Genomic DNA, 230,686 nt, shown 5'->3' with positions numbered 1-230,686 from the left:
CACGCCGCCGGTATTGCGGATGATGAAATTGGCCAATTCACGTGGCGCATTTAGCACCGCCTGTCTCAGTTCCTGCGATCCATCGGCCAGCGTGACGTTCATCCACTGACCACTGAAGTCGTAATAACCCAACTCATCAGTGCCTAGCCCTGGCAGCAGGGGCACAATGATATTGTCACCGGGCGCTTCTCCTTTAGCGAGGTTGTGCATGCCGCGCATCGCCTGCTCGATCTCTTCCAAGGTAAAGCGCCCCTCACTCAGATCCGCTAGGTCTCTTGCCAGCTTGCGCTCTTCGGAGTGCAGCTGACGGTTGTAACTCTCCACCTGACCAGCGATGAGAGCACCGTCGTTAACGTCGCCACCGCTGAGTTCCGCCGCGACGATCCCTGCCAGTTGAGCCACAGTATTGCTAAGTACTGGATTGGCGCGACCATTCTCTACGAGGTGATGAACAAGTGCTTCACTGGCGCCCGCCGCCAATGCACCGGTGCGGAAGTCGCCGCCCATGGCCTCACTAACGCTGCCACCGACCAGCGCGTGTAGGGCAATCTTCTGCGGACCGCCTTCTTCCCATAGCCGCTCGTTGGCAATATCACCCACAGCATTAAACAGCACCCCACTGACCACATGCGCCACGGCGTTTTCGAATCCGTCGGCAAGATGATCGCCCAAGCTGCCGCCTTCGATGGCAGTACGAATCCCCGCATCGATGGCGGCCTGACTGGTGCGCTGACCGGCAAAACGGGCAATATCACTGCCATTGCCAAAGCTGAGGTTGAGATTGTTCGTGGCACCGGTAGTGGGGTTGGTCTGCGTTCCCCAAACACGATCGGTTATGCCTCGGGCGGCCCCCGCACTAAGCACGGCAATAGTGGCACCGCGCAGGCTGTCGCTTGATAAGGTATCGCTGAAGGTATCACCCAGGTTGCCACGATTATTGATGAAGCTGACCGCGCCAGTGCTGGCCAGTGAACTGGCCCCTGCCGTCACCATGCTGGCGGCCAAACCGCCTTCGGCCAGCCCCAGTAAGCCGGAAGCCGCCGGACCGGCCCAAGCCGCTGCGACTATGCTCACGGCCAGCGCCGCGCCCGGCCCAAGGCCAGACTGAGAGTAATCCCAACTGTCATGAATAGCCTCGACCTGACGCCAATCGACGTCGCCCCGCTGCTCCATCTCTTTGAGCCAGGCAAGGTCGGGGTTGGCCGCGGCCATGGCGTCGATGGTCTGGCGCACCGATTGGGCGTTGATGGCTTCCACGTCAATGCTGATGCCTTGGGCGGCCTGAATGACCAGCTCGCCCTGGGCCACCAGCTCGCTCTGGCGCAGCGTTTCGTTGGTGGAGCCTTCGCCGGAGGCCGATTGCCACGCAAAGTTACTCTTGCTGCGTTCGTGGGATTCGGTGCGCACGTCGCTGGCGGTTTCGAAGGTAATGTCGCCGTCGCTGAGTAGCGCCATGTCCTGCCCGGCGTCCAGCCTTGCGCCCCGGTAGGTCTGGTCGCCGCCACTGATGAGGGCGATATCGTCGCCTGCGGTGATCTGGGTGCCCGCTTCGCGGATATCGTGGACTTCGTCGCGCTGATGACGACCACTGCTAAAGAGCCCACCACGGCGGCGATAATCGTAGAGGGAGTAGTCTTCTTCTTGAGCAGTGAGCAGATCTATTCGGTTACCGGCGATCAGGGCTGCGCTGCCAGCAGCCTCTAACTGGCTAGCTGTTAGACGTAGGTCATTACCCGCCTGCAAGAGTAAATCACCACCGGCAACAAGCGTGGTGGATTGCACCCGGCTCTGACTATCGATGGTGTGGGTATACCCCTGGCGCGTCTCTTCGTACTGCTGGGAGTACCCTGCCTCCAGGCTGATGTCACGACCGGCCATGAGGGTCAGATCATCGCTGGCATTTAGCTCCGCAGCGCGAGCTGTGATGTCCTGCCCAGCGAGGAGCGCGAGGCTACCGCCTATCTCTAATTGAGTGCCAACCTCTTCACTTTCACGGGTCTTGTTCCACCAGGCACTTCGGCTTTTCTGGGTCGAAAGAGCATCCAGACTCAGGTCATTCCCAGCATTAAGCAAACCGTCGCCACGGGCGTTGATATCGACCGCCGTCAGGGTGAGATCATGCCCGGCGTCAAGAAACAGGTCGTTACCCGCTGACAGAGTAGCTGCACGATCGAGCTCGGTGCTACTGAACCGATAGCCACGGTTCTTCTGTTCGCTAGACAAGGTACTTGTGATATTCAAGTCGCGGCCGGCACCGAGTCGGAGATCGCCTGCGCTGTCGAGGGCGGCACCGACGATGCTCATGTCACGTCCAGCGGTGGCGCTCAAGCTGCCACCAGCCTCAGTAACATGAAGCTCAGCCAAGCGTTTCGAAGTACTGGTTAATGTCAGATCCCGCCCTGCTTGCAACGCCAGAGAGCGGCCAGCGGCTATCTCTCCACCAATATTGTCGAGATCGTTACGCGCCGTGAGGTCAATACGATTACCACCAATCCGGCCTTCCAAATTGCTAATGTTCTCTGCCGAGAGCGCGACCAGCTCACGGCCAGCCAGAGTCCCCGTATTGGCGATATCATTTTTCACTTCGAGCGCCAGTGAGTTGCCCGCTATTAAGGTACCGTCTCCTTGCAGATCGCCCTCACGTACCCGGGCGTATACTTGAGGAACCAGTACTTTGGTGATGGAACCATCTTGCAGGGTTACTTCCCGTTCCACCATCCAAACGATATCGCTGGTAAGCTGGGCCATCTGCTCGGCAGTCAGTGCCACGCCGGGGCGCAAGTCATGCTTCTCTGCGAAGGTAATACCCGAATTCATCAACGCTCGATACTGATCGTCATCATTACTATGACCTGTCAAATACCGTTGTCCGGTCAATTGCATGATCTGATCGTTGATCATCCGTTGTTCATAGAAACCATCGCCGAGGCGTTTATGAGTCGTGCTCGGATCGCTATTTAGAGCATCAAGCATATAGTCCGACCCGAGCCACTCCCGCTGGTTGGTGAAACGCGGGTCAGTCTCGACCAGATAGGGGGCTTTAGGTGCGGGCCTGATTTGGAAAAGACTGTTGGCCGGTAAGTTAATATTCGCCATCACGCTACGAATCATGCCGAGCGGCAACAGATCCGTAGCGTGACGCTCGGCATCGGAGGGCCCAATAGGTCTGGGGGGTGACTCGCCCACCATGTTTTGCAAGGTCGTGGTGAGTTTCTCGATATCAGCGGGGGAGATGGCCAACCCATCAATCATTTTTCTGCCATCGATAGGCAGGCTGCTTTCAGCATGAGGTGTGGTCGGGTACAGGGCGGGAACTTCGATAACAGTGTTGCCAGACCCGCGGGACTGGAGAGCCACTTGGGCTCCATTCGCTCCCTGGGCTGAAGCAGTGAGCGAAGCACCATGATGCGCGTTCAGTTGAGTTCCGCTGCCGGAAAATTGAATGCCTTCCCGTACTTCGGTAATAGGAACGACGATAGTTTCCGAAGATTGTCCAGAATAGGGTTTCCAGTCAGAGTATCGTCGGTATGTAAACACTGCAGGAGCACACCCTCCCTCTCCCCCATCACACTTTTTCTCCGTATAAGTCGAGCTCTGCCGACTTATACCGGCCTCCTCAAAGACAAGCTGCCCCGACGCTTCAATATTGCTCAAGCTGTTTAGGTCACCAGTTATTGCACCGCCTGCAACAATGCGGCTCTTGTCATTGATCAAGTTACCGCCTGAAAGACTAATATTTCCACCCGCCAATAACTGCCCCGGCCGAGATCGCACTACCTGGCTTTCGTATTGAGTGCGTTCGATATCGTATTCAGTCCATCTTGAAACGGCTAATTTTGTGTCTTTATGGCGATAACTACCACTTTCGTTTCGATAACTACCTGAACTCACCCATTGGAACTCATCTACTGATAGTTTCTCGTCCCATCCATTCGGTTGGAGATATACTCCCGGCGGCAAATCTTTCACCCGTACCAACTCGGTTTCGAAGTGCTCATTGGTATTGTCGAGCCGACCAGTAGAGAGGGATAGATTACCCAGTGCCTCAATGGTCGCGCTGGCATTGCGCACTTGCCCAGCCTGCCCCGTTGCATGGCCACTGGCGTTCAGAGCACCACCGATGACCATATCGCCAGCGCTGAAGATAAGCGCGTCATCGCGGTTTATCAGAGTGCCCACGCCAATATCCAGCCGCTCTCGTGCCGCTATCACAGGGGCCTGACCGCCTTCTTTGTCGTTGGTAAGGGTACCCGCCTTGATTCCAAGCGCGTTGCCATAGATGCGGCCGGTACCAAGGTTGTCGAGCACATCGGCAGCGATATGAGTATCGACACCGTCGATCAGGCCGCGATTGGTTAAGTGCCCGACATCAATATGCGTGGTGGTACCGGAGAGTTCGCCAGAGTCAGTATTATTTAGACGCGCAGCCTCGAGGGAGAGCATTTCTCCCGCCTTCAGATTGCCCCGGTTATCGATCGTGCCGGTGGTGGCAAGATGAAGATTACCCGCCGCCATCAGTTCGCCTCCTTCGGAGAGGCTATAATCAGTGGCCAGTCGCAGGGCCAAATCACCCTGTGAGAGCACACGACCCTCGCCGGTCAAACGTTCCGTCGTCAGCTCAAGGGCCTGATCGGCGATCAGGGTGCCGCCTCGGTTGTCGACGTCGCTGGCCTGTATGGCCAGTGTATCAAGCGACGAGATTAGACCTTCACGATTGATCATCCCTGCGTTCACACGGAGATCAGCCAGCTTGTCGGTGCGAATGGTGCCCTGTAGGTTGTCTAGTTCATCTGCTTCCAAATGAAGCGTATGTGCCTCGATCCCCTGGTCGGCGCCCTGAGTAAGGCGATTGATCACCTGTTTCGCCATCACCTTCAGCGTCTGGCCAGCACGAATCAAACCGCTCTGGTTACCGAGCGTGCCATCGATGTCGAGGAACATGTTACCCAAGGATTGAAACTGACCACCGAGGTTATCGAGATTGGCAGCCGTCACATTCATGTCGGCTTCGCTCAGTAGTGCCCCGCCGCTGCGATTGGTAACGGTATCGGCCTTGAGCTCAAGATTAGTACCAGCACCAATCAGACCAGACGTATTGTCGAGGCTGCCCAGCGTCAGCGATACACCCCTTTCGCCAAGTATCTCCCCCGCCCCAGTATTGATTAGGGCCTGTCCTTGAGTATCGAGAGATAGGCCTCCACCCGCCTGGAGTGTGCCACCGGTGTTGTCGAGTGCACCACTAACCAATTCGAGCCCCTCCCGGGCGGCGATTAGACCACCACGGTTGTCCAGGTGGTGCCTTTGGGTATCGATATTGCTTTGGGTAGCGACGATCTCACCGTCGCGATTATCGAGGGCACGGCTGATCGATACCAGCTCACCGCCCGCTTCGAGATGGCCCTGACGATTATTTATGCCCCCAACGATATCAATAGCAAGATCGCCCGCTTGGGTGGCAAGCAAGCCATCGACGTTAACAAGAGAGGCTCCCGACAGGACGGCATCTCGCGTGGCCACCACACGACCGCTGCTATTATCGAGTTGCCCGCTGGCGTCAATGGCCAGGCTTCCGCCAGCGAGGATCTCGCCGTACCGATTGTCAAGTTCACCACTATCCAGGCTCAGGTCTCTAGCCGCCTGCAGCATTCCTGAGCGATTGACGAAATCACCGGCATTTATCAAGAGATTAGCGTGACTAAGGATTTTTCCCTCGCGGTTATCCAGCGTCTCGCGAATCGCCAACACTAGCTCGGCGTTGTCGCCATATTGCGACATCTCCCCCTGGTAGTGACTAAGTCGCTCGGCATGAACGGCTATTTGCTCAGCACTGGTGATGGCACCATCAAGGTCGAGGCTATCTGCTGTCAGTGTCAGCTTGCCCTGGCTAGCAATCAAGCCGTTGCTGCCGACGATACGAGCAGCATCGATCCGCGCCTCGCTGTCGCCGGCATGTACGATCTCGCCATCTTGGTTGCTCAGCGTGCCAGCAATATTAAGCGATAGGTCGCCAGCGGTTTCCACTCGGCCAAGGGTGTTGTCGAGTGCCCCTGCCTCCACCATCAGTTGGCCTTTCAGAGCCCCCACCATTCCCAAGCGATTGTCCAGCGATGCCGCACGTAGTACGACACCTTGCTCGCCGACCAGGTCACCTTCACGGTTGTCTATACTGCTGGCAGTGATATCGAGTCTGGCATTGCTGGCAATCAGTCCTCCGCTGTTATCCAACGCTTGGTCGACGGTCAGTATCAGGTCATCGACATCTCCATACTGTGACATTTCCCCCTGCCGGTGACTGAGGTTTTCGGCGTGCAGTGCCATTGACTTTGCGCTGGTGGTGGCACCATCAAGCACAAGGTCCTCACCACGCAAAACCAGACGTCCTTGGCTGGCAATCAGTCCATCACTCCCCTCTATATGCGTGGCGTCAATTTGGGCTTTACCTTGGCCTGCATGCACAATCTCGCCAGCCTCATTGATCAGCGTATTGGCAACATCAAGGGTCAGGTCGCCGACGGCTTCCAGGCGCCCCTGACTGTTGTTGAGTTCATTTAACTGTGCATTTAACTCGCCACCATTGGCACTGATCAGACCGGCCTTGTTGTTTAGCTCTGCTGAGGTAACGCCTACGCGAGCCGCCCGCCATTGTCCCTGGCTATTATCGATACTGTCGGTGACGCTAACGGCCAGGGAGTCGCCGGCGAGAATATCGCCGCCATGGTTATTCAAGCTTGTGGCGTCAAGGCTGATATCACCTGCCGCCTGCAGCGTGCCGCCGGTATTGATCAATTCCTGGGTAATGATACCGATCCCAGCATTGCTGGCGATCAGCCCACCGCCATTGTCCATTATTTGACCGACATTCAGTGCCAAGTCATCAGCATCGTCGAACTGCTGCATCTTACCTTGCCGGTGACTGAGGCTTTCGGCGTGTAGCGCAATTGAATTTGCGCTGGTAGTGCCACCATCGAGCAAAATTTCCTCGCCACGCAAAACCAGACGTCCTTGGCTGGCAATCAGTCCATCACTCCCCTCTATATGCGTGGCGTCAATTTGAGCATTTCCCTGACCAGCATGCACAATCTCGCCAGCTTCGTTGACCAGCGTATTGGCAACATCAAGGGTCAGGTCGCCGACGGCTTCCAGGCGCCCCTGACTGTTGTTGAGTTCATTTAACTGTGCATTTAACTCGCCACCATTGGCACTGATCAGACCGGCCTTGTTGTTTAGCTCTGCTGAGGTAACATCTACGCGCGCCGCCCGCCATTGCCCCTGGCTATTATCGATACCGTTAGAGACGTTAACGGCCAGGGAGTTGCCGGCGAGAATATCGCCGGCATGGTTATTCAGGTTTGCGGCGTTGAGGCTAATATCGCCTACCGCCTGCAACGTACCGGCAGCGTTACCCACGGTATGGGCCGAAATATCGAGTCCGCTATTGGTGGCCAGCCGCCCCGCGGTATTATCGAAAGTGTCGAGCCTTAATGCCAACGACTGCTCGCCAAGCTGTGAGATATCGCCGCCGATATTGGATAGACTGCCAACATCAAGATGGAGCGTCTCGGCGACGACGCTGGCGCCGTCGGTATGTAGCGTTCCAGAGGTTCTCGTGCTGAGCCCCTCTTGTGCAGAAAGGGTCGCACCGCTGGCATCGACCCCTGCTTGCCCCGACACGATATCTATATTGCGGGCTTGGGTATGGCTGTCACGAAGAGACACGGTCTCAGCCTGGGCATAAAATCCGCCAGCGGCGACATGCTGCCCGCTGCCTTCGATGCCCTGGCTAGCCGAAATATTTAGATCGCCTGTTGCCCCCAAGGCCCCGTCATCGCGTGCGCCGGCAGCGATCAGAGAGCCTCTTTCACTGGTTAGATTAACCGCCGATAGCTGGATATTATTTCTGGCGACCATCGTGCCACTGTCGCGATTGGCCAACTTTCCGTCACTGGTTACGACAATGTCTTTACCGGCACGCAGTGAACCGGCATTGGCAATATCATCGTGGCTAACCAGCTGTAAATCGCCTTGGGTGGCAATCTGCCCGCGGTTGGTAATACGTCCATCCGCGTCGACGACGAGTTCGCCAGCGGCTATGTTGCCAGCATTATGGACACCGACCCCCCGTTCGTTGGCTATGAGATGGATTTTGCCAGCGTACATGCCGCCTAGATGGGCCACGTCTATGCCCACGCTGGGGGATGCGCCATGGCCTTCAATAGTATTGATCGTTTGACGGTCGGCGCTGATCCGATTGGTGCCGGTCACAACATCGAGCTCTTCTGCCCATACGCCTGCCTGAACCTCGGCGGCACGAGCTAGTATGGCGGCATAATCAGCATTGCCGGCATCGAACCCATCGCCGTGAATCTTGATTGTGCCGCCCTGGACCCGATAACCATCCAACGAACCATTGCTGTATTGAGGCTGGCCCGTGGTCAAGGTAACGCCTTGTGCGTTAATGAAGCCCGCCCCATCGACATCAATACCGGCCGGGTTGGCAATGACCACTTCGGCACGTCTTCCAGCTACCTCTACAGCACCATGCAGTTGGCTAGGGATCGAGGAGTTGATTTCATTAACGATGACCCGCGCCTCACCGTTAACGAGATTGGGGTTGCCTTGTACCCAGCCACCAATCTGGGTCGCTGCCGCTGCACGGGAATTGTTGAGGATAGCCCCCTTGCTATCAACGTCGAACTGACGATAGGTATTGCGCGACACGCCACTCGCATTCGGCGCGGTGATATTGACCTGCGGGGTGCCATTGGCGCTTTTCGGGACATGCGGCCGCTGACTGTTCGGAGCAGTAAGATCAGGCATTATTTGGGCATGAACTGGCAGAGTCACCAGCCCCAGCGCCAACAGGACGCTCCATCTCAGAGGCCTAAGGCTGCCAAGCTCCCATCCCTTGCGCTTGGAAGAGGCGCGCAAGCGACGACGGGGTGTTACTTGCCCACCGTGCTGTTGAGTGGTGGCAGCTTCTGAGACGACGACCAAACGCCCCTTGGCTTTATTGAATACAAGGCGGTAGCTATGCTTATTCATAGTGGCTGTTCCGTGACTATATTTTTTTCTTCAAAAAGCTACATACAGACTAAAACCGATGTCGTGGCTGTCGGTGCGCAAGCCTGCTGGCTTGAGGATCGGCTTGGCGACGAAGACGTCGTAATTAACGAAGCGCAGCAGACTGCCGCGCATTCCCAAAGCAGCACCGCCCAATTCATTGCCGAGCAACCAATCGCTGCTTGGTCCTCCGACCACGCCATAATCGAGCCCGGCATAGAGTGCCTGACCGCTGCCGCCCAACGGCGACTCGATCTCATTACGGATCAGCCAGCCGCGATCAGCTGAGAGGCCCACATCGTTAAATCCCCGCACGGTATAACGACTGCCTATCGAAAAGCGCTCCAATGGCGCCAAGGGAGTAAGGTTGTGTTGCAGTCGCCAATGACCAAGGTATCGAAATGATTGATTTTTCAAGGTGAACGGCACTTTGAGCTCAGCGTCGACGGCGAGGATCTTAAAGTGAGAAGTGCCTTCTCCAAAGGCTTCTCCCGGAGCCGGAAGTGCGCCGAATGCTCCAGTACCGCGCTGATAGAACAGGCCCCCATCAAACGTTGCTCGCCCTAGGTACTCGCGGTGTTCAATTCCCGCTTCCCAGCCCCCAATTTGGCGTCGCTGCACCAGAATTTCTTCGCCATCGACATGGGTACGTGATCGATTCTGGAAGCCACTGAGGGATAGCGAGGTCTTTCGAGTGGTACCGCGATGAATCACACGTGAAAGTGTGGCCTTGATATTGTGACTCGCGCCTTCGTAAACGATATCCTCGAAGGCACCTGCGACAGTTTGATGGTAGTCGTAGTCACTATATGTCGCGCCCAAGCTCCAGTACCCCCAGGGCACAGAGTAGTGAACGGTGTGACTACGGTTACCACGCGAACCTGCCTCCCCGCCGCCCAGGTCCTTACCGAAGTTGACGTAGAACAGGTCGTTAATGCCCAAAAGGTTGTCATAGGCCACTGTCACGCCGCTCTGGTAACGACCCGTGGCATCGCTGCCGCTGTCGTCGACCGACCAGGAGGGGCGTAGCGGTCGTCCCTGGCGATAATCGATGACAAGGTCGCTTTCGTTGGGTGCCTCTCCCGGCGCGATCTCGATATCGACTTCTACGGACGGTAGACGTTGGAAGTTCTCTAGCGCTTGCTCGATATCGCGTAGATTGAGGATATCCCCAGGCTCAATAGGCACGGCATTTCGTAAAGAAGCATGAGAGCGTTCGGTATCGTCAACGCGGAGGTTTGCGATACGACCAGGCAAGAGAGTGATGGTAAGGCGCCCATCGCTGAGATCCTGTGGCTCAACGAGTACGCGGCTGGTAACGTAACCGCGCTCGATTAGTGCATTTTGAGCACGTTCAAGCACCACGTTGATGCCCTGCGCCCCTAGGCAGCGGCCGATAGGTGTGTCTTCTACGTCGTTGCCAGCTACCTCCGCATCGAGCCATTCGAAACGCTGAACCTCTTCCCCTTGCCAATTCAATGCCTGAATGACGAAACAGGGCTTATCTTGGCTTGAAAAGCGCTCTTCAACTTCTTGCGGTACTGACAGCCTTACATCAGGCTGCGTCTCCAGGCGTTCTTGTAAGGCTCGATTACGCTCTTGTTGGAGGCGAAGCGGCGTATCAGGTGTGCTATTTTCCGCCTGCAATGGGATGTGCCAAACCGATGCCAAAAAAGCAACTATCAACACAAAACCATTCAACAAAACATTTGGGCCATTAAGCTTAAGAAAATGTGTCTTCGCTAAGCCAGAAGTGAAGAGAAAGCATCGCCAATTCACTACCTGCATCCTTGTATCAACTTGAATATCAATACATATCGGCAGATATAAATTTTACTTTAGATAAATGTTTATTAGCAGTCTCAAAATAGTCAGTTAAGCAACCAACGTCATTCTCTCTTGCTATAAAAAAAGGGAGCCGTTAAGGCTCCCTGTAGTGCTGTCGCGATGGTTAGCAAATGCCGCGATATCGATCCTTTACTAATTGACTGCTACATACTCTTTGGTCAGCGGTGCCAACGGCAACTGCCAAGCCTCTTCACGTGTCACCCACCTTGCCTCGGCAATTTCAGCCCTTGCTTCGACTGGTTCATCAATAACAAGGCTAAACAGATGCGCTTCGAGCATGGTGTCAGGCTCATTGGCCGCGGGTGCGGTGAATAGACCTAGCGGTGAGAGCTGGTCACTATTCACCGCTAGGCCCAATTCCTCATTAAGCTCACGGCACAGCGCCTCCAATGCGGTTTCGCCCGCATCGATCTTGCCACCTGGCTGCATATAAAAAGACGTATTGTGCTTGCGCACCAATAACAAACGCCCCTCAGGGTCGCTCACGACAGCAGCAGCAATTTCCAATACGTTAGCGGCGTTGGCTGGCATACGTCCTCCTTATCCCTGTTTCCTTCTCGCGATACCGCTATCCCTAGCAGTAACAACACTCTTGGCTGGATTAAAACGCCCAGTCGTCATCTTCGGTAGCGACGGCCTTGCCGATCACGTAGGAAGAGCCAGAGCCGGAGAAGAAGTCGTGGTTTTCATCGGCATTGGGTGAAAGCGCCGCCATGATGGTCGGATCGACATCGGTCACGCTGCTGGGGAACAACGACTCAAAGCCAAGGTTCATCAGCGCTTTATTGGCATTGTAGTGAAGGAATTTTTTGACATCTTCACTCAAGCCTACCTCGTCATACAGCGACTCGGTATAGCGTACTTCGTTATCGTAAAGTTCCAGCAGCAGTTCGTAAGCATAGTCTTTGACTTGCTGCTGACGCTCAGGCGTGGCTTCCGCCATCGCTTGCTGGAATTTATAACCAATGTAGTAGCCGTGTACCGCTTCGTCTCGAATAATCAGACGAATCAGATCAGCGGTATTGGTCAACTTGGCATGGCTTGACCAGTACATCGGCAGATAGAAGCCTGAGTAGAACAAAAACGACTCCAGGAAGACGCTGGCCACTTTGCGCATCAACGGGTCGTCGGAGCGGTAGCGCTCCAGAATCAGCTGCGATTTTGCTTGAAGCGTCGGGTTTTCCTCACTCCAGCGAAATGCGTCGTCTACATCGCGCGTGGTGCAGAGCGTCGAGAAAATCGAGCTATAGGAGCGCGCATGCACCGATTCCATAAACGCGATATTGGTGTAAACCGCCTCTTCATGGGGAGTACGCGCATCGTCCATGAGTACCGGCGCGCCCACACTACTTTGAATGGTGTCCAGCAACGTTAGCCCGGTAAACACGCGGATGGTCAGCTGTTTTTCCTGCTGAGTGAGGGTGTTCCAGGACTGGATGTCGTTAGACAACGGCACCTTTTCGGGCAACCAGAAGTTACTCGTCAAGCGGTTCCATACTTCCAGGTCTTTATCGTCCTGGAGTCGGTTCCAGTTAATCGCGTCAACCCGCGACAAACGTTGCATAGTATTCATGGCAGTGCTCTCAAAAAAGTAGCTCGCAAAAAACGAAGCTCTTTAAAAAATAATTATTAAAAAAACCGCTCATAAAAACGGTTCTTAAAATAGCTATCAAGGCCCGGTTAAAAAACCGGGCTAGCAAGATGGGCAGTTAACTAAAGACCACAGGGTACGGGCTGTTTACAGCGTGCACGACACACAGCCTTCTACTTCGGTACCTTCAAGCGCGCTTTGACGCAGGCGAATGTAGTAAAGCGTTTTGATGCCTTTACGCCAGGCGTAAATCTGCGCTTTGTTGATGTCCCGCGTACTGGCCGTGTCCGGGAAGAACAGCGTTAACGACAGCCCCTGGTCAACGTGCTGCGACGCTTCGGCGTAGGTGTCGATAATCTTTTCCGGACCAATTTCATAAGCGTCCTGGAAATAGTCGAAATTGGCTTCATCCAGGAAAGGCGCCGGGTAATAAACACGCCCCAACTTGCCCTCTTTACGAATCTCGATTCTCGCCGCCACCGGGTGAATACTGGAGGTGGAGTTATTAATGTAGGAGATTGACCCCGTGGGCGGTACGGCCTGAAGGTTACGGTTGTATAAACCATGGGCCATGACCGACGCTTTCAACTCCTGCCAGTCCTCCTGAGTCGGCAACGCAATACCGCTACGCTCGAACAGTTCACGCACTTTATCGGTGCGCGGCAGCCACGCTTGATCCGTGTACTTATCGAAGAACGTTCCCGAGGCGTAGGTGGAGTCCGCAAAGCCTGAAAAGGTATCGTTGTTCTCGATTGCCAGGCGATTAGAGGCACGCAGTGCATGGAACGCCACACAGTAGAAGTAGAGATTGGTGAAATCCAACCCCTCGTCAGAGCCGTAATAGATGTGCTCGCGCGCCAAGTAACCATGAAGGTTCATCTGGCCCAAGCCAATGGCCCGCGACTGGGCATTGCCTTCGGCGATCGAGGGTACGCTACGCAGGTTGCTCATTTCAGACACGGCGGTGAGGCCGCGAATGGCAATATCCACGCTGGTGCCGATATCGCCTGAGTCCATCACCTTGGCGATATTCATGGAACCCAGGTTGCAGGAAATATCCTGACCCACCTGACGGTAGCCCAGATCATCGTCATATTCGGTGGGCGTATTCACCTGCAGGATTTCCGAACACAGGTTACTCATGTTGATGCGGCCAGCAATCGGGTTGGCACGATTGACCGTATCTTCGAACATGATGTAAGGATAGCCCGACTCAAACTGCAGTTCAGCCAGCGTTTGGAAGAAAGCCCGGGCGTTGATCTTATGCTTGCGAATGCGCGCATCGGCGACCATTTCCTGGTACTTCTCGGTAACGCTGATATCGCCAAACGGGACGCCGTAAACACGCTCCACGTCGTAAGGCGAGAACAGATACATATCGTCGTTACGCTTGGCGAGTTCAAAGGTGATATCCGGAATCGTCACGCCCAACGACAGCGTTTTGATGCGGATTTTCTCGTCAGCGTTTTCTCGCTTAGTATCCAAAAAGCGCAGAATATCCGGGTGGTGAGCATTGAGATATACCGCTCCCGCCCCCTGACGAGCCCCTAATTGATTGGCATAGGAGAACGCGTCTTCCAGCAACTTCATGATCGGGATAATGCCCGATGACTGGTTCTCAATTCGCTTGATGGGCGCGCCGGACTCACGAATATTAGAGAGCAGGAAGGCGACACCGCCGCCACGCTTGGAGAGCTGCAGGGCGGAATTAATCGAACGCCCGATCGACTCCATGTTGTCTTCGATACGCAGCAAGAAACAGGAAACCAGCTCACCACGCTGCTGTTTACCGCAATTCAGGAACGTAGGGGTCGCAGGCTGGAAACGGCCGCTGATGATTTCGTCCACCAGCGATTTGGCCAAGGCTTCGTCACCCCGCGCCAGGGTCAGCGCCACCATGCACACACGGTCTTCATAACGCTCTAGATAGCGCTTGCCGTCGAACGTCTTCAGCGTATAGCTGGTGTAGTACTTGAAGGCACCCAAGAAACTGGGGAAGCGAAATTTATACGCATAGGCCTGCTCAAATAACGCCTTCACAAATGCAAAGCTGTATTGAGCAAGCATTTCCGCTTCGTAGTACTGCTCTTCCACCAGGTAATCGAGTTTTTCCTTCAACGAGTGGAAAAACACCGTATTTTGGTTCACGTGTTGCAAAAAGTACTGACGTGCCGCTTCGCGATCTTTATCGAGCTGCAGTTCGCCGTTGGCACTATACAGGTTAAGCATCGCATTGAGGGCGTGGTAATCCAGTGTACGCGTCTCGCCTGCTGCTGGTCTTTTTGACCCTACCACGCTGTTGGCGGCGTCATTTTTCGTGGCTACGTTAGTCGTTTCCAAAACTCTTCTACTCCTTTACGGACGTTGGCCACATCATCTTCGGTGCCAAACAGTTCGAATCGATACAGCAGCGGCACGTGGCACTTTTTCGCAATAATGTCGCCAGCAAGACCATATGCATCGCCAAAATTAGTGTTTCCAGCGGCAATCACCCCCCGCAGGAGGCCCCGATTGTGCGGGTCATTAAGAAAATGGATAACCTGTTTGGGTACCGCGCCCAGTGTCTCGCCCCCGCCATAGGTAGGGGTAATCAAAATATACGGCTGCGTTACTTGTGGTGCCGACTCGCCTTGCTTGAGGGGTAACCGTGTTGCTTCAAAACCAAGCTTTTCTACAAAACGATGGGTATTGCCTGACTTCGTGGAAAAGTACACCAAACTGCCGGCGACAGGTGTCGGTGAGCAACTTTCCAGCATGGTAATCGCTTACGCGAGGGCTTGAATGCGATCGGGGCGAAAACCCGACCAGTGATCTTCACCTACTACCACGACAGGAAGCTGGCGATAGCCTAGCGCTTCAACTTCTTCTTGAGCACCAGACTCAGCGGTAATATCAATGACGGTGTAATCAAGGCCCTGCTTGTCGAGTGCGCGGTAAGTCGCGGTGCACTGAACACAGGCTGGCTTGCTATAAATTTGAATTTCCATGGTGATTTTCCTTTTCAAAGCGGCGTTTTTCGGGTAGAGCATATCTAGTGCCCGCCCCCTCTAGAAGACACAACGCATACTATATATAGACCATTAGAAAATCAATTCACGCATATGTGGTATTTTTCATCCACAGGTTATTGACAGTTAGTGCCCAACTCTATCCTTGAAAATAAAAAAAACCGCCTCCCTTTAAAGGAGGCGGCTGGCAGTGGCTAACGAGCGGGTTACACCCCGATTTTGCCTCCATCCAATTTCTGAATGACCACCGTAGCAGCACGAGGTCGCACCGACCCACTGGTATTGATAGTAGCGTCCTGAACGTTTTGACCCGGGTCAGCAGGCCAGTTGCCTGGGTGCTGAATATTGATAAACAGCGCCGTCTTGTCCGGCGTGGCAAAGATACCGGTGACTTCACAGCCATTGGGGCCGACTGCGAAACGTTTCAGCTGCGCTTGATCGGATGGGTCAATCACCGCCGCATCACCAGGACCGATGCTCACTGAGGCAGGCACGACGGCCAACACCTGGTCGTTGGTATAATCGGTCACAGCGTCATAACCGTTGTCGGTTTCGATCCATAGAATACCGTCACCATCACCACGGTCGTCGTACCACAAGCCGTCCGGGCTTGCGAACTGGTTAAGCTCGGTTAAGCCCGACAAATTGTCGGCATCGCCTTCAGCGGCACCGAAGACAAAAACTTCCCAGGTGAACGTTGTGGCCTCGGCACTTGGCTCGCGCCAGCGAATGACCTGACCGCCCTCGTTGTCTGGGCGTGGATTAGGTCCGTTAACCGGCGCCGTATCGAACGCCGCTCCCAGCGTTTCAACGCTGCCCGCGCCGTTGCTATAGGTAGCTGCAGTGCCTTCAGCGGTACGATCGCTGTTGTTAGTCAGCGTCATGTAAACATCGCCGCTGGCGGGGTCCACAGTGCCCCACTCAGGCCGATCCATCGGCGTGGCGCCCATGAAGTCAGCCGCATCACAGGTATTAATAATCACTCCCGCGATATCCTGATCGTTGGCCAGCCCCAGCGCCTGCCACAACGGCTGGCCGTTACGGGTAGTGGCCGTCGGCGTCAGCGGCAACCATTCACCACTACCATCGGCGTCGAAGCGGGCCACATAAAGCGTACCTTCATCCATGTACTTGGAACCGATCGCCAAGCGGTCGTAATTCTCACCGGGACGGTTGGCATCCGCGGGATCCCAGTTGACGTTCGAAACAAACTTATAAATGTACTCGTTGCGCGAGTCGTGGCCTGAGTAGAACACCACGGGCTGACCAGCCACCAGCTTGCCGGGCCAGGCACCCTCATGACGGAAGCGCCCCAAATAGGAACGTTTTAGCGCCGCGTTGTCAGTGCCCACACTGGTGGTATTACCGTAAGGGTCGATCTCGACAATATAGCCAAAGGTGCGTGGTTCGTTACGGTAGTCGCCGCTGGCGCTGGCGGCACTAGGCGTGGCATTAAAGCGCGCAAACTCGCCATTGACCTCATCGGCAGCACCTGCAGCCGTTTCCCAGGCGTAGCGGCTGCGTCCGTCAGGTATGCCCAGGCGATCATCATCAATGGTGCGGCCGCTGGCTTTGGTAAATACGTTAGGCCAGTTTTCTTCACAGGTAAGGTAGGTTCCCCAAGGGGTATAGCCGCTGCCACAGTTGTTGTTGGTGCCCCTAGAGAGGGTACCGTTGGGCGAATAAGCGGTGATTGTATAGTCGCTGCCACGCACCGGGCCGGAAAGCTCGATAGGAGTAGCCGAGGTATAACGCACGTTATAAGGCGATGAAGTCTCCGACGACCAGACGTTATCGCTGTTTTTGCTCAGCTTAACAATGGTCACACCATGCGCGTTAATCTCGGTGCGCACCTCATTTGCCGGGCGGTTACCGTTTGATGAATTAGTGGGGCCGCCTTGGGGTGCCCATAGCGCACGCTGGTCGATGTACTCATTGTTGAGCGCCATCAAAAACTCGCGCGAAGCGCTCTCTTCGCTAAGCGCGAAGTGATACATGCCATCGTGATGCATACCCACGCTATTAGCCTGGAACTCAGGCGTCACAGCAAGGTCGGCGCTCCACTGACCGGCGCTGTTGTTCAGCGGCGTACCCCATGGGATCAGCACCTGAGCACTGTAGCCTTCAGGTACAAACATGCGGTCTGCACCATCGCCGGTGCGTCCCATGATCGAATCGAACGCCAACGACAGAGGGTTCTTTTCACCTGGAACACCTGGATTGACGACATCATCGTCGCTACAGCCAGCCAGCCCGAAACTGCCCAGTACCGACATGGCGGCCAAGCCCATGCCCCCTCGCATAATCCCCCTGCGGGAGACATGACGATCCAGAATGGATGAAAACGGCTCGTTACTGCTGCGATTCAACAAACGATGATCTTCGATTTCTTGGCTCACATGTATCTCCTTTTTATAGCCAGCCACGTCAGGCTTCAGTGTTCACGCTCTTGTTACCGCACTTTTCTTAACGTTTATCTCTTATTCTTACGTCTGAACAATCTGAATAACATTTGCCACGTCTTCCTTTAAAACAACGTAACGCTAGCGTGCGAAGATGAAAGTAGTGTGAAAGTTACATAACACTTACGGTGTATTTTTCTATCCGCTGGCTCTGATTTTCATTCCCTCTGATTTTCACTCCCTCTGGTTTCTTTCACTCCCCATCATAAAAATGTCATCTATTGGTCATTAAAATGGAGTTAAAGAAACGCGTCTCTGTCGACCAGGCGATGCAACACACTGATGCTAAGGAGTTCCATGACCGCCCCCTCGAACTGTATCCGTGCGACGACGTCAAACATCGCCGATCAGGATCGTCTTCGCACCGGCCGGCGCCGCTTTATTAAAGCGGCAGGAAGTGGGCTATTAGCCGCTACACTGCCCGGCTGTGCGGCACCTCTCATGCACCGGGGCCGTTCGTTAACAGCGGGGCAGCGAGTGGAACTGCTCTATCTAGCCGATACGCTGGAAAGCCTAACGCCGACCCGCATCGCCGCTCCTGCTACCTACCTGGGACCCGCCAGTCTGATTGGCACTCCTCCCTGGGCCACCGCCCGAAGCGTTGCGACCCTTGCCAATGCCCCCAGCCAGACATGGCAGTCACTGACGCTACCCAGCGAATCAGCGCAGCGCCTTAGTGGCGGCTACGGGGCGCTGGCAGCGCGCCTTGAGCAATTGCGTGAAAGCCTGGGCAGTGATCGCACGCTGACGCTGGAAAACGGCCAGTGCTGGAACGGCAGCGGCCTCGGTCATCTTTCCAATGGCCGCGCGGGCGTTGCCGCCAGCCGCTTGTTGGGCAGCGATGCGCGCGTGAGCAGCGATGAACGTGTGCTGTGGCCCCAGCAGGCGGCAGCGCTTTACCGTGACTACGGACAACCGGTGCTGGGCAGTTTGGCGCCCGCTCAAAAGGACATCGGCGCCGTGCCCGCCAGCTATTTCACCCGGGGTGGAGCGCGGGTGGCGGTGGTTGGCGCTACCGACCCAAACGCTTTCGATGAGTCACGCGACCTGGATGTGTGGTATCAAGCGCTGGTGAAGAGCGTCGAACAAGCAGCCGAACAAGCCGATTTGGTCATTCTGCTCGCCGATACCGGCAGTGCGTCAGCACGCTGGCTGGCCGAGCGACTGCCAGCGATTGATCTGGTGCTGGCGGCACGCGGGCTGGATTTCTGGCCGGGGTTGATTGAGGTTGCACGTCAGGATGGACGCAGTGTGCCGCTATGCCTGCCCGGCAGCCACGGCATGGGCTGCTATCAGCTCAGTGCAACCAGTGATCAGGACGGCTGGCGGTTCGAGGCGCGTTTTCATCTCACCGATAACGCAGCGGCGGGCAGCGCCGAATTTGCTCGTGCCCAGCAGTTACAGGCACGCTTTAATGCTCTGCGTGCGCCCTATACCGAGTGGCTTGATCTACGCTTGGCAACCGCGCCAGATTGGCTATGGCGTCGCGACACCGTGGGCGGCACGTGGGATGGTTTGATGGCGGCGGCGTTGGCGGAAGGGGGTGAAGCGCTCAGCCTTTTGCCCGGGCTTCGCTATGATCCGCTGGTGGCGCCGGGGGAGCCGATCACGCGTGATCACCTGCTGCGCTTGACCGGCGGCCATGCGGCCAAGGTCATCTCGCTGCAATTGGACAGTGCAGATCTCAAGCGCATGGTGGAGGATGCTATCGATAATAGTATCGGCACACCGCTTGTCATCAACAATAGCCAAGACCTGCCGCGCCTGTTTGGGGCGAATTGGGAACTTCGCTATGGCGCCGATGCAGGGGAACGCGCGCTGATCAATGCGCCAGCGGGCACCCACCGCTGGCTCACCTTTAGCGCCCATCCTCAGGCGGCGGGAGGCGAAGCGCTATGGCAGCGCATGGAGCGCTATCTGCTGGCGCAACAACCAGCATTGAGGCTTCCCCCACGCCCCGCTATCGAGACGCGCTATTTGGAAGGCCATCCCGGCTGGCACCCCGAATCGAGGCTTACATGAGCGCGATAACCATGCTTACCACGCGCTCCGGTCTCTGGTACTGGCTGGCCGCCTGCCTGTTGGCATGGCTTAGCGCTCATGCGCTGGCCGGGACTGCACGGCTGATCTGGCCCGGCACCACCGTATCCGAGCATGCTTATCCCGTCACTGTCGATCCTGCTCTTCTGCCCCAGGCCCCCGCCAGTTGGCAGTCTGCCAAAGGCAGCAACATCGCGACAATCCCCATCACCGACCTGCCCTATAGCGTGGTGGGTAGAGCCCTTGGCACGCGAGACGCGACGTCGCTGGTCATTCTTATCACACCGGATGGTCAACAAGCACTCATGGTAGGCGACGCTATTCAGCCAGGTATTGAGCTGGCGGGCATCGACAGTACCGGCGTTATTCTTTCCCGCCAGGGTCGGCTTGAGCGACTCCCCTGGCCCGACGCCGCCGACGGCCATGATCCCATTACCCAGGATCAGGCGTTACCAGCAAATGACGAACGGACGACGGCTGCTTCCCCAGACCGCCCGGTACGCTGACTTTGGAGTTTTCAACATGATGTGCCGCTCACTAATGACTGCGCTATTTTTACTACTGGTTTTACTACTGGCGCTCCCCTCGGTTTCCATGGCGCAAGTCGAAAGCGACGAGCCGCGTTACAGCGTCGATTTTCAAGAAACTAGCCTGCGCGAATTTATTGAAAGTGTGGGCCGCATCACCGGCCGCGACTTTGTGGTTGACCCGCGTATTCAGGGTACTGTCTCGCTCTCAAGCCAGCGCCAACTGACGGCTGAAGAACTCTATCGAGTGTTTCAGAATGAACTGCAGGTCAACGGTTACGCGGCGGTGGAACTCGGCAACGGGCAAGTACGCATTGTGCCCGCCCAGGTATCGCGCACCCAGCCGCTGCCGCTGGCAGGTGAAGACGATGACAGTACGGTGGCTACCGCGGTGATCCAGACCCAACACCTGGATGCCGCAACACTTGCCCAGGTTCTGCAACCTTTAATTGATAGTCAGTCGGGCACCGTTACGCCCTGGCCCGCCAGTAATCTGGTGGTAGTCACCGACTGGCGCGACAACCTGGTGCGCCTTGAGCAGTTGGCGGCACGCCTGGATCAGCGCCGCGACCTGCAGACCGAGGTGATTCCGCTTGAACATGCCAATGCCGATGACCTCGCGCAGACGTTGGATACGCTGATGGCACGGGAAGAGGGTAATCAGGTGCGCGTCGTGGCCAATGAACGCAGTAATTCGCTATTGATTTTCGGTGGCGGTGAGGATCTGTCGCGGATCAAGCGTTTGATCGGCACGCTGGATCAACCGCGTACGCAACAGCGCAATACCCGGGTCATATATCTAGAAAATGTCGACGCCGAATCAATGGTTGAAGTGCTGAGTGGTCTTACCGGCCAGCAGAACCAAAGCTCAGGCGGCGCTAATCAACAAGCGCAGCGCTTGATGCAGCAAATGACCGGTTCGGGTGGCTTGGCCGACGGTCAAGGAATGGGGGGTGGTCTGGGCAGCGGCGGTCGGTTACCGGAGGCGGCTTCCAACCAGGTGCTTTCCGGCACGCTATCGAACGGTGACAGTGAGGTTGGCTTTGCGGTTCACCCCTCCACCAATGCGCTGGTGCTGATAGGACCCTCACCGCGCTTGGACGAACTGGAAACGATTATCAAGCAGCTGGATATTCGCCGCGCCCAAATAGCGGTCGAGGCAATCATTGCCGAAATCACCGAGTCCCGGGCCCGTCGGCTTGGTCTACAGTGGCTATTTGGTGATCTGAGCGGTGGCACCACCCCGATTGGCGGCTTTAACTACCCCGCCGAAGGGCAGCCGGGCATCAACGCGATTGCCGGGGCAATCGCCCAGGACAACACCAGCCAGTTGGGACAATTGCTTGGCAACCTGACCGGCGTTACCGCCGGGGTCGGGCGCATCAATGACAGCGGGGTAAGTTTTGCCGCCCTGCTTTCAGCGCTGCAAAGCGATGGCGACACCAACCTGCTCTCCACTCCCTCGCTTACCACGCTGGATAACACCGAAGCCTATATTCTGGTCGGCCAGGAAGTACCGTTTGTGACGGGCTCCACCACGTTCAATGAAAATCCCTACCAGATCATTCAGCGCGAGGATATTGGCGTCAGCCTGCGTATTCGCCCCTCCATCAGCTCCAACAACACGATCCGTATGGATATCGCCCAGGTGGTCTCTTCCTTGGCGCCTAACGTCCAGGCCTCGGATGTGGTGACCAACAAGCGCGAAATTGAAACGTCGGTGATTACTCGCGACGGCGGCATTGTGATCCTTGGCGGCTTGATCAGTAACGGCGGTAGCGTCAACACCGCCAAGGTGCCTTTGCTTGGCGACATACCGTTGGTGGGTAACCTGTTTCAGTACTCGCGCAACGAGCAGGACAAGCAAAACCTGATGGTGTTTATTCGCGCTCGGGTTATTAATAGTTCAGAGCAGATGGATAGCGCTACCGGTGAAAAATACCGCTACATGCGCGCCCAGCAACTGCTGGCTGGCTTCGAGGGAGAACAGGTACTCACCCCGCTGGAGCAGCCGACCGACAATGCTCCCGAACGCTCTGTTGGCGAAACCACCAGCCAGGGTGAGAGCGTTTTATTCCAATCACAACGCAGCCGCCTGGGGAGCCTGGCTCAATGAGCCTGGTGAGTGGCCTCGATGCTCCTACCACCGACGATGGCCGGCTGCCCTACCGCCTGGCCAAGCGTGCCGGGGTAGCGATTGAACCCGTCGATCAGGGCTACCGATTAGTGTGTCGTCGCGAACACGCAGCGTCGGCACTGCAGCTTGAGATACTTCAGGAAGTTCAGCGACGACGCGGACGGGCTCAAGCCTGCGAATGGCTCGAGGAAGACGCCTTCGAGACCCGGCTGGGCGCGCTGTTTGATGCTGCTCGCGCCGATAACGAAGCGCTGCTTGAAGGCTTGGCGGAGCACGTCGATCTCGCCAGTCTGATGCAGGAGCTGCCGCGTACTGAAGACCTGCTGGAGAGCGAAAACGAAGCGCCCGTTATTCGACTGATCAACGGCGTATTTTCCGAAGCGCTGCGACTCTCGGCGTCGGATATTCACGTCGAACCTTTCGAGCGGGAACTGGTGATCCGGCTCAGGGTCGATGGCGCCATGCGCGAAGCGCTGCGTCCGCCCAGGGTGCTGGCCCCCATGCTGATTTCGCGCATCAAAGTGATGGCGCATCTGGATATTGCTGAGAAGCGCCACCCCCAGGATGGCCGGATTACCGTTCGAGCGGCCGGCCGCGATGTGGATATTCGTGTCTCGACGCTGCCCGGCATTCACGGCGAGCGGGTGGTAATGCGCCTACTGGATAAACATGCCTCGCTTCTTGATCTGGAGCGGTTAGGTATGCCGCCGCCCCTGTTGGAACGTTATCGCCAAGTACTGCGTCAACCCAACGGTATTTTGCTCAATACCGGTCCCACCGGTTCGGGTAAAACCACCACGCTCTACGCAAGCCTCAATGCATTAAATGATCGCAGCCGCAATATTCTTACCGTTGAAGACCCGGTGGAGTACGCGATTCCCGGAATCGGCCAAACGCCGGTCAACCCCAGTGCCGGGTTAACCTTCGCCCAGGGGCTGCGCGCCATTCTGCGCCAGGATCCGGACATTATCATGATTGGTGAGATACGCGATCTTGAAACCGCCGCTACGGCGGTACAGTCCAGCCTGACGGGCCATCTGGTGCTCTCCACTCTACACACCAACAGCGCGTTGGGGGCCATTGCCAGGCTACGCGACATGGGCGTCGAACCTTTCCTGCTGGCCACCAGCTTGAAGGGCATCATGGCTCAGCGTCTGGTGCGTCGGCTGTGCCCCGAGTGCTGTCGCTGGCGACCTTTGAGTGCTGGAGAAACCCACTGGCTTGAGGGGTTGGTTAGTCTAAAACAGCTAGCCGAACCGGTAGGTTGCGAGCGCTGCGACGGGACCGGCTACCGCGGTCGTTTAGGGCTTTATGAGTTTATTCCTATTGATGTCACCTTGGCGGGGATGATCCATGATCAGGCCGCCGAGTCGGCGCTTGCGCACTACGCCTTTACCGAGGCGGGCGCGCAGTCACTGGCGATGGCGGCACTGGCACGCCTGAACGCTGGCGAAACCAGTCTCGACGAGGTACTGCGTGCGATCCAGCGCTAGTCGCCTCCACGGCTCTACCGTCCATGACTGACATAAAGCTGCAATCTGCGCTTGCGATACTACCGCTCCCATTCCCTGTGCAAAATTACCTGCGCAAAAGGCGGCGAGGCACTTCTGCCACTAGCTTGAGGAGAAAGAATGCCCACCTATCGCTACCTGGCCGTTCGCCATGACGGCCGACGGCAGAAGGATATCCTTCAGGCAGACAGCGAACGTCAGGCGCGGCAGATGTTACGCGATCGCGGGCTGTTTCCGCGCCGGCTTGAAGCCGTTCGTGATCGGCACAGCTCAGCGCACGCCAGCCGGCGTGGGGGACTAGACACGGCTAGCCTTACGCTACTCACGCGTCAGCTTGCCACCCTGATAGAAGCGGGCATTCCTATCAACAGCGCGCTTGACGCGCTGACGCGCCAAGCGGAGCGCCAGCGTGAGCGAGCATTGCTGCTGGCGGTGGGCAATCGCGTACGCGAAGGGCACTCCCTGGCAGATAGCCTGCGCCCGCATCCAACGTTTGACCTGCTTTACTGCTCACTGGTGGCGGCCGGCGAACGCGCCGGGCGGTTGGCAGTGGTGCTTGAGCGACTGGCGGATTATTTAGAGCGGGTTCAGGCCCAACGTCAGAAAGCGCGCACGGCGCTGATTTATCCATTGGTACTAGCGGGCGTGTCGCTTGCGGTAGTCATCGCGCTAATGAGCTATGTCGTTCCCCAACTGGCCGCCCAGTTTGAGCGCTCCAACATTGAGCTGCCGTTGCTAACCCGGCTGATGATTTCACTCTCGGAGTTGGTATTAACGGTGGGTCCCTGGCTATTGCTTGGCGTAGCGCTCAGCCTGCCCCTGGTGATACGCCTGCTGCGCCGCCCCACCGTACGGGATCGCCTGGATGCCCTGCTGCTGCGCCTGCCGCGCATCGGTGAATTGATCCGCCTGTTAGATACCGGCCGACTAACGCGCACATTGGCCATCCTGGCCCGTAGCGGTATCGCCTTGCTTGACGCCCTGAGGGTCAGTCGCGACACCCTTTCCAACCGCCAGATGCGCGCCGCGGTTGATCTGCTCTGCCTGCGCGTCGAAGCAGGCATCAGCCTTCACCGTGCCATGGAGGAAACCCGACGCTTCTCGCCGTCCTTGATGCACATGGTCGCCAGCGGCGAAGCAAGTGGCACTCTGGACGAGATGCTCGAGCGTATCGCCGACACCCAGGAGAGCACGTTTAACCGCCGTGTCGACATGGCCCTGGCGCTTCTAGAGCCCTTGATGATTCTGTTTATGGGCGGCGTGGTGCTCACCATCGTGCTGGCCATTCTGCTCCCTGTCATGCGGTTGAACACCGCCATTGCTATGTAATCAACCAGAGGCACTCATGCAAAACCATCGCTTTCCTCCGCGCAGTCAATCCGGTTTCACGCTACTCGAAATCATGGTGGTCATCTTTATTATCGGCCTGCTGGTGGCCATCGTTGCCCCTAATGTGCTGAGTAATCAGGACGATGCCATGCAGCAGAAAGCGCGTGCCGATATCGCCACCATTGAGCAGGCGCTGGATATGTATCGCCTGGACAACTACCGGTATCCGACGACCGAGCAGGGTCTCGCGGCGCTCACGTCGCCCCCCACCCAGGCGCCACTGGCGGATAACTACCGTCAAGACGGCTATGTGCGCCGCCTTCCCGAAGATCCATGGGGGAATCCTTACCAGTACCGCAGCCCCGGTGAAAACGGCAGCGTGGACATTTACACGTTAGGTGCCGATGCGCAGCCTGGTGGCGAAGGCCTGGATGCTGATATCGGCAACTGGATGTTATGAGTTCAACGTTCTACTTCTACCGCCTTGGTAAGCGACGATCGGAGCAAGGCTTTTCGTTAATGGAGCTACTGGTGGTCGTGGCCATTATTGGGCTAGGCAGCATGCTAAGCGTGGCGTGGCTGGGCAGTGGTAATAGCGATAACCGACTGCGGGGCGTTGCCCATCAGTTGGCCGGCGAGTTTCGCTTGGCTGGCAATGTGGCGACGTCCCGCCAACAGGTGATTGGCTGGCAGCCGGTCGCAGACGGCTATCAGTTCATGAGCTGGCAACCGGATGGCCGTTGGCAACCGTGGGGGACCAATAGCGGATTAGCCCCCACGCGCTGGCCGCTATCGGTTCAACCGGAGCGCTCACCCTTGCCAAGTAGCGAGACAGCCCTGCCTTGGCTGGTATGGTGGCCCGATGGGGAAGTGTTGGGCGCACAGCTGACGCTGAATAGCGACACTGCCCGGCAGACTATCGAAGTAACCGCGCTGTCAGTGAGCCTTTTAGATGGCTCACATGAGTAGGCGTAACGCCTCCCTTCACTACCGCACCCAGCAAGGCTTTACATTGCTGGAGGTGGTCGTGGCGCTGTTTATACTGGCGCTCATCGCAGTGGTCACCTCGCAGGGGATTCATCAGCGCTTTCGCACCGCTGAAACAGAGCAGCGCAGAGGCCCCATGGTGCTGTGCGCCTGGGAGTTCGAGAGTCGCGCCGTGTTGGAGAGCTACTGGCCTCCGATCGGTACCCATGAAGGGTCGCTAACGCAAGCGGGGCACACCTGCTGGTGGCGGTTAGAGGTTTCGGCCACTCCCATTCAACGTATGCGTAGCGGCCGTCTTAGCCTGTTTAATGATCCTGAACGGCAGGATCCAGTGCTGCATTTCACGCTCTTTCTGGCCCCACCATGAATACGCCGTTAGCGACAATGTCGGCTATGCCGTCGACACTCCTTCCCGGCCGAGCAGACGCTCCCCGGCCACTTCGGCAAACGGGCTTTACGCTGCTGGAGGTACTGATTGCCATCGCCCTCACCGCGCTGGTGGGGCTGGGTGTCGCCAGCTTGGTGAATCAATTGGTGGTAACCCAGGAGCGCTTCGCGGAACCCGCACCGCTGGCGGCGGATATCGATTTTAGCCGCTTGCTTCAGCGTCGTCTGGAAGCGCTGGTAGTACGACCGGTGCGTGAGCAGGGGCTGTTGCTATTCAATACGCCGCTCGATTATCGACCGTCGTTGCATCGGCTTGATTGGGTGTCGCTAAGCGGCACCGCGCTCCCCATCGGCGATCACTACACCCAGCTTCGGCGCCAGCGTTTGCAATGGGATCCTACGGCAGAAACGCTTTCGCTTTACTCGGCGGGCATGCTTGACGCCGTGGCTGATATCCAGTGGCAGCCTGTCGCCGTACTGGAAGATGTTAATCATGTGCAGATCGCGTTTTATCGCGATGGTCGTTGGAACGAGACACCCCCTAGCGACGGTATCAGCCGTGGGGTCAAGCTCAGTTGGCAACGTCGACAAGAGGAGATCACCCTGATGGCCCACCTTCCCGACCTGCGTCCATGGCCTTGAAGCAACAGCGCGGCGCGGCGCTGCTGATGGTTCTGCTGGCCATGGCGCTGGTCAGCATGATGCTGACGTCGCTCGCCCTGCAGAGCCAGCGTGACATTACTCGATTGCAGCTGCAGCAGCAGGAAACCCAGGCGCGCTTTTATGCCCATGGTGCGGAGATTATCGCCCAGCGCGCGCTCACCGACATAGCGGTGCGCCGCGCCGCGCTATGGTGGCAAACGCTGGCCGGACAGCCGCTTGATTATCCCACCGACGAAGGCACGCTGCGCCTGGTGGTAGAGGATCAGCGACGCTGCTTTAACATCAACACCCTGGCAGCAGAAGAGCCTGAATTGGCCCAGCGTCAGTTGCTTTATTGGCTTGCCAACCGTACCGATACCCGCATGGATGATCTCACCCCGGGGGAGTTTGTCGCGCGGCTAACCGACTGGGTCGACAGCAATAATATTGCTCGTGAAGGCGGCATGGATGGCGCCGACTATGCACGCCTTGATCCACCGCGGTTAAGCGCGGACACCGCGATGCGCGACATCAGCGAGCTCAACTGGCTGGCGCCGCTCGATACTGGGCGTTACCGCCGCTTCAAAGCGCTCTGTACGCTCCCCGATAGTCGCCCCTGGCGGCTCAATCTTAATAGCGTGGGCGCTGACGAGTTACCGCTGCTGGATGCCCTGTTTGTAGGTGAAGTCGATCGCGCCGTGCTGGCCACGTTGATAAAGGCCCGTCCACCGGGCGGCTACCCTAGCCTTGACGCCGTGCGTGAAGTATTCGGCGGCGATGCTGACTGGCTGGACACCTACAGCAACCGTATAACGCTGACGCCCGATTATCTGGCGCTGCATATCCGCATTACCCTGGACGGTACACCTTACTATTTTTATCGTCAGCTGCTCGCCGAAGGTACCAGTGCGTTTCAACCGCTGCAGCCAGCTGCCCGGGTTCAGATACTCAACCGCCGCAACGGCTATTTTGCGCCTCAGGCGACGCTTTTCTCATCCTCAGCCGTAGAGCCTTTCTGATGCGACGCTCCCCATTGACCGCCTCACCGACCTGTCTCGTGATCGCCCCTCGTTGTCGACAGGCGCCAGGTCGCGCCGAAACGCTAACCCTGGATTGGCATGACAGCGTCAGCGGCGACCACGGAACGCTAATCGAGCAGAGTCATCACCAGGCATGGCTCTCCCTCGCTGAACTCACCCAAGTGACGCCAGGGGTGCTGGTACTGCGCGCCGATGCCGTGAGCCATTTTCACCTAGCCGCTTCGCGTGCCATCAAGCGCAGCGAATGGCCGCTGCTGTTAGAAGACCTGACGCTTGACGATCCCCACACCCTTCATCTGCACATGCTTGAACGTGGCCGTGATCACCTAGAACTGATCACGCTGTCCTCCAGCGAGTTACTTGCCTGGCAGGCCTGGGCCCAGCATCAGGGTATTGAATTGGCAGGCTGGTCGGTGGGGTTTCTTGCCCTCGCATTACCCGCCGACCAAACCAGCGCCACCACGTTAATCGATGGTGAATATCGGCTTTTCAAGGGGCGCGGCGACCCTGTTACACCGGGCGGAACGCCGTCAAAACAGTGGCTCGCCTGGCCTCATGAGTGGCCGACACCGCCTGGCTGGGAGGAACTTCATTGGCTGGATCCTACGGACCCTGCTACCGATTTGCAGGATCCAACGACTGATTTGCTGGATCAAACTGCCGAGGCAGACACGCCAACGTCACAAGAGGCCTCCGACGCACTGGGCAACCGGACGCATAGCGTACGCTGGTATGCGCACCATCTTCCCCCGGCACTGCCCTTTCACGCCACGGGCAAGCAACGCTCCCGCCCATCGTCAGGCCTGTTGGCAAACCGGTCACTTAGACATTTTCTGGTCGCCGCGGTCGTGCTGGTTGCGCTTAATGGCGTCCTTGCCCTGGCCGCGTACTATCAAGAAAGCAGCTTGCTTGCCGAGCGCAATACTGACGCCCTTGCCGCGCGCTTTGTCGGCAAGCCGCCGCCTCAACGCGAAGCGCTTGACCGCTTGGCGTCACGCCGACAGGCCCTGCATCAACTGAGTGCTCGCAACCAGCGACTCCAGGCATTGACCCACCAGGTCGCCACACGACTGGAGAATGAGGATTGGCAGTTGTCACGACTCGCCGTTGTGAATGATCAGGTGACCTTTAGTTGGCGACGCAGCGAGCCGCCTGCGCCCGTCGTTATTAGCCGGGCTCGTCAACAGTTGCTGGATTTAGGCGAGGCACAGTGGTCAGAGGCCACCGACGAACTATCGCTGACGCTGGCGCTTAATCAGCCATCCCCAGATGCGGAGCCTTCAGCACTATGACATCGTCTTCGGCACCACCACCAAACACACCTCGTCATGCACCACACAAACAAGCCCAGCGAAGACGCATAACACTTGCCGGAGCGGGCCACTGGCTGGCACCGCTTTTCCACCTTGTGGGGGAGCGCTCACCGCGCGAACGCGTGCTGCTAGTTCTGGCGCTGGTCGGGGCGCTGGCAGCGGGTGTTTATCTATGGTGGGAACGGTGGCCCGCGGATGATGCGCCGCACTCGACCATCCATACCGGTGCATGGCAAGGGCTATCGGCCATCACTCCGGTGGTTCCCGACGCTTGGCGACGAGCGGCTATCGACCATGGGTTAGCATTCACCAGCATTGAAATTGAGCCTGCTGGCGACATCGTGATCACCCGTGCGCGGACGCAATCTCCCGAGGCGTTTAGCCAGTTTGCCCAATGGGCAGCCCAGCAAGGCTGGTGTGCACTTGACTGGACGCTAGAGCGCGAAGCCGCTAACCGGCTGGTTATCGATACCCGCTGGCACAGCCAGCCTGAACAAGCGCCGCAAGGCCGTCAACAACCATGAAGAGAGCGTTATGAAGCGCGTTGTAATTAGGCTCTTGGCAGGGCTGACAGTCGGCCTGGTATTTTTCTTTACCCTGCTGCTTAACTGGCCGCTGGCGGGATTAGCTAGCGTATTGCCCTCGGCTAGTCCGTTTAAGCTTGAGCGTTTCTCGGGCACGTTAACCAAAGGAGGCGTTGGTCGCGTGGTCATGACCGCCAGCGGCTGGCCGATAGCGCTGGGGCCATTTGAATGGCAACTCACTTGGCCACCAGCAATCAATACCCAGCTAGGACAAGCACCGACAGCCTGGCAGATTAACGGCGAGTGGCGGGGGTTAAAAACCCGCTGGCGGATTAGAGGTGGCGACCTGTCGGCACTGGATCTAACCCAACTACCGGTAGCGCTAAGCGCACACTGGGAGGGCGAGCTGTTAGTGACGTTACAGGGCCGCCAGTGTCTTTCCAGCAGCGGCGCACTGACCGCGGCCCCGCTACAGCTACTCTCACCTACCCCAATGACATTGGGCAATGCACGCTTAAGCCTGGTATGTACCGGTAGCGCCCCTGAGCTGCTGTTAACGCTTGAGGATGGCGAGGCGCTCTCACTGGAAATGACGGCGACGTTGAACGCGTCAGGAGGCAGCGCACGCGCGCGGGGCTTTGTAAAAGAACAACATCCACTGACCGAATGGCGCGTCCTACTCTCCCCCGTTAACCAGGGCAATCCGCTAGAAGAGCAGGTTGATCAATATGTTACCTGGTGATCGATTCTTAGCTAAAAAATGCACTTTATTAGCCACAGTAAAATAAACGTCACCGTTTGATCACAAACATTGTTTAAGGTCTCCAGCGCGCCTTTCATGCGTGATAACTAATTTTATAGCAAGGGACCTTCAATGATTGATGTGACGTTAAGAAATAAAACGCTACTGGCAGCGGCGATTACAGCCGCTCTGTTAGCACTGGCAGGCTGTTCTGATAATGATGACAACGCCTCCAGCGCTATTACACCCGAGCGCCCCGCCTTGCCAAGCGGCACTGGTGAGGAGTTTACCGTTGCGACCCCAAGCGATACCTACCCGCTGCCCGCCAAGCAATATGCTGAAAACAATGCAGACGGCTCGCTTCGCTTTAGAATCAACGATAACCCCATCGCCTATTTGCTACGCGGCCATAATGATATATGGCAAGGCACGTCCGATGTGTGGCAAAACAATGCCAATGGCGACGGCCCTGACAACTATCTTAGTAATCCAATCCGCAACGCTGAGGTTTGGCGCGCCAACATCCAGTACGTGATCGACGCCACGCAACGACGCAGTGACGATGAAGCCATCCTCGCCTTCCTCGACGATATGCGCAGTAAAAACTACAGCGTGATCGACGGTCTCGGCCCGTTGACCGGAAGCTACGTTAGCGCCTCAGGTGCCTATACCGACATCCCCGTGCCAAGCACCTCACAAGTGCTGGCAGACGCTAACTATAAAGCGTCTCATAATGACGGCATTGCCTATGCGGGTGATACCAACAGCGAACTAGGTGACGTCGTACGTCTGGTAGACGCCTTCCGCCAACGTTCACCAGCCTCTACCAACGCCTCCAAGTATATTTTTTCGACACCACGCCCGTGGCGCATGAATGATAATGGCGACGTCGAGTTCTTACGCACCGAAGCGAACTACCCGTGTGGCCCCGACAGTGTCACCTACGATGTGTATAACAGCAGCGTTTCTGTCGTGCCGGGACTGATATGCGCACGGCGCGCTCACAGCGCCAGCAATGAAGCCAAGGGACTTTACACGCCCACTACCGAAAACCGCCGCAAAGATGGTGGCTACCCCAGCGGACACACTAATGCGGGCTATCTCGCCTCGATGGCCTACGCCTACGCCATACCTCAGCGCTATGCGGAAATGCTGACGCGCGGTTCGTTATTAGGTGAAAGCCGTATTATGGCCGGTATGCACTCGCCTGCTGATGTTATCGGTGGACGTATTCACTCCATGATTGTTGCCAGCTATGCACTGAACCAGCCTGATATTGCCAACGAGGCGGACGAAGCATACCAGCAGGCACAGCAATATTTCGGCGGGCTCGCTAAGACAGCAGGCATGGATCTTTATGATTATGCTCATCGCAACGTCGAAAACGAAAGGAGCCTGGCGGAAGGCGGCAACGTCACCACCGAAGTGTTTGATAATAACTGGTTCAACGATCGTGCTGCCAATCGCGCCAACTATCGCGAGCGGATGACCTATAACCTTCCCCAGGACGTGAGCCAAGCGGGCCAGCCGGTTGTCGTGCCGTTAGGTGCTGAATCACTGCTGCGTTCACGTCTGCCTTATCTAAGCGACGCTCAACGTCGGGCGGTGCTTTACACCACAGCCGTTGATTCTGGCTATCCGCTACTTGACAAAACCAACGGCTGGGGCCGTTTGGATCTGGTCACCGCGGCAGACGGGTATGCTGCTTTTGAAGGGGATGTTTTAGTCACCATGGACGCCGAGAAAGGCGGCTTTAACGCTCGCGATGGGTGGTACAACGACATTGACGGCGAAGGTCGCCTTACCAAGGCTGGTACCGGTGAGCTAATCCTGGCGGGTAACAATACGTATACTGGCGGTACCTTGGTTCAGGGCGGTACGCTTTCTGCCGCTTCGCAAACCGCTTTTGGTCGCGGTGGCGTCTACGTTCAGGACGGCACCGTGCGTGTAGCGCCAACCGATGCGGAGCGAGTGCAAATTGATGGCAACTTTACGCTTGAAGCAGGCACGCTAGCGATTGATCTAGGCAATGGCGCCAACACCGTTGGCGTCGACCAGCTAGCTTATATTGAAGGCAGCACGCTAAGCCTTGATTTTGGCGATCAAATCCCCGCCGCGGGGACTCGCTACACGATCGTTGATGCCAGCAACCTATTTGGTCAATTCAGCCAGGTTGTGTCAGACAGTGTTGATGTTGAGCTGGCTTACTCCGCGGGCACCGTGGTCGCTACCGTTCTATAAAGCGTTCTTTAAGACGTTTTTTAAGACAAGTGAAACGGCACGCTCAGTCGCTGCCCGAACCTCACGTACGGGCAGCGACTTAAAAGAAGCGCTTGATAAGAAAGAACTGAAACGAAACAAGCCCGGATTTTATTCCGGGCTTGTTGCATATAATGCTTGATTCAATGGGGCTGTCCATCAAATCAAGGCGGCACCGAAGCACCAGCCTTTTCTTTATTAACCGCGCGCAGCTTGATAGCGACGCTCAACGTCTTCCCAATTAACCACGTTGAAGAACGCAGAAATATAGTCAGGACGCTTGTTTTGGTACTTCAAATAATAAGCGTGTTCCCAAACGTCCAGACCCAGCAGCGGTGTATTACCGTGCATTAACGGGCTGTCTTGGTTCAGGGTGTTTTCAACGACCAGCTTTTTCTCTGGTGTCATGGAGAGCCATGCCCAGCCGCTACCAAAACGACCAACAGCCGCTTTCTTGAACTCTTCCTTGAACGCTTCAAGGCCGCCCAATTCGCTATCGATAGCGTTGGCAACGTCACCTTGCGGGTTGCCACCACCATTAGGCGACATCATTTGCCAGAACATGGAGTGGTTGGCATGGCCACCACCGTTATTGATAACGGCTTGGCGCTTGGCTTCTGGAACACGGTCCAGGCTGGCAACCAACTCTTCAACCGGCACATCTTCCAACCCGGTGCCTTCTAGCGCGGCGTTCAGGTTGTTGACGTAGGTTTGATGGTGACGTGAATGGTGAATTTCCATTGTCATCGCATCAATATGCGGTTCAAGAGCATCATATGCGTACGGCAGTTCAGGTAGTGTATGTGCCATATCATCATCTCCTTGAGTGGCTTTCGTTGCTTTCATTAACCTATCTGCGGACGGCCCACAGCTTTTTCAACCATCAGGTTGATATTTCTTATCCTTTGCCCCACTACTTTAGTCAACTATTGGCAATTTACCTAATGCACTGGCATAAAAAAAGCCGACCTCTGACGACGTCGGCTCAATGCTAATCACTTACTTAATCGCTTACAGCTTGCTCTCAAGCTCGGGCAACAGCTCAAACAGATCGCCTACCAAGCCATAGTCGGCGACTTGGAAAATAGGCGCTTCGTCATCCTTGTTAATGGCGACGATCACCTTGGAGTCTTTCATACCCGCCAAGTGCTGAATGGCACCGGAAATGCCTACTGCAATATACAGATCGGGCGCCACGATTTTACCGGTCTGACCGACCTGCATATCGTTGGGCACAAACCCTGCGTCTACCGCTGCGCGGGAGGCACCAACGGCCGCACCCAACTTGTCGGCAATACCGTCAAGTAGTTTAAAGTTTTCGCCATTACCCATACCGCGGCCGCCGGAGATCACTACCTTGGCGCCACCCAGCTCCGGGCGATCCGATTGCGCCAGCTCTTCTTTAACAAAGCTGGACTGGGTGTTTTCAACCACCAGATCGACCGCTTCGATAGTGGCATTGCCCCCTTCGCTCACGCCATCAAAGCCGGTCGTACGAATGGTGATCACCTTTAACGCATCATCGCTCTTAACCGTGGCGATGGCGTTACCAGCATAAATCGGGCGAGAAAACGTATCGGCGCTCTCCACCGCAATCACATCAGAAAGCTGGCTAACATCTTTAAGCGCCGCCAAACGCGGCATCACGTTTTTACCCGTGGTGGAGGCGCTGGCCAGCACGTGAGTATAGCCATCGGCCAGTTCGACCAGCAACGCACCCATGGGCTCAGCCAACTGATGGGCATAAACGGCGTTATCCGCGACGCGCACTTTATTTACGCCGTCGAGTTTTGCGGCAGCCTCAGCCGCCGCCTGAACGCCTTCACCGGCGACCAGCACGTCAATATCGCCACCAATCTCCTTCGCCGCGGCTACCACGTGGGCGGTAGTGCTCGCCAGCTGGCCTTCGTGTAAATCAGCAAGTACCAGAATGCTCATGCAATCCACTCCTTTCAAAGCTCTTTTATTAACATGCTTGTCGTAACACGCTTGTGTTAAAGAACTTTGGCTTCATTTTTCAGTTTGTCGATCAGCTCGTCTACCGAGGCCACTTTGATGCCGCCTTTACGCTCAGCCGGGGATTCCACTTTCACCAAGCTAACCTTGGAAGCAACCTCCACGCCAAAGTCGGCGGGGGTTTTAACGTCCAGCGGCTTTTTCTTGGCCTTCATAATGTCCGGTAGCTTGGCGTAGCGCGGCTCGTTCAAACGTAGATCGGTGGTAACAATTGCAGGCAGCGAGAGCGCAACCGTTTGCAGGCCGCCATCAATTTCGCGGGTGACGTGCACCTTATCGCCCTCGACCGCTACTTCTGAGGCGAAGGTACCCTGAGGCAGGCCTGTCAGCGCAGCCAGCATTTGACCGGTCTGGTTGTTGTCGGTATCGATGGCTTGCTTACCAAGAATCACCATTCCGGGCTGCTCTTCCTCGACGACTTTGGCCAGGAGCTTAGCGACGGCGAGCGATTCTGCACGCTCGTCAGTTTCAATATGGATGGCCCGGTCAGCACCGAGCGCCAGCGCAGTGCGCAACTGCTCCTGAGCGGCTTTGGGGCCAACGGTGACAGCGACAACTTCTGTCGCCACGCCCTTTTCTTTTAAGCGCACCGCTTCTTCAACGGCGATTTCGCAGAAGGGGTTCATGGCCATCTTGACGTTGGTCAGGTCGACGTCCGAATGATCCGCCTTAACGCGGATTTTGACGTTGTAGTCGATGACGCGTTTCACCGCGACGAGTACTTTCATGGTTTCCTCGCTTAGCTTGTAGTAAAAGCCGTTAACCTGAGATGGCATCCGCTGATCGGATACCTCTATTGAAAAGTGACGATATGCTTTCTTAACGAAAACGTTCTGAGCATAGACGCCGCCATCACCCTAGCGGCGCTATAAAAATTCATCCAAGCGTTTGATAGGTTCGCAATTGAAAAACCCTATCAATTTGCCATAACCTGCCGGTCATCAACAACACTTGATGTCTACGGCCTTGGTCGTAACGCTAATGTAAGCACAGCACACACGCCAGTCATTAAATGCTGTTTAGGCCATCGTAGGCGTGACCTGACACAGGTATTATGCCTATCATGGGGCATAACCAGAAGCAAACGACCGTTTTAAATTAAGGCCGCATTTTATATGCTAGCACCCATTAGCTAGCCTAATAGAAAAAAGGCACTTAAAGAGAATAAGGAGAAACCGGGTGGAAACTGTTGAACGCGATGTAATGGACTTTGATGTCGTCATTGTCGGTGCGGGCCCATCCGGGCTTGCCGCTGCTTGCCGCCTAATGCAGCAAGCCAATGAAGCTGAGCAGGAACTGACCGTCTGCGTAGTCGAAAAAGGGTCTGAGGTGGGGGCGCACATATTGTCGGGTGCAGTCTTTGAACCCCGCGCACTGGCAGAACTATTTCCCGATTGGGAAGACCGTGGCGCGCCCTTGAATACTCCCGCCATTCGCGACGATGTATATCTGCTAAAGGACGCCCAGAAAGCGCAAAAGCTGCCTAACTCGCTGGTTCCCAAGAGCATGCACAACACCGGCGGTGACATGACACGCTACGTAATCAGCGCAGGCAACCTGTGCCGCTGGCTGGCGGAGCAGGCCGAGGCGCTGGGTGTTGAGATCTTCCCCGGCTTTGCCGCCCAGGAAGTGATTATTGAAGATAACGTGGTACGCGGCATCCAAATTGGTGATATGGGCGTAGCCGCGGATGGAACCCCCAAAGATGGTTATATGCCAGGCATGGAGCTGCGAGCCAAATATACCCTGTTTGCCGAAGGCGCCCGGGGCCATTTAGGTAAGCGCCTAATCGAGCACTTTTCCCTTGATGCCGGACGCGATCCACAGCACTACGGCATTGGCCTGAAAGAGCTATGGGATGTGCCCGCTGATAAACACGAGCCGGGCCTGGTGGTTCATGGCTCAGGCTGGCCGCTGGATAAAAACACCGCTGGCGGATGGTTTTTATACCACGCCGAGAATCAGCAGGTGGTGGTTGGCTTAATCATGGATCTCTCCTACCAGAATCCGTGGCTCTCGCCCTTTGATGAATTCCAGCGCATGAAACATCATCCGGCACTCAGCCAGTATCTTGAGGGCGGCAAGCGGGTTGCCTATGGCGCACGTGCGCTGACCAAAGGTGGCTTTAACTGCCTCCCTAAAATGACCTTCGACGGCGGCCTCCTGATCGGCTGTGATGCTGGCACGCTCAACTTTTCCAAGATTAAAGGCCTGCACACCGCCATGAAATCTGGCTTGGTGGCGGCGGAAAGCGTATTTGAAGCACTGAAGGCGGGCGATGAGGGTGGTCAGGAACTCACAAGCTTTACCCAGAAGTGGGAGGCCAGCTGGGCCTATCAGGAGCTTAAAGAGAACGCGAGCTTTGGTCCCGCCATGCACAAGTACGGCACGATGGGCGGCGGCGCCTATAACTTTATTAACCAACTGCTGGGCAACAAGCTGCCCAATGTACACGACACCAACACTGATCATGGCGCGCTGAAGCCCGCGTCTGAATTTGAAAAAATCAACTACCCAAAACCTGACGGCAAGCTCTCTTTCGACAAATCCTCTTCGGTATTTCTTTCCAATACCAATCATGAGGAGGATCAGCCATGTCATTTACGCCTGGATGATCCCGCCATCCCGATTCAGCACAACCTGCCCAAGTATGCTGAACCGGCGCAGCGCTACTGCCCTGCGGGTGTCTACGAAGTCGTTGAAGATAGGGCTGGTGAACCACGTTTTCAGATCAATTTCCAAAACTGCGTGCACTGTAAAACGTGTGATATCAAAGACCCAGCGCAAAATATCACCTGGGTAGCGCCAGAGGGTGGCGGCGGCCCCAACTATCCCAACATGTAATAACTTAAAAGCCCATTGCCTGCCATGCACGTGTTAAGTGCCATTGTAAAAAAGCAGGCAATGGGCAAGAGGAAAACGAGCAAGAAAGATAGCAGCAAGAGGGTATGGGCAAGAGTCAATAGCCGCATCACTAAACACTATTGGTAAGATAAGGGTCATAAGCCAACATGACTAATCCTCGCGCAGGCCTGCTTTGTAGCACTCTTCAGCGGATAACGACTTATTGATATAAAACACCTGAAACGGCTGGCTGACGTGACTGGCCATAAAGCCAGCGTGATCATTCGCAGCTATCCCTTTCACACCCAGCTGAAAACTCAGACATTTACCCAGTTCCACAAGAGGTGGCAAGAGCTGTTGATGCTGCTGGGAATCTGCCCCCTCATGGATTAGCGAGGCATCAAGATTAATGCTATCCAACGGCAGCATATTTAAATCAGATAACGAGATATAGCCTTTGCCAAATTCGTCTACCACGAGCGTGATGGCGAGCTTTTTAAGCTCTGCACAGATACTCGCCGCTAGATCAACGTCCTTCAGTAAAACGCTCTCGGCAATCACTAGCTCCAGCAGTGTTGGCTCTATGCCGGTATCCGCTAGCACCTGACGAAGAGTGTCGACAAAACTATCATCGTAAAACTGGTGTGCCGTCATTTTTACGGCCATCGTTAGCGCCGGAAAGCCTAGACGCTGCCATGCCATGTGCTGCCGACAGGCATTATCAAGTATCCAGTGAGCGATAGGTATAGCCAAGCCATTATCTTCCGCGAGCGCAATAAACTGGTCTGGCTCCAGCAATCCGAGAGTGGGATGCTGCCAGCGCAGCAGCGCCTTCATACCCAGCATGGTTCCCTGCTGTGCATCATATTTGGACTGATAAAACAGTCTAAACTCTTGATTTTCCAATGCTCGATACAAACCTGATTCCAGGGCTAAGCGAACGTCCAGCTCGGTACTCAACTCTGCGCTGTAGTACTGGGCATTGTTTTTACCTGCCTGCTTAGCTTGATACATCGCCATATCCGCTCTTTTCATCAGTGTCTGTTCGTCAAGTCCGTTAGACGGAAACAACGCTATACCGATACTGACCGATACATGACACGACTGACCCGCCAAGCTAAAGGGTGCTTTGATAGTGGAGAGCAAGAAATTCGCAATAGGATCTATCTGATCACGACGACTTACCTTGCGGAGCAGCACCACAAACTCATCACCGCCCAGACGAGCCACCACGTCATGTTGCCTTACCGCCGCAGCAAGCCGTTTGGCCGCCTCTTTGAGCAGTTGATCTCCCGCCTCATGACCTAAGGAATCATTGATTAACTTAAAGCGATCAAGGTCTAAAAAAAGTAGCGCGAAGGTATCATCCTGACGCCCTCCCCCCACCACCGCCTGGCCCACCAAATGACTTAAAAAGGCGCGATTGGGTAGATCGGTAAGCGCATCATGAAAAGCAAGGTGTTCCACCCGCTGGGCATGTAACACCCGCTCATCCATTACCCGTTTGCGTGCCCGCTGAAGGTGCCAGCTTAAGCGACTCAGGATAGCGAGCACCAACAGTAACAGACCGCTTGCCCAGGCGGCTCGCCGCCAATATGTTTGCGCCAGCGCGTGGGCAGGCGCCAGCTGCTCATTAATCGAAAGCCCTACCACGATTGACAGTGGAAAATCATACAGCGACCGCAACAACGTATAGCGTTCAACTCCTTGCCATTGGGTCACAAAAGGACGGTTGGCTGCATCGATCGTCGGGTCGCTCTGCCAGCTCGCCATGCCCATAAATTCACCAGTGTAGATAGTATTGCCGGTGCGTCTGGCACGCACTATTCCGTCAGTCCCGACCAAGGCAAGCATGCCTTGCTGGCCAAGAGAACGCTCGTTATAACCGCTAACAAAGTAATCAGCGTCAATGGCAATGACGACCCAGCCCGAGATGCTCTGCTGTTCAGTTATTATCGGCCGGGTAAACGTCAATTGACTTGCTTGGTACATCTCAGTTTCAGCAACCGTCAAGCCATCATCAGTTGGCCATAAAGGCATCGTAGCGAACACGCGCTGCCCAATGAGAGCGTCATTGGTACTTTCAATAATAATGCCTTGTTCATCGGCGATCGTAACGGTGAACAGTAAGGCAGGGGGCAGAAGATGCTGGGCGTCTAGTGCATTGAGCACACTTGGGTAGTCGTTACTGAGCGCGGTAAAGCGTATTAGCTTTAATGCAGTATCGATTTCTCTCAGCGCTCTTACGACCCGGGCTTCATACGTATCGGTAATTTCCGCTACTGAATTCAGTGCTTGGTGCTCAATGGCTGAGCGCTCTTTATTAACTAAAAAGTAAGTGAAACCCACGATCACAAGCAATATTAACATTGCCACCATGCTCAATAGCACCAATGGCTCCACAAGGGGGTGAAGCCATCGGCTAAACATGCTTTTCGAGTGGCCGACGTCGGCCCATTTAGGTCGCTCAGGATAATTAGTATTACTCAACGGTGAGTACTCGCAAACGATCATCAAGCGAAGATGGGTCAATATAGCCCAAGGCGTTGGTATCATTTGCTAGTCGCTCGACCACCTCGCGACTATTCGCAAGCGCTTGGGGCGGCTGCCCACGGCCGGTAAATATCTGCCTGGCCCAGTGCGCCTTAATTTGCGCTGGGGTCTGGCCGGTGTAATGGGTATAAAACTCGCTTCGCGCCGCGGTGCCTTCCACTTGATCCAGAGGTACGATATCGATACCGCTGCCCAACTGCGAGCGACGTCCCAAGTAAATATCCTTTAGATCGTGACTCGTCAGGCGAGTAAAAGGGGCATCTGCTGATACCACCACGAGCACCTCCGCTGACGCAGTGTGATGAACTAACCCAAAAACGATACCTAGCACATGGCCTAGTACCAAGCTGATTCCAGGAGGAAAACGTCGTTTAGACACCGTGGCTCTCCTCAAAAGACAAAGTCGAGCGCAAGGCTGAACAAGTTGATGTTTCCACCGGGAGCAAACTCGGGCTGTTGGTTGATCAGCCCTGCTGATGAGTTGAAACGCATATCAATATGATCATATTGTCCCGTCAGGGCCATACCGGGACGAAGGTCCCAACGCATGCCTATCGATAGACTGTTTTGCTGTAAGCGGCTGGAGAGTAACCCATTCAATGCGCTATTGAGCACCTGTGCGCCCTCTGCAAAAGGCGACGGATAAAGAGCCGCATTGAGCCCCGGGTCAGAGGTGTTGCTGACCGCGGTTGCACGCGCCACGCTCACATAAGGTGTCCAATCAGCAATACGATAGCCAGCACTAATATAAGCACCTTCGTTATCGCCTAACAGCGAAGGCGATGAAGAACGCGCCCACTCCCCCATGACATACCACGAGCCGGGGTCATAACTAATGCCTAGACTCAATAAACCAGTACGCTTGCCATCGACTTCGTAACGGCTGGCAATCGCCTCTCCTGGGGGACCAAATAAGCGGTACACATCAAAGAATTGTGAGAGCTCATCAGCGCTGACTTTTAATTCTCCATAACTCGCAAACAGGGTGGTGTCCCCCCATTGGGTTCGGTGGGAAATGCCCCAGGAATCGGACGCATCGATACGCCCAGTCTGATAGTTAACGCTGCCGCCGCCAAAGTTCACACTGACATTGTTAGTTGCCCTACCGATATAGTACCGATAGTGCATATCAACACCATCAAAATTAGCCACCGGGATTAAGCGATATACTTCTTGGGGAGGCCGCACCCAAGGCGTGGCGTAATTGACTTTACGGTGTTCAGAGGCCAGGAAAGAGCTCTGCACCATACGCCCGATACGAAAGCTAAGATTGGCAGTCGCCTCGTACTGGATATTGGCCCACTCAACCTCAGGTGAGAATGAGCCGTCATAGCGTTTTTCGCTAACCACCTGAACAACAGAAGATAGTTGAGGTGTGATACGCAGCGTCCCTTGAAGCCCTAACCGGCTATCAACTTCTGCGCTCCAATCTTGGCTATACCCTGCGCCTTCTGATGCAAAGGGATCAGCCACGAAGTCAGCATTGCGTTCATCAGAGTGGGTAATACCGAGCGTGCCGAAGCCGTTAAATTTCACTGACGGTGATGCATTATCGGCAAGCAACTCGCTGCTGTAGATAAGAATCATGATGGCGCAGAGCCAAGAGGCTTGCTTTACCATTCCCGTTTCCCGTATAAAAAATTATTATGAAATCAGCTGCTAAGAAGCAAATAGGCAGGAGTACTGTCATTAAATCGGTAGGCAGTCGCCAAGTCAAACCGCACTAGAGAATTAACACCATTTGAAAGGTAAAAGAAAGTGTCGTAGCCGTGTTTGGCTGTTTACCCGACCATGTTAGAGCTAGATTCCAACACTTTAATAGGCGCCCGGCGTGCAATAAGCCGGCGACGCCCCGCCTGATCAAAGCGCACATCAATCACAGGATCATTGGCACTTCCTTCAACCGCCGCTACTTCACCTTCTCCAAAAACCGCATGATGGAGCCGTTGGCCGGGATAAAAGTTAGCTTCTGCAGAATAGACCGCCGTAGGCGCTTCAACTGACGCCGCTGACAACACAATATCATCACGACCCAGCCGAGCCAGGTAACGCTGAACCAGACCAACAGACGACACCTGCAACGAATTGTCGGGGTTCTGGGCGCTCGACAGGCAGGACGCTACGCGCATGCTGTCCTGCCAAGCGCTTTCGGCAATAAAACGGCTGGGGCGATGAGCCCCCCCGTCATGAAGCATGAGTAGCTGCTCCTGAGCGCGGGTAATCGCCACATAGAAGAGCCGACGCTCCTCCTCAAAGCGCTCATCATTAAGTGGGTTGTCACGACTGTAGTGAGGAAAATCCTCCTCATTGACGCCGACCACTGCTACTAAGGGCCACTCCAGCCCTTTGGCACCGTGGACAGTACTAATCAGCACACCGCCAGCCTGGTTCTCTACCGGACGCTCTAGCAGTTCAATAAAAGCGTCTGGATCCTGAACACTTTGCGCTTGCTCAATTAGCACATCGAGTAAGCGCACGTCCTCTTCGCCTTTATCCCGCCTTGTCGCTGCTCGCTTAAGCGTCTTTTCTGCTTCGATGCTTTCCACCACATGCTTTAATAATTTGGCCGGCGGCCAGCCGCTCAGCTGGGGCAAGTCACATAGCAGCATCCAGCGTTTTTTAAGCGTACGTCGTTGAATCGGCTTTAGCTCTGTAAGTATGGGATCATGCCGCTCAGGCCACTGCTGGGTAGTGGCCAGCTGCTGTGACAGGCGTTGTAGCCGCTCTCTGGCAACGAATGGGGTCGGTTGAGAAAGTAGCAGTAACAGCTGTTGCGGGTCACGCAGCAGATCGGGGCGGCGCGATAGTTTTAAATATCCCGCCAATGCCTGCACGAGGGGCAGCCGAAAAACAAAGCGGTCCTCTCGCTGCAAGCGGAAAGGAATGCCCGCTTGCAGCAAGGCTAACTGAAACGGCACCGATAGCGCCCAGCTACGAACCAGTAAGCAGGTCTCGTGAAGCGCTCGCCCCTGCGCTTGCCAATCCATCAATGCGTCGAGCAGTAAACGACTCCCCTGACCCACGAAGAGACGCGTCTCAGGGTTATTGGGCGCCGCCAGGCACAGTTGGTTAGGACGGCGCTGATTAGCAAGGATGGCATGATTAGCCGCTAGCGCTAACGCATGGCCATGACGAAAGGTGGTCGATAATGGATAATCCGTGGCTTCGCCGAACGTGGCCGTGAAATTTTCGAGCATGGTATCTGGCTTGGCGCCGCGCCATTCGTAAATACACTGATTGGCATCCCCCACTGCCATCACATCGGCACTACGGCCCACCAGCACAGCCAGTAGACGCTGCTGAGCGGCGTTAATATCCTGATATTCATCAATAATGACGTGATCCAAAAACCCTTCAACACGATCACGCAGAGCGCTGTCGGCCTCGAGCGCCAACAGCGGACGATAAAGAAGGTCGGCATAGGTCATTACCCCTTCCGCCTCTAATAGCCGTTCCGCCTCGGCAAAGGCGGCGGGAAAATAGTCTGTGTCAGGGTCGAAGTTGAGCCGTTCATACAGCGCTTCGGGGGCGATCATTTCCGCCTTCACTAAGCCACAAAAATGGGCTAACGCCTCAAGCCTGTCTCCTTCCAGGGCGGCATCGCGGCGTTCCACCATATCGCGCAGCACGTTAATACTCGCTTGACGAAGTAAGCGCTCCAACTGCCATTCGGCTGATAATAGCCGTCGCGGGGCGAGCGCTGACCATCGACACAGGCTTTGGGTTAAGCGGTGCCCCAGCGAGTGGAACGTGCGTACATCCGGCAGGGCCTGCCCAGCAGGCGCCATGCTGGTTAATCGACGCTGGAAGTCATCTTTGGCGGAGCGGTTAAACATCAAGACCAGAATACGCTTGGGGGGCACCCCGCTGGCTAATAAATGCAGTACCCGTGCCGCCATGGTGGTGGTTTTACCGGCGCCAGCCACGGCAGCTACACGGGCATTACCAGCAGGGTGATTGACCACTGCTTGCTGTTCAGCCGTTAACTTCACGACACCTCGCCTGATTCAGCGGCATCCAGCTGACCCAACACAAACCAGCGCCCTGCACTGGTGATGCCAAGCTCAGTAATACCGTTGCCCGTCTCACGGGTCTCGGCAACATCCACCAGTTGGTAATACACATGACGATGCAGACGCGCAGCCAGCCCAAAACGCACCGCCACCTGCGGCACCGCTTCTCCTTGGGGCGTTAACGTCACCGAGAGCGGATGCTCGTCATCCAAGCGAACCACATCGTCAAACTGAGTAGTGAACCACCAGGCATCATCATGGTAGTCGGCTTCAACAGCGACCAACGGTAAATCTTCAACGCTGATGCGCCAGCGCTCGGCGGGCGTGACCAGACAATAACCTTCATCATCGAGACGCAGCAGTGTTGCCAATAGACGCGCCACTTTGGGGCGGGCAAATGGCTGCCCTTCATGCCACCATGTGCCGTCGGCATGGATACACAGGTTCATGTCGCCCAAGAGCGCAGGCTGCCATTTCTCCAGCGGTGGAATAACGGCACCCTCGTCGTCGCCACGTTGCTGCAGCAATCTATCTATATTCATTTCGCCCACCTCGCTCTCGCATGCTTGACACCCATTACGCTACAAAAGCCCTGACTGCGCCAATGAGTCTTTAACATGTTCTGGGGCATCGGGCACGGCGCCACGAAAAAGCCGATAAAAATTGGCAGTGGTTTGCATGGCAACTTCATCCACACTAATACCCCGCTCCATGGCGATACATTCAGCCACTTCCACTACCCAGGCCGGCTCGTTGGGTTTGCCGCGATAGGGCACTGGGGCTAGATAGGGACTGTCAGTCTCAATTAACAAACGGTCCAATGGCAGCTGGCGTGCCAGTTCTCGCAGCGCAGCAGCATTACGGAAGGTGATAATGCCCGACAGTGAAATATAAAAACCCAGCCGAACCGCTTCTCGAGCCATCGCCAGATCTTCAGTAAAACAGTGTAATACGCCTCCCACTTGCGGATTGCCATATTCACGCAATAACGCCAGCGTTTCCTCTTTGGCTTCGCGGGTATGGATAATCACCGGCAGTTCCAGTTCCCGCGCAGCGATCAAGTGCCGCTTAAAGCGCTCGTGTTGAACCTCAATGGGGACGCTATCCCGATAATGATAATCCAGCCCGGTTTCACCAATGGCGACCGCGCCGTACTGCTCGGCGGCCTCTTTTATATCTTCAACGCTAGGCTCGTGCTGGGGGGTATGTAAAGGATGCAAGCCAGCGGAAATGGCGACATCATGATGGGCACGGGCAATCGCTGCTAATTGCGGCATGTCATCCAAGTTCACCGCTACGGCAAGAAATTGGCTGACATGGGCGGCGCGGGCAGCCGCCAGCGTGGCGGCGATATCGCCTCCATGGGTCTTATCGGATAAACGGTCTAGGTGGCAGTGCGAATCTACAAACATGTGGTTCTCAACAAGAAAAAAGTCATAACAGGCTAATCGTAAAATAGAATTCAGAGCGTGAATGACGGTGCGGCTTTATCCAGCTGACCGGCCAGCAGTGTTTCTATACGGTCTCGCACCGGGTAATCCTGTTGGCTGAAGTGGACGCCAATGCCGGGCATACGTCTGCCGCTTACCCCTTCGGGCGATACCCAGACCACGTTACCCGTCAGCGAAAGACGTTCGCTATCACCAGGCAGGGTGAGGAGTAAAAATACTTGCTGGCCGAGCGCATAAGGCGTTTGGGTAGGAATAAAAATGCCACCGCGATCCAGAAAAGGCATATACGCTGAGAGCAGTGTCGGCACATCTGGAACGGTGAGCGAAAGCGCTTTCTGAGCAGCCATGATGACCTCGCTAGATTGCCATGAAAGAGGAACGTTAACACCACTATGAGCGTAGCAACGCCGCCCAGCGAACTAACCATGCTTCAAGCACCAGCTGAGGGTTTGGGTTAGCCCCTACCGCCAGTAGACGCCGCTGTTCTCGGGCATAATCCAACAGTCGAAACCAATCCTGCACACGACCATTTTTAACCGCTTGGCGATAGAGCGGCTCAAGATCAGGATTATGCAGCACCTCGGCTTCGCCGGATAAGCCCAGTCGAATCAAGTCTTCAAGCCAAGCGATACCGTACCATAAGATGCCGTCAATCGCCTGCCGATCCAGCCGGGCCGCCTCTGAGACAGGCTCGCTACCACGCACTAATTGCTCAAAACAGTCATGGATCTGGTGACGCAATGCACGCTCTTCGGGCACCGCTAGCTCCACCGCCAATAACGGTAACCCGCCCGCCACTTGCCACCAGAAGTAGGCTTCATCGGCACTGTTGAGTTGCTCAATTAACCAACCGCGACACGCCTCAAACGCAACACTGGGTAATGACCACTGCTGGCAGCGGGAGCGGATGGTCGGCAGCATTCGCGAAGGTACATCCGACAGTAAGATAAAGAGCGTCTTATCGCCGGGCTCTTCCAAGCTTTTAAGCAACGCATTGGCCGCCGCAATGTTCATCGCTTCGGCGGGAGAAATCACAATAACCCGGTAGCCGCCCTGTTGCGCCGTTTGTGAAACAAACCGGTTAACATCGCGAATAGGATCGATACGGATCTGTCGTTTGCCCTCTTCCGGCGATACCCTCATCAGATCTGGGTGATAACCCGACGCCAGCATGGCGCAGCTATGACAATGGCCGCAGGCCTGCTCCCCAGGTGCCGCGCACAATGTTCTAGCAATCAACGCCTCGGCCAACTGCTGTTTACCCACCCCATGAGCGCCATGGATGAGTAGCGCATGGGGCATGCGGCCACACTGCGCCAAGTGGATTAGCTGTTGCCAAATGTCTTGCTGCCAGGGCATAACACCGGTTAACGCCATGTGGCTACTCGCGTCGCTAGCGTCTGACGAAGTTGCGCCTGCACATTATCAAGCGAATGCTGGGCGTCGATCACCGCAAACCGTTCAGGTGCGTCTGCGGCCCGGGCCAAGTAGGCGTCGCGCACCGCCTGGAAAAAATCAGCCTGCTCCTGCTCGAATCGATCCCGCTGCTCATGCCGGGCGCTAAGACGTGACTCTAATCGTTGCTTTGCCGCCTCTTGAGGCATATCCAGCAACAACGTTAGATCAGGGGATAACCCCTGCTGCACAAAATTTTCCAGGATCGCGATACGCTCTTTGGCAATGCCCCGCCCACCACCTTGATAGGCGAAGGTGGCATCGGTAAAGCGATCACACACCACCCAAGCACCTCTTTCCAAAGCAGGCAGAATTTTTTCTGCCAAATGCTGTGCACGCGCAGCGAACATCAGCAAAAGCTCGGCGTCCACATTCAGCGACTCTTGAGGGGCGGGGTCCAGTAACAGCGCTCGAATAGCTTCGCCTCGTTCGGTGCCTCCTGGCTCACGAGTGCGTACCACTTCCAACCCTTCGGCTTGCAAACACTCGGCGACAAAGCTCACATTGGTGGATTTTCCTACGCCTTCACCACCTTCCAGCGTAATGAAACGTCCACGCTTGGTCATCATCGGCTCCTGGTATGGCCCCTTAGCGGGGTAACGAATCATGTTAATTAACGGTTACGAATGTAGCGATTAACGGCGTTATTATGTTCGCGCAGCGTACGCGAAAACTGGTGTGTACCATCGCCCTTAGAAACGAAATAGAGCGTTTCTCCTGGCAACGGATTGACTGCCGCTTGTAATGAAGCACGCCCCGGCAGGGCAATCGGCGTCGGCGGCATCCCATCGATCACATAGGTATTATAGGGCGTCGCCTCGCGTAGGTCTGCGCGTGTAATCCGCCCCTCATAGCGCTCCCCCATGCCATAGATGACCGTGGGGTCTGTTTGCAGGCGCATGCCTTTTTCCATTCGGCGTTTAAACACGCCGGCAATTTCGCGCCGCTCCTCTGGAGCACCGGTTTCACGTTCAATCAATGACGCCATAATCAGCGCCTCATAGGGCGTTTCGATAGTTAAATCGTCGTCGCGCTCGGCCCATACCTCTTCAAGTATGCGCTCCATCCGGGTAAGCGATTGACGCAAAATATCAACATCGCTCATACCCAGGTGATAGCGGTAAGTATCGGGAAAAAACCACCCTTCTGGGAACGTGTCTTCACGCTCAAGCAGCGCCATTACCTCAGTATCGCTTAACGTCTCGGTACGATGCTCAAGCTTCGGTGCCGCATTGAGCAATTCACGCATCTGCGCAAAGGACCAACCTTCAGGAATCGTCACCGAGTAGGTAACCACATTATTGCTGCCTAAAAGCGCTACCATATCAAGGCCACTCATTTCAGGCAGCAGCTTGTATTCACCGGTTCTTAACGGCGGGACTCGCTCAGGCTCTACCTGGGCGAGCAAACGAAATGGCCAGCTATCCTGCACAACGCCCTGTGATTCCAGCTGGGCAATCACCTGATTAAACCCTGCCCCGGAGGGAACCTGATAGAGCATGGGCTCATCCAGGGCTAGCGGCGCCTCTAATCGGCTCTGCCAATAGAAATAACCGCCTGCTACACCACCAGCACCGAGGACGACTAACACCAAAAAAGCGGTTAATAACCGTTTCAACATGACACCTCTACAAAAATTGCCAAGCAATCGGTCACCAGACGCCTATTAGTTCAGGCCAACCCCTAGTGTCCAAATAAACCTAACGTTCAAATAAACCTAATGCTCAGATAAACTCTGACAGTCAGATCAACCTTGAGATTTAAGCAAACCCTAGTAGCTGGTGCGCCAAATGCTGGAAGGAATCAGCACTGCACGTTGGCCAGCGCTTTAACAGCGAGCCATCCGATGAGAGTAACGTGGTTACCGGCCACACGCCCTGCACCGAGTTTGCCACCCACAGCTGTTCGACGTCAGCGAGGTGAGCAAGTGGCAGCGACGCTGGGGTGACGGCACCTTGCTCAATTAACGCCGCACGCAGGGTGCCTGCCACGCCGCACTGCTCAAGCAAAGGCGTAAACACCTTGCCTGCCTGACGCCAGAACACGTTCATACTGGTGGCTTCCACCACCACGCCTTCGCTATCGGCAAGCACACCTTCGGCAATTGTGGTGTCGCTCCACTCTTGCCGGGCCAGGACGTTCTCTAACCGGTTAAGATGTTTAATACCCGCCAGCCGAGGCTGACGGCTTAGACGTAACTCGCATAAGCGCACCGTTACCCCTTGCCGCCAGCGCTCAACGGAAGGTTGAAAAGGCGCTCTACGACTCAACAAGCGCGGCGTTACCTGCTCAGGCAATGCATAGCCGCGTCCTCCACTGCCACGCGTCAGAATGAGCTTAAGCACCTCCAACGCCGTGCTGACACCGCCCTGCCAAGTAGCGTCAAGGAACGCCTGACTCGGCAATGGCATGCCCAGACGCTCACAGCCTAACGCCAACCGGTCCATGTGATACTGCCACAATACAGGCTCCCCGGCTCGCAGCAGCACCGTTTCAAAAAGGCCATCGCCATATGCCAAGCCACGATCGTCAAATGGCACGTGAGAAGCCGTGCATACCGGCGGCGGCATCATCCACTACACCTTTTTAAATAACAGCGAGCCGTTGGTGCCACCAAAGCCGAAGGAGTTAGAGAGCGCTATATCAATACGCATATCTCGCGCCGTATGGGGAACGTAATCCAGGTTGCAACCTTCCTGCGGGTTATCCAGATTAATGGTGGGCGGCGCTACCTGATCACGAATAGCCAGGATACTGAATACCGCTTCAACCGCACCGGCGGCCCCCAACAAGTGACCAATCATCGACTTGGTCGAGCTCACCGCGACACTGTTGGCAGCGCTACCGAGGACATTCTCAATGGCACGACTTTCGGCTAAATCGCCAGCCGCCGTGGAGGTGCCATGGGCATTGATGTATTGCACTGCTGACACATCTACCTGGGCATCTTTAATCGCGTTGCGCATGGAAAGTGCAGCCCCGCGACCATCTTCCGGCGGAGAAGTCATGTGATAAGCATCATCGCTCATGCCAAAGCCTACCAACTCAGCATAGATATTGGCACCACGGGCTTTGGCGTGTTCATACTCTTCAAGCACCAGTACGCCAGCGCCGTCAGACAGTACAAAGCCGTCCCGATCGACATCCCATGGGCGACTTGCCGCTTCTGGATCATCATTGCGCGTAGACAGTGCACGAGCAGCAGAAAAACCACCCAGGCCTAACGGCGTTGTAGCCATTTCAGCCCCACCGCACACCATCACGTCCGCGTCGCCATAGGCAATAGTGCGGGCGCTGTAGCCAATATTGTGGGTACCCGTGGTGCACGCAGTGGTAATAGCGATATTCGGGCCTCTAAAGCCATGCTGGATCGCCATATTGCCCGAAATCATGTTAATGATCGAACCCGGCACAAAGAACGGCGACACCTTACGGGCACCACCTTTATTAAGCGCGTTGTGGTTATGCTCAATCATTGGCAGACCACCAATGCCTGAGCCGATAGCCACACCGATGCGGTCGGCATTTTCTTCGCTACACTCGATACCGGCATCCCTAATCGCTTGCGCGCCCGCCGCCATACCGTACTGAATAAACAGATCCATCTTGCGGGCATCTTTAGGATTCAGGTACGGACTAATATCGAAGTTCTTGATCGACCCGCCAAAACGGGTGTTAAAACCACTGGCATCAAAGTGTTCAATAGGCGTAATACCGCTTTTGCCAGCCAGGATGTTGGCCCACGACTCATCCACACTATTGCCCACCGGGGTCACCAGGCCTAACCCAGTTACCACTACCCTTTTCCGTGCCATCAGCTTTCCTCCAGGCATCCATGGTGACGCGACCCACTTGGGTCATTTGCTGCTTAAATTTGGTCAACAGTATAACGGAGTTTGAACGTTATAAGCATTGTGGCAGCAAAGCAAAAAAGCCGCCCTGGAAAAGGACGGCTTTTAAGGCGGGTGACTAGCACCCCACCCAGGTTCGATGCATCGACGCAGCCCTTACTGGTGGGCGTTTACGTAATCGATAGCTTCTTGAACCGTGGTGATCTTCTCGGCTTCTTCATCAGGAATTTCAGTATCAAATTCCTCTTCCAGAGCCATTACCAACTCAACGGTGTCGAGCGAATCAGCACCCAAGTCTTCTGTAAAAGAAGAGCTGTTTTGGATGTCTTCTTCTTTAACGTTCAGGCGCTCTGCTACCACTTTTTTAACGCGCTCTTCAATAGTACTCATCAACGTACTCCAGTCGTTCACATTAGCCGTTTTTGATAACCAGCTATTTGGAAACCGCAAGCCAAAAGCTGCGGGGTAGTTTATAGACGCCCTTGGGTCGACGCAACCGCCAAGCCCAAGGCCATCAACGCATATTCATGCCGCCATTCACGTGAAGCGTCTCGCCAGTAATGTAGCCTGCTGCATCACTGGTCAAAAAGCCCACCGCTGCGGCGATCTCTTCCGGCGCTCCTAAACGAGCCAACGGAATTTGTTTGAGCAACATTTCGTGCTGCGCCTCAGGCAGTGCTTCGGTCATATCGGTGGCAATAAAACCAGGCGCCACCGCATTAACCGTAATGGCACGCGAGGATACCTCACGGGCCAGGGCGCGGCTAAATCCTTCCATACCCGCCTTAGCAGCAGCATAGTTAGTTTGGCCCAGGTTGCCCATCGTTGCCACTACCGAACTGATTGACACAATACGCCCAAAACGTGCCTTGGTCATACCCCGTAGGCACGCCTTACTGACACGATAGACAGATTTTAAGTTGGTATCCATTACGGAATCCCACTCATCTTCTTTCATTCGCATCAGCAAATTGTCGCGCGTAATGCCAGCGTTATTAACCAGCACGGTGGGCGCACCAAAGCGCTCAGTGATCGTTTTCAATACACTATCAATGCTCGCCTGATCAGTCACATTAAGGCATATCCCGGCGCCTTCAATACCATTTTCTTTAAGATCAGCATCAATTTTCTCCGCCCCAGCCTCACTGGTAGCGGTGCCAATCACAATACGCCCCTGACGGCCTAGCTCATGGGCAATGGCCTGCCCAATCCCACGACTCGCCCCTGTTACCAGGGCAACTCTACGTTCTTGTGTCATAACGCTCTGCCTCTAACCGTGTAATCAAGCAAGGATAGCGGAATAAAATATTCTTTGTTCACGCTTTTCCCGACAGCGTTTCACGCGCAAGTTCAAGTGCCGCATCCAGGCTATCAGGATCATTTACCGCTAATCCCTTACTGCCTTTTACGATACGCTTATTGAGGCCGGTCAGCACCTTTCCAGGCCCGCACTCAATAAATATCTCCACGCCCTGTTCGGCCATCGCCTCAACACAAGCGCTCCAGCGCACGGGTTGATATAACTGTTCGATTAACCGTGTGCGTAGTGTAGCGGTATCGGCGTGAGCCTGCGCGTCGACATTTTGAATGACCGTATAGCGTGGCGTCCGGAACTCAATATCCTGCATGGCGTCAGCCAGACGCTCTGCCGCCGGGCGCATCAATGCGCAGTGAGAAGGCACGGAAACCGGCAGCGCCAGTGCACGTTTGGCGCCAGCCTCCTGACACGCCACGATCGCCCGATCAACGGCCTCTTTACCCCCCGCGATAACCACTTGTCCCGGTGAGTTATAGTTAACCGCCGACACCACTTCTCCCTGGGCAGCTTTTGCACAGGCAGCTTCCACCGCCTCATCCGCCAAGCCAAGAATGGCGGCCATGCCACCTTCACCCGCGGGCACCGCCTCCTGCATCGCTTCGCCGCGCAGGCGCACTAAGTTGACGCCTTCGGCAAAACTCAAGACGCCAGCGCATACCATGGCGCTGTACTCGCCTAGACTATGGCCTGCCATGATCGTTGGGCGCGGTCCTTCAAGCTCCTGCCACACGCGCCAGATAGCAACGCTAGCAGAAAGCAACGCGGGCTGAGTGCACGCTGTTGCATTAAGCGCTGCGTCGGGGCCTTCCTGGACGACTTTCCACAAGTCATAGCCCAACGCATTCGACGCTTCCTCAAATGTCGTTCCCACCACACTATAGCGCTCGGCCAGCTCTCGCAGCATTCCCAGCTGCTGAGAGCCTTGCCCGGGAAAAATGAGGGCAAGGGGTTGAGACATGTCGTTCACCTTTGCTCTAGTAGGCATTTGCTCATATGAGCGATAGGCGAGGTTATTGGCACATCCTGATGCCACCTATAAACCCGCAAAAAATTAACTATTTATTATCAAGACGCGACCCGCAGCCTTGCCTGCACTTACTCCCTTGCAGTCAGGCTCGGTCATCTTCACCCGGGCTGCGCGACGCGGTTTTGCTAGCTGACGGGTACTGTCCAGCGCCCTGCAATCCGGGCAGGCAAATTATGCTCTACCTCCTGCAGGGCGCGCTGAATAGCGTAAAAAAAACCATTGGCATGGGCACCGCCGTGGCTTTTCACTACAATGCCGCGTAGCCCTAGCAAACTCGCTCCGTTATATCGCACTGGGTCAAGCTCTTGCTTTAAGCGCTTCAACACAGGCTTGGCAAGCAGGCTTCCCAAACGACCACTTAGGCGCGATTCAAACGCCATTTGTACCCGCTCAACCAACATGCTCGTCAAGCCTTCGCTTGCCTTTAGCACGGCGTTACCGACAAAACCATCGCATACCACCACATCAAGCTGACCCTTAAACAGGTCACCACCTTCAGCGTACCCCTGGTAGGCAAACGTCGTGTCAGCTGAGTATTGACGCAGCAGGCGGTCAGCTTCACGCACGCTGTCACATCCCTTGGTGGCTTCGGCGCCCACGTTTAGCAACGCTACTCGCGGCACCGCTATACCATCAATACACTGCGCCATCGCCGCCCCCATGAACGCAAAATCGACCAGCCGGCTAGCGGGAGAGTCGACATTGGCACCTAGGTCCAGTAAATAGCAGCGATGCCCCTGCCGAGAGGGAATGGCAGTACTGATCGCTGGCCGAGAAATATTCTCGACCAGCCCCAGCTCACGCCGGGCTAGCGCTACTAGCGCCGCGGTATTCCCCGCACTGACGCCAGCAGCGGCTTCGCCTGCGGCAATGCTTTGCAGCATACGCGCCATGCTGGTGGCATGCCCCCTGCGTAATGCCCAGGCAGCCGTTGCCGAGGGCATTACGCTATCGGGCGCGTCCCGTACCACCAAACGTGACGCTGCCGCAGCCAGAGGCTGCGGCAAGCGAGAAAGCTCAGCAATCACTTGCTGACGCGGACCAAATAGAATCAGTTCAAGACCGGGATGCTCCATCACGGCCTGAGCGGCGCCTGCAATCATAGCATGTGGGCCTTGGTCGCCCCCCATCACATCAATCGCTAGGCGCATACTGCACTGAGTCCGTTTAGCCGCTAATAACGCGATTGAGGCTTATACCTCAATCACTTTACGGCCACGGTAGAAACCGTCCGGAGAAATGTGGTGACGCAGGTGGGTGGTACCCGTCTCTTTGTCCTGCGACAGCGTCGGAGCAGTCAGTGCATCGTGGCTACGACGCATGCCGCGCTTGGAACGAGTTTTACGGTTCTGTTGAACTGCCATGGGTGTTTACTCCAAGGTATCAAGGTAAAGGATGCTTATTTTTTGCCTTTTAAGGCATTTAGCACCGCGAATGGGTTTGTCGCTGGCGTTGTTTCTGACGCCGCGCCTTCTGTTTTGCTGACCAGCTGCTCCGCCGAGACATGACATTCGGCTTCATCGTGATAGACCACCTGGGGCAAGCTAAGAATTAATTCATCCTCAACCACCGTCAGAAGATCCAGCTGTTCTTTTTCCACCAGCACCGGTTCATGACTAGCAGGCAACTCGGCCGCTAAGGCTTCATCAGTGACCATTCCAAGCAAAAAGTCACTGTTTACCTCTTGAGGCAACGGCACCAGGCAGCGTCGGCAGGCAAGCGCCAACGTTGCTTGCAAGTGGCCACGAATTTCACGACGGCCTTGAGCATCAACGCCAAACTCGAGCACGACATAACAGTCGCCGGCTTGGTCACCTGCTTCTTCGGCAAGACGTGGCAGCTTATCAAGCGCTACCAAGCCTTCGATTCGTTCGTGGCGGGCTGCAAGCTTATAGGGCTCAACCCGGCTGGGGAGTTGTGAGGTCAACATAGGCGCGCAATGATAGGCACTCCCCTTGCTGGTGTCAAAGCTGTCGGAATATTTCTTCATCGTTTCCTCGCTAAATTACCAACGTAGGCACCCTTGCTTGCTTTCGCTACACTCTATGGCATTGATTTTTTTATCAGCACAACCAGAGCTTCAGGAGCTATTTGTGACCTCATCATCCCACCACGATCCATCGGCACCCGAGCTGGTACTTGCCTCCAGCTCACGCTCACGACGCGAGCTGTTAGATCGTCTCCACCTTCCCTATCAGTGCCTCTCGCCCAATATTGATGAAACACCTCTTGAAGGCGAAACGCCTCACGCACTGGTGCATCGGCTAGCGCTCAGCAAGGCCCATGCTGTTGCGTCGCAGTTTTCACATCACTGCATTATCGGTTCCGATCAGGTGGCAGTCTTTGAAGGGGATATTCTGGGTAAGCCGCACACCCAAGCCAATGCTCGCGCCAACCTTACCCGCTTCTCCGGTCAGCGCGTTACTTTTCTCACCGGACTAGCGCTGCTGGATACCCGCCATCAGCGCCATTTCGTCCATGTCGAGCCTTTTGAGGTGGAGTTTCGCACCCTGACCAGCCAAGAGATTCACAACTACGTTGCCAAAGAGCAGCCGCTAGACAGCGCCGGCAGCTTTCGCATGGAAGGCCTGGGCATTGCGCTGTTTGAAAAGCTAACTGGCAATGACCCCAATGCGCTGATGGGGCTACCATTAATCGCGCTCTGCGGCATGCTGCGTCAAGTGGGCTTAGATCCCCTCAAAACGGCTTAAAAACGTATCGGCGTGTTGGGCGCACTAAGGCCCAGCACTTCGGCGACCACTTGAGTAAAACGACGCGTCAACTGATCAAACGGCCCCAAGCTTGGGGTGTAGTCCACCCAATGGGCCTCACCGACCAATTCGCGCGATACCTGCTCAAGGGTGCCCAACTGATCGACCAGCCCCAACTCAATGCTTTGCTCACCACTCCAGATCAGGCCAGAAAAAATAGCCGGACTGCTGCTCAGCCGCTCGCCACGACCGGCACGCACATCGGCGATAAACTGGCGGTGGGTCTGATTAAGCACGCTCTGCCAAAACGCTTCTGCGTCTTCGTCGAGGGGTTTGTAGGGGTCTAAAAACGCCTTGTTTTCCCCGGCGGTGACTACCCGCCGTTCAACGCCGATACGCTCAATCGCCTCCTCGAACCCAAAGCCTGCATAAATAACCCCGATAGAGCCCACCAGACTTACCGGCGACGCCACGATTTCATCCGCCGCTGCGGCAATGTAGTAAGCGCCGCTGGCACCGACATCCTCAATGACCGCGATGATCGGTTTGCCGCCCTGCTCTCGCAGCCGCATGATCTCCGCATAAATACGCTGAGACTGCACCGGGCTGCCGCCTGGGCTGTTGATATGCAACACCACCGCAGCGCTACCCTCCGCCTCCCAGGCACGCCCCAACCCCTGAATAATGCGTTCCGCATTGGCGGGGGAATCGCTGGCAATCACGCCGTTGACCTCAACAATACCCAGATGACGCTGGGTCGTCGTCACGCCGCTCGGCGCGCCCCAAAACAGGCTGTAAAACATGGCAAACAGGGAGGCTAGCACCACCATTAGCACCAGCAGGCGGAAAAACAGTTTCCAGCGACGGGAGCGCCGCTGTTCTGTCAGCACACCGCCGATCCAGTGATCCATCATTTCCAGCTGCGCAAGGCGCTGGCGTTCACGCAAGGTTTCCGCATCATCTCCCGGCGCGCCATGCATTGGCGGCGTGGCTTTGCCTGACGCCACTTCTGGCCCTTGAGTCCAGCGATCCTGCGTCGTCTCGGGATGATCGCGACTGGCAGGCCCGTCTTGTTCGCTATGCTCGCCATGTTGGCGAGACTGGTCGTCACTCATAATATTTCCTTATGCAGACACAGGCTGCTAACCATGCAACCGATCAAACAGCTCGTCGACACTATCCACCACCCACTTAGGACGGCTTAGCGCCAAGCGTTCCGGCGCATGTACGCCATACGTCACGCCGATACGATCCATACCGATCGCGCGTGCCATCTCAAGGTCGTATTCGGTATCGCCTACCATCACTGCTCGCTCCACCGGTACCGAAAGCTCTTCTAGCAGCTCTGCCAGCATTTGCGGGTGGGGCTTTGAACGCGTTTCATCGGCAGTGCGGCTGGCATGAAACCACTCGCCGCTTCCCGTTTCAGTAAAAATGCGGTCGAGACCACGGCGGCTTTTGCCCGTCGCGACGGCCAACCGTTGTTGCTCACGGCCGCGCAGACGAGCAATCTGCGCCTCAACCCCAGCAAAAAACAGCATGGGAGTGGTATCCGCCGTGACAAAGTGGTGTGAGTAACGTTCGCGAAGCCGCTCAGCCTGGGCGGGCAAGATGCCTGGACAAAGCTGCGCAATCGCTTCAGGCAGCCCTAACCCAATAATATCTTCTACCTCCGCCGACGAAAGCGCACCCCATTCAGCCTCTATAGCCGCCGCCTGCATGCACGATACAATGCGCGGCACGGAGTCCATCAAGGTGCCATCCCAATCAAAGATAACCAGCTCGTACTGCATCGTCGCTCCTGTACTGATAGGGATGTTTATTGGCGGGCACGCGTTAACGCCTCTTCCAACGCCTCTGGCAGCGGCGCTTTCACGGTCACCGGCCGGCCGTTAGTGGGCTCAGGAAAGGTCAGTGCTCGGGCATGCAGAAAAAGCCGCCCCAGCCCCAGCTGTTTAGTAAGCAGACCGCTGTCTCGGGTAGCGTACTTATCGTCGCCGAGCAGCGCATGCCCTGCGTGAGCGGCGTGGACACGAATTTGGTGGGTACGCCCGGTGACTGGCTCAGCTTCTATCAGAGTTACTTTTTCGAACGTTTCGACGACCGAAAAATGGGTACGCGACACTTTGCCATTAGGATCCACTCTGACCCGCCTCTCGCCGTTTCCTGCGTCATAGCGATCCAAACGAGCACTTTCATAGGTTTTACGCGCCGGCCAGCGCCCACTCACCAACGCTAGATAGCGCTTATCCATACCGTGCTTTTTTAATGATTCGTTGAGGGTCACCAGGGCGTCGCGCGACTTGGCGAGCAACAAGCAACCCGACGTATCGCGATCTAAACGATGAACCAGCTCTAAGAAACTTAGATCATCGCGCACCTGACGCAACGCCTCGATCAAACCTATTTTAACGCCGCTGCCCCCATGCACGGCCAGGCCAGAAGGCTTGTTGAGCACCATCCAGTCGGGCCCTTCCATAATAACGCTGCCGACCAATAGATCGCGCAAGTTATCGCTGACATCCTTCACCGCCTCGCGAGGGGCCAGGCGCAAGGGCGGAACACGCACCAAGTCGCCCGCCTGCAAACGATAATCGACCTTTACACGTTTTTTATTAACGCGCACCTCGCCTTTGCGCACGATACGGTAGATCAGCGCACGCGGCGCTCCTTTTAGACGCGTCATGAGAAAATTATCAATTCGCTGCCCAGCCTGCTCCGGGGCGATATCCACCCACTGTACTTCGCGCCCTTCGGACATTACCGCTTGCTCCTGCTGTGGTTCGATGACACCCGCTAAAAGCCGCATTCTAACGTAGACCCAGAGGCATTGCGTCAATTGCTGGTTGTTGCCTTTACTGTTATATTCAAAAACGTTCACCAGCCAAGCGCAGAACGCTTTTTGTCTAGCGCAAGTGGCTAACTGTTAACAGACTGCTAATAGCTAGCTACTTGGTTAATTTGTTGGCTTAAAGCATCAACGCCGAGCTTGGTTAATGCGCCTGCCCGACTAACACGCAGGCCTGAACACGAAAAACGATATCAGTGTACGCATTGCCCGTTTTTCCAGTAACAAACGCAGATCGAAAAAAATGTAGTAACTCTGACGCCTGTTCTGTTTGCCGGCAGAGGAAAGTAAGCTTAGCCCCTGAGGGCAGGTTAAAAAATGTAACAACGCCACGCCCTGAGCAGCCCCTCCTTTCTCGTCACAAGGCGCTGACTGACTCAGGGCGACACGTTCAACGCTGTGCCGGTGGCCGGCGTTGGTGAATCGATGAATGCCAGGTGTTGGCGGTGTCAGCAGGGCCGGATGGACGTGACAGCCACCGGAACACGTCCTGCCTCCGCCACGTACTCAACGCCCTATTGGCCGGGTCGGCGATGACGACTTCCCGGCTTGACGCGTCAGCATTGCAATGCGCCGAGCACAAGCACGCAGCACCCAGCGATTCGCCTTCGTCACCTTATAGGCAGTTCGCCGGCACGCAACGCTATGCGAGACACTATGAAACGGATGCTTATTAATGCGACCCAGCCCGAAGAGCTGCGCGTCGCCTTAGTTGATGGACAACGCCTTTACGATTTAGACATCGAATCAGGCGCACGAGAACAGAAAAAAGCCAATATCTACCGCGGCAAGATCACCCGCGTAGAGCCCTCACTGGAAGCCGCCTTTGTCGACTACGGCGCTGACCGTCACGGCTTTTTGCCGCTTAAAGAAATTTCCCGCGAATATTTTGTAAAAGACGTGTCAGGACGCCCGAGCATTAAAGAAGTGCTCAAAGAGGGCCAAGAGGTCATCGTACAGGTTGATAAAGAGGAGCGCGGCAATAAAGGCGCTGCCCTCACTACCTTTGTTAGCTTGGCGGGTCGTTTTTTGGTGCTGATGCCCAACAACCCGCGTGCGGGTGGCATTTCACGGCGTATCGAAGGCGATGAGCGTAGCCAGCTCAAAGATGCCATGGGGCAACTGACCGTGCCCGATAAAATGGGCCTGATCGTGCGCACCGCGGGCATTGGCCGTAATCCGGAAGAGCTTCAATGGGATCTTGACTACCTGGTACAAGTCTGGGAATCCATTACCACCGAAGCCGCTAAGCGCCCGGCCCCGTTCCTAATTTATCGTGAATCCAACGTCATCATTCGCGCGATGCGCGATTACCTGCGCCAGGATATCGGCGAAGTATTGATCGACAGCCCTGAAATTCACGCCGAAGCATTGGGCTTTATCCGTCAGGTAATGCCCTCTTATCAGCAAAAGATCAAACTTTACGCCGATGAAGTACCGCTTTTCTCGCGTTTTCAGATCGAATCGCAAATCGAGACGGCCTATCAGCGCGAAGTGAAGCTGCCCTCAGGTGGCTCGATTGTCATCGACCATACTGAAGCACTGGTTTCCATTGATATCAACTCCGCCCGCGCCACCCGCGGCAGTGATATAGAAGAAACAGCGCTGCAAACCAACTCTGAAGCCGCCGATGAAATCGCCCGTCAGCTACGCCTACGCGATATTGGCGGTCTGGTGGTGATCGACTTCATCGATATGGGGCCCGCGCGCAACCAGCGTGAAGTTGAAAACCGCATGCGCGATGCGCTTAAGCTTGACCGCGCACGCGTCCAGATTGGCCGTATTTCTCGCTTTGGCCTGATGGAAATGTCTCGTCAGCGCCTGCGTCCTTCGCTCGGAGAAACCAGCGGTGTGGTCTGCCCTCGCTGCAACGGGCAAGGCACCATTCGCGATGTGCGTTCGCTATCGCTTTCTATCATGCGCCTGATCGAAGAAGAGGCCATGAAAGAGAACAGCGCGCAAATCCGCGCCATTCTGCCAGTGCCAGTCGCCACCTACCTGCTCAATGAAAAACGCAGCGTATTGGCAGACCTTGAGTCCCGCCAAGGCGTTCGGGTCGTACTGCTGCCTAATCCTGACATGGATACGCCGCACTACGACGTTCAGCGTTTACGCGATGACCATCTGGACGAGGATGACAGCCAAAGCTTATCGAGCTTTGAACTGTCCACCGATACAGAAGTAGGTAAAGAGCCGACACCGAGCTTTGTAGCGCCTGCTCAGCGTGCTGAAGCGGCCGTAAAAAGCGTTACGCACAACGCACCTGCGCCCGCCTCACTACAGACTGAAGAAAAAGCGCCTGCGGCGACTCAATCCCCTGCCGCCAAGGCACCCGCGACTAGCGATCAGCCCAGCGTTATAGGCCGCTTCATGCGTGGTTTCGCCAAGCTACTAGGCAGCGACGAGAGCACTGCCGAGCCCGCTCCTGCGGCACAACCTGAGACACCGGCAGCGCGTAAGCCAAGCGAGCGTAGAACCACTCAGCGTAGTAGTGAGTCGCGTCAAAAATCGTCTCGTGGCGATCGTAGCGACAGCACTAATAAAGCCGAGCAGCGCGCCGATAGCAACACTGATAACGGGCAAAAGACTGAGCAGCATAGCAATACGACACGCTCAGCCAATGACGAGAGTAACGATAAACGCAGCGGCCCCAACCGTACGCGCAATCGTCGTCGTCACCCCCAACAGGACGATGCCAACGGTCAAGAACCAAGCCAAAAAGCATCGCGCAAAGAGAGCCAGGCGGATAGCTCAAAAGATGCTTCTGCAAAAGATGCTTCTGCAAAAGATAGTTCTGCGAAGGATAGCTCGGCAAAAGATGGCGCTGCGAAAGAGAGCAATAAAGGCAAGACCAGCACTCAGAAAGAGGCTCGTCGCGACAGCCAGCGCGGTGAAACAGCCAAGCAGACCGAAAATCAGCAATCGGAAAACAAGCAGGATGACGGCAAGCCGAAGCGTAGTCGCAACAATCCACGCAATCGCACGCGCACCCAGGCGATCAATCCGCAGGCCGAAGCCGAGCAGCTAAAACTGCAGGCCGAAGCACCCAAGGAAGCGCCAGAAGAAGCCGTTGCCCAAGCGAGTGCGGCGCCTAGTGATGTAGCGCCTAGTGATGCACCAGCATCTGACGCAGCGACCGCCAAACCAGCGGAAGACACCACTGCTGCCTCTGCAAACGATGCCACTCAGCCAACACCGCTCGCGACGTCCAACGCTGTTGACGCTACTGACGAAAGTGAAGCAAACACATCAGTGGAAGTGCCGACAGAGGAGGATAAGGCCAAGACGCGCAAGTCGACCCACCAGCGTCGCCAGCCTAAGGCAGCTCCAGAAGCAGCGGATGAAAGCGTGACGCAAGCTAAAGCGGACTCGACGCCGAGCGAACCGGTCGCCGATGACGCGAAGCCAGCAGCATCGTCAACGACTGAATCGGCTGAGTCAGCGCCAGCAGACGCCACGCCTGCCTCCACCGAGGCAAAGGCAGTCGCGCCGACAGACGAATCAGCTGATGCTCAACTGGCTGAAGGCAATAGCGACACAACCGCCCCTGAAGCCATTGAGCCGCCAGCCGACAATGTGGTCGACCCTGCCTCTGCCGTTGAGGATACCTCAACTCCGGCGCCGTTCAATAACGCCGAGGTGGAGCAAGTCAGCGCTGAGCGCCAGCCGGACGCAGACGTGACGGCCGAGACGCCTACCACGTCGTCTGAAGCACTCACTAGTGAGCAACAGCCGCAGGAAAATCACCAAACGGCGAATGAATCATCAGCGCGTGACGAAGAGCGCGTCGACGAAGAGTCGCGCAATGAAGCGTCACAAAACGAAGTGAAGCGCAGTGAACAAAACAGTGTCGAGGCCGCAATGTCTCACGCACCGGTGGCTGAGGCAGTAGCCCAGTCCGAACAGCCGGTCGCTGCTGAAGAGTCTTCTGAAGCCACTGATGAAACGTCCGCTAAAACGCCGGTTGAAGAGGTGGCAGACACCCCCAAACCGCGTCGTCGCCGCACTCGGGCTCATAATGACCCGCGTGAAAAGCGCAAGCAGGCGCAACAAGACACTCGCTCCGAATAAACTGGTCAGCGTGTATGTGGTAACAAAAACCCCGCTCAGGCGGGGTTTTTGCATTGGCGCTTACGTGGTTTAAAAAGATGGCTAAAAAAGCATCACTACCCGATCAAACGTGGCTCAGGTTCTAACCGCACGCCGAAGCGCGCCTCCACCTTATCAACAATCGTGGTGGCCGTTTTCATTAAGCCTGTACGATCACCACCGCCAAAGTGAACCAGCACCAGCGCTTGGTGTTGATGCACGCCAAACGCGCCATCACGCATTCCCTTTAACCCACATTGATCAATCAACCACCCCGCCGCCAGCTTTGTTTGCCCGTTATCTTGCGGAAAATGGGGCATATCAGGGTATTGGTGTAGCAGTCGCGCTGCCTGCTCATCTGCCACGAGAGGATTTTTAAAAAAACTCCCCGCGTTAGCCAGTACCTGCGGGTCAGGCAGTTTTTCACGCCGAATGGCGCAGACTGCTTCGGCCACTTCGAAAGGAGACGGAGAAGAGGATAATCGTGCGGCCAGATCACCATAGCCAAGCCGCGGTGTCGGTTGGCGCGACAAGCGCAGGATCAACTGGGTAATCACTACCCTGCCGGCCAGCTCACCTTTAAAGATGCTGTCTCGATAACCAAAAGCGCACTGCGTTGCATCGAGCCAGTCAACCCGGCCAGTGGCAAGCTCCATCACCTGCACCGCCTGGACACTATCGGCAAGCTCTACGCCATAAGCACCGATATTCTGTACGGGTGCCGCGCCACAATCGCCTGGAATCAACGCCAGGTTTTCAATGCCCCATAGCCCACGCGCAGCGGTGGCCATGACCAACGTGTGCCAGTTTACCCCCGCTCCCACGTGAGCCAGCACATGCGTTTGATGCTGAGTAAGCCACCAGCGGTTCAAGGCCGGACGCACGGTCAAGCCTGCCAACTGCTCCGGTAGCAATACATTGCTACCGCCGCCCAGCAGCGTGATAGGCCACTCTTCATTGTGCGCCTGAAGCACTGTCTCCTGCAGGCCCAGCAAGGTGCTCGGCGCGGCAAACCACTGAGCGCGACAAGGGAGTCGTAGCGTATTAGCAGCGGTCAAGTCGACATTGTTGTGAAGACGGCTGGGGCGAGTGTTGTCAAGAACCACCTTCGCCACCTTAACGCTCGCGTTTTAGGTGTTGAATCAACCCATCGGAGGCGGCTTCGATCATATTCAGTACGTTTTCGAAACCTTCTTCCCCTCCGTAGTAAGGGTCCGGGACTTCGCCGCCTGGCGTGCCGGCAAAATCCAGCAACAGCCCCACATGCGCCTGACTATTAGCAGGCTTAAGCTGGCGCATAGCGGACACGTTATCCTGGTCCATACCCAGCACGTAGTCGAAATCAACAAAATCCTGTGCACTTAGCTGGCGGGCACGCAGTGCAGTTATATCAATACCACGGCTCAAGGCTGCCTGCTGTGCTCGCGCATCAGGCGCTTTCCCCACGTGCCAATTACCAACGCCACAGGAGTCTATTTCAACCTGACCGGCCATACCTGCCTGCTCAAGGGCACGGCGGAAAACCCCTTCGGCGGTGGGTGAGCGACAAATATTGCCCAAACATACAAATAACACTTTCACAGTGCGCTCCTTAAATACGTCTTAACGACTGGGCTTAACAAGTAGCGAGCGCACCCGGGCTAAATCTTCAGCGGTATCGACACCTGCTGGATTGATCTCGCAAGCAAGCGCCACCTGAATCACATGACCATTCTGCAGCGCCCTCAACTGCTCTAGCTGCTCTAGCTGCTCAAGACTCGAGGCTGGCCAGTCGCGATAGGCCGCCAAAAAACCGGCCCGGTAAGCATACAGACCGATATGTCGCAGCCAGGCATCGGTCGCCAAAAGTGTCGGCGGCTCCTTGAACTGTTCACGATCCCAGGGAATCGGCGCGCGGGAGAAATACAATGCACGTCCCTGTAGGCTGCGTACCACCTTGACCACGTTCGGGTTAAACAACGTGTCTATATCATTGATAGGCTCTGCAAGGGTGGCGATAGACGCTTCGCGATCATCGGCCAACCGCAACGCTACCTGATTGATCAACGCAGGCGGAATCAACGGCTCATCGCCCTGCACATTCACCAGCAGCGCATCATCGGTCAATCCCAGGAGGTCAGCCACTTCAGCCAAGCGATCAGTACCCGACGGGTGATCATCACGGGTCATGATGACCTCTGCACCATAGGGCAGCATCGCTTCCCGAATTCGCGTGTCATCGGTGGCAATCACTACCCGGCTAGCGTGACTTTCACAGGCGCGTCGCCAAACGTGGGCGACCATGGGCTCACCGGCAATCTCAAGCAGCGGCTTACCCGGCAGTCGGGTCGATCCATAGCGCGCCGGCACGACCACGGTAAAATCAGCCACCTCCATCACGCGCCTCCCGAGCGTCCTGGCGACGTAGGCAGCTTTTCATCTGCATCCATGACCCTAGCCTCCTCCGGTAACATCACCGGGATGCCTTCCTGAATGGGATAAGCTAAGCCATCGTAATGGCAGCGTAGCTCTTGAGCCTCACGATCATATTTGAGTTTGCCGTTACATAACGGGCAGACCAGCATTGCCAGCAGTTCCTTATCCATGCGCGTGTTTCCTTTAGGAAAGAGCCGACAGTCGCGCTGCCAGCCAATGTTCAAATTCAGGGGGCAGGATTGCCTCTACCTCTAACACCCAGCTATCAGGCGGCGCCAGGGCATAACATTTAACGGCGTCTTTGGCGGTCATAATAATCGGTCGAGTCTCGGCAAAGTTTAGCGCGTCAGCGTTAAACTGCTGGTGATCGGCAAGCGGGTGCCACTCGCCCTCGACACCCAGCGTGGTCAGGGTACGAAAAAAGCGCTCCGGATGGCCTATGCCCGCCACCGCGTGAACCGGTAGCGTAAACGGCAGCGGCGCTAGCGGCAATCGCGCGCCATCGTCAAGGCGGCGCCAGCACTGAGGCGCTAACTGCATGGTCGTCGCCGACGCGTCTGGCAGTGAGCGCTGGGAATCGCCATTGATGATTACCGCATCGACGCGCTGCAACCGGCTGGGTGACTCACGCAGCGGCCCTGCAGGCAGGCAGCGGCCATTACCCAGCCCTCGGGCTCCATCAATAACTAGCAGTTCGATATCGCGGGCTAGCGCCAGGTGCTGTAAACCATCGTCGCTCACAATAATATCGCAGCCTGCCTCTACCAATGTTTGCGCACCGCGCGCGCGATTAGGGTCTGCGACCACCGGCAATCCGGTTTGCTGGGCCAGCATCACCGGCTCATCACCGCTTTCTTTCACCGGGGTGTCAGCAGTGACAAACAATGGATAATGCGTCGCCTTACCCCCATAGCCGCGGGTAACAATGCCCGGCGACCAACCTCTTGCCACCAGCCAGTGGCTTAGCCACGCCACCAAGGGTGATTTTCCGGTGCCGCCTAACGTGATATTGCCCACTACAATGACCGGCACCGGCGCCTGCCAGGTTGGCTTTTTAGCGCTGTTGTATGCATGTTCACGACGCGCCATCGCCCACTGGTAAAGCGCGCCTAATGGTCTCAACGGCGTTAACCAGTGGCTGCCTTGATAGGCGCCCGTTAACCAGCGCTGGGCCAAGGTCTTCCCCGGCAAGCTCATACCGCTTCTTGAAACTGCAGTTGGTGAAGAGCCGCATAAGCACCATTGGCATTCAGCAATTCCTGATGCGAGCCCTCTTCAATAATCCGCCCCTGGTCCATCACTACAATCCGGTCAGCCCGCTCAATCGTCGATAGACGATGGGCAATCACCAGCGTCGTGCGTCCTTCACAGACGTGCTCAAGCGCTTTTTGTATATAGCGCTCGGACTCGGTATCCAGTGCCGAGGTGGCCTCATCCAGCACTAGCAAGGGCGCATCTTTAAAAATCGCCCGTGCAATGGCCAACCGCTGACGCTGCCCGCCGGACAGCATCACGCCATTTTCGCCGACGTTGGTGGCGTAGCCATCGGGGAGCTTGTCGATAAACTCATGAGCGTAGGCCGCCTTCGCCGCCGCTTGGATAGCGTGGGGGTCAGGGTTAGTCGCGCCGTAGGCAATATTATCGGCAATGGAGGCGTTAAACAGCGTGACCTGCTGTGAGACCAGAGCAATTTGTTGACGCAGAGATCCTAGCGCGTATTCATCAATCGCTGTGCCATCAATCGTAATAGCGCCCTGGCTAGCGCGATAGAACCGGGGCAATAGACCAACGAGCGTCGACTTACCACTGCCGGAGCGTCCGACGATGGCGACTAGCTCACCCGGCGCCACATGCAGGTTAATGTTATGCAACACTTCAGGTTGGTCGTCGGCATAGCGAAAGCTAACGTTCTCAAAGACGACGTCGCCGCTTAGCCGACTGGCAATGCGCTTGCCATCATCATGTTCTGTCGGCATGTCCAGCAGTCCGAAAAGCTCTGCCGCTGCGGCCAGACCTTTTTGAATTTCACCATTAATCTCAGTTAACTGGCGTACCGGTTTAATCATCAGCGCCGCGGCGGTAATAAAGGCAACGAATTCGCCTGGGGTCATGTCCGCCATTAGCGAGGGTGCCATTGCCAGCCACACTAATAGCGCCATGGAAATAGCCACGAGCATGAGAATCACCGGCGAACTAACCGCACGCGTCATGGCTTCTTTCATACTCTGTCGGCGGTTCTCTTCACTCACTCGTTCAAACCGCTGCTTTTCATACGCTTCGGCACCATGAGTACGTACTACACGATAGCCAGACAGCGCTTCTGACGCCACATGGGTGACATCGCCCATGGAGTGCTGAATGCGCTTTGAGATCAGCCTGAAACGTTTACTAACGTAGCTCACCACCGCGGCAATAATCGGGGTCACACCTAAAAACAGCAGCGTTAGCATCCAGTTGGTCCACAGCAGGTAGAGCACTAGCCCCACCACGAATAGACCTTCGCGAAGAATAATCGTCACGGCCTTGGTGGCCGCGCCCGCTACTTGTTCAACGTGATAGGTCACTCGAGACACCAACTGACCGCTGGAGTGGTGATCAAAAAACCGGCCAGGCAGGTGGAGAAGATGAGCAAACACATCGCAGCGCAAGGTATGAATGACGTAACGCCCTACATAGGCCATAAAGTAGGTGCTAAGAAAAGTACCTAAGCCACGGGCAGAGAACATAATAATCACAAATAGCGGCAGCAGCAGCCGAAAAGCGGCATCAGGGTTTTGAATGCCATCAATCAAGCGCTTCATCATTTCCGCTAAGGCGGTACTGGAGGCTGCGTAAACGACAAATCCCACTAGCGCGAGTGCAAACGCTCGCCAATGGGGCTTTACGTAACCCAATAACCGCTTATAGATATTCCAACCTGAATCGGTCACACGCGCTCCTGGCTATAGTGTGCAGTGGGCTGAATTCTACCTGATGGCGAGGCGCTTCAACACTGGTTGCGTGGCCCAAGTCGTTGGCGCATCGTTTCGACCTGAACGGAATCATGGTTCGCTAGCCAAAAACGCAGCGCCCCATCATGAGCGGTGCTCCATAAACAGCTTCCCTGGCGATGAAAACGACGTACCACGTCATCCACCGGATGCTGGAAAGGATTACCCCGTCCGGCGCTGAATATCACATGCGCTGGGGCGCTATGGCGTACAAACTGCACCCCTGAGCTGCTTCCACTGCCATGATGCCCTGCCACCAGCACGCTGACGGGTAGCTGGATGTCGGTAAGCAAACGCCTCTCTATTTCGGCACTCACATCGCCGGTAATCAGCAGCCGCTGATCGCCGACACTCACCTCTAGCACGCAGGAGCGGTCATTGGCTGTCAGCGTGTTGGCCCCAGCGGGGGGCCATAAAACACGGTAGTCAACACCATCACGCTGCCACGCCTGGCCTCGCTGGCAGGCGGTACTTGCTATTGGCAGCACCTCTCCCACGGGGGCTAACCACTCATCAACCTGATGGTTAGCTACCAAGGTACCGATGCCCCCCGCATGATCAATATCGGAATGACTAACCATCACTTGGTCAAAGTGTTGTCCCGGCGACCAAAGCGTGTCCAGGGGCATAAAGCCACTTCGAAACCGCGGCCCGGTGTCATAAAGCAGACGATAATGATCGCTGCGCAGCTCTATTAACTGCCCTTGCCCAACATCATGCACGCTAACACGAACCGCGGCTTGAACACTGGACGTCGGTAATGTCCACCAGGGCAACATGGCGACCAGGGCAGTAGACACGAATCGAAGCCCAGGCTGCCCAGTCGGCAGCCCCCAGCACAGCGACAACAAAAGCAAGGCAACCGCTAACGGCGTAGCAAGCGATCGGTCAGGCTCCCATAACGGCCAGAGCTCTACAGAGAACGTCAGCAGGTAGTGGAAAACACCATGCGCCATTTCAAATATCCACCACACAGCCTGCCCCACCAGCCCGACCAACGGGAGTGGTGCTAATAACCACCCTAGTAGTGCGGTAGGCACCATGATAAAGCTCACCCAAGGCACGGCGACTAAATTAACCAATGGCGCCAACGGGGCCACCCGGCCAAACGCCAACAACACGGCTGCCGCCATGAGCGGCGCAAGCAGCAGCTGGGATCGAATCAGCGCCCAGCCCCAGCCTTTCACCCCCTGGGGGCGCCTGCGTCCTTTCCAGATCGTAATCAGCCAGGCAACCGCAATAAACGATAGCCACATGCCTGGCCGCCATAGCGCCAGCGGATCAACGATAAGCACCAGTGCAAGGGCCAGCCACCACGCTTGCCACGGCCCGGGGGCGTGTCGTCCGCTCAGCACCCAAAGACCGATCAGCGTCATGACCATGGCGCGCATGGCCGGTGGTGCCATGCCGGCAAGAAAGGCATAGCCGACGCAGGCTAGCGCTGCCAGCCACCATGGCCATGTGCGCATTCGCCAGTCAGTAGGCGTCGTCACACGAGCCACTAACGTGGCGAATGCCAGCACAAACGAGGCCACCAGCCCAACATGTAGCCCAGAAATAACCACTAAATGGGTGGTGCCGGTAGCGTTTAAAAGCGCCCAGTCGTCTGACGTAAGCTGCTCGCTATCGCCTAAGGTCAAGGCGGCCAGCCAGCGCTTGGCATCCTCTCCAAGCGCCTGTCGCTCTAAAAACGCCAGGCCCAGTTGGCGAAGCGATAGGCTTGCAGCAGCGAGCCGCTCCGGCGCTGGTGACTGGCGCACGTAGCCTGTGGCATGTATTCCCTCGCGCCAGAGCCACTGTTCATAGTTAAAGCTACCGGGGTTGGCAAAGCCGCTTGGCGGACGCAAACGAAGCGTCATGCGCCACTGCTCGCCGGGCTTGAATGGATCATTGCCGTAAGCAGTGACACGCACCTTAGCAAGGGCTTTACAATCAGGCCGTTGAGCAGGACCTGTGCATTGATCAAGCGCTAGCAGTAGCCGCGTTGCGTCACCCACTGGCTGGGCAGTCAACACCGTGGCCTCGACCACAATATCCTCACCGCTCAGGCCTGCAGGCAACTGGTTTGACCACTCCCGCTGGATACCGACCATTACCCACACACCGACCAGCAGCCAAAACCCTAGCCGGGGCCGCCACCCCAACACCAGCAAAGCGCCGACCAGCCCCCATCCAAAGGCATGTGATGATAGCCCTGCCAGGTGGCTAACCCACGCCACCACCGCGCCTGTAATGGCGGCTAAGGCAACGGGCATGGCAACACCTAAGCGCATGAATTTCTCCAGGCGTGGGGTTCATTGATGGCCTAGCATAGCCGAAAGGCAACGCTATATGGATAATGGGCACATCGATAGATAAGAGTATCCATGATGCCGCGCCGGTTCCTGCAGCGCTACATGCCCAAACCCGACACCATCAGGAAACAGCGCTCACTGCGCTTTATGGCGCCTCTGATTGCTGATCCGGGCTTGTGGCTTTTAACTCGCCGAAGCGTCGCCAATGCGTTTAGCGTCGGCGTCTTCTGCGCGATGCTGCCCATTCCCTTTCAAATGGTGGCAGCCGCCGTAGGCGCTCGCTTGACGCGCTGCAATCTAGCGCTCTCAGTGGGATTGGTATGGATTACCAATCCGTTAACGATGCCCCTGGTGTTTTATGGCAATTACCGCATAGGTACCATCATACTCGGGGCACCGGTACGCGAAGCTCCCTCCCGTATTTCGACGCGCTGGATAGCCGAACAGATGCACGACATTATGCCGCCGCTGATTGTCGGCTCGCTGGTCACCGCTATCGTGCTCGCCATCGTCGCCAATATCGGTATTCGGCTGATCTGGCGCTGGCATGTATCTCACAACTGGAAACGCCGCCGCCAGAAACGTCGGCAGCGGCGGGCAAAAATCGAAGCGGAGTTTGATAAATAGCCGCGCAATTAATGCGCTGGCGATTGCGCTACCAGCTTTCCTCCATCCAGCTTGAGCACGCGGTCTTGATGGGCGGCCAAGCCCACATCGTGGGTCACAATCACAAACGCACAAGCACTCTCTTGAGCCAACTCGTCCATTAACGCCAAAATCGTCGCTGCCGTGGTTTGATCGAGATTACCCGTGGGTTCATCCATCAATACCAGGCTTGGATCGGTGACTAACGCTCGTGCAATAGCGATACGTTGGCGCTCGCCCCCTGACAGCTCGCCAGGCTTGTGATCCGCCCGCGACTGCATACCCACCCGTTCGAGAATCTGCATCGCGCGCTGTTCGGCCTTCTTTTTCGATTGCCCACGAATAATCAAAGGCAACGCCGCGTTTTCCAGTCCCGTGAATTCCGCCAAAAGATGGTGAAATTGGTACACAAAACCTATGTAACGGTTACGAAATTTGCCCAATGCCGCCTCATTCAAGCCTGAAAGCGGCTCACCGGCGATCACCACGCTGCCGGCACTGGGGCGATCAAGACCGCCCAGCAGGTTTAGCAGGGTTGTTTTACCCGAGCCCGAGCTACCCACAATAGCCACACGCTCGCCCGCGTGGACTTGCAAATTAAGTTGGTCAAGCACCGTCAGATCCTGAGGACCTTCGCTATAGGTGCGTGTTAGCCCCTGGCAGTCGAGCATGATTGAGGCGTCCTGACGTGCATGGGGCGTTTTATCTGCAGACCCTGCATGTGTAGATATCGTATGACGAGACGTCGTATCCCCAGGCATCGTGGCACCTTTGTGACCGTTATCTTGGACCCCATCCTGCTGATGGCCACCCTCTCTGCTGTCAATATTATTCATAGCGTAATACATCCGCTGGCTGTACCCGGGCTGCACGCCAAGCAGGGTAAAGCGTTGACAGGAACGTCAGCCCGAAAGCTGCCGTGACAATGTTAGTGACGTCGCCCCACTGCAGGCGTGAAGGTAGGTCGCTGATGAAGTACACGCCTGCATCCAGGAATTGAATGCCCAGCGCCCCTTCGACCCAGCCAATAAGGTCAGACACGCTCAAGGCCAATAGAACCCCAACCGCGACCCCAATCGCGATACCAATCAGCCCTATGGTCATGCCTTGGACAATAAAAATACCCATGATCGAACGCGGTGTCGCCCCAATAGTGCGCAGAATGGCGATATCAGCGCGTTTGTCGGTAACGACCATCACCAACGTCGAGACAATATTAAACGCAGCCACGGCAACAATAATGGTTAGCAGCAGCCCGATCATGCGCTTTTCCATCTGGATAGCTTGAAAAAGACTGCCTTGGGTAAGCGTCCAGTCGCTGCCTCGGTAGCCAGGGCCTAGTTCATTGAGAATCGCCTGGGTTTCACTACTGGCGACAAACAGGTCATCTAGCTTGAGGCGTAACCCGCCCACCGCGTCGCCCAAACGTGCCAGCGTTTGCATATCTTCAATGTTGGCGTAGGCCAAACTGGCATCAAGCTCGGCACCGACACTAAAGATGCCGCTAACAGTGAAGCGTTTTAAACGTGGAAAAACCCCGGCTGGCGTAATGGATGCTTCGGGCACCAAGAGCGTCACAGAGTCGCCCACTCCAACGCCTAAGTTGCGCGCCAGCATTGACCCCAGCACCACATTCCATTCACCCGGAACGAGATCCGACAGTTCGCCAGCACGCATATGTTCGCCAATGATGGAAACACGGTCTTCCCAATCAGGATTGATGCCATTCACCATGGCGCCCTGATTGCGTCCGCCCACGGAGAACATGCCCTGCTGTTCCACATAGGGAGCCGCACCAACGACATGCTCACGCTGTGTTAACTGTTCCGCCAGCGACTGCCATTCGACCATCCCTTCGCGTGATTCAATTTTAGTATGCGGCACCATACCTAAAATGCGCGTACGCAGCTCATGGTCAAAACCGTTCATCACCGACAACACCAAAATAAGTACGGCGACCCCCAGCATTAACCCCAACATGGAGGTGAGCGAAATAAACGAAATAAAGTGGTTCCGGCGTTTAGCGCGCACGTAGCGCAGCCCCACCAGAAAAGGCAAACGATCAAGCATGGCGTCATTCCTTATCAATAAGCGCTCATGGTACGGTTTTTTTAGGGTCTCTGCATGTTCAAACGGCTATTAGAGCCAGCGGCGCCATGCGCGTTCAGATTTCCCACGTTATGCTTGCAACTTATCGCGCCACCGCCTACATTTCGCCGCTTTGGCGCTCTCTTTCTTCCACTAGCCCTTTTTCCAAATGCTGGTGAGTTTTTAATTTGATAAAAGCACTCATGACGTTGGCGACTATGACCTATCGTTTGTTACCCGAATGGTATCCGCAAGACGGCATACAACTGACCTGGCCACGCCATGACGGCGATTGGGCGCCCTTGCTGGAACGCATTGAAGCCACCTTAGAACGCATAGTCATCGCCGTAGCACGCTATCAACGCGTGTTGATTTGTGTGCCGGACATCCAGACCCAGCAGCGGCTGGTAGAGACGTTTAATGCCTATGGCATCGCCGCTGATCGCCTGCAGCTTATTGTCGCACCCATCGATGATACCTGGGCACGCGACCATGGGCCGATCAGCGTCATCGACCCTCAGGGGCAGATAGTCTTGATGGATTACACCTTTACCGGCTGGGGCGGCAAATTTCCCGCTGAGCGAGATAACAGGCTCACTCGATGGCTGGCAGAAACAGGCGTATGGGGCTGCCCGGTCGTCACGCGTGATCTGGTACTGGAAGGTGGTGGCATCGAGACCGACGGCGAAGGCACCTTGCTCACTACCGAAGCATGCCTGCTTAATACCAACCGCAACCCCACTCTCGACCGCCTAGCGATTGAGTCGCAGCTTAGCCAGGATTTCGGTGTTGACCGTGTATTGTGGCTGTCGAACGGCCATTTAGAAGGCGATGACACCGACAGCCATATTGATACATTGGCGCGCTTTTGCGATCCGGCAACCATCGCCTATGTTAGCTGTGATGACCCTAACGATGCACACTACCCTGCCCTGGCCGCCATGGAGCAGGAACTGCAGACGTTTCGGCAACGCAATGGCGCGCCCTATCGGCTGATTCCGCTACCCTGGCCTCAAGCCTGCTATGATCCTGATGATGGTCACCGCCTCCCAGCCACCTACGCTAATTTCTTGATTATCAATCAAGCGGTGCTGGTACCTACCTACGGCGATCCCGCGGATGTCACCGCCCTCCACGCACTCGCCACGGCGTTTCCTGAGCACACCCTTATCCCCATTGAGTGCACCAGTGTGATTCGCCAGCACGGCAGCCTGCACTGTTTAACCATGCAGCTACCTAACGGCACACTTGCTCCGCTCTCGTCTGGAGACAGCACTGTTGCAGGTTCCACCGTTTGAGCTAACCATCCCTGATGACAGGAGCGATTATGTCGACTAGGTCAACTGATATGTTAACCGTGGGTGTTGTCCAACAGCCCGCCTGGCCTGATAAAGCCCAGAGCCTGGACGTCAGCGAAGCGGGTATCCGTCAAGCAGCGAAACAAGGCGCGCAGCTGGTACTGTTACAGGAGCTGCACGCCACGCATTATTTTTGTCAGTTTGAAGACACCGCGCTGTTTGATCTAGCGGAACCGCTTGACGGCCCTACCGGCCAGCGCCTGGCTATGCTCGCCAAAGAACTGGATATCGTTCTGGTCGGCTCGCTGTTTGAACGCCGAGCGCCAGGGCTTTACCACAATACCGCGGTCGTCTATGACCGTGCTAAAGGTCGCGTGGGCCAGTACCGTAAAATGCATATCCCCGATGATCCAGGATTTTATGAAAAATTCTATTTCACACCGGGTGACCATGATAGCCAGCGCGGCGAAGGGTTCACCCCCATTGAAACGTCGGTAGGGCGCCTTGGCGTACTTGTGTGTTGGGATCAGTGGTATCCCGAAGCTGCCCGCTTAATGGCACTGGCGGGTGCCGAGCTACTCCTCTACCCCACCGCTATTGGTTGGGACCCCAATGATGACCAGGCTGAAAAAGACCGCCAGAAAGAGGCCTGGACAGTCATTCAGCGAGCGCATGGCGTCGCTAACGGTGTGCCGGTACTGGTGGCTAACAGGATCGGATTTGAGCCCGACCATTCCCACGTAGGAGATGGCATTCAGTTCTGGGGCGGCAGCTTTGTTTGTGGGCCTCAGGGGGAGTTATTAGCCCATGCAGGAGACGCGCAAGAGACGTTGGTGGTTGAAGTAGATATGGCACGCAGTGAACATACACGGCGTATTTGGCCGTATCTGCGTGATCGTCGCGTTGACGCCTATGGTGATCTCACTCGTCGATACCGCGACTAGGCTTATCCCGAGCACTAATTGCGCGCATGAGATATTGACACTACGCCCAACCAGAAAACGCCTGCCCAGGTCGAAACCGGGGCAGGCGTTGTTCATAGGGTACTAGCCAACCAGATTTACTTCCAAAAATCGCGGATGGAAGCAATTCCTTGCGCGCCGACGGCACGGGCGTGATTGGCATCAAAACGCGTCATGCCTCCCAACGCAAATACCGGCATCCCCGCGCGCTCAACCAGTTGCTGGAAGTCATGCCAACCAAGCGGTGAAACCTCAGGGTGTGATGGTGTGGTACGCAGCGGCGACAGGCTGACAAAATCGCAACCTAACACCGCTGCCTGGGTCAGCTGAGTCTGGTTGTGTGTCGACGCCGACAGCCATTTGCTTTCAGCGATTGGACGCCGCTCAAGCTGCATCAACCGTTCACTGGTAAGATGAATACCATCGGCATCGACCTGATCAAGCAAGCTCGGCTCGCCATTCAGCAACAGGCGCGCACCGTGATCCCGGCACATGGCTAACGCCCGCTGGGCACGCGCGAGGTACGCAGTGTCGTCCATTTGCTTGGCGCGCAGCTGCACCAGACGAATCCTATCCTCACGCAACGCACGTTCCAAAAATGCGTCAAAACGTGCTTCGTCGCTCTCTTCACCGGTAATCAGATACTCGGTTGGCAGCCTGACAGCGCGCAGAATTGGCAAGTTGGCCGCTGGAAAGGGGTAATTGGAGAGCTCGCTCATGGGTACCCAGCGCACCGCCTGTCCTTCACGGCCAAAAGGTTCACCGGCAAACTCATGCACTTGCCATACGTCCAGCAGAATATGCTTGTCCGGGTACTCGTGATGGACTCGAATCAATGGCTGAGCGGTAATAATCTCAATCCCCAGCTCTTCGTGCAGCTCACGCTTTAAGCCTTCAAGTCCCGTTTCATAAGGGGCTAGCTTGCCCCCGGGAAACTCCCACAATCCGCCATGATCAACGTTTGACGGTCGACGTGCGATCAGGACTTGCTGTAGATCGGCGCTAATAATGGCAGCCGCTGCGACGTGAACCCGTCGTTTTACCTTTACACTCATTACGTCTTTATCCACTGTATGCGCACCGGCATTACTTACCCCGGTGCTATCTCGCTGCGTATGCCCTTTACCACTACCCGTTTTGACCCCAGAGAGGGACGAGTGACTAGCTGCGGTAATCCGCGTTGATAGACACATAGTCATGGGAGAGGTCTGACGTCCATACCGTGGCGCTTTCGTCGCCACGCCCTAAACTAATCCGGATGGTAATATCCGACGCTGCCATGACGGCGCTCCCTGCCGCTTCCGTATAACCATCGGCACGGCCACCATGTTCGACTAACCGCACATCGCCTAGCTCAATCACCACCCGGTTAACGTCAAAGTCGTCTACTGGGGCGCGGCCTACGGCTGCCAAGATACGCCCCCAGTTCGCGTCTGAGGCATATAGAGCCGTTTTGACAAGCGGAGAGTGAGCAACGGTAAAGGCAACATCGAGCGCCTCTTGTCGGCTTCTGGCATCGTCAACCTGGAGGGTAATAAACTTGGTCGCCCCCTCGCCATCGCGAATAATCGCTTGTGCCAGTTCGGTCATCACCTGCTGCAAGGCTTCACGAAAGGCGGTTATTTGCGCGTCATCGACGATACGTGGCCCGGTGCCGGTCGCTGCCAGCATGCAGGCGTCATTGGTGGAGGTATCGCTATCTACCGTAATGCAGTTAAACGAGCGATCCACCGTTTCGCGCAGCAACCGATCCAATAACGAGGCTTCAATCGTTGCATCAGTCACCACGAACCCCAGCATGGTCGCCATATTGGGCTTGATCATGCCAGACCCTTTCGTAATGCCGTTAATAGTCACCTGCTGACCATCCACGTCCAACGAAACGGTCGCGCCTTTGGCACGGGTATCAGTGGTTAAAATACCCTGACCGGCATTTTCCCACGCAGCACTATCGCTTGCCATGCTTTCAAGCGCAGGCGACAGCCCGGCAAGCAAGCGCTCCATAGGCAGCGGTTCGCCAATCACCCCAGTCGAAAACGGCAATACGTCCTCAACAGCCACGCCAGCCCGTTGGGCCAGTTCGGCACAGCTTGCGCGTGCATCACGCAAGCCAGCGTCGCCAGTGCCCGCGTTGGCATTACCGGTATTGACCAGCCAAAAGCGCGGCGAACGCTGTTCTGCGCGACACTGCTCAAGATGCTGTTTAGCCACCAAAACGGGCGCCGCGCAAAATGCATTACGGGTAAAAACCCCGGATACCGTCGCTGTTGCGGGCAGCTCAATCACCACCACATCACGCCGGTTTGGTTTTTTAATCCCCGCCATTGCACTCCCCAGGCGCACCCCTTCAAGGGGTGGCAACGCTGGAAAGGGAGTATTTCCCACCGCCATAATGATCTCCTTTAGGCAGGCCCTTAATATAATGCTATCTCAACCACCGTCTGCCGTTAGCTTAACTTCCCACAGCACTGTTTATACTTTTTGCCTGAACCACAAATACATGGATCATTACGGCCAACCTTAGGCCCCTCGCGGCGAACCGGGCGCGCATCACTGCCCTGCACATCTTGCTCGTTTTCGACAGGTGCCTGGGGCGGGGTATCGTGCCGATTCGCTGCGCTGGCGGCTTCACGCTCAAGCGCTTCGCGGCGCTGGCGTTCGATAGCATCCACTTCGTCGGGCTGGCGCACTTGAACGTGGCTGAGAATGCGTGTGACATCCGCCTTAATATGCTCCAGCAAGTGCTGGAAGAGCTCAAACGATTCACGCTTGTACTCTTGCTTTGGATTTTTCTGAGCATAGCCGCGCAGGTGAATACCGCGGCGTAAATGATCCATAGACTGGAGATGCTCTTTCCAGCGGGTATCCAGCACCTGCAGCATTACCTGCTTCTCAAAGCGGCGGATCAACTTCTCGCCTGCAGAGTCTATTTTGGCTGCGTAAGCCTCACGATGCATGGTTTGCAGCCGTTCGCGCAACTGCTCTTCACTGAAGCGGTCATCCTCGGCGGCCCATTTAACCACTGGGGCATCAAGGTTGAACTCGGTTTTCAAGTGCGCTTCAAGAGCGGGTAAATCCCATTGTTCGGGCAGACTCTGTGGCGGCACGTAATCGCTGATCGCGCTTTCCATCACCTCTTCACGAATACCGATGACAGCATCGGCCACATCGTCAGCGGCGAGTATTTCATTGCGCTGATCGTAGATCACACGGCGCTGGTCATTGGCAACATCATCGTATTCAAGTAACTGTTTACGAATATCGAAGTTGCGCCCTTCCACTTTTTTCTGAGCCCGCTCAACGGCATTGGAAACCATTTTATGTTCGATGGCTTCACCATGTTCAAGCCCCAGTGCCTGCATTAACCGTTTGACACGATCAGAGCCAAACAAGCGCATCAGGCTATCTTCAAGCGATAAGAAGAAGCGTGTCGAGCCTGGGTCGCCCTGCCGGCCGGCACGGCCACGCAACTGGTTATCAATACGCCTGGATTCGTGACGCTCAGAGCCCACCACATGCAGGCCACCCGCGGCCAGCACACCATCGTGGCGCACCTGCCACTCGGCTTTTAACGCATCAATCTGCGCCTGGCTTGGGTTTTGCAACTTGGCGGCTTCCGCCTCCCAGTTGCCGCCTAGCACGATATCGGTTCCTCGACCGGCCATATTGGTAGCGATCGTAATCGCCCCTGGGCGACCTGCCTGTGCAATGATTTCAGCTTCGCTTTGGTGCTGTTTAGCATTTAGCACATTGAACGCTAACCCTGCCTCGCGCATCAGCTTGGCCAGGTACTCTGAAGTTTCAATAGACGCGGTACCCACCAACACTGGACGGCCAGCCTCGGTTTCGGTTTTCACGTCTTTAATGATGGCCTCGTATTTCTCTTCAGCGCTCAAATAAACCAGATCATTTAAGTCTTTGCGTGCCAACGGCCGATTGGTGGGGATAACCACCACGTCGAGGCCATAAATTTGACGGAACTCAAAGGCTTCGGTATCGGCGGTACCGGTCATGCCCGCCAACTTTTCATACAGACGGAAATAGTTCTGGAAGGTGGTCGACGCCAACGTCTGGCTTTCTCGTTGAACCGGGACTCCCTCTTTGGCTTCGACGGCTTGGTGCAAACCCTCCGACCAGCGCCGCCCAGGCATAGAACGCCCGGTGTGCTCATCGACGATGACTACTTGGCCATCAGAGACAATGTAATCGACATCACGGTGATACAAATAGCGGGCACGCAAGGCTGAGTGCATGTGTTGCAGCAAGTTGAGGTTTTGTGCCGCATAAAGAGACTCTTCGTTGCCGAGGAGACCTTCAGCACGCATCAATTCTTCGACTTTATTGTGACCTTGTTCCGTCAGCTCGACCTGTTTCTGCTTCTCGTCGATTAAAAAATCACCCAACACAGGAGCATCTTCATCCTCAACCTCTTCGCCTTTTTCTAGCTGCTGGGCAAGCTGGTTAACGACGTTATACAGGTCAGTATTTTCATCAACGGCGCCTGAGATAATCAGCGGTGTACGCGCTTCATCGATAAGAATTGAGTCAACTTCGTCGACAATCGCAAAGTGCAGGCCCCGCTGCACTTTATCTTCTAGCGAGAACGCCATGTTATCGCGTAGATAATCGAAACCGAACTCGTTATTCGTACCGTAAGTAATATCGCAGTGGTAAGCGTGACGCTTCTCTTCGCCACTTTGACCAGAGAAAATAACGCCTATGGTCAGGCCTAAAAACTCATATAAGGGACGCATCCACTCGGCATCACGCCGTGCCAGATAGTCATTGACCGTGACCACATGGACGCCCTTGCCCGGCAGCGCGTTGAGATACACCGCCAGGGTCGCCACCAGCGTTTTACCTTCACCGGTTTTCATTTCAGCAATACGGCCCCGATGCAGAGTCATACCGCCCACCATCTGCACATCAAAATGGCGCATGCCCATAACACGCTTACTGGCTTCACGAACAATAGCAAAGGCAGGCGCCATTAGCGCATCAAGAGGCTCTCCAGCCTCTAACCGAGTGCGTAGCTCGGCCGTTTTACCCTGGAGGTCAGCATCGCTAAGCGCCTCAAACTCCGCTTCTAATGCGTTAATTTGCGGCACATTTTTGTGCATGCGTTTAACATCGCGGTCATTTTTCGAACCCACGACTTTACGTAATAAATTATTCAGCATGAAATATCCAAATCGTCACGAGCGTCCTAACGGACATTGCCCTTTTACGTCAGGTCCCCCTTTTAGGCGAACCTTTTCCCTACCCGTGTAGGTAGGGGCGAAATAGGTGTATTAACGAGAGACTTGGTAATAAGGAGGGCCTCGTTGGGTCAACACATCTAGCGCGGCGACCAGTGTCGCCATAGGCGCTAGCCACTGAGCTAAGCGGCGTGAAGAAGCAACGCGCTGGACGCGCTGTGAGCAACGGCGCAATGCCCGCTGTCGTTTGGCAATCCATTGCGACTGAGCGCGTAAAATAGCGGGCACCCAGAAACAGATGATGGCGCTACGTTCACCGCTGCGAAGTGCATCCGCAGGGCCTAGACTTGCGGGGAGTAGGCAACTCACCAGCAGACCGGTCAGCCACCAACGCGCGATACCGTAGCGGCGTTGGCGCCGCGGTAAAGCTAACGGAACATCAAGCGAAGGCGACATACTGTTAGACTGGCTCCTGAGCGTGGTAGGCTCTACTAATCGGTAAACGGCTAACATCGCCGACGTCATTATTAGCAGCACCCTAGGAATTAAGCGTATGAGTATAAAGGTTAAGCGTTCTCGCGCCCAGCCTATTGCCCGCCTGCTCTCCAAGTCCGGCGATATTAATCAATTGATGCGCCTTTCTCGCTTAATCGATCAGGCTCAGCGCCACCTGCGTGCCCACCTGCCGGAAGAGATGCGAGAGCATATTTTTGTCGGCGGCTTTCGCGAGGGTCGCTTAACACTCATTAGTGGTCAGGCGAGCTGGCTGACGTGGTTACGCTTTGAGCAGCAACGCCTATTAACGCTGCTTCACCAACTGCCCGGCTTTGAGAACGTAAATGGATTCACTTTTAAAGTTCGTCCCGTACGCCCTATTGTAGCGCCACCGCGCAATACACGCAGCTTGTCAGTAGAGGCTGGAAAAACCTTGGCTGAGTGCGCTGAGGACACCACCAACCCTGCCCTGAAACGCGCCCTGGCAAGACTTGCCTCACATGCCAAGCCAGCTAAATAACCGAGCAAGTCGTTAGCCATCAACAAACAGCTAGCGCGTCATGACAGGCTTGTCTTGCCGCTTCTGGCTTAAAACCTTGCTCCGAACACGCGGCTAGCACAAGCCCGAACACATCCCTTAAATCCAAAAATTAACTTAAAAAAGCTGTCTTGAAATACCTATCTTGAACAGCCCACCTTGAAACACTTACTTTAAACGCACAAAAGCACCGCCTTGGCGATGCTTTTAATTAACGTGCTTAACATTCACAAGTGCTTGGCACTCATAAGCGCTTAGCCATTTACTCACTAACGCTCGTGGGGTGCCAATGCTTACGCCATAGCGGGCGCTGCATAGGAGATGGGTGCCACGGCTTTGTCTTCTTCAAACGTGACGATTTCATAGGCATCAGGCTGCGCCATCAGCTCACGGCAAAGCTGATTATTTAATGCATGCCCTGACTTCACCCCACGGAATTCTCCGATCAGGCTATAACCCAACTGATATAAATCACCAATGGCATCGAGCACTTTATGCTTCACAAACTCATCTTCGTAACGTAAACCGCCTTCATTAACGATGCGGTAATCGTCGACGACAATCGCGTTGTCTAAGCTGCCGCCAAGCGCCAGATTATTGGAGCGCAAAAACTCCAAGTCCCGCATAAAGCCAAACGTACGCGCACGTGAGACTTCTTTAACAAACGACGTGGTTGAGAAGTCAATCAACGCCGTTTGCTTCTGTTGATCGAAAACAGGATGGTCAAAGTCAATCGCAAAGGAGACCTTAAAGCCCTGATGGGGCAAGAAGACGGCCTCTTTATCTCCATCGCTGACCGCTACTCGACGCTTGATGCGAATAAACTTTTTCGCTGCATCCTGCTCAAGAATACCCGCCGATTGAATCAAGAATACGAATGGGCTCGCGCTACCATCCATGATGGGCACTTCAGGTTCACTGAGGTCGACATACGCATTATCGATACCCAGGCCAGCAAACGCCGACATCAGGTGTTCAACCGTCGCGACTTTCACGCCCTGATATGAAAGCGCAGTACATAGCTTGGTATCTTCTACCAATTCAGCGCGCGCAGGGACATGGACCATCGGCTCCAGATCGGTTCTAACAAACACAATCCCTGTATTAGCAGGCGCCGGGCGCAGAGCCAGATGGACTTTCTTGCCAGAATGCAGGCCCACTCCGGTGGCGCGAATGACGTTTTGTAGGGTGCGTTGTCTGATCATGGGTACTCGTAGGACTCCAGTGACGGCATTGACCGCAGGAAAATAGTTATCAAACAGTGTTCACTTTAACAGCAACCGAGCGTTTTAGCCAATAAAACGCTCGGTTGCTATTGCAATGAGACTGTCAAAGAGCATCAATCCGCCTGGCGACGCAGAAACGCAGGAATATCCAAATAGTCGTCGGCTTCGCTTGCACGACGCTTTTCAGGACGAGGTTTAGCGGCAGTTTCAGGTGCTTCGGCACGCGCAGTTGCCTGTTGACGCATCACCGTAGGCTGCTGCAATTTGCGGTAGTCGGAGGATGAATCTGCCGCCGAACGGCGTGCTGGCTCGCGCGCAGCCGCTTTGGGTTTCTGTCCGTCTAACCCGGCGGCCACTACCGTTACACGTAGCTCGTCGGACATTTCCATATCAATGGAGGTGCCCACCACAATAGTGGCATCTGGAGAGGCAAACTCCTGCACGGTAGCACCGACATCGTTGAACTCGCCAATCGATAGATCCGGCCCTGCGGTGATATTGACCAAAATACCGCGCGCACCGTGAAGATCGATATCTTCCAACAGTGGGCTTCGGATGGCTTTTTCAGCAGCTTCACGTGCACGGTTTTCGCCTGTTGCTCCACCGGTGCCCATCATTGCCATGCCCATTTCAGACATAACGGTGCGCACATCGGCAAAGTCAACGTTGATAATACCGGGGCTGGTGATCAGCTCCGCGATACCTTGTACAGCTCCCAACAGCACATCGTTAGCCGCACTGAAAGCAGTCAACAGCGTGGCATTTTTGCCCAACACTGACAGCAGCTTTTCATTAGGAATAGTGATTAACGAATCAACGTGTTCAGAGAGCTCTTTCATGCCCTCTTCAGCCGCGCGCATGCGTTTGGGCCCTTCAAAGGGGAACGGGCGCGTCACGACGGCAACGGTAAGAATACCCAGTTCTTTAGCGACCTGGGCAACCACTGGAGCGCCACCGGTACCGGTACCGCCACCCATGCCAGCCGTGATAAACACCATATCGGCGCCTACCAATAGTTCCGCGATACGCTCACGGTCCTCCATTGCCGCTTGGCGCCCCACCTCAGGATTGGCACCTGCTCCCAACCCTTTAGTGATTTCGCTACCCAGCTGCAATACGGTTTTAGCCGCTACGCGTTTAAGCGCCTGAGCATCGGTGTTGGCGCAGATAAACTCAACGCCTTCAATATTACTTTCGACCATGTGGTTGACAGCATTGCCGCCACCGCCGCCAACGCCGACCACTTTGATGACCGCACTGCTCGAGGGTGCGTTATCTACCAATTCGAACATAAGCCCCGTCTCCTGAACCGCGCTTGCGGCCCTGTCAGAAATTTCCTTTGAACCAGCCTTTCATTCTTGCCAGCGCCGAATGGTCTTCCTTGATATCACGTCGGGCAAGTTCGTTACGCCCCTTATGAGCAGCAACGCTTCCCCCATGGCTTTTTAGGCCTTGCCCGTGACGCGTTTCCTGCAAGGCATAATGCAGCAGACCAACTCCCGTCGCATAAATAGGGTTACGTACAACGTCCGCCAATCCTCTTACATTTTGCGGACACGCAATGCGTACGGGCATATGGAAAATCTCTTCCGCTAATTCACTTACACCTTCCATTCGCGAGGTACCACCGGTCAGTACAATCCCGGCAGCTACCATATCTTCATAGCCACTACGACGTAACTCGTCTCTTACTAGCGTAAACAGCTCTTCGTAACGCGGCTCTACCACTTCAGCCAGCGCTTGGCGTGACAGATCGCGCGCCGGACGATCACCTACACTAGGTACTTTAATCATCTCATCACTTGCCGCCAAATGGGTTAACGCGCAAGCGTACTTCACCTTAATCTCTTCAGCGTGCTGCGTTGGCGTTCTCAGTGCCATCGCAATATCGTTGGTCACTTGGTCACCAGCGATGGGAATAACCGCGGTATGGCGAATCGCACCTTCACTAAAAATGGCCATATCGGTGGTGCCACCACCAATATCCACCATGCAGACACCGAGTTCGCGCTCATCCTCTGTCAATACGGCCATGCTTGAAGCAAGCTGCTCGAGAATAATAGCATCTACCTCTAAACCGCATCGACGCACACACTTCTCAATATTCTGCACCGCGTTTAGCGCAGCGGTAACCAGGTGTACCTGGGCTTCCAAACGCACCCCGGACATCCCTAACGGTTCACGGATGCCACCCTGGGCGTCAATCGAGAACTCCTGAGGCAGCACATGCAGCACACGCTGGCCTTCTGAAATGGCTCGTGCCCGCGCTGAATCAATGACGCGCTCTATATCAGAGGGGGTCACTTCGCGCTCTTTAATAGCCACCACGCCATCTGAATTCATCGAACTGATGTGGCTACCAGCAACGCCAACATAAACTGAGTGGATATCACAACCAGCCATTAACTCGGCTTCTTCAACCGCCCGCTGAATAGACTGCACGGTCGATTCAATATTGATCACTACCCCGCGTTTCATGCCGCGCGAAGGGTGCGAACCAATACCTGCAATTTCAATTCCGCCGTCATCGGTTGGTTGACCCACTATCGCGACGACCTTGGACGTTCCAATGTCCAGCCCGACTACCATATTGGATGCATTGGGTGAGCCTGCCATGAGTCGGGAAATCTCCTTGCGACATTGTTAAAATAAATATAAATAGATCGGCGCTTAATCCAACGTTCTACATTGAAAACGTGCAACCGAACATTATCAACGCTACTTTTTTTCAGAAAGTAGCTAAGTACAAATAGTCTGAATTAAAACACTACTTAACCTGTGCTAGCTACATAGTATAGAAACAAGCGTCACAATACGACTAGGTCAAACCTACAATAATAGGCTTTGATAGCAATTTAAAGCCGATAACGGGCTTTTCGTTGATAGTGACCCCTCAGTTTTACACCTTATTTGCATAAAGTAATAGAAGACTTACTCCTCAGGCTCGCTAAACTCACTTTCGCCATGCCACGCAACCGCCACTCCATTAGGGTAACGCAGGTCAATATAGCGAATCTGCTCACCTAACGCATTCAACTCCCGTTGCCAAGAAGCCGATAAACGCGCCAGTCGAACATCATGCTGTCGCCGACCTAACATCACCCATGGGCCTTCATTTAATTGAAGCCGCCAAGCGCCTCGGGGTTCTAAGCGAAGCTGAGTCAGATCAAGCGATAACTGTTCGAAGTGAGTATTGAGGCGATAATAATAACCCAATACTTCTTCACTACTACCGGCAGGGCCTGCCAGGTCAGGCAGACCAGTCGGTGGTAATAATGGCGCAAAAGCAAAAGGCTCCCCGTCAGGGTTAAGTAAGAAGTCATCATTCCAGCGTGCGACGGGCTGCTGTTCAATAAGTTCAAACACCAGCGCATTAGGCCACTCTCTTGAAATGCGAACTTCGTTTAACCAACCTACCTTTAGCGCACGATCACGCAGTTCACCAAGATCCGCTGAAAGCCAAGTGGCATCCACCACCAGGGGGGCCAGTTGAGTGCGCAAATAATCGGCGCTGACATAGTCCCATTCGCCGCGAATAGATACCCGCTCAATAGGGCGATCCAGCCATAGCCAAAGCGCACGACCTCCCGCCCCTGTGAGCAGCGCCAACAGTAAAACACCTAACCACGCATTACGCCTTTTCATAAGGCACCGTGCCCAACACTCTCGTCATAGTGATAACTGCCCGCTTGCGCCACGCAGTATTGTTAACACCAGGTCATCAAAGGAGATACCCGCATGCGCCGCTGCTTGAGGCACCAGGCTATGATCAGTCATGCCAGGCACCGTATTGACCTCCAATAGCCAAAACTGCCCATCGCTATCGCGCATCACATCGACGCGCCCCCAACCTGCCCCACCGATAGCCTCAAATGCTCGTTGACAGAGCACGGCAAGCTCTGCCTCCTGCTCCGCATCAAGGCCACATGGCAAGTGGTACTGGGTGGTGTTCGCGATATATTTCGCTTCGTAATCGTAGAAACCGCCTGGCACCTCAACGCGAATGGCAGGCAACACCTGATCACCCAACAACGCGACGGTATACTCGTCACCTACCACAAAACGCTCTGCCATCACCCGAGCATCAAACTGAGCTGCTTCATAATAGGCAGCTTCAAGCGCAGCCTGACTTTTAACGATGCTGATACCCAGCGTAGAGCCCTCATGAACGGGCTTTACAATCAGCGGCAGGCCAAGCTTCGCCACCACCGCTGACCAATCGGCACTGGCATCCAGCATAATACTGTCAGGGGTTGGCAGCCCCACCGCACTCCATACCTGCTTGGTGCGCTGCTTATCCATACCCAGTGCCGACGCCAGCACGCCACTGCCGGTATAAGGAATACCGAGCAATTCCAGGGCGCCCTGCAGAGTGCCGTCTTCTCCACCGCGGCCATGTAGCGCAACAAAGACCACCGAGGGAGCTAATTGCTCTAAGCCTACCAACCCTTGCTCGCGTGGATCGTAGCCACAGACATCAATGCCTTTTCGCTGTAGCGCCGCTAGCACCGCGGCACCGCTTTTAAGCGATACGTCGCGCTCGGCGGACGTTCCGCCATAGACCACAACCACTTTTCCGGAGGTTGTGTTTGTTGCTACGTCAACACTCACAGTTCCACCTCATTCATCGCTAGCTGTGCCTGTGCCAAGCGCAGGGAAATCCCGCCCACATCGCCTGCGCCCTGGGTTATTAAAATATCGTCGGGACGCAATACATTGGCTAACAAGGTAGGTAACTCATGCTTATGCTCGACAAATAACGGATCTACTTCTCCGCGCTGACGAATTGAACCCGCTAACGTTCTACCTTCGGCACCAGGAATAACCGTTTCACCCGCACTGTAGACGTCGAGTAGGATCAACGTATCAACTTGCGAAAGCACCCTTACAAAGTCTTCGTACAAATCCCGGGTGCGGCTATAACGGTGGGGCTGATAAAGCATCACCAGACGACGCTCAGGCCACCCCGCGCGAATAGCCTGGATGACCATATCCACTTCCCTGGGATGATGACCATAGTCGTCTACCAGCATGATTTCCCCACCGCCTTTCGGGGACGGAAAGTGCCCATGTACCTGGAAACGACGCCCTACCCCGGCAAACCCAGCGAGCCCACTCAAAATAGCCTGATCGCTAACACCAGCATCGGTGGCCACCACAATCGCCGCCATGGCGTTTAATGCGTTATGGCGTCCCGGCATGGCCAAACGTACGTTCAATGGTGCCGCATCACCGGGCCGCAACGCGGTAAACGAAACTTCACCGCCACTCTGTGCAAAATCAGTGATGCGATAATCGGCATCGCTATCAAACCCATAGGTCACAAACTGCCGTTTCACCTGCTCACACAGCAAGCGAACGTGAGGATCGTCAATACACAGCACCGCTAACCCATAAAACGGCAAATTATGCAGAAATTCGATGAAGGTACTTTTTAGCCGTTCAAAGTCACCGCCATAGGTCGCCATGTGATCAGCATCAATGTTGGTAACAATCGACACCATCGGCTGTAAGTGTAAAAAGGAAGCGTCCGATTCATCGGCTTCGGCGACTAAATAGTCACCCTCACCCAAACGAGCATTGGCGCCAGCGCTGGTGAGTTTGCCCCCGATGACAAAGGTCGGATCCAAGCCACCTTCTGCCAGCAGGGTTGCCGTCAGGCTAGTCGTCGTGGTTTTACCATGGGTGCCCGCCACAGCAATACCGTGACGAAACCGCATCAGTTCAGCGAGCATTTCAGCTCGGCGCACCACCGGCACACGATGCTCATGTGCCCAGCGTATTTCAGGGTTAGTGTTATCAATTGCACTGGACACTACCACTACATCAGCGTTTTCCACGTTAGCTTCCGCATGGCCAATGACCACACAGACACCACACTGCCGCAGACGCTCGACTACCGAAGACGCCTTCAGGTCGCTACCGCTAACGCTATAGCCCTGATTAGCCAGCACCTCCGCGATACCGCACATCCCGGCACCACCAATGCCTACAAAATGAATACGACGAATACGACGCATGCCGGTGCCAGCGGTATAGCCCTGAGAGGGAGTCATGGTTTTGTCTGTTTCGGTCACGCAGAGTCTCCTAACGGCATCATCGTCAAACACCCTTCCACTAACCGCTCAGTCGCGTCTAAATGCGCGGCCTGACGTGCGTTGGACGCCATAGCAGCCAAGGTATCCGGGACGAGTAATTCATTTAAAAACTGGCTCAACCGCTCAACGGTCAGCTCTGATTGTACTACGCACTGGGCGGCACCTGCGTTCACTAATACCTGGGCATTAATACGCTGATGGTCGTCGACGGCAAAGGGAAAAGGCACCAGTAGCGCTGGCTTGGCAGCGGCAGCCAACTCCGCCACCGTTAACGCCCCTGCGCGACAAACCACTAAGTCAGCCCACTGATAGGCGGCGGCCATATCGTCGATAAATGGACTCACCTCAGCGCTCACCTCATGGTGTTGATAAAGCGCTGACGTAGCGTCTTCCCGCCCCTTACCCGCCTGATGGCGTACCTGTGGACGCTGTTCGACAGGCAGAGCAGCCAGCGCAGCGGGTAAGCGCTCATTAAGTGCGACAGCCCCCAGCGAACCACCAACGACCAGCAGACGAAGTGGCCTGGCAGCGAGTGTTTGGGCATCTCGCGGAGTGCTGCCTAACGCGGCAATATCGTCACGCACAGGGTTGCCCACCACCTCGGCACGCTTTCCAAACGCCTCCGGGAACGCGGCATACGTGCGCGTGGCCAACCGCGACAGTACCCGATTCGTCAGCCCAGCCACGGCATTCTGTTCATGGATCACCAACGGCGTACGCGACAGCCAAGCGGCTACCCCGCCTGGGCCGCTGGCAAAACCGCCTAAACCGACCACCACATGAGGATTAAAGGCTGCCAAGACGGTGCGTGCCTGGCCAATCGCGCGAGTAAGGTTCAACGGTGCTTTTAGCCAGCCCGCCATACCATTGCCACGCAGTCCACTCACTGCAATGGTGTGCAGTTTAATACCCGCTTCCGGCACCAAACGGTTCTCGATGCCTCTAGGGCTACCCAACCATTCAACGTCAACTTGCTGTGCCTGTAGCCCTTTAGCAAGTGACAGCGCGGGGAACACATGGCCGCCAGTGCCCCCCGCCATAATAAGTACCCGCCGCTTAACATTCCTCGTCACATCAAACTCCTGATAGCCCCATGTTGCCGCTAATATTGGCGAGCATGGGGTTACGATAAGCGCGGCTCATGGCGCGGTTTATAAGGGGTGGACGCGCGCCGTGGCCGGTGTCGGGTTTCAGCATCAGTCCGCAGCAGCAGACCTACCATAATGCCAGTCACCAATAGGCTAGAACCGCCATAGCTCATCAGGGGTAGCGTTAGCCCTTTGGTCGGAAGCAGTCCCGAGCTCACCGCCATATTAATAAACGCCTGAGCGGCGATAACGAAGCCGATTCCATAACTGACATAAGCACCAAAAAGATGGCCTGCCAGTTCAGCCTTACGCCCTACCCACATCGCGCGGGCAATAAACAGAGTGAACAATAAAATGACGATAATGGCACCGATCATCCCCAGCTCTTCGGCGATCACCGCAAAAATAAAATCGGTATGCGCCTCAGGCAAGTAGTGCAGCTTCTGCACGCTATTACCCAGGCCAGTCCCCGTCACATGACCTCGACCAAACGCAATCAACGCCTGAGTCAACTGATAACCAGTAGCAAACTGGTCAGCCCATGGATCTAAAAAACTTGTCCAGCGTGCCAGTCGATAAGGCTCGATCAACACCATGATGACGGCCCCAGACCCCAATACCGCACCACTGCCCACCAACAGAGTGAGCGAGGCACCACACATCATCAGCATACCAATGACGCATACGGTAAATACCACCATTCCCCCAAAGTCCGGCGCCATGGAAAGCAGCCCAACGGGAACCGCCAGCACGGCTAGCGGGCGCCACATACTGAACGCCCGGCGACGCAGGTCATAGGTAAAACGCGACATGAATGCCGCCATATAAAAAATCAGGCCAACTTTGGCTACTTCAGACACCTGCAGGCTAGGTAGTGGCCCCGGTAACGCTATCCAGCGCTTACTACCATTGATCTCCTGGCCCACTATCAGCACCAATACCAACAGAGCAATCGTGGCCAGCAGGATCAGCGCTGCATTTTGCCGCCAGACCTCCAGCGGCACACACAGCATAAATACGCAGGCCATGGTGGAAATCACCAGAAAAAGGCCGTGCTGACGAGAATAGTGATAGGTATCTTCCAGCAACCCTATCGAGGCTGAACTTACCATCACCCAACCTAGACCCGCCAAGGCCACCGCCGCCATGATCAACCACACATCACACGGAAGATCACGCGTACTGAGCATTGTTTGTAAACGCTGACGTCGACTCATCGCGCTTCTCCTTCGGCTGGCTTCGCCTTAAGCTGTACCCAGTGGCGAAACATCTCTCCGCGCTGCTGATAATTGGCAAATTGATCCAGGCTGGCACAAGCGGGTGAGAGCAGTACGCAGTCTCCCGGCTGGGCGAGTTCAAACGCTGCCTGCATGGCCTGGGTTAAATCGTCAACCTGCTGAGTACACACGTGATTGTGTAGGGCTTTTTCTAGCAAAAGAGCATCCAGACCAAACAGTATTACGCGGCGCGCGCACGCGCTTAAGGGGGCGGCTAAAGGGGTAAAGTCAGCCCCTTTACCCACCCCGCCGGCGAGTAAAATCAAGCGTCCTTTCAGCGTAGCGCCAATCCCGTTAATCGCCGCCAGCGTGGCCCCAACATTGGTGCCTTTGCTGTCATTCACCCAGGTCACGCCGTTAATGTCGGCAATCACTTCACTACGGTGTACCAAGCCTTTAAAGTCGCGCAGCGCGCTGCACATGGGCTCAGCCGCAAAGCCCAGCGCCTGCCCCATTGCCAGTGCGGCCAACGCATTGAGGTAGTTGTGCTGACCGGCCATTTTCAACTCATCAATAGCCAACCAAGGGGTGGAGCCCTGCATTAACGTCAATTTGCGCTGGTGATGCGCCAGCCCCCACTCGCTCCCCTTTGGAGCTGCCTGAGTAAAGTAAGTCACCTGGTCAACGGCATATTCAGGCCACGTGACAGGCTCATCGGCATTCACCACGGCGTGCTCGGCACCCATAAAAATACGCTGTTTGGCGGCGCGATAGCCGTGCATATCGCCATGGCGATCCAGGTGATCTTCAGATAAGTTCAGAAAGGCAGCACAACGGGCATTCAGGTGGGGTGTCATTTCAAGCTGGAAGCTTGAAAGTTCGAGAATGTATAGCTCTGCATCGGGCTGGTGGGCTAACAGATCCAGAGCGGGCGTACCCAGATTACCTCCCACGGCCGCTTTTACCCCAGCGGCTGCTGCCATGTCACCCAGCAAGGTAGTCACCGTCGACTTGGCATTTGAGCCAGTAATAGCAGCAATGGGTGCAGCCACGGCTCGCACGAACAAGGCCATCTCACCCACGACCCTAGGTTCGCCCGTGCGTGGATTAATTTGATCGGCTATTTCCTTCAGGCCTGGCATCCGCGGATCAAGCCCTGGGCTAATCACCACCTCTTCAACATCCTGAAGATCCAGCGAGGCAAGGGAGCCACAGTGAACCTCAACACCAGGATGAGCTGAGCGAAAATCACTGATCCCCGGCGGCTCTGCGCGGGTATCCGCTACCATAAACGGTACATTTAAACGGCTTAAATGGCGACAGATAGCGCGGCCGGATAACCCCAGGCCCACGACCAGCGTCATGCCTTTCGCTATTCGCACCATTTCGAACTCCCTTTTGCACGCTGCCAATGAACCATGGCGCCACTATTGGCCATGTACATTACCGAACTTTTAGCGTCGCAAGCCCAAGCAGCACCAGCACCACGGTAATAATCCAAAAGCGGACAATCACACGCGGTTCAGGCCAGCCTTTTAACTCGTAGTGATGGTGCAAAGGGGCCATCCGAAAGATACGCCTACCGGTGAGCTTGTAGGAGCCCACCTGAAGAATCACCGATACCGTTTCCATGACAAAAATCCCGCCCATGATAAACAGCACGATCTCCTGCCTTACGATCACGGCCACGACGCCCAAAGCGGCGCCCAATGCCAACGCACCGACATCGCCCATAAACACCTGAGCGGGATAGGTGTTAAACCATAAAAACCCCAGCCCGGCACCGGCGATCGTGGCGCAAAATACCGCCAACTCACCGGTACCTGCAATAAAGGGAATATGCAGATAGCCGGCAAAAACGGTGTTTCCACTGGCATACGCAAACACCGCCAAGCCCATGGCAACGAGGACGGTGGGCATAATCGCTAGCCCATCAAGGCCATCGGTTAAATTAACCGCGTTGGAGCTTCCCACGATGACGAAATAGGTGAGAACGATATAGAACACGCCTAACGGTAGCGCTACTTCTTTAAATAACGGCACTAATAAACTGGTTTCGACCGGAGTCGAGGCCGTCAAATAGAGCAACAACGCCGCGCCAAGGCCCACCACTGATTGCCAAAAGTACTTCCAGCGTGCGGGTAATCCCCGTGGGTTTTTCTCGACGACCTTGCGGTAATCATCGACCCAGCCAATGGCACCAAATCCTAGGGTGACGCCTAATACCACCCAAATATAGAGATTGGTCAAGTCACCCCATAACAAGGTGCTAATGGCAATGGCCAACAGAATCATCGCCCCGCCCATGGTGGGGGTCCCCGCCTTGGAAAGATGCGACTGAGGACCATCATCACGAACTGACTGGCCAATCTGGCCTTCTACCAGACGCCTTATCATCCATGGCCCCAGCCACAAACAAAGCATTAACGACGTAAGAGCGCCCAAAATGACACGCAACGTCAAATAGTTGATGACCTGAAAATCAGATTGGTACTGCGACAAAAAATTCGCCAAGTGAAGTAACATGAACGGCGTTTACCTTATTCCATCCGAGCGCAGTGCGTTCACAATATTTTCCATGCCTGCACTGCGCGACCCTTTGACCAATAATGTGGTGCTGGGCGGCAAATTATTAGTGAGATGACGCGTTAGCGTCTCGTGATCGTCAAAATGCAGCCCACGACCAAAGGCATTACTGGCAGCGCGTGCGGCGTCACCAAATGTCAGTAGCTCATCAATGCCGAGTTCAGCGGCATAGCGACCAATAGCGGCGTGAAGAGCAGCCGACTCGCTCCCCAATTCTCCCATCGCGCCTAATGCACACCAGCGCGGAGCAGGAAACGTGGCCAATGTATCCAGCGCTGCTTTCATAGCACCTGGATTAGCATTGTAGGTATCATCCAGCAATTGGGCACCACGCAAACCAGGTACTACCGTCAATCTTCCCGCCAGCGCTTTTAGCGATGCCAAGCGCGCAATGACTTGCTCGGCCGACACGCCCATCGTTAACGCAGCGGCGGCGGCGGCCAGTGCATTACTGACATTGTGCTTGCCGAGTAGCGGCAAACGTACCTGGCCAAGTGCGCGCCCATGCTGCAATAGCGTGAAAGCATACCGCCCTTGCGGATCACAGGAAAGCGCTGACGCACTAACGTCAGCCAAGGGATGAAAGCCGAAGCTGACGATCCGCCTTGAGCCAGCACGCGCGGCCCAAAACGCGTAGTAATGATCATCGCGATTCAGTATCGCCGTGCCGTGCTCGCTCAAGCCAAGGAGCAATTCACTTTTGGCCTGGGCAATGTGCCCCATACCGCCAAACTCGCCGACATGGGCACCGGTCACATTGGTAATGATCGCCACCTCCGGCTTTGCCAGCGGAGCGGTCCAGGCAATTTCACCTAAATGATTAGCGCCCAGTTCAATGACCGCCGCCCGGTGGTGTTCTCGCAACCTTAATAAGGTCAGCGGGGCCCCAAAATCGTTGTTCAGATTGCCTTGCGTGGCTAACACGTCGCCCAATGGAGCCAATAGTGCAGCACACATTTCCTTAACCGTGGTCTTACCGCTATTGCCGGTGACAGCCACTACCGGCCCCTGCCATCTACGCCGGTGCGCAGCGGCGATAAGCCCTAACGTTAAACGTGTATCTGAGCACAGTAGCTGAGGCACCTCGCTATCCACGGGCTCATCAACCAGCGCGGCGACGGCACCTAGCTCATGAGCGCGTGCTACAAATTCATGACCGTCAAAATTGGGCCCTCTTAGCGCCACAAACAGGCATCCCGGCTCGATGTTGCGACTATCGGTCACCACTGAGCTAATGGCTAGCCGAGCCTGCCCTGAGGGCGCTTCAAGGCCAAGTTCGGAGGCGATCTGACCGAGCGACCAGTGCATTATCGAGCTCTCCGCAAGGCAAAGGCGCGCTGAATCTCTTCACTATCCGTATAAGGGTGGCGCACCCCCTGAATATCCTGATACGCCTCATGCCCTTTGCCAGCAATCAGCACGACATCCTGATCACTTGCCTGCTGAATTACCGATGCCAAGGCCTCCCGCCGGTCGCCGATTTCAACCGGCTGCGCGACGGCTGAAAAACCAGCCAAAATCTGCTGACGAATTTGCTCGGCAGGCTCATGCCGAGGATTATCGTCGGTGACCACGCTGTGATCCGCCCACTGCTCGGCCGCCCGGGCCATTTCAGCTCGCTTGCCAGTATCACGCTCGCCACCGCAGCCAAATACGCACCATAGCTTACCCGCATCGACCAGGTGGGCACGCAGTGCCTGTAATGCGCTTTGCAGGGCATCCGGCGTGTGGGCATAATCCACCACGACGCTGGGGGCGCTGGTATCACTGTATAGCTCCATACGACCGGGCACTGGATGCAGTGAGGCGGCGGCTGCAAAAACCGCGTCAAGCGATTCGCCCAACCCATACAGCACGGTCATTGCCAACAGCACGTTATCTAAATTAAACCGCCCCATTAAATTTAAACGAAGCATTTTTTCGCCGTCAGGGGTGGCAATCATTGCCTGCTGGCCCTGCTCAAACGCCTGCCAGTCAAGCACTCGCAGCGTCACCGCCTCGTCTTGACCCGTCGCTAACACACGCACACTGTCGCTACAGCCTGCCAGCATTAATCGCGCCAAGGGATCATCGCCATTGACAACCGCGAGCGTAAGTTCAGAGCGCCGAAACAGCTTCGCCTTTGAGGCAGCGTAGGCGGTCATGCTGCCATGATAATCCAAATGATCACGAGTCAGATTGGTAAACACGCCCACGCTAACGTTAACCGCTTCCAAGCGATACTGGTCCAATGCATGAGAAGAGGCTTCCAGCGCTACACGTCGAACGCCCTGATGCGCCAACTCACCCAGGGTTGCCTGCAACGCCAAGGGGCCCGGGGTGGTGAGGCCGCTATCTCTTAACTCGCCGGGTCGCCCCATGCCCAGGGTACCGACGAGCCCCGCGGGTGTTCCCAGCACCTCGCTTAGCGCTGCGATGTAATGAGTTACTGAACTTTTACCATTCGTGCCAGTGACCGCAATGACTTCCAGGTCACGTGGCACTTTAAACAGTGTCCGGCCCAGCTCCCCCAGTCGCATCGATAGGTGAGGCAATGTCAGCACGCGCCCTTCTAGCTGCACATCGCCATCCGTCCCCTGTGCCAATACAAGGGCAGCGCCAGCGTCAAGCGCTTGCTCGATAAAGTCACGGCCGTCACGCTGACTGCCTGGCACGGCCACGAAAATATCGCCTGGCTGAAGATGGCGGGTATTCATCTCAATGCGCACCTGGTCCGGCAGATCCGGTAGACCGGCGGGCAATGGTGACTTGGGCCATACTTGCTTCAGCGCACCCAACACATCGCCAGAACTCAGCGTCATGCAAACTCCTTAAAAAGCTACTCCGCCTCGTGATCTGGCGGAACGTCTAACAAGCGTAAAGCATTGCCCGTCACACTGGAAAAAACCGGTGCGGCGACAGCGCCTCCATAAAACTCACCCGCTTTAGGGTGGTCGATCATTACCACCGTGACGATACGCGGATCAGAAATGGGCGCAATCCCGGCAAAAACACTGCGGTAAGCATCGGTAGTGTAGCCTTGCTGACCTATTTTACGTACCGTGCCCGTTTTACCTCCGACACGATAGCCCTCTACCCGGGCTCGCCGCCCGCCGGTATAAGCGGCTACCGAGGTTTCAAGGATATTCAACAGATCATTGGCAACCGTGGGCTCTATGGCGGGAATACCTTGGGGCGGCTCAGAAAGACGCAGCAGTGACGGCGGCAAACGGACACCATCGTTGGCTAACGCCGTATAAGCACTGGCCAACTGAACGGCGGTAACGGACAGGCCGTAACCATAAGAGAGCGTCGCCCGCTCACTGCGCGACCAGCGAACCGGCGCAGGCAAACTGCCCGTCGACTCACCGGGAAAGCCCGTGCCAGGTGCCTGCCCCAACCCTAGTTGATTATACTTTTCCCAAATAGCCGTATCGCTCAACTGGAGTGCCAGCCGGGACATGCCCACGTTCGAGGAGTGCTCCAAAATGCCGGCCAGATCCAGGTCACCATAATTTCGGAAATCGCGAATGGTAAATTGATCTAAGCGCATCCAGCCAGGCGATGTATCGACGATAGCATTACGATCGACGACGCCGCTTTCCAACACGGCCGCCATGGCCAGCGGCTTCATGACCGAGCCTGGTTCGAACACATCCACCAGCGCTTGGTTGCGCAGCCCCCGTGGATCGAGTCCCGCTCGATTATTAGGGTTGTAGGAGGGCAAGTTAGCCATTGCTAACACCTCTCCCGTGCGCGCATCCATCATCACCAACACGCCGCCGTCAGCTTTATTTTCGGCGACCGCGGCGCGTAATTCACGATACGCCATGTATTGAATACGCTGATCGATCGACAAGGTAAGCTCGCCGCCCGGCTGGGCTTCATCAATCACGCCAAGCTCGCGTACCAGACGTCCGCGGCGATCTTTGATAACCCGTCGTTTTCCAGGGTGACCCGCTAAATAGGGTTGATAGGAAAGCTCTAAGCCCTCTTGACCGACGTCATCTACGTTGGTTACCCCCAGCAGTTGGGCGGCGACCTCTCCGGCAGGATAGTAGCGTTTATATTCGCGCTGGGGATAAACCCCTGGCGTGCGCAAATCAAGCACTCGCTGGGCGGCTGCCGGGGTCATCTGGCGGCGCAGATACATAAATTCGTGCTCGCTAAAGCGCGCCAAACGCGATTCGAAGTCATCCAATGTCATGCCCAGCGCCTGGGCTAACATGACGCGTTGAATGGCATCCGTGGGGAGCTCCTGAGGATTGGCCCATAGCGTGACGACGGGTGTCGAGATGGCCAATGGCTCGCCATTACGATCGGTAATCATGCCACGGTGGGCAGGGATCGTTTCATGGCGTAGCGTACGTGCATCCCCCTGACTCTGTAGAAAAGGCCGATCAATAACCTGTAAAAGCGTAATTCGACCAATCAGAATCAGCGATGCCAACCCTATCGCGATCAAAATAAATACGTACCGTCCAGCGCCGAGAGGAGGTGCTATCGGGGCCTGACGCGAGGTGCCCCCTCGCCGTTCACTGCTCATGGTCGAATCACCTCAACATCATGAACATCGGGAATACGCATCCCCAAACGCTCCGTGGCGATTTGCTCAATACGAGCAGGCGTTGACCATGCCCCTTCTTCAAGCAGTAGCTGACCCCACTCCGTTTGCAGCTGGTTCTCCTCTTGCTCCAGACGTTGCAATTGAGCATATTGAACCCGCGTCATGTGCGTGGTGACTACCACGCCTAGCCCTGTGGCCATGCAGAGTAAAAACAGCAGAGTAATCGCCACCGGCCAAGCGCGCAGGCGCAACTTAAAAGGCCATTCGGCTTTTAGCGTGGTCGCCCACTGCTCAATCCGATCCATGCTCATGATAACTTCCGTGATTACGCCCGTTTACGCGCTGCTCGCATGACGGCGCTCCGCGCCCGTGGATTAGCCTCAACTTCTTCCTCACTGGGCCGTACGCCTTTGCCCAGCGCCTCAAGACGGCGGTTCAATTGATCATCGCGAATAGGAACCCCGCGAGGAAGATCATTATCTCCGCGTACATAATGGCGAATAAACCGCTTCACACGGCGATCTTCCAGCGAGTGGAAACTAATGACCACCAAGTGGCCGCCCGGCGCCAGCGCCTCTAATGCCGCCGCAAGCGCCTTATCGAGCTGCTCAAGTTCGCCATTGATAAAAATACGCAGCCCCTGAAAAGCTTTCGTCGCCGGATGTCGTCCTTTCTCCCACGCTGGGTGGGCTACTTTAAGCACCTCAGCCAAATCCACCGTATGGGTAAACGGTTTATCGACCCGACGGGTTACCACGGCGCGAGCCAAGCGCTTGGCAAAACGCTCTTCACCGTAGGCTTTAAAGACATGGGCAATATCCGCCTCGCTGGCACGCGCCAAGAACTCAGCAGCGCTCTGCCCCTGGGTAGGGTCCATGCGCATATCCAGCGGGCCATCGCGCATAAAACTGAAACCACGCTCGGGATCATCCAACTGAGGGGAGGAAACACCGACATCCAGCAGCACGCCGGACAGTTTGCCAAACAGGCCCTGCTCACGAGCAAAGTCACCCAGTTGGGCAAATTCACGCTGGGTTATTTGAAAGCGCTCATCATGAATGGCAGCGGCGGCGGCTATCGCCTGAGGATCACGATCCATTGCCAACAACCGGCCCTGTTGACCCAGGCGTTCCAGGATCACACGAGAATGGCCACCTCTCCCGAAAGTACCGTCCAGATAGGCCCCTTGCTCATCGTGGACCAGGGCATCGACAGCACCTTCCAGTAGAACGCTGGTGTGACGAAAGCAGGAAGCGACCGGTTCAGCGTCAGGAGAAGGCATTTTTTTCTCGCACAATATAATAGAGACAACGAAATGAAGGGCGTGCAGGCACGCCCTGAAATGGAAATGGGGGAGTCGGCCGATAAGCCGGGTTCTGTCGTGGACAGCCATTCCTCTAGGCGCTGCGTTACCACAGCGCTCAAGCAACCTACCCGGACCCAGCGCGGGCCACGCCATTGGGTCCCTATTTGGTCTTGCTCCGAGTGGGGTTTACCATGCCACGCACTGTTACCAGGCGCGCGGTGCGCTCTTACCGCACCCTTTCACCCTTACCGGCCCCGAGAGGTTTATTTCACGGGGCTTAGGCGGTTTACTCTCTGCTGCACTTTCCGTCGGCTCGCACCGCCCAGGCGTTACCTGGCACTCTGCCCTATGGAGCCCGGACTTTCCTCCCCCAACACCTTTTAAGGGGTGTTAGCGGCGACTGTCTGGCCAACTCCGGCGGCAAGCATACCAGCGCCCTTGATTTGCCTCAATGCTCGCTTTTAATTGCTTGCAAACGAGCGTACCAGGCTTGCTTACGTCCACCCAGCATTCGGGCCGCAATGGCGGCACCTTGTTTGACGCCAACGCCTTCTGAAAGCAACGCCTCCAACAGAGCATCCGCGGATATATCCTGATGTTCGCTCTGCTTTACCTGGGGGGCGCCAGCGATAATCACGACGAACTCCCCTCTAGCCTGATTAGGGTCGGCGCTTAGCTGCTCAAGTAACGATTCAGGCGTACCCTGCAAGAACGTTTCAAATGTCTTGGTAAGCTCTCGAGCCAATACCACGTCACGACCGGCCATCTGCTCCTGTAAAGCCTCCAGGGTAGCGACGATACGGTGAGGAGACTCATAAAACACCACTGTCTCCTCGCGCGTCTTCCAACTCTCAAGCGCCTGACGCTTGGCGCCAGACTTGGCCGGCAGAAATCCCGCAAACACGAACCTGTCGGTAGGCAGCCCCGCACCAGAAAGAGCCGTAATTAGCGCACAAGGGCCAGGGATCGGCACAATGTTACGCTTTCGTGCGCGAAGCTCGCGCACCAATATAAACCCAGGATCGCTGATCAATGGTGTGCCTGCATCGCTGATCAAGGCAATATCTTCGCCTGCCGCCAGGTAGCTATCCAAGGTTTCTACACGCTGCGCCTCATTGTGTTCATGCAAGGAAAGCATTGGCTTGTTCAGCCCCAAGTGCGCCAACAAGCGACCGCTGTGGCGTGTATCCTCCGCCGCTACACGCGCCACTTGCCCTAACACCCGAATGGCACGCGCAGTTAAATCGTCCAAATTCCCAATTGGCGTGGCAACCACGTACAATGTCCCCGGATTATGCTCTGTCATTGTTGACTCTCAATTCGTTGATGGCTTGCTCTGCCGGTGCGCTATGCTTGCGCAGTGGCCTCATCAATTGCTGGCAAGCGGAAATAGCGCAAATGGAAACCTAAGGAAGGATACATGAAACAGTCATTACGTGGCTTACTCGCCACGGCCCTCATGGCATTTCTCGTTACTGGCTGTGCGATGCAGTCACCCAGTGTGGTAGATCGCGTGCCTGGCGAAGACCCTGGGCAGCTGCTAAGTCAAGCAGAACAACAATCACCTGAACAAGCCGCTAAAACGCGTCTTGAAGCGGCTAATATTCTAGCTCGCCAGGGCGATCGAGACATGGCGTTTGAGACCGCTGGAAAAATCGATGAAGCACTCCTGTCAGAATCAGACCGGGTTCGCTGGGCACTGCTATTTTCCGAACTTGGTCGAGCGCTAAACGAGCCACGTGCCGTTCTACGTGCCGTCCAGGTACTTGATGATGAGCTGCCAATGCAGGCTAATCAGCAAGAAAGACTGGCCGAGCGTCAACGCTGGGCCCGTGAAGCGCTTGATCAGCCCGGCGCAGTGAGCATTTCTCTGCCCCAACTGGACGGTCAGACCATTCGTCGCATCGTCGTCGCTTTGCCCGAATCGGGTCCCCTCAGCAGTGTCGCCAACGCCATCGCCTCAGGTATGCGTGAACATAGCGAGGCCAAGGGAGATGATGTCGAGCTAAGTTTTCTTGACGCCTCAAGCTACTCGCTTGATGAGCTTTACGATCGTGCCCAGCAGATGAACGCGCAGTTGATTATTGGTCCCTTGGACAAGGACCAAGTTACCCAGCTTGAGCAGCGCGATAGCGTGCCGCTCCCCACTCTGGCGCTGAACTATGGCAGCGGTCAGAACAATCAGGCACAGCGACTGCTTCAGTACGGTCTGTCAGCGGAAGACGAAGCCCGCCAAGCGGCTCGTCGCGCCTGGCAGGACGGCCATCGCCAAATGTCGATGATGGTACCGGATAACGACTGGGGCCGCCGCGTCGGAGAAGCCTTCTGGAATGAGTGGCAAAGCCAGGGCGGAGAAATCACCAATGCCGTTCGCTATAATCCTGAAAGCTCCGTCTCTAATGCGGTCCAAACCGCGCTCAACGTCAGTGGCGAACGTGCACGACTGAGCAATATTGATGCCCTTTTCCTACTTGCCCTTCCGGAATATGCGCGTCAGGTTCCGCCTACCATGGACTACTACTACGCCCCCAACCTGCCCATTTACGCGACATCGCACCTACACGAAGGGCGTCTGCAGGCACGCCTTGACCAGGACCTGAACGATGTCATGTTTATGGATATTCCCTGGCAAATTCCAGATGCTGCAGTAGGCGGCGAAGAAGCCTTACCCTTTGCCTCAACCTATCAGCAACTGCGCGATGAATCGGACGCCTCCCTGTTTCGCTTGATGGCGATGGGGGTAGATGCTTATGAGTTAGCCGTTCGGTTTTCCAATCTCGGCGAACTCAATGGCCTTAACGGCAGCACTGGCACCCTTTACCTGACGGGTGATGGACGCATTTACCGCGAGCTCCCGTGGGCAAAATTTCAAAATGGCGTACCCTCGCCTATTTTAATCCCCAACCAGACCACCAGTGACGAATAACGCCCATACCGCCCGTGCCCGTGGCGCCGCCATTGAGCAGCTTGCCGCTCAATGGCTCAGTGACCACGGCCTCACCCTTGTGGCGCACAATTATTGTGTGAAAGGGGGTGAGCTTGACTTGGTCATGTGGGATAGCGATATTCTTGTGTTTATCGAAGTCAAACACCGCACCACCACGCGCTATGGACATCCGCTGGAAACCGTTACCTATCAAAAGCAGCAACGCTTAGTACGTGCGGCTAGACACTATATCGCCCGTCACGGGCTTTCATCGTCCTGTCGCTTTGATATCCTGGCCATCACGGGCAAGCCCCCCACACTTGAATTTAACTGGGTAAAAGCTGCTTTTGATGCCTTTTGACTCTACAACCAGGAAGCCCTGATGGACTTTCAAGCTCGTATACTCGGCCACTTCAACGCCAGCATCGACACCAAGACGTACGCTAGCGAAGTACTTCCGCCATTTATTGAAGTCGCTAGCCAAATGATGGTGCAGTGCCTTGTTAGCGAAGGAAAAATCCTTGCCTGCGGCAATGGAGGCAGCGCCGGGGATAGTCAGCACTTCTCCTCTGAACTGCTGAATCGCTTTGAACGTGAACGGCCAAGCCTACCCGCACTAGCGCTCACCACAGATACCTCGACACTCACCTCAATAGCTAACGATTACAGCTATAATGAGGTGTTCTCAAAGCAAATCCGCGCGCTGGGACAACCGGGCGATGTGCTACTCGCCATTTCTACCAGCGGCAATTCGGGCAATATTGTCCAAGCCATCCAGGCCGCCCATGACCGCGACATGACCGTTGTTGCGCTTACCGGTCGTGATGGCGGGGATATGGCCTCTTTGCTAGGACAGGATGACTGCGAAATCCGCGTGCCCGCCACTTCAACAGCGCGTATACAGGAGGTGCACCTACTGGTGATACACTGCCTATGTGATTTGATTGATGAACAATTGTTTGGCAGCGCTTAATCCTTAGTGGCAACGCTGACATCGCCACCTCAGGTGATGCCTTGTGCGTGTTTTTACCGACTTTCTCCAACGGCTTTAACTGTCTAGCATCAAGGAGTCATATCAATGACCCAACAACTTACTTCCCGCGGTCTGATGATCGCTGCGCTATGCTCACTTCTCGTTATCAGCGGTTGCGCCAATAACTCAGCATCCAACCAGTCAAACTACGCTCAGCGTAGCGACGATGTAGAAGCGATAGACGCCACTATTGAGCGTGAAGTTGAAAGAGCCCTTGCGCGCGCCGACGCCCGCCTAGGTGACGCGCGCATTCGCGCACATAGCTTCAACGGCACTGTTCTGCTGGTCGGCCAGGTTCCTAGCGATGAGCTACGCACCATGGCGGAAGAAGTGACCCAGAGCTTACGCGGCGTCAACCAAGTTCATAACGAACTCACCGTTGCTGCCAATCTGCCCGCCAGCCAACGCCTGACCGACACTTGGCTAACCACGAATGTCATAAGCCATCTGGCCACCAACGACCGAATTGACTCAACGAAGCTAAAAGTCACTACCGAAAATGCCAGCGTCTATTTAATGGGCCGGGTGACCCGAGAAGAAGCTGATCGTATCGTCAACGCCGCTTCCGCTGTCGGCGGTGTCCAGCGCATTGTAAAAGTGTTTGATTATCTAGATTAATCTTGTTGTCGCCGCTTAAACACCATGCACAAAAAAACCTCGCTCAATAAGCGAGGTTTTTTTGATGCCATTGCCGCTCCGGGTTATTTAACTACCCGTAAGTTGGGCTTTTTCTTGGCCTTGGACGTTTTATCATCGCCCTCGGTTGAGCTTGCGGAATCACCACTCGACTCAGGCGTGGGCTCAGTGACCGATAGCTCAGGCTTGGCTGACGTCTGGCCTGGCTCGTCACTCTCATCACTCGTGTATTGTCCCTCTTCCAGCTCAGGCTCTTGACCAAACACCATCCCCGCACCGTTCTCACGGGCATAAATAGCGATTAAGGCAGCGATCGGAATCATCACTTGCATAGGCTGCCCGCCAAAGCGTGCGTTGAAGCCTATTGCCTGGTTCTCCATAAACAAGTCACGCACGGCAGTCGGTGCAACATTCAAAACAATCTGACCATTTTGAACAAATTGACGGGGCACCTCTACTCCTGGCAGGGTCGCATCCACTACCAGATACGGCGTTAACTCATTATCCAACAGCCACTCATAGAGTGCTCGGGCGAGATAGGGGCGACTTGATTTCATCTAGACTCCCTCCTAAAAGTAAGGCTCCCTGCCCTCATCAAGGAAAAGGAGCCGCATGAATTCAGGCGCGCATCTCTTTTTCACGCTCGCTCAAAGATGCCTTGAACGCTTCACGATCAAATACCCGCGACATGTAAGCTAGCAACGGCTTAACCTGTTTTTCAGGCAGCTCAATGTTCAGCTCAGGCAAACGCCATAGAACAGGCGCTAGACAGCAATCCACCAAGGTAAACTCTTCGCTCATGAAGTAAGGCATATCTTCAAAAATCGGTGAGATACCAATGAGGCTTTCACGCAACTCTTTACGCGCTTTATCCGCCTCTTTTTTCCCGCCACTGCGGATTTGATCAACCATTGGGCACCACTCGCGCTCAATGCGATGCATCCACAGGCGGCTTTGGGCACGCGCTACCGGATAAACAGGCAATAGCGGAGGATGCGGAAAGCGCTCATCCAAGTACTCCATCATCACCTTGGATTCATATAACACCAAATCACGATCTAACAGCGTCGGCACGCTGTTGTACGGATTGAGGTCTGCCAGCTCTTCCGGCGGCTTTTCGTCGAGAACATCGACGATATCCACAGCCACCCCCTTCTCGGCCAGCACAATGCGCACACGATGACTGAAATGATCATCACTACCTGAGTAAAAAATCATCGACGACCGCTTGGCCACAACACCCATGAAAGCATCCTCACATCAAAACAATCTAGAATAATAACACGCCAGCATGCTCTTAGGGGAAGCTCGCGTGTTTTGCATTATTGCCATGCTGACATGCAAAAGGCGCACGGCTTAAGCCGTGCGCCCTGCTGCTATCAGTAGCGACTAATTAGTGAATATCTCGCCAGTACTCACGCTTGAGCAGGTAAGCAATCACCCCAAATATAAATATAAATATCAGTACTTTAGGCGCAAGCGCTTGAGCCTGAAGCTTAGATGGTTCGCCGACATAGGCAAGGAAGTTGGTAAGGTCATACATCGCCTCTTCAAACTCAGCAGGATCTAGCGCGCCAGGCTCGGTAACCTGCAAAACATTACAAGATTGGTACTTGCCTGAAAGTGGATCCGGTGACTGCCCCGCTACCGGATGATCCGTTTCAGCACAAACCAGCTCTTGAATACCCTGCAGAGGCTCCAGCACATTGGGCATCGCTACTGATTCGTAGACGGTATTATTGACCCCAGTCGGTCGGCTAGGGTCTTGGTAGAAGCCAAGCAGATAGGAATATACCCAGTCGGTTCCACGCAGTCGTGCTTCCAACGTTAAGTCGGGAGGAGCTGCACCAAACCAACTTTCTGCATCGCCACTATTCATCGCATTATGCATCTGGTCGTTGTAGGCCAGATCAGGTGAGAAAATTAAATTTTCTTCTACCAATTCTTCGGGAATACCCAAGTCTTCGGCCGCTCTCGCAAAACGCTGGTGCTCCAGCGAGTGACAGCCCATACAGTAGTTAACATAGAGCTTCATACCATTTTGCAGCGATGCTTGATCCTGTAAATCCGGATCCATCGAATGAGGCACATGAGCGCCTCCTGCAGCCAGCGCTGCCATTGGCACGAGCGCGAAAAGGAGTCCTAATAGATGCTTTTTCATTAGCCTGTCACCCTTTCTGGAACGGGTTTAGTCTTCTCAAGCCTGGTGTAGAAAGGCATCAAAATGAAGAAAGCGAAATAAATGACGGTACATACTTGCGCCAAGAGAGTTCGCCCTGCTGTTGATGGCAACACACCTAACACACCAAGAATAATGAAGCTGATAGCAAACAACAGCAGCATGGTTTTCGAGATCCAGCCTTTATAGCGCATTGAGCGCACCGGGCTACGATCCAGCCAAGGCAGTACGAAAAGCACCGCGATAGCGCCCCCCATGAAGATTACCCCGAGGAACTTGGCGTCTAAACCGAACAGCGAAAAGGTAATCGCTCGAAGAATCGCGTAAAACGGTGTGAAATACCAAACAGGTGCAATGTGATCAGGCGTTTGGAGAGGATTCGCAGGCTCGAAGTTAGGCTTTTCAATAAAGTAGCCGCCGCCTTCAGGGAAGTAGAAAACCACGACACAGAAGACAAATAAGAATACCGCCACACCCACGATATCTTTAACCGTGTAGTAGGGATGGAACGGGATACCATCCAACGGCACGCCTGCCTCATCTTTTTTCTGCTTAATATCAATGCCGTCAGGATTGTTAGAGCCGACCTCATGTAGCGCAATAATATGCAGTACCACCAGCGCTAGAATGACGATGGGCAGTGCAACGACATGCAGTGCAAAGAATCGGTTGAGCGTAATACCGGAAATCAGGTAATCACCGCGCACCCACTGTGCCAAGTCAGGGCCGATACCCGGAATAGCCGAGAACAGTGAAATAATGACCTGAGCACCCCAATAAGACATTTGCCCCCATGGGAGCAAATAGCCCATAAACGCTTCCGCCATCAGCGCCAGATAAATGGCCATACCAAAGATCCATACCAGCTCGCGTGGAGCTTTGTACGAGCCATATAAGAGACCGCGGAACATATGCAAATAAACGACGACAAAGAAAGCAGAGGCGCCCGTCGTATGCATATAACGAATTAGCCACCCCCACTCCACATCTCGCATGATGTATTCGACAGAGGCAAAAGCACCTTCCGCAGAAGGATTAAAGCTCATGGTTAACCAAACTCCCGTCAGAATTTGGTTAACCAGCGCCAGTAACGCCAACGAGCCGAAGAAATACCAGAAATTGAAATTTTTAGGGGCGTAATATTTGGCTAAGTGCTCTTCCCACATTTGAGTCGCAGGGAAACGGTCATCCACCCACCGCATGAGGCCTTTTTCCGCCTTGGCTTTATTCGGATTACCCATTAGGCAGTCTCCTCATCTTCGCCGACGATAATAATGTCATCGTTTTCGAACCGATAGGGCGGAACTTCAAGATTGGTCGGCGCAGGCACGTTGTTAAACACACGACCCGCCAAATCAAAGCGAGAGCCATGGCAAGGACAAAAGAATCCACCCGGCCAGTTTTCAACGCCAACACCTTCGGCGTCAGGCTCCGGCCGAAACAATGGCGAACAGCCAAGATGCGTGCAGATACCAATCAACACCCCAATTTCAGGTTTGATTGAGCGCAGCTCACTTTCAATATACATGGGTTGCTGCGGCACCTGCGAGTCAGGATCAGCTAACTGCTCCCCCGTTAGTGACGTAGTCCGCTCAATCATTTCAGGTGTACGGTGGATAATCCAAATCGGACGACCACGCCACTCGACAGTCATTCGTTGCCCTGGTTCAAGCTTGGATATATCCGCTTGAACGGGTGCACCCGCCGCTCTTGCCCTGGCACTAGGCTGCCAAGAAGCCACAAAGGGTACCGCAACCCCTACAGCACCTACCGTCCCCACAACAGAGGTAGCGCCTACGAGGAAACGGCGTCGGCCTTTGTTTACGCCGTTATCTGCCATTTAAGGTTTCTCCCATGAACTTACCCGTTCCACCGCAAAGACCACTTACAGCGACAAGTATTAACTATACTCTATGGTAAGAAAACAAAGCGCCTTGCACAAGAACAACAACTTATGAACAAGATCACATAATTGATATAGATCATTGATTTTAAGATAAAAAAAAGCCCGAGTCGTAGACCCGGGCTTTTTGCCGCATAGCGTAAAAAATTAACGCTTGGAGAACTGCGGACGGCGACGTGCTTTACGCAGGCCGACTTTCTTACGTTCAACTTGACGCGCATCACGCGTTACGTAGCCAGCGGCACGTAGCGAAGGACGCAGATCTTCGTTGTAATCCATCAGGGCACGGGTAATACCGTGACGAATAGCGCCAGCTTGAGAAGAACCACCACCACCAGCGACCGTGACGAACACGTCGAACTGGTTAAGGGTTTCAGTTAGTTCAAGCGGCTGGCGAACAACCATACGACCGGTAACACGACCAAAATATAGGTCAAGGTCTTGGTTGTTAACAGTGATTTTGCCAGAGCCCGGCTTCATAAACACGCGAGCGGTGGAAGTCTTGCGGCGCCCGGTACCGTAATACTGCTGTGTCATGGCGAAGATTTCCTCAGATGTTCAGTTCAAGCGGCTGTTGGGCAGCATGCGGATGCTCGTCGCCAGCATACACTTTCAATTTTGTGTACATGGCACGGCCCAAGGGACCTTTCGGCAACATGCCTTTAACGGCAGACTCAATGATACGCTCGGGCGCATGATCAAGCATTTTGTCGAAGGTCATAGAGCGCAGACCGCCCGGGTAACCAGTGTGGCGATAATAGGTTTTAGCCTTCGCCTTATTACCGGTTACATGGACTTTCTCTGCGTTGATTACGACGATGTAGTCGCCAGTATCAACGTGAGGGGTAAATTCGGGCTTATGCTTGCCACGTAGGCGGCGAGCAATCTCGGTAGCCAGACGACCGAGCGTTTTGTCCGTAGCGTCGACTACATACCAGTCGCGCTGGACGGACTGCGGCTTAGCACTGAACGTCTTCATGGATGAAATCACCAGATTAAATGTATTGGGTGACTTACACCGTTGCACGGTGAAGCACCATCCCTATTTTTTTTGGTTGCAAGCTTACGCAAGCAACATGCAGCGAGGCGGCATTCTACAGTAAGCAAACCGACAAGTTAAGCCGTATCGCTACTTTTTTGTTGAGCTGTATTTTTCTCAACCTTAGGGTTTGTGTGCCAACGCCAGATACTCTTTTGACTGCATCTCCTGTAGCCGCGACAACGTACGCTGAAACTCAAACGTTAACTTGCCGTCGCTATAGAGCTGCTCAATGGGCACTTCTGCCGACATCAGTAGCTTGACGCCGCGATCATAGAACTCATCGACCATATTGATAAAGCGTCGCGCCTGGTCATCTTTTTTGGCGTCCATCCGGGTCACATTGGACACCAACACGGTATGAAACTCCCGGGCTAACTCAATGTAGTCATTTTGGCTACGTGGCCCATCGCAAAGCTCCAAAAATTCAAACCATGCGACATCATCATGCAGGCGACGCGCCTTAAGCACGCGATGATTCACCTCTAGGGAGGCGTCGGCTTCACCCTCTTGCCCCGCAATAGCCCGAAAGCTATGCGCCAGTTCACGTTCAGCCGACGCATCCAACGGTGAATAAAAGATGGCGGCCCGCTCTAATGCCCGCAAACGATAGTCCACACCCGAGTCGACGTTGACCACCTCGCAATGCCGGTTTACAAGTTCAATGGCAGGTAAAAAACGCGCCCTCTGGAGGCCCTCTTTATATAGATCATTCGGCACGATATTGGAGGTAGCTACCAGCACCACGCCACGCTCAAACAGCGCCTCCAATAAGTTGGCCAATATCATGGCATCGGTAATGTCCTTGACAAAAAACTCGTCAAAACAAATGACTCGCGCCTCATTGGCAAACTTGCTGGCGATAAGCGTTAGCGGGTTTTTTTCGCCTTTATAGTGAGTCAGCTCATTATGAACACGCTGCATGAACCGATGGAAATGGGTGCGCATTTTGTCAGGAAAAGGCAGCGCCTCATAAAACGTATCAACCAGGTAGGTCTTCCCACGCCCCACCCCACCCCAAAAATAGAGTCCTTTAACCTGGGGCAAGACAGGCTTGTCAGGCGTCGTCGCCTTCCTGCCCATTAAACCCGACATTTTGGCTTTTAAGCCTTTGTTAGCGACCAGCGCTTTTGGCACCGTCGTCGGCGCCGCGACAAGCTCATCATAGAGCCGCTGTAGATGCTTTACTGCCGACTCTTGAGCAGCATCATATTGAAAATCATCGCGCTCCAAGTCCGCCCGATACCGCTCCATAGGCGATGCAGGACGCGGTGCTACCGCTGCCCTGTCCGCAGATTTTGATGTCATGCACTCGCCTCCTACAGCATGTAAGGCAGCAGCCAGCATCAACACTGGCAGGCTCAGAAAGAAGGGGATTATACCTATAGAGGCCTCTAAGCGCATGAGTGGATTGACCCAACCAGCCGAGTGGCGCCTATAATGGCAGACTGTTCGATTCTTAAGCTGCTGGTCGAGGCAGCCTATTTTTATCTTTAAGGCGCCAGGGAGAACACTATGGACGCAAGCTCACCATTAACCTTTGCCGTTGTCGGCTTTATCATTGGTCTTATCGTTGGCATGGGAGGTTACCGCCTCTTTAGCAAACGTCAGCGAGATGCTGCTTCCCTGCGCCAGAAGCTGCTTGAACGCGAGCATCAGATTGCCGAAATGAAAAGCAGCGTTGGCAATCATCTAACCGGGATCTACCAACGGCTTCACAATATCCGCGATGAAGCCAACCAGCTAGAGCATCAACTCAAAGAGGACGCCGCGGAATGGAATATTCGCGATGCGGCGATGCAGCCTAAGGTTGAGTTATCCGGTATTGATCCCCACCAGCAAGCGCCGTCAACGAGCACATCGACAGCTCCTACCATGCCACGCGACTACGCTGATGGAAAAGGCGGTACCTTGTCGGAAGATTACGGCTTGAAAAACAACGAGGCAGCGACGCCCCAGCCGCCTCGCTACTAATGCTAACAACACTAATGTTAACAACCCTCAAGTTAACAACACTAAAGGCCAGCCCCGACCGAGCTGTTAAATGCGCCGGGGCGCTCATTTTTTAAACAGGATTGTCGATATCTACAAAACGATGCTCAACGCCATATTCATCGCTTAACCACTCGCCCATCGCCTGGATGCCATATCGCTCGGTGGCATGGTGTCCTGCAGCGATGTAGTGAATCCCCATTTCACGAGCCAAATGGGTGGTTCGCTCAGATACTTCGCCCGACACGAACACCTGCGCTCCGCCATCATAAGCGGCGGTAATCATGTCTTGCGCCCCACCGGTGCACCAGGCAATGCGCTCGATATCCCCCACCTGAGGCGCCTCGATTACCAACGGTTCACGCCGCAGGCCCTGGGAAATTTGCTTAGCCAGTGCATTGATTGACAGTGGTTGTGGCAGACGTCCTGACCACAAGAGCCCCTCGCCAAGCTCGCCATCCAGGCAGCCCTCGACTTTCCAGCCCAAGTGGCGTGCCAATTCAGCGTTATTACCCATCTCAGCATGGGCGTCCAGGGGCAAGTGATACGCCAAAAGGCTAATATCATGCGCCATCAGCGTTTTAATTCGCCGACACTTCATGCCCGTAATCGCCACCGGCTCATTTTTCCAAAAATACCCGTGGTGAACCAAGATCATGTCGGCTTGCCAAGCGACCGCTTCATCAAGCAACGCCTGACAGGCCGTTACCCCCGTCATAACGCGTTTAACCTGATCACCACCCTCTACCTGCAACCCATTGATAGTAAAGTCCTTAAACTGCGTCGCTCGTAGCTGATGATCACAGGCTGCCACTAACTGGTCACGCTGAATCATATTGTCTCCTTGGTTGATTTAACTTCACCCGTGAGGAACTTGTTAGGAAAGTGTTACCATCCATTTATTGTAAAACTCGCCGCTTTCTAGCGCGAATGCGAGACTGATACGTTAAGGAACCTATTACATGCGACGCTACGTGTTGCCCTACTTATGGCCCGTTATCTCTGGCGTACTGATCGCGGCATTAATACTGCTGGTGCTCCCCGAACAGCTACCTAATCCCTTTAGCCAACCTGCGTCGCAAGCTCCCACCCCGGTTGCCTCTCAAAGCTCAGCAGCGATAGAGCCAAGCCCTAACCGCCCGGCACCTGACATTCAACAGGCAGCGCCGCTATCGCGTCACCAGGGCCCGGTAAGCTATTCACGGGCAGTGGAGCAAGCGGCGCCCGCAGTGGTCAACATTTATTCGTCGCGTATTGTTGAACGTGATCAGCACCCACTCATGTCCGACCCTTTTTTCCAACAATTTTTTGATAGCCAGGGCGATTACACCACTAGTCATCAACGTATGCTGTCCAGTTTAGGCTCAGGCGTCATCGTCAGCGCAGATGGCTATGTACTCACCAATCATCATGTCATCAATGGCGCCGATGAAATTCAGGTTGCCTTGCGTGATGGTCGCGAAACGCTTGCCGAGGTTATCGGCACTGACCCTGAAAGCGATTTGGCGGTACTCAGGATTAATTTGGATGACCTACCGGTGATTCAATTAACCGACTCAGCAGACGTCGCTGTGGGCGATGTCGCACTCGCCATCGGCAACCCCTTTGGAGTCGGCCAGACAGTCACTATGGGAATCATTAGCGCTACAGGGCGCAACCATCTAGGCCTTAATGCGTACGAAGACTTTATCCAAACCGATGCGGCCATCAACCCGGGCAACTCAGGCGGGGCATTGGTTAACCCCGAGGGCGCCATGGTGGGCATTAATACCGCGATCTTCTCGCGTTCAGGTGGCTCACAGGGAATTGGCTTTGCGATACCCGCCAACCTTGCGCATAGCATCCTTGATGAACTCGTCACGCAAGGGCGCGTTATACGCGGCTGGCTAGGCATTGAAGCGCAGGCACTATCACGGGAGCTGGCGGCCTCATTTGGACTGCAAACGCCTCAAGGAGTGATCATTGCTGGCGTGGTCAGCGGTGGTCCTGCAGCAGAAGCAGGGCTTGAGCCTGGCGACGTGCTTCTTGCTGTTGATGGGCAGCCGATCCTGGATGCCCGCACGACCATGAGCGACATTGCATCCATTCCACCCGGCACTTCGCTACCACTCACTGTCGTGCGCAGCGGCGAGCGTATCAAAATGACATTGGAAGTAGGCGAAAGACCACTCCCTACCACCCCGCTAAGTCAACAAACACTACGCCAACGGGATACATAACGCAGCCTAGCGGCACCATGGCCTCTGAATAATGGCCTGAAGATAAAACAAAACGGGCGCCAGAAAGGTTCTGGCGCCCGTTTTGTTTACAGCGTTATTTACCCAAGGTGGATCAATTACGAATCCGATACTCGGCGGAACGAGCGTGGGCCGTTAATGATTCTCCCCGCGCCAGAACAGACGCCACTTTACCCAATTCCGACGCCCCCGCCGCAGAGCAATGAATAATCGACGAGCGTTTCTGGAAATCGTAAACCCCTAACGGTGACGAAAAGCGTGCCGTTCCCGACGTGGGCAGCACATGATTGGGCCCGGCACAGTAATCGCCTAACGCTTCAGCGGTATAACGCCCCATAAAAATCGCCCCCGCGTGACGAATATGATCCAGCCACGTTTCTGGGTCAGCAACGGAGAGTTCCAGGTGCTCTGGTGCAATGCGATTAATCATCGCAATAGCGTCTTCTGCGTTTTGACAAAGGATCAACGCCCCTCGCCTGCGCAACGACTCCCGCACGATCCCTTCACGCTCCAGGGTGGGCAATAGCCGTTCAATGGCTGCCTCGACGGCATCCAGGTGCGCGGCATCCCAGCTCACCAATATCGCCTGGGCATCTTCGTCGTGCTCAGCTTGCGAGAACAGATCCATCGCCAGCCAGTCGGGATCGGTCTGCCCGTCGGACACCACCAGGATTTCCGACGGCCCCGCGATCATATCAATGCCGACTTGGCCAAAGACCGCCCGCTTTGCCGTGGCGACATAAATATTTCCCGGCCCGACGATTTTATCGACCCTGGGAACGCTTTCAGTGCCATACGCGAGCGCGGCAACCGCCTGAGCTCCGCCGATAGTAAATACATAATCGACACCCGCCAAATGCGCCGCAGCCAGCACGAGTTCATTCAGCACACCATCAGGGGTCGGCACGACCATGACAATTTCACGCACACCGGCAACATGGGCCGGAATGGCATTCATTAATACCGACGAGGGATACGCAGCCTTGCCGCCCGGCACATAAATACCCGCGCGATCAAGCGGGGTTACCTTCTGCCCGAGCACCGTGCCATCAGCCTCCTCATACTGCCAAGAGGCAGGCTTTTGGCGCTCGTGATAATGCTTTATACGCTCTGCGGCACTGGAAAGCGCATCACGCTGCTCGGCCGGTAATTGCTCAAATGCTTGCTTCAACTGCTGGGGAGTTAGCTGAAGCTCATCCATCGCCACCGCCGAAAGCCGATCAAACCGGTTGGTAGCGTCAATGACCGCCGCATCACCACGCTGCTTAACGTCGGCAAGAATTTCTTCAACCCGCGTCTGCACCGCCTTATCGGAGACCCCTTCCCAATCTAACAGCGCGTCAAGATGATGGTTAAAATCACCATCGCTTGTCGATAGACGAGAGATCATGGCGTTACTTTGTTCACTCTTGGCGTCGCTCTTAACATCGCCCATGGGTTCACCTCATCTTATTCGGCAAGCTGTGTCTGCCGCTTTTTAACCGCGCCATCCAAGCGGGCCAATAACGGCTTGATACGCTCATGTTTCATGGTCATGGCCGCCTTATTCACCACTAGGCGGGTACTGATTGAGGCAATCAGCTCACGTGGCTCCATACCGTTGGCTCTCAAGGTATTGCCGGTATCAACAATATCAACAATTTCGTCGGCCAGATTCATCAGTGGAGCAAGTTCCATGGCCCCATAGAGCTTGATCACTTCCGCCTGAATGCCCTGTTCTGCATAGTAACGACGCGCCACATTGACAAACTTAGTGGCCACTCGACGCCGGGCACGCGCAGGAAGCTGGCCGGTGACACCTGCGGTCATTAGCTTGCAGCGGGCGATGTCTAAATCCAGCGGCTCATAGAGTCCTTCGGCACCGTGCTCAAGCAGCACGTCTTTCCCCGCAATGCCAACATCCGCCGCGCCCAACTGAACGTACGTAGGCACATCGGTCGCCCGGATAATGACCAACTTTACATCGGGCAAGTTAGTGTCAAACAGTAGCTTGCGGCTTTTGCTTAGATCCTCGACGGGCGTAATGCCCGCATCGGCCAGTAGCGGTAGCGTTTCTTCCAGAATACGTCCCTTCGAGAGGGCTAAAATCAATTGCTTACTCATCGTGTTGGCCCGTCGTTATTAGCATACAGGGACTCAGTGTCTTGCTTTAGCCGGGAATACGGCGGATACGGGCACCCAGCAGCTGTAATTTCTCTTCAATACATTCGTAGCCACGGTCAATGTGATAGATGCGATCCACCAGCGTTTCCCCTTCAGCCATCATCGCCGCAATGACCAATGACGCTGAAGCACGCAGATCGGTGGCCATCACCGGGGCACCGGAGAGCTTCTCAACGCCCTCAATCAAGGCAGTGTTGCCTTCCAGCACAATGTTGGCCCCCATGCGATTAAGCTCTTGAACGTGCATGAAGCGGTTCTCAAAGATGGTCTCGACCACCCGTGAATGCCCTGTTGCCACCGCATTCATGGCAACAAACTGAGCTTGCATATCGGTCGGAAACGCCGGATAAGGAGCCGTACGAATATTGACCGCTTTAGGACGCTTACCATGCATATCCAAAGCAATCCAATCGTCGCCACTGGTCACCTCAGCCCCCGCTTCTTCAAGCTTGGCAATCACGGCTTCCAGAATATCTGCCCGGGTGCGTTTCACCTTCACTCGCCCGCCCGTCATGGCCGCGGCAACCAGAAACGTACCAGTTTCGATTCGATCAGGCATGACGTCATGTTCACAGCCGTGCAGCTTCTCGACGCCCTCGATGACGATGGTATCGGTGCCATGGCCAGTGATCTTGGCGCCCATTTTGATCAAACATTGCGCCAAGTCGACAATTTCCGGTTCACGGGCAGCGTTTTCTAATACCGTTTTGCCTTCGGCGAGAGTGGCGGCCATCAACAGGTTTTCAGTCCCGGTCACGGTCACGGTATCAAAGTAGATAGTGGCGCCTTTCAGACGACCATCAACACTCGCACGGATGTAACCCGATTCAACGCGAATGTCGGCGCCCATGGCCTCCAGCCCACGAATATGTAAATCCACCGGACGTGAGCCAATGGCACACCCACCAGGCAGGGATACATCGGCTTTACCAAAGTGTGCAAGCAACGGCCCCAATACCAAAATAGAGGCGCGCATCTTTTTAACCAGTTCATAAGGTGCGTGGCACTGGGTAACCTGGGAACCATCCAACTGAATGGTTAGCTTTTCACCCATTACCGGCTCCACACCCATGCGGCCAAGCAATTCCAGGGTGGTGGTAATATCTTGTAAGTGAGGCAAATTACCAATCACCACAGGACCGTCGGCCAACAAGCTAGCGCAAAGGATAGGAAGCGCTGCGTTTTTAGCACCGCTCACCCACACTTCACCGTCTACCGAGCCATTGCCGGTAATAATTAATTTATCCATGGGTCAACCGTTAGTGGACGTTTTCCGGTGCAGTCTGCCACTGCGCCGGAGTGAACGTTTTAATGCTGATAGCGTGGAGCGCACCAGAAGCGATCTCGTCGCTGAGCGCAGCATAAACCAACTGCTGACGTTTGACTGGGGAGAGACCTTCAAAGGCATCGCCAACCGCAATCACCTGAAAGTTACAGCCTTCACCCTGGATATGAAACTGACACTCGTCGATACGGGATTCAAGCAGTGCTTTTACCTCGTTGGGTTGCATGGCGTAAAAAACTCCTTGGGGTCATCTTGAACAATAAGCGTAAACGGGTCGACATGATAAAGAAAAGCAGCGCTCTTGGCGATGCTACACCTTTAAACAGCCATGGTGGCCGCTGGAGTGTCAATCAACGCATCCAGTTCGGCAAGAGAAGCAAGACGGCGCAAGGGAGCGGAAACACGAATAGCGTCAACACTAATAGCGCGTTGCTGGCAAATGCGAAGCCATTCAAACAAAACGCTAATGGCAGCACTGCTGGCTTTTTGGACATCGCTGAAGTCGAAGATGATAGACGTATGTTCGGTATGTTGAAGCCATTCGACACCACAGGCGGCCAGTTCGGCCGCCAGCGTTACATCTACGTCTCCAATGACCTCTAACGTCTTGTTGTCCACCCTAAGCGTGACGTTTGGGAGTGACAGCAGCACTGTCACGCATCGCCTCCCTGCTCCAACTCTTCGACACCTACTTCAGGCGCCCAACCGCTGATCACGGCGTCATAATCACGATTATTTTCACGCATCGCCTGGTCAAATTGATTGCGGAACGTTAGGCCAAGATTAATACCATTCACGATGACATTAACCACCCGCCACTCACCATTCGACAGTCTAAGACTATAACTGACCGGGTAGACTTGCCCATTGTTCGCCACCACCTCCATGGCAACACTGGCTTGATCATCGTAACGCTGGGCCTGTTGGGCATCGAGCACCCGCAGTTCGTCATAGTCAAACGTCACCAGCCCACGGGCGTAGGTATCGATCAAGGTTTGACGAAACACACCGGCAAAACGGCTGCGTTGCTCGGGCGTCGCGTTACGGAAATAGTTACCCATCACGCTAGCACCGATATAGCGAAAATCCGCTACCTGATCGAGGTTTCGATCCACTAGCGCTTCAAGCTCATCAATATGATTAGCGTAATAATCCTCCCGGCCATCCAGATCCTTCATCAGTGACTCAACATTATCGCGAATCAATGCCTCTGGAGATTGTGACTGCGCCTGGGACTGCAGGGGCACTAACAGCGCTACAGACATTATTAGGGTCACTAGCCAACGACTCACCCACCGATTCATTCCACTCATAACCGTACCTCCCACTCCAATGACACGTTGAATCACTATTTAATTGCCTGCCATATTGGACACAAACTGCTGGATAAGTTCTTCCAGTACCAGCGCCGACTGTGTATCACGGATAGTGTCGCCATTTTCCAGCACGTCGGGATCGCCTCCCACGCTAAGCCCAATGTATTGTTCGCCTAACAAACCCGCCGTCAGAATAGCGGCCGTTGAATCCCTGGATAGCTGCCCTTCGAGTTCGCTATCCAGACTTAACACGACGCGAGCGTCGAACCACTCGGTATCCAGCTCGATGGAATCAACCCGCCCCACCGTTACGCCCGCCATAGTGACCCGAGCGCGAGGCTTTAAACTACCGATATTGGCGAAGTTAGCTTCAAGCTGAAATGTCTGCGATGGAGCGGAAAGCGTCAGCCCACTCACCCGCAAGCCGAGGAATACCAAGCCTAAGATACCCGCGACCATAAACAGGCCAACACCGAACTCCATGGTTTTACTGCGCTTCATGAAACTACTCCACCTATTAAAGACCGCCAAACATGACGGCAGTCAACATAAAATCAAGCCCCAGCACCGCAAGCGAGGAATACACCACTGTGCGCGTCGTGGCACGGGAGATACCTTCCGACGTAGGCACTAAATCATACCCCTGAAACACCGCAATCCAGGTTACTACCAACGCAAATACAGCGCTTTTGAGCATGCCGTTACCAATGTCATTAATAAAGGTCACGTTCGCCTGCATGTTGCTCCAGTAGGAACCCTCAAAGACGCCCAACCATTCAACGCCTACCAGATAGCCACCCCAGATACCCACTACGCTAAACCCCACCGTCAGTAACGGCAGTGACACAAACCCTGCCCACAGGCGCGGTGCCACTACTCGACGCAGGGGATCAACACCAATCATTTCCATACTGGTAAGCTGCTCGGTGGCCTTCATTAACCCGATCTCAGCAGTCAGTGCCGAGCCTGCCCGACCAGCGAACAGCAGCGCCGCCACTACCGGCGCCAGCTCGCGCAATAACGACAGCGCCACCATCTGACCAAGCGCTTGCTCTGCGCCGAAGTCAACTAAAATGGTGTATCCCTGCAGTGCCAGCACCATGCCGATAAACAGCCCAGACACCAGCACGATGGCCAGTGACAGCACGCCGACAAAATGCATCTGGTGCAACCAAAGCCGCCAGCCTTCACGAGAAGGCACGCCAACGGCCGACTGAGCCAAAAACACTCCCGCTCGACCTAATGCTTCCAGTAAATCGCACCCTTTGCGCCCCAGCCGGGTGATGCGCGCGGTGCTGAATGAGAATTTTGACTGCATGTATTTCTGCCTTTATGCCTGTAGGCCAACTATGAATGCGTGGCTTCGCCCAACATATCGCGATAAAACGCCTCTGCGGGGTAGTGAAAAGGCACCGGGCCATCGGGCTCACCATGAATGAACTGGCTGACCCGAGGGTCTTGATTGGTGTCCAGGGTTTGCGGTGTGCCATGAGCGACCACCTGACCATCGGCAATCAGATAAAGGTAATCCGCAATACTCAGGGTTTCCTTGATGTCGTGCGACACCACTACCGAGGTCAACTGTAATGCCTGATTAAGACGCTTAATCAGTTGGACGAGCACGCCCATTGAAATGGGGTCCTGACCTACAAACGGCTCATCATATAAAATCAGCTCAGGATCCAGCGCCACCGCACGGGCCAGCGCCACCCTTCGCGCCATGCCGCCCGAAAGCTCTGCAGGCGTTAAGTGTCGCGCCCCGCGTAGCCCGACCGCCTGAAGCTTGAGCAATACCAGGTCGCGCACCATGGTATCGGGTAAGTCTGTATGCACTCGCAGCGGAAAGGCCACGTTTTCAAACACATCCAAGTCGGAAAAAAGTGCACCACTTTGAAACAGCATCCCCATACGCTTACGTAACGTAAACAGGGCTTTGCGGGAAAGCCGATGAACATCCTGGCCATCAATCAGTATGCGGCCTTTTGACGGGCTTAACTGTCCCCCAATGAGCTTCAAAAGCGTTGTTTTACCGGTACCGCTTGGCCCCATGATCGCGGTCACTTTTCCTCGTGGAATCGTCATGTTAACGCCACGAAAAATGTCGCTCTCGCCACGCGAAAAATACAGGTCTTCAATTTCTATAAAAGGAGCATCTGTCATGAATCAGTTGACTCTTAGCGGGACGCGAGCAGGATTACCATCTTAACCTACCTGCCTCCCGCGACGTTAAGAAACGGCGTTTTTAAACATTATCGAACATTGTACTATAACGCTAGAAGAGAGTAAGGATTGATTAGACATTGCTTTAGAAAACAATCAGGCACTCAACAGTCTTTCTGCCTAGATCATCAGTGATATCAACCCCCACCACTGCCTTTAATAGGTGTCGAGATGTTATTCTTAGCGGCTTACACTGTTTGTCATTTAATTGTTAAGAGAAAATGCTATGCGTCAGCCGCTTGCTCCTCCCAGCTTATTACGCGAAAGCGCACTGCGTACGCTGCAAATTGAGCAGGCCGCCATTGGCGGCTTGCAGGCGAAGCTCGACGAAAATTTTGACCGTGCCTGCGAGCTCATCCTCGCCTGCCAAGGGCGCGTAGTCGTCACGGGCATGGGTAAATCGGGTCATATCGCCGGCAAGCTAGCGGCCACACTCGCCAGCACGGGCACGCCAGCTTTTTTTGTTCATCCGGGGGAAGCCAGCCATGGCGACCTAGGCATGATCACCCGAGCAGATGTGGTATTGGCGCTGTCCAATTCTGGGGAAACCGCAGAAGTCACGGCTCTGCTACCGCTGCTTAAACGCTTAGGTACGCCGTTGGTCAGCATGACGGGGCGCCCCGGCTCCACCCTTGCCAAACATGCTGACGCCCACCTTAATAGCGGCGTCGAGCGCGAGGCGTGCCCGCTTGATCTAGCCCCGACAAGCTCGACGACGGCAGCGCTCGCTTTAGGTGACGCACTGGCTGTCGCGTTGCTCGAAGCGCGTGGCTTTACGGCCGAAGATTTTGCGCTTTCTCATCCAGGCGGTAGCTTGGGCAAGCGATTACTGCTTCGCGTAAGGGACCTGATGCACGACGGCGAGCGACTGCCGCAGATTGCCTTGGGAAGCCCACTGCGAGATGCGTTGCTGGAAATAACGCGCCAAGGACTCGGGTTTACCTGCGTAGTGGATAGTGATGGGCGTTTGGCCGGCGTTTATACCGATGGCGATTTACGCCGTACGCTGGATCAGTTTGACAACCTTCGCGATGTCCTTGTTGACAACGTGATGACCCGACCAGGTAAACGCATCGGCCCCGATATTTTAGCGGCCGAAGCAGTCCGTATAATGGAAGAAAGTCGTATTACGGCGCTTGCAGTCGTCGATGATCAACAGCGTCCTATCGGCGCGCTGCACATGCACGACCTGCTCGCCAGCGGCGTTATTTAACCCTATGGTTGTTGAAAGGGGTTACCGTCCCGCTTTGCGAATTGAATAATATGGAGATTATATGACCCTATCTGCTGCACTACTTGATCGACTTCGCCGTGTGCGCCTGTTAGCCATCGATGTTGACGGTGTTCTTACCGATGGCCGGCTTTACTTTCAGGCTGACGGTATCGAAATTAAAGCGTTCCACACCCAGGATGGTCATGGGCTGAAACTGCTCAAACGGGTGGGCATTCACGTTGCGCTAATTACTGGGCGCGATTCACCCATGGTTAGCCAGCGCGCTGCCGCTCTGGGTATCGATCATGTTCATCAGGGGTGTGAGGACAAGCTCGTCACCCTGCGCGCACTTTGTCAGCGCCTTGATATTGAGTTGGAACAGGTGGCCTATTGCGGCGACGACCTACCCGATCTCGGCGCCATCAAACGCTGCGGCGTCGGTATTACCGTGCCTAACGCGCCAGACTATATGCATACCCATGCCGACTGGACCACGGAGCGTCTGGGGGGGCATGGCGCCGTTCGCGAAATCTGCGACACGTTGCTTGAGGCTCAGGGGCACTGGGGTTCAGTACTCGACACCTATCTGCACGGTCAAAAGTAAATGCTCAAACGGTTGAAAGCGCGCTTCTGGTTAGCCGGCCTGGTGATCGCATTGGGCACACTGCTGGTCTGGCTTGATCCTCGTGGACCTCAGGATACTGCCATTGATACTGAAGCTCAGGCCCAAGAACCAGGACACGTGCTGGAAAACGCTGAAATCACCCTTTTTGCAGAGAACGGCAGTGTCCTTCAATCGCTTAAGACGCCTCGCCTGATTCATACTCCTCAGCAAAGCGAAACCTGGGCGGAGGAGCCTGAAGCAGTATTGTACGACAGCGAAAACCGCCAATGGCTAGCGAGTGCCGATGTCGGCACGCTCAACACTCAAACTCAAATTCTGCTGCTATCAGGGTCGGCTCATTTAGTCGCCCCTGATGAGGGTTGGCAGTTAGACACCGAGCTGTTGCATTATGACGGCGTTGGACGTCACGCTTGGAGTGAAACCCCGGTCATGCTGCAGCAACCCCCCCAGCAAATGAGTGCGTCAGGAATGGACGTATGGCTTAACGACAGCCAGGTTCGCCTAACCGGCAATGTGCGTGGCACGCACCCCCCGGCCACGCAACGCTAATAGGAGTCATTATGAAAGCTCTGATGTATACCGCCCTTTTCGCCCTGGTGGTGCCGCTATCTGCACTAGGCCAAACCAGCTCCTCTTCTCAACAAGCGCCGGTGGAGGTTGAAGCAGACCGCCTAGACCTTGACCAGCGTGCCGGCACTGCCGTGTACAGCGGCAATGTGGATATTCGCCAAGGCGGAATGCAGCTGCGCGGAGAGCGTGTGGAAATTCAGCGTAACGACGCGGGCGAATTATCGCGGGCCACCGCTACCGGCGAGCGCGCCTACTTGCGCCATCAAGCACAAGGACAAGATGGGCCAACCGAGGGGTGGGCAAGGCGGATCATTTATCATGTTGCCGAGCGCCGCATTGAGTTGATCGACCAGGCCGAACTGCGCCAACAAGGCGATACCTTTAACGGTGGACGTCTTGAATATTTTATTGACCGCGAAGTCATTCAAGCACGCTCAGACGTTGAGGGCAGTGAGCCGCAGCGTATCCGCATGACTATCCAGCCCGAGCAATAGGAGCCAAGCTGTGGCCACTGCTGACACTGCACCGATCAAAACTCTCTATGCCCATCACCTGGCTAAAAGCTACAAGCGTCGCCGGGTGGTTAAAGATATCAATCTTGAAATAGCCCAAGGCAGCGTGGTTGGCCTACTTGGCCCTAACGGGGCTGGCAAAACCACCTCGTTTTATATGATTGTCGGGCTGGTGAAATCCGATGCTGGCAAGGTAGGTATCGACGAGGTGGATCTAACCCGCGCGCCGATGCACGAGCGTGCGGCAGCAGGCATTGGCTACCTCCCTCAGGAGGCATCTATTTTTCGTAAATTATCGGTAGCCGATAATATTATGGCCATACTCGAGACCCGCAAAGCACTGAGTCGCCATGATCGCGAACAGCGCCTGGAAGCGCTGCTGGAAGATTTTCACATCACTCATATTCGCGACAATCTCGGCATGAGTCTTTCGGGTGGCGAACGCAGGCGGGTGGAAATTGCCCGCTCACTTGCGACAGAGCCAGCTTTTATATTGCTCGATGAACCTTTTGCTGGCGTTGATCCGATCTCGGTGGGCGAGATCAAAACCATTATTCGTGCGTTAAAGCAGCGTCATATCGGCGTGCTTATTACCGATCATAATGTACGCGAAACGCTCGATATTTGTGATATCGCCTATATCGTAGGCGACGGTCAAATCATTGCCAGTGGCTCGCCCCACGATATTTTAAACAACCAAAAGGTTAGAGACGTATATTTAGGCGCAGATTTTCGCCTATAGGGCTATTTTTGCTCCACTAATGAGTGGCCTACAACAACTTTACTACCAATGGCATGCTTATTGCACTTGCACTTGAACCGCTCTCGCACTAGGGTAAAGCATTCCGATTAACGAGTGGTTCTCAGATGGTCATGAAAGCTTCTCTTCAATTGCGTATCGGCACACAGCTGACCATGACACCCCAGCTGCAGCAGGCGATCGCCCTGTTACAGCTATCCACACTGGACTTACGTCAAGAAATCCAGCAGGCCTTAGACGCCAATCCCATGCTGGAGCAAGAAGATGAATTTAGCGAGCAAGTCGTTAGTGAGCCTAAAGAGGAAGAGTGGGCAGAGAGCATTCCTACCGAGCTATCGGTAGACAGCGACTGGTCAGATACGTATCAAGACATGGGCAGCCAAGGTGGCAGCAGTAGCGAAGGCCCCGACTTTGAAAGACAGGCGGCTGGGCAAAGCTTACACGGTCACCTGTTATGGCAGCTTGCCATGACCGACTTTGATATGCGTGAACAGTTGGTTGCAGAAAGTTTAATCGATGCCTTGGATGGCAATGGCTATTTGACTCAGCCGCTTAATGATATCCGTGAAGGCTTGCGTGCCCAGGGTATCGATGGGCTTAGCCAACGCGAAGTGGAAACCATCTTGCTGAAGCTCCAGCAATTTGAGCCGACCGGCATTTTTGCCCGCGACTTGCGTGAATGCCTGATGCTGCAGCTCGCCGCCCTACCCGATGAGACGCCACTATTGGTGCCTGCGCGCCGTTTAGTACGCCAGTTTCTAGAAGCGCTTGGCAAAGATGATATGCGCCTGCTAAAGCGTCGCTTAGGGCTTGATGACCCATCACTGGCTGAGGTTATTCAACTTATCCGCAGCCTGGACCCCCGTCCAGGCAGTGCCTATAGCGTCACCAACGACAGCTATATAACGCCTGATCTGGTGGTGCGTCATGACCACGAAGGCTGGCATTTGGAACTTAACCCTGAGGCGCTGCCGCGACTGCGCATCCAGCCCGACTATGCCAGTTTGATCAAGCGTGCCGATAAAAGTCAGGATAACCAGTTTTTAAAAGAGCATCTGCAGGAAGCACGCTGGCTTATTAAAAGCCTATCCAGTCGCAACGACACGCTGCTACGCGTGGGCCGTGAGATCATTACTCGTCAAATTGGCTTTTTAGAGCACGGCGAAGAGGCGATGAAACCATTAATTCTGGCCGATATCGCCGAAGCAGTGGAGATGCATGAATCGACCATTTCTCGGGTGACCACTCAGAAGTACATTCATACGCCGCGGGGCGTGTTTGAACTTAAGTACTTTTTCTCAAGCCAGGTCAGCAGTCAGGATGGCGACAGCCACTCAAGTACCGCCATCCGTGCCCGACTCAAAAAATTGATCCAAGATGAGCCGCCGGGCAAACCGCTTTCTGATAGTCGCTTGGTCACCCTGTTAGGGGATGGTGGCATTCAGGTGGCAAGACGTACCGTCGCCAAATATCGTGAAGCCATGGGCATTCCTTCCTCTAGCGAACGACGCCGTTTACGCTAGCACCCATTAACGTTTAAGTGAAAGTCCCGCCAAGGGCTTTGCAACGCCGTAAAAAGGGTTACAATCGAAGAACAGTCCGATGGATAAGGAGCACGTCAATGCAAGTTAATATCACTGGTCATCACGTAGAACTGACTGACGCCTTGCGTGACTATGTCAACGAAAAACTCGAACGTGTAGAGCGCCATTACGACAACATCACTACGGTGCAAGTCACCCTATCAATTGAGAAAGAGCGCCAGCAGGCCGCCTGTACATTGCATGCAGCAGGTGCCGATTTACATGCAGAAGCCATGGACAGTGATATGTACGCCGCTATCGACGCCTTAGCGGATAAAATTGATCGTCAACTCGTTAAACACAAGGAAAAAGCACAAGCTCGCGCCCAAGGCGCTGGCGTGCGTTAATTCGATGACGTTGGAAACCATACTCCCCCCGGAACGCGTTCTTTTCGATGTTCCCGGGGGCAGCAAAAAAAGGGTGCTGGAATTTTTCAGCACCTTTATTGCCCAAAACATTCCCAGCCTGGATAGCCAAGAAGTGTTTAGCCGTTTAATCGGCAGAGAACGCTTAGGCAGCACCGGCATCGGTAACGGCGTGGCTATTCCGCATGCCCGCAGCCCCCACTGCACTAGTCCTATCGCGGGGTTTTTAAAGCTGTCTGAAGCGATTGATTTCGACGCTATCGACGGTGACCCAGTGGATCTAGTATTTGTTCTACTGGTACCGGAAGAGGCGGATGACACTCACCTCTCCCTGCTAGGCCAGGTGGCCACCATCATGAATGATGCAAACACCCGCCAGCAGTTGCGGAAAGCCGGTAGCCAACGCGAACTACTTGAGCTGATTACCGCCAAAATTCGTGAGCAATCATCGACCTGAAGGCCGTGCAACACTGCAGCATAACGTACGGCCGGTTGTTTTTTGCTCACCATCCCCCACGCAGCTTGATCAACGCAAAGAGATAACCTATGCAATTGGTGATCATTAGCGGCCGCTCAGGGTCTGGAAAATCTATCGCGTTACAAGCGCTTGAAGACCTGGGCTACTACGCGATTGATAATCTTCCCGCCATGTTATTGGGGTCATTGGTTGATGAACTGCGCGGCCAGGGTAATCGCACTCACTTGGCAGTCAGTATTGATGCCCGTAACTTGCCGGGTGCGTTGGAACGCCTCCCTTCTTTATTAGACGAGCTACGAGAGCGAACGATTGATTTTCAGGTCATTTATTTAACCACCGACGCTCGCATCCTGCTTGAGCGTTACTCTGCCACTCGGCGTCGCCATCCGTTGACCCGAGACAGCGAAATGACCCTGGAAGAGGCGATCAATAAAGAGGAAGAAACGCTGCACGGCATCCGCGATTTGGCGGACCTGCTGATTGATACATCGCGACTATCGGTACACGATTTACGTCGTCGTATTACCGATCAAGTAGCCCATCAGCGGCGTGACAAGCTAACGCTGACACTAGAGTCCTTTGGCTATAAACGCGGCGTGCCGCTCGATGCCGACATCGTCTTTGACGTGCGCTGCCTGCCTAACCCTTACTGGGACCCAACGCTGCGACAGTTCACTGGCCGCGACGACAACATTGTGGCGTTTTTGAGTAGCTATCCGATTGTCGATGCCATGAGCAACGACATACAGGCATGGCTTGAACGTTGGCTGCCCGCCTACCAGAATAGCCAGCGAAGCTACATGACTATCGCCATTGGTTGCACGGGTGGGCAGCACCGCTCGGTTTATATGGTTGAACAGCTTGCGGAGCGCTTAGTGCCTCTCATGGGTGAGGTTCAGTTGCGCCATCGCGAACTAGGGCTGCACTATAATCTGAGCGAGCAACCTGCCGATTCACTCGTCAGCGGCATTTCCCAGAGCGACGAACGGCAGCAGACCACTTAAACGTTTTTACCTGTCATGACACCACTCGGCGAAAAGGAACCAGGGTGCCAGAAAGAAAACTTACACTGACTAATCAGCGAGGGCTTCACGCCCGGGCGGCGACCAAACTGGTCAAATGTGGCCAGCAGTTCACAGCCAAGATCCAGGTCTATAAGCAGCATCAAATGGCCGACGCCGCTAATATTATGTCGCTACTGATGCTCGCCGCTCCTTGCGGTACTGAACTAACTGTCATTGCCGAAGGCGACGACGCTGGACAGGCGCTGGATGCTATTCAAGCGCTGTTCGATGCCCGTTTTGAAGAAGACCAGTAAGACTGGCCCTCTTTTGTTCGTCCTTGCAGCATGCAGGAGTAGCGTTACAACGCTATCAATCACCTGCCACGGTCATCGCATCAACCAACCAGCTACCCGTGTGAACACTGCCACGGGTATCGGTGTCGTCACCAATCCCCACCAGCCCAGCAAACATCTTTTCTAAATTGCCGGCAATAGTGAACTCTTCGATCGGGTACTGCACCTGACCGTTCTCGATCCAAAAGCCCGCGGCACCACGCGAATAATCGCCGGTCACCCCATTAACGCCCTGCCCCATCAGTTCAGTCACCCAAACCCCCCGCCCCATCTCTTGCAGCAGGTGTTGGCGCGACTGAATCGGCGCATTTAACCGTATATTACGTGCGCCCCCAGCGTTTCCAGTCGTTTGCATCCCCAGCCGACGAGCACTGTAGGAAGAGAGCATATAGCTTGCAATGCGCCCTTGATCAATAAAGCGATTATCGCGGGTTTGCACCCCTTCGCCATCAAACGGTGAGCTTGCCATGGCACCGATTTCCATCGGCCGCTCTTCAAGACCAAACCACTCAGGAAACAGCGGCGTACCGAGCCGGTCACATAAAAACGAGGCCTGACGATACAATGCGCCACCGGCTAAGCCGCTTAACAGATGCCCGATCAAGCCACCAGCCAGTGACGGGTCAAACAATACCGGGAATGTCCCTGTGGGCGGGCGCTTGGCGCCAAGTCTGCGTAACGTGCGGCTGGCTGCTTCACGCCCCACCTCGGCGGGGTCGCGCAAGGCACGTGGATCCCGAGCGGACGTATAGTCATAGTCGCGCTGCATGCCTGCCGCATCCTGGGCAATCAACATACATGAAAGCGAATGGCTGCTGCCTTTTTGAGTACCTAAAAAACCGTGACTATTGGCGTAAACCCGTACGCCTTCACCACTCGAAAGAGAGGCGCCATCCGACTGGGAAATACCCTCAACGTCCCGCCCCGCCTGCTCGCAGGCAAGCGCTATTTCAGTGGCTTGATCGGTGGTTAATGCCCAAGGATAGTGAACTTTTAAATCAGGCAGGTCGGTCGCCATCAAAGCAGCATCGGCCAATCCCGCTGCGGGGTCTTCACCGGTATAACGGGCGATGGCGAGCGCCTTCTCCACGGCCGCCTGAATCGAGGCGCTGCTGGCATCGGTGGATGAAGCGCTGCCTTTATGCTGTCCGACGTACAGCGTGACGGCAATGCCCTGATCACGCGATAGCTCAACGGTTTCCACTTCACCCTGGCGCACGCTAACGCCGATGCCTTGATCAACGCTTGCGCCCACTTCGGCAGCATCCGCGCCCATGCGCTTCGCCAGCGCTAACGCCTCTTCAGCCCGTGCTGTCAATAATGACTGCTGTGCGGATGCATCAAATGCCTGTGCCATACGGCCTCCTTTCTCAACCGAAGCTCTCTCAAGAGAATCTCTTCAGCGAATCAATGTTGTTCTCGCAGCTGGTATAATGCCGCATCGAATCTTGTCTGTGAGTCACACTATGCGTAAGCAACGTCCCGATCCTATTGCTGCCGAAGAGCAGGAAGAACGCCCTAGCAAATCGCAACTCAAGCGCGAAATGCATGCCTTACAGGCGCTTGGGGAAACTCTAATCGCCATGCGCCCGGCTGAACGCGCCCGGTTTCCGCTTTCTGACGATATGCTCCGCGCTATCGAGGAAACCGACCGCATACGTTCCCATGAAGGCCGCCGACGCCATATGCAGTACGTTGGCAAGTTAATCCGCAAAGAGGATCTTGCCGCTATCCAAGGCGTGTTCGACTCCATTGATCGCGAACAGGAGCAGCGAGACCACGCTTTTCACCGTCTCGAAAAATGGCGGGAACGCTTGATTGAAGAGGGCGATACGGCGGTCGACCTGTTCATGGCGGAGCATCCTGATGCCGATCGTCAGACCCTTCGACAGTTGATTCGCAACGCCCAACGAGAGCGCGAACAAGGCAAGCCACCTACTAGTTCGCGCAAACTATTCAAACACCTACGCGAAACACTCGCGCTTTGATCAACGCCTAGGATTGCGTGCCGCCAACGGTCAGCTCATCCAGTTTCAGGGTGGGCTGACCGACACCTACCGGCACTCCCTGCCCCTCTTTGCCACACACGCCAATACCGGTATCCAGCGCCATATCATGGCCAATCATAGAAACACGCCCCATCGCTTCAGGGCCATTGCCAATCAGCGTGGCGCCCTTAACCGGTGCGGTGATTTTACCGTCTTCGATCAGATAAGCCTCGCTGGCCGAAAACACAAATTTGCCCGAGGTAATATCCACCTGCCCGCCACCAAAGCTCACGGCATAAATGCCTCGTTTGACGCTTTTGATGATGTCCTCAGGCTCATCCTGACCGGCAAGCATGACCGTATTGGTCATACGCGGCATGGGTAGATGAGCAAAAGACTCACGTCGGGCATTGCCCGTCGGCGCCATTCCCATTAAACGGGCATTGAGCTTGTCCTGCATATAGCCCGTTAAAATACCGTCTTCGATGAGCGGCGTGTATTGGCCAGGTGTCCCTTCATCATCAACACTCATAGAACCGCGGCAGTCTGCCAGGGTGGCGTCATCCACCACGGTGACGCCCTTAGCGGCGACACGTTTACCCATCTGTCCGGCAAACGCAGAGCTCCCCTTGCGGTTAAAGTCGCCCTCAAGGCCGTGACCGACCGCCTCATGGAGCAATATTCCCGGCCATCCCGACGCCAGCACCACCGGCATTTGCCCTGCCGGGGCTTCAATCGCCTCAAGGTTGACCAATGCCTGACGAACCGCCTCTTTAGCGTACTGTTCCGCCACTTGGTCATCACGCAATTTTGCCATTGAGTAGCGACCACCGCCGCCGGCACTGCCGCGCTCACGTCGGCCATTTTTTACCGCGATAACACTGACATTGAAGCGCACCAATGGGCGAATATCGGCCGCCAGCGTGCCGTCGCTGGCGCGCACCAACACCACTTCATAAGTACCCGAGAGTGACGCACTCACTTGACTGATACTGGGATCGGCAGCACGCGCGGTACGGTCCGCTAAATTCAGCATCGCGACTTTCTCTTCCGCACTCAAGCCCGTTAACGGATCAATACCTGCATAGCGCGACACGGCCGAGACCGGACGCACCAGCTGGCCTGGCAAGCGTTTTCCGCTACGCACAATTCCCGCCGCTGTCCGGCCAGTGTCCATGAGCGCATCAGCAGTAATCTGATTGGAGTAGGCAAAGCCGGTTTTTTCACCCGCTAACGAGCGTACGCCCACCCCGCCATCAATGTTGTAACTAGCCTCTTTTACCTTGCCATCTTCCAGTACCCAGCCCTCTTGCCAGGTACGCTGAAAGTAGAGATCGGCATAATCAACGCCCACCCCCATGGCATAGCCCAACCCCGTTTCCAGCGACTCTATATCCAGGCCTCCAGGGGTCAACAGAATGGCGGCAGCCGTATCTACATCACTTTTATATGCGGTCATTGAGGGCCTTCTAAAGTAACCTGCGGCGAGGACCAGGGGCCTCGCACGCGATAATGGAGAGTCGTGGCGCGATCTAAGGCGTCACCAAATAGTTGATCAACGAGAAATAGCGCCCCACCTACGATCGGCGCACCCACCGCAATGGCGGCGAACGGTAAACTTTGGGTTACGGGCAGTATGACGCCAAGTCGCTGGTCAAGTTCACGGCTAACAAGATCGGCCTTGCCAGTAAGTGTTAAGGTGGCGGCGGGAGCGCTAATTTGCAATGGGCCGCGTAACGTCAACACCCCACCGTTAACATCGGCGGTACCGTTAACTCGGTCAAACGCCGTACCCTGGCCGGTTACATCAGAGAAATCCAGCCGCAGACGACGCAGGATATTATCAAAATTAAGCAACCCGATTAAACGTACCGGCGCAGATTCCAGGGTGATAAAGCGACCATCACGAATATCGGCACTGATATAGCCATCGGCATGGCTCAATATTAACTGCCAGGGGGCGCCTGGCCAGTCCAAAGAGGCGTTGACATCGGTACTGCGACTACGCAAGGCCACCGGCTGATCCAGCCGCTCAAGCGCGGTTCCAACATCCCCGCCCTGAATAGATATATCCGCCCAGGTGTGGCTCGACACAGCCCCTCCCTCCCAGTGCAGCTCACCACGTGCTGAGAGCTGACCTAACGTTAAGCCGACGGGGGTTAGTGAAAAACGCTCGCCATTGGTTTTCCAATACGCGGTCAAAGGACCAAAGCGACGCGAGCCCATCGCTAACTCGGCTAGCCTTAGCCGTCCATCGGGCACGTTAGCAAGCCAATCGGGAATCGCGGCAGGTGGTTCGTGCTGGGTGTCGACAGCCTCTAGCCAGGAGTCTGGGGTAGGCGCATCGCTATCGTGCTCCACGTTAGCTAACGCCAGCAGGCGATCAAGCGCCAGCTCGTCAATCGTGATGTCTAAAGGTTGCACCGCTTCGGCATTGTACTGCACGTGACCGGTCGCAATATTACCGTCCACATCCACATCGATAAGGCCATTATTGAGTCCTCCTGTTGCGCGGAGATTGCCTAAACACTCATTTTGATACACCACACAGGGCGTTGATAGCGATACCGCTAGCGGCATCTGAGGAGGCTCACTAGACGAAACAGCCGCCTCACTGTTCATTAAGGGAGCTATCGCCTGCTGCCAAGCCAGAGGATCAAGCCTTGGTATCGCGGCGTCGACATCAATACCCGGCTGAACAGGCCAGTCGGGAACGCTGATTGCCGTGCTGCCCATCTTCAGCGATCCGGCAATGTCGCCGTTACGCTGCTGAAGGCGCGCATAGGCAATATCGGCCAGACGGCTTTCTAACCGGCCTTCACCGATATCAGCGGTTAAAGACCAGGGCCAAGGCTGCTGTGCCGTTTTGGCAAAAGGTTCCGGCAAGTGGCTGGTGATGCCGAGTAAACGGCTTTCCAAGTGAAGAATAGGTGTCGGCATTAACGTCATCCGGCCCTGCCACTGAAGCTGGCCTTCAAGCGGTAGCGTGTCCTGACCAGCCTCTAACCCGGCTAGCCCGAAAAGCGCGGCGCTAGCGACGTTTCCACGCAGCTGTAGGCCGTTACGCTGCGTATCAATATCTGCACTTATTTCGCCCCCTAACAGGCGAGCGCTGGCTTCACCTATTAACCCTTTTCGTTCACCATCCTGTAACCACGAGAGATCTCCCACCACGGACCGAGCACGTAAACCCAACGGCTGGTAAACCACCTCTGAAAGATTAGGTTGCGCATTGATCTCCAACTGAAGCGCGTCGGGTGTATCCAGTGGCAACGACAGCGCTATATCGCCATCGACATCACCGCTGATTCGCAGCTCCTTAAGAGGCGCCAGATCCACGTCGGGCATCGCCTGCAGGAACGTACTGAGCGCTTGACCTTCCGCGCTGAGCTGGCCAGAAAGCTCCAGTATGTCATCCTCCATGACCAAGCGCCCCTCGGAAGCCGTGACACCATGGCTGTTGGCGCTGTCGATCTCCGCCTTGAGTACTTTGTCGTGCCACTTGAGGCGCCCCTCCACATTATCCAGGCGCGGCCAGCCTGGCGCTATTGGGAGATGCCCTTGGGTAATCGCTAACGCCAGCGTCGCTGTCAAATCATCGGCGGTCACCGCCTTCCCTAACGGCTGACTTAGCTGCAAGGAACCTTCGGTCACATAGCCACCGACATCATTCAGTAGCCATTCACGCAACGCTTCATCCAGAACGTTTAACGGCAGCCATTGGGCCAACGGACGCTCAACAGCATCGACATCATTAAACGCAAGATCTAACCCAAAATGCCCCTGCTGATTGCCAGTCACTAAACCAAAGCCACCCGACACCTCGGCCCCGTCCCAATTGGCGCGTAAGTGCTTACCACTGACCATGGAATTAGGGCCGTCATATACCCACTCCACTTCACCTTCGGCGTGGCGTAATTGCATCGGATCAGCAAACAGCTTAGGAAAATAGAGTGAGCTATCACCGTCACTGCTAAACAGCACATGACCTCGTAAGTCCCGCGCCTGCACCCAGGCGTCCAAAGGCCCGCCCCCTGGCGCATGCTGCCATGGCGACACCTGTAGATTGGTTAACGCCGCATCCACGCCCCAGTGACCATCTTTTTGACCTATCTGTAAGCCCTGCACTTGCCCGCGCGGGGCGAGTGTTTGCAACACCCGTGTCAACGATTCAGGCAGGAAGACATAATCACGCCAGGCAGTCAGTGATGCTAGCTCAAATGCGCTGGTGCGAACTTCCCAACGGCCAGGTTGATGGGTGGCGTGCCAGTGCCGTGGCAAGGCAGGACCGACGCTCCCCCCCGGGGGCTGCGCCCATTCCACACTATCAGCATCACCGCTCAACCACGCTTCCCCCCCCTCGCCGTCACGCTGCCACAAGCCATTGGCTTTGATATCTCTTAATACGGCGTATTGAACGTTATGACGAAGCGTCAGTTGAGGAACATTAACGGCAACACGGCCCTCTTCAAGCCGCCCAGCACTCCAACGCCCCCACAGTCGCGCGCTGCCTCCTGCTTGCTCTAAAAAGGGGACATGGTCAGGCCGAAACAGATCCGCGAGTTCGACTAATTGATCAAGCTGAATATCCAATTGAAAGGCGGCAGAGAAATCACTGAACCCTGCTTGACCCGGCTGCATTTCCACCTTTATTTCAGCCGCTGGCAGCTCTACCTCGCGCGCCTGCTGGAGAGATTCCGCAACACTGATCGCGCCCTCCAGGCGCGTGCGTCTCTCATCGCCTGTCAGCAATAATGTTTGGGCATGAAGGGTGATGGTATCTTGGCTGCCATGAAGCACTACGCGGGTGTTGTCTACCCACAGCCGTTGGCGCAGCAGCAGGCCGGCCCAGTCATCAATGGTGGCGAGATCAACGTCCGGCTCTGGTGCTAGCAGTAATGGTAACCGAGCAGGCTGAGGCCACTGCCAAGAGGCGCCCATACCTTGATAGAGGTGAAACTCGGTGCCGCTAATGCGTGCATCACTAAAAATGGGTGCCCAACTACTCAGCGACGCCAAACTATCCAAACGCAGCCGTGCCTGATCTAAAGAAAACAGCGCTTGTCCATCAGGCGTTGCCGCACTTAGCCCGTCTAGATGTAGCAACAGATCATTGCGGGCAAGCGTGAGCGACAAATGCTCAATTGTCACCGGCACGCCAATACGTGCCTCAAGTAACGCCTCCAGACGGGGGGTCAAGGCATCGACTTGGCTAATAGCCAAACGGAGCAGAAGCAGCAGCACCGCCAGGCTACCCAATAGCCAGGCCGTGACCAGCAAACTCCACCGCATCAGCGAACGGATAAGCATGGCGAGTTACATCAGTACGATATCGTACTGCTCTTGGGAGTAGTGCTGCTCAACCTGAAATCGGATCGTTTTATTAATAAACGTTTCCAGGTCGGCCACTGCCGCTGACTCCTCATCTAATAAACGGTCAACGACGGGCTGCGAGGCAAGCACCATGTAAGTTTCAGCGCTGTAAGCGCGCTCTTCGCGTAGAATTTCCCGAAAAATTTCATAGCAGACGGTTTCTGGGGTTTTAAGCGTCCCCCGCCCACTACAGGTAGGACAGGCTTCGCAGAGCGTTTGCTCCAGGCTTTCCCGCGTTCGTTTACGGGTAAGCTGAACAAGACCAAGTTCGGTGACGCCGGTGCACTTGGTTTTGGCGTGATCGCGCTCTAACGCCTTTTCCAATACCCGTAATACTTGGCGCTGATGCTCCACATCAATCATGTCAATAAAATCAATGATGATGATACCGCCTAAATTGCGCAGCCGAAGCTGACGCGCAATCGCCGTGGCGGCTTCCAGATTGGTCTTAAAAATGGTTTCTTCAAGGTTGCGGTGACCAACATAACCACCTGTATTGACATCGATGGTGGTCATTGCCTCAGTGGGGTCAATCACCAAGTAGCCCCCCGACTTCAGTTGCACCTTACGTCCTAGGGCTTTTTGGATCTCATCTTCGACACTGTAAAGGTCGAAGATAGGCCGCTCGCCGGGATAATACTCGATTCGCTCAACGGCACCGGGCATAAACTCTTCGGCAAATTCAACCAGCTTGACAAAGTTTTCGCGTGAATCAATGCGCACTTTTTCGATATCGTCGCGCATGACATCGCGTAGAGTGCGTATAAACAGCGGTAAATCATCATAAATCACGGTCTGTGGTGGAGCACTCACTTTACGCTCACTCACTTTGCGCCATAACCGCAGCAAAAAGTGCATATCCCCTTTTAGCTCTTCATCGCCGACACCTTCTGCCGCCGTGCGGACAATAAAGCCCCCCGTGACCTCCAGCGTCTGCTCCGCCACGCTACTATCCAGAAGCGCTTTTAAACGCTCACGTTCGCGCTCATCCTCAATGCGCTGCGACACGCCATGATGAGGTGAGTCAGGCATATAAACCAAGTAACGCGACGGAATCGATAGGTGCGTGGTTAAGCGCGCCCCTTTGCTGCCGATGGGATCTTTCGTTGCCTGAACAACGAGCGCCTGCCCTTCGTGGAGCAACTGACCAATCGTTAGCTGTTCATCCAGTGGCGTTCCGGGCGGCATGACTTCGTGAGCATGAATAAACGCCGCCCGTTCCAAGCCAACATCAACAAAGGCAGCCTGCATGCCAGGCAATACGCGAACCACTTTGCCTTTGTAGATATTGCCTACGATACCGCGCCGACGAGAACGTTCGATCAGTGCCTCTTGCAAAACGCCGTTTTCAACCAGCGCTACGCGAGTTTCCATTGGCGTTAAATTGATGAGAACTTCACCGCTCATGCAAAAATCCTTGTTGGTTAACGTATTTCTTGCCAGCGATACGGGCGGTAACGCCTTCAGCCCACCCTAAGCGCGCTGCCAGATAGGGACACCCTGGCGACGCAGCAATTCAGTCGTTTCAAACAGCGGGAGCCCTACGACGGCCGAGTGACTACCGTTAATATCTTTCACGAAGATAGCGGCTAAGCCTTGGATGGCGTAGCCACCGGCTTTGTCGACTGGCTCTCCGGTGCGCCAGTAGGCGGCAATTTCATCGGTGGTTATCTCACGCATGGTCACCTGAGTAGCCACACAACAAGCGAGCATCCCCTCTGGGCCACTAACCGCCACTGCCGTCAGCACCTCATGGCTACGACCTGAGAGCAGCCGCAGCATAAAAGCGCCCTCCTCGGCATCCATGGGTTTACCTAGAATACGCCCATCAACGACCACAGCGGTATCTGAACCGAGCGTTGGCAGCTCGGTAAATGGTGCGGCGGCCGCGGCTTTGGCTATCGCTAAACGTTGCACGTACGCACGGGCAGACTCATTGGCAAGCGGTGTCTCATCGATATCGCAGGGGTGCACGCTCACCGGCACGCCAATGGAAGCCAATAAGGTTCTTCTACGCGGCGAGGCGGACGCTAAGCACAAGACCGGCAGGAGTTCGCTCATGACGCCGCCATTCGACGTTCTAATGCTTGCAACAAGGTGGCAAGCCAGGGCCATAGTATGGCGCTGATCAGAGAGGGAATTAAAAACGCTAGATCGATTGAAAAATCACCTAGGATAGTACGCAACCACTGACCGAGGAGCTGTACCAGGCCCAGCAATACCAACACCAGCGCCGATTGTTGCACCAATGAGTAAGCGCGAAAACGGGGATACACCAAGGCACATAGAAATGCCAGCAGCGCATAAATCAATGCATGTTGCCCCAGCACGGTACCTTCGATTAAATCCATCAAGATACCCAGCACAAAACCGTGAAAAACGCCGACCCGGTCAGGTGTACGCATACACCAGTAAATCAGCATTAAGCCCAGCCATTCGGGACGATATACCTGCCAGCCATCAGCCAGCGGCATCACCTGCAGGCAGAGCGCCAACAAAAGGCTAAACCAAACAACCACTAGCGGAATCACTGGTGCGCGCGGCATCAAGGCACCTCTTGGGGTGAGGCAGTGGGTTCAGGTAACGCTTGGTCAGGTAGTGTCTCGTCAGGGCGCGAGAGTTGAAATGACGAGCGTAATGCCTGAGCCGAAATATCCAGCGTCTCATCCCAGGCGTTTTCGTCCACTTCCCGACGCGGCGGCGGAAACAGCAATAAGAAGTGTCGCGAACGCTGTAGCTGCGCCATCGGCTCCGCCGTGACGCGCGCAAAGGGCTGGCCCGGATCATGAAACACTTCAGACACGCGCGCGACCGGGTAACCTTGCGGAAAGCGCCCGGCCAAGCCTGATGTGGTTAACAAGTCACCCTCGCGAATGTCTGCAGTGTCAGGCACATACATCACGTTAACGCTGTTATAACGGCCAGCGCCCTGCACAATAAAGCGCAGCCCGTTACGGTTCAACTGGACCGGTAGCGCATGACTGGCATCGGCTAATAGCAATACGCGACTGGAGTAGGCCGACACGGCGGTAATTTGCCCCACCAAGCCGGAAGCATCAATCACTGGCTGGCCTACATAGGCACCGTTACGATGGCCACGGTTAACCACCATCTGATGGCTAAAGGGATCATTATCAAGTGACAGTAATTCCGCCGTGATATAGGGAATATCGCGGCGCTCAGAAGCCTTTAGCAAATCACGCAGCTCACTGTTTTCCGCCGTCAAATTGGCCATTCTCTGGCCGCGGTGAGAGAGAGTAAGAATTTGCTCGCGCAGGCGGCGATTTTCGTCCACCAATGCCTGTTGATCGGAGAGCGCAAGCGAGCCCCAATTCAGCAGGTCGCTAGGTACACTAACGACCCATTGAATAGGAGCAACGACCATCGACATTTGGGCGCGCACTTGCTCCATGCGTGTAAAACGCTGGTCAACAAACATCAATGCACTGGCAGCCAATACGCAAAAAAACAACCGATAACCCGGCAATGGCCCGTGCGAAAACAGCGGTTTAATAGGCAATCCCCCCGCAATTAACCGCTGCGATTAGTCGCTCGACAGCAACTCAAACGTATGCTGATCAATCATTTCCAGCGCTTTACCACCGCCGCGAGCAACACACGTCAGCGGATCTTCGGCCACAATGACAGGCAATCCCGTCTCTTCAGCGATGAGCTTATCCAAATCGCGTAACAAGGCACCACCACCGGTTAGTACCAAGCCTCGCTCAGCGATGTCGGACGCAAGCTCGGGCGGTGACTGCTCAAGTGCGCTTTTGATCGCGGCCACAATAGAACCCAAGGTTTCTTGTAACGCCTCCAGGGTTTCGTGGGAATTCAGCGTAAAGCTGCGGGGAATGCCTTCAGCTAAATTACGCCCACGTACGTCAATTTCGCGCAACTCGCCACCTGGATAAGCACAGCCTATCTCTTCTTTAATGCGCTCCGCTGTGGCTTCACCAATCAAACTGCCGTAGTGACGACGCACGTATGCGGTAATCGCCTCATCGAAACGATCACCACCGACACGAATTGATTCGGAGTAGACCACACCGTTGAGAGAAATGATCGCGATTTCAGTGGTACCACCACCGATATCCACCACCATTGAGCCCTGAGCTTCATCGACCGGCAAGCCTGCGCCAATCGCTGCCGCCATCGGCTCTTCAATCAAAAACACCTCACGGGCGCCAGCGCCTTCTGCCGACTCCCGAATCGCCCTGCGTTCCACTTGCGTTGACATGCAAGGCACGCACACCAGCACGCGCGGACTAGGGGTCAAAAAGGTGCTTTGATGAACTTTGCGAATAAAGTGCTGGAGCATCTGCTCGGTGACGGTGAAGTCGGCGATGACGCCATCTTTCATCGGTCGAATAGCGGTAATATTACCCGGCGTACGCCCAAGCATTCGCTTGGCATCGGTACCCACCGCCGCGACGCTACGCATATTGCCAGATTGGCGAATAGCAACCACGGACGGCTCATCAAGCACGATACCGCGACCGCGTACATAAATCAGTGTGTTGGCCGTACCCAGATCGATCGATAAATCGCTGGAAAACAGCCCCCTTAAACGTTTAAACATGGATGTTGTTACCTAGTGCAGACCGGGAACCTGTGCGGATGCAAACGGTATCACTGCAACCCCTTGGCAGCAAGCACGAGTCGTCTCTAATACTGCCCGTCAGGGTCAAGATGTGGTACCTTTTACGGCTATTTCCACGTCTGCTCCACAAGACGCTTTTACTATCGGTATGTATACCGCCTAACGCCGATTACGTTCCATCACGTTTACGAGGAAATCTCGATCATGGCGCTTGAAGAATCTCATGTGCGCCGGGCCGCTCACCTAGCCCGACTCGCCGTCAGTGACGACCAAGCCAGCGGCTTTGTAGACGATCTTAGCCGGATTCTGGATATGGTCGACCAGCTACAAAGCATTGATACGGAAGGTGTAATGCCGCTATCGCACCCATTAGACGCGACCCAACGACTACGCGCTGATGAAGTGACTGAAAGTAACCAGCGAGATGAGTTTCAGCGCTGTGCTCCGGCAGTGGAAAACGGCCTGTATCTCGTTCCGCGCGTGGTTGAATAACCACCCATTGGGAATTTATCAGGCCGCCACGCTTGCCTCTTTTTTTCGCCCCTGAACGGAGCTTCCGGGTCATGTATGAGAAAACATTAACGCAACTCGCTGACGCCTTAAAAAACGGCGAGTTTTCAAGCCGCGAACTTACGGCTCACTATTTGCAGCGCATTGAAAAAGCAGACAGTAAGCTGAATAGTTTTATCAGCGTGACCGCTGAACAGGCGCTTAACCAAGCCGAAATAGCCGATAAAGAGCGAGCGGCGGGTAACACCGGGCTGTTAAAGGGCATTCCTTTAGCGCTGAAAGACATTTTTTGCACCCGCGGCGTTAAAACCAGCTGCGGCTCAAAAATGCTGGATAATTTTATCGCGCCTTACAATGCCACCGTGGTTGAAAAGCTGAACGCGGCGGGCACGATCAGTTTGGGTAAAACCAACATGGACGAGTTCGCCATGGGCTCTTCCAATGAAAACAGTTTCTATGGGCCCGTTAAAAACCCGTGGGATTTAACCGCGGTGCCCGGCGGGAGCTCTGGCGGCAGCGCAGCAGCCGTAGCGGCAGGTTTAGTACCCGCAGCCATGGGTACCGATACCGGTGGCTCTATTCGCCAGCCGGCAGCGTTCTGCGGCATTACCGGGCTAAAGCCCACCTATGGTCGAGTATCTCGTTTTGGCATCATTGCCTACGCCTCAAGCCTTGACCAAGCAGGCCCGATGGCACGCAGCGCAGAGGATTGCGCCCACCTGTTAGGCGTTATTGCCGGCCACGATGGGCGCGATTCGACCAGCGTAGCCCGTGGCGTACCAGACTACGTGGATGGCCTTAACGCCCCGCTTACCGGCCTTAAGATCGGCTTACCCAAAGAGTATTTTGGCGACGGCCTAGATCCAGAGGTCGAAAAGGCCGTCCGTGAAGCGGTAAAGGTTTACGAATCACTGGGCGCCACGGTGCGTGACGTCAGCCTGCCGCATACCCATTATGCGATTCCGGCTTACTACGTGATCGCCCCGGCGGAAGCCTCTTCCAACCTGTCGCGCTACGATGGCGTGCGCTTTGGCCACCGCTGCGACAACCCTAGTGATTTGATTGACCTGTATACACGTTCACGAGCCGAAGGCTTTGGAGAAGAGGTCAAGCGGCGTATTTTGATCGGCACGCATACGCTTTCCGAAGGCTTCTTTGACGCCTACTACACCAAAGCCCAGAAAGTGCGGCGCTTGATTCGCCAAGATTTTCTGGACGCTTTTGGTGACGTAGACGTACTAATGGGCCCGGCCTCGCCAACGTCCGCCTTTGACCTCGGCGCGAAAAAAGATCCGGTATCGATGTACCTGCAGGATATTTATACCATCGCGGTTAACCTGGCCGGCATTCCCGGCATTAGCGTACCGACTGGTTTTGTCGGCGGCCGTCCGGTAGGCCTGCAGATTCTGGGCACCCATTTTGCCGAAGCGCAGTTGCTTAACGTCGCTCATCAGTTTCAGCAAGCGACCGACTGGCATTTACAACGTCCTGCCTTTGCTGAGGAGTACGCCTAATGCAATGGGAAACCGTGATTGGGCTTGAAGTCCACGTTCAGCTCGCAACGCGCTCGAAAATTTTCTCTGGCGCCTCAACGGCGTTTGGCGCTGAGCCGAACACCCAGGCGTGTGCGGTCGATTTAGGCCTCCCCGGCACATTGCCGGTCCTTAATGAGCAGGCCGTCGAGATGGCCGTTCAGTTTGGCTTGGCGGTGCATGCCGATATCGCTGAAGTATCAGTATTCGACCGTAAAAACTACTTCTACCCTGACCTGCCGAAAGGGTATCAAACCAGCCAGATGTATCACCCCATCGTGGGTCCTGGCGAGGTTGAAATCACCCTTGAAGACGGCAGCACAAAGCGTATCCGCATTCACCATGCGCACCTTGAGGAAGATGCCGGTAAATCACTCCATGAAGATTTTCATGGCATGACCGGGATTGACTTGAACCGTGCGGGTACCCCGCTATTGGAAATCGTATCTGAACCCGATATGCGCAATGCTAAAGAGGCAGCAGCGTATCTCAAGGCGATTCACTCGATTGTCACCTACCTGGGCATTTCCGACGGCAATATGGCGGAAGGTTCCATGCGCTGCGACGTCAACGTGTCGGTGCGCCCCAAAGACCAGGAAGCATTTGGCACCCGGGCTGAAATCAAGAACGTCAACTCGTTCCGTTTCGTGGAACGCGCCATCGCGTTTGAAGTGGAGCGTCAGGTCGAGCTAATCGAAGACGGCGGTACCGTCGTTCAGGAAACCCGCCTGTTTGATCCCGAGCGCGATGAAACCCGCAGCATGCGCACCAAAGAAGAAGCTAACGATTATCGCTACTTCCCCTGCCCTGATCTGCTGCCGGTCGTGCTTGATCAAGCTTATCTGGATCATCTGCGCAGCCAGCTTCCCGAACTGCCAGCGGATAAACGCGAGCGCTTCCAGAACGAGCTGGGGCTGTCTGCTTACGATGCCAATGTCATCTCTGCCAGCCGTGATATGGCCGAGTTCTTTGAATCGGTATACCGCGAGTGCGGTGATGCCAAGCAGGCAGCCAACTGGGTTCAAGGCGAGCTTTCTGGCGCCCTTAATCGTGAAAATCTAAGCATCGCCAACAGCCCGATTTCAGCACGTCAACTTGGCGAGCTGATCAGCCGTGTACTGGACAACACCATTAACGGCAAAGCCGCCAAAGAGGTCTTCCAGGCGCTCTGGAATGGCCAGGGCGAATCCGCTGATGATGTCATTGAAGCTAAGGGGCTAAAGCAGGTAACCGACACCGGCGCCATTGAAGCGATGATCGATCAGGTGATCGCCGACAGTCCTGCCCAAGTTGCCCAGTACCGCGATTCAGAGCCGGAAAAACGCGGCAAGATGATCGGCTACTTTGTCGGTCAGGTGATGAAGGCGTCGCGTGGGACGGCCAACCCCCAGCAGGTAAACGGGGTGCTCAAGGCGAAACTGGACGCTCTGCTGTAACAACAGTGTTGATCTGAACGTGTCTAACGACTAACGGCTGCCTCGGCAGCCGTTTTTTTACCCCACCTGGCTGGGCTGGGTAAACCCCGTTAGCCTGGCACACCCTGCAGCCCATACGTCAGCCTCAAGCTCTGCAATGGCGGCCGTAGGGAAACCAAGGCCCTGAGCAGCGCTGCCTTCTACCAGTAACCCAGCAAGCTCGCCAACTAAAGGCATATGGCTGACCAGCATAAGCGGAACGTTTTCAGGCTCACTCATCAACCAATCGCTCACCCCGCAAGGAGCATCGTCAGGGGTAATAATCTCCAGCGTTTCAAGCGATGCCTCCAGTTCATCACACAGCAACTGCGCTGTTTGCTGCGCCCGGACGTAGGGGCTGGCATAAAATCGTGGCATGGGCAGTTCGCCATTAGCTACCCGTTCGGCCAGCCAGCGCGCCATTCGCGTCACTTCCTGCTTGCCGCGTGCCGTTAACCGACGCGTATGATCGGGATGCCCTGGTGCCGCTTCGCCGTGGCGCATGATCAACACCTTAGCCATGCCCGTCTCCTTTGGTGTGTTGGGTTGAATCGTGAGCCGCCGGCTTTTGCAAAGCGGGATCACGATGGGCCTGCTGGACGGCTTCACGAGATAAAATGAACTCTACGTCACTACTCTGCTCTCCCATCATCAGCGTGCGCGCCATATCCTGCGCCGGTACGCCATCAAACAGCACATGTTTAAGCCCTTCAGCCAACGGCATATACACGCCCATGTCGCTAGCCTTGGCACATACCAGTTTAACGGTATTGACGCCTTCTGCGACTTGGCCAAGCGAATCGACGGCCTCTTCAAGCGTGCGCCCCTCTCCAATGGCATAACCCACACGGTAATTACGCGACAGGTTAGATGAACAGGTAACGATCAAGTCGCCAACGCCCGCCAAGCCCAAAAACGTCATGGGATTCGCCCCTTGGGCGACCGCGAAGCGGCTCATTTCAGCAAGGGCGCGGGTCATCAGCATGCTGCGGGTGTTTTCACCCATGCCCAGCGCCGCCGCCATGCCCGCGGCAATGGCATAAATATTCTTTAGTGCGCCACCTAGCTCGACACCATGACGGTCATCACTGGCGTAGACACGAAAGTAACGACAGCCTAACGCCTGCTGAACCCGAGTACGCGTTAGTGGATCAGCGCTGGCAATCACGGTGGCGGTTAGCTGTTTATCGGCAATTTCTGACGCCAGGTTTGGCCCCGCAATCACCCCAATATGAGTAAAACCTGTTTCCTGCTCAAGCACTTGGCTCATCAGCAAAAAGCCGTCTTGCTCAATGCCTTTCGTGGTACTTACCAATATTTGATCGGGCGTCAACCAGGCTTTAGCGAGCTGCACCACGCTACGAAAAGCCTTGGATGGAATGGCAATCAACACCAACGCTGCATCGGCCAATACGGTTTGAAGGTCAGTGGAGGCTTGGACGGCTGGGTTCATCGCGTAATGCGGTAGGTAGCGTCCGTTACAATGCTCTTGATTTATTTGTGCCACCAGGGTTTCGTCACGCATCCACTGGCGAACGTGAGCGCCGTTATCGGCGGCAATGCTCGCCAGCGCCGTACCAAAACTTCCGCCACCCAACACCGCTACGTTGATGGGTGCGGTGACATTGATTTGCTGCTCAGCCATGATGATGTCCTAGTAAGTCTTGCAGAGCGTAGACAACCACTTTATCAAAACCAGCATCTCAATACAGGCGGCCCGCTGGGGGTAACCAACGGGCCGGGAGGGTAATACTGACAGTGATAATGTCTTAGCGCGAACCAGTCAACTAGGCGGTCAACACGCTATTCAGACGTTTCACATAGGCAGCAGGATCATCTAAATGGCCACCTTCGGCAATGATGGCTTGGTCCAGCAGTATGTAGGAGAGCTGAGTGAACAGATCGCCATCCGCACCTTCCAAACGCTCGACCAACGCATGGCTGGGATTGAGTTCAAGAATGGGCTTCACCTCAGGCAACGGCTGACCGGCGGCTTCCATAATCCGACGCATCTGATAGCCCATTTCATGCTCAGGCAGCACCACACAAGCAGGCGAGTCGGTCAGGCGATGGGTTATTTTCACTTCCTGAACCCCTTCACCAAGCGCTTCTTTCACGCGCTTAACCAGCTCTTCCTTGGCTTTTGCGGTCTCTTCCTGAGCTTTTTTCTCATCGGCATCTTCGACATCTCCCAAGTCCAGCTCGCCTTTGGCGACATCGGCAAATGATTTGCCGTCGAACTCGGTCAGGTGGCTCATGAGCCAATCATCAATGCGGTCCGACAGCAGCAGCACTTCGATACCTTTCTTGCGGAAGATCTCAAGATGCGGGCTGTTCTTAGCCGCATTGAAACTATCCGCCACCACATAATAAATCTTCTGCTGGCCCTCTTTCATGCGCGCTACGTAGTCTGCCAACGCATGCTCTTGGGCCGCAGTATCGGTATGGGTGGAGGCAAAACGCAGCAAACCAGCAATTTTTTCGCGGTTGGACGGATCCTCACCCGGGCCCTCTTTCAACACGCTACCAAACGTATTCCAGAAGGTTTGATACTGCTCGCTATCCTTGGTGAGTTTTTTCAGCATGTCCAAGCCGCGCTTGGTGAGCGCCGCTTTGATTTTATCGACGTTGGGATCCTGCTGAAGCAGTTCCCGCGATACGTTCAACGACAGCTCGCGGGTGTCCAGCACGCCTTTAATAAAGCGTAGATAGAGCGGCAGAAACTGTTCTGCGTCATCCATGATAAAGACACGCTGAACGTAGAGTTTTACCCCACGCGCACCGTCACGGTCGAACATATCAAAGGGGGCACGCCCAGGCACATATAGCAGGCTAGTGTATTCAAGCTTGCCCTCGACCTTGTTGTGACTCCAGGTTAGCGGGTCAGAAAAATCGTGGGCCACATGCTTGTAGAACGCTTTATACTCATCATCGGACACTTCGCTCTTGGGGCGTGACCAAAGCGCCGTGGCTTCGTTAACGGTTTCCCAGGTAGTGACTTCACTACCTTCAATGCTATTGCCCTCATCGTCTTTTGCCGTTTCCGTCTTAGGCATACGCACGGGCACTTCGATATGATCCGAGTACTTGCGTACTAATCCCTGCAAACGGTAGTCATCGGCAAACTCGTTGGCATCCTCTTTTAGATGCAGGGTAATTTCGGTACCGTGCTGGGCAAGCTCAATATCGGCAACGGTAAACTCGCCTTCCCCTTTCGAGCGCCACTCAACGCCCTCAGCGGCATCGGTTCCCGCTTTACGCGTACGTACCGCCATCTCATCAGCAACGATGAACCCGGAATAAAAGCCCACACCAAATTGACCGATCAACTTGGCGTCTTTCTGCTGTTCACCAGAAAGCTGCTTGAGAAACTCGGCTGTACCAGAGCGGGCGATGGTGCCCAAGTTGGCAATCACGTCTTCCCGGTTCATGCCCACACCGTTATCACGCAAGGTAATGGTATTGGCTTCCCGGTCGTGCTCAATTTCAATGCGCAGTTCGCTGTCGCCTTCGTAGAGGGCGTCATTATCGAGCGCAGCATAGCGAAGTTTATCGCACGCATCGGCGGCATTAGAGATAAGCTCGCGTAAGAATATCTCTCTGTTAGAGTACAGAGAGTGAATCATCAAATTCAGTAATTGCTTAACTTCCGTTTGAAAGCCAAGAGTTTCTTCATGAGTAGCAGTCGTCATGCGCTTAGCCCTTCGTATGGATCACATTGAGACAAGTGCCCCTGCAGCGCAGCAGAGGCGAATCTGGTTTCATGAACCTGATATGGGGATAAGCAGCTATTTTTCAAGCAGGTGGGCGTTATGAAAACATCATGTCGGGGTCGTTATTTTTCCATATCCGATACTCTTCCAGGCGCTGGTCAATACGGTTTAGCAGCCAACCGACAATCAACACATCATCGATCACACCGATCAACATCAGAAAATCGGGCACCAGATCGAAGGGCATGACCAAATAGGCGAGCGCCAACGCCATCATGCCAAATGCCGACCATGGTATGGGGCGGAAATCACCACGAATCACGTCACGGGTCATGGGGAAAAACAGCTTTAAAGCACGCGCAATGCGTTTTGTCGCCCAAACGCGGGATTTGAGTCGACGCAGCAATCTCCAAGGAGATAATAATGCCATCGTAATTGAATCCTCCTAATGAATGAGCAGTCAGATCGTGACGGCTAGCATTGGTTCAGTATAGTAGTTACTCCGCAACACGCATGGTCGGCTCGCCGAAGCTACCTAACGTTATATCGATAGAGAGAGAGCAGCATGTTGGTTTTGCCATTTCGCCATTCCGCTCGTGCACTAGGCACAGCACTGCTGGGCACAGCACTGCTGGCTGGGTTACCCGCGCTTTCATGGGCCGCTTCCGACAGTGAGTTACGCGAGGCTCTCGAGGCGGCCAGGGAGCAGCAGTGGGAACGCGTTGACGAACGCTCGATTGGTGATCACCCGTTGTATGGGTACGTTGAGTACCACCGCTTGAAAGGGCAACTGCCCAACGCCTCAGCGGATCAAGTTCAACGCTTTATTGCCCAGTATGCCGACTCCCCTCTCGCTGGATGGATGCGCGGTCAGGCGATTGCCCACTATGGCCATGCGGGGCGCTACAGTGACCTGCTCGCGGTCGCCGATGGCGAACCAGCGGGAACCGCTCGGCAGTGCTACTACTACTCAGCGCTGCTGGCGACTAACCCCCAGCAGGCAAACCAGGCAGGTTTGAATTTATGGCGCGTAGGCAAATCACAACCTAACGCATGTGACCCCTTTTTTGAGCGCTTACGGGCTAACGGCACAATCGATGCCAAGGCAATCTGGGAGCGCAAGATGCTCGCTTGGCAGGCAGGCGAAACACGTCTTTCAAGCTATCTTGGCGGCTTGCTAAACGGCCAATGGCAAACGGCACTGGCTAGTGCTGATAGTGTTGTTCAGCGCAGCGGCGCGATTACTCAGATTGCCTCCTGCCTTGGCCCTGAGTGTGCCGCCACCGCCAGTTTTTACCGTGCCGCCATGCAGCAATATACTCGCGAAGATACGCTGGCAGCCTTTACCGCCTGGCAGACGCTGTCACCGCGACTGAACCTGACCTCCAGCGAACGTCAGCCCATAGAAGAAGAACTGGCCTTTTATGCCCTGGTACGTGATGTACCGGGCACGCTTAGCTGGGTTGACAGCGTACTTCCCTCTCTCGATAGCGAGCGCGTGCTAGAGCTGCGCGTCCGTCATGCCCTGGCACAACGCGACTGGAATGGGGTGATTCACTGGATCGCTGAAATGCCCCCTGTTCAGCAGGAAAATAGCCGCTGGCAATATTGGCTAGGCCGCGCCAACGCGCAGCTTGGCAACCACCAGGCCGCCGAAGCGCGCTATCAGCAGGCCGCCTTGGATCGTAGTTTTTATGGCTTTGCAGCATCAGAAAAATTGGGCCAACCCTATCAGCTGAATCTTGAACGCAATCACTTTGATGAAGCATCGCGTCAACGTATTGCGCAGCTGCCCGCGGTAGTGCGCACCGAGGCGCTGCTACGTATAGGGGAAGCGGGACTTGCCAACAGCGAGTGGCTGCATGCCGTGCAGAGCGGCGGTCCCGCACAAGCGCGAGCACTGGCCGACTACGCCGACCATCAGCAATGGCATGCACGCTTGGTGCAAACCACCATTGCTGGCGAATTGTGGGATGCGCTTGATTGGCGTTTTCCTGAGGCGTATCGCGACAGTTTTCAACATTGGGGTCGCCAAACCGGTGTCGATCCTTACTTGCTGATGGCGATTAGTCGGCGTGAAAGCGCGTATAACCCTAACGCCCTTTCACCCGCTGGTGCGAGAGGACTGATGCAGCTAATGCCAGGTACCGCCAGCCAAGTCAGCCGCGAACTGGGTATTAGCGATCCTGGCGCCTACGGCGTACTGGATCCAGAACTTAATATTCGACTCGGCAGTACTTACCTACGAGACAAGCTGCAGCGTTACCAGGGCAATCGCCTTGCGGCGGCGGCGGCCTATAATGCGGGGCCCGGCCGGGTCGATCAATGGCTGGGGAATGGGGTAGAAGCGTTTGATCTCTTCGTGGAGAGCATCCCCTATCGAGAAACCCGCGATTATGTGCAGGCGGTGCTTAGCTATCGGGTGATTTTTGAAAGCCTTGCCAATGGCGGCAATAGCGACGGCGTTTCGTTGCTTAGCGACAGTGAACAGCAGGTAAGCTACGACCGCGCACTGCTCGCCCGACGATAGCTAACATCTTTGTGTTTCTCACACAGCGTCCGGTTTATACCGGACGCTGAGTGAGCGCCAGGCGAATCCCAAACACCACCAATACGCTGCCGGTCGCGGCGTTCAATACCTGAGCAAAGCGAGCATTGGCTAACCACTTACCCGCACTCCCGACCATGAGCACTACGCTAATTTGCCATATATTAGCGATGATAAAGTGCACCCCCGCCAGCCATAGTGATTTCAACAAAGCAGGATCGCCAGGGGCAATGAACTGAGGCAAAAAGGCCATATAGAACACCACTGTCTTAGGGTTCAATACATTGGATAAAAAGCCCTCCTTGACCGGCTGCCAGCGCGACACAGCAGGCAAGCGTTTGGTTACGCTACCTACGGGAAGCCCCTCCCCACGGCGCGCTGCCAGTAAACTGGTTACCCCTAACCAGATTAAATAGCCCGCCCCGACCAGCTTCAACATATGAAATGCCCAGGCTGATTGCAGTAGGATCAACGAGATGCCAAGCGCAGAAATAGTGGCATGGATAAATAACCCACAACAGATAGCAACACTGGTCGTAATGCCATCGCGAACGCCTCCGCGCGCAGTATTTCTAATCACTAGCAAGGTATCCACGCCAGGACTGATAGTGAGTAGAGTGATGGCTAATAAAAAGGAAACAAACTGCGCATCAATAAAACCTAACTGCATCATCGTTCATTGCTCGCAACAAAATAGAAAATCTTAGGAATGTCGCTGGACGACAGCCGTGTTTACATCTAGAGTGATTATAGCGGGTGGACAATTGAGTTGCCCGTTTGATTACTAAGCACGTTAAGGAAATAGAAAATGGCAACTGGCACAGTTAAGTGGTTCAACGATACTAAAGGCTTCGGCTTCATCTCTCCTGATGACGGCGGAGACGATCTGTTCGCCCACTTCTCCGAAATTCAAGCTGAAGGCTTCAAGACCCTGCAAGACGGTCAAAAAGTCAGCTTTGAAGTGACTCAGGGTAAAAAAGGCCTTCAGGCTTCCAACATCCGCCCAGCTTAATTGCTAACGGATGGACAAAGGCCCGCTAACGCGGGCCTTTTTTATTGTGCTAATGAACGTCTCGACGAAGAGACCTTATTAATTACTCTCGCTACTCGTACCTGTTTGCTGACGGCTCTCTTCTTCCGTCATCTGTTCTTCTGTCATCGGCTCATCTGCCATCTGACTATCTTGGGCTTCTTGATCCCCTTCACGGTCAGCGCTTTCACTACTCTCTATCTCTCCTGGCTCAACCGCCGGGCCGCGTTCGGCTTCTCGATTCTCTAACTCTTGAAACTGCTCTTCCAGGCGTTGTTGGGCTTCTTCAAAACGACGTTCGGTGTCTTCAATTAAGCTCTCGACATCGGTTGCCTCACGATCATCCTGCAATGGAGTCCGCTCGGGCACACGACTGCTCTCGCTGTCCCAACTAGGTGAGATAGCGTCACTCTCCATAGGCTCTAATTCGGTCGACTGCTGCTCAACCTCTTGAAACTGCTCTTCCAGACGCTGTTCAGCCTCTTCAAAACGGCGTTCCGTTTCGGCAATTATCTCATCCACATCGGACCGAGTCGCTTCACCCGGCATCGCACTCTCTTCATCGAGTACATCATCAGGGTCTGCCGCCAGTGACTCTTCGTCGGCTACCAACGCTTCTTGCGACTCGCCATTATCGCTTTGCTCTTCATCGACAGAGCTTGCTTCGTCTGACGTGGCTTGAGGGGCGTCGCTAGAAGCCACTCCACTGTCGCCTTCCTCCGCCACCGTGCCTTCTTGCACCGCAGCGGTATTGTCTTCCTCGGGCTCCGCCACGCTGGGCTCTTCCTGAGAATCACCGCATGCACTTAACAGTAGTGCCACAGCGGCTAATGCGGGTAACCACACTCGATTTGCCATTTAATCCTTCTCCTTAAAAGCGTAAAAGTAACGAACAAGCTTGAGCCACGGCGCTATTGCCGATGGGATGAAGACAGCAGCGGACACTCATCGGGTAGCAGTACACGCAACGCGAGGGGAACCACCTCTGCGCAGAAGTGATTATAAAAACGTGCTTCGCCATCCAGGGTCAGCGGCCAAGGCTCATCGTCTGACTGTGTGGTCAACGTCAGACGCGTCGTGGTGAAATAACGCACAAACTTGCCGTCGTAAGGAAAACTTTGCAGCTCTTTTATAAGCTTGGTCAGCTCTGTTACTGACGTAAAGTCTTTCACCAACAGTACATCCAAACAGCCATCGTCGAGTTTTGCACGCGGGCCTAACACCTGACCACCGCCCGATTGACGACCATTGCCTAGCGCCAGCAACAGTAGAGAGGCCTCTTCTTGTTTTTCATCCCAAGAAAGCGTGCCGCGATAACTGCGATGCCGCCATGCCTTTAGCGCGCCCATCAACGAGTACGCTCCTCCACCCAGCAATCGCTTGAGCGTTTTGGGCGTCGTTGACGTCACCTCAGCACCAAACCCCCCAGTCGTCATGTTGAGGTAATAGCTGGTGGATGACTCATCACGCTCGCCTGCCGTTACCCGTACGACATCAATAGGATAGGCATTGAGTGTTCGCAGTGTGGCTAAAGCAGGCTCTGGCTCAAGCGGCAACCCGACGGAGGTAGCAAAATCATTGGCGCTGCCTAACGGCACAATTCCCATTGCCGGGCGCTGATCATGAGGCAACCGCATCAAGCCATTCATGACTTCACTAACGGTGCCATCACCGCCGCAGGCAATCACATGCGTGATGCCCATGGCGACTGATTGCTCTGCTAAATCGGCAGCGTCCCCCCCTTCCCAGGTAGAACGAACCGTAATATGCATCCCTGCCTTTCGTTGCTCATTGACTGCGTCACGCAAAGCTGGGTTACCAGCCGATTTACCGTTGATAATGAGTAAAAAGTGTTGCTGTGAGTCTGTCACCGGTGTTTTCCTTTCCTTGGTTAACAACTAATGCTGACGGCTGATCCAAGCGCTATTCCAAGGACTAGGCCAGTGCTTTTTCGACCACCTCGTATACGTTTGAGGATAACGGCTGTTGCTTAATCCGCTCAAGCTCACTGCGCATTAATGCTTGGCGAGTTTCATCAAACCGCTGCCAACGCGTTAGCGGCGTAACAAGCCGCGCGGCAATGTCTGGATTGAGCAGGTTAAGTTTAATCACCACATCGGCCAGCAATTGGTAACCTTGACCATCCAGCCGGTGGAAATTTATCCGATTTTGCGCAAACGCTCCAAAGAGCGCACGAACTTTGTTGGGATTTTTCAGTGAAAACGCAGGATGCTGCATCAAGTACTTCACGCGATCAAGCACATCCGACTGAGGGCGCGATACCTGGATAGTAAACCACTGATCCATTACCAGAGGATCATGGGCCCATTTTTCACCAAACGATTTTAAAGCAGGCGTTGCCAGATCATCACGGTCGCTATGCACCAGCAACGTTAGCGCTTGGCGCACATCGGTCATATTGTGATCTGCTGCAAACTGCGCTTCACACAAGGCCAGCCCCTGCTCATCTTCAATCGACATTAGATAGGAGAGGGCCACATTCTTCAGGCTACGCTGGGCAATTTGCTCTGGCGTAGGCGCATACGCTTCCTCTGTCGTATTGGCGTCATACACCTCGACAAACGCATCGCGCAAGGCGATAGCCAGCGATTGGCGTACAAATTCACGCGCAGCATGAATGGCGTCCACATCCACAATAGGCTGCTGTTCGGCAATATACGCCTCTGAAGGCAGCGTCAACATCTCCGCCAATACAGCCTTATCATTCATAGGGCCGGTCAGCAGTGCTTTAAATGCCTCCACCACGCGGTTATCCATGACTTTTTCAACGCCGTTGCGGTGGGCCGCTATCAAGTCATCCAACGCCAGGAGCGCCAGCCGCTGGCCCGCATCCCATCGGTTAAAGCCATCACTGTCATGGGTTAACAAGAAAGCAAGATCTTCCCTCGAATAGGGGTAATGCAGCTTTACCGGGGCGGAAAACGCCCGTAGCAATGAAGGAACGGGCGCCTCGGCAACATCCGTAAAGACAAACGTCTGCTCATACTCACGAAGGTGAATGACGGCGTCTTTGCCGATTTTTTCCCCATCAAGCGTTAGGGTGAGATCCTGACCCGATTTGGTGCCTACCAAGCCCATTCGAACCGGAATATGTAGCGGTAGCTTTTCTGGCTGCCCAGGGGTGGCCGGTGTACGCTGACGCAACGTTAAGTGATATTCACCATGGACGTAATCATACTCACCGTGGGCATCGATTTCCGGCGTCCCTGCTTGAGAGTACCAGCGCATAAACTGGCTAAAGTCTTCGCCGGAGGCTTCCGCCATACAGGCGACGAAGTCTTCAATGGTCACGGCCTGACCGTCAAACCGTGCAAAGTAGAGATCCGAGCCACGCCTAAAGCTCTCCTCGCCTACCAAATTACGCAGCATGCGAACAATTTCCGCGCCCTTTTCATAAATGGTCAGGGTGTAGAAATTGGTAATTTCAATGAAATGGTCAGGGCGCACAGGGTGTGCCGTCGGCCCCGCATCTTCAGCAAACTGTGCGGTACGGAAAAAAGACACATCCTGAATTCGCTTAACGGGGGCTGAGTTGGTATCCGCCGAGAAGCACTGGTCGCGAAAGACCGTAAAACCTTCTTTTAGCGAGAGCTGGAACCAGTCACGACAGGTGACCCGGTTACCCGACCAGTTATGAAAATATTCATGAGCAACGATGCCTTCAACGTTTTGAAATGCTGCATCGGTCGCTGTGTGAGGATGGGTTAAGACCGCCGCCGAATTGAAAATATTGAGGCCTTTGTTCTCCATCGCCCCCATGTTGAAGTCATTGACCGCCACAATCATGAACAGGTCAAGGTCATACTCGCGTCCGTATGACTGCTCGTCCCAGCGCATGGCTCGCTTTAGCGACGCCATGGCATGATCGGTTTTATCAAGATTCTCTTTTTCCACCCAAATCTGCAGAGTCACGTCGCGACCACTCATGGTGGTGAAGTGATCTTCCACGCTGTGCAGGTTACCTGCCACCAGGGCAAACAGGTAACTGGGTTTTGGATGTGGGTCTTCCCAGGTAGCAAAATGGCGACCGTCTTCCAGCTCCCCGCGCGCGGTAGGATTGCCGTTGGCTAGCAGTACCGGTTCACGCGCTTGATCGCCAATCACGGTGACGCTAAAGGTTGCCATCACATCGGGGCGATCAGGATAGAGGGTAATGCGACGAAAACCTTCCGCTTCGCACTGAGTACAATACATGCCGCTGGAGAGATAAAGCCCTTCCAAGGCCGTATTCTCCTGCGGAGAAATTTCTACCTCGCTCTCCAGCACGAACTGCTTCGGCACCTGGGCGATACGCAACCCTTTGGTATCGACGTGATAAGCCGCCTCGTCCAGCGGCGTTGCATCAATCGCCAGGGAAATCAGATTTAAGTGTTCACCATTTAAAAACAGTGGCGCATCAGCCTCAGCCTCAGCGTGCCGCTCAATCACTAGGCGCGCTTTCACACGGGTCGCGGCGGGGTCAAGATCAAACGTCAGCTCGGTATGGGTTACCCGGTAGGCGGGCGGCTGGTAGTCGCTTAAGTAAACCGGCTGCGGATCAGACATAGTGCTTGGCTCCTGTATAAAACGATTATGTACATTATTAAAAACGAAGGTCGGAAAGCGCTACACAGTCATCAGTCGCGGAAATTATCAAACTGGAGTGGCAAATCCGGCCCCTCTTCGCCACGTAGCAGGGTCATCACACTCTGCAAGTCGTCGCGCTTCTTGCCGGTAACGCGCACCTTCTCACCTTGAATTTGCGCCTGTACTTTTAGCTTGCTGGCCTTGATGCGCTTAACCACATCTTTGGCTTCCGCCTGATCTAGCCCCTGCTTCAAAGCGACTTCCTGACGCGCTTTCACTCCTGAAAGTACCGGGTCTTGAACGTCCATACAGCGGGCGTCGATACCCCGGGCAATTAACCGGGCGCGCAGGACATCCAGCATTTGCTTGAGCTGAAAATCCACCTCTGCCTCTAACTGAACTTTATCGCCTTCAAGCGCAAAGCTAGCATCGACGCCTTTAAAATCAAAACGCGACTGGACTTCCCGATTTGCTTGATCAACCGCATTGGCGCCTTCGTGCTTATCGAATTCTGAAACAATATCAAATGAGGGCATGATGTAATTCCTGGCAAGATATGACCCCCTATTCTAGAGCAGCTAGCACCCAACCGGCCAATCCTGTTGGCTTTCTATTATTTTAATGCCGTCAATAATGAACCCATTGTTGAATTACGCAGGCAAATAGTTATACAACTATTATTCAACAGATCCCGCCAATGATATTAATTCGCTTGGCGTTAGCTTAAGCTAGCGTTAGCTACCGCACCATTGCACCAACGGCATATCTACCCGACGAAATAGACAGGAGAATCCATGAGTGACCGTGATACCCGTCATAAAGCCTCCATGCAGAAACTCAAAGCGCGGGTCGATGAAAAAGTGGCCAGTGCCGATGAGGAACGCGGCCTTATTATCGTTAACACCGGTAACGGTAAAGGCAAAACCACAGCCGCCTGGGGAACGGTCACCCGAGCCTTGGGCTATGGCTATAAAGTAGCCGTGGTACAGTTTATTAAGGGACTTTGGGAGTGTGGCGAACGCAATCGCCTTGAGGAGGATGCTAATTTAGAGGTCGCCATCATGGCCACTGGCTTTACCTGGGATACGCAAAATCGCCAAGCGGATACCGACGCCTGCCAAGCCGTCTGGAAAGAAGCCGAGCGCATGCTGGCCGACCCAGACACCTATCTCGTGGTACTCGACGAAATTACCTATATGCTTAAATTCGGCTATCTGGACATTGAAACCGTCAAGCAAGCCCTAGAGAACCGGCCAGCAGAACAGACGGTGATCATTACCGGACGTAATGCTCACCGCGAATTGGTCGCGATGGCTGACACCGTCACCGAGATGCAGGAGATCAGCCACGCTTTCAACAACGGCTTAAAAGCACGCCGCGGTATCGATTTTTAACATGCAAGCCGCGGTATCGATATTTAACATGCAAAAAGGGGCGATGCATCAATCGCCCCTTCTTTTCTTCACCCGCTACACATTAGCCATTCACCGACCGGTCATTTCCAGTGAGCTCAGCTAGCTGAAAGCGGTGTGAAAGTAGTGTTACTCATCAAACGGGTTGCGTAGCACGATGGTTTCCATGCGATCGGGACCCGTGGAAATGATATCGATGCTGGTGCCTACCTGCTCTTCAAGAAAGCTGATATAAGCGCGAGCGTTAGCGGGCAAATCTTCCACCTGCTTAGCCCCCAAGGTTGACTCTTTCCAGCCCGGCAGGTCTTGATATAGCGGCTCGACCGCTTCGTAGCCTTCTGAATCAACGGGATTATCCAGCACATCGCCATCTTTGCTACGATAGCCAACGCATACACGGATATTCTCTAACCCATCCAGCACATCCAGCTTGGTCAAGCAGATACCGGACACCGAGTTGATCTGCACCGCATGACGCAATGCGACGGCGTCGAACCAACCACAGCGGCGAGCACGCCCGGTCGTGGCACCAAACTCATGACCACGCTCGGCCAGGTGGCGGCCATCAACATCAAAGAGTTCGGTCGGAAACGGCCCCGAGCCTACCCGCGTGGTGTACGCCTTGGTAATGCCCAGCACGTAGTCCAAATAAAGCGGGCCAACACCTGAACCAGTGGCGGTGCCACCAGCAGTGGTATTGGAACTGGTAACGTAAGGATAAGTACCGTGATCAATATCGAGCAGCGAACCCTGGGCGCCTTCAAACAGGATATTCTCGCCCGCTTTACGTAGATCGTGCACCATGCTGACCGTGTCGCATACCATGGGACGTAGCTCTTCAGCCATCTGCATCGCGCTATCGAGCACTTCCTGGAAGTCGACCGCGGGCTCACCGTGGTAATTCACTAACACGAAGTTGTGGTAGTCGAGTACTTCGCCCAGTTTTGAAGCAAAACGCTCGCGGTGCAGCATATCACCCAAGCGCAGACCACGACGGGCAACTTTATCTTCATAAGCAGGACCAATGCCACGGCCGGTAGTACCAATTTTAGCGACACCCCGCGCTTTCTCACGGGCCTGATCCAGGCGCACGTGATAAGGCAGGATCAGCGGACAGGCAGGCGAAAGACGCAGACGCTCACGTACCGGCACGCCTTTAGCTTCAAGCTCACGGATCTCTTTGATCAACGCTTCAGGTGACAGCACGACGCCATTACCGATGACACAGCTTTTGCCTGGACGTAATACGCCGGAAGGAATCAGGTGGAGAACGGTTTTTTCACCATCTATAACCAGCGTGTGGCCAGCGTTATGACCGCCCTGAAAGCGCACTACGGCGGATGCCGACTCGGTCAGCAGGTCAACAATCTTGCCTTTGCCCTCATCACCCCACTGGGTGCCCAGCACTACGACATTCTTACCCATTTTGATCACTCGTCTCTTGTGTCAGGGCCGTTGCCTGCCAACGACCGTCGATAAGCTCAAGACGGCGGTCACAGTCGTGCTCCGCCGGCCCAGTGCGCTGTCCAGGCAGCGCTTGAATCACACGTTCTCCCTGCTCACGCAGCGCGACAACGGCGGCGTGGAGCGACTCATCCTGCTTAGCAGGCGACCAAATAGCGCCACGTCCTGACGAGGCTAGCGCCAACGATGCCAAATGCTTCAGGTCCATCGAGAAGCCGGTAGCAGGTCGAGCCCGGCCGAACGCGCGTCCGGTATCGTCGTAACGCCCGCCCTTGGCAACGGCATGTCCATAGCCCGGCACATAGGCAGCAAACATCATGCCCGTGTGGTACTGATAGCCACGCAGCTCGGCCAGATCAAAGTAGAGCGATACATCAAAGCGTGCCAGCACCCCTTGGTAGAGTGCCTCCAACTGATCCATAGCGGCCATCACCGAGGCTGGCGCGCCCGCAAATCGCTCTCGCGCCAAGCTTAATACGTCAGCGCCGCCATGCAATTCCCCTAACGCCAATAGCATGTCCGCTAACACAGGATCACTGACATTGGCGCTAACAAACTCGGCTAATTGAGTAGGTGATTTTAGCGCCAGCGCTTCAAACAGCACCTTCTCCTGCTCGTCGCTCAACGCTGCCGCCTCTACCAGGCTTCGGTAAATACCAATATGTCCCAGCGCCAAATGAATCTCATCAGCCCCGGCTGCTTTTAGACTAGCCAGCGCCAGGTGAATAATTTCACTGTCTGCCTCTAGACCGGCATGCCCAAAAAGCTCGGCACCCACCTGCACCGGGCTGCGTCCACCCTGATGCTGATCTGCCTTTGCCCTTAGCACGGTGGTGCAGTAGCAAAGGCGGACGGGCCCCTGGCGTTTGAGCGAATGCGCATCCATTCGCGCCACTTGCGGCGTAACATCGGCCGAAGCGCCCATCATACGACCGGTTAACTGGTCGGTCAGTTTGAAGGTCTGGAGGTCAAGATCGGTACCGGTGCCCGTTAACAGGGAGTCCAGAAACTCAACCGGCGGTGGCATTACCTGGTCATAGCCCCAGCAATGGTAAAGATCGAGCAGCGCACGGCGCAGCTCTTCCATGCGGCTTGCCTGAGGTGGGAGCACCTCATCCATGCCGTCGGGCAGTAGCCAGCGGTCAGCGATGGTCATGTGAACAATCCTGCGAGACGATGAAGGCCCAACCACTTTCATCAGCCATTACATTAATTCATTGATAGCTGTGAACGGGGGCCACAAAAAAACCGGGCGACGCCCGGTTAATAAATTCTATCACGTTTATTGGCCGGGTGAACCCCGCATGGCTATTGCTTACCCATACAAGATTCACCGACCAGCGGCTATTTACTCACCGCCGTCACTACCTTCTGACTCCGCACCTTCTGGCTCAGCACTGCGTAAATAGCGGAAGAAATCGCTAGTCGGCTCCAAGACCATCAGGTTGCCGTTATCAGCAAAACTATCGCGATAGGCGTTCAAGCTACGCCAGAAAGAGAAAAACTCCTGATCCTGGCCATACGCCTCAGAAAAGATCGCGGCAGCCTGAGCATCACCTTCACCACGTAATGTTTCAGAACGCTCATTGGCCTGGGCAAGCAATACCTGACGGCGGCGATCCGCATTTGCACGAATACGCTCAGCCTCTTCCTGACCCTGTGCACGCCATTCACGAGCTTCACGCTCACGCTCGGAACGCATCCTTTCAAACACCGCCGCCGACACGTCTTCTGGCAGGTCGATCCGCTTGATACGAATGTCGCGAATCGCGACCCCTAACTCTTCGCGCATGAGCTCATCGAGTTCTTCAGTGGGGCCGGTCATTAAATCATCACGACGCTCGGCAATAATTTCCTGCAGATTCAAACGGCCAAACTCATTACGCAGACTTTCATCCACCCGCGGCTGAATCAGACGAATCGCCATCAACTCATCACCCGCCGTCGCTTCGTAATAGCGCGTAGGGTTAACGACTTGCCACTTCACGTATGAATCGACAATGACCGCTTTCTGCTCAAGGGTAAGATAGCGGCTAGTGTCGGTATCCAGCGTCAGTAAGCGCGTATCAAATTTACGAATCGTTTGAGCGATCGGCACTTTGGCATGCAGACCTGGCTGGATATTTTCTTCAACGACTTCACCAAAGCGCAGTTTCACCGCGCGTTCAGTTTCGTCTACCACGTACAGAGTGTTGCTCGCCAGCCACGCTACGGCAGCCAGACCACCAACAATCAGCAGGGATCGATTATTAATCATTTACCGGCCCTCCCTGCGGATGGAGCTACTATTGCTATTTGATGAGGAGCTACTAGTGCTGCCCTGGGTGCTACGCAAACGCTCAAGCACGTTGGGGTCTAATGCTGCATCACCGCTCGCAGTGCTACTTGCAGACGATGAGCCGCTTCCACTACCACTCCTGCCACTCATTTGATCCAATGGAAGATACATCAGCGGCGCGTTTTCGCTCACATCCATCAGCACCTTCGGTGTATTGCCGAAGACTTCTTCCATCGTGTCCAGATACATACGCTCGCGCATGATATCAGGCGAGTTGCTGTACTCGGTTAACAGTGAGTTAAAGCGGTTGGCTTGACCCTGTGCTTCCGCCACGACCGACTCACGGTAACCTTGGCCCTGTTCAACAATACGCTGCGCTTGGCCCTGGGCTTCTGGAATAATGGCGTTAGCGTAAGCAATACCTTGGTTGATGGTACGCTGACGATCCTCACGAGCACGAATAACGTCATCAAACGCGTCAATCACCGGTGCGGGCGCAGAGGTGGACTCGATGTTGATGGTTTGCAGACGGATACCGGCGCCATAGTTATCCAGGTAGGTTTGCAAACGGCTTGCCACCGAGCTGCCTAAGATTTCCCGGCCCGAGGTAAGGATATCGATCATATCGGTACCGCCCACCACGTGACGCAATGCCGAATCCAGCGCATTTTCGATCGAGATGGCAGGATCACGTACATTCAGCACAAAATCGCGCGGATTAGCGACTTGGTATTGCGCTGAAATTTCAACTTCGACGATGTTTTCGTCGCGTGTCAGCATCGACTGCGTTTGAGACAACGAACGTACTCGCGTCACATTGACCATACGCACGTCATCAATTAACGGCGGATTCCATTGTAGACCTGGGTTTACAATGCCCTGGAACTCACCGAAGCGCAGCACTACACCACGCTCTGACTGGTCGACCAAATAAAAGCCCATGGCAGCCCAGATAGCTAACGCGGCCACAATCAGCAGGCCTGGCAGCGCGAACGGGTTGCGGTTTTTATTACTGCCGCCACCGCCACTTTTCCTGCCACCGCCTTTTTTGCCGCCGCCCAGCATATTATTGAGCTTATCCTGAAACTTTTTCAGTGCTTCATCCAGGTCTGGAGGGCCTTGATTGTTGCCCCCTTTATTGCCGTTATTACCACCACCCCCATTGCTGCCGCCATTGTTACCACCACGGTTTTTATCGCCATCACTTCCACCGCGTCGGCCGCCACTACTCCAAGGGTCATGCTGGTTGCCACCACCAGGCTCATTCCAGGCCATACTTCGTCTCCACTAAGGTATTCGCTCACGCCTGTGGCGCCTTATTTAAATGACGCCACCGCGTTTTGGTATTATTGCTCTATAAATCTTGTACCATTTTTATACGGTTCAGAATACTAGCAGCGCACCAAGGGTGTAACGGATAACCTACCACTCATCGGTTTCCCTCAACGCTTCAGGCAAATAGGTATTTGCTCGCTCGCCTAACTGAGCCATTAACTGATTAAAATCACGACGCGGCAAACGCACATCCAAAACAGATTGGCCATGCTCATCAAACGCTTCGTCGCGAACCGCATTTAGCTCATGCAGGCCAGCACGCAGCTTACCCTGCTCAGGCGTGAGTGTCAGTGAAAAGCCAATAACATCATTTGCCAAGCGCTCGCTTAGCGCTTCATGCAGCAATTCAAGACCCTGGCCCTGCTGGGCCGACAGCCACACCACTTCAGGCACACCGTGACCATCACGCTCAATGCGCGGCGCGCTGTCGAGCTTATCAATTTTATTCATGACTTTGAGTACCGGCACATCATCAGCGCCGATCTCTTTAAGCACCATCTCCACCTGTTCAACGTTTAGTTCGCGATCAGGGTCCGCTGCATCAATCACATGTACCAGCAACGATGCTTCCGATGCTTCTTGCAGGGTGGCTTGAAATGACTCGACCAGTTTGTGCGGCAGGTGACGAATAAAGCCCACGGTGTCAGCCATCACAACCGGCCCTACATCTTCAATTTCGAGCCGCCTGAGCGTGGGATCAAGCGTCGCAAACAGCTGGTCAGCAGCATACACCTCGGCGTTGGTTAACGCGTTAAACAGGGTCGACTTACCCGCGTTGGTGTATCCCACCAGTGAGACACTATGAATCTCGGCACGCGACCGCGCACGCCGATTCTGGTCGCGCTGACTACGGACTTTATCGAGCCGCTTGTGGATCGACTTAATTCGACCGCGCAGCAGGCGACGGTCAGTCTCAAGCTGCGTCTCGCCGGGCCCACGCAGGCCGATACCCCCTTTTTGACGTTCAAGGTGGGTCCAGCCGCGCACCAGGCGCGTCGACATATATTCAAGTTGGGCAAGTTCTACCTGCAACTTGCCTTCATGGGTTCGTGCCCGCTGCGCAAAAATATCAAGAATCAGGCCGGTACGATCAAGCACACGGCACTTGAGCTCTTGCTCAATATTGCGCTCTTGAGAGGGGCTTAAGCTATGGTTAAAGATCACCAGTTCTGCCGCATGAGCCGCAAGCAGTGCTCGCAGCTCTTCTAACTTACCCGACCCAATGAAGGTACGTGAGTCAGCTCGGTGTCTGCTAGCAGTGAGTAGAGTCGCAGGCTCTGCACCCGCAGAGCGTACGAGCTCTAAAAACTCACCCGGGTCTTCACGTTTTTGTTCATCATGAAAATCGACGTGAACAAGAACTGCCGTTTCACCGGCGTCTGGGCGTTCGAAAAACAATCAATACCTCGTGGACTCTCTTGCTGCTCTAGCGGCGTTAAATCTCCGCATCCTGCTCTGCCGGATCTTGCGCAGGCAAACGCACGTTGCGAGATGGCACAACCGTAGAAATAGCGTGTTTATAAACCATCTGACTGACGGTGTTACGCAGAAGAATAACAAACTGATCAAACGATTCGATCTGGCCTTGAAGCTTAATACCATTAACCAAAAAGATGGAGACCGGAATGCGCTCTTTGCGCAGAATGTTCAAGTAAGGGTCTTGAAGGGACTGCCCTTTGGACATGTTGCTCTCCCTAAAACTGTCGTTGGGGGTTAATTATCAAATGGCGTGCCCTACTGGTGCTACGCCGCACTCTTATTGCCCTAAAGGCTTAGTATCAGCTGAAAGGTTCAGCGATGCCCCAAAAGGGCGACTGACCTTCTAAAACACATGCTTACTAACTGACTATCTTACGCTAAGCACCGCTATCACGCACGATTTTCAGCACCTGATCCATCGCGTCAGCACGCTGTGAATCTACCCAATTGAGCGCTGGCCAGCTTCTTAACCACGTTAGCTGGCGTTTGGCGAGTTGGCGAGTCGCAATGACACCGCGGTCAACCAGCGTAGGGTAATCGTATTCCCCATCCAGGTAACCCCACACTTGACGATAACCAACGCTTTTCATTGCGGGTAGGCCTAAATGTAAGTCATTACGCTTTTTGAGGGCAGCGACCTCATTTATCAAGCCCTCATCCAGCATTACTGCAAACCGCTGGGCAATGCGTTGGTGCAATAGACCGCGGTCACTGGGTGCTAAGGCTATGGACAACACGCGCCAGGGAAAGGTTTCAGGCTGTTGTTCCGCCCAAAGGTCACTCATTGGCCGACCACTTGCGTAATACACTTCCAGAGCACGCATTATCCGTTGAGGGTCATTGGGATGAATACGCTGCGCTGAAACCGCATCGACCTCTGCTAGACGTTGATGCAGCGAGCCAAGCCCGTGTGCTTGCCACTGTACTTCCAGCTTTTGACGGATGGCAGGATCAGCGGCAGGCAGATTTGCCACTCCCTCCATTAGCCGTTTGTAATACAGCATGGTACCGCCAACCAAAATCGGAACTCTGCCGGCTGCGCTAATTTGTCGCATAAGCGCCATCGCATCTTCACGAAATTCAGCGGCTGAATAAGGCTCAGCGGGGTCGCGAATATCAATTAAATGATGCGGTGCACGGGCAAGCTCAGTCGCGCTCGGTTTGGCGCTACCAATATTCATGCCACGGTAGACCATCGCTGAATCGACGCTAATCAACTCGTGGCCTAGACGCTCATGCAGAGCCATCGCGGCATCGGTTTTACCGGCGGCTGTTGGACCCATCAAAAAAATTGCCCAAGGGCGCTTATCAACCATGCGCAGATAACATTCCATTAAACTAAAAAGAGGTAGATCACTGTCCGCGTAAGAACAGCCGATCGAGTGCCTTGAGCCCCATTTGGGTCCAGGTGGGACGGCCATGGTTGCATTGGTCACTGCGCTCGGTGCGCTCCATGTCGCGCAGCAACGCGTTCATTTCGTCAATCGTGAGGCGTCGATTGGCACGCACACTGCCGTGGCAGGCCATGGTCGACAGTAACTCATGTAGCCGTGCTTCAACCTGATGAGTGCGCCCATAGCGCGAAAGCTCTTCCAGCATTTGACGCACAAGCGCCTCAGGATCAGCCTGAGACAGCAGCGCGGGCAGCTGCCGCACCAGCAGTGTTTCCGGCCCAGCAATATCCAGCTCAATGCCCAGTTTGGCGATCGCCTCTTGCTCACTCTCTGCCGTTGCCACCTCTGCCCGACTGGCGGCAATCGACACAGGCACCAGCAACGGCTGAGCATCAACTCCCTGGGCAGCCGCCAGTTGCGTTTTCATACGCTCATACACGATACGCTCATGGGCAGCATGCATATCGACAACCACTAGCCCCTCGGCGTTCTGCGCCAGAATATAAATACCGTGCAACTGGCCCAGTGCAAAGCCAAGCGGCGGCGGAGCGGTCGGGTCATCAACGGGCATTACCTGGGGTGCTTCACGCACTTCGTTAGCGCTATCACCAGATACGCTCGCCTGGGGAGTGAGCAGCGTCTCTTCATGATTGGGGTGAAGGGCCTGATAACCCTGCATAAAGCGTCGAACGCGCTCAGCACCAGGATGGCGCTCCGGTGAATGCGTTAGCGCAATCCCTTGCTGCTGCCAACGTGGCTCCTCGGCCCCACCTTCACCAGCCCCCTGTAACGCGCCTTCTACCGCCTGCGAGGAGGAAACGTCGTCTCTCCCCTCATCAATATCGCCTTGCTCACTACTCTCGGCAGGCTTGGCAGAGGCCAGGCAGTGATGTAGCCCTGAATAGAGAAAGTCGTGCACCATACGACCATCTCTAAAGCGCACTTCATGCTTGGTAGGATGAACGTTGACATCAACGACGTCAGGATCAAGCTCTAAATAGAGCACAAATACCGGATGGCGACCGTTAAACAGCACATCACGATAGGCTTGGCGAACCGCATGTGCGACCAAACGATCACGCACAACACGTCCGTTGACGAAAAAATACTGCTGATCGGCCTGGGAGCGAGAATGAGTAGGCAAGCCCACCCAGCCACTTAACCGCAAGCCGCCCGCCTCACGCTCAATGTAGCGTGCATGCTCAATGAAATTCTTGCCCAGCAACGAGGCGATTCGACGCTCCCGGGCAGCGGCAGAGTTGCCCGGTGGTAGTTGGTGAATCACTTTTTGGTTATGCCGCAGCACCCAGGCAATGTCGTAGCGCGACAGCGCCTGGCGGCGAAATGCCTCTTCTACATGGGCAAATTCGGTCTTTTCAGTGCGTAAAAACTTACGCCGGGCGGGAGTATTAAAAAAAAGATCACGTACGCCGACGCTGGTCCCACGCGGGTGGGGCGCCGGCGTTACCCGGGCCTCCATTCCACGTCCTTCCGCCACCACGCGCCAACCGTGGCGCGGGTCTTCCTGGGCATTGGAGATAAGTTCAAGGCGTGACACAGAGCTGATCGATGCCAGCGCTTCGCCCCGGAAGCCTAACGAACTAACCCCTTCCAGGTCCTCTAGGCTGCCGATTTTGCTGGTCGCATGGCGGGCCAGAGCCAACGGCAAGTCGTCTTCGCCAATCCCAATACCGTCATCGCGCACTTTAATCAGTCGCGCTCCGCCCTGCTCAATCTCTACCTCAATACGTTGGCTACCGGCATCAATCGCATTCTCGATTAACTCTTTTGTCACCGATGAGGGCCGCTCTACCACCTCACCCGCGGCTATCTGGTTAGCCAGCCGCGGATCGAGCACGTGGATACGCGGTGCGGTCGTCGTCATGTCAGTCAACTCAACACCTCACGAGCTAGGAATCTGTAACACTTGGCCAACCCGAATAACATCGCCATTCAAGTCATTGGCCTGCTTCAACTGATTGACCGGTACGCCATGACGTATGGCAATCGCCGACAAGGTATCTCCCGACTGGATACGGTACTCGTTACTAGAGGGGCTACGTTGATTATCGCGCTGCCAGGCTAGCAGGCTAGCCGGAGGCGGAAAACGCTCGAAATGCTCGCGTAAGCCACTAAAAACAGCCCGAGAAAGCCCTGTCTGATGGACTGGATCACGCAATTTACGCTCCTCGTCAGGATTGGAGATGAAGCCTAACTCGATCAACAACGAAGGAATATCAGGCGACTTCAGTACCATAAACCCCGCTTGTTCAACACGTGACTTATGCAGCCGGTTAACTCGTTCTAACTGCTCCAGCACTTGACCACCGATCGAGAGCGAATCATTGAGCGTGGCCGTCATGGTTAAATCCAACAGCACACCGCGCAGCACTTGGTCTTTATCGCGCAATGAAAGACTGCCATCCACGCCGCCAATCAGATCAGAACGATTCTCGCTATCGGCCAGCCACTGGGCAGTTTCCGAGGTAGCGCCACGCTGGGAAAGCGCGTAAACCGAACTGCCTTGAGGGCGCGGACTAGTAAAAGCATCAGCATGCAGTGAAACGAAGAAATCGGCCTTCTGCTCACGCGCAAGCGTTGTCCGTTGACGCAGCCCAATGTAATAGTCGCCATCGCGAGTTAATACCGCTTTAAAACCTGGCGTTCCATTAATCTCAGCCGCTAAACGACGGGCTATTTCTAACACCACGTCTTTTTCACGCGTGCCGGAAGGGCCGATCGCACCGGGGTCTTCCCCACCGTGACCGGCATCCACTGCGATAATAATATCTCGGCGTGGGTGCGGCTTCGCTTCGAGCACTTCCGCTGGCGCCTCGTTTACAGACGGTGCTTCAATACCGGGCAGTTGAGCTTGCGCCGAGGCGCGCTGAACCTGAATTTCCTGCTCACGAATCATCGCCTCGATAGGATCAATCGGGTTCTCAACGGCACTTTCCCCCGGATACTCAAGATCCACCACCAGGCGATGCCCATACTGATCATTCGGGGTCAGCGTAAAATGGCGCGGCTCTATGGCGCGATCCAGTTCCAGTACGACGCGTAAGCCACCACCTTCTCGAGACCCAGTGCGCACCGAGGTAATCGCACTATCATGTAGCGGCAGCGTACTGGGGTCGGTATCCATTTGGGTGTCATCTAAATCGATCACTAACCGCCTGGGATTGGCTAACGAAAATACGTTAGCGGTAGTCGCCGAGGATAGGTCAAAGACTAATCGGGCATGGTCCGGCGCTGCCCATAGGCGCATACTTTCCACGCTAGAGGCGTGTGCCGTCACGGCCACTAGAGACAAAAAACTGGCGGCTAACAGGCGATAGACGCGTGCCGCTATGCCCTTCATTTCCATTGAATCACACCGTTCTCCCGCTGGCAGGACGCAAGCTTACGCTGCACATCTTCCAATATCTGTTTGCCGTGTTCGCTACTCACATCAAGTGAGGCGACGCGTCCATTGGCCACTACGGTGAGCACGACTCTCAGATCGGGCGGTGGCAACCACCCTTCACCACGGCTGGGCCACTCGATAATACACAGGGCGTCATCTGCCAGCAGGTCTCGTCCGCCTATATATTCAAGCTCTTCGGGGTCCGCCAGGCGATACAAATCCAGATGATAAATCCGCTGCGAACCAAAGTCATAAGGCTCAACCAAGGTATAGGTAGGACTTTTCACCGCGCCTAAATGGCCGTAAGCCCGAAGGATGCCACGGGTCAGGGTGGTTTTACCGGCACCTAACTCACCCTCCAGATACACCAATCCACGTCCTTGAAACACCTGCCCGAGAGCGTTACCAAACGCGACCTGGGCTTCTTCGCTGTCTAACTGCACCTGCATGTGGGCCGCCTTCACGGATTAATCAGTTTTCGCGCATAGGATGCCAGATCGCTCGCCAGCAGGCCACGTTCGCCCTCTTGTTCGGCACCAACATCAGCGGCTAAGGCATGCACCATGGTTGCCAACCACGCGCTGAACTCAACCTCTTTGCGCTGGGCGACGATCGCCCCCAGCATGCCGCTCAAGGCATCTCCCATTCCGCCGCTGGCCATACCGGGATTACCATAAGGGCAGACCACCAGCCCACTGGGGCCAGCAATTAAACTGCCCGCGCCTTTTAATATCACAACCCCACCCCGAGCACGCTGTAACGCCTGGGCAGCAGCGGGACGATCAGACTGAATATCGGCGACAGAACAGCCCAATAGGCGCGCGGCTTCACCAGGATGAGGGGTTAATATCCAGTTATCGCGCCGGGTATTGGGCCATTGGCTGGCTAACAGATTAAGGCCATCGGCATCCACCACCAGCGGTGCTTCAGACTCTAGCGCGGTTTGTAATACGGCTTGTCCCCAGGCAGCTTGGCCCACTCCCGGCCCTACCACAATGACGTCAGCAGCGGCGGATAATTCAGCTGCCTCCGCGCCACCACGTATGCCGTGAGCCATGACTTCCGGACAGCGCACCAGACTGGCGGTAATATGTTCAGGCGCGGTGGCCAAGCTCACTTTTCCCGCCCCCAGACGTGCGGCTGTTTGGCTAGCCAGCAGCGCCGCGCCGCCAAAACCGGGTGCCCCGCCCATGACCAGCACGTGGCCCATCGATCCTTTGTGGCTAATACGTTCACGGGGGGCAAAGGCATCAGCTAATAGCGAATCGTCTAGTCGCCACGCGGTAGCCGGTATGTCGAAATAAGCCTGAGCTTTGACACCCAAGGGTCGGAAGTCAATTTCGCCAGTATAAGCTGGCGCATCACCGGTATGTAAACCAATCTTGTCGCCAATAAAGGTCACCGTGCAGGCCGCTTTAACAGCAAGCCCCGGGACCGCGCCGGTATCGGCCACTAACCCAGAAGGGACATCAATCGCCAATACCGGGCGGTGCGCGGCATTGATCATTTCGATGGCACGCCGGAAGCGCCCTTCCACCTCGCCATTAAGTCCTGTTCCTAACAGCGCATCAATCACCACCTCGCCATTGAGTTCAATGCCCGCATGCCACTCTTCACAGCCGACGCCTGCTGAGGTCGCCAATTGTGCCGCACGGGCAGCGTCGCCATTAAGTTCGTCAAGCGCTTTCAGGGTGATGTGCTGCACTTTAAGGCCTGACTGCATGGCCAGGGCGGCCAATACATGGCCGTCACCGCCATTATTTCCGCTCCCGCACAACACGGTTAAGCTTCGCGCTTGCGGCCAACGTGAACGAAGACTATGCCAAGCGCTTGATGCGGCACGCTGCATCAAGGCAAAACCGTCGATACCACCAGCAATGGTGCGTCGATCTAATTCGCGCACTTGGGCGGATCGGTATAGAGGGCGTAGCATGGAAGTATCCGGGATCGTCACGATCTCTCCTTTCACATGTTTTGATGGATGACAATGCGATAGCATAGCGCGCTTAATGCTTTACCGTTGACTAACTACTATGCCTGATGCCACTGCCTTAGCTCGATCAAGCGAAGAATTTACCGATGAACAGCTTGCTCGCCTGGCCACCCTGATCAAGACCTGGGGAGGCGAGCTAGGCTTTCAGCAGGTAGGTATTACCGATACCCACTTGGCGGCCCATGAGGCCCATCTCAACGCGTGGCTAGAAAAAGGCTACCACGGGGAGATGGGATTTATGGCTAAACATGGCACCAAACGCACCCGGCCAGCAGAGCTTGAACCCCATACTCAACGGATTATCTGCGTGCGTATGGATTATCTGCCTGCGGAGGTGGAAAGCACCAAGGTGCTCGGCCAACCCAGCCGCGCCTACGTGTCGCGTTACGCGCTAGGGCGCGATTACCACAAGCTAATACGCAAACGGCTAGCCCTACTAGCCAAAAAAATTGAGCAAGAGGTGGGTCCTTTCGGCTATCGTGCGTTTGTTGACTCCGCGCCGGTAATGGAGCGCGCCCTGGCACAAAAAGCCGGGTTAGGCTGGTTTGGTAAAAACGCCATGCTGCTGAATCCTAAAGCCGGCTCGCTGTTCTTTCTGGGCGAGCTCTACACCGACCTTCCGCTACCCATTGACGCGCCCTTTGAAAAAGACCACTGCGGCAGCTGTAGCTCTTGTCGCACGGCCTGCCCCACCGGGGCGATTGTTGACGACAAAGTGGTCGACTCACGCAAATGTATCTCCTATCTGACCATAGAGCTGCAGGGCGCCATTCCCGTTGAGTTTCGCCGCGCCATGGGAAACCGCGTATACGGCTGTGATGATTGCCAGTTGGTGTGTCCTTTCACCCGCTTTACCCGCATCACTCAGGAAGATGACTTTACGCCGCGCCATGATCTGGACCGTGCCACACTTATCACTCTGTTTGCCTGGGGCGAAGCTGAATTTCTCGACAAAACCGCTGGCAGCCCCATTCGCCGCATTGGCTATGAACGCTGGCTACGCAATATCGCCGTGGGCCTTGGCAATGCGCCCTGGAGCGAGGCTGTGGAAGCCGCCCTATGGGCGCGCAGAGCCTATCCCAGCGCACTGGTGCGTGAACACGTTGTTTGGGCGCTTGAGGAGCAACGCCTCAAGCGCGGTGAGCTAATTACGACCGACGGGGCTTAACCGTTTACTCTTCTTCGTCGCTGTTTTGATTAACACGCAAAAACGTATTGCGGTAATGCGCAAGCTCAGCAATCGACTCTTTGATATCGTCCATCGCCAAATGGACATTTTTCTTGCTAAAGCCTACCAAGGCACCTGGGTTCCAGCGTTTGGCTACTTCTTTCAATGTCGATACATCGAGATTCCGATAGTGGAAAAAGTCGAGCAGTGCTGGCATTTCACGCTCTAAGAAACGCCGATCCTGATGAATGCTATTGCCGCACATAGGCGAGGAGCCAGGCACCGCATACTGCTGCAGAAATGCCAAGGTTTGCTGCTCGGCATCAGCAGTGTCTGTTTTACTGGCTTTGACCCGGGCGACCAGCCCCGACTCTCCATGAGTTTTCTGGTTCCAATCATCCATTTGCGCCAGCAGGCTATCAGGCTGCTTCACCGCCATTACCGGCCCCTCCGCTACCACGTTCAGGTCCGCGTCGGTAATCAGCGTGGCCACCTCTATGATGCGCTCTTTATTGGGATCCAGACCGGTCATTTCCAAATCAATCCAGATCAGCAAATCATCCCGTGGTGCTGCTGAACTCGTGGTGTCATTACTCATATACGTTATTCCTGTGCCTAAATAGCGACTAATATCATGCCAGTGTGCCTTAAATAGCACCACCAAGCAGCCCATACAGGACAGCTTGTCCACTTAATAGGTACAATAGCGGCTATTGTAACGAGCACCAGGTGACCATGAGCAAACGTAAATTAAGTCGCCAACAGCAGTGGCGAGTCGAGAAAGTCCAGGCAGAACGTGCCCAGCGCGCCGAAAAGCGCGATGTACAAGACGCTGAGAAGCTCGCCGCTGGTGAATACGGTGCAGAACAGCCGGGGCGTGTCGTTGCTCACTTTGGACGTACCCTGGAAGTGCGTAATAGCGATAACGACCCCGTGCGCTGCCATTTACGCGCCAACCTTGACGGTTTGGTCACCGGTGACCGGGTGATATGGCGTGCTGGCCAAGAAGGCTCGGGCGTCGTAGTGGCCAGGGAAGAGCGCGATAGCGTACTGAAACGCCCTGATGCACGAGGTCTGCTCAAGCCGGTAGCAGCCAACATTGATCAACTTTTAATTGTCTTTGCGGTCGAACCTGCTCCTCATGCCAACCTCATCGACCGCTATCTGGTCGCAGCGGAGGCCACCGGCATTGCCCCTGTGCTGGTGCTGAACAAAACCGACCTGCTGCCCGCCGATGGCGGCGAACTGGGCACTCTTCTGGAGCGCTATCGTGCATTAGGTTACCCCGTGGTACGCACGACGACCGCGACTGACAATGGACTCGACGAGCTGCGCAGCCAGCTTGAAGGCCGAACCTCGGTATTCGTCGGCCAGAGCGGCGTCGGGAAATCTTCATTGATTGATCTACTGCTGCCGGATGAAACGCTACGCATTGGTGCCCTGTCAGAGGACTCCCGCAAAGGCACGCACACCACGACCACTGCGCGCCTTTACACCATGAGCCGAGAAGAGGTGGCCGATGGCGACTTAATCGATTCGCCCGGCATTCGTGAGTTCGGCTTGATTCACCTTAATGAGCAGGAAGTCACCGACGGTTTTATCGAGTTTCATGATTTTATCGGCCACTGCCGTTTCCGTGACTGCCGCCATCGCGCGGAACCTGGTTGCGCTTTACTCGACGCGGTCGAAGCAGGCAAGATTCATCCAGCACGCTTTGCCAGCTATCGTCGCATACTTGATAGCCTGGATAGCTAACGTTGACAGGAGTTAACCATGAGCACTGAAAGCCAATCGTCGGAAGCTAATCTTCTGCCGCTGATCGTTGAACCCGAACAACTGAACGAACATTTGGATGATCCGCAACTGCTGATTATCGATGTGCCCGTCAACGTCGACAGCCATAGTCAAGGGCATGTCCCCGGCGCTATTTTTCTCGATTTTCGTCATCTGATGCGCGGCGACGGCCCCGTTCCCAACGAGGTGCCTTCGGTAGAGTTTCTGTCACGCTTGTTCAGTGCACTGGGACTCACCCGCGATACCCACGTGGTGGCTTACGATGACGAAGGTGGCGGCTGGGCAGCCAGGCTGCTATGGACATTAGAGCTCATCGGCCATACCCGCTACTCCTATTTAAACGGCGGCATTCACGCTTGGCGCGATGCTGGCCTTAAGGAGAGCCGCGAGCCAACGGCACCCACGCCCAGTGAGTACCACGCCGAGATTCTTAATCCCAAGGCGGCTATTACCTGCGACGAGATTAAAGATAAGCTAAACGATAAACAGTTTGCGGTATGGGACGCACGCTCTAAAGCGGAATACGACGGTGAACGCGGTAATAACCAGCGTTTAGGCCATATCCCTGGGGCGGTTAACATGGAATGGCTGAATGCCATGGATCGCAATCGCTCCCTGCGCATTCGCGATTACGCCGAGCTGATTACCGAATTGGGCGCTCTCGGCCTAACGCCCGAGATGGAAGTGGCCACCCACTGCCAAAGCCACCATCGCAGCAGTTTTACCTGGCTGGTAGGTAAGGCATTGGGCTTTAACATGCGGGGATACGCAGGCTCATGGGGTGAATGGGGCAACCGCAACGATACACCGATTGAGAAGTGACCATAAAATCGTGAATTTTTCCCAAAAAGCGTTCTCGCTACTCCAGTATCCGCTGCCTCAACATGCGCTCTCGCGACTGACGGGCATGTTCGCCCGGTGCGAGAACGCCTGGGTGAAAAACACCCTTATTAACGCGTTCATAAGCCACTTTAAGGTCGACATGAGCCAAGCACTGGAGCCCGACCCCAGTGCCTATGCGACGTTCAACCATTTTTTCACTCGCGCGTTAAAAGCCGATGCACGCCCCTTGGGCGAAGGAATCCTCAGTCCGGCCGATGGCACGCTTTCACAATATGGTCGTTTACAGGCAGGCCAGCTGGTGCAGGCCAAAGGACATACTTACTCCGCTCAAACCTTGTTAGGCGGCGATACGAAGCTTGCAGAAGAGTTTATAAACGGTAGTTTCGCGACCGTTTACCTTTCTCCGCGGGACTATCACCGCGTGCATATGCCGATCACAGGAACATTGCGCGACATGATCTATGTGCCGGGCCGACTCTTTTCAGTCAACCAGGCAACGGCTAATTATGTGCCAGGGCTTTTTGCTCGCAATGAACGATTGGTGTGCATATTCGATACCGAGCAGGGCCCCATGGCCATGGTATTGGTCGGTGCTATGATCGTCGCGGCCATAGAGACGGTTTGGTCAGGCCAAGTAACGCCTCTGGCGCGCCAGCCGCAGCGAATGCAGTTTGGTCATCCAGTGATACTCGAAAAAGGCGTCGAAATGGGTCGCTTTAGCCTTGGTTCCACCGTGGTAATGTGCTTTGCCAACCCAGTTAGCTTTGAAGCATTTACGCCTGGAACCATGGTACAGATGGGACAAACGCTTGGTGATTATGAAGGCTAGCCAGTAGCGCTATGGTCAGTAGACCGATACCAGTAGACCGCCTAAGACATTACGTCAGCAGGCGGTTCAACGTCATCTTTTTAGAATGACCAACGCTATTTGAATGACCAACCATTAGCATTTGGGTGTAGAAAACGCTAGCACGTCTTCAAGGCGTGCCTTTCCAAGGGCCAGTTGAATCAACCGGTCAATCCCCAGCGCCACACCTGAACCTTCCGGCATACCGTGCTCAAGAGCTGCCAACAAGCGCTCGTCAATATCGACCTCAACTAATCCCAAGCGGCGGCGCTCAACGTTATCCTGCTCAAAGCGGGCACGCTGTTCAGCCGCATCGGTCAGTTCATGGTAGCCATTTGCCAGCTCAACGCCACTCAGGTAAAGCTCAAAGCGTGATGCCACCCACTCACCATCCGCATCTTGGTGGCGCCTTGCTAGCGCCGCCTGGCTAGTAGGGTAATCCGTTACCACGCTGAGCTCAGCCTGGCCAAGCTTAGGTTCAATCACAACGCTCATGAGCAGGTCTAGGCAGGTATCGCGGCCTTCTTCCGCTAGCGCAGTAGCAGGCATTTGCGCACGCTCAGAGGCCACTGCACGTAGCTTTTCGAGTGAGGTGGTAAAAGGATCGACTTCTAGATAGGTGTGGAACAGTTCACGGTAGCGATAATGGACAACAGGGCCTGGAAACGCAGGCAGCATCGTCATCACTAGCGTCGCGGTCTCATCAATCAACTGATCCAGGGTAAACTGGGGGCGATACCATTCCAGCATGGTGAACTCAATATTATGGCGCGTGCCTAGTTCACCGTCACGAAAGCTCTTGGCAAGCTGAAATATCGAACCGCTGCCAGCGGCCAACAGCCGCTTCATATGAAATTCAGGTGAGGTTTGCAGCCATAGGCGGCGCTGCCCTCTATCGGTGCGTGCCAGCGTGCTAAGTGAGACCAGATGCACGTCGGTACTGCCACCCTGCCCCAGCACCGGCGTTTCTACTTCCCATACGTCACGCTGGGCAAAAAAGTCACGCACTTTCGCCAATAAACGTGCGCGCTCGCGAAGCGTTTCTATCGACGCTGACGGTTGCCAATCAATGGCCATCACTACTCCTTTGGCGCACTATGCTCTGAACGCGCTATGTTTTCGACGTGCAGTGTTTTCGACGTGCAGTGTTCTCAACGTACAGTGTTTTCGACGTACGGTGTTACCGACGTACTGTTTTCTTACAAAATGATGGTCACGCCTAAGCGTGACCATTACTTAATACTTTATACCACTATGCACTAGCCACTAAATCATACTATCTCAGTAGCATTGTTGCTGAAAAACAATTAAGCACGTGAGACGTACTCACCACTGCGCGTATCAATTTTCAGCACTTCGCCCTGGTTGATAAACAACGGGACACGAACCACTGCACCTGAAGATAGCGTGGCCGGCTTAGAGCCGCCTTGGGCGGTATCGCCTTTCAAACCAGGATCCGTTTCCACGACTTCCAGCTCAATGAAGTTGGGCGGCGTGACGGAAATAGCCTTGTCATTCCATAGCGTAATGGTATAAGGCACCTGTTCCTTAAGCCATTTTTCGGTGTCACCCAGCGCTTTCTTCTCTACCGCGTACTGCTCAAAGGAGCCATCGGTCTTCATGAAATGCCACATATCACCGTCGGTGTAGAGGTACTCCATTTCCAAATCCATGACATCAGCGCCTTCCAGCGAGTCGCCAGACTTGAAAGTACGCTCGCCCACGCGACCGGTCATCAGATTACGCAACTTGACGCGGTTAAACGCTTGGCCTTTACCTGGCTTGACCAATTCGTTCTCAACGATCGAACAAGGATCGCCGTCGAGCATTACTTTTAAACCGCCTTTGAATTCATTGGTAGAATAGTTCGCCATAATATCTCTCAATGGTCTGTTTCAGTGTGTGATTCGCGAAGCGGTGCTTCGCCGTCGATAGCGTTATTACCAAGTGCGCGCATGATAACCCGAAGGAGGGCTTTTTGCAGGAGAACATCATTATCGCGGATGAGCGCAACGTTGCACAGGCATCTACCACCTGGCAGCAGCAGCTTTCCCAGGCGATACGCGACCCCGCCATGCTATGCCAGCGCTTGGGTTTGACCAGCCAGTGGCGGTCAGGCGCCCAGACCGGACACCAGCTCTTTGAGATTTGCGTGCCTGAGGCTTACCTTACACGCATAGCGCCCAGCGACCCTGATGATCCGCTACTGCGCCAAGTGCTCCCCGTCGGGGAGGAAGCACTCACCCCCCCTGGGTTTGTCGCCGACCCGCTTGAAGAAGCCGATCATCGTCCTGCCAAAGGGCTGATCCATAAATACAAAGGCCGCGTACTACTCATAGCTAGCCCCGCTTGCGCCATTAACTGCCGCTACTGCTTTCGCCGCCACTTTCCTTACAGCGATAACTCGCCGTCACGGACACAGTGGCAAGAGGCACTCGACTATTTACGCAATGACACGACTATTCACGAAGCAATTCTATCTGGTGGTGACCCACTTGCTGCCAGCGACCGGCAGCTTGCATGGCTGGTCGAACAGCTTGAAAACATCCCTCACCTCAAGCGGCTACGCATTCATACCCGTTTACCGGTAGTGATTCCTGATCGCGTGGATGACGCTCTGCTTGGATGGTTAAGCAAAACTCGCTTACAAAAAGTCGTTGTACTGCATATCAACCACGCCAATGAAATCGACCAAGCAGTCATCGATGCCTGCACACGACTCAAACAGGCGGGCGCGACGCTACTCAACCAAAGCGTCCTGCTGCGCAGCATTAACGATGATGTAGCAACTCTTACTACCCTCTCGGAACGCCTGTTTGAGGCGGGCGTACTGCCCTACTATCTGCACGTGCTAGATCCAGTGCAGGGTGCGGCACACTTTGATGTGTCGGATGAAGAAGCCCGCAGGCTCGTTGCCGAGCTTCGCAATTGTTTGCCAGGGTTTCTCATGCCGCGCCTAGTGCGGGAAATCCCTGGCAGAGGGAGCAAAACACCGCTTGGAAACCCGCTTACTTAGCAACCAAAAACTCAATCGCCTGACGGGTAGCGGGCCACATGACGCTACCGTGGGTTTCGCCAGGAAAGAGGGTAAAACCAACCTCCAGGTTATGTTGCTGAGTACTGAGCCACTCGGCAACGCTCTGGGCATTATCCACCATGGCTCTGGCCTGCATCCGCTGATCGCGGGGCGTCACAACATCGCCGCTGGCGGGTTGCTCACGTTCGCCCACTCCTATCAGTAGGCGTGTGCCACTGGGTATGGCGGCTAGCGATGAGGTTTGCTGTGCTAACGCCGCTAGCGGCCTTTCACCGTACCACCAAAGCGATGGACTGATGGCGATATAGCGATCAAAACTTGATGGCTGGGTGAGTAACGCGTGCAGTACGAACAAACCACCTAACGAGTGACCGAAGATCGCTTCTTGCTCAGTATTGATAGCAAAACGTCGATTAATTTCGGGCTTTAGGTGGCCTTCTATAAAGCTAAGAAAGCGATCAGCGCCACCATGGAGGCGCTGTTGATAGTCGTTTTCCACAACGCCGTCATTAGGCAGCAAAGGGGTAAAGTCTTCAACCCGACGCTCCTTATTGAAGCGCTCGGTGTCCGGGTAACCAACTGCCACGATCACCAGCGCATCACTATCGCCGTCCGGCCCTTGGCGGGTCAGCGTATCGCGGGCTGCTTGAACAAGAGCAAACCGGGCATTGCCATCCAATAGATACATGACCGAGTAGCCAGTTTCGGGCGGTGGCGAATCGGGAATAGATACCTGTATTAAATAGTCCTGACCGGTTGTCGGCGATAGCAGCGTAAATTCCACGGTCCCAGGCAAGCTGACCTCCCCGGGTAGCGAACTATAAGCCATGGATGGCACCCAGCACACGAGGAGAAGCAGCCAGCGCTGCAGCTGTCGACACGCCGTTTGCAAACGCAAAACGCGCCACGGTTGCCCGTGGCGCTTTATCAAACCCTCAGAAGTCATAGCGTATCGATGCCACCACGTTGGCCGGTGCCCCTGGCATATTGAAGGTATTCACGCCGCCTACTCGGTTGTAGTAATCGCGATCCAATAGGTTATTGATATTGAGCTGACCACTGAGCTGCGACGTAAAGTCATAGCCGATCATGGCATCGACCACCGCATAGCCTGGCGCCTCGACCCCGTTGCTGGACTCGAAATCGCTCATGGCGGTAACGCCGCCGCCTATGCGTAAGCCGCCCAAGGTATCACCAGCGAAGTCGTACTGCGTCCATAGATTAACAACGTTATGGGGCATCAGGAGGAAGATACCGTCTTCGCGATCCGATGAGCTGCGCTCCACGTTAGTATCCAGATAGGTGTAGCCAGCAATAATATCCCACTGATCGGTGATGCTTCCGGTAATCTCGAATTCAGCACCTTGAATGCGCATTTTACCGACTGCTTCGACGTAGCTGACACCTGTATCTGCCGGAGCGGCCGCACGGTTTTTATCGTAGAGCCTGAAGGCACTAATACGCGCGTTCAAATCACCGCCCATATAACTACCCTTAACGCCCGCTTCATACTGATCCCCTTCCCGTGGATCAAGTAAATCACCGTTAGCGTCATAGGCAGTCTGGGGTTTGAATACCTGTGAGTAGCTAGCATAAAGCGAGTGGTGATCGTCCAGATCGAAGACCAAACCGGCGTATGGCGTCACTTTGGTGTCGCTACGGTTTTGTTGGGTCTCTGTCGCACGATCACTGTAATCCACGTCGTAATGACTAACCCGGCCACCAGCGATCAGCGCCAGTGGCTGAAGAGGACGCAGGGTCAGTTTGCCGTAAATACCCGTCTCTTCAAGGGTGGTATCGTCATAAGAGTAGCCACGGCCGCTGCTACGCGCGGTATCCAAAATATCGACATAGGCGAGCGAGTTGAGCTCATCGAGGCTCACGCGCCCACCGGCAACGTTACGCGAGCGCCCCGCTTCCATTTCGGTATCAAAGCGCTTGTAGTCACTGCCCACGACAAACTCGCTGACATTACCAAAGGCCGAAAACGGCTGACTATAGCTTGCATCCACCGCGAGGGATTGCTGGTCGATCACGCTGCCCGTGCCCGCCACGGCAAGCGTATCGTTGGCATTCAGCGCACTGCCACCAAACGCGTAGTTATAATCGGCGTTACGGTTCGAGTAACGCGCGGCCACACGCCCAAATCCGCCGGTATCAAAGCGGTGGGTTAGCTCCGCAATCCAGTCGTTGGAGTGGCTGTTGAAGTCGTTCCAGTCAGCGCCGTAGAAATCCGAGCGCGACCCATAAAGCAGTTCGCCCCGGCTGCCGACCGGGTGGCCGTTATTCGCAGTGATATCCTTGGTATTGTGAATATAACCAAGCCCTAGCATGGTGGCCTCATCCAGATCGATATCCACGGCAGCATAGAGGTCGTTCTGGTCATTATCGTTATTATCCACAAACTGACCATGCTCTGTATGGTCAATCACCAGCCGTCCACGTACACGCCCGTTTGCACCTAGAGGCCCAGAGAGATCCACCTGGCCTGCGCGCTGGTGATCGCTGCCCAGACTGCCAGTCACATGACCCTGAAAATCACGAGTGGGACGTTTACGCACCAGATTTACGATGCCGCCCATCTCGCTGGTGCTATCAAACAGGCCCGACGGTCCACGCATGATCTCAACACGATCGAAGGCAGATAACGTCGGCACCGAGCCCGTAATACTGGTCATGGGCGCGGGAAGACCGTCGATACTGACCTGGTCATATTCATAGCCGCGTGCGTATATGGAAGACCGGCCATTATCATTGGAAAGCACACGCATGCCCGGCGTTCGGCGGCCCAGTTGATCAAGTGTGGTGAAGTTTTGATCTTCAATGGCTTCACGCGTCACAACGCTCACTGATTGAGGAATATCACGCAGTGACGCAGGCGTTTTAGTGCCCACGGTGGCGGCATCGACGCTGTACCCGCCCGTTACTTCAGAAGGCAACATTTCATAAAGACGATTGCCTTGGACCGTAACGGTATCCAGTCGCGTTGCTGCTTCGACGGCCTGAGCCAATACGTTAGGAGCGAAACTGAGTATGACGGCCGTGCTGCCAATGACTACGGCTGAACGATATTGACGCTTCTCTCTTGATGCCATGCTGCTTCCCCTTAATGTCCCTGTAACCACCCTGGTTTGCGAATGAGAATCCATTGCAATAAAATCAGTGGCAGCGCATTATGGCACCCAGTTTCACGACATGCCTTTGCAAACACCGCAATTTGCTTTGCAAACACGGCAAAACGCGATAACAGCCAGCATGCCAAGATGTTTAATAAACCTTGATAATAGAGGGGTTAGATGGGAGGACCTTCACACCAGCCTGAAATCAGCGCTACCGACTTACAGCAACTTTCGGCGTCACTCGTCAAGCGACAACGCTTGGACGCGCCCTCATGGGACCATCGCTCAGCGCTGCTGACAGGCCGCATGTGGGTAAGTGAACTTGAGCCGGGAATGCAGTTACGATTGGCGGATATTCAGGATCGATTTGGCCTAACAAGTCAGGCAGTGCTTCCTGCAGGCATTAAGATTGCCCTTGTAATCGCAGGCAATGCTCGCGTGCGCTATGGTGATTTTGAGGCCTCCCTAGGACCACAGGCCACCCACACCGGTTTATTGGTTACCCTCCCCTCAGCAACTAATTTTGAGCGACGCGGACAAGCAGGCGATGATGAACGCACGCTAACGCTCAGCCTGTCACCGGCGTGGGCTGCTCGTCATGGCTATCAAACAGTCATGACAGCCTCGCCTGAGGCCCCGCAGGCAGCCTACTGGTCGCCCTCAGCGGGTTTATTAGCATTGGCCTCACGGCTGTTCACACTGCAACCTACCGATATTGGCCACCCTGCTTACCGGCTGCAGCTGGTGGGATTCGCCATGGCGCTGGCCGGTGAAGCGCTGGCTGGCGCGCATCCTTCTCCCGCCATGCTCACCTCTTCCCCTAGCCCCGACCGCCGTCTGGCTCGATTAATGAGTATGGTAGATAGCGGCCAAGCAAGAGGCGTGACACAGGCAGAGCTGGCTCACCAATTAGGCATGAGTTTGAGCAACCTTCAGCGTCGTTTTCACCACCAGCATGGCGAGGCCTTAGGCAGTTTTTTACGCCGCCATCATCTTTCGCTGGCCCGAGACGCCATGGTACGCGAGGCGATGAGTATCGAAACGGCGGCAGCACTGGCTGGCTATACCAGCGCCACCAACTTTGCTACCGCTTTCAAACGCGAGTTTGGCACCCGGCCCAGCGATCACCAAAAAGCCTCTACCGTTAATCGTTGCCAACAAACAGTGATCAATAAAGCACTGGATGCCTCGTAATAAACATCGTTATAAAGACCTGTTATAAAAGTCTTTTATAAAAGACCGTATGCAAGGTGAGCAGCTCTTAGAAAAGATTAAACTTTCGCAACAATAATAATAAATATCAAAATCTTAAATAAAATCGCACTAAAGTCGAAAAAGTATCAATTTCTGCTAACGTTATAGAGTTAACTATTCTGACGTTGCATTAGCCTCAATGTCAGACACTTCATTCACCTGGAGGCCGTCACGTTATGTTTGCATCTCTTTCGTCAAGATTTGGGGCTATGTTGCTTTTAATAGCGTCACTGGTGGGATTAGCCATCGCTCTCTATGCGTACTTAACCCCTCTTACCGGCGTTACTGGGACGCTCGGCGCGCTGGTGGCCGTGCTGGCCTGTATCGCGCTTGCTATTCTGGCGCTCCTTCTTGCCGTAGTAACGGGGCGCGGCGCGTCCATTGCACTGCGTGTGCTCATTCTAGTAGGGCTCGCGGGCACTTTTTTCGCGGCCATGTTGCTACACCAGTGGTGGCTCTGCGTTGCCATGGTGGTCGGTCTGATCGGCCTGATTATCGATATGGCCCGTCCGTCTCACCGAGCCCGTGTTACCCATTCCTGAGGAGCCGTCCATGCCAATATTGACCACCCCTAAACAGCGCTTGGGCACGGCCACCGCCCTGGCAATCTGCCTTACCCCGTTGCCCTTACTGGCTCAAGAGCAATCAGCGGAGCAGCCGCAATCTACCGTTCAAGAGCAACCGGCGGAACAAGCGCAGGCTGAGACTCAAGAACAGCCTGCGGAACAGGAGAATCAGGCTGCCTCGCAGGATCAAGAGCAGCAAGAGCAGCAAGAGCAGCAAGAGCAGCAAGAGCAGCAAGAGCAGCAAGAGCAGCAAGAGCAGCAAGAAGAGATTAGCGCTGCTCCGCCCATTCCGTTAGTGCCTGGTGAGCCCACTTGGGATAGCTTTCATGGTCAGCTCAATGCTCAAAAATACAGTCCGCTCGATCAGATCAATGCCGACAATGTAGGCGAGCTAGAGAAAGTCTGGGAAATTCATACCGGTGATGTCTCCGACGGCTCGGGCGAGCTACCGGCCACTGTTTGGTCGGCCACACCGGTATTCGCTAATGACACGCTCTATGTCGGCACCCCTTTTTATCGGCTGCTTGCGCTCAATCCAGCCACGGGCGAAGAGAAGTGGAGCTATGACACCCAATCCTCTCTCGAAGCGCTGACCCAGCCGGTGTTAAAAAATCGCGGCGTTGCCTATTGGCAAGCCGATGACCCGGTGGAGGGCGAGCCCTGTCAGAAAATTGTCTATATGGGCACCATGGACGCCCAGCTTTTTGCACTGGATGCCGATAGCGGCGAACTGTGCGAAGGGTTTGCCGACAACGGCGTACTGAACGTCAACCAGTGGAACGATACCAACGACAAGTGGCCGTTGTCGCTGTTGCAGCCCCCCACCGTGGTCGGTGATCGTTTGATTCTTGGCTGGGCAGGTATGGATTGGGCCTATCAACAGGCGCCACCCGGCACCGTTTTCTCTATCAATGCCCGTACCGGCGAACGTGAATGGGAGTTCCAGGCGCTTAGCGATGAAGTGCGCGAGCAAAGCGGTACCGCCAATGTCTGGACCCATATGTCCGCCGACGAGGAACTCGGTTTGGTCTATCTACCGGTGTCCTCTCCCTCGCCCAACTTCTGGGGCGGCAATCGTACTGAAGAGGTGCCGTTAGCTACCTCAACAACGGCCTTGGATATCGAGACGGGCGAAGTAGTCTGGTCACGTCAGTGGGTTCATCACGACATCTGGGATTACGATATTAACGCCGCGCCAACGCTAATGGACATTACCGTGGACGGCGAGGAGATACCGGCATTAATCCAGGCGACCAAAATGGGCTTTTTGTTCGTCGTGAATCGCGAGACGGGTGAAGACGTATGGCCGATTGAGGAACGACCAGTACCTGGTGGCGATGGCAACGTTGAAGGTGAAGTCTACGCCCCTACCCAGCCTTTCCCGACCAAACCGGCCCCACTGCTTGACCAGTCAGAAAAGCCTGAAGTTTGGGCATTAGCCGATGCCGTCAGTTTCGGTGAATGTTCGGCTCTTTGGGAAGATCTCGACTATAGAGGTATGTATACCCCACCCACTACGGAAGGCGCAGGCACCCTGGGCTACCCTATTACTGCTGGCGGTGTGCAATGGGGTGGCGTGGCGTTTGATCCTGAAAGCCAAACCGCCATCGTCAATACCTCACATATCGTGCAAACGCTGAAACTCTATGGTCGCGAGGCTTATGATTCAGCTAATAGAGCGTCGGGTAACGAGAGTGGCTTTGCCTCACAGGAAGGCGCCCCCTACGGCATTCTTCTTGAAGTTGCCCTGAACAGGTTCGGCATGCCCTGCTGGGAGCCCCCTTTTGGCGAGCTTGTAGCGCTTGATATGACCACTGGCGATGTAAAATGGCGGCGTCCGGTGGGGGCATCACAGCAGTATGGGTTCTTTATGCCCGACAGCTGGGGTTCACCCACGATTGGTGGTCCGGCGGTAACGGCGGGTAATATCGTATTTATCGGCGCCTCTATGGATGCCAAGGTACGTGCTTACTCACTTGAAACCGGTGATGAACTCTGGTCGGATCAGGTCGAAGCACCGTCTGTCTCTAACCCGGCGGTTTATGAGTACGAAGGTCGCCAATACGTCGCCTTTGTTGCTGGCGGTAATACCATCCTGAAAGAAGAGGTCGGTGACCATATCGCGGTTTACGCCCTACCTGAATAACGTAAGGGGCGGCAATAGACAACAAGCAGGGCGGCCTTAGGGCCGCCCTGCTTGTTTGGACTCACCTGAAATCAACCAGGTGCTTAACTAAACTCCCTGGTCTACCGCCTTGGCACGTTTTACAAGCATGTCGTTAGTGCGCTTAACACCAAACCGAAATACCGGTGTTAACAGCCATAGCAGGGGGACTAAAAACCAGCGGTAGATAAACCGCACCAGAATCAATGCTGGCAGTAGCACAATCAACCACACCAGGAATTGACTGAGCCACACTGGCCACCCAAGCCAGCTTGAAAGATTAGCACCAAGCGCGCTTACCAAGCTGGGATGACGAATAACCACATAGGCAGTGCCTGCCACCGCAGCGACTTTGGCCATTCGAGGTAATGCCGCAAAACGGCCTCCGGTTATCAGTACGCCTTGGCGTAAACCAGCACGCGCACCCTGGGCTTCAATGCTGCCCACCCGTGCTGCACGAGCGGCTCTGCCTGCCCGCAGTACCTTCACGGTACTGGCCATCACGAGTAGATCGACACCGGCCCAGCCTAGATCGGCGGCGCCAATGTCGTCACCCCGCCGCCACTGGTTTTCCAAATCGCGTAGCCCGCTGGTAAAAAAGTCACCGACTCCCGTTACGATACGCTCGCCCTGAAGCCACTGGACATCCCCCTGATCACTGACCACAAACTGATTAAGCAAGGCGTGACCATGTGCATCAAGCAGGGCAATGCCCATTTGGCCTCGACGATAAGGCGTCAACGCTGCCTCAGGGGCCACGTTCTCATCGTTCCACCACTTACTAAGCTGCTGGAAGCGCTCCCCCACCCAGTGTTGAGCCTTAAGCGTAGCCACATCGTGATGGCGAAAGTAGCTAACAGGCAGTACGGAGTCGGCCCCATAGCGCACTAGCCCTTGTTGGAACTGAGGTAACAGGCCGTATTCCTCAAGCACCTCTCGGGCAATATCACCGTGTCGCAAGATCGCCAGAGAAGCGCTCATCCATAGCGCCTGATCCGCCGCGTAGCTAAGAAACAGCGCATTGATAGCCGCGGATTCTTGCTGAAGAGAGGACTCCATCTCGGGCAGTGCCCGCTGCGCTTCCAAGCGAACCAGCTTGGCTTCAAATGGCTCGCGGGAGGCCACCGCGGTTAATAACCCTGCCACCAAAATGGTTGTCGCTACTATTAACCACCCAGTCCGTATCGACCACCCAATACGCATCTTTCTCTCCTGCTGTGGCACTGCTATCAGGTTTATACCTGTATCCAGTCTATACCAGTTGCTTATACCCGTTACTCATACCAGTGCTATGTCAAGTTGACGGCTTTTACTCCGTCAATTGTTTCCATTTCACTCTTTTACACCGCTAGGCAATTTGCGCTCATAAAGACGGCAAATTGCTGAACCAGATCAGACGCTCTATACTAGCGTAATAAATTAGCGGGAAAGGTACGCGTCAATGAATCCTATCGATGCAGTGGAAAGCGACGTTATTGATTTAATGGGTGGCGCTGTTGGCGCTCGCTCGGATGAGCTGATTCGCAAAGGCGTGTCACTTGATGCCTTGGAGCGACTGCGAAAAGAGCACGGCATCGACGCTTATGACATCGGGATTATCAATCGCCGCACCCATGATCATCGGCGCTCAAAAGGAAAGCCCTTGACGCCCGACGAAGGAGATCGACTCTACCGAACTAGCAAAATCGTTATCCTTGCCGAAGAGATTTTCGGCAATCGCGAGAAAGCCATTCGTTGGTTAGAGAAACCTCGCCGAGCGCTCGGGGGAATAAGCGCTTTAGCGGCATTGTCCACGACCCCAGGCTATGAAGCAGCAGAGGAGCTACTTCAGCAGCTTCACTATGGCTTGTCGGCGTGACCAAAGTAGCGTGGCGAATATCCAACTACACGGATCTCTCTGGCATAGGTGGCACAATCACTGCTGGCCGGTGGCATTATAAAGGCCAGCCAGTAGTGTACTTGGCCGACTCACCGGCCACGGCGTTACTTGAGGTACTCGTTCACTTTGAAATGAGCATTGATGAGTTACCTGATCACTTTACGCTACTGCGTGTCGAGCTCCCCTCATCAGCCAGCGAGATGTCAGTTGAAGCAAGCCTGCCAGACACTTGGCCTCAACAGCAGCAATTCACCCGTTCACTAGGTTCCCAGTGGCTAAATGAAGGTAGCTCGTTATTGCTCAAAGTCCCGACAGTGATTGTGCCGTATAACGGCAACTATCTTTTTAATCCACGCCACCCAGACGCTAGCCTGGCTAAACTTTCAGTCGAGCAGTTTCCCCTCGACCCCAGACTGGCGTACTAGCCGCCATTAACAGCCACCCAACCACCCCAGTAGCTCACGCTTTACGTCTTGCGCAGGTAGATATTCCAAGGGCTATTCCCAAGGGCTATCCCAAGGGCTATTCCAGCGTCTTCGCGGTCACGTTTGCCGCTGCAGGCTGTGTCGAATGGTGACGATTAATGGCGCTTAGCACGCCTTTCATAGAGGCACTGGTGATGCTGTCATCAGTCCCCACACCGAAGACCGCTTTACCATCAATACGTACCTCCACGTAAGCGATTGCCTCAGCATCGGCACCTTGACCGCGGGAATGCTCATGATAGTCGATGATTTCCACATCATGCCCAGCGCCCGCGAGCGCTTTAACAAAAGCCGCAAGCGGGCCGTTGCCTTCACTCTGCAGTGTTTGTCGTGTGCCGTTCTCCGCCACCAAAGCTTCCAGCGTCACTTTGGGACTGTCTGGTTCAGAGGATAACCGGTGGCTCACCAGCTCGAAGGGGTCGCGCTGCTCTAGATACTCATCGGCAAAGGCTTGATAAATCATTTGTGAGGTAATCTCTCGCCCGGTCCGCTCAGCCACTTCCTGGACGACCTGACTGAACTCGATAGACAGTCGGCGCGGCAGTTCAATACCGTGCTCCTGTTCTAATAAATAGGAAACACCGCCTTTGCCGGACTGACTGTTAACCCGAATAACGGCTTCGTAACTGCGCCCCACGTCCAGCGGGTCGATGGGTAGATAAGGCACATCCCACAACGCCTCTGGATTGGCCCGGCGATCAGCCATGCCCTTTTTAATGGCGTCCTGATGGGAGCCCGAGAACGCGGTGAATACAAGATCACCGACATAGGGATGGCGAGGGTGCACCGGTAGCTGATTGCAATACTCTACTTCACGCATAATCGGCGTGATATTGGAAAAATCGAGCTGGGGAGACACCCCTTGGGTATACATATTCATGGCCAAGGTGACGATATCGACATTCCCGGTGCGCTCGCCGTTACCAAACAAGGTACCTTCCACTCGGTCAGCACCCGCCATTAGCGTTAACTCGGCAGCAGCCACGCCTGTGCCACGATCATTATGTGGGTGAACACTGACGATCAAGTGTTCGCGATTATTGACATGACGGCAGAACCATTCAATTTGATCGGCATAATTGTTGGGCGTGGCAACTTCAACGGTGGCTGGCAGATTGACGATCATGCGCTTATCAGCGCGGGTGTCATACGCCACCATGACGGCTTCAACGATCTCAGCGGCAAAGTCCATTTCGGTCGTGGTGAACAGCTCCGGCGAGTACTGAAACGTCCAGTTAGTTTCCGGTGCGGCCTCCATCTGCTGACGGATCTGCTGAGTAGCCTCTACAGCGATCTGAACGCACTCGGCTTTATCGACGTTAAACACTACCCGCCTAAACATCGGATCGGTGGCATTGTAGACGTGGACAATGGCGTTTTTGGCGCCTTTTAGTGCCTCAAAGGTGTGCTCAATCAAATGCGGGCGCGCCTGGGTCAACACTTGAATCGTCACATCATCGGGGATCTTGTCCTGCTCAATCAGAGAGCGCACAAAATCGAAATCGGTTTGCGATGCTGAGGGAAAGCCTACTTCAATTTGTTTGAAGCCGACGCTGAGCAGCATGTCGAATAAACGCTGTTTGCGCTCCTGATCCATCGGGTCGATCAGTGATTGGTTACCGTCACGCAAGTCAACGCTGCACCAGATCGGCGCGTTATCAATACGTTGATTCGGCCATTGTCGATCGGGCAAATCAACAGCGGCAAAGGGGCGATATTTGCTGGCAGGATCAGTCAACATCATGGCGGCTCTCCTAAATGATTAAGTGGTGGGCTTTTCGATGTGCTTATCGCTGGCATCGTTCTGCGGCGTTTCGTTTTGGAGTGAAGTATTGGAGACTGCGCCGCCCGATGAAGGCGACTGGGCGAGAGCAGTTTCCATGCGATCTAACTGAGCGCGTAAATCGCGCACATCGTTGCGTAACCCCTGCATCTGGGCGACATCACCGTCCTCATTATCCAACTCGAGTAACGCACTCTCTTTTTGCATCACGTCCAGCACAATACCAATCATCATATTGAGAAAAATAAAGGCATTCAAAAAGATGAATGTTAGAAAATAGATCCAGGCGTAGGGGTAGACGTCCATGGCGGGATAAAGCACCGCCGTGGCCCAACTTTCAAACGTGGCGACCTGAAAAAGGGTCAACATGGCCAGCGAGATGTTGCCCCACAATCCCTCGTCTACATTATGAAATAGGAAGCTGCCTATGGCGGCATAGATATAGAAAATGATAAACATCAGTAGCACCACGTAACCCATGCGTGGCACCGACTTTACCAACGCACTGAGCAGCATCTGGAGCTCGGGAATCATCGATACTAAACGGAGTACTCGAAAAATACGCAACAGCCGCGCCAGCAGCACCATTTCCGAATCATCCAATGGAATCAGGCTGGCGGTGACAATTAAGAAGTCGAATACGTTCCAGCCCTTTTTGAAGAAATCACGAAGGCTGCGTTCAGCGGCCATTCTGATTAAAATTTCAATCAGGAAGAAAATCGTTACGGCGGTATCGAGATAGATCAGCCATTGCTCAACCCGGCTGGTTTCTTCATAGGTCTTGGCACCGATGACCAAGGCTGAAATGACGATGATAGCAATCACCACTGCTTCAAAAAACTTATTGGAACGCAGCCTTTCAAAACGGGCTTGCCAGGTATTAAAGGGTTCACTCATGGAACGAAAAATCTCTCAACGGTTGACCGGCACACTTTATACTAAAATTACACGTCCACTACACAAGTGATATCCTGTTGTTTCACTTAATGTATCCTACGCCTCCAGAACGCCTTTTAGGCGCCCTGCTGGCACTCTTTTGACTTTTAGATTTTAGCCGCTGGATGACCCCATGACACTGCTTTGGATAGCCTTATTGCCTTTGCTAGGCGTATTGGTGCCGGCTCTCACCGCGCGACGTGGGCGTACTGTTTGTTCGCTTGCGACAGCGGTGCTGCCCGCTACCGCCTTGGTTTTAACGCTCCTGAATCTACCGGCTCTGCAAAATGGCGAGCCACTGCGTTTTTCGGCTGTCTGGATGCCTGAGCTGGCGTTGAACTTGGCGTTTCGCCTGGATGGGTTATCGCTGCTGTTCAACCTGCTGATCTTGGGTATTGGCCTGCTGATTATACTTTACGCCCACTTTTACCTCGCCAAAGATGAGCCGTTCGGCCGGTTTTACGCCTTCCTGATGCTTTTTATGGCGTCGATGGTCGGCATTTCCATGTCGGACAACCTGATTCTGCTCTGGCTTTTCTGGGAATTGACCAGCCTCTCTTCGTTTTTGTTAATCGGATATTGGTCACACCAATCAGACGCACGTAAAGGCGCTCGAATGGCGCTTACCATTACCGGTGCAGGTGGTCTTGCGCTATTGGCTGGCCTGTTGTTACTGGGCGATATGGCGGGCAGTTTCAACATGGATGATGTCCTGGCCAGTGGCGACGTCATTCTTGCCGACTCACGATACCCGCTCATGCTGGGATTGGTACTGTTAGGGGCCTTTACTAAATCGGCCCAGTTCCCGTTCCATTTTTGGCTGCCCCATGCCATGGCGGCGCCCACCCCGGTTTCGGCTTACCTGCATTCGGCGACGATGGTCAAAGCAGGTATTTTCCTGATGGCGCGGCTGCACCCGGCGATCGCGGGTAGTGAGTTATGGAGCGTCGTCGTTTCCCTCGTGGGCATTGTCACCATGCTATATGGTGCTTGGTTCGCGCTCATGAAAACCGACATCAAGGGTATTCTGGCGTTTTCCACCGTTAGCCACCTGGGGTTAATCACTGCTCTATTGGGTATTGGCAGCCCGATGGCGATATTGGCCGCGCTATTTCATATCGTTAACCACGCCACCTTTAAAGCAGCGCTATTTATGAGTGCGGGGATTATCGACCATGAAACCGGCACCCGCGAGCTAAAGCAGCTAGGAAGTCTTAAAAAGACCATGCCGGTGACGGCCCTATTAACCTCGCTAGCGGCGGCAGCCATGGCGGGTGTGCCGTTATTTAACGGCTTTTTATCCAAAGAGATGTTCTTTACCGAAACGCTGGCCACCCCGGTATTAGGGGGCATAAGCTGGTTAATGCCCACGTTGGCCGCTATAGGCGGCATTTTGTCGGTGGCCTACTCGGTGCGTTTGGTACATGCGGTATTTTTCAAGCCGGCCCGTGAAGCGCCACCGAAGACACCTCACGAGCCGCCCCATCTAATGCGCCTGCCAGTGGAAATATTAGTCGTGCTCTGTGTCGTGGTTGGGCTATTCCCCGCGCTAATGGCAACCGGATTACTCGCGCTTGCCAGCCAAAGCGTGATTGGTAGTCCATTCGATTTTTATCTGAGCCTCTGGCATGGCTTTAATCTTCCGTTATTGATGAGTGCGCTCGCCTTTTTAATCGGTATTCCCCTTTACTGGCGACATGGCGACATACGCCAATATACCCAACAGTTTGCTGGCGTTGATGCGCGGCGCGTGTTTGAGCGCCTGCTTATCGCTATTAGCTATCGTGCTCAACAGTTTATCGCGGCCTTGGACGGCTTCTCTCTCCAGCGCTACATGGGCTGGCTATGGCTAGCGGCACTGGTGATGGGCGGCATTGGCCTTGTGCAGATTACCGATTTAACTGGTGCCGCGGGTAACCAGTCGCTGGATGGGGTTCTTATCTTGGGCGCGGGTATGCTGATATTTGGCGGTATTGCGACCGCTGCTACCCACCGCTATCGGTTAATTTCTCTTTTAATGCTGTCAGTGGTGGGCCTGTTTGTCGCCTTAACATTTGCACGTTTTTCAGCACCGGATCTGGCCCTCACCCAACTGTCGGTAGAAGTCGTCACCATGATCCTACTCATGTTGGCGCTGTTTTTCCTGCCGCAAAAAACACCCCAGGAATCCAGCCCGCTTCGCAATATCCGAGATATGCTATTAGCCGGCTCGCTGGGGTTGGTCGTTGCCAGCCTCAACTATGCTGTTTTGACGCGCGAGACGCTGTCGATTTCCAACTTCTTTATTGAAAACAGCAAGTCCGGTGGCGGCGGTTATAATGTCGTCAACGTGATTCTGGTCGACTTCAGGGGATTCGATACGCTGGGAGAGATCACCGTGCTCGCCATTGCAGGTCTGGCGATCTTTAAATTGCTAAACCGTTTGCGCCTGTTTATGCCGCACAGTGATGGCGAAGGAAGGGTCTGGTCACCTGACCGCTACCCAGCGGTATTAACCTCTATTTCAATGACGCTGCTACCGTTGGCACTATTAGTCTCTGCGTTTATCTTCCTGCGTGGCCACAACCAGCCAGGCGGTGGCTTTATCGCCGGACTGATTACCGCCGTTGCTCTTATCCTGCTGTACATGGCACGTGGCGTGGCGTGGGCGCAAGAGCGCCTGGATTTCCCTTTCCAGCCGGTCGCGATTATCGGCGTTGCGATCGCCACTTTGACCGGGCTGGGTAGCTGGCTACTGGGCTACCCCTTCTTAACCTCTTCATTTGGTTACTTCAGCCTACCGCTAATCGGTACCTTTGAGCTGGCGACGGCCCTGCTCTTCGACCTGGGTGTCTACCTGGCGGTAGTGGGTGCCACGCTGATGATTCTGGCTAATCTGGGTAAGGTCACCACTGCCCACCGCCCTGTGACTGAAGCCTCCGAAAAAGATGCTGACGCCAGCGCCGACCTCACACCCGCGAAGGAGCCTCGCTAATGGAGCTACTGTATGCGATCACCACCGGCGTACTGACCGCGAGTGGTCTTTACTTGACGTTGCGAGGCCGCACCTTCCCGGTAGTGGTGGGCCTCACTCTGCTCTCCTATGCCGTCAATCTATTTTTGTTTTCGATGGGCGGCTTAACCACTGACGGCCCCGCCATTGTGTCCGAAGGAACCCCTTATGCCGACCCTCTCCCCCAGGCGCTAGTGCTGACCGCGATTGTGATCGGGTTTGCGATGACCGCCTTTGTGGTGATTTTAGCCATGCGCGCGCGAAGTGAAGTAGGGAATGACCACGTAGACGGGAAAAAGGAAGACCGAGAATGATGCAGCACCTGATTGTGCTACCCGTCGTTTTGCCACTGGTGGCGGGCATACTGTTGCTCTATCAACGCCAAGGGCTAGTGCGCTATAAGCGAACGGTTAGCGTCGTTGCTACCTTTCTGCTATTGCTGGTCGCGGTCGCTTTGTTAGCGCAGGCCAACAGCGGTGAGGTGACTTTTTACGCCTTGGGTAATTGGCAAGCACCGTTTGGAATTGTACTGGTGCTTGATCGACTCTCGGCGCTGATGCTGCTCATTACCGCGCTATTGGCGGTAGGTGCGGTTATCTTTGCGTGCGCCGGCGACGATGAAAAAGGCAGTAACTTTCATGGCCTTTTTCAGTGGCAGCTACTAGGCATTAACGGGGCCTTTTTAACCGGCGACCTGTTTAACCTGTTCGTCTTTTTTGAAGTACTGCTGCTGGCTTCATACGCACTGCTGTTACACGGTGGCGGTAAAGCGCGTATTCAGGCAAGCGTTCACTATGTAGTGCTTAACCTGGCCGGGTCTTCGCTGTTCCTGATCGCGGTAGGGGTACTTTATGGCGCAACAGGCACACTGAATATGGCCGATATGGCGGTACGTGTGGCGTCGCTACCCCCCGAGCGTGAAGGTCTAGTCACCGCTGGCGCACTGATGCTGTTAGTAGTGTTTGGTTTGAAATCCGCGATACTGCCACTCTACTTTTGGCTGCCAAAAGCCTACGCTTCCGCCCCTGCGCCGGTGGCGGCGCTGTTTGCAGTGATGACAAAAGTAGGTATTTACGCCATTCTTCGGGTGTATTCGCTGATCTTTGGCGAAAGCGCTGGCGGCCTGGAAGCATTGGAACAACCGTGGGTGTGGTGGTTGTCGCTGGCGACCCTGGCAGCAGCAGGCGTTGGTGTGATGGCCGCGCAGGATTTACGCCTGCTAGTGGCCTACCTGGTGCTGGTGTCGGTAGGCACCCTGCTGGCAGGTGTTGGCATGCGCTCACCTCAAGCAGTCTCTGCGCTACTCTACTACCTGATTCATACGACACTGATCACCGGAGGCTTATTCCTTCTGGCCGAAATGATCGGCTTGCAACGTGGTAAAGCAGGCACTCGTATCGTCAAGGGCCGGCCCATGGTGCAAGGGGCAGCGTTGGGAATGCTGTTTTTTATCGGCGCTATCGCGGTTGCCGGGGTTCCGCCGTTTTCGGGCGCTTTCGGTAAGGCGTTAATGCTAAATGCTGCCGAAGGTTCGCAGCGTCTATGGCTTTGGCCTCTTATACTGCTGACCAGTTTAGCCTCGCTGATTGCTCTTTCGCGGGCAGGCTCTACGCTCTTCTGGCGGAGTCATCGCGGCAATGATAGCGGCAGCCCTTTATCCTATCGCCAGTGGATGGGCACTGCTTGGCTGCTCAGCGCAGCCCCCCTTCTAGTGCTGTTTGCCGGCCCAGTGAGTAATTACACTCAGGCCACCGCAGACCAGCTAGCCAACCCACAGGTGCTGATTCGCACGTTACTACCTGAAGCGGGAGATGCCCCATGATCGCCACGCGCGCCTGGCTGCCGACGCCTGTTTTATCCCTACTGTTGCTAGTGGTCTGGCTACTGCTGGTACGCAGCTATGCCTTTGGTCAATTCGTGCTCGGTGGTGCATTGGCCATTTTGATTCCTTTGTTAACCTACCGTTTCTGGGATGCGCGTCCGCGTATTGCTAAGCCATTCGCGTTATTACGGTTTATTTTTCGCGTACTGGGCGACATTATTACCGCCAACTTTGAAGTGGCTTATTTGATTGCCAACCCGTGGCGCACCCTCAAGCCGCACTTTGTTGAATACCCATTGATGCTTGAGGAGCGGTTTACGATTACGCTGCTGGCCAGCACGATCAGCCTGACGCCTGGCACCGTCTCGGCGAACTTGCGCATGGATGGTAAATCATTGCTGATTCATGCCTTGAACGTGGACGATGTGGATAAGCTGATTGAGCAGATTCGCGAGCGCTACGAGCGTCCGCTCAAGGAGATTTACGAATGCTGAGCATTGCACTCTATATCACCTTAGCGCTGGTGGTGATGGCGCTGTTGATGAACCTTTATCGACTCACCATCGGCCCCAGCCTGCCCGACCGAGTACTCGCGCTGGACACCATGTATGTCAACTCGATCGCACTAATCGTTCTGCTGGGGCTATGGCTGAACAGTAAAACCTATTTTGAATCGGCACTGCTTATTGCGATGCTCGGCTTCATCAGTACCGTCGCGGTATGCAAATATATGTTGCGCGGGGACATTATCGAATAATGAACATGAGCTATCGAATGATGAACATGAGCAAGGGGATCTATGTCAGCCATAATTGAAGTGATTATTTCGCTACTGCTGATTGCTGGCGGCATTTTTGTGTTTATCGGCTCGCTGGGGATGGCCCACTTGCGTGATTTTTACATGCGCCTTCATGGTCCGACCAAAGCCACTACCCTGGGTATTGGCTGTATGTTGATTGCATCAATGATGTATTTCTGGAACGTACACGGCAAGCCCGATATTCAGGAGTTGCTGATTACGCTGTTTTTGTTTATCACCGCCCCTGTTAGTGCTCACCTGTTGGCTAAATCCGGCTTGCACCTACGCTTAAAGCACGCCGACAAGACCCAAGGCAAACCACTCGAACTAAGGTCTGAAGAAGTGGGCGACAAACCCGTCCCCCATCCTGATAAAGGCCATGGCTAACTCGCTGCTTTTATGACAAGCGGGGTGGGTGCAGTAACCCCGCTTAGTCATGCGCCAACCCCGCTTTTGTCATTGCGAACGTAGTGAAGCAATCTCGGGTTTGGTTTGCCACCGCAGGCAGAGATTGCCGCGTCGCTGCGCTCCTCGCAATGACATGGGGAAGGACTCGCAACCTCACTTCTGTGTCATTGCGAGCGGGGTGTAAAAACCCCGCTTTTGTCATTGCGAGCGAAGCGCGGCAATCTTGCTTTTGTCATTGCGAACGTAGTGAAGCAATCTGGGTTTAGTGCCACCGCAGGACGAGATTGCCGCGTCGCTGCGCTCCTCGCAATGACATGGGAAAGGCCTCGCAGTGGTATTTTCAGGTTACGCCACTAAAGCTATTACGACGTTAAATCGTTCTGATGATAGCCCATCAGATACAGCACACCCTCAAGCCCGGCGATAGAGATTGACTGACGTGCCTGGGCCCGGACCATTGGTTTGGCTCGAAAGGCAACGCCCATGCCCGCTTTGGCAAGCATCTTGAGATCATTGGCACCGTCGCCCACGGCAATGGTTTGCTCAAGCGTTAGTCCTTCACGCAATGCAATGGCCTCCAGCAGCTCGGCTTTGCGCTCAGCGTCCACGATAGGCTCGCGCACCTCCCCCGTCACTTTCCCTTTCTCAATGACCAGTTCGTTGGCATGAATCTCGTCAATACCCAGCATTTCCTGCAGGTGTCGTGCAAAGTAGGTGAAGCCGCCAGAAAGAATCGCGGTGCGGTAACCTAATCGCTTTAAGTTGGTTATCAAGCGCTCGGAGCCCTCCATCAGCGGTAACTGAGCAGCAATGTCCGATAGCACCGCTTCATCCAGCCCGGCAAGCTTACTCATGCGTTCGCGGAAACTCGCTTTAAAATCCAGCTCACCCCGCATGGCACGCTCGGTCACCTCGGCGACGACATCGCCGACACCATGGCGGCGCGCCAGCTCATCGATCACTTCGGTTTTTATCAGCGTGGAGTCCATATCGAAACAGACCAGCCCCGGGCTCACTGGGCCACGAAGACGCTCCTGAACCACAATATCCGCGTTCAAGGTATCGCTTAACACCAAGGCAGCCTTGCGTACGGCATCAACATCGATCTCATCACCCACCAAGCGCTGCTCGATACAGTCCATGTCGCCAGACGAAGAGGCGTTGGAGAGCTGCTGGAAAGCTATTTCCTCAAGACCAAACTGGGACCTTAACGCCTCTATCTGCGATTGGATATCCGCAGTGAAACGCGGCGCTAACACGGTCAGAATCACTTCACCACGTGCCATCACTTACTCCCCTGACTCTAATCGATCTACTTTCTGGAATCCGCGGGGCAACTTACTGCCACGGCGACCGCGCTCGCCACGATAGTACGCCAAATCGTCAGCTTTTAAGGTTAGCTTGCGCTTACCAGCATGAATCATCAACGCCGCCCCCTCGTCCAGAACGACCATTCCGGTGACAAACTCTTCTCGCCGGGCAGCCCGAGGGCCAGGAATATCGAGCATTTTATTGCCTTTCCCTTTGCTCATCTCAGGCAGTTGATCCAAGGGGAAGAGCAGCAGGCGACCTTCGTTTGAAACCGATGCCACCCATAGCTGCTCGCCCTCGGGCACTTCAACCGGTGCCATGACGTTGCATCCTTTAGGCAAGCTAAGCACCGCTTTACCGGCTTTGTTCTTGCCGGTCAGGGTATCGAGCCGAGCAACAAACCCATAGCCGCCGTCAGTGGCGAGTACAAAGCGCCGCTCGGGAGGGGCAAACATCAGCCCTGCCATCTTGGCTCCGGCGGCTACGTTGGCACGCCCCGTGACAGGCTCGCCCTGGCCCCGCGCACTGGGCAAGTTGTGCGCCGACAGCGTATAGGCGCGCCCGGTATCGTCCAGTAGCACTAGCGACTGGTTGGTTTTCCCTCGCGCGGCCAATTGAAAGCTATCCCCAGCTTTGTAAGAGAGCCCTTCGGGATCAATATCGTGCCCCTTGGCGGCACGAATCCAGCCTTTGTCCGAGAGCACCACGGTAATCGGGTCTGCGCCTAGTAGCTCTACCTCCGAAAGCGCTTTCGACTCTTCGCGCTCTACCAAGGGGGAACGGCGCTCATCGCCATGCTCTTTGCCCGCAGCACGAATCTCTTTTTCAATCAGCGTTGTGAGCTTGGCTTCGCTGCCCAACAGTCCCTGTAAATATTTGCGCTCTTTTTCCAGCTCATCCTGCTCGCCACGAATCTTCATCTCTTCGAGCTTGGCAAGATGACGCAGACGCAGCTCCAAAATAGCCTCGGCCTGACGTTCGGAAAGGCTAAAGGTCGAGATCAGCGACGCTTTTGGGTCATCCTCTTCACGAATGATGCGGATCACTTCATCCAGATCGAGATAGGCGATTAACAGACCTTCCAGAATATGCAGCCGATCTTCGACTTTCCCTAGGCGATGTTCTAAGCGGCGTCGCACGGTGCTGCGCCGGAACTGCAGCCATTCGCCCAGCATTTCTGGCAACGGCATCACTCGCGGGCGGCCATCCAGGCCGATGACGTTCATGTTCACCCGCACGTTCTTTTCAAGATCCGTGGTGGCGAACAGATGGGCCATCAATGACTCAACGTCAATCCGGTTGGAGCGTGGCTCAATGACCAGGCGAGTAGGCTCTTCGTGAGTCGACTCATCGCGCAGGTCGGCCACCATCGGTAGCTTTTTGGCCTGCATTTGCGCTGCAATCTGCTCCAGCACCTTGGCGCCGCTAACCTGATACGGCACGGCGGTGATGACGATGTTGGCCTCTTCGCGCACATAGCGAGCACGCAGCTTGACCGAGCCACGACCGGATTCGTAGAGCTTACACAGGTCCGCTGGCGGAGTGATGATTTCAGCGTCCGTGGGAAAGTCGGGCGCCGGTAGAAATTCCATCAAATCGACGGTAGTGGCTTTGGGGTTACGTAGCAGGTGACAGGTCGCTTCGACCACTTCTGATACGTTGTGAGGCGGAATGTCGGTGGCCATACCGACCGCAATACCGGTACCACCGTTGAGCAGCACATGAGGTAACTTGGCGGGCAGCACCAGCGGCTCCTGCATGGTGCCATCGAAGTTAGGCGCCCAATCCACGGTACCCTGGCCCAGCTCACTCAGCAACACTTCGGCAAACTTGGACAGTTTGGCCTCGGTGTAGCGCATGGCAGCAAACGACTTAGGGTCATCAGGGCTACCCCAGTTGCCCTGTCCATCCACTAGGGGGTAACGGTAGCTAAACGGCTGCGCCATCAGCACCATGGCTTCATAACAGGCGCTGTCACCGTGTGGGTGAAACTTACCCAGCACGTCGCCAACGGTCCGCGCCGACTTTTTATACTTGGCATTGGCATGTAGCGCCAGCTCGCGCATGGCGTAAATGATCCGCCGCTGAACGGGTTTCATGCCGTCGCCAATATTGGGCAAGGCGCGGTCAAGGATCACGTACATCGAGTAGTCGAGGTACGCTTTTTCGGTGTAGTCGCGCAGGGAGAGACGCTCGACGTCGCCCTCCGCTACTTGAATATCCATGGTCATCGGGGGTTATACCTCAATGTCTGCGAGGTTGCCGTAATTTTCCAGCCACTTTTTGCGATCACTCGCGCGCTTTTTGGCCAGTAGCATATCCATCATTTCCAGCGTGCCATCGCCCTCAGACAGGGTTAGCTGCACTAGGCGCCGGGTTTCGGTTGCCATGGTCGTTTCACGCAACTGCAGCGGGCTCATCTCACCCAGGCCTTTAAAACGCTGCACATTAGGCGTCCCGCGCTTTGTGGCTAGCTGTTTGAGAATGGCGGTTTTTTCACTCTCATCCAGGGCGTAGTGCACCTCCTTGCCTAAATCGATACGGTAAAGCGGCGGCATGGCCACATACACATGTCCTGCATCGACCAAACTTGGAAAATGACGCACAAACAGCGCGCACAGCAGTGTTGCTATATGAAGGCCGTCGGAGTCGGCATCGGCGAGAATACAAATCTTGTGGTAACGCAGCTTTTCCAGGTCAGCGCTGCCAGGGTCGGCCCCAATGGCAACCGCTATATCATGGACTTCCTGTGAGCCATAAATATCGTGGGTTTCCACTTCCCAAGTATTCAGGATCTTGCCGCGCAGTGGCAGGATCGCCTGAGTTTCGCGGTTACGCGCCTGTTTGGCACTACCGCCAGCGGAATCACCCTCCACCAGAAACAGCTCGCTTAAAGCAGGGTCCTGGCCAGAACAATCGGCGAGTTTACCGGGCAGCGCGGGGCCGGAAGTGACTTTTTTACGCGCGACTTTTTTAGCTTTCTTCTGGCGATTTTGCGCCGCATTGATGACCAGCTCTGCAATCGCTTCGGCTTGGTCCACATGGTGGTTAAGCCATAACGAGAAGGCGTCTTTAACAACCCCGGAAACGAACCCCGCTATCGTTCGCGACGAGAGCCGCTCTTTGGTTTGCCCGGCAAACTGCGGATCCAGCATTTTGACCGACAGCACATAGGAGGTGCGTTCCCACAGATCATCGGCCGTTAGCTTGATCCCACGGGGCAACAGGTTGCGGTATTCGCAGAATTCACGCAGCGCATCCAGCAACCCAGAGCGGAAGCCATTCACATGGGTGCCGCCTTGGGGTGTGGGGATAAGATTGACGTAGCTTTCCAACAGCGATTCGCCGCCTTCAGGTAGCCATTGAATTGCCCAATCAACGCCGTGCTCATCATCGTTAAAATGGCCAACGAACGGTTCTTTGGGCAGCACCTCGTAGCCATCGGTGGCTTCTATCAGGTAATCGCGTAGGCCGTCGGCAAATTCCCATTCGGTGCGAGTGCCTTCGGGCTCCACCAGCGTAACCTTGAGTCCGGGGCAAAGCACTGCCTTGGCACGCAGCAGATGCTTTAGCCGGGTAAGTGCAAGTTTAGGGCTATCGAAGTAGCTCTCATCCGGCCAGAAGCGCACCAGAGTGCCACTCGCCCGCTTGGGTGCTTTGCCAAGCTCATGCAGCTCTTCGACTTTTTCTCCGTACTCAAAGGCCATGGCATGACGCGCGCCACCTCGGGTCACCTCTACCTCTAGTCGGCGAGATAGTGCGTTCACCACCGAGACCCCGACGCCGTGCAAACCGCCGGAAAAACGGTAGCTTGAGGAGGAGAATTTTCCCCCTGAGTGCAGCTTGGTAAAGATTAGCTCAACACCCGAGACGCCGTGCTCGGGATGTAGATCAATCGGCATGCCACGGCCATTGTCTTGAACCTCGATGCCACCGTCGCTATGCAGCACCACGTTAATCTCGGTGGCATGCTCGGCAAGCGCCTCATCGACGCTGTTATCAATGACTTCCTGAGCAAGGTGATTGGGACGTGTCGTGTCGGTATACATACCGGGACGTTTACGTACCGGTTCAAGCCCTGACAGGACTTCGATAGAACTCGCGCCGTACTGAGAGGCATCAAACTGGGTCATGTAACGTCGATTCCTGAAGGGTAGTACTTGTCGTTGCGCTGGTCGTTACCAGCGCCAAACGCAGCCTGTCTAAACAACGTGTTTAAACCGCTTGTTTAAACAGTCATCAGTGACAAAGACACACAGGATATCGGAAAACCAAAAAGCTGTATATCTAGCCATGCTTATTACCCTCAGGCTGGGGCGGCCCAGCTTGAGGGGGCAGTATCACTCCTGCTCCGCGGACCAAAACGCTTCAATCAAGCCACGGCTTGAAGCATCCATACGTGCAATATCGCCCTCACCGTCGATAATGGCCTGGGTATCCGACGCAATCTGCTTGCCAAGCTCAACACCCCATTGATCAAACGGATTGATATCCCAAATAACGGCCTGAACAAAGACTTTATGTTCGTAAAGCGCGATGAGCGACCCTAGTGTGGCAGGCGTGAGCTGGTCAAGCAGTACCGTAGTGGAAGGCTGATTACCCCGGTAGCGCTTGTGCTCAGGCCGCGGGCCATCGTCTTCCAGGGCATCGTCGCCAAGCATCAATACTCGGGACTGAGCAAAACAGTTGGCCAGCGCCAAGCGGTGCTGGGTTTTGAGATGGCGACGGGTATCGGTGTCTTCCACATCATCGTAACGCTTAAGCGGGGCAATAAAGTCACACACCACGGGCTGAGTTCCCTGGTGCAACAGCTGATAGAACGCGTGCTGGGCATTAGGGCCGAGTTGGCCCCAAAGCACCGGGCAGGTCGAGTAATTAACCGGCTGCCCCTGGCGGGTTACGGACTTGCCGTTGGACTCCATCTCCAACTGCTCCAGGTAGGCGGCGAAATACTCCAATCGCCCATCGTAGGGCAGAATCGAGTGTGCTCGGATATCCAAAAAATTAACGTTCCAGATGCCCGCCAACCCTAATAGCACCGGCAAATTATCGTCCATGGGTGCTTTTGAAAAATGTTGATCCATGGCATGAGCACCGGCAAGAAATTCGCGAAAATGCGCCATTCCCACCACCAGCGCAATCGGCAAACCAATCGTGCCCCACAGCGAATAGCGCCCGCCTACCCACTCCCAGAAGGTTAACTGATGCTCATCAGCGATGCCCCACTCGGTCATTTTTTCAGGGCTGGCCGATACGCCAATAAAATGCTGTCGCACGACCAGTTCCGCGCTAACGGGCGTCGCCCCGTGCTCGGTTAAGCGCCCTAATAGCCACTCACGGGCCGTATTCGCATTAGAGAGCGTATCAATGGTGGTGAACGATTTAGACGACAACACAAAAATAGTCGTCTCTGGATTCAAGCGGCTTAAATAATCCGCCAGCTGCGAACCGTCCATGGTGGAGGCAAAATGCACCTCGATCGGATGAATATCCTTGGGCCGGAAATCTGCCAGAGCATGGGTCACCATCAACGGGCCCAGATCTGAGCCGCCCACACCTAGATTAACCACATGACGAATCGGCTTGCCAGTAGCCCCCCGCCATTGGCCTGCATGTAGTCGGCTAACCAAACGCTCCATCTGGGCAAGGCTTTCCTGCACGTCCGCCACGATATCGTGACCTTCAACCTCAAGCGTCGCATCGGCTGGCAAACGCAGCGCCGTGTGCAACGCCGGACGGTTTTCGCTGACGTTGACGCGTTTACCGCTCAGCAGCGCTTCAATCGCCGAGGGTACGCCTGCCTCACTGGCCAACGTAAACAGATGCTCGAGCGTATCGTCATCCCAACGCTGCTTGGAAAGATCCAGCGTCAAACCTGCCACTTGGCGAGTAAAACTCTCCCAGCGAGAAGCTTCGGTGCCAAACAGCGTTTTCAAGTGAACGTGTTGCAGCGTTTCAGCATGATGCTTCAACGTCTGCCAAGCGGGTAGCGTATCGGGAGTTGCTGTTGCTGAAGCCATATGCCTTCTCCTGTGGCGTCGTTCCATGAGACAGGAATCTGTTATCGACAGGCCTGTTCTGCGTTATCAAGGGCGCGTAAACTACGCAGCCTCATTAATAATTCTGGCTTGCCCATGAGTGATGCATCTTACCGTGACGCTATCTTTTCGACACCCCTTGACCGTGTAGCGCGGTTCTCATTCGATGAAAAGGTCGTTGCCTGCTTTCCAGATATGATCCGTCGCTCGGTACCGGGCTATGGGCAAATCCTCGGCATGTTGAGCCTTATCGCGCAACGCCACCTGCGCCACGGCGCCCACGTCTATGACCTGGGTTGCTCACTGGGTGCCTCTGGCCTGGCGTTGGCCGGCGCCCTTGCGCCGGACGCCTTTCGCTATACGGGGGTCGATCTTTCCCCCGCCATGGTGGAAAAGGCCCGACACACCTTTACGCAAGAGTGCCCAGCGCACGCAATGCAGGTAGAAGAAGCCGATATTCGTACGCTGGAGTATGCACCTTCGGGGATGATCATACTCAACTTTACGCTACAGTTTCTGCCCGCTGCTGATCGCGATGCGTTGCTGGCACGACTTTACGCCGCGCTGGAGCCCGGCGGCGTTTTGATTCTTTCCGAGAAAACGGTGGACGCTGATGAGCGCGATAATGCCTGGCGGGTTGAACGCTATCATGACTTCAAGCGCGCCAATGGCTATAGCGACCTGGAGATCAGCCAGAAACGTACCGCGCTTGAAAACGTACTGGTGCCTGACACCCTGGATGCCCTTCATGGTCGCTTGAAACAAGCGGGCTTTCCGCGTTCGATGACCTGGTTCCAGTATCTAAACTTTGCGTCATTGATTGCTTTTAAGGAGGGCTGAGGTGCCACTGTCCCCTGACCACCGCGCCCTCTACCAGGCGTTTCTGGACCAAGCGGTTCTCGACTCCTCGCTCACCGCGTGGCTTGCCAAGTTGCCCGAACAGCTCGCCCATGGGCTGGATCGCAATCGTCATGGCGACCTTTCCGCCTGGGAAAAAGCGGTTGCCAAACTGCCGGCGCTGCCCACTGAGCGGCACGTTCAACTTGATAGCGACACCGTTACCGTCGACCTCGCCCTTAGCGATAGCCAACAGCGCCAATGCGTTAATCTATTAAGAAAACTCGCCCCATGGCGTAAGGGCCCCTTCCAACTGGGCGGTATTTATATTGATACCGAATGGCGCTCCGACTGGAAATGGCAGAGAGTGGCGCCGCATTTGGCACCGCTGAAATATCGTAAGGTACTCGACGTAGGCGGCGGAAGCGGTTATCACGCCTGGCGAATGGCTGGCGCAGGGGCGGCTTTCGTGCTGGTGATTGACCCGTCGCCGCGCTTTTATTGGCAGTTCCAGGCGGTGCGCCACTTTGTCGGCGATGCGGATGGCGGAAGAACGCAGTTCCTGCCGGTGGGGATTGAGGATGTACCGGACAACCTGGGCTTTTTCGATACGGTATTTTCCATGGGCGTGCTCTATCATCGCCCTGCCCCGCTTGAACATCTTCAGCAGTTAAAATCAGCCTTGACGCCCGGCGGCGAGCTGGTCTTGGAAACCTTGGTAGTGGAAGGCGATGAGCAAACGGTATTTGTACCCGGCGAGCGCTATGCGGCGATGCCTAATGTCTACTTCCTGCCTTCCTCGAAAGCGCTGTGCCACTGGCTGAGACGCTGTGGGTTCAACAATGTTCGTGTGGTCGATGAAGCGGTGACATCGCTTGAAGAGCAGCGCTCAACCGGCTGGATGACGTACCAATCGCTGGCGGATTTTCTTGATCCCAACGACCGCACACGCACCATTGAAGGTTATCCAGCGCCGCGCCGGGCAGTAATTCTGGCCAATAAGCCAGGCTGATCCCTTCCAATTTAGGGGGCTATCGACCTTGAAAGTGGGAGGTTGATGAACTAGCCCTATTGGTAAGAGTGTCGTAAAAGCAAGCAGGTCTCAAAGGAAGTGGGACCTGTCCCCCATCTCAGGAGAGAACACATGACCATGCCCAGTAGCAACGTACCGTCGCGCAGCGAACTGGATGCCAGTCAAGGGCCGGTAGTCGTTGAGTTTGGCACGCCCTGGTGCGGCTACTGTCGTGCAGCGCAGCCATTGATCAAGGAGGTAATTGATCAGGCCGCCGGGGTACGCCATGTGCGTGTCGAGGATGGCAAGGGCAAACGCCTGGGGCGAACATATCAAGTCAAGCTTTGGCCGACGCTGGTGTTTTTGAAGGATGGTCAGGAGCTGGCGCGCTGCGTGCGTCCCGCAACGCGCCAGGCGCTGGAAGACGCGCTTGCGCGCATTCACTAAGGCATGAACCGTAAAGGGGAAAGGACGCCATGTCGGATAACATATTGAATAACCCAGCCCCGCTGTGGGAGCAGCGACTAAGCGATTTTCGTGACGCCGTGGCCCGCGAGCCGATGCCTGGCTGCGGCGCCGTGGCGGTGGTCAGTGCTGACCTCGGCTTGTCTCTTGTGCTCAAGGGATTACATCTAAGCCAGCATCATGACGCCAACTCCCCACGCCAAGCCTTGATTGAAGAAGGCGCGTCGCTCACGCAACGCCTGGCACCTCTGGCCCAGGAAGATGTAGCTGCCTTTGAGGCGTTCATGGCGGCCGTCGCCCGCGACAAAGAGGATGAAGGCCGTCATGATGCCATTCATGCGGCTGCCGATAAGGCGGTCGAGGTACCGATGAAAACGGCGCAGCTATGTGTTGCAGCGCTGGTACTGACGCAACAGGCGGTAGAACATATCGAACGGCAGTTTGTCAGCGACGCGCTCGCCGGAGCGCGGTTGATTCACGCCGCGCTGCACAGCGTGCTGCTCAATGTGGATGCCAATGCCGGACAGCTTGGCAATGCTGCTGCCCGCGACCAGGTCAAGCTTTCCCGCGACGGCCTCGCGCAGCGCGGCGATACACTGCTAACGGCCACCACCGCCAACGCCGCCGAATAAAGTGCTCAGACCGGGATTTGATTGAGCGCCACAGGGGCGATGAAGGCCTGCGCTATCACCGCCGGACTATCTGCGTAGTATTACCAGCCAGCGTCCCAGATTCATTACACTGGCAAGCGAGGCCGCTACGTAAGTAAACGCACAGGCGGTCAGCACATGCCGTGCCCCCGCCATATCGTAGGGCGGCACATACTCTTTAAGTAACGGTAGCGCGCGGTTAAAGCTGGCATCAAACTCGACGGGCAGGGTCACCAAGTGCACCACTGCCGCGGTGCCGAAACTGATGACCGCCATGGCAATGACAACAGCCAAACCACCGGGGATACGAGTCAGTAAAAACAGAAAAGGCGCGGCCATCATCAGGATAGCCCCGAGCTTTTCCGCTTTTTGCGCCACCCCCACTAACCGGCTGCGAGCTAGCAACGGGGCGTAACCTTGATGATGTTGAATCGCATGACCGACTTCATGCGCGGCCACCGTCACGGCCGTTAGCGAACGACCATCGTAATTATCAGGAGAAAGACGCACGCAGCGAGCATCGGGATCGTAATGATCACCGAACTCGGTACGCTCTACGCGAGCCCCCTCCACACCTAAGCGGCGCAATAAATGGTCAGCAAGCTCCGCCCCCGTGCCGGGGTAATCATCACGCCCCCGGGTGTGGCGTTTGAGCACCCACTTGGCCCAGACATTGGGGAGCACAAACACGGCCAACGCAAAAATGATCAGCAGCACTACCATGGCAGCCCCTACCGTTAAACACACTGTGAATGGGTAGGTTTTACCATGTGCACAGGGTTAACAACAGTGCTCGCCGACAAGTGCTACGCAGCGGGGTCGTTGCGGTGCTCTTCTACATCGCGGCGAACCGCCTGAAGGCCATGTGAAGAGATATCGCCCTGAGCATGAGCATGTTCGGCAATCAAGACACTGTCGGCGGCCAATACCAAGTCGCAATGCGTATCGACTAACTCATCGCGCAGCCGTTGAATTGCCGCTTCTCGTTTTGGATTTTTATCTACCCGCCTTATATAAATAGCTTTAATTCGGTCAGGGTAGGCTTTCACTATCTCAATATAAACTTCAGGATCATGCTGACCGCTGTCACCAATCAAAATACATGGCATATCGTGATAAAGCGCCAACATGCGGTCGATGAGATCACGCTTGTGCTCTTCGGCACGACGCGGCCAAGGACGGCGCCAGGAGAGGCCCCACTCGCGCAGAAACAGGATGGGACCAACAGGAATACGATTGATCTGAAAGAAGGTTTCGAGCATTTCGTATATCGCCCAAGGCCCTCGAGAGACATACAAAATAGGGCGTTCTGCACGTTCACTAGCGCCACGATGCAGCGCTTGGTAAAGCGATGCGACCCCTGGAAACGCAGTGCGCCGATGGGGCTTTTTAACAAACAGGCGATAAAGCATCTTGAGCTTTTCGGCAACCCCGGTAAACATCACGGTGTCATCAATGTCGCTGATGACCAGCAAGTCAGCTTCCGGTGGTGGCACATAGACCTCTACGTGCGTGCGCATAGGGGCCTGACCTGGCGAGTGCACCAAGATATCCGCTCGATGCCAAGACACATCAATAGGCAGGGTATGGCTGATGGGTAGGTGGATATCGAAATAACCATCTCGATCCGTGGCAACACATAACTGATTATTACCAATTCGAATCTCTACTTTCGCATTGGCAAGGCCACGTCGAAAAATACGCCGTGCAACGTCAGCCGTATCTCGCAGCATGCCCCGCCGGGGAATAGCCCGTCCAAGAGCGGCTTGGCGAAACACCCTGCCCATGACAAACACTTCATACTGAGAACCGTAGCCGCGGTAAGGATTAACTACCATCCCTCCGCGGCTACGGTCACCTTTAATAGGTTTGGCGATAACATGGACAAGCCTTTTGACAAAGCTTGCCCACTGGCGCAATACACTCATCAATCGTGTTGGCCGGAGTGACGTCCTTCTTGAATTTCTTCGACCAGCTTGGCATTAAAGGCATCCAAGTCTTTCGGCGTACGGCTGGTCACAAATCCACTGTCCACCACTACCTGCTCGTCGACCCATTCTGCACCGGCATTGCGTAAATCCTGTGCGATGCTGGGTACCGAGGTCATGCGGCGACCCTCAACAACACCGGCGTTGATCAAGATCCACGGCGCATGACAAATCGCCGCGACCGGTTTGCCCGCTTGGAAAAACGCTTTTACAAAGCTCAACGCATCTTCATTAGTGCGCAGTTCGTCTGGATTGAAGACACCACCAGGAAGCATCAGGGCGTGATAGTCAGATTCATTAACATCACCTAGTGCTTTATCCGCGTCGTAGGTCTCGCCCCAGTCGGTTTCTGCCCAGGCACATATGCCCTTGCCATCGGGAGTAACGACATGCACCTCAGCTCCCGCTTTTAAAAGCGCCTCTTTAGGCGAGCTAAGCTCAGCCTCTTCAAAACCAGCGGCAGCTAAAATAGCAACTCGTTTGCCGTTAAGTGATTGACTCATCATGCTCTCCTTTTCGTGATGATGGTAATTAATAACGCACCCCTTAGTGTGGCGTATACAGTGACTGCGTCAAGCTCTTCAGCCCCTTCATACACCGATAAAGCGTTCGCTAGGCGTTATGCATGATATTCCCCAGCTCGGTAACGTCGTATCCGCCTAGCAAGGTGGCGCGCTCTCTGAAACGTAGCTGAGACGTAAACGCCAATAGTTGCTGGACGGCTGGCTCAAAATAACTGCGCCGCTGCATGAACAAATCAAACGGCTCTTCACACACGTCAATAAACCCAAGCTGCAGGCGGTGAGCAGCGGCTTGCACGCCCAGACCAACGTCCGCTTCGCCCTGACTAATCGTCAGTGCTAAATCGTCTTCATTCAGCGAAGGGTGTGGCACCCACTGAACCGTGGCGTTATCAATCCCCGCCTGGTGTAGCAAGCAGTTCAGCAGCCTGGCCGCCCCGGCTTCTGGCTGGCGATGCGCCACGCGCAGGTCGCGACGCTTTAAATCCTTCAGCCCAGTAATATTCAATGGATTGTCAGCAGGCACTAACAACCCCTGACGACGCTTAGCCCAGCGCACCACCAACAAGTCGCGCATACCATTCAAGCCCAATTCGCTGGGTTCGTTATAACGCTGAGTGGCTGGATCCAGCAGATGGATGCCAGCCAGCATGGCTTTGTTAGCGAGCAGGCGACGAACCCCATCCCCGCTGCCCTGGCAAAGCATCGCCAGATCAGAGCCACTTTCGCGTATTGCCCACTCCAGCAAGGGGTCCTGGCTGCCGGCAACCACCATGGGGGCCGAGGCGCTTTGCGCCTGCTCCCCCTCAAGATGGCTCAATACCCATAAATCAATTTGCTGACGCGGGAACAGCAGCTTCCCCGTTGCCCGGCTACAGGGGATCTGGCCCTGGCGCACCAGGTCATACACTTTGCGCTCTTTCAGGCGTAAGTAGTCGGCAACTTCGGCTGTTGTAAAGTAAGCATAGGGTTCAGGCATGGTGAGATAATCTCGCTGTCGCGTATCTAACGTTAATTTTATGCATATAGCTGCATATATTTCAGCGTCGAGTGCATTCGGTTAGTTTTCGGTACATCATGCCGACTCTAGTATAACCATGATGCCAACACTTAATGCTGACCAGTGACAACGCCTTTAGTACCGCCCTCGCCCTCATCATAAGCATGGACGACGCGCTACTCTCTATCGTGCTGCTATCGCTGCAGGTATCCCTGATGGCGGTATTGATCGCTAGTCTGTTAGCGCTTCCCTTGGGGGCAGCCCTCGCCCTATGGCGATTTCCAGGCCGCAATGCGATGATCGTTGCGCTCAATGCGTTAATGGGATTACCGCCTGTGGTGGCGGGGCTTTGCGTCTACCTGTTGTTATCGCGGGCAGGCCCGCTGGGAGAATGGGGACTATTATTTACCCCCTCTGCCATGGTGATTGCCCAAGTCATCCTGGTGCTCCCTATCATCGCAGCGCTTACCCGCCAACAGGTAGAGACGCTACATGGAGAGTATGCCGAACAGTTAAGCTCACTGGGGCTAACCCGCGGCCGCATGATCCCCACCCTGCTGTGGGATGCACGTTTTGCGCTGATGACCGTGGTGTTGGCAGGGTTTGGTCGCGCCAGTGCCGAAGTAGGTGCGGTGATGATAGTGGGTGGCAATATCGATGGTGTCACTCGCGTGATGACCACCAGCATTGTGCTGGAAACCAGCAAAGGCAATCTACCCATGGCACTTGGCCTGGGTATCATTTTGCTTGCCCTGGTCACCCTCATTAATGCCATCGCTCACACGGTGGGCGAGACAGCAAAAAGGAGGCTGGGATGAATGCTCATCATACGTTCCCGGTCACCCCGCTTGAACTCAATCGCGCAAGCTTTACTCATCGTGGGCACACGCTGCTCAAGCCAACCACGCTAAACCTCTCGGGCTGTCAGCGTACGTTGATCATGGGCCCTAACGGGGCAGGCAAAAGCCTGCTCATGCGCCTGGCCCATGGCTTGCTAACCCCGACCAGCGGGACAGTACGTTGGCTAGGTGAAAAGCCCGCTCAAGCGATGGTCTTTCAAAGGCCGGTACTGCTGCGTCGTTCAGCACTCGACAATCTGACCTATGTCCTTGCCGTCAGCACCTCTTCGCGGCCTGAATTGGCCACTCTTACGCGCAAAGCACAGGCAATGTGCGCATTAGAGAAGTTTGGCTTGGCCCCGTTAGCGAAACGTCCCGCCCGAGTGCTTTCGGGCGGCGAGCAGCAGCGTTTAACGCTCGCCCGAGCCTGGTTGCTCAATCCTCAGGTGCTGTTTCTTGACGAACCCACCTCGGCCCTTGACCCGGCAGCCATTAAAGCGGTTGAAGATGCGGTGATGGAGTTTCATCACAGCGGCACCCGCATCGTAATGACCACCCACGACTTGCATCAAGCACGCCGATTAGCCAATGAAGTGCTGTTCTTGCACAACGGGGCGGTGCTTGAACATACCCCGGCCGATGATTTCTTCACCGCCCCTACCTCACCGGAGGCAAGGGCGTTTATTCAGGGCGAACTGGTTTGGTAGCCCTGTGTTTGCCATGTACTGATATTGACGCACGCTACTCAAGGAGCAACAAGATGAACAAGACAACTGCATTCATTACCGCGGGGGCTCTGGGATTGACCTTTAGCGGCACGCTAATGGCCGCCGATGACTACATCACCCTGGCCTCGACAACCTCTACCGAGAACTCAGGTCTGTTTGATGCCATCATTCCGGCCTTCAGCGAAGAAACGGGAATTGAGGTACGCGTGGTGGCGGTCGGCACCGGCCAGGCGTTTGAAATTGGTCGTCGTGGCGATGCTGACAGCTTGCTGGTTCACGATACCGCTGGCGAAGAGAAGTTTGTGGCAGAGGGTTACGCCACCGAACGCCTCGATGTCATGTACAACGACTTTGTCATTGTCGGTCCAAGCGATGACCCCGCGGGTATCAGCAACAGTGACACCGTCACGGATGCCTTTCAGCGTATCGCGGAAAATGAGTCGCCTTTTGCTTCACGCGGCGATGACAGCGGCACTAACCGCGCAGAACTGCGCCTGTGGGAAGATGCCGGTGTGACGCCCCAGGGCGAATGGTACCGTGAGCTGGGCAGCGGCATGGGCCCGACTCTCAACACTGCGGCGGGTATGAATGCTTACACGTTTACCGACCGCGCTACCTGGGTGGCCTTTGAAAACCCACAGGATTTGACGCTGCTGTTTGAAGGCGATGAAGCGCTGTTCAATCAGTATGGCAGCCTGCTGCTTTCAGCCGAGCGTCATCCCCACCTGAAGCATGACCTTGCTGCTCAGTGGCATGAATGGCTAGTGTCTGAAGAAGGTCAGCAAGCGATTGCGGATTTTGAGGTAGACGGCCAGCAACTGTTTTTCCCTAACGCCAAATAACGTTTACGCCGCCCTCTGACACCATCAAAAACGGCACGCCTTTTGGGCGTGCCGTTTTGTTGCGGGGCTAGCGTTTATCTAACGGTTAAATAAGCCGCTGATATCCTTGGCTTCCCAATGGGGAAAATGTTTGCGCACCAGGGCATTCAAGTCACGCTCAAAGGCAACCCAGTCGGTAGCACTCGAAGCACCACCTGGCGCACTGGCGGTGCCGCGAATCATACCGGCGCCTACGGTCACGTTGCTCAGCCGATCGATGATGATAAAGCTACCGGTACCTGGGCTGGTGCGGTAATTATCCACCGGGATCGCAGCGGTTAATTCAACGTCGCAGCGTGCAATTGCATTTAACTCCAGCGAATGAGTCGTATGCTTTTCCAGGGTATTAACGTCAATTTGATAATCAATGCCGCTGACCTGTCCAGAAAGATCACGGGTCGCCAGCTTGAAATCGTAAAGCCTTCCCGGCGTTAGCGCTTCTTCGTGCATCCACACAATGTCAGCTTTAAAGGCATTAGAGAGCGGTAGTTCGCTATCCGCCGCCACCAGCCAATCGCCCCGAGAAATGTCGATTTCATCTTCTAACGTTACGGTGACTGCCTGGCCAGGGTACGCTGCCAGCAGGTCGCCATCAAAGGTGACAATCCGTGCCACGGTGGAGGTCTTGCCAGAAGGCAGCGCTTTAACCGCCTGCCCCGGGCGCAACACACCGGCTGCCAGGGTTCCGCAATAACCGCGGAAATCAAGGTTGGGCCGGTTAACGTACTGTACGGGCAAACGCAGGTCGGTCAGGTTCTGATCGCGACTGATCTCAACCCCTTCAAGCAGTTCAATCAGCGTTTGAGCCTCATAGTCACCGCCGAAATACCAAGGCGTCTGTTCGCTGCGATTGACCACATTATCGCCTTCCAGCGCCGACATAGGTACGAAGCGAATATCCGGCGCTTGGAGGTTGGTGGCAAACGCACGGTACTCATCCACGATCTCGTTAAAGCGCTGCTCGGAAAAGCCCACCAGATCCATTTTATTGACCGCAATCACTAAGTGCTGGATACCCAGCAAATCGGCAATAAAACTGTGACGACGGGTCTGCGTCTGTACCCCGTAGCGGGCATCAATCAGAATAATCGCCAGACTGGCCGTCGACGCACCCGTCGCCATGTTGCGCGTGTACTGCTCGTGCCCTGGCGTATCAGCGATAATAAACTTGCGCTTATCGGTGGAGAAAAAGCGGTACGCTACATCAATGGTGATCCCTTGCTCTCGCTCGGACTGCAGCCCATCTACCAACAGCGCTAAATCGACAGTATCGCCCGTCGTACCGCTGGTTTTGGAAGCTTGCGTGATCGCTGCCAACTGATCTTCAAAGATCATTTTCGAGTCGTGGAGCATGCGGCCAATCAGGGTCGATTTACCGTCATCCACGCTGCCGCAGGTAATAAAGCGCAACAGATCTTTATTTTCATGCTCGTGCAGGTACTGCTCAATATTGTCGGCAATTAAATTGGATTGGTGAGACATTAAAAGTACCCCTCGCGCTTTTTCTTCTCCATTGAGCCCACTTGATCGCGGTCAATGGCTCGGCCACTGCGCTCACTGGTACGGGTCAGCAGCATTTCCTGAATGATTTCCGGGAGCGTGGCCGCGGTTGACTCCACAGCCCCGGTGAGCGGATAACAACCCAGGGTTCTAAAACGCACAGACTTCTCTTCAGGCACTTCGTCAGGCGCCAATGGCAGACGGTCGTCATCCACCATTATCTGCATGCCGTCGCGTTCAATGACAGGTCGCTTGGCGGAATAGTAAAGCGGCACAATGGGGATCGACTCCAGATAGATATACTGCCAGATATCCAGTTCGGTCCAGTTAGAAAGCGGGAACACGCGAATAGATTCGCCTTTATTGACCTTGGCGTTATACACGTTCCAAAGCTCAGGACGCTGATTCTTAGGATCCCAGCGGTGATACTTATCACGAAACGAATAGACGCGCTCTTTGGCACGCGACGCCTCTTCATCACGGCGAGCGCCACCAAAGGCTGCATCAAACCCATACTTATCCAACGCTTGCTTGAGCGCCTGGGTTTTCATGATATCGGTGTATTTGGCACTACCGTGATCAAACGGGTTAATGTTAGCCGCCCGTCCCTCTTCGTTGGTATGCACGATCAGCTCCATGCCCGCATCGACCGCCATGCGATTACGAAACTCGATCATCTCGCGGAATTTCCACGTGGTATCCACGTGCATAAGCGGGAATGGCGGCGTACCGGGATAGAAAGCTTTTCGCGCCAAGTGCAGCATTACAGACGAGTCTTTACCGATGGAGTACATCATCACCGGGTTGGAGAACTCGGCGGCGACTTCACGGATAATATGGATGGACTCGGCTTCTAATTGCTTAAGGTGGGTCAAGCGCGCCGCATCAGGGGCGACAGGCGCCTCCTGCTGCGAGGCTGATGGAAATGTAGACAATTGGGTCATGGCCCCTTACCTCACAAGAACAAGCTCGTCACACAAGCTGGAAAATATTGTACGTTTTAGGAAACAGTGTACGGTCGAATGTGAGTAGGGTAACGCCGAGTTGATAATAACCCAAAAGAATTAATAACTATCTTTTTATTCCTTAAACACCTAACCAAAGACAATAATACCCTTGGCAGCTCACTCAATACGCTCAACCCAGCTTTGCCATTCGCTACCAAGCGCGCCAGACCAGTGTAAATCGATAATGCGATAACCCGGTCGAGATGCTTCATCAATGGCGAACTGTTCAGCGCCGGGAAGAAACTGATCCGCCATCGCGGGGCAGCCGTAAACGTCAATACTGCCGCTGCCGACCTGATGATGCTCGGCGTAGGCTTGGTGAACGTGGCCAAACAGAATGGCCTTAACCTGTGGGTGATGACTGAGTAGGGCCCAAAAGGCATCGCGATCCTGAAGGCCAATGGCATCCATCCACACCGCCCCCACCTCTACCGGCGGATGATGCATAGCAATCAATGTGGGCCGATCATCCGCGTTTAAGGCCGCTTCGAGCGCAGCTAACCGCTGACCACCCAATTCGCCATACGGCTCGTTTTCAACGCGCGTATCGAGCAGCAGTAGCCGCCAGGCATCAAGATCCACCTCATCGACTAACGGATGTTCGGCAGCCATCAACGCCGGTTGATCGTGGTTGCCCGGCAACCAATACCACGGACATGGCAACGCCCCCATCGCTTGTACCGCCAACGCATAGGAGGCAGCGGTTTCATCCTGACTAATGTCGCCGGTACACACCACTACATCTGGATGTTCAGCGCTTACGGCGGTCAGCACCTGCTGAAATTGTTGCCAAGGTAGTCCGACACGCGAACGCGCCTTGGTATCCGCATAGAGGTGGGCATCGGTGATTTGTACCACTCGCATCAACGCATCTCCGGCACATCAACGGTATGGCCATGGGCGAGGCCGTGGGCCAACCATTCACCCAAAAAGCGATTAAGCTGAAGCTTTTCGTCCGGCTGGTGCATACGGGCATTGGGATAACGATAGCGTCCGCTGAAGTGGCGTTCACGCTGAAAGTCAGTCACCTCAGCCATTCGCACATCGTGATAGAGATGCACACGCATACGTGGGCCTTCTAGAACCGCATCAAGAGGGCCGGTCTGGGTGACGTCCACCATGGTGGTATAGGGCGCCTGCTCTTGAATATAAAGATGCAAATCACCGAAATACTGTTTATTGCCACGCAGGGCAATATCACGGCGCTGGCCAGACTCCATATCGCCCACCAGCCGCACCAAGCGTAGGTAATTGGCGCTGCACTCCCCCTGAAGGGATTTTAAATCGGTGACATAGGCCGTTCTCGCCATGTTCACTCCTTATTTGTTTCGCTTTGTGTCAACGCTCGTTGAGAGGCGGCGCGTAACGATGCTCGCTGGCTATTCAGCCAATGTAGACCAATCAAGCACATGGCGTTGTCGAGTCGTCCTTGCATTAAGAGTTCCCAGGCATTGGCAAACGGCATGACATGAACCTGAATATCTTCATGCTCTTCTTCTAAACCATGAACCCCGCCGAGCCCTTGGGTATCCACCAAACCACAAAATAGCGTCACCATTTCGTTGCAGGCACCTGGGCTTGGGTAATAAGTATGTAGTTTGGTCAACTCGGTCACTTTACAACCGGCTTCTTCCCACGCTTCGCGGCGAGCCACGTCTTCCAATGACTCATTCTTGTCGGCAAGGCCTGCCACAAGTTCGAGCTTCCAAGGCGATACCAGGTCATCAAAGGCGCCTGCACGAAATTGCTCAATCAGCACCACTGCATCGCGGGGCGGATCGTAAAGCAGCACGCCGACCGCATCAAAGCGACTATGCACTTCACGGCGCATAGGCTTGCTCCAGCCACCTTCAAAAAGCCGGTGGCGTAGCTCCAAGGCTTCCAGCCGGAAAAAACCCTGATGCAGCGTTTCACGTTTGATCAGTTCAACATCGTTAGACGTTAGCAGCGGAGCGCTAAGCGTCGTACTCCGAAACGGGGGAGTTTGATCAGATGGGGTCTTGGGATTGGACGCCATGGGGCACTCCCGGTAAAGATAATCGCTCCATTATCAATGCAAGCCACCGGGAATGCCAATTCAGTAGGCAGTTTACAGCTGGTTGAGTAGCGCCTTGGCGTCTTGACGTAAGGCTTCATCAGAGAGTTGACGGCTCTCGCGCGCGGTGCCGTTAACCGCTCGCTGGGCATGTTCACGCGCGGCTTCTTCGTTGCCTTCTTCTTTCAAGAAAGCGGCATAATAGTAATTGACGTCAATACCGTCTGGGCGTATTTCCAGCGCACGCTGGAACATGCGCTCGGCAGTATCGCTATTGCCAAAACCAATTGGCCGACCCGGGGCCCTATCGTATAGCGCGCCTAGCGTGACATAAGCCGAGCCATTCAACCCTTGAGGATCTAGCTCTATCGCCTTTTCTAACGCGTCACGCGCATCGCCAGCCGTTCCTAATGCCCCCAACCCACCGCGCTCACGAGCATAGGAGGCTAGAATAATACCTTGCCAGACCAGCACATCGGCTTCATTGCTGTTCTGCTCGGCCAGCCGCTCAACCTCACCGGCTAACGCCTTCAAGGTACTCTCCCGCTCATTGGCGGGCATATTCGTCACCGTATTCTCCCAACGGTTTTTCAGTGCGAATATCTCGCCCTCGTAGGCGGTTGCGGTTATCGATGAAAACGCTAGCGTGCAGCTGATAGCGACGGCAATGATAGAACGCGATAACGATATTGTTGAAATTGAGAGAGTTCGCATACTTACTCCTGAATTATTGTTGTCCGGCTTAGACCCATCATTTGAGGGCCTTATGCATAATGTAACGAACGTTTGAATGATTCGCCAGTGACAAGTCATTTGGTATGCTTTCTGCAATTGGCGTAAGGTAGTGAGCTCAGAGATTGATAGGAAACCGGTAATGAAAGGTCGCAACATGACCCGCTGGCGCGATCCAGCAAAAGATCCGCGTCAAGCCCCAAAGAGCAACCTGATTACGGCAGAGGGAGCGGCACGTCTGCGCGCCATTTTGGATCATTTATCACGTGTTAAGCGTCCGGCCATCTCAGCCAAAGTGGGCGAGGCGGCGGCGCAAGGTGATCGTAGTGAAAACGCCGATTACACCTACAACAAGAAAGAGTTAAACCGCGTTATTGCGCGCATTACTTACCTAACAAAACGCCTTGATGAGTTGCAAGTGGTTGATCGTCTGCCCGCCGATACCAGTAAAGTATTTTTTGGCGCCTATGTGAGCCTGGAAGATCAACATGGCGAGCAGGTGCACCTCAGAATTGTGGGCCACGACGAAATCGATACTAAAAAGCGCTGGATCAGTATCGATGCGCCTATGGCCAAAGCACTGCTGGGCAAACAGCAGGGTGAGGAGGCCAAAGTGCTTACCCCAAACGGCGATACGTTTTATACCATCACCGCCATCGACTACGCGGCTTAAGCCTTACGCCTGTTTATTGCTGACCTGTTACTGATTACCTGTTTATGGGTTATCTATTATTAGCAGCATAAACCTTAAAACGGCGGTTATCTGATAGAACTTGAAAGTCCTGAAAAGCACGCTGAAGGTGGTCTGGATAAGGTAAAAAGCCATTGGCCACCATCACCAAGCGCCCGCCTGACCTTAAGTGTTCAGGCGCTTCACTTATCAATCGCTGACTGGGACCATAGCTGATATCACGCTCCTGATGGAACGGAGGGTTGCTGATGATCAGATCAAACGCCTCACCTGTAAGGGCGCTGTATACATCGCTCTGTAGCACTCGCCCTGTCAGGCCATTGGCCGTTAACGTGCGTTTGGTGGCCTCCACCGCAAAGTCACTGACATCCACGGCCGTTATCTGATGGCCCCGTTTGGCAAGCCAGGCACTGATAATGCCGTCGCCACAGCCCATATCAAGTATTCGCTGAGGCGCTGAGGGCAACGTGCTTTCCAGGCTTTCCAGTAGCAATTGCGTGCCTTCATCCACTTTACCGTGGCCAAAAACGCCGGGGTGGCTAACCAGCTCAAGACCTTCCGCCGCTAACGTTGTCCATGCGTTTTCAGGGTTGCTGGCAGCGACGGTACGCGTGGTGAATAGCGAGCATCTCCGGGCATTATCCAGTTTGGCACAGCTCATGCCCTGCTCAGCTAAAAATGCTGGCACGCGCTTAATCCCCCCCTGGTGTTCACCAACGATCTCAATTACCGCTCCTTCAGGGAGTACATGACATAACCACTTTAGCCACCAGACACCAAGCTGATGCGCCTTTGGCCAGAACAGCACCGCGCGCTCCATCGGCGTGGAGACAAGCTCACCCGGCGCGACTGGCAGTGCAAATGGACTATAGCCAGGCTTGCCACGCGCTTCCCACGTCTTCACAACGCCTAGATCGCCACTCACCGCGCCTACCGTCTGTTCAACAAGCCACGGATCAACGGGCGGGGTGATTACCCAGTGCGTCGAGTAGTCCTTCCGCTGACGCTCCAGCAGTTGGCAGGCAGGTAATTGAGCGCTCATGTAGCGGTCTCCGATTTTGTGAACGTGTAAAGCAGATAGCGGCCTAGCCGCCAGTGAGGATCGTGGCGGCAGTACTGTTTCTCCAGCGCCAACAGCGTTTCAGCCTCTTTCTCACTGGCAGGGGGATGGCGCAGATAGTCCTGAAACACGCGGATCCCCGCTACTTCAGTCACCTCAAGCTGATTTTCCCCGCCCCATGCGACCACTTCTGAGTGAGTAACCGGTGAAATCGGGGTTAATCGCTGGCGCTTGCCCTTGCCCTCCAGGCGGTCGCTCAAGGCCTTTTCAAGATTGCCTTTCACCGCGTTTGAAAAACGCAGTGCATCGCGATTGAACACCATCAAACTAAGCTGACCGCTGGGGGCCAGCAGGCTGGCCAAGATAGCCACTGCGGCACGCGGGTCACCCAACCACTCAAGCACGGCATGGCAGGTGATCAATGGCCAGGGACCGGGGGCTTCATTAATTAGTGCCTGTAGCGGCGCGTGCACGTAGCGGATCGTCTCATGGGGCAGGCCTTTTGCTTCACGATGCCACTGCTGGGCATAGCCAAGCATGTCCAAAGAAGGCTCCGCCATGGTAACGGGATGCCCACGCTCGGCCAGCCACGCCGCTTGCTGGCCAAGCCCCCCACCGACATCCAACACAGGTTGGTGATCCAGGCGCAGCATTTGTGGCAGCAGATAATCCAGCATGGCAAGGCGCAGTTCACCGCGCGGCGCCTGATAAAGCGAACGGGAAAACTTATCGACCAGGCCATCAAAATAGCGGTCGCCTGCACTGGTTAATTCATAAATGGTTGGCATGCCACGTGCATCGCATCAGATAAAAGCGGGTAGTTTACCCTGCTCAATCGCGGAACGCTTGCCGAGGTAAGTGCTTCTGCCAATTTTCATGCTGTTCGAGTGCATACGCCAGCTGCATCAATTGTTTATCCTCCCCAAAGCGGCCCACTACTTGAACGCCAACCGGCAATCCATTGGAGGTAATATGCAGCGGCACCGACATTGCAGGCTGGCCGGTCAAGTTGGCAATCTGAGTAAAGGGAGTTCGGCTGAGTGCCTCCATGGCCATTTGTTTTAACATACCGGCTTTTAGGGCCAGATTTGGTAACCCTGGAAACGCCAGTAGCCCCATCAGCTTCTCCCGCGCCGCTGAGGGGTAGAGCTCGCCCAGCCGTGGAGCAGTGTCTGCCGCGACGGGCATCACCAGCGCATCGTAGCGTTGATGAAAGATGCTCATCTGCTCGGCGGCCACAAACCAGTAGCGTTTCGCCATTTCGTACTCTTTGGCTGACAGTTTTGCACCGAGACGCCCGATTGCCCGGGTGGAAGGCTCAATTAACAATCGGCGCACAGGGGTCTTCGTCTCACGGCTTATCCACTCAAGATCGGCCGCCAGGTGGCCCAGATAGAGGGTCAGATAGCTTTTTGCTAACGCTTCACCGTCAACGGGGGGATCGCACCACTCTACCTCGTGCCCCATATCGGCTAGATAGGTAGCCGTCTTCTCAACGGCCGCCTTGACCTCTGAGCTGATCCGCGTACCCAGGCCACGTCCCAACGGTTCACCATAGGATAATGCAATGCGTCTTGGCTTGATGGGGGCGGCAAGTGCCGCCAGATAGCCGGTCTCCACTGGGACAGGGTAAGGACCGGCTGGCACCATGCCGTTAACTTGTTCTAACAGCGCAGCGCTATCTCGCACACTACGGGTAATGGCGTGTTCAATGACCGCGCCTTGCCACACTTCGCCGTGGCTGGGGGCGAGTGGGACTCTCCCACGCGAGGGCTTGAAGCCAAACAGACCGCAGTAGCTGGCAGGTATGCGGATTGAACCGCCGCCATCACCCGCCAGCGCCAGTGGCACCATTCCACTGGCCACCGCCACGGCAGCACCTCCGCTTGAGCCACCCGGTGAATAGTCTGCACACCAAGGGTTTACAGGATGGGGAAACGCTTTAGGCTCAGTAATGCCCATCAAGCCCAGTTCCGGCGTGGCCGTTTGGCCGACAATCACCAACCCCGCCTGGCGTGAGCGCGTGATCAGCGGAGCATCCTCTTTTGCACACCACTTGGCTAACGCAGCGCTTCCTGACGCTAGCGGCTCACCCGAGATGTCCATCAACAGGTCTTTGCTTAACGTGGGGACGCCGGCAAAAAACGCATTATCCGACACCTGCTGGCTCTCCCGCCGAGCCTGCTCAACCCGCATGCGCACCACCGCCTGCAGGGTAGGATTGCGTTGTTCGATAGCGTTCAAAGCCGCCTCAAGCAGCTCCTCCCGGCTGACCTCTCCCCGCCGCACCAATTCGGCAAGGCCCGTGGCGTCATAGCGCTGATACTCATCAATATCCAAAGTGGCCACTCCTGTTTTTCCCCAACCTATATGTTTCCCATAAGAAAGCACCTACCACTTTTGGCGATATTGTCTTTAAAGCGCAAAAGATCTACCTTTAAACAAAATGGGAACGTTCCCAATTCGCTTATGTGAACTATTATTCATGTCATCACTACCGCCTCGCGCCACTTTAATTGAAGTCGCCACCCTCGCGGGCACTTCCAAAACCAGTGTATCGCGCTTTTTTGGGCCCGAGCGGGACAGGCTCTCGCCCAAACTGCGCGAGCGCATCGAACAAGCCGCCCACACGCTTGGCTACCGGCCAAACCTGATGGCGCGCGGACTAAAAGGGGGCGGCTCGCGTTTATTGGGCATGCTGGTCGCGGATATCCGCAATCCGTTTTCAGTAGCGGTGGTGCATGGCGTCGAGCAAGCGGCCCGCGCCTACGGTTATTCACTGATCGTTTGTAATACCGATAACGATCCTGAACAAGAGCAGCACCATTTGGAACTGTTGGCGGCATACCAGGTAGAGGGCATCATCATTAACGCCGCGGGGCAACCGGAGTCTCAGCTAACGGCCATCAAGCGCGCCGGCATCCCGGTCGTCCTGCTGGATCGTGACATTCATACTCTGAGCGAGCCGGTCATAGGGCTGGATAACACGTTGGCGATTGACATGGCGCTCAATCATCTCATTGGGCAGGGCTACCGCACGGTGCTGTATGTCAGTAACCCCCCCGAGGGCGCCAGCGCCCGTCAAGAGCGGCTGGTACGTTTTCAACATCAGGCTTCACAGCGCGGGCTGAACGCCCATACGCTGACTGAGCTGAATGAGCGCGCCCTATCGGCGGCCTTAACCTCTTTGGCGAGCGCCGTTTCATCGACGCCAAGCGCCGTGCTGTGTGCCAACGGCACCGCCACGCTAAGCGTGGTGCAAAGCTTTCAGGCACAGGGACTGACCATGGGCCCACTGGGTTTGATGGGCATCGACGAAATGGCCTGGTGTGATCTGGTAGGCCCAGGGATCACCACCTTGGCCCAGCCGACCGACGCCATTGGCCACGCGGCTGTCAAACACTTGATCCATCCCACGGACACTGCGATCACCTTTCGCCACCCTCCCCGTTTACATGCCCGGGGAAGCACCGTTCCTGGCAAAACACGCACCACGGCTGATTAACCATCGATCCACTTACTATGAGAACCGATTCAATGGCGAATAACACCACACCCCCCACGATCCTTACCTTTGGTGAAGCCATGGGCATGCTGGTAGCGGATACGCCGGGACCACTTGCAACCATCGAGCATTTTCATCGCCGCTTGGCGGGGGCCGACAACAATGTTGCCATTGGTCTATCTCGGCTGGGTTTTCAGGTGGGTTGGCTAAGCCGAGTAGGCAATGACAGCGTTGGTGAGTTTATTCGCCAGACGCTCAAGGCAGAAGGTATCGATGATCGCTATATCTATACCGACTCCCAACACCCGACCGGAATGATGTTCAAGGAGCGCGCCGAAGGTGGCGCCGACCCCAAGGTGGAGTATTTCAGACGCGGCAGCGCGGCTAGCCATTTGAGCCTCGATGACGCCGCCGACATTGATTTTAAGTCGCTGAGCCACCTGCATGCCACTGGCATTACTCCAGCACTTTCAGAAAGTGCGCTGCAGTTGACCCGCCATCTGATGCAACAGGCGCGGGCCAACGGCGTCAGCGTTTCTTTCGATCCCAATCTACGCCCCTCGCTCTGGCCCAGCGAAGGCATCATGCGTGATACGTTGAACGAACTTGCCAGCCATGCCGATTGGATATTGCCAGGGCTTTCCGAAGGGCACCTTCTCACCGGCTGCGAGTCACCCGAAGCGATTGCCGATGTCTACCTTGAGCAGGGCGCCAAGGCAGTCGTTATCAAGCTGGGGCCGGAAGGCAGCTTCTATCGCGGCACCGTTGGCGGCTCGCTGGAAAGCTTTTTAATACCCGGCCAGCCGGTTGCCAACGTGGTGGATACCGTCGGTGCAGGTGACGGCTTTGCGGTCGGCGTCATCAGTGCTTTACTGGATGGCCTCACGCCCCAGCAGGCACTTAAGCGCGGCAATCTAGTCGGCGCCCAGGCCGTGCAGGCGGTGGGCGACATGGAAGGGTTGCCCACCCGTGAGATGCTACAGGCATTTGAACGCTAACGACAAAACCAGTGAAACACTCGCCAACAGGAGGCTGCATGAAAAAGAACGTCATCGTAATGGGTCAGTTGAGTACTGCCCAGTGGTCCGAGCTTGAACAACATTTTCAACTAGTTGAACTCGCGAAACCATTGGACTTGACCCAGCCCGAGGTACGAACCGCCCTTGACGAGGCGCATGCCCTTATCGGTTCCGGCCTACCTATCACGACCGAGCTACTTGATGCCGCGCCCAAGCTTGAGGTTATCGCGACCATTTCGGTGGGCTACGACAATATCCCTGTCGATGAGCTAACCAGACGCGGCATTATGCTATGCAATACGCCCGATGTGCTCACTGAAACCACCGCCGACACCGGTTTTGCGCTGGTGATGGCGACGGCCCGTCGTGTCGTTGAACTCGCCGAGTGGGTAAAAGCAGGCCATTGGCAAGCAAGCCTTGGTCCTGACATGTTTGGCAGCGATGTGAATGGCAAGACACTGGGTATGGTGGGTTTTGGGCGTATAGGCCAGGCCGTGGCCAGACGCGGCGCACTAGGCTTTGGCATGAAGGTGCTCTATTCCAACGCTTCCCCCAAACCTGAGCTTGAAAAAGAGCTTGGCGCAGAGCGCCGTGAGCTCAACGAGCTGCTGGCAGAAGCCGATTTTGTATGCCTGACCGTGCCGCTCACCGCGGAAACCGAAAAGCTCATCGGCGCCGAGCAACTCGCACAGATGAAGACATCCGCCATCCTGATCAATATTGCCCGCGGCAAGGTGGTTGATGAAAACGCATTGATAGACGCATTGGAAAAGGGCGTTATCAAGGCCGCCGGACTGGATGTGTTCAAACAGGAACCGCTGTCAGTCTCATCGCCCCTGCTGACCATGCCCAACGTGGTCGCCCTGCCTCATATTGGGTCAGCCACTCATGAAACTCGCCAGGCAATGGCTCAGCGAGCGGTGGATAACGTTCGTTTAGCCCTTCAGGGCGAGCGGCCGATTAGCCTTGTCAACGAGGAAACATGGACATGACAGCTGAGCCCCGCCCATCGGCACCGGACTGTTTACTATTTGACTGCGATGGCACCCTGGTGGATAGCGAGATCCTCCTCGCGGAAGTGATGGGAGGCATCCTCCCTGAGTTCGGGCTACCTTTCTCGGCACACCAGTACATGCAAGAGTTTCGGGGCGTACGTTTTCATACCATTGTGCAAACGTTGGAGGACCGCTTTCAGCCATTGACTCAGGAGGCGCTTACGCAACTTGAAACAGGCATGCGAACGCGCATGGAGTCGCGCATGCGCGCTGAGCTTAAGCCTATTGCCGGTATTCCCGAAGCGCTGGAACAGTTATCCAACCATCCAAAAGCCGTCGTCTCCAACGGCCCGGAGCGCAAGATCCGCTGCGCGCTCGAAAGTACCGAGCTTGGCCACCATTTTGGCGGAAAGCTTTTCAGCGCCTACACGCTCAATGTCTGGAAACCGGACCCCGAGCTGTACCGTAAAGCCGCCGCCGCCATGGGCTACTTATCAGAAGACTGCATTGTAATCGATGACGCAGCGGTGGGCGTTGAAGCGGGGCTTGCAGCAGGCATGCGGGTGATCCACCTCAACCACTTCCCTGATGACGAGAGCACGCCTGAAGGAGCCATCGGTATTCAGCACGCCAGTGAGTTGCCGGGCGTAATAGCCCGGCTGAGCAGCCACGCCATCGCTTGATCTAACGCTCCAGGGCTAGCACAGAAAGAGCTAGCACCGCCAATAAAAAAGCCCCGCTGACGATTCAATCAGCGGGGCCATGTCGTAGCTGCACGTAGCCGCTACTCGTAGTGATTCAGCCGCCGGTTAACTGGCGCACGGCAAGCTCAACCCCGCGCAGTTCGGCAAGCCCGCGCATACGTCCGTAAAGCGGGTAGCCGGGAGCGGTTTTGCGCTGCTGGTCGTCCAGCAGTTGATGGCCGTGGTCGGGGCGCAGCGGTAGGCGCGCGCCACCCTCTTTTGCACGCCGACGCTCCTCCTCCACTAGCGCTTGAATGACACCGACCATATCCACGTTACCCGCCAGGTGCGGCGCCTCGTGAAACGAAAGAGCATCCGCTTCGCGCTGGGTGGCGCGCAGGTGAATAAAGTGAATGTGTGGCGCAAAGTGGCGTGCCATGGCGACCAGGTCATTATCCTCACGGACACCGTAAGACCCCGTACAAAAGGTAAGGCCGTTGGCAGGGCTTGGCACACAATCCACCACCCATTGCGCATCCTCGCGGGTCGAGACCACGCGGGGTAGCCCAAGCAGCGGTCGTGGCGGGTCATCAGGGTGAATGGCCATGCGAATCCCTACTTCTTCCGCCACCGGGATAACTGCGCGCAGGAAGTAGCCTAGATGTTCGCGCAGCTTGGCCGCATCTATCTCGGCGTACTCTGCCAGCACGCGGCGAAACTGCTCAAGAGTATAGTGCTCTTCGGCGCCAGGGAGCCCTGCAATCAACGTATTGATCAGCGTGTCGCGGGCGGGCTGATCAAGCGCGTCAAGATAGGTCTGCGCTGCGTCTTTTTGCGGCTGAGTATAATCATGTTCAGCCTGAGACCGCTTGAGCAGAAAAAGATCGAAAGCGGCAAATGCGGTTTGATCAAAGCGCAGCGCCAGCGCCCCGTCCGGCAGCGCGTAGGCAAGATCGGTGCGCGTCCAGTCGAGTACCGGCATGAAGTTGTAGCACACGGTATCGACACCGCAGGCCGCCAGATTGCGCAGCGTCTGGCAGTAGGTCTCAATCAGGTCGTCACGCTCGGGCAGGCCTTGCTTGATCGCCTCATGCACCGGCACGCTTTCCACCACCGACCAGCTAAGCCCGGCCGCTTCAATCATGGCCTTGCGGGCTTGAATAGCCTCGACCGACCAGACCTGATCATTGGGCACCTCATGCAACGCGGTGACGATACCGGTTGCTCCGGTCTGGCGAACTTCCTCAAGCTTGATGGCATCGTTAGGGCCAAACCAGCGCCAGGTATGCTCCATAACTCCCCCTACTGTGCGTGGTTTAGCACCGTTAACGCGCCGCTCAACCCGTCTTGCACGAGTGTCTGGTATGCTGTCAGCACCGACTGAGCAAATTCCTCATCCTCTGCCAGCGTGCTGGGTACAACATCGTCCATGGTTAAAAAGGCCATCACCAGAGTAGCGCTATCCTCGCCATGGGTGGCATGTAAGGCAGCAAAGCGGGCCGCCAGCGGGTCATCCACCGGGTATTGATTGCCCTGCAGGTCTTCACCAGCGGTATAGCGAATCCAGGCAGCCATGCCCAGCGCCGTGCAGGGTGATACCTGTCCTTCATGGGCACGCTCAAGCGCGCCGCTCAACCAGCGCTGAGGTAACTTCTGACTACCGTCCATGGCGATTTGCTGCAGGCGATGCCGTAAGCTGTCGTTGGCAAAGCGTGCCAACAGCGCATCGGCATAGTCGGCTAAATCAATGGTGTCGGGCATCACCAGGGAAGGCGCGGCCTCCTCAAGCATGTAACGACGCACCGTGGCGCGAAGCTCCGGGTGGTTAATACCGTCAAATACCGTCTCGATACCGGCTAACGCCCCCAGGTAGGCAAGCAGTGAATGGCTACCGTTGAGCATGCGTAGCTTCATGGTTTCAAACGGCGCCACATCGGCCACCATTTCAACACCTTCAGCTTCCCAAGCAGGACGTCCAGCGGGGAAATGATCTTCTACCACCCACTGGCTGAACGCTTCAGATATCACCGCGTTCGGGTCAGCAGCGCCCAAGGCAGACAGGCGCTCAAAGTCGGCATCGGTCATGGCAGGCACAATGCGATCCACCATGCTGCAGGGGAACGCCACGTGCTCGGCAATCCAGCTAGCCAACGCAATGTCACGCTGCTCTGCCAGCTGTATTACCGCTTGGCGTGTGCGCTTGCCGTTATCCGGCATGTTGTCACAAGAGAGTACGGTAAACGGGGCAATGCCAGCCTGATGGCGCCGTGCTAACGCCTCCACCAGTAGCCCCGGCGCGGTGCGCGGCTCGCTGGGTGAGGCGACATCTCCGGCTATCATAGGGTCGTCGAGTCGTAGTTCGCCGCAGGCTGGGTTCAGAAAGTAACCTTTTTCGGTCACGGTCAAGGTCACGATACGCGTACTTGGCGCCGCCAGACGAGCTAGCAGCGCCTCCCTATCCCGCCCCCAGTTATCGGAAGCGTCGCGACCTGAAAAAAGGGTTTCTTGAATCACGCCTATTTCGCGCAGGGTAAGTGTTTCACTATCGGCATATTCCGCCACCTGGTAGCGGTAACCAGCCTTTTGCAGACTATCCACCAGATCGACGCTAGAGCGAAGATTGGCGCTGCACACGCCCCACTGACCATCGCCACTACGTTGACGATAGCGCTCTAAATAGACGGCTTGATGGGCTCGATGAAAGGCGCCCAAACCCAAGTGAACGATGCCAATGTTGCCGCTTTGTGGCATTGCCTCGATACGTTGCACAGTCATACCTAATTACTCCCCATCAACAAATTGGGCAGCCACAGCGAGATGGCCGGTACGTAAGTCACCAGTAGCAATACCGCCAGGTTACAGAGCAAGAACGGAACAATCGCTTTGGCGACCGACAGCATGGGTAATTTACCAATGCCTGCCACCACAAACAGACATACCCCGACCGGGGGCGTGGTCAAGCCAATCATCAAATTCAATACGGCAATGACGGCAAAATGGACCGGATCGACGCCTACACCAGTGGCAACCCCAACTAATGCAGGGAACAGAATGATCAGCGCGGCAATGGTTTCCATGAACGCGCCGACAAACAGCAGAATCAAGTTGAGAATCAGCAACACGATGAGCGGATTCTCGCTGATGGAAAGAATCAGCGTAGCGATCATCTGGGGGATCTGCTCGCTGGTGAGTATCCAGCCAAACAGGTTAGCCATGCCCACCATCAGCAGCAGGGCCGAGGAGGTCAAGACCGTGTCAGTCAAAATCGCCGGAAGCTTTTTCCAAGTCAGTCCCTTATACACATACATGCCCACTACCAAGGCATAAAGGCAGGCGACGATAGAGGCTTCGGTGGGCGTAAAGAAGCCACCAATAATGCCGTAGAGAATAATCACGGTCATCAACAACGCCCAAAACGCCGTTTTTGCTTCACGCAGTAACTGCAGGAAAGGAACACGTTTCTCTTTAGGGTAGCCGCGACGAACGGCCAGGACATAGACCGTGATCATCATGGCAAGCCCCATCAGCAAACCGGGAACCGCGCCTGCCAGGAACATGCGTCCGACAGAAATACCGCTTAGAGAGCCCGCGATGATCATCGGCACGCTGGGGGGAATGATCGGCCCTACCGTCGATGAGGCAGCAGTCACCGCAGCGGCAAACGGCTTGTCGTAGCCCGAGCGTGCCATGCCGGGAATCATTACCGAGCCGATACTGGCTGAGTCGGCCACGGCGGTACCTGAAATACCGCCAAAGATCATTGACCCAGCCACATTGGCCAACCCAAGTCCGCCACGGATATGCCCGAGCAGAGCATTGGAAAAACGTACGATATACTCAGTGATATTGCCCACGTTCATCAGGTTGCCAGCCAGCACAAACCCCGGTATGCAGAGCAGCACAAACGTGTCGATCCCCGCATACATACGCTGCGGCACGATGGTCAGCGAAATGCCCTCCATGAGCAGATAAGACATTGAAGCAATACCGAGCGCGAACGCGATGGGCATGCCCACCAACAGCAGGATCACGAAAACACTAAACAGAATGATAACTTCCATGCTTACGACTCCTGAAGGGAGGCTGAAGACCGACACATTGCGATCAGCCCCTCAACGCATCCCAACACGCTATAGACAAGCAGCAGCGCAAAGGTGATGACGGTTGAGAAGAAGATATACAGCATAGGGACACGTAGCGTGGGCGACGTTTGCCAAGTGCCGTTTTGC

208 protein-coding genes and 1 other RNA gene (2 of these 209 only partly in view) are annotated in these 230,686 nt (G+C 55.1%); 72 read left to right on the top strand and 137 right to left on the bottom strand.

What is annotated here, in order from left to right; translation table 11 throughout:
- The 8 genes from ACFFLD_RS10695 to ACFFLD_RS10660 form a co-directional block, all read right to left on the bottom strand.
- On the bottom strand, positions 1 to 9,042 hold the 5' portion of the coding sequence (locus tag ACFFLD_RS10695; protein WP_386039948.1) for a two-partner secretion domain-containing protein. The gene continues 693 nt to the left of window position 1, outside the view; only the first 9,042 of its 9,735 coding nucleotides appear in the window; it begins with the start codon at positions 9,040 to 9,042; its stop codon lies beyond the left edge, outside the window.
- A gap of 30 nt (positions 9,043 to 9,072) precedes the next feature.
- Positions 9,073 to 10,749, bottom strand: a complete 1,677-nt coding sequence (locus ACFFLD_RS10690; protein WP_386039946.1) for a ShlB/FhaC/HecB family hemolysin secretion/activation protein — start codon at positions 10,747 to 10,749, stop codon at positions 9,073 to 9,075.
- Positions 10,750 to 11,040: 291 nt separating this feature from the next.
- Positions 11,041 to 11,439, bottom strand: coding sequence for an NUDIX hydrolase (locus ACFFLD_RS10685; RefSeq protein ID WP_386039944.1), 399 nt, complete (start codon positions 11,437 to 11,439; stop codon positions 11,041 to 11,043).
- Between the two features lie 70 nt (positions 11,440 to 11,509).
- The gene (nrdF, locus tag ACFFLD_RS10680) at positions 11,510 to 12,481 is read right to left on the bottom strand and encodes a class 1b ribonucleoside-diphosphate reductase subunit beta (protein ID WP_386039942.1); all 972 of its coding nucleotides are present in this window, start codon (positions 12,479 to 12,481) and stop codon (positions 11,510 to 11,512) included.
- A 165-nt stretch (positions 12,482 to 12,646) separates the two neighbouring features.
- Positions 12,647 to 14,839 carry a class 1b ribonucleoside-diphosphate reductase subunit alpha gene (nrdE, locus tag ACFFLD_RS10675; RefSeq protein ID WP_446753356.1) on the bottom strand — a complete coding sequence of 731 codons (2,193 nt, stop codon included), beginning with the start codon at positions 14,837 to 14,839 and terminating at the stop codon, positions 12,647 to 12,649.
- The gene (gene nrdI, locus ACFFLD_RS10670) at positions 14,821 to 15,255 is read right to left on the bottom strand and encodes a class Ib ribonucleoside-diphosphate reductase assembly flavoprotein NrdI (protein ID WP_386039940.1); all 435 of its coding nucleotides are present in this window, start codon (positions 15,253 to 15,255) and stop codon (positions 14,821 to 14,823) included. Before nrdI ends, nrdE begins: the two co-directional genes overlap by 19 nt.
- 9 nt (positions 15,256 to 15,264) lie before the next feature.
- Positions 15,265 to 15,486, bottom strand: coding sequence for a glutaredoxin-like protein NrdH (nrdH, locus tag ACFFLD_RS10665; RefSeq protein WP_008956787.1), 222 nt, complete (start codon positions 15,484 to 15,486; stop codon positions 15,265 to 15,267).
- Positions 15,487 to 15,713: 227 nt separating this feature from the next.
- Positions 15,714 to 17,906, bottom strand: a complete 2,193-nt coding sequence (locus tag ACFFLD_RS10660) for a PhoX family protein (RefSeq protein ID WP_386039938.1) — start codon at positions 17,904 to 17,906, stop codon at positions 15,714 to 15,716.
- Positions 17,907 to 18,266: 360 nt separating this feature from the next.
- On the opposite strand from ACFFLD_RS10660, the gene ACFFLD_RS10655 reads away from it, so the two are divergent.
- The 14 genes from ACFFLD_RS10655 (at position 18,267) to ACFFLD_RS10590 (ending at position 33,389) form a co-directional block, all read left to right on the top strand.
- Positions 18,267 to 19,991: a hypothetical protein gene (locus tag ACFFLD_RS10655; protein WP_386039936.1), complete on the top strand. Its 1,725-nt coding sequence runs from the start codon at positions 18,267 to 18,269 to the stop codon at positions 19,989 to 19,991.
- Positions 19,988 to 20,515 carry a type II secretion system protein N gene (locus tag ACFFLD_RS10650; protein ID WP_386039934.1) on the top strand — a complete coding sequence of 176 codons (528 nt, stop codon included), beginning with the start codon at positions 19,988 to 19,990 and terminating at the stop codon, positions 20,513 to 20,515. The genes ACFFLD_RS10655 and ACFFLD_RS10650 overlap by 4 nt, the downstream gene beginning before the upstream one ends.
- A 16-nt stretch (positions 20,516 to 20,531) precedes the next feature.
- Positions 20,532 to 22,652: a type II secretion system secretin GspD gene (gspD, locus tag ACFFLD_RS10645; RefSeq protein WP_386039932.1), complete on the top strand. Its 2,121-nt coding sequence runs from the start codon at positions 20,532 to 20,534 to the stop codon at positions 22,650 to 22,652.
- Positions 22,649 to 24,166 (top strand): GspE/PulE family protein, encoded by a 1,518-nt coding sequence (locus tag ACFFLD_RS10640; protein ID WP_386039930.1) that lies wholly within the window; start codon positions 22,649 to 22,651, stop codon positions 24,164 to 24,166. Before gspD ends, ACFFLD_RS10640 begins: the two co-directional genes overlap by 4 nt.
- 138 nt (positions 24,167 to 24,304) lie before the next feature.
- Positions 24,305 to 25,513 (top strand): type II secretion system inner membrane protein GspF, encoded by a 1,209-nt coding sequence (gspF, locus tag ACFFLD_RS10635; RefSeq protein ID WP_386039928.1) that lies wholly within the window; start codon positions 24,305 to 24,307, stop codon positions 25,511 to 25,513.
- Between the two features lie 16 nt (positions 25,514 to 25,529).
- The gene (gspG, locus tag ACFFLD_RS10630; RefSeq protein ID WP_386039926.1) at positions 25,530 to 25,973 is read left to right on the top strand and encodes a type II secretion system major pseudopilin GspG; all 444 of its coding nucleotides are present in this window, start codon (positions 25,530 to 25,532) and stop codon (positions 25,971 to 25,973) included.
- The gene (locus ACFFLD_RS10625; protein WP_386039924.1) at positions 25,970 to 26,482 is read left to right on the top strand and encodes a GspH/FimT family pseudopilin; all 513 of its coding nucleotides are present in this window, start codon (positions 25,970 to 25,972) and stop codon (positions 26,480 to 26,482) included. The genes gspG and ACFFLD_RS10625 overlap by 4 nt, the downstream gene beginning before the upstream one ends.
- On the top strand, positions 26,475 to 26,867 hold the full coding sequence (locus ACFFLD_RS10620; protein ID WP_386039922.1) for a type II secretion system protein: 393 nt from the start codon (positions 26,475 to 26,477) through the stop codon (positions 26,865 to 26,867). Before ACFFLD_RS10625 ends, ACFFLD_RS10620 begins: the two co-directional genes overlap by 8 nt.
- Positions 26,864 to 27,529 carry a prepilin-type N-terminal cleavage/methylation domain-containing protein gene (locus ACFFLD_RS10615; RefSeq protein ID WP_386039920.1) on the top strand — a complete coding sequence of 222 codons (666 nt, stop codon included), beginning with the start codon at positions 26,864 to 26,866 and terminating at the stop codon, positions 27,527 to 27,529. Before ACFFLD_RS10620 ends, ACFFLD_RS10615 begins: the two co-directional genes overlap by 4 nt.
- Positions 27,520 to 28,548, top strand: coding sequence for a type II secretion system minor pseudopilin GspK (gene gspK / locus ACFFLD_RS10610; protein WP_386039918.1), 1,029 nt, complete (start codon positions 27,520 to 27,522; stop codon positions 28,546 to 28,548). Before ACFFLD_RS10615 ends, gspK begins: the two co-directional genes overlap by 10 nt.
- The gene (locus ACFFLD_RS10605; RefSeq protein WP_386039916.1) at positions 28,548 to 29,861 is read left to right on the top strand and encodes a hypothetical protein; all 1,314 of its coding nucleotides are present in this window, start codon (positions 28,548 to 28,550) and stop codon (positions 29,859 to 29,861) included. The genes gspK and ACFFLD_RS10605 overlap by 1 nt, the downstream gene beginning before the upstream one ends.
- A complete protein-coding gene (locus ACFFLD_RS10600) occupies positions 29,858 to 30,406 on the top strand; it encodes a hypothetical protein (RefSeq protein WP_386039914.1) in 549 nt (182 codons plus the stop codon). Before ACFFLD_RS10605 ends, ACFFLD_RS10600 begins: the two co-directional genes overlap by 4 nt.
- A 10-nt stretch (positions 30,407 to 30,416) precedes the next feature.
- Positions 30,417 to 31,148 (top strand): hypothetical protein, encoded by a 732-nt coding sequence (locus ACFFLD_RS10595; RefSeq protein ID WP_386039912.1) that lies wholly within the window; start codon positions 30,417 to 30,419, stop codon positions 31,146 to 31,148.
- Between the two features lie 132 nt (positions 31,149 to 31,280).
- Complete coding sequence (locus ACFFLD_RS10590) at positions 31,281 to 33,389, top strand: phosphatase PAP2 family protein (protein WP_386039910.1); 2,109 nt, start codon at positions 31,281 to 31,283, stop codon at positions 33,387 to 33,389.
- Positions 33,390 to 33,605: 216 nt separating this feature from the next.
- Here ACFFLD_RS10590 and ACFFLD_RS10585 read toward each other — a convergent pair whose 3' ends face one another.
- The 3 genes from ACFFLD_RS10585 to ACFFLD_RS10575 form a co-directional block, all read right to left on the bottom strand.
- The gene (locus ACFFLD_RS10585) at positions 33,606 to 34,217 is read right to left on the bottom strand and encodes a superoxide dismutase (protein WP_386039907.1); all 612 of its coding nucleotides are present in this window, start codon (positions 34,215 to 34,217) and stop codon (positions 33,606 to 33,608) included.
- A 201-nt stretch (positions 34,218 to 34,418) separates the two neighbouring features.
- Positions 34,419 to 35,345: an electron transfer flavoprotein subunit alpha/FixB family protein gene (locus ACFFLD_RS10580; RefSeq protein WP_386039905.1), complete on the bottom strand. Its 927-nt coding sequence runs from the start codon at positions 35,343 to 35,345 to the stop codon at positions 34,419 to 34,421.
- Between the two features lie 56 nt (positions 35,346 to 35,401).
- Positions 35,402 to 36,151 (bottom strand): electron transfer flavoprotein subunit beta/FixA family protein, encoded by a 750-nt coding sequence (locus tag ACFFLD_RS10575; RefSeq protein WP_386039903.1) that lies wholly within the window; start codon positions 36,149 to 36,151, stop codon positions 35,402 to 35,404.
- 451 nt (positions 36,152 to 36,602) lie between these two features.
- On the opposite strand from ACFFLD_RS10575, the gene ACFFLD_RS10570 reads away from it, so the two are divergent.
- Positions 36,603 to 38,267: an electron transfer flavoprotein-ubiquinone oxidoreductase gene (locus ACFFLD_RS10570; RefSeq protein ID WP_386039901.1), complete on the top strand. Its 1,665-nt coding sequence runs from the start codon at positions 36,603 to 36,605 to the stop codon at positions 38,265 to 38,267.
- Positions 38,268 to 38,438: 171 nt separating this feature from the next.
- On the opposite strand, the gene ACFFLD_RS10565 is transcribed toward ACFFLD_RS10570, so the two are convergent.
- From ACFFLD_RS10565 to ACFFLD_RS10480, 18 genes are all read right to left on the bottom strand, one after another.
- Positions 38,439 to 40,637 (bottom strand): putative bifunctional diguanylate cyclase/phosphodiesterase, encoded by a 2,199-nt coding sequence (locus tag ACFFLD_RS10565; RefSeq protein ID WP_386039899.1) that lies wholly within the window; start codon positions 40,635 to 40,637, stop codon positions 38,439 to 38,441.
- 112 nt (positions 40,638 to 40,749) lie between these two features.
- Positions 40,750 to 41,199, bottom strand: a complete 450-nt coding sequence (locus tag ACFFLD_RS10560) for a phosphate ABC transporter substrate-binding protein (protein WP_386039897.1) — start codon at positions 41,197 to 41,199, stop codon at positions 40,750 to 40,752.
- An 11-nt stretch (positions 41,200 to 41,210) separates the two neighbouring features.
- Positions 41,211 to 42,440: a porin gene (locus ACFFLD_RS10555; RefSeq protein ID WP_386039895.1), complete on the bottom strand. Its 1,230-nt coding sequence runs from the start codon at positions 42,438 to 42,440 to the stop codon at positions 41,211 to 41,213.
- Positions 42,441 to 42,601: 161 nt separating this feature from the next.
- Positions 42,602 to 44,812 (bottom strand): ATP-dependent helicase, encoded by a 2,211-nt coding sequence (locus ACFFLD_RS10550; protein ID WP_386039893.1) that lies wholly within the window; start codon positions 44,810 to 44,812, stop codon positions 42,602 to 42,604.
- Positions 44,809 to 45,375: a DUF1285 domain-containing protein gene (locus ACFFLD_RS10545; protein ID WP_386039890.1), complete on the bottom strand. Its 567-nt coding sequence runs from the start codon at positions 45,373 to 45,375 to the stop codon at positions 44,809 to 44,811. Before ACFFLD_RS10545 ends, ACFFLD_RS10550 begins: the two co-directional genes overlap by 4 nt.
- A gap of 39 nt (positions 45,376 to 45,414) precedes the next feature.
- A complete protein-coding gene (locus ACFFLD_RS10540; RefSeq protein ID WP_386039888.1) occupies positions 45,415 to 46,245 on the bottom strand; it encodes a TatD family hydrolase in 831 nt (276 codons plus the stop codon).
- 50 nt (positions 46,246 to 46,295) lie between these two features.
- Positions 46,296 to 46,631, bottom strand: a complete 336-nt coding sequence (locus ACFFLD_RS10535; protein WP_386039886.1) for a PilZ domain-containing protein — start codon at positions 46,629 to 46,631, stop codon at positions 46,296 to 46,298.
- Positions 46,632 to 46,674: 43 nt separating this feature from the next.
- Positions 46,675 to 47,661: a DNA polymerase III subunit delta' gene (locus tag ACFFLD_RS10530; RefSeq protein WP_386039884.1), complete on the bottom strand. Its 987-nt coding sequence runs from the start codon at positions 47,659 to 47,661 to the stop codon at positions 46,675 to 46,677.
- Positions 47,652 to 48,305 carry a dTMP kinase gene (gene tmk / locus ACFFLD_RS10525; RefSeq protein ID WP_386039882.1) on the bottom strand — a complete coding sequence of 218 codons (654 nt, stop codon included), beginning with the start codon at positions 48,303 to 48,305 and terminating at the stop codon, positions 47,652 to 47,654. The genes ACFFLD_RS10530 and tmk overlap by 10 nt, the downstream gene beginning before the upstream one ends.
- Before the next feature lie 47 nt (positions 48,306 to 48,352).
- Positions 48,353 to 49,360: an endolytic transglycosylase MltG gene (gene mltG, locus ACFFLD_RS10520; protein ID WP_386039880.1), complete on the bottom strand. Its 1,008-nt coding sequence runs from the start codon at positions 49,358 to 49,360 to the stop codon at positions 48,353 to 48,355.
- Positions 49,361 to 49,499: 139 nt separating this feature from the next.
- Positions 49,500 to 50,312: an aminodeoxychorismate lyase gene (gene pabC / locus ACFFLD_RS10515; protein WP_386039878.1), complete on the bottom strand. Its 813-nt coding sequence runs from the start codon at positions 50,310 to 50,312 to the stop codon at positions 49,500 to 49,502.
- A gap of 3 nt (positions 50,313 to 50,315) precedes the next feature.
- Positions 50,316 to 51,554 (bottom strand): beta-ketoacyl-ACP synthase II, encoded by a 1,239-nt coding sequence (gene fabF / locus ACFFLD_RS10510; protein WP_386039876.1) that lies wholly within the window; start codon positions 51,552 to 51,554, stop codon positions 50,316 to 50,318.
- A 192-nt stretch (positions 51,555 to 51,746) separates the two neighbouring features.
- Positions 51,747 to 51,980: an acyl carrier protein gene (gene acpP, locus ACFFLD_RS10505; protein ID WP_008956801.1), complete on the bottom strand. Its 234-nt coding sequence runs from the start codon at positions 51,978 to 51,980 to the stop codon at positions 51,747 to 51,749.
- Between the two features lie 124 nt (positions 51,981 to 52,104).
- Positions 52,105 to 52,848, bottom strand: a complete 744-nt coding sequence (gene fabG, locus ACFFLD_RS10500) for a 3-oxoacyl-ACP reductase FabG (RefSeq protein WP_386039869.1) — start codon at positions 52,846 to 52,848, stop codon at positions 52,105 to 52,107.
- 58 nt (positions 52,849 to 52,906) lie between these two features.
- Positions 52,907 to 53,866, bottom strand: coding sequence for an ACP S-malonyltransferase (fabD, locus tag ACFFLD_RS10495; protein WP_386039867.1), 960 nt, complete (start codon positions 53,864 to 53,866; stop codon positions 52,907 to 52,909).
- Between the two features lie 194 nt (positions 53,867 to 54,060).
- The gene (gene plsX, locus ACFFLD_RS10490) at positions 54,061 to 55,086 is read right to left on the bottom strand and encodes a phosphate acyltransferase PlsX (RefSeq protein ID WP_386039865.1); all 1,026 of its coding nucleotides are present in this window, start codon (positions 55,084 to 55,086) and stop codon (positions 54,061 to 54,063) included.
- A 42-nt stretch (positions 55,087 to 55,128) separates the two neighbouring features.
- Positions 55,129 to 55,299, bottom strand: a complete 171-nt coding sequence (gene rpmF, locus ACFFLD_RS10485) for a 50S ribosomal protein L32 (protein ID WP_008956805.1) — start codon at positions 55,297 to 55,299, stop codon at positions 55,129 to 55,131.
- Between the two features lie 35 nt (positions 55,300 to 55,334).
- Complete coding sequence (locus tag ACFFLD_RS10480; RefSeq protein WP_386040442.1) at positions 55,335 to 55,865, bottom strand: YceD family protein; 531 nt, start codon at positions 55,863 to 55,865, stop codon at positions 55,335 to 55,337.
- A gap of 163 nt (positions 55,866 to 56,028) precedes the next feature.
- Between ACFFLD_RS10480 and ACFFLD_RS10475 the strand changes: the two genes are divergently transcribed.
- The gene (locus ACFFLD_RS10475) at positions 56,029 to 56,646 is read left to right on the top strand and encodes a Maf family protein (protein WP_386039862.1); all 618 of its coding nucleotides are present in this window, start codon (positions 56,029 to 56,031) and stop codon (positions 56,644 to 56,646) included.
- On the opposite strand, the gene sppA is transcribed toward ACFFLD_RS10475, so the two are convergent.
- From sppA to ACFFLD_RS10460, 3 genes are read right to left on the bottom strand one after another with little or no spacing between them, the layout of a single operon-like run.
- Complete coding sequence (gene sppA / locus ACFFLD_RS10470) at positions 56,643 to 57,761, bottom strand: signal peptide peptidase SppA (protein ID WP_386039860.1); 1,119 nt, start codon at positions 57,759 to 57,761, stop codon at positions 56,643 to 56,645. The two genes, ACFFLD_RS10475 and sppA, sit on opposite strands and share 4 nt — an antisense overlap.
- Before the next feature lie 27 nt (positions 57,762 to 57,788).
- Complete coding sequence (locus ACFFLD_RS10465; RefSeq protein WP_386039858.1) at positions 57,789 to 58,439, bottom strand: HAD family hydrolase; 651 nt, start codon at positions 58,437 to 58,439, stop codon at positions 57,789 to 57,791.
- Between the two features lie 26 nt (positions 58,440 to 58,465).
- Positions 58,466 to 59,407, bottom strand: coding sequence for an RluA family pseudouridine synthase (locus ACFFLD_RS10460; protein ID WP_386039856.1), 942 nt, complete (start codon positions 59,405 to 59,407; stop codon positions 58,466 to 58,468).
- A gap of 744 nt (positions 59,408 to 60,151) precedes the next feature.
- Here ACFFLD_RS10460 and rne point away from each other — a divergent pair.
- Positions 60,152 to 63,565 (top strand): ribonuclease E, encoded by a 3,414-nt coding sequence (gene rne, locus ACFFLD_RS10455; protein WP_386072451.1) that lies wholly within the window; start codon positions 60,152 to 60,154, stop codon positions 63,563 to 63,565.
- Positions 63,566 to 63,660: 95 nt separating this feature from the next.
- Here the strand turns inward: rne and murB are convergent, their stop codons facing one another.
- From murB to ACFFLD_RS10420, 7 genes are read right to left on the bottom strand one after another with little or no spacing between them, the layout of a single operon-like run.
- Positions 63,661 to 64,689, bottom strand: a complete 1,029-nt coding sequence (gene murB, locus ACFFLD_RS10450; RefSeq protein WP_386039852.1) for a UDP-N-acetylmuramate dehydrogenase — start codon at positions 64,687 to 64,689, stop codon at positions 63,661 to 63,663.
- Between the two features lie 10 nt (positions 64,690 to 64,699).
- Positions 64,700 to 65,164 carry a low molecular weight protein-tyrosine-phosphatase gene (locus tag ACFFLD_RS10445; RefSeq protein WP_386039850.1) on the bottom strand — a complete coding sequence of 155 codons (465 nt, stop codon included), beginning with the start codon at positions 65,162 to 65,164 and terminating at the stop codon, positions 64,700 to 64,702.
- A 21-nt stretch (positions 65,165 to 65,185) separates the two neighbouring features.
- Complete coding sequence (gene kdsB, locus ACFFLD_RS10440) at positions 65,186 to 65,959, bottom strand: 3-deoxy-manno-octulosonate cytidylyltransferase (protein WP_386039848.1); 774 nt, start codon at positions 65,957 to 65,959, stop codon at positions 65,186 to 65,188.
- Positions 65,959 to 66,168: a Trm112 family protein gene (locus ACFFLD_RS10435; protein ID WP_386039846.1), complete on the bottom strand. Its 210-nt coding sequence runs from the start codon at positions 66,166 to 66,168 to the stop codon at positions 65,959 to 65,961. Before ACFFLD_RS10435 ends, kdsB begins: the two co-directional genes overlap by 1 nt.
- Before the next feature lie 13 nt (positions 66,169 to 66,181).
- Entirely contained in the window at positions 66,182 to 67,195 is a 1,014-nt protein-coding gene (gene lpxK / locus ACFFLD_RS10430; protein ID WP_386039844.1) for a tetraacyldisaccharide 4'-kinase, read from the bottom strand.
- A complete protein-coding gene (msbA, locus tag ACFFLD_RS10425) occupies positions 67,192 to 68,928 on the bottom strand; it encodes a lipid A export permease/ATP-binding protein MsbA (protein WP_386039842.1) in 1,737 nt (578 codons plus the stop codon). The genes lpxK and msbA overlap by 4 nt, the downstream gene beginning before the upstream one ends.
- 56 nt (positions 68,929 to 68,984) lie before the next feature.
- Positions 68,985 to 71,261 (bottom strand): DNA internalization-related competence protein ComEC/Rec2, encoded by a 2,277-nt coding sequence (locus tag ACFFLD_RS10420; RefSeq protein ID WP_386039840.1) that lies wholly within the window; start codon positions 71,259 to 71,261, stop codon positions 68,985 to 68,987.
- Positions 71,262 to 71,357: 96 nt separating this feature from the next.
- On the opposite strand from ACFFLD_RS10420, the gene ACFFLD_RS10415 reads away from it, so the two are divergent.
- On the top strand, positions 71,358 to 71,909 hold the full coding sequence (locus ACFFLD_RS10415) for a DUF2062 domain-containing protein (RefSeq protein ID WP_386040440.1): 552 nt from the start codon (positions 71,358 to 71,360) through the stop codon (positions 71,907 to 71,909).
- Positions 71,910 to 71,917: 8 nt separating this feature from the next.
- Here ACFFLD_RS10415 and ACFFLD_RS10410 read toward each other — a convergent pair whose 3' ends face one another.
- Together ACFFLD_RS10410 and ACFFLD_RS10405 are read right to left on the bottom strand one after the other, a co-directional pair.
- A complete protein-coding gene (locus tag ACFFLD_RS10410) occupies positions 71,918 to 72,598 on the bottom strand; it encodes an ABC transporter ATP-binding protein (protein ID WP_386040438.1) in 681 nt (226 codons plus the stop codon).
- 157 nt (positions 72,599 to 72,755) lie between these two features.
- Complete coding sequence (locus tag ACFFLD_RS10405) at positions 72,756 to 73,997, bottom strand: lipoprotein-releasing ABC transporter permease subunit (protein WP_386039838.1); 1,242 nt, start codon at positions 73,995 to 73,997, stop codon at positions 72,756 to 72,758.
- A 236-nt stretch (positions 73,998 to 74,233) separates the two neighbouring features.
- Between ACFFLD_RS10405 and ACFFLD_RS10400 the strand changes: the two genes are divergently transcribed.
- Positions 74,234 to 75,313 carry an agmatine deiminase family protein gene (locus tag ACFFLD_RS10400; protein WP_386040436.1) on the top strand — a complete coding sequence of 360 codons (1,080 nt, stop codon included), beginning with the start codon at positions 74,234 to 74,236 and terminating at the stop codon, positions 75,311 to 75,313.
- Between the two features lie 29 nt (positions 75,314 to 75,342).
- A complete protein-coding gene (locus tag ACFFLD_RS10395; RefSeq protein WP_386039836.1) occupies positions 75,343 to 76,257 on the top strand; it encodes a carbon-nitrogen hydrolase in 915 nt (304 codons plus the stop codon).
- 116 nt (positions 76,258 to 76,373) lie between these two features.
- On the opposite strand, the gene ACFFLD_RS10390 is transcribed toward ACFFLD_RS10395, so the two are convergent.
- The 4 genes from ACFFLD_RS10390 to ACFFLD_RS10375 all read right to left on the bottom strand — a co-directional run bounded on the left by ACFFLD_RS10390 (position 76,374) and on the right by ACFFLD_RS10375 (position 81,998).
- Positions 76,374 to 77,330: a Nudix family hydrolase gene (locus ACFFLD_RS10390; RefSeq protein WP_386039834.1), complete on the bottom strand. Its 957-nt coding sequence runs from the start codon at positions 77,328 to 77,330 to the stop codon at positions 76,374 to 76,376.
- A gap of 106 nt (positions 77,331 to 77,436) precedes the next feature.
- A complete protein-coding gene (gene argJ, locus ACFFLD_RS10385) occupies positions 77,437 to 78,666 on the bottom strand; it encodes a bifunctional glutamate N-acetyltransferase/amino-acid acetyltransferase ArgJ (protein WP_386039832.1) in 1,230 nt (409 codons plus the stop codon).
- A 56-nt stretch (positions 78,667 to 78,722) separates the two neighbouring features.
- The gene (gene secA, locus ACFFLD_RS10380; protein ID WP_386039830.1) at positions 78,723 to 81,455 is read right to left on the bottom strand and encodes a preprotein translocase subunit SecA; all 2,733 of its coding nucleotides are present in this window, start codon (positions 81,453 to 81,455) and stop codon (positions 78,723 to 78,725) included.
- Positions 81,456 to 81,566: 111 nt separating this feature from the next.
- Complete coding sequence (locus ACFFLD_RS10375; RefSeq protein ID WP_386039828.1) at positions 81,567 to 81,998, bottom strand: hypothetical protein; 432 nt, start codon at positions 81,996 to 81,998, stop codon at positions 81,567 to 81,569.
- 28 nt (positions 81,999 to 82,026) lie between these two features.
- Here ACFFLD_RS10375 and ACFFLD_RS10370 point away from each other — a divergent pair, with 28 nt between their 5' ends.
- Positions 82,027 to 82,488 (top strand): DUF721 domain-containing protein, encoded by a 462-nt coding sequence (locus tag ACFFLD_RS10370; RefSeq protein WP_386039826.1) that lies wholly within the window; start codon positions 82,027 to 82,029, stop codon positions 82,486 to 82,488.
- Between the two features lie 311 nt (positions 82,489 to 82,799).
- Here the strand turns inward: ACFFLD_RS10370 and lpxC are convergent, their stop codons facing one another.
- From lpxC to rsmI, 17 genes are all read right to left on the bottom strand, one after another.
- Complete coding sequence (gene lpxC / locus ACFFLD_RS10365; RefSeq protein WP_386039824.1) at positions 82,800 to 83,711, bottom strand: UDP-3-O-acyl-N-acetylglucosamine deacetylase; 912 nt, start codon at positions 83,709 to 83,711, stop codon at positions 82,800 to 82,802.
- 134 nt (positions 83,712 to 83,845) lie between these two features.
- Positions 83,846 to 85,024 carry a cell division protein FtsZ gene (ftsZ, locus tag ACFFLD_RS10360; protein ID WP_386039822.1) on the bottom strand — a complete coding sequence of 393 codons (1,179 nt, stop codon included), beginning with the start codon at positions 85,022 to 85,024 and terminating at the stop codon, positions 83,846 to 83,848.
- Positions 85,025 to 85,058: 34 nt separating this feature from the next.
- On the bottom strand, positions 85,059 to 86,348 hold the full coding sequence (ftsA, locus tag ACFFLD_RS10355) for a cell division protein FtsA (RefSeq protein WP_386039820.1): 1,290 nt from the start codon (positions 86,346 to 86,348) through the stop codon (positions 85,059 to 85,061).
- A gap of 315 nt (positions 86,349 to 86,663) precedes the next feature.
- A complete protein-coding gene (locus ACFFLD_RS10350; protein WP_386039818.1) occupies positions 86,664 to 87,377 on the bottom strand; it encodes a cell division protein FtsQ/DivIB in 714 nt (237 codons plus the stop codon).
- Positions 87,378 to 87,401: 24 nt separating this feature from the next.
- Positions 87,402 to 88,343 (bottom strand): D-alanine--D-alanine ligase, encoded by a 942-nt coding sequence (locus ACFFLD_RS10345; RefSeq protein ID WP_386039816.1) that lies wholly within the window; start codon positions 88,341 to 88,343, stop codon positions 87,402 to 87,404.
- The gene (murC, locus tag ACFFLD_RS10340) at positions 88,340 to 89,788 is read right to left on the bottom strand and encodes a UDP-N-acetylmuramate--L-alanine ligase (RefSeq protein WP_386040434.1); all 1,449 of its coding nucleotides are present in this window, start codon (positions 89,786 to 89,788) and stop codon (positions 88,340 to 88,342) included. The genes ACFFLD_RS10345 and murC overlap by 4 nt, the downstream gene beginning before the upstream one ends.
- Before the next feature lie 17 nt (positions 89,789 to 89,805).
- On the bottom strand, positions 89,806 to 90,903 hold the full coding sequence (gene murG, locus ACFFLD_RS10335; RefSeq protein WP_386039814.1) for an undecaprenyldiphospho-muramoylpentapeptide beta-N-acetylglucosaminyltransferase: 1,098 nt from the start codon (positions 90,901 to 90,903) through the stop codon (positions 89,806 to 89,808).
- Between the two features lie 50 nt (positions 90,904 to 90,953).
- A complete protein-coding gene (gene ftsW / locus ACFFLD_RS10330; protein ID WP_386039812.1) occupies positions 90,954 to 92,135 on the bottom strand; it encodes a putative lipid II flippase FtsW in 1,182 nt (393 codons plus the stop codon).
- Complete coding sequence (murD, locus tag ACFFLD_RS10325; protein ID WP_386039810.1) at positions 92,132 to 93,520, bottom strand: UDP-N-acetylmuramoyl-L-alanine--D-glutamate ligase; 1,389 nt, start codon at positions 93,518 to 93,520, stop codon at positions 92,132 to 92,134. The genes ftsW and murD overlap by 4 nt, the downstream gene beginning before the upstream one ends.
- A gap of 58 nt (positions 93,521 to 93,578) precedes the next feature.
- On the bottom strand, positions 93,579 to 94,661 hold the full coding sequence (gene mraY / locus ACFFLD_RS10320; protein WP_386039808.1) for a phospho-N-acetylmuramoyl-pentapeptide-transferase: 1,083 nt from the start codon (positions 94,659 to 94,661) through the stop codon (positions 93,579 to 93,581).
- A 9-nt stretch (positions 94,662 to 94,670) separates the two neighbouring features.
- Positions 94,671 to 96,029, bottom strand: coding sequence for a UDP-N-acetylmuramoyl-tripeptide--D-alanyl-D-alanine ligase (locus ACFFLD_RS10315; RefSeq protein WP_386039806.1), 1,359 nt, complete (start codon positions 96,027 to 96,029; stop codon positions 94,671 to 94,673).
- Entirely contained in the window at positions 96,029 to 97,522 is a 1,494-nt protein-coding gene (locus ACFFLD_RS10310) for a UDP-N-acetylmuramoyl-L-alanyl-D-glutamate--2,6-diaminopimelate ligase (RefSeq protein WP_386039803.1), read from the bottom strand. Before ACFFLD_RS10310 ends, ACFFLD_RS10315 begins: the two co-directional genes overlap by 1 nt.
- A 17-nt stretch (positions 97,523 to 97,539) precedes the next feature.
- On the bottom strand, positions 97,540 to 99,246 hold the full coding sequence (locus ACFFLD_RS10305) for a peptidoglycan D,D-transpeptidase FtsI family protein (RefSeq protein ID WP_386039801.1): 1,707 nt from the start codon (positions 99,244 to 99,246) through the stop codon (positions 97,540 to 97,542).
- A complete protein-coding gene (gene ftsL / locus ACFFLD_RS10300) occupies positions 99,243 to 99,578 on the bottom strand; it encodes a cell division protein FtsL (protein WP_386039798.1) in 336 nt (111 codons plus the stop codon). Before ftsL ends, ACFFLD_RS10305 begins: the two co-directional genes overlap by 4 nt.
- Positions 99,579 to 99,592: 14 nt before the next feature.
- Positions 99,593 to 100,549, bottom strand: a complete 957-nt coding sequence (gene rsmH, locus ACFFLD_RS10295; RefSeq protein WP_386039796.1) for a 16S rRNA (cytosine(1402)-N(4))-methyltransferase RsmH — start codon at positions 100,547 to 100,549, stop codon at positions 99,593 to 99,595.
- Between the two features lie 67 nt (positions 100,550 to 100,616).
- An RNA gene (rnpB, locus tag ACFFLD_RS10290) (RNase P RNA component class A) lies at positions 100,617 to 100,989 on the bottom strand.
- A gap of 32 nt (positions 100,990 to 101,021) precedes the next feature.
- The gene (gene rsmI / locus ACFFLD_RS10285; protein WP_386039794.1) at positions 101,022 to 101,879 is read right to left on the bottom strand and encodes a 16S rRNA (cytidine(1402)-2'-O)-methyltransferase; all 858 of its coding nucleotides are present in this window, start codon (positions 101,877 to 101,879) and stop codon (positions 101,022 to 101,024) included.
- A gap of 114 nt (positions 101,880 to 101,993) precedes the next feature.
- On the opposite strand from rsmI, the gene ACFFLD_RS10280 reads away from it, so the two are divergent.
- The 4 genes from ACFFLD_RS10280 to ACFFLD_RS10265 all read left to right on the top strand — a co-directional run bounded on the left by ACFFLD_RS10280 (position 101,994) and on the right by ACFFLD_RS10265 (position 105,150).
- Positions 101,994 to 103,499, top strand: a complete 1,506-nt coding sequence (locus ACFFLD_RS10280) for a penicillin-binding protein activator (RefSeq protein WP_386039792.1) — start codon at positions 101,994 to 101,996, stop codon at positions 103,497 to 103,499.
- Positions 103,489 to 103,860 (top strand): YraN family protein, encoded by a 372-nt coding sequence (locus ACFFLD_RS10275; RefSeq protein ID WP_386039790.1) that lies wholly within the window; start codon positions 103,489 to 103,491, stop codon positions 103,858 to 103,860. The genes ACFFLD_RS10280 and ACFFLD_RS10275 overlap by 11 nt, the downstream gene beginning before the upstream one ends.
- A 21-nt stretch (positions 103,861 to 103,881) precedes the next feature.
- Entirely contained in the window at positions 103,882 to 104,472 is a 591-nt protein-coding gene (locus tag ACFFLD_RS10270; RefSeq protein WP_317507300.1) for a phosphoheptose isomerase, read from the top strand.
- A 105-nt stretch (positions 104,473 to 104,577) separates the two neighbouring features.
- Positions 104,578 to 105,150 carry a BON domain-containing protein gene (locus ACFFLD_RS10265; protein WP_386039788.1) on the top strand — a complete coding sequence of 191 codons (573 nt, stop codon included), beginning with the start codon at positions 104,578 to 104,580 and terminating at the stop codon, positions 105,148 to 105,150.
- An 83-nt stretch (positions 105,151 to 105,233) separates the two neighbouring features.
- Here the strand turns inward: ACFFLD_RS10265 and ACFFLD_RS10260 are convergent, their stop codons facing one another.
- The 8 genes from ACFFLD_RS10260 to zapE form a co-directional block, all read right to left on the bottom strand.
- Positions 105,234 to 105,725, bottom strand: a complete 492-nt coding sequence (locus ACFFLD_RS10260; RefSeq protein WP_386039786.1) for a ClpXP protease specificity-enhancing factor — start codon at positions 105,723 to 105,725, stop codon at positions 105,234 to 105,236.
- A gap of 61 nt (positions 105,726 to 105,786) precedes the next feature.
- Positions 105,787 to 106,413 carry a stringent starvation protein SspA gene (gene sspA, locus ACFFLD_RS10255; protein WP_386039784.1) on the bottom strand — a complete coding sequence of 209 codons (627 nt, stop codon included), beginning with the start codon at positions 106,411 to 106,413 and terminating at the stop codon, positions 105,787 to 105,789.
- A 148-nt stretch (positions 106,414 to 106,561) separates the two neighbouring features.
- Positions 106,562 to 107,329 carry a cytochrome c1 gene (locus tag ACFFLD_RS10250; RefSeq protein WP_386039782.1) on the bottom strand — a complete coding sequence of 256 codons (768 nt, stop codon included), beginning with the start codon at positions 107,327 to 107,329 and terminating at the stop codon, positions 106,562 to 106,564.
- Positions 107,329 to 108,588 carry a cytochrome b gene (locus ACFFLD_RS10245; protein ID WP_386039780.1) on the bottom strand — a complete coding sequence of 420 codons (1,260 nt, stop codon included), beginning with the start codon at positions 108,586 to 108,588 and terminating at the stop codon, positions 107,329 to 107,331. Before ACFFLD_RS10245 ends, ACFFLD_RS10250 begins: the two co-directional genes overlap by 1 nt.
- The gene (gene petA / locus ACFFLD_RS10240) at positions 108,588 to 109,187 is read right to left on the bottom strand and encodes a ubiquinol-cytochrome c reductase iron-sulfur subunit (protein WP_386039778.1); all 600 of its coding nucleotides are present in this window, start codon (positions 109,185 to 109,187) and stop codon (positions 108,588 to 108,590) included. Before petA ends, ACFFLD_RS10245 begins: the two co-directional genes overlap by 1 nt.
- A gap of 210 nt (positions 109,188 to 109,397) precedes the next feature.
- A complete protein-coding gene (rpsI, locus tag ACFFLD_RS10235; protein ID WP_386039776.1) occupies positions 109,398 to 109,787 on the bottom strand; it encodes a 30S ribosomal protein S9 in 390 nt (129 codons plus the stop codon).
- A gap of 13 nt (positions 109,788 to 109,800) precedes the next feature.
- Positions 109,801 to 110,229: a 50S ribosomal protein L13 gene (rplM, locus tag ACFFLD_RS10230; RefSeq protein WP_386039774.1), complete on the bottom strand. Its 429-nt coding sequence runs from the start codon at positions 110,227 to 110,229 to the stop codon at positions 109,801 to 109,803.
- A 183-nt stretch (positions 110,230 to 110,412) separates the two neighbouring features.
- Entirely contained in the window at positions 110,413 to 111,597 is a 1,185-nt protein-coding gene (gene zapE / locus ACFFLD_RS10225) for a cell division protein ZapE (protein WP_386039772.1), read from the bottom strand.
- Positions 111,598 to 111,804: 207 nt separating this feature from the next.
- Between zapE and ACFFLD_RS10220 the strand changes: the two genes are divergently transcribed.
- Positions 111,805 to 112,263 carry a YhcB family protein gene (locus tag ACFFLD_RS10220; protein ID WP_386039769.1) on the top strand — a complete coding sequence of 153 codons (459 nt, stop codon included), beginning with the start codon at positions 111,805 to 111,807 and terminating at the stop codon, positions 112,261 to 112,263.
- 91 nt (positions 112,264 to 112,354) lie between these two features.
- Here ACFFLD_RS10220 and ACFFLD_RS10215 read toward each other — a convergent pair whose 3' ends face one another.
- Positions 112,355 to 113,116 carry a Nif3-like dinuclear metal center hexameric protein gene (locus ACFFLD_RS10215; protein WP_386039766.1) on the bottom strand — a complete coding sequence of 254 codons (762 nt, stop codon included), beginning with the start codon at positions 113,114 to 113,116 and terminating at the stop codon, positions 112,355 to 112,357.
- A gap of 127 nt (positions 113,117 to 113,243) precedes the next feature.
- On the opposite strand from ACFFLD_RS10215, the gene ACFFLD_RS10210 reads away from it, so the two are divergent.
- The gene (locus ACFFLD_RS10210) at positions 113,244 to 114,500 is read left to right on the top strand and encodes a Do family serine endopeptidase (protein ID WP_386039764.1); all 1,257 of its coding nucleotides are present in this window, start codon (positions 113,244 to 113,246) and stop codon (positions 114,498 to 114,500) included.
- 112 nt (positions 114,501 to 114,612) lie between these two features.
- Here the strand turns inward: ACFFLD_RS10210 and hisD are convergent, their stop codons facing one another.
- The 9 genes from hisD to ACFFLD_RS10165 all read right to left on the bottom strand — a co-directional run bounded on the left by hisD (position 114,613) and on the right by ACFFLD_RS10165 (position 121,442).
- Complete coding sequence (gene hisD, locus ACFFLD_RS10205; protein WP_386039762.1) at positions 114,613 to 115,953, bottom strand: histidinol dehydrogenase; 1,341 nt, start codon at positions 115,951 to 115,953, stop codon at positions 114,613 to 114,615.
- A 14-nt stretch (positions 115,954 to 115,967) separates the two neighbouring features.
- On the bottom strand, positions 115,968 to 116,621 hold the full coding sequence (gene hisG, locus ACFFLD_RS10200) for an ATP phosphoribosyltransferase (RefSeq protein WP_386039760.1): 654 nt from the start codon (positions 116,619 to 116,621) through the stop codon (positions 115,968 to 115,970).
- Between the two features lie 46 nt (positions 116,622 to 116,667).
- On the bottom strand, positions 116,668 to 117,930 hold the full coding sequence (gene murA / locus ACFFLD_RS10195; RefSeq protein ID WP_386039757.1) for a UDP-N-acetylglucosamine 1-carboxyvinyltransferase: 1,263 nt from the start codon (positions 117,928 to 117,930) through the stop codon (positions 116,668 to 116,670).
- Between the two features lie 10 nt (positions 117,931 to 117,940).
- On the bottom strand, positions 117,941 to 118,192 hold the full coding sequence (locus ACFFLD_RS10190) for a BolA family protein (RefSeq protein WP_386039755.1): 252 nt from the start codon (positions 118,190 to 118,192) through the stop codon (positions 117,941 to 117,943).
- Between the two features lie 92 nt (positions 118,193 to 118,284).
- The gene (locus ACFFLD_RS10185; RefSeq protein WP_386039753.1) at positions 118,285 to 118,623 is read right to left on the bottom strand and encodes an STAS domain-containing protein; all 339 of its coding nucleotides are present in this window, start codon (positions 118,621 to 118,623) and stop codon (positions 118,285 to 118,287) included.
- On the bottom strand, positions 118,620 to 119,270 hold the full coding sequence (locus ACFFLD_RS10180; protein ID WP_386040432.1) for an MlaC/ttg2D family ABC transporter substrate-binding protein: 651 nt from the start codon (positions 119,268 to 119,270) through the stop codon (positions 118,620 to 118,622). The genes ACFFLD_RS10185 and ACFFLD_RS10180 overlap by 4 nt, the downstream gene beginning before the upstream one ends.
- 48 nt (positions 119,271 to 119,318) lie before the next feature.
- Positions 119,319 to 119,783 (bottom strand): outer membrane lipid asymmetry maintenance protein MlaD, encoded by a 465-nt coding sequence (gene mlaD / locus ACFFLD_RS10175; protein WP_386039751.1) that lies wholly within the window; start codon positions 119,781 to 119,783, stop codon positions 119,319 to 119,321.
- A gap of 16 nt (positions 119,784 to 119,799) precedes the next feature.
- Positions 119,800 to 120,600 (bottom strand): lipid asymmetry maintenance ABC transporter permease subunit MlaE, encoded by an 801-nt coding sequence (gene mlaE / locus ACFFLD_RS10170; protein ID WP_386039748.1) that lies wholly within the window; start codon positions 120,598 to 120,600, stop codon positions 119,800 to 119,802.
- Positions 120,601 to 120,629: 29 nt separating this feature from the next.
- Positions 120,630 to 121,442 (bottom strand): ATP-binding cassette domain-containing protein, encoded by an 813-nt coding sequence (locus tag ACFFLD_RS10165; RefSeq protein WP_386039746.1) that lies wholly within the window; start codon positions 121,440 to 121,442, stop codon positions 120,630 to 120,632.
- Positions 121,443 to 121,728: 286 nt separating this feature from the next.
- Between ACFFLD_RS10165 and ACFFLD_RS10160 the strand changes: the two genes are divergently transcribed.
- The 10 genes from ACFFLD_RS10160 (at position 121,729) to ACFFLD_RS10115 (ending at position 128,926) form a co-directional block, all read left to right on the top strand.
- Positions 121,729 to 122,715, top strand: coding sequence for a KpsF/GutQ family sugar-phosphate isomerase (locus tag ACFFLD_RS10160; protein ID WP_386039744.1), 987 nt, complete (start codon positions 121,729 to 121,731; stop codon positions 122,713 to 122,715).
- 61 nt (positions 122,716 to 122,776) lie between these two features.
- Positions 122,777 to 123,319 (top strand): KdsC family phosphatase, encoded by a 543-nt coding sequence (locus tag ACFFLD_RS10155; RefSeq protein ID WP_386039742.1) that lies wholly within the window; start codon positions 122,777 to 122,779, stop codon positions 123,317 to 123,319.
- A complete protein-coding gene (gene lptC, locus ACFFLD_RS10150) occupies positions 123,320 to 123,889 on the top strand; it encodes an LPS export ABC transporter periplasmic protein LptC (protein WP_386039740.1) in 570 nt (189 codons plus the stop codon).
- 11 nt (positions 123,890 to 123,900) lie between these two features.
- Entirely contained in the window at positions 123,901 to 124,404 is a 504-nt protein-coding gene (gene lptA, locus ACFFLD_RS10145) for a lipopolysaccharide transport periplasmic protein LptA (protein WP_386039738.1), read from the top strand.
- 10 nt (positions 124,405 to 124,414) lie between these two features.
- On the top strand, positions 124,415 to 125,164 hold the full coding sequence (gene lptB, locus ACFFLD_RS10140) for an LPS export ABC transporter ATP-binding protein (RefSeq protein ID WP_386039735.1): 750 nt from the start codon (positions 124,415 to 124,417) through the stop codon (positions 125,162 to 125,164).
- Between the two features lie 125 nt (positions 125,165 to 125,289).
- Positions 125,290 to 126,705, top strand: coding sequence for an RNA polymerase factor sigma-54 (locus ACFFLD_RS10135; protein WP_386039733.1), 1,416 nt, complete (start codon positions 125,290 to 125,292; stop codon positions 126,703 to 126,705).
- A gap of 98 nt (positions 126,706 to 126,803) precedes the next feature.
- A complete protein-coding gene (hpf, locus tag ACFFLD_RS10130) occupies positions 126,804 to 127,112 on the top strand; it encodes a ribosome hibernation-promoting factor, HPF/YfiA family (protein WP_386039730.1) in 309 nt (102 codons plus the stop codon).
- Between the two features lie 4 nt (positions 127,113 to 127,116).
- Positions 127,117 to 127,587, top strand: coding sequence for a PTS sugar transporter subunit IIA (locus tag ACFFLD_RS10125; RefSeq protein WP_386039727.1), 471 nt, complete (start codon positions 127,117 to 127,119; stop codon positions 127,585 to 127,587).
- An 89-nt stretch (positions 127,588 to 127,676) separates the two neighbouring features.
- A complete protein-coding gene (rapZ, locus tag ACFFLD_RS10120) occupies positions 127,677 to 128,612 on the top strand; it encodes an RNase adapter RapZ (RefSeq protein WP_386039725.1) in 936 nt (311 codons plus the stop codon).
- A 44-nt stretch (positions 128,613 to 128,656) separates the two neighbouring features.
- Positions 128,657 to 128,926: an HPr family phosphocarrier protein gene (locus ACFFLD_RS10115; RefSeq protein ID WP_386039723.1), complete on the top strand. Its 270-nt coding sequence runs from the start codon at positions 128,657 to 128,659 to the stop codon at positions 128,924 to 128,926.
- A gap of 55 nt (positions 128,927 to 128,981) precedes the next feature.
- Here ACFFLD_RS10115 and pmbA read toward each other — a convergent pair whose 3' ends face one another.
- A complete protein-coding gene (gene pmbA, locus ACFFLD_RS10110; RefSeq protein WP_386039721.1) occupies positions 128,982 to 130,322 on the bottom strand; it encodes a metalloprotease PmbA in 1,341 nt (446 codons plus the stop codon).
- Positions 130,323 to 130,431: 109 nt separating this feature from the next.
- Here pmbA and yjgA point away from each other — a divergent pair, with 109 nt between their 5' ends.
- Entirely contained in the window at positions 130,432 to 130,953 is a 522-nt protein-coding gene (gene yjgA, locus ACFFLD_RS10105) for a ribosome biogenesis factor YjgA (protein ID WP_386039719.1), read from the top strand.
- A 7-nt stretch (positions 130,954 to 130,960) separates the two neighbouring features.
- On the opposite strand, the gene tldD is transcribed toward yjgA, so the two are convergent.
- The 7 genes from tldD to ACFFLD_RS10070 form a co-directional block, all read right to left on the bottom strand.
- Positions 130,961 to 132,412, bottom strand: a complete 1,452-nt coding sequence (gene tldD, locus ACFFLD_RS10100; protein WP_386039717.1) for a metalloprotease TldD — start codon at positions 132,410 to 132,412, stop codon at positions 130,961 to 130,963.
- Positions 132,409 to 136,263, bottom strand: a complete 3,855-nt coding sequence (locus tag ACFFLD_RS10095; RefSeq protein WP_386039715.1) for a YhdP family phospholipid transporter — start codon at positions 136,261 to 136,263, stop codon at positions 132,409 to 132,411. Before ACFFLD_RS10095 ends, tldD begins: the two co-directional genes overlap by 4 nt.
- 6 nt (positions 136,264 to 136,269) lie before the next feature.
- The gene (gene rng, locus ACFFLD_RS10090; RefSeq protein ID WP_386039713.1) at positions 136,270 to 137,733 is read right to left on the bottom strand and encodes a ribonuclease G; all 1,464 of its coding nucleotides are present in this window, start codon (positions 137,731 to 137,733) and stop codon (positions 136,270 to 136,272) included.
- 66 nt (positions 137,734 to 137,799) lie between these two features.
- The gene (locus tag ACFFLD_RS10085) at positions 137,800 to 138,387 is read right to left on the bottom strand and encodes a Maf family protein (protein WP_386039711.1); all 588 of its coding nucleotides are present in this window, start codon (positions 138,385 to 138,387) and stop codon (positions 137,800 to 137,802) included.
- On the bottom strand, positions 138,384 to 138,872 hold the full coding sequence (mreD, locus tag ACFFLD_RS10080) for a rod shape-determining protein MreD (RefSeq protein ID WP_386039709.1): 489 nt from the start codon (positions 138,870 to 138,872) through the stop codon (positions 138,384 to 138,386). The genes ACFFLD_RS10085 and mreD overlap by 4 nt, the downstream gene beginning before the upstream one ends.
- Complete coding sequence (gene mreC, locus ACFFLD_RS10075) at positions 138,872 to 139,846, bottom strand: rod shape-determining protein MreC (RefSeq protein WP_386039707.1); 975 nt, start codon at positions 139,844 to 139,846, stop codon at positions 138,872 to 138,874. Before mreC ends, mreD begins: the two co-directional genes overlap by 1 nt.
- 24 nt (positions 139,847 to 139,870) lie before the next feature.
- Positions 139,871 to 140,908: a rod shape-determining protein gene (locus ACFFLD_RS10070; RefSeq protein WP_007114671.1), complete on the bottom strand. Its 1,038-nt coding sequence runs from the start codon at positions 140,906 to 140,908 to the stop codon at positions 139,871 to 139,873.
- Between the two features lie 225 nt (positions 140,909 to 141,133).
- On the opposite strand from ACFFLD_RS10070, the gene gatC reads away from it, so the two are divergent.
- The 3 genes from gatC to gatB all read left to right on the top strand — a co-directional run bounded on the left by gatC (position 141,134) and on the right by gatB (position 144,407).
- A complete protein-coding gene (gene gatC, locus ACFFLD_RS10065) occupies positions 141,134 to 141,421 on the top strand; it encodes an Asp-tRNA(Asn)/Glu-tRNA(Gln) amidotransferase subunit GatC (protein WP_386039704.1) in 288 nt (95 codons plus the stop codon).
- Between the two features lie 71 nt (positions 141,422 to 141,492).
- A complete protein-coding gene (gene gatA, locus ACFFLD_RS10060; RefSeq protein WP_386039702.1) occupies positions 141,493 to 142,953 on the top strand; it encodes an Asp-tRNA(Asn)/Glu-tRNA(Gln) amidotransferase subunit GatA in 1,461 nt (486 codons plus the stop codon).
- Complete coding sequence (gene gatB, locus ACFFLD_RS10055) at positions 142,953 to 144,407, top strand: Asp-tRNA(Asn)/Glu-tRNA(Gln) amidotransferase subunit GatB (RefSeq protein WP_386039700.1); 1,455 nt, start codon at positions 142,953 to 142,955, stop codon at positions 144,405 to 144,407. Before gatA ends, gatB begins: the two co-directional genes overlap by 1 nt.
- A 57-nt stretch (positions 144,408 to 144,464) precedes the next feature.
- Here the strand turns inward: gatB and sixA are convergent, their stop codons facing one another.
- The 4 genes from sixA to ACFFLD_RS10035 all read right to left on the bottom strand — a co-directional run bounded on the left by sixA (position 144,465) and on the right by ACFFLD_RS10035 (position 148,568).
- The gene (gene sixA, locus ACFFLD_RS10050) at positions 144,465 to 144,947 is read right to left on the bottom strand and encodes a phosphohistidine phosphatase SixA (RefSeq protein ID WP_386039698.1); all 483 of its coding nucleotides are present in this window, start codon (positions 144,945 to 144,947) and stop codon (positions 144,465 to 144,467) included.
- Positions 144,940 to 146,070, bottom strand: coding sequence for an NAD(P)H-dependent glycerol-3-phosphate dehydrogenase (locus ACFFLD_RS10045; protein ID WP_386039696.1), 1,131 nt, complete (start codon positions 146,068 to 146,070; stop codon positions 144,940 to 144,942). The genes sixA and ACFFLD_RS10045 overlap by 8 nt, the downstream gene beginning before the upstream one ends.
- Positions 146,071 to 146,212: 142 nt before the next feature.
- Positions 146,213 to 148,117, bottom strand: a complete 1,905-nt coding sequence (htpG, locus tag ACFFLD_RS10040; RefSeq protein ID WP_386039693.1) for a molecular chaperone HtpG — start codon at positions 148,115 to 148,117, stop codon at positions 146,213 to 146,215.
- A 118-nt stretch (positions 148,118 to 148,235) separates the two neighbouring features.
- The gene (locus tag ACFFLD_RS10035) at positions 148,236 to 148,568 is read right to left on the bottom strand and encodes a YkvA family protein (protein ID WP_386039691.1); all 333 of its coding nucleotides are present in this window, start codon (positions 148,566 to 148,568) and stop codon (positions 148,236 to 148,238) included.
- 135 nt (positions 148,569 to 148,703) lie between these two features.
- Here ACFFLD_RS10035 and ACFFLD_RS10030 point away from each other — a divergent pair, with 135 nt between their 5' ends.
- Positions 148,704 to 150,668: a transglycosylase SLT domain-containing protein gene (locus ACFFLD_RS10030; RefSeq protein ID WP_386039688.1), complete on the top strand. Its 1,965-nt coding sequence runs from the start codon at positions 148,704 to 148,706 to the stop codon at positions 150,666 to 150,668.
- A gap of 34 nt (positions 150,669 to 150,702) precedes the next feature.
- Here the strand turns inward: ACFFLD_RS10030 and ACFFLD_RS10025 are convergent, their stop codons facing one another.
- The gene (locus tag ACFFLD_RS10025; RefSeq protein ID WP_386039686.1) at positions 150,703 to 151,359 is read right to left on the bottom strand and encodes a LysE family translocator; all 657 of its coding nucleotides are present in this window, start codon (positions 151,357 to 151,359) and stop codon (positions 150,703 to 150,705) included.
- A 135-nt stretch (positions 151,360 to 151,494) separates the two neighbouring features.
- On the opposite strand from ACFFLD_RS10025, the gene ACFFLD_RS10020 reads away from it, so the two are divergent.
- The gene (locus tag ACFFLD_RS10020; RefSeq protein WP_007114660.1) at positions 151,495 to 151,698 is read left to right on the top strand and encodes a cold-shock protein; all 204 of its coding nucleotides are present in this window, start codon (positions 151,495 to 151,497) and stop codon (positions 151,696 to 151,698) included.
- 78 nt (positions 151,699 to 151,776) lie between these two features.
- Here ACFFLD_RS10020 and ACFFLD_RS10015 read toward each other — a convergent pair whose 3' ends face one another.
- The 4 genes from ACFFLD_RS10015 to ACFFLD_RS10000 all read right to left on the bottom strand — a co-directional run bounded on the left by ACFFLD_RS10015 (position 151,777) and on the right by ACFFLD_RS10000 (position 156,839).
- Positions 151,777 to 152,574, bottom strand: coding sequence for a hypothetical protein (locus tag ACFFLD_RS10015; protein ID WP_386039683.1), 798 nt, complete (start codon positions 152,572 to 152,574; stop codon positions 151,777 to 151,779).
- 53 nt (positions 152,575 to 152,627) lie between these two features.
- The gene (gene yegS / locus ACFFLD_RS10010) at positions 152,628 to 153,587 is read right to left on the bottom strand and encodes a lipid kinase YegS (RefSeq protein ID WP_386039681.1); all 960 of its coding nucleotides are present in this window, start codon (positions 153,585 to 153,587) and stop codon (positions 152,628 to 152,630) included.
- Between the two features lie 64 nt (positions 153,588 to 153,651).
- The gene (pepN, locus tag ACFFLD_RS10005; protein ID WP_386039679.1) at positions 153,652 to 156,282 is read right to left on the bottom strand and encodes an aminopeptidase N; all 2,631 of its coding nucleotides are present in this window, start codon (positions 156,280 to 156,282) and stop codon (positions 153,652 to 153,654) included.
- Between the two features lie 71 nt (positions 156,283 to 156,353).
- A complete protein-coding gene (locus tag ACFFLD_RS10000; RefSeq protein ID WP_386039677.1) occupies positions 156,354 to 156,839 on the bottom strand; it encodes a YajQ family cyclic di-GMP-binding protein in 486 nt (161 codons plus the stop codon).
- A 258-nt stretch (positions 156,840 to 157,097) separates the two neighbouring features.
- On the opposite strand from ACFFLD_RS10000, the gene cobO reads away from it, so the two are divergent.
- Complete coding sequence (cobO, locus tag ACFFLD_RS09995; protein WP_386039675.1) at positions 157,098 to 157,697, top strand: cob(I)yrinic acid a,c-diamide adenosyltransferase; 600 nt, start codon at positions 157,098 to 157,100, stop codon at positions 157,695 to 157,697.
- A 147-nt stretch (positions 157,698 to 157,844) separates the two neighbouring features.
- Here cobO and ACFFLD_RS09990 read toward each other — a convergent pair whose 3' ends face one another.
- The 11 genes from ACFFLD_RS09990 to ACFFLD_RS09940 all read right to left on the bottom strand — a co-directional run bounded on the left by ACFFLD_RS09990 (position 157,845) and on the right by ACFFLD_RS09940 (position 171,004).
- Positions 157,845 to 159,140, bottom strand: a complete 1,296-nt coding sequence (locus tag ACFFLD_RS09990) for an adenylosuccinate synthase (RefSeq protein ID WP_386039673.1) — start codon at positions 159,138 to 159,140, stop codon at positions 157,845 to 157,847.
- Positions 159,133 to 160,335, bottom strand: coding sequence for an ATP phosphoribosyltransferase regulatory subunit (locus ACFFLD_RS09985; RefSeq protein WP_386039672.1), 1,203 nt, complete (start codon positions 160,333 to 160,335; stop codon positions 159,133 to 159,135). The genes ACFFLD_RS09990 and ACFFLD_RS09985 overlap by 8 nt, the downstream gene beginning before the upstream one ends.
- Before the next feature lie 192 nt (positions 160,336 to 160,527).
- Positions 160,528 to 161,436, bottom strand: coding sequence for a protease modulator HflC (gene hflC, locus ACFFLD_RS09980; RefSeq protein WP_386039671.1), 909 nt, complete (start codon positions 161,434 to 161,436; stop codon positions 160,528 to 160,530).
- Entirely contained in the window at positions 161,437 to 162,732 is a 1,296-nt protein-coding gene (gene hflK, locus ACFFLD_RS09975) for an FtsH protease activity modulator HflK (protein ID WP_386039669.1), read from the bottom strand.
- A 147-nt stretch (positions 162,733 to 162,879) separates the two neighbouring features.
- Positions 162,880 to 164,190, bottom strand: coding sequence for a ribosome rescue GTPase HflX (hflX, locus tag ACFFLD_RS09970; RefSeq protein ID WP_386039667.1), 1,311 nt, complete (start codon positions 164,188 to 164,190; stop codon positions 162,880 to 162,882).
- Positions 164,191 to 164,227: 37 nt separating this feature from the next.
- Positions 164,228 to 164,476 (bottom strand): RNA chaperone Hfq, encoded by a 249-nt coding sequence (gene hfq, locus ACFFLD_RS09965; RefSeq protein ID WP_007114649.1) that lies wholly within the window; start codon positions 164,474 to 164,476, stop codon positions 164,228 to 164,230.
- A 172-nt stretch (positions 164,477 to 164,648) separates the two neighbouring features.
- Positions 164,649 to 165,587 (bottom strand): tRNA (adenosine(37)-N6)-dimethylallyltransferase MiaA, encoded by a 939-nt coding sequence (gene miaA, locus ACFFLD_RS09960; RefSeq protein WP_386039663.1) that lies wholly within the window; start codon positions 165,585 to 165,587, stop codon positions 164,649 to 164,651.
- A 37-nt stretch (positions 165,588 to 165,624) separates the two neighbouring features.
- Positions 165,625 to 167,550, bottom strand: a complete 1,926-nt coding sequence (mutL, locus tag ACFFLD_RS09955; RefSeq protein WP_386039661.1) for a DNA mismatch repair endonuclease MutL — start codon at positions 167,548 to 167,550, stop codon at positions 165,625 to 165,627.
- A gap of 18 nt (positions 167,551 to 167,568) precedes the next feature.
- Positions 167,569 to 169,032 carry an N-acetylmuramoyl-L-alanine amidase gene (locus ACFFLD_RS09950; RefSeq protein ID WP_386039659.1) on the bottom strand — a complete coding sequence of 488 codons (1,464 nt, stop codon included), beginning with the start codon at positions 169,030 to 169,032 and terminating at the stop codon, positions 167,569 to 167,571.
- The gene (gene tsaE / locus ACFFLD_RS09945; protein ID WP_386039657.1) at positions 169,023 to 169,520 is read right to left on the bottom strand and encodes a tRNA (adenosine(37)-N6)-threonylcarbamoyltransferase complex ATPase subunit type 1 TsaE; all 498 of its coding nucleotides are present in this window, start codon (positions 169,518 to 169,520) and stop codon (positions 169,023 to 169,025) included. The genes ACFFLD_RS09950 and tsaE overlap by 10 nt, the downstream gene beginning before the upstream one ends.
- An 11-nt stretch (positions 169,521 to 169,531) precedes the next feature.
- The gene (locus tag ACFFLD_RS09940) at positions 169,532 to 171,004 is read right to left on the bottom strand and encodes an NAD(P)H-hydrate dehydratase (protein ID WP_386040430.1); all 1,473 of its coding nucleotides are present in this window, start codon (positions 171,002 to 171,004) and stop codon (positions 169,532 to 169,534) included.
- 100 nt (positions 171,005 to 171,104) lie between these two features.
- Here ACFFLD_RS09940 and queG point away from each other — a divergent pair, with 100 nt between their 5' ends.
- Complete coding sequence (gene queG, locus ACFFLD_RS09935) at positions 171,105 to 172,232, top strand: tRNA epoxyqueuosine(34) reductase QueG (RefSeq protein WP_386039654.1); 1,128 nt, start codon at positions 171,105 to 171,107, stop codon at positions 172,230 to 172,232.
- 4 nt (positions 172,233 to 172,236) lie between these two features.
- On the opposite strand, the gene orn is transcribed toward queG, so the two are convergent.
- Positions 172,237 to 172,830 (bottom strand): oligoribonuclease, encoded by a 594-nt coding sequence (gene orn / locus ACFFLD_RS09930; protein WP_386039652.1) that lies wholly within the window; start codon positions 172,828 to 172,830, stop codon positions 172,237 to 172,239.
- Positions 172,831 to 172,967: 137 nt separating this feature from the next.
- Between orn and rsgA the strand changes: the two genes are divergently transcribed.
- From rsgA to asd, 3 genes are read left to right on the top strand one after another with little or no spacing between them, the layout of a single operon-like run.
- Positions 172,968 to 173,987: a small ribosomal subunit biogenesis GTPase RsgA gene (gene rsgA, locus ACFFLD_RS09925; protein WP_386039650.1), complete on the top strand. Its 1,020-nt coding sequence runs from the start codon at positions 172,968 to 172,970 to the stop codon at positions 173,985 to 173,987.
- An 18-nt stretch (positions 173,988 to 174,005) separates the two neighbouring features.
- Entirely contained in the window at positions 174,006 to 174,848 is an 843-nt protein-coding gene (locus ACFFLD_RS09920; RefSeq protein WP_386039648.1) for a sulfurtransferase, read from the top strand.
- A gap of 10 nt (positions 174,849 to 174,858) precedes the next feature.
- Positions 174,859 to 175,698 (top strand): archaetidylserine decarboxylase, encoded by an 840-nt coding sequence (gene asd, locus ACFFLD_RS09915; RefSeq protein WP_386039646.1) that lies wholly within the window; start codon positions 174,859 to 174,861, stop codon positions 175,696 to 175,698.
- Between the two features lie 114 nt (positions 175,699 to 175,812).
- Here the strand turns inward: asd and epmA are convergent, their stop codons facing one another.
- Together epmA and efp are read right to left on the bottom strand one after the other, a co-directional pair.
- Positions 175,813 to 176,793 carry an EF-P lysine aminoacylase EpmA gene (gene epmA / locus ACFFLD_RS09910; RefSeq protein WP_386039644.1) on the bottom strand — a complete coding sequence of 327 codons (981 nt, stop codon included), beginning with the start codon at positions 176,791 to 176,793 and terminating at the stop codon, positions 175,813 to 175,815.
- Between the two features lie 230 nt (positions 176,794 to 177,023).
- Positions 177,024 to 177,590, bottom strand: a complete 567-nt coding sequence (efp, locus tag ACFFLD_RS09905) for an elongation factor P (protein WP_106373189.1) — start codon at positions 177,588 to 177,590, stop codon at positions 177,024 to 177,026.
- 104 nt (positions 177,591 to 177,694) lie between these two features.
- Here efp and epmB point away from each other — a divergent pair, with 104 nt between their 5' ends.
- On the top strand, positions 177,695 to 178,732 hold the full coding sequence (gene epmB / locus ACFFLD_RS09900) for an EF-P beta-lysylation protein EpmB (RefSeq protein ID WP_386039641.1): 1,038 nt from the start codon (positions 177,695 to 177,697) through the stop codon (positions 178,730 to 178,732).
- Here the strand turns inward: epmB and ACFFLD_RS09895 are convergent.
- Together ACFFLD_RS09895 and ACFFLD_RS09890 are read right to left on the bottom strand one after the other, a co-directional pair.
- Positions 178,725 to 179,582, bottom strand: coding sequence for an alpha/beta hydrolase (locus ACFFLD_RS09895; protein ID WP_386039639.1), 858 nt, complete (start codon positions 179,580 to 179,582; stop codon positions 178,725 to 178,727). The genes epmB and ACFFLD_RS09895 overlap by 8 nt on opposite strands.
- A gap of 106 nt (positions 179,583 to 179,688) precedes the next feature.
- The gene (locus ACFFLD_RS09890) at positions 179,689 to 181,848 is read right to left on the bottom strand and encodes a TonB-dependent siderophore receptor (protein ID WP_386039637.1); all 2,160 of its coding nucleotides are present in this window, start codon (positions 181,846 to 181,848) and stop codon (positions 179,689 to 179,691) included.
- A gap of 201 nt (positions 181,849 to 182,049) precedes the next feature.
- Here ACFFLD_RS09890 and ACFFLD_RS09885 point away from each other — a divergent pair, with 201 nt between their 5' ends.
- The 3 genes from ACFFLD_RS09885 to ACFFLD_RS09875 all read left to right on the top strand — a co-directional run bounded on the left by ACFFLD_RS09885 (position 182,050) and on the right by ACFFLD_RS09875 (position 185,838).
- The gene (locus tag ACFFLD_RS09885) at positions 182,050 to 183,066 is read left to right on the top strand and encodes a helix-turn-helix domain-containing protein (protein ID WP_386039635.1); all 1,017 of its coding nucleotides are present in this window, start codon (positions 182,050 to 182,052) and stop codon (positions 183,064 to 183,066) included.
- Between the two features lie 269 nt (positions 183,067 to 183,335).
- Positions 183,336 to 183,668, top strand: coding sequence for a hypothetical protein (locus ACFFLD_RS09880; protein ID WP_386039633.1), 333 nt, complete (start codon positions 183,336 to 183,338; stop codon positions 183,666 to 183,668).
- Between the two features lie 10 nt (positions 183,669 to 183,678).
- Positions 183,679 to 185,838, top strand: coding sequence for a pyrroloquinoline quinone-dependent dehydrogenase (locus ACFFLD_RS09875; RefSeq protein ID WP_386039631.1), 2,160 nt, complete (start codon positions 183,679 to 183,681; stop codon positions 185,836 to 185,838).
- An 87-nt stretch (positions 185,839 to 185,925) separates the two neighbouring features.
- Here ACFFLD_RS09875 and ACFFLD_RS09870 read toward each other — a convergent pair whose 3' ends face one another.
- Entirely contained in the window at positions 185,926 to 187,059 is a 1,134-nt protein-coding gene (locus tag ACFFLD_RS09870) for a hypothetical protein (RefSeq protein ID WP_386039629.1), read from the bottom strand.
- 238 nt (positions 187,060 to 187,297) lie between these two features.
- Here ACFFLD_RS09870 and ACFFLD_RS09865 point away from each other — a divergent pair, with 238 nt between their 5' ends.
- Together ACFFLD_RS09865 and ACFFLD_RS09860 are read left to right on the top strand one after the other, a co-directional pair.
- Positions 187,298 to 187,714, top strand: coding sequence for an antitoxin Xre/MbcA/ParS toxin-binding domain-containing protein (locus tag ACFFLD_RS09865; protein WP_386039627.1), 417 nt, complete (start codon positions 187,298 to 187,300; stop codon positions 187,712 to 187,714).
- Positions 187,711 to 188,160 (top strand): RES family NAD+ phosphorylase, encoded by a 450-nt coding sequence (locus ACFFLD_RS09860; protein WP_386039625.1) that lies wholly within the window; start codon positions 187,711 to 187,713, stop codon positions 188,158 to 188,160. The genes ACFFLD_RS09865 and ACFFLD_RS09860 overlap by 4 nt, the downstream gene beginning before the upstream one ends.
- 97 nt (positions 188,161 to 188,257) lie before the next feature.
- Here ACFFLD_RS09860 and leuA read toward each other — a convergent pair whose 3' ends face one another.
- Both leuA and ACFFLD_RS09850 read right to left on the bottom strand, forming a co-directional pair.
- Positions 188,258 to 189,964 (bottom strand): 2-isopropylmalate synthase, encoded by a 1,707-nt coding sequence (gene leuA / locus ACFFLD_RS09855; RefSeq protein ID WP_386039623.1) that lies wholly within the window; start codon positions 189,962 to 189,964, stop codon positions 188,258 to 188,260.
- An 18-nt stretch (positions 189,965 to 189,982) separates the two neighbouring features.
- Positions 189,983 to 190,900 carry an ion transporter gene (locus ACFFLD_RS09850; RefSeq protein WP_386039621.1) on the bottom strand — a complete coding sequence of 306 codons (918 nt, stop codon included), beginning with the start codon at positions 190,898 to 190,900 and terminating at the stop codon, positions 189,983 to 189,985.
- Positions 190,901 to 191,072: 172 nt separating this feature from the next.
- Between ACFFLD_RS09850 and ACFFLD_RS09845 the strand changes: the two genes are divergently transcribed.
- Genes ACFFLD_RS09845 through ACFFLD_RS09820 form a run of 6 tightly spaced genes read left to right on the top strand, consistent with a single transcriptional unit; the run spans position 191,073 to position 196,939 of the window.
- Positions 191,073 to 193,913, top strand: a complete 2,841-nt coding sequence (locus tag ACFFLD_RS09845) for a monovalent cation/H+ antiporter subunit A (protein ID WP_386039619.1) — start codon at positions 191,073 to 191,075, stop codon at positions 193,911 to 193,913.
- The gene (locus tag ACFFLD_RS09840) at positions 193,913 to 194,245 is read left to right on the top strand and encodes a Na+/H+ antiporter subunit C (protein WP_386039617.1); all 333 of its coding nucleotides are present in this window, start codon (positions 193,913 to 193,915) and stop codon (positions 194,243 to 194,245) included. Before ACFFLD_RS09845 ends, ACFFLD_RS09840 begins: the two co-directional genes overlap by 1 nt.
- Positions 194,242 to 195,753, top strand: coding sequence for a monovalent cation/H+ antiporter subunit D (locus ACFFLD_RS09835; protein WP_386039615.1), 1,512 nt, complete (start codon positions 194,242 to 194,244; stop codon positions 195,751 to 195,753). The genes ACFFLD_RS09840 and ACFFLD_RS09835 overlap by 4 nt, the downstream gene beginning before the upstream one ends.
- Entirely contained in the window at positions 195,750 to 196,247 is a 498-nt protein-coding gene (locus ACFFLD_RS09830; protein ID WP_386039613.1) for a Na+/H+ antiporter subunit E, read from the top strand. The genes ACFFLD_RS09835 and ACFFLD_RS09830 overlap by 4 nt, the downstream gene beginning before the upstream one ends.
- Positions 196,241 to 196,510: a K+/H+ antiporter subunit F gene (locus ACFFLD_RS09825; protein WP_386039611.1), complete on the top strand. Its 270-nt coding sequence runs from the start codon at positions 196,241 to 196,243 to the stop codon at positions 196,508 to 196,510. Before ACFFLD_RS09830 ends, ACFFLD_RS09825 begins: the two co-directional genes overlap by 7 nt.
- A 42-nt stretch (positions 196,511 to 196,552) precedes the next feature.
- Positions 196,553 to 196,939 (top strand): Na+/H+ antiporter subunit G, encoded by a 387-nt coding sequence (locus tag ACFFLD_RS09820; protein ID WP_386039609.1) that lies wholly within the window; start codon positions 196,553 to 196,555, stop codon positions 196,937 to 196,939.
- Positions 196,940 to 197,322: 383 nt separating this feature from the next.
- On the opposite strand, the gene serB is transcribed toward ACFFLD_RS09820, so the two are convergent.
- The 4 genes from serB to pgi all read right to left on the bottom strand — a co-directional run bounded on the left by serB (position 197,323) and on the right by pgi (position 204,291).
- Positions 197,323 to 198,246, bottom strand: a complete 924-nt coding sequence (gene serB, locus ACFFLD_RS09815; RefSeq protein WP_386039607.1) for a phosphoserine phosphatase SerB — start codon at positions 198,244 to 198,246, stop codon at positions 197,323 to 197,325.
- A gap of 3 nt (positions 198,247 to 198,249) precedes the next feature.
- Complete coding sequence (gene parC, locus ACFFLD_RS09810) at positions 198,250 to 200,502, bottom strand: DNA topoisomerase IV subunit A (protein ID WP_386039605.1); 2,253 nt, start codon at positions 200,500 to 200,502, stop codon at positions 198,250 to 198,252.
- Between the two features lie 6 nt (positions 200,503 to 200,508).
- Positions 200,509 to 202,404 carry a DNA topoisomerase IV subunit B gene (gene parE, locus ACFFLD_RS09805; RefSeq protein ID WP_386039603.1) on the bottom strand — a complete coding sequence of 632 codons (1,896 nt, stop codon included), beginning with the start codon at positions 202,402 to 202,404 and terminating at the stop codon, positions 200,509 to 200,511.
- A gap of 207 nt (positions 202,405 to 202,611) precedes the next feature.
- Positions 202,612 to 204,291, bottom strand: a complete 1,680-nt coding sequence (pgi, locus tag ACFFLD_RS09800; protein ID WP_386039601.1) for a glucose-6-phosphate isomerase — start codon at positions 204,289 to 204,291, stop codon at positions 202,612 to 202,614.
- Positions 204,292 to 204,405: 114 nt separating this feature from the next.
- Here pgi and cmoA point away from each other — a divergent pair, with 114 nt between their 5' ends.
- The 4 genes from cmoA to ACFFLD_RS09780 all read left to right on the top strand — a co-directional run bounded on the left by cmoA (position 204,406) and on the right by ACFFLD_RS09780 (position 207,255).
- Positions 204,406 to 205,149, top strand: coding sequence for a carboxy-S-adenosyl-L-methionine synthase CmoA (gene cmoA, locus ACFFLD_RS09795; RefSeq protein WP_386039599.1), 744 nt, complete (start codon positions 204,406 to 204,408; stop codon positions 205,147 to 205,149).
- A 1-nt stretch (position 205,150) separates the two neighbouring features.
- The gene (gene cmoB / locus ACFFLD_RS09790) at positions 205,151 to 206,158 is read left to right on the top strand and encodes a tRNA 5-methoxyuridine(34)/uridine 5-oxyacetic acid(34) synthase CmoB (protein ID WP_386039597.1); all 1,008 of its coding nucleotides are present in this window, start codon (positions 205,151 to 205,153) and stop codon (positions 206,156 to 206,158) included.
- A 132-nt stretch (positions 206,159 to 206,290) separates the two neighbouring features.
- Entirely contained in the window at positions 206,291 to 206,605 is a 315-nt protein-coding gene (locus ACFFLD_RS09785; protein WP_386039595.1) for a thioredoxin family protein, read from the top strand.
- A 29-nt stretch (positions 206,606 to 206,634) separates the two neighbouring features.
- Positions 206,635 to 207,255, top strand: a complete 621-nt coding sequence (locus tag ACFFLD_RS09780) for a cyclodeaminase/cyclohydrolase family protein (RefSeq protein ID WP_386039593.1) — start codon at positions 206,635 to 206,637, stop codon at positions 207,253 to 207,255.
- Positions 207,256 to 207,321: 66 nt separating this feature from the next.
- Here ACFFLD_RS09780 and ACFFLD_RS09775 read toward each other — a convergent pair whose 3' ends face one another.
- The 4 genes from ACFFLD_RS09775 to ACFFLD_RS09760 form a co-directional block, all read right to left on the bottom strand.
- Positions 207,322 to 207,996 carry a zinc metallopeptidase gene (locus ACFFLD_RS09775; protein WP_386039591.1) on the bottom strand — a complete coding sequence of 225 codons (675 nt, stop codon included), beginning with the start codon at positions 207,994 to 207,996 and terminating at the stop codon, positions 207,322 to 207,324.
- An 83-nt stretch (positions 207,997 to 208,079) separates the two neighbouring features.
- Entirely contained in the window at positions 208,080 to 209,111 is a 1,032-nt protein-coding gene (locus ACFFLD_RS09770; RefSeq protein WP_386039589.1) for an App1 family protein, read from the bottom strand.
- A gap of 89 nt (positions 209,112 to 209,200) precedes the next feature.
- The gene (locus ACFFLD_RS09765; RefSeq protein WP_386039587.1) at positions 209,201 to 209,764 is read right to left on the bottom strand and encodes a type 1 glutamine amidotransferase domain-containing protein; all 564 of its coding nucleotides are present in this window, start codon (positions 209,762 to 209,764) and stop codon (positions 209,201 to 209,203) included.
- Between the two features lie 109 nt (positions 209,765 to 209,873).
- A complete protein-coding gene (locus ACFFLD_RS09760) occupies positions 209,874 to 210,761 on the bottom strand; it encodes a substrate-binding domain-containing protein (RefSeq protein WP_386039585.1) in 888 nt (295 codons plus the stop codon).
- A gap of 134 nt (positions 210,762 to 210,895) precedes the next feature.
- Between ACFFLD_RS09760 and ACFFLD_RS09755 the strand changes: the two genes are divergently transcribed.
- The 3 genes from ACFFLD_RS09755 to ACFFLD_RS09745 are packed head-to-tail and all read left to right on the top strand — an operon-like array spanning position 210,896 to position 213,191.
- Positions 210,896 to 211,600, top strand: coding sequence for an ABC transporter permease (locus ACFFLD_RS09755; RefSeq protein WP_386039583.1), 705 nt, complete (start codon positions 210,896 to 210,898; stop codon positions 211,598 to 211,600).
- A complete protein-coding gene (locus tag ACFFLD_RS09750; protein ID WP_386039581.1) occupies positions 211,597 to 212,328 on the top strand; it encodes an ATP-binding cassette domain-containing protein in 732 nt (243 codons plus the stop codon). The genes ACFFLD_RS09755 and ACFFLD_RS09750 overlap by 4 nt, the downstream gene beginning before the upstream one ends.
- A gap of 53 nt (positions 212,329 to 212,381) precedes the next feature.
- Positions 212,382 to 213,191: a substrate-binding domain-containing protein gene (locus tag ACFFLD_RS09745; RefSeq protein ID WP_386039579.1), complete on the top strand. Its 810-nt coding sequence runs from the start codon at positions 212,382 to 212,384 to the stop codon at positions 213,189 to 213,191.
- 78 nt (positions 213,192 to 213,269) lie between these two features.
- Here the strand turns inward: ACFFLD_RS09745 and cysN are convergent, their stop codons facing one another.
- From cysN to ACFFLD_RS09715, 6 genes are all read right to left on the bottom strand, one after another.
- On the bottom strand, positions 213,270 to 214,712 hold the full coding sequence (gene cysN, locus ACFFLD_RS09740) for a sulfate adenylyltransferase subunit CysN (protein ID WP_386039577.1): 1,443 nt from the start codon (positions 214,710 to 214,712) through the stop codon (positions 213,270 to 213,272).
- The gene (gene cysD, locus ACFFLD_RS09735) at positions 214,712 to 215,674 is read right to left on the bottom strand and encodes a sulfate adenylyltransferase subunit CysD (protein WP_386039575.1); all 963 of its coding nucleotides are present in this window, start codon (positions 215,672 to 215,674) and stop codon (positions 214,712 to 214,714) included. Before cysD ends, cysN begins: the two co-directional genes overlap by 1 nt.
- Positions 215,675 to 215,854: 180 nt before the next feature.
- A complete protein-coding gene (locus ACFFLD_RS09730; protein WP_386039573.1) occupies positions 215,855 to 216,601 on the bottom strand; it encodes a metallophosphoesterase in 747 nt (248 codons plus the stop codon).
- Positions 216,601 to 217,047: a DUF1249 domain-containing protein gene (locus ACFFLD_RS09725; protein ID WP_386039571.1), complete on the bottom strand. Its 447-nt coding sequence runs from the start codon at positions 217,045 to 217,047 to the stop codon at positions 216,601 to 216,603. The genes ACFFLD_RS09730 and ACFFLD_RS09725 overlap by 1 nt, the downstream gene beginning before the upstream one ends.
- Positions 217,048 to 217,049: 2 nt before the next feature.
- Positions 217,050 to 217,754, bottom strand: a complete 705-nt coding sequence (locus ACFFLD_RS09720) for an NUDIX domain-containing protein (RefSeq protein WP_386039569.1) — start codon at positions 217,752 to 217,754, stop codon at positions 217,050 to 217,052.
- A gap of 72 nt (positions 217,755 to 217,826) precedes the next feature.
- Complete coding sequence (locus tag ACFFLD_RS09715) at positions 217,827 to 218,486, bottom strand: TRAP transporter TatT component family protein (RefSeq protein WP_386039567.1); 660 nt, start codon at positions 218,484 to 218,486, stop codon at positions 217,827 to 217,829.
- 160 nt (positions 218,487 to 218,646) lie between these two features.
- Here ACFFLD_RS09715 and greB point away from each other — a divergent pair, with 160 nt between their 5' ends.
- Entirely contained in the window at positions 218,647 to 219,177 is a 531-nt protein-coding gene (gene greB / locus ACFFLD_RS09710; protein ID WP_386039565.1) for a transcription elongation factor GreB, read from the top strand.
- A gap of 49 nt (positions 219,178 to 219,226) precedes the next feature.
- Here greB and ACFFLD_RS09705 read toward each other — a convergent pair whose 3' ends face one another.
- Genes ACFFLD_RS09705 through ACFFLD_RS09695 form a run of 3 tightly spaced genes read right to left on the bottom strand, consistent with a single transcriptional unit; the run spans position 219,227 to position 222,604 of the window.
- Positions 219,227 to 220,237: a methyltransferase gene (locus ACFFLD_RS09705; RefSeq protein WP_386039563.1), complete on the bottom strand. Its 1,011-nt coding sequence runs from the start codon at positions 220,235 to 220,237 to the stop codon at positions 219,227 to 219,229.
- The gene (locus ACFFLD_RS09700) at positions 220,234 to 221,043 is read right to left on the bottom strand and encodes a methyltransferase domain-containing protein (protein WP_386039561.1); all 810 of its coding nucleotides are present in this window, start codon (positions 221,041 to 221,043) and stop codon (positions 220,234 to 220,236) included. The genes ACFFLD_RS09705 and ACFFLD_RS09700 overlap by 4 nt, the downstream gene beginning before the upstream one ends.
- A 43-nt stretch (positions 221,044 to 221,086) precedes the next feature.
- Positions 221,087 to 222,604, bottom strand: a complete 1,518-nt coding sequence (locus ACFFLD_RS09695; protein ID WP_386039559.1) for an amidase — start codon at positions 222,602 to 222,604, stop codon at positions 221,087 to 221,089.
- 136 nt (positions 222,605 to 222,740) lie between these two features.
- Here ACFFLD_RS09695 and ACFFLD_RS09690 point away from each other — a divergent pair, with 136 nt between their 5' ends.
- The 4 genes from ACFFLD_RS09690 to ACFFLD_RS09675 are packed head-to-tail and all read left to right on the top strand — an operon-like array spanning position 222,741 to position 226,457.
- The gene (locus ACFFLD_RS09690) at positions 222,741 to 223,760 is read left to right on the top strand and encodes a LacI family DNA-binding transcriptional regulator (RefSeq protein ID WP_386039557.1); all 1,020 of its coding nucleotides are present in this window, start codon (positions 222,741 to 222,743) and stop codon (positions 223,758 to 223,760) included.
- A gap of 32 nt (positions 223,761 to 223,792) precedes the next feature.
- Positions 223,793 to 224,758: a sugar kinase gene (locus ACFFLD_RS09685; protein ID WP_386039555.1), complete on the top strand. Its 966-nt coding sequence runs from the start codon at positions 223,793 to 223,795 to the stop codon at positions 224,756 to 224,758.
- Between the two features lie 38 nt (positions 224,759 to 224,796).
- Positions 224,797 to 225,771: a 2-hydroxyacid dehydrogenase gene (locus ACFFLD_RS09680; protein WP_386039553.1), complete on the top strand. Its 975-nt coding sequence runs from the start codon at positions 224,797 to 224,799 to the stop codon at positions 225,769 to 225,771.
- Entirely contained in the window at positions 225,768 to 226,457 is a 690-nt protein-coding gene (locus tag ACFFLD_RS09675; RefSeq protein WP_386039552.1) for an HAD-IA family hydrolase, read from the top strand. The genes ACFFLD_RS09680 and ACFFLD_RS09675 overlap by 4 nt, the downstream gene beginning before the upstream one ends.
- A 115-nt stretch (positions 226,458 to 226,572) precedes the next feature.
- Here the strand turns inward: ACFFLD_RS09675 and uxuA are convergent, their stop codons facing one another.
- The 4 genes in view from uxuA to ACFFLD_RS09655 are tightly spaced (at most 8 nt apart) and all read right to left on the bottom strand, a layout consistent with a single transcriptional unit that may run on beyond the window.
- Complete coding sequence (uxuA, locus tag ACFFLD_RS09670; RefSeq protein ID WP_386039550.1) at positions 226,573 to 227,751, bottom strand: mannonate dehydratase; 1,179 nt, start codon at positions 227,749 to 227,751, stop codon at positions 226,573 to 226,575.
- A gap of 8 nt (positions 227,752 to 227,759) precedes the next feature.
- A complete protein-coding gene (locus ACFFLD_RS09665) occupies positions 227,760 to 229,232 on the bottom strand; it encodes a mannitol dehydrogenase family protein (RefSeq protein ID WP_386039548.1) in 1,473 nt (490 codons plus the stop codon).
- 2 nt (positions 229,233 to 229,234) lie between these two features.
- On the bottom strand, positions 229,235 to 230,518 hold the full coding sequence (locus ACFFLD_RS09660) for a TRAP transporter large permease (protein WP_386039546.1): 1,284 nt from the start codon (positions 230,516 to 230,518) through the stop codon (positions 229,235 to 229,237).
- 2 nt (positions 230,519 to 230,520) lie between these two features.
- Positions 230,521 to 230,686, bottom strand: the 3' end of a protein-coding gene (locus tag ACFFLD_RS09655) for a TRAP transporter small permease (RefSeq protein ID WP_386039544.1). The gene runs 221 nt beyond the window's last position; only the last 166 of its 387 coding nucleotides appear in the window; its start codon lies off the right edge, out of view; the stop codon is at positions 230,521 to 230,523.

The organism is Vreelandella sulfidaeris (assembly GCF_042429665.1).
Lineage (GTDB): Bacteria > Pseudomonadota > Gammaproteobacteria > Pseudomonadales > Halomonadaceae > Vreelandella.
This window is presented reverse-complemented; position numbering and strand designations above follow the sequence as displayed.

Bases quoted from the DNA above. Each gene is read 5' to 3' on its own strand.
- ACFFLD_RS10685 (WP_386039944.1), bottom strand. From the start codon at position 11,439: ATGCCAGCCAACGCCGCTAACGTATTGGAAATTGCTGCTGCTGTCGTG.
- nrdF (WP_386039942.1), bottom strand. From the start codon at position 12,481: ATGAATACTATGCAACGTTTGTCGCGGGTTGACGCGATTAACTGGAAC.
- nrdI (WP_386039940.1), bottom strand. From the start codon at position 15,255: ATGCTGGAAAGTTGCTCACCGACACCTGTCGCCGGCAGTTTGGTGTAC.
- nrdH (WP_008956787.1), bottom strand. From the start codon at position 15,486: ATGGAAATTCAAATTTATAGCAAGCCAGCCTGTGTTCAGTGCACCGCG.
- ACFFLD_RS10655 (WP_386039936.1), top strand. From the start codon at position 18,267: ATGACCGCCCCCTCGAACTGTATCCGTGCGACGACGTCAAACATCGCC.
- ACFFLD_RS10650 (WP_386039934.1), top strand. From the start codon at position 19,988: ATGAGCGCGATAACCATGCTTACCACGCGCTCCGGTCTCTGGTACTGG.
- gspD (WP_386039932.1), top strand. From the start codon at position 20,532: ATGATGTGCCGCTCACTAATGACTGCGCTATTTTTACTACTGGTTTTA.
- ACFFLD_RS10640 (WP_386039930.1), top strand. From the start codon at position 22,649: ATGAGCCTGGTGAGTGGCCTCGATGCTCCTACCACCGACGATGGCCGG.
- gspF (WP_386039928.1), top strand. From the start codon at position 24,305: ATGCCCACCTATCGCTACCTGGCCGTTCGCCATGACGGCCGACGGCAG.
- gspG (WP_386039926.1), top strand. From the start codon at position 25,530: ATGCAAAACCATCGCTTTCCTCCGCGCAGTCAATCCGGTTTCACGCTA.
- ACFFLD_RS10625 (WP_386039924.1), top strand. From the start codon at position 25,970: ATGAGTTCAACGTTCTACTTCTACCGCCTTGGTAAGCGACGATCGGAG.
- ACFFLD_RS10620 (WP_386039922.1), top strand. From the start codon at position 26,475: ATGAGTAGGCGTAACGCCTCCCTTCACTACCGCACCCAGCAAGGCTTT.
- ACFFLD_RS10615 (WP_386039920.1), top strand. From the start codon at position 26,864: ATGAATACGCCGTTAGCGACAATGTCGGCTATGCCGTCGACACTCCTT.
- gspK (WP_386039918.1), top strand. From the start codon at position 27,520: ATGGCCTTGAAGCAACAGCGCGGCGCGGCGCTGCTGATGGTTCTGCTG.
- ACFFLD_RS10605 (WP_386039916.1), top strand. From the start codon at position 28,548: ATGCGACGCTCCCCATTGACCGCCTCACCGACCTGTCTCGTGATCGCC.
- ACFFLD_RS10600 (WP_386039914.1), top strand. From the start codon at position 29,858: ATGACATCGTCTTCGGCACCACCACCAAACACACCTCGTCATGCACCA.
- ACFFLD_RS10595 (WP_386039912.1), top strand. From the start codon at position 30,417: ATGAAGCGCGTTGTAATTAGGCTCTTGGCAGGGCTGACAGTCGGCCTG.
- ACFFLD_RS10590 (WP_386039910.1), top strand. From the start codon at position 31,281: ATGATTGATGTGACGTTAAGAAATAAAACGCTACTGGCAGCGGCGATT.
- ACFFLD_RS10585 (WP_386039907.1), bottom strand. From the start codon at position 34,217: ATGGCACATACACTACCTGAACTGCCGTACGCATATGATGCTCTTGAA.
- ACFFLD_RS10580 (WP_386039905.1), bottom strand. From the start codon at position 35,345: ATGAGCATTCTGGTACTTGCTGATTTACACGAAGGCCAGCTGGCGAGC.
- ACFFLD_RS10575 (WP_386039903.1), bottom strand. From the start codon at position 36,151: ATGAAAGTACTCGTCGCGGTGAAACGCGTCATCGACTACAACGTCAAA.
- ACFFLD_RS10565 (WP_386039899.1), bottom strand. From the start codon at position 40,637: ATGTTAATATTGCTTGTGATCGTGGGTTTCACTTACTTTTTAGTTAAT.
- ACFFLD_RS10555 (WP_386039895.1), bottom strand. From the start codon at position 42,440: ATGGTAAAGCAAGCCTCTTGGCTCTGCGCCATCATGATTCTTATCTAC.
- ACFFLD_RS10545 (WP_386039890.1), bottom strand. From the start codon at position 45,375: ATGAATATAGATAGATTGCTGCAGCAACGTGGCGACGACGAGGGTGCC.
- ACFFLD_RS10540 (WP_386039888.1), bottom strand. From the start codon at position 46,245: ATGTTTGTAGATTCGCACTGCCACCTAGACCGTTTATCCGATAAGACC.
- ACFFLD_RS10535 (WP_386039886.1), bottom strand. From the start codon at position 46,631: ATGGCTGCTCAGAAAGCGCTTTCGCTCACCGTTCCAGATGTGCCGACA.
- ACFFLD_RS10530 (WP_386039884.1), bottom strand. From the start codon at position 47,661: ATGGCGTTAACCGGTGTTATGCCCTGGCAGCAAGACATTTGGCAACAG.
- tmk (WP_386039882.1), bottom strand. From the start codon at position 48,305: ATGACCAAGCGTGGACGTTTCATTACGCTGGAAGGTGGTGAAGGCGTA.
- mltG (WP_386039880.1), bottom strand. From the start codon at position 49,360: ATGTTGAAACGGTTATTAACCGCTTTTTTGGTGTTAGTCGTCCTCGGT.
- pabC (WP_386039878.1), bottom strand. From the start codon at position 50,312: ATGATGCCGCCGCCGGTATGCACGGCTTCTCACGTGCCATTTGACGAT.
- fabF (WP_386039876.1), bottom strand. From the start codon at position 51,554: ATGGCACGGAAAAGGGTAGTGGTAACTGGGTTAGGCCTGGTGACCCCG.
- acpP (WP_008956801.1), bottom strand. From the start codon at position 51,980: ATGAGTACTATTGAAGAGCGCGTTAAAAAAGTGGTAGCAGAGCGCCTG.
- fabG (WP_386039869.1), bottom strand. From the start codon at position 52,848: ATGACACAAGAACGTAGAGTTGCCCTGGTAACAGGGGCGAGTCGTGGG.
- fabD (WP_386039867.1), bottom strand. From the start codon at position 53,866: ATGTCTCAACCCCTTGCCCTCATTTTTCCCGGGCAAGGCTCTCAGCAG.
- plsX (WP_386039865.1), bottom strand. From the start codon at position 55,086: ATGCGCCTAGCGATTGATGTGATGGGGGGCGACCAAGGCCCACATGCT.
- rpmF (WP_008956805.1), bottom strand. From the start codon at position 55,299: ATGGCAGTTCAACAGAACCGTAAAACTCGTTCCAAGCGCGGCATGCGT.
- ACFFLD_RS10480 (WP_386040442.1), bottom strand. From the start codon at position 55,865: ATGTTGACCTCACAACTCCCCAGCCGGGTTGAGCCCTATAAGCTTGCA.
- sppA (WP_386039860.1), bottom strand. From the start codon at position 57,761: ATGAGTGACGACCAGTCTCGCCAACATGGCGAGCATAGCGAACAAGAC.
- ACFFLD_RS10465 (WP_386039858.1), bottom strand. From the start codon at position 58,439: ATGCAGTACGAGCTGGTTATCTTTGATTGGGATGGCACCTTGATGGAC.
- ACFFLD_RS10460 (WP_386039856.1), bottom strand. From the start codon at position 59,407: ATGTCCGAAGGGCGCGAAGTACAGTGGGTGGATATCGCCCCGGAGCAG.
- rne (WP_386072451.1), top strand. From the start codon at position 60,152: ATGAAACGGATGCTTATTAATGCGACCCAGCCCGAAGAGCTGCGCGTC.
- kdsB (WP_386039848.1), bottom strand. From the start codon at position 65,959: ATGGAGGTGGCTGATTTTACCGTGGTCGTGCCGGCGCGCTATGGATCG.
- ACFFLD_RS10435 (WP_386039846.1), bottom strand. From the start codon at position 66,168: ATGGATAAGGAACTGCTGGCAATGCTGGTCTGCCCGTTATGTAACGGC.
- lpxK (WP_386039844.1), bottom strand. From the start codon at position 67,195: ATGAGCTTGCCGGGGAAGACCTTGGCCCAGCGCTGGTTAACGGGCGCC.
- ACFFLD_RS10420 (WP_386039840.1), bottom strand. From the start codon at position 71,261: ATGCGCTTAGGTGTTGCCATGCCCGTTGCCTTAGCCGCCATTACAGGC.
- ACFFLD_RS10415 (WP_386040440.1), top strand. From the start codon at position 71,358: ATGCCGCGCCGGTTCCTGCAGCGCTACATGCCCAAACCCGACACCATC.
- ACFFLD_RS10410 (WP_386040438.1), bottom strand. From the start codon at position 72,598: ATGCTCGACTGCCAGGGGCTAACACGCACCTATAGCGAAGGTCCTCAG.
- ACFFLD_RS10405 (WP_386039838.1), bottom strand. From the start codon at position 73,997: ATGCTTGATCGTTTGCCTTTTCTGGTGGGGCTGCGCTACGTGCGCGCT.
- ACFFLD_RS10400 (WP_386040436.1), top strand. From the start codon at position 74,234: ATGACCTATCGTTTGTTACCCGAATGGTATCCGCAAGACGGCATACAA.
- ACFFLD_RS10395 (WP_386039836.1), top strand. From the start codon at position 75,343: ATGTCGACTAGGTCAACTGATATGTTAACCGTGGGTGTTGTCCAACAG.
- ACFFLD_RS10390 (WP_386039834.1), bottom strand. From the start codon at position 77,330: ATGAGTGTAAAGGTAAAACGACGGGTTCACGTCGCAGCGGCTGCCATT.
- argJ (WP_386039832.1), bottom strand. From the start codon at position 78,666: ATGGCGGTGGGAAATACTCCCTTTCCAGCGTTGCCACCCCTTGAAGGG.
- secA (WP_386039830.1), bottom strand. From the start codon at position 81,455: ATGCTGAATAATTTATTACGTAAAGTCGTGGGTTCGAAAAATGACCGC.
- ACFFLD_RS10375 (WP_386039828.1), bottom strand. From the start codon at position 81,998: ATGACGTCGGCGATGTTAGCCGTTTACCGATTAGTAGAGCCTACCACG.
- ACFFLD_RS10370 (WP_386039826.1), top strand. From the start codon at position 82,027: ATGAGTATAAAGGTTAAGCGTTCTCGCGCCCAGCCTATTGCCCGCCTG.
- lpxC (WP_386039824.1), bottom strand. From the start codon at position 83,711: ATGATCAGACAACGCACCCTACAAAACGTCATTCGCGCCACCGGAGTG.
- ftsZ (WP_386039822.1), bottom strand. From the start codon at position 85,024: ATGTTCGAATTGGTAGATAACGCACCCTCGAGCAGTGCGGTCATCAAA.
- ftsA (WP_386039820.1), bottom strand. From the start codon at position 86,348: ATGGCAGGCTCACCCAATGCATCCAATATGGTAGTCGGGCTGGACATT.
- ACFFLD_RS10350 (WP_386039818.1), bottom strand. From the start codon at position 87,377: ATGAAAAGGCGTAATGCGTGGTTAGGTGTTTTACTGTTGGCGCTGCTC.
- murC (WP_386040434.1), bottom strand. From the start codon at position 89,788: ATGACTCCCTCTCAGGGCTATACCGCTGGCACCGGCATGCGTCGTATT.
- ftsW (WP_386039812.1), bottom strand. From the start codon at position 92,135: ATGAGTCGACGTCAGCGTTTACAAACAATGCTCAGTACGCGTGATCTT.
- murD (WP_386039810.1), bottom strand. From the start codon at position 93,520: ATGGTGCGAATAGCGAAAGGCATGACGCTGGTCGTGGGCCTGGGGTTA.
- mraY (WP_386039808.1), bottom strand. From the start codon at position 94,661: ATGTTACTTCACTTGGCGAATTTTTTGTCGCAGTACCAATCTGATTTT.
- ACFFLD_RS10315 (WP_386039806.1), bottom strand. From the start codon at position 96,029: ATGCACTGGTCGCTCGGTCAGATCGCCTCCGAACTTGGCCTTGAAGCG.
- ACFFLD_RS10310 (WP_386039803.1), bottom strand. From the start codon at position 97,522: ATGACGCTGAGTTCTGGCGATGTGTTGGGTGCGCTGAAGCAAGTATGG.
- ACFFLD_RS10305 (WP_386039801.1), bottom strand. From the start codon at position 99,246: ATGAGCAGTGAACGGCGAGGGGGCACCTCGCGTCAGGCCCCGATAGCA.
- ftsL (WP_386039798.1), bottom strand. From the start codon at position 99,578: ATGAGCATGGATCGGATTGAGCAGTGGGCGACCACGCTAAAAGCCGAA.
- rsmH (WP_386039796.1), bottom strand. From the start codon at position 100,549: ATGCCTTCTCCTGACGCTGAACCGGTCGCTTCCTGCTTTCGTCACACC.
- rsmI (WP_386039794.1), bottom strand. From the start codon at position 101,879: ATGACAGAGCATAATCCGGGGACATTGTACGTGGTTGCCACGCCAATT.
- ACFFLD_RS10280 (WP_386039792.1), top strand. From the start codon at position 101,994: ATGAAACAGTCATTACGTGGCTTACTCGCCACGGCCCTCATGGCATTT.
- ACFFLD_RS10270 (WP_317507300.1), top strand. From the start codon at position 103,882: ATGGACTTTCAAGCTCGTATACTCGGCCACTTCAACGCCAGCATCGAC.
- ACFFLD_RS10265 (WP_386039788.1), top strand. From the start codon at position 104,578: ATGACCCAACAACTTACTTCCCGCGGTCTGATGATCGCTGCGCTATGC.
- ACFFLD_RS10260 (WP_386039786.1), bottom strand. From the start codon at position 105,725: ATGAAATCAAGTCGCCCCTATCTCGCCCGAGCACTCTATGAGTGGCTG.
- sspA (WP_386039784.1), bottom strand. From the start codon at position 106,413: ATGGGTGTTGTGGCCAAGCGGTCGTCGATGATTTTTTACTCAGGTAGT.
- ACFFLD_RS10250 (WP_386039782.1), bottom strand. From the start codon at position 107,329: ATGAAAAAGCATCTATTAGGACTCCTTTTCGCGCTCGTGCCAATGGCA.
- ACFFLD_RS10245 (WP_386039780.1), bottom strand. From the start codon at position 108,588: ATGGGTAATCCGAATAAAGCCAAGGCGGAAAAAGGCCTCATGCGGTGG.
- petA (WP_386039778.1), bottom strand. From the start codon at position 109,187: ATGGCAGATAACGGCGTAAACAAAGGCCGACGCCGTTTCCTCGTAGGC.
- rpsI (WP_386039776.1), bottom strand. From the start codon at position 109,787: ATGACACAGCAGTATTACGGTACCGGGCGCCGCAAGACTTCCACCGCT.
- rplM (WP_386039774.1), bottom strand. From the start codon at position 110,229: ATGAAGACGTTCAGTGCTAAGCCGCAGTCCGTCCAGCGCGACTGGTAT.
- zapE (WP_386039772.1), bottom strand. From the start codon at position 111,597: ATGACATCAAAATCTGCGGACAGGGCAGCGGTAGCACCGCGTCCTGCA.
- ACFFLD_RS10220 (WP_386039769.1), top strand. From the start codon at position 111,805: ATGGACGCAAGCTCACCATTAACCTTTGCCGTTGTCGGCTTTATCATT.
- ACFFLD_RS10215 (WP_386039766.1), bottom strand. From the start codon at position 113,116: ATGATTCAGCGTGACCAGTTAGTGGCAGCCTGTGATCATCAGCTACGA.
- ACFFLD_RS10210 (WP_386039764.1), top strand. From the start codon at position 113,244: ATGCGACGCTACGTGTTGCCCTACTTATGGCCCGTTATCTCTGGCGTA.
- hisD (WP_386039762.1), bottom strand. From the start codon at position 115,953: ATGGGCGATGTTAAGAGCGACGCCAAGAGTGAACAAAGTAACGCCATG.
- hisG (WP_386039760.1), bottom strand. From the start codon at position 116,621: ATGAGTAAGCAATTGATTTTAGCCCTCTCGAAGGGACGTATTCTGGAA.
- murA (WP_386039757.1), bottom strand. From the start codon at position 117,930: ATGGATAAATTAATTATTACCGGCAATGGCTCGGTAGACGGTGAAGTG.
- ACFFLD_RS10190 (WP_386039755.1), bottom strand. From the start codon at position 118,192: ATGCAACCCAACGAGGTAAAAGCACTGCTTGAATCCCGTATCGACGAG.
- ACFFLD_RS10180 (WP_386040432.1), bottom strand. From the start codon at position 119,270: ATGAATCGGTGGGTGAGTCGTTGGCTAGTGACCCTAATAATGTCTGTA.
- mlaD (WP_386039751.1), bottom strand. From the start codon at position 119,783: ATGAAGCGCAGTAAAACCATGGAGTTCGGTGTTGGCCTGTTTATGGTC.
- mlaE (WP_386039748.1), bottom strand. From the start codon at position 120,600: ATGCAGTCAAAATTCTCATTCAGCACCGCGCGCATCACCCGGCTGGGG.
- ACFFLD_RS10165 (WP_386039746.1), bottom strand. From the start codon at position 121,442: ATGACAGATGCTCCTTTTATAGAAATTGAAGACCTGTATTTTTCGCGT.
- ACFFLD_RS10160 (WP_386039744.1), top strand. From the start codon at position 121,729: ATGCGTCAGCCGCTTGCTCCTCCCAGCTTATTACGCGAAAGCGCACTG.
- ACFFLD_RS10155 (WP_386039742.1), top strand. From the start codon at position 122,777: ATGACCCTATCTGCTGCACTACTTGATCGACTTCGCCGTGTGCGCCTG.
- lptC (WP_386039740.1), top strand. From the start codon at position 123,320: ATGCTCAAACGGTTGAAAGCGCGCTTCTGGTTAGCCGGCCTGGTGATC.
- lptA (WP_386039738.1), top strand. From the start codon at position 123,901: ATGAAAGCTCTGATGTATACCGCCCTTTTCGCCCTGGTGGTGCCGCTA.
- ACFFLD_RS10135 (WP_386039733.1), top strand. From the start codon at position 125,290: ATGGTCATGAAAGCTTCTCTTCAATTGCGTATCGGCACACAGCTGACC.
- hpf (WP_386039730.1), top strand. From the start codon at position 126,804: ATGCAAGTTAATATCACTGGTCATCACGTAGAACTGACTGACGCCTTG.
- ACFFLD_RS10125 (WP_386039727.1), top strand. From the start codon at position 127,117: ATGACGTTGGAAACCATACTCCCCCCGGAACGCGTTCTTTTCGATGTT.
- rapZ (WP_386039725.1), top strand. From the start codon at position 127,677: ATGCAATTGGTGATCATTAGCGGCCGCTCAGGGTCTGGAAAATCTATC.
- pmbA (WP_386039721.1), bottom strand. From the start codon at position 130,322: ATGGCACAGGCATTTGATGCATCCGCACAGCAGTCATTATTGACAGCA.
- yjgA (WP_386039719.1), top strand. From the start codon at position 130,432: ATGCGTAAGCAACGTCCCGATCCTATTGCTGCCGAAGAGCAGGAAGAA.
- tldD (WP_386039717.1), bottom strand. From the start codon at position 132,412: ATGACCGCATATAAAAGTGATGTAGATACGGCTGCCGCCATTCTGTTG.
- ACFFLD_RS10095 (WP_386039715.1), bottom strand. From the start codon at position 136,263: ATGCTTATCCGTTCGCTGATGCGGTGGAGTTTGCTGGTCACGGCCTGG.
- rng (WP_386039713.1), bottom strand. From the start codon at position 137,733: ATGAGCGGTGAAGTTCTCATCAATTTAACGCCAATGGAAACTCGCGTA.
- ACFFLD_RS10085 (WP_386039711.1), bottom strand. From the start codon at position 138,387: ATGAGCGAACTCCTGCCGGTCTTGTGCTTAGCGTCCGCCTCGCCGCGT.
- mreD (WP_386039709.1), bottom strand. From the start codon at position 138,872: ATGCCGCGCGCACCAGTGATTCCGCTAGTGGTTGTTTGGTTTAGCCTT.
- ACFFLD_RS10070 (WP_007114671.1), bottom strand. From the start codon at position 140,908: ATGTTTAAACGTTTAAGGGGGCTGTTTTCCAGCGATTTATCGATCGAT.
- gatC (WP_386039704.1), top strand. From the start codon at position 141,134: ATGGCGCTTGAAGAATCTCATGTGCGCCGGGCCGCTCACCTAGCCCGA.
- gatA (WP_386039702.1), top strand. From the start codon at position 141,493: ATGTATGAGAAAACATTAACGCAACTCGCTGACGCCTTAAAAAACGGC.
- gatB (WP_386039700.1), top strand. From the start codon at position 142,953: ATGCAATGGGAAACCGTGATTGGGCTTGAAGTCCACGTTCAGCTCGCA.
- sixA (WP_386039698.1), bottom strand. From the start codon at position 144,947: ATGGCTAAGGTGTTGATCATGCGCCACGGCGAAGCGGCACCAGGGCAT.
- ACFFLD_RS10045 (WP_386039696.1), bottom strand. From the start codon at position 146,070: ATGGCTGAGCAGCAAATCAATGTCACCGCACCCATCAACGTAGCGGTG.
- htpG (WP_386039693.1), bottom strand. From the start codon at position 148,117: ATGACGACTGCTACTCATGAAGAAACTCTTGGCTTTCAAACGGAAGTT.
- ACFFLD_RS10035 (WP_386039691.1), bottom strand. From the start codon at position 148,568: ATGGCATTATTATCTCCTTGGAGATTGCTGCGTCGACTCAAATCCCGC.
- ACFFLD_RS10030 (WP_386039688.1), top strand. From the start codon at position 148,704: ATGTTGGTTTTGCCATTTCGCCATTCCGCTCGTGCACTAGGCACAGCA.
- ACFFLD_RS10025 (WP_386039686.1), bottom strand. From the start codon at position 151,359: ATGATGCAGTTAGGTTTTATTGATGCGCAGTTTGTTTCCTTTTTATTA.
- ACFFLD_RS10020 (WP_007114660.1), top strand. From the start codon at position 151,495: ATGGCAACTGGCACAGTTAAGTGGTTCAACGATACTAAAGGCTTCGGC.
- ACFFLD_RS10015 (WP_386039683.1), bottom strand. From the start codon at position 152,574: ATGGCAAATCGAGTGTGGTTACCCGCATTAGCCGCTGTGGCACTACTG.
- pepN (WP_386039679.1), bottom strand. From the start codon at position 156,282: ATGTCTGATCCGCAGCCGGTTTACTTAAGCGACTACCAGCCGCCCGCC.
- ACFFLD_RS10000 (WP_386039677.1), bottom strand. From the start codon at position 156,839: ATGCCCTCATTTGATATTGTTTCAGAATTCGATAAGCACGAAGGCGCC.
- cobO (WP_386039675.1), top strand. From the start codon at position 157,098: ATGAGTGACCGTGATACCCGTCATAAAGCCTCCATGCAGAAACTCAAA.
- ACFFLD_RS09990 (WP_386039673.1), bottom strand. From the start codon at position 159,140: ATGGGTAAGAATGTCGTAGTGCTGGGCACCCAGTGGGGTGATGAGGGC.
- ACFFLD_RS09985 (WP_386039672.1), bottom strand. From the start codon at position 160,335: ATGACCATCGCTGACCGCTGGCTACTGCCCGACGGCATGGATGAGGTG.
- hflC (WP_386039671.1), bottom strand. From the start codon at position 161,436: ATGATTAATAATCGATCCCTGCTGATTGTTGGTGGTCTGGCTGCCGTA.
- hflK (WP_386039669.1), bottom strand. From the start codon at position 162,732: ATGGCCTGGAATGAGCCTGGTGGTGGCAACCAGCATGACCCTTGGAGT.
- hfq (WP_007114649.1), bottom strand. From the start codon at position 164,476: ATGTCCAAAGGGCAGTCCCTTCAAGACCCTTACTTGAACATTCTGCGC.
- miaA (WP_386039663.1), bottom strand. From the start codon at position 165,587: ATGGTTGATAAGCGCCCTTGGGCAATTTTTTTGATGGGTCCAACAGCC.
- mutL (WP_386039661.1), bottom strand. From the start codon at position 167,550: ATGACGACGACCGCACCGCGTATCCACGTGCTCGATCCGCGGCTGGCT.
- ACFFLD_RS09950 (WP_386039659.1), bottom strand. From the start codon at position 169,032: ATGGAAATGAAGGGCATAGCGGCACGCGTCTATCGCCTGTTAGCCGCC.
- tsaE (WP_386039657.1), bottom strand. From the start codon at position 169,520: ATGCAGGTGCAGTTAGACAGCGAAGAAGCCCAGGTCGCGTTTGGTAAC.
- ACFFLD_RS09940 (WP_386040430.1), bottom strand. From the start codon at position 171,004: ATGCTACGCCCTCTATACCGATCCGCCCAAGTGCGCGAATTAGATCGA.
- queG (WP_386039654.1), top strand. From the start codon at position 171,105: ATGCCTGATGCCACTGCCTTAGCTCGATCAAGCGAAGAATTTACCGAT.
- orn (WP_386039652.1), bottom strand. From the start codon at position 172,830: ATGAGTAATGACACCACGAGTTCAGCAGCACCACGGGATGATTTGCTG.
- rsgA (WP_386039650.1), top strand. From the start codon at position 172,968: ATGAGCAAACGTAAATTAAGTCGCCAACAGCAGTGGCGAGTCGAGAAA.
- ACFFLD_RS09920 (WP_386039648.1), top strand. From the start codon at position 174,006: ATGAGCACTGAAAGCCAATCGTCGGAAGCTAATCTTCTGCCGCTGATC.
- epmA (WP_386039644.1), bottom strand. From the start codon at position 176,793: ATGGCCATTGATTGGCAACCGTCAGCGTCGATAGAAACGCTTCGCGAG.
- efp (WP_106373189.1), bottom strand. From the start codon at position 177,590: ATGGCGAACTATTCTACCAATGAATTCAAAGGCGGTTTAAAAGTAATG.
- ACFFLD_RS09895 (WP_386039639.1), bottom strand. From the start codon at position 179,582: ATGGCTTATAGTTCGCTACCCGGGGAGGTCAGCTTGCCTGGGACCGTG.
- ACFFLD_RS09890 (WP_386039637.1), bottom strand. From the start codon at position 181,848: ATGGCATCAAGAGAGAAGCGTCAATATCGTTCAGCCGTAGTCATTGGC.
- ACFFLD_RS09885 (WP_386039635.1), top strand. From the start codon at position 182,050: ATGGGAGGACCTTCACACCAGCCTGAAATCAGCGCTACCGACTTACAG.
- ACFFLD_RS09880 (WP_386039633.1), top strand. From the start codon at position 183,336: ATGTTGCTTTTAATAGCGTCACTGGTGGGATTAGCCATCGCTCTCTAT.
- ACFFLD_RS09875 (WP_386039631.1), top strand. From the start codon at position 183,679: ATGCCAATATTGACCACCCCTAAACAGCGCTTGGGCACGGCCACCGCC.
- ACFFLD_RS09870 (WP_386039629.1), bottom strand. From the start codon at position 187,059: ATGCGTATTGGGTGGTCGATACGGACTGGGTGGTTAATAGTAGCGACA.
- ACFFLD_RS09865 (WP_386039627.1), top strand. From the start codon at position 187,298: ATGAATCCTATCGATGCAGTGGAAAGCGACGTTATTGATTTAATGGGT.
- leuA (WP_386039623.1), bottom strand. From the start codon at position 189,964: ATGATGTTGACTGATCCTGCCAGCAAATATCGCCCCTTTGCCGCTGTT.
- ACFFLD_RS09850 (WP_386039621.1), bottom strand. From the start codon at position 190,900: ATGAGTGAACCCTTTAATACCTGGCAAGCCCGTTTTGAAAGGCTGCGT.
- ACFFLD_RS09845 (WP_386039619.1), top strand. From the start codon at position 191,073: ATGACACTGCTTTGGATAGCCTTATTGCCTTTGCTAGGCGTATTGGTG.
- ACFFLD_RS09840 (WP_386039617.1), top strand. From the start codon at position 193,913: ATGGAGCTACTGTATGCGATCACCACCGGCGTACTGACCGCGAGTGGT.
- ACFFLD_RS09835 (WP_386039615.1), top strand. From the start codon at position 194,242: ATGATGCAGCACCTGATTGTGCTACCCGTCGTTTTGCCACTGGTGGCG.
- ACFFLD_RS09830 (WP_386039613.1), top strand. From the start codon at position 195,750: ATGATCGCCACGCGCGCCTGGCTGCCGACGCCTGTTTTATCCCTACTG.
- ACFFLD_RS09825 (WP_386039611.1), top strand. From the start codon at position 196,241: ATGCTGAGCATTGCACTCTATATCACCTTAGCGCTGGTGGTGATGGCG.
- ACFFLD_RS09820 (WP_386039609.1), top strand. From the start codon at position 196,553: ATGTCAGCCATAATTGAAGTGATTATTTCGCTACTGCTGATTGCTGGC.
- serB (WP_386039607.1), bottom strand. From the start codon at position 198,246: ATGGCACGTGGTGAAGTGATTCTGACCGTGTTAGCGCCGCGTTTCACT.
- parC (WP_386039605.1), bottom strand. From the start codon at position 200,502: ATGACCATGGATATTCAAGTAGCGGAGGGCGACGTCGAGCGTCTCTCC.
- parE (WP_386039603.1), bottom strand. From the start codon at position 202,404: ATGACCCAGTTTGATGCCTCTCAGTACGGCGCGAGTTCTATCGAAGTC.
- pgi (WP_386039601.1), bottom strand. From the start codon at position 204,291: ATGGCTTCAGCAACAGCAACTCCCGATACGCTACCCGCTTGGCAGACG.
- cmoA (WP_386039599.1), top strand. From the start codon at position 204,406: ATGAGTGATGCATCTTACCGTGACGCTATCTTTTCGACACCCCTTGAC.
- ACFFLD_RS09785 (WP_386039595.1), top strand. From the start codon at position 206,291: ATGACCATGCCCAGTAGCAACGTACCGTCGCGCAGCGAACTGGATGCC.
- ACFFLD_RS09780 (WP_386039593.1), top strand. From the start codon at position 206,635: ATGTCGGATAACATATTGAATAACCCAGCCCCGCTGTGGGAGCAGCGA.
- ACFFLD_RS09775 (WP_386039591.1), bottom strand. From the start codon at position 207,996: ATGGTAGTGCTGCTGATCATTTTTGCGTTGGCCGTGTTTGTGCTCCCC.
- ACFFLD_RS09770 (WP_386039589.1), bottom strand. From the start codon at position 209,111: ATGGTAGTTAATCCTTACCGCGGCTACGGTTCTCAGTATGAAGTGTTT.
- ACFFLD_RS09765 (WP_386039587.1), bottom strand. From the start codon at position 209,764: ATGAGTCAATCACTTAACGGCAAACGAGTTGCTATTTTAGCTGCCGCT.
- ACFFLD_RS09760 (WP_386039585.1), bottom strand. From the start codon at position 210,761: ATGCCTGAACCCTATGCTTACTTTACAACAGCCGAAGTTGCCGACTAC.
- ACFFLD_RS09755 (WP_386039583.1), top strand. From the start codon at position 210,896: ATGCTGACCAGTGACAACGCCTTTAGTACCGCCCTCGCCCTCATCATA.
- ACFFLD_RS09750 (WP_386039581.1), top strand. From the start codon at position 211,597: ATGAATGCTCATCATACGTTCCCGGTCACCCCGCTTGAACTCAATCGC.
- ACFFLD_RS09745 (WP_386039579.1), top strand. From the start codon at position 212,382: ATGAACAAGACAACTGCATTCATTACCGCGGGGGCTCTGGGATTGACC.
- cysN (WP_386039577.1), bottom strand. From the start codon at position 214,712: ATGTCTCACCAATCCAATTTAATTGCCGACAATATTGAGCAGTACCTG.
- cysD (WP_386039575.1), bottom strand. From the start codon at position 215,674: ATGACCCAATTGTCTACATTTCCATCAGCCTCGCAGCAGGAGGCGCCT.
- ACFFLD_RS09730 (WP_386039573.1), bottom strand. From the start codon at position 216,601: ATGCGAGTGGTACAAATCACCGATGCCCACCTCTATGCGGATACCAAG.
- ACFFLD_RS09725 (WP_386039571.1), bottom strand. From the start codon at position 217,047: ATGGCGAGAACGGCCTATGTCACCGATTTAAAATCCCTTCAGGGGGAG.
- ACFFLD_RS09720 (WP_386039569.1), bottom strand. From the start codon at position 217,754: ATGGCGTCCAATCCCAAGACCCCATCTGATCAAACTCCCCCGTTTCGG.
- ACFFLD_RS09715 (WP_386039567.1), bottom strand. From the start codon at position 218,486: ATGCGAACTCTCTCAATTTCAACAATATCGTTATCGCGTTCTATCATT.
- greB (WP_386039565.1), top strand. From the start codon at position 218,647: ATGAAAGGTCGCAACATGACCCGCTGGCGCGATCCAGCAAAAGATCCG.
- ACFFLD_RS09705 (WP_386039563.1), bottom strand. From the start codon at position 220,237: ATGAGCGCTCAATTACCTGCCTGCCAACTGCTGGAGCGTCAGCGGAAG.
- ACFFLD_RS09700 (WP_386039561.1), bottom strand. From the start codon at position 221,043: ATGCCAACCATTTATGAATTAACCAGTGCAGGCGACCGCTATTTTGAT.
- ACFFLD_RS09690 (WP_386039557.1), top strand. From the start codon at position 222,741: ATGTCATCACTACCGCCTCGCGCCACTTTAATTGAAGTCGCCACCCTC.
- ACFFLD_RS09685 (WP_386039555.1), top strand. From the start codon at position 223,793: ATGGCGAATAACACCACACCCCCCACGATCCTTACCTTTGGTGAAGCC.
- ACFFLD_RS09680 (WP_386039553.1), top strand. From the start codon at position 224,797: ATGAAAAAGAACGTCATCGTAATGGGTCAGTTGAGTACTGCCCAGTGG.
- ACFFLD_RS09675 (WP_386039552.1), top strand. From the start codon at position 225,768: ATGACAGCTGAGCCCCGCCCATCGGCACCGGACTGTTTACTATTTGAC.
- uxuA (WP_386039550.1), bottom strand. From the start codon at position 227,751: ATGGAGCATACCTGGCGCTGGTTTGGCCCTAACGATGCCATCAAGCTT.
- ACFFLD_RS09665 (WP_386039548.1), bottom strand. From the start codon at position 229,232: ATGACTGTGCAACGTATCGAGGCAATGCCACAAAGCGGCAACATTGGC.
- ACFFLD_RS09660 (WP_386039546.1), bottom strand. From the start codon at position 230,518: ATGGAAGTTATCATTCTGTTTAGTGTTTTCGTGATCCTGCTGTTGGTG.